Annotated in this window: 219 protein-coding genes (2 of these 219 cut by a window edge); 121 read left to right on the top strand and 98 right to left on the bottom strand. The window is 66.3% G+C overall.

Annotated features, from left to right (window positions below; all coding sequences use genetic code 11):
- A protein-coding gene (locus B9Y82_RS09015) for a TonB-dependent receptor (protein WP_100472549.1) crosses the window boundary here: on the bottom strand, positions 1-1,725 show its 5' portion. It extends 453 nt beyond the left edge of the window; only the first 1,725 of its 2,178 coding nucleotides appear in the window; the start codon lies at positions 1,723-1,725; its stop codon lies off the left edge, out of view.
- Between the two features lie 195 nt (positions 1,726-1,920).
- Positions 1,921-2,757: a siderophore-interacting protein gene (locus B9Y82_RS09010; RefSeq protein WP_100472546.1), complete on the bottom strand. Its 837-nt coding sequence runs from the start codon at positions 2,755-2,757 to the stop codon at positions 1,921-1,923.
- A gap of 169 nt (positions 2,758-2,926) precedes the next feature.
- Here B9Y82_RS09010 and B9Y82_RS09005 point away from each other — a divergent pair, with 169 nt between their 5' ends.
- Positions 2,927-3,535 (top strand): TetR/AcrR family transcriptional regulator, encoded by a 609-nt coding sequence (locus tag B9Y82_RS09005; protein WP_100475201.1) that lies wholly within the window; start codon positions 2,927-2,929, stop codon positions 3,533-3,535.
- A gap of 59 nt (positions 3,536-3,594) precedes the next feature.
- Here the strand turns inward: B9Y82_RS09005 and B9Y82_RS09000 are convergent, their stop codons facing one another.
- From B9Y82_RS09000 to B9Y82_RS08990, 3 genes are all read right to left on the bottom strand, one after another.
- Positions 3,595-4,521 carry an ABC transporter six-transmembrane domain-containing protein gene (locus tag B9Y82_RS09000; protein WP_100472544.1) on the bottom strand — a complete coding sequence of 309 codons (927 nt, stop codon included), beginning with the start codon at positions 4,519-4,521 and terminating at the stop codon, positions 3,595-3,597.
- A 200-nt stretch (positions 4,522-4,721) separates the two neighbouring features.
- Positions 4,722-5,798 carry an ATP-binding protein gene (locus B9Y82_RS08995; protein ID WP_100475200.1) on the bottom strand — a complete coding sequence of 359 codons (1,077 nt, stop codon included), beginning with the start codon at positions 5,796-5,798 and terminating at the stop codon, positions 4,722-4,724.
- A 3-nt stretch (positions 5,799-5,801) separates the two neighbouring features.
- Entirely contained in the window at positions 5,802-6,518 is a 717-nt protein-coding gene (locus B9Y82_RS08990) for a response regulator (protein WP_100472541.1), read from the bottom strand.
- A 276-nt stretch (positions 6,519-6,794) separates the two neighbouring features.
- On the opposite strand from B9Y82_RS08990, the gene B9Y82_RS08985 reads away from it, so the two are divergent.
- On the top strand, positions 6,795-7,976 hold the full coding sequence (locus B9Y82_RS08985; protein ID WP_100472538.1) for an efflux RND transporter periplasmic adaptor subunit: 1,182 nt from the start codon (positions 6,795-6,797) through the stop codon (positions 7,974-7,976).
- Positions 7,977-7,978: 2 nt separating this feature from the next.
- On the top strand, positions 7,979-9,922 hold the full coding sequence (locus B9Y82_RS08980) for a MacB family efflux pump subunit (protein ID WP_100472535.1): 1,944 nt from the start codon (positions 7,979-7,981) through the stop codon (positions 9,920-9,922).
- Between the two features lie 76 nt (positions 9,923-9,998).
- Here B9Y82_RS08980 and B9Y82_RS08975 read toward each other — a convergent pair whose 3' ends face one another.
- Together B9Y82_RS08975 and B9Y82_RS08970 are read right to left on the bottom strand one after the other, a co-directional pair.
- Complete coding sequence (locus tag B9Y82_RS08975) at positions 9,999-10,373, bottom strand: hypothetical protein (RefSeq protein WP_100472532.1); 375 nt, start codon at positions 10,371-10,373, stop codon at positions 9,999-10,001.
- A 491-nt stretch (positions 10,374-10,864) separates the two neighbouring features.
- The gene (locus tag B9Y82_RS08970) at positions 10,865-12,574 is read right to left on the bottom strand and encodes a sensor domain-containing diguanylate cyclase (RefSeq protein WP_100472529.1); all 1,710 of its coding nucleotides are present in this window, start codon (positions 12,572-12,574) and stop codon (positions 10,865-10,867) included.
- A 270-nt stretch (positions 12,575-12,844) separates the two neighbouring features.
- Between B9Y82_RS08970 and B9Y82_RS20605 the strand changes: the two genes are divergently transcribed.
- Positions 12,845-13,213, top strand: a complete 369-nt coding sequence (locus B9Y82_RS20605; RefSeq protein WP_157804610.1) for a hypothetical protein — start codon at positions 12,845-12,847, stop codon at positions 13,211-13,213.
- 49 nt (positions 13,214-13,262) lie between these two features.
- On the opposite strand, the gene B9Y82_RS08965 is transcribed toward B9Y82_RS20605, so the two are convergent.
- Together B9Y82_RS08965 and B9Y82_RS08955 are read right to left on the bottom strand one after the other, a co-directional pair.
- Entirely contained in the window at positions 13,263-15,923 is a 2,661-nt protein-coding gene (locus tag B9Y82_RS08965) for a hypothetical protein (protein ID WP_162292074.1), read from the bottom strand.
- 132 nt (positions 15,924-16,055) lie between these two features.
- Complete coding sequence (locus B9Y82_RS08955) at positions 16,056-16,700, bottom strand: TetR/AcrR family transcriptional regulator (protein ID WP_100472520.1); 645 nt, start codon at positions 16,698-16,700, stop codon at positions 16,056-16,058.
- A gap of 123 nt (positions 16,701-16,823) precedes the next feature.
- Between B9Y82_RS08955 and B9Y82_RS08950 the strand changes: the two genes are divergently transcribed.
- Together B9Y82_RS08950 and B9Y82_RS08945 are read left to right on the top strand one after the other, a co-directional pair.
- Entirely contained in the window at positions 16,824-19,112 is a 2,289-nt protein-coding gene (locus B9Y82_RS08950) for a TonB-dependent receptor (protein WP_202908121.1), read from the top strand.
- Between the two features lie 17 nt (positions 19,113-19,129).
- Positions 19,130-20,032 (top strand): tyrosine-protein phosphatase, encoded by a 903-nt coding sequence (locus B9Y82_RS08945; RefSeq protein WP_100472514.1) that lies wholly within the window; start codon positions 19,130-19,132, stop codon positions 20,030-20,032.
- A gap of 100 nt (positions 20,033-20,132) precedes the next feature.
- Here B9Y82_RS08945 and B9Y82_RS08940 read toward each other — a convergent pair whose 3' ends face one another.
- The 3 genes from B9Y82_RS08940 to B9Y82_RS08930 are packed head-to-tail and all read right to left on the bottom strand — an operon-like array spanning position 20,133 to position 22,899.
- Positions 20,133-20,390 (bottom strand): hypothetical protein, encoded by a 258-nt coding sequence (locus B9Y82_RS08940; protein WP_100472512.1) that lies wholly within the window; start codon positions 20,388-20,390, stop codon positions 20,133-20,135.
- Positions 20,387-21,739 (bottom strand): hypothetical protein, encoded by a 1,353-nt coding sequence (locus B9Y82_RS08935; RefSeq protein ID WP_100472509.1) that lies wholly within the window; start codon positions 21,737-21,739, stop codon positions 20,387-20,389. Before B9Y82_RS08935 ends, B9Y82_RS08940 begins: the two co-directional genes overlap by 4 nt.
- Before the next feature lie 20 nt (positions 21,740-21,759).
- Positions 21,760-22,899 (bottom strand): SPFH domain-containing protein, encoded by a 1,140-nt coding sequence (locus B9Y82_RS08930; RefSeq protein WP_100472506.1) that lies wholly within the window; start codon positions 22,897-22,899, stop codon positions 21,760-21,762.
- A 747-nt stretch (positions 22,900-23,646) separates the two neighbouring features.
- Between B9Y82_RS08930 and B9Y82_RS08925 the strand changes: the two genes are divergently transcribed.
- Entirely contained in the window at positions 23,647-25,140 is a 1,494-nt protein-coding gene (locus B9Y82_RS08925; RefSeq protein ID WP_100472503.1) for a helix-turn-helix domain-containing protein, read from the top strand.
- Between the two features lie 61 nt (positions 25,141-25,201).
- Here B9Y82_RS08925 and B9Y82_RS20860 read toward each other — a convergent pair whose 3' ends face one another.
- From B9Y82_RS20860 to B9Y82_RS08850, 15 genes are all read right to left on the bottom strand, one after another.
- Positions 25,202-25,615: a hypothetical protein gene (locus B9Y82_RS20860; protein ID WP_238381571.1), complete on the bottom strand. Its 414-nt coding sequence runs from the start codon at positions 25,613-25,615 to the stop codon at positions 25,202-25,204.
- 29 nt (positions 25,616-25,644) lie between these two features.
- Positions 25,645-26,724, bottom strand: coding sequence for a hypothetical protein (locus B9Y82_RS08915; protein ID WP_100472498.1), 1,080 nt, complete (start codon positions 26,722-26,724; stop codon positions 25,645-25,647).
- A gap of 20 nt (positions 26,725-26,744) precedes the next feature.
- The gene (locus tag B9Y82_RS08910; protein WP_100472496.1) at positions 26,745-27,092 is read right to left on the bottom strand and encodes a hypothetical protein; all 348 of its coding nucleotides are present in this window, start codon (positions 27,090-27,092) and stop codon (positions 26,745-26,747) included.
- A 47-nt stretch (positions 27,093-27,139) separates the two neighbouring features.
- Positions 27,140-27,727: a RebB family R body protein gene (locus B9Y82_RS08905; protein WP_100472493.1), complete on the bottom strand. Its 588-nt coding sequence runs from the start codon at positions 27,725-27,727 to the stop codon at positions 27,140-27,142.
- Positions 27,724-27,960 carry a RebB family R body protein gene (locus B9Y82_RS08900; protein WP_100472490.1) on the bottom strand — a complete coding sequence of 79 codons (237 nt, stop codon included), beginning with the start codon at positions 27,958-27,960 and terminating at the stop codon, positions 27,724-27,726. Before B9Y82_RS08900 ends, B9Y82_RS08905 begins: the two co-directional genes overlap by 4 nt.
- Positions 27,961-28,030: 70 nt before the next feature.
- A complete protein-coding gene (locus B9Y82_RS08895) occupies positions 28,031-28,303 on the bottom strand; it encodes a RebB family R body protein (RefSeq protein WP_005416651.1) in 273 nt (90 codons plus the stop codon).
- A 60-nt stretch (positions 28,304-28,363) separates the two neighbouring features.
- On the bottom strand, positions 28,364-28,630 hold the full coding sequence (locus B9Y82_RS08890; RefSeq protein WP_100472488.1) for a RebB family R body protein: 267 nt from the start codon (positions 28,628-28,630) through the stop codon (positions 28,364-28,366).
- Positions 28,631-28,656: 26 nt separating this feature from the next.
- Positions 28,657-28,926: a RebB family R body protein gene (locus B9Y82_RS08885; protein ID WP_005416649.1), complete on the bottom strand. Its 270-nt coding sequence runs from the start codon at positions 28,924-28,926 to the stop codon at positions 28,657-28,659.
- 43 nt (positions 28,927-28,969) lie between these two features.
- Entirely contained in the window at positions 28,970-29,260 is a 291-nt protein-coding gene (locus B9Y82_RS08880) for a RebB family R body protein (RefSeq protein ID WP_005416648.1), read from the bottom strand.
- A 300-nt stretch (positions 29,261-29,560) separates the two neighbouring features.
- Positions 29,561-30,853, bottom strand: coding sequence for a transporter (locus tag B9Y82_RS08875; RefSeq protein WP_100472486.1), 1,293 nt, complete (start codon positions 30,851-30,853; stop codon positions 29,561-29,563).
- A 49-nt stretch (positions 30,854-30,902) separates the two neighbouring features.
- The gene (locus B9Y82_RS08870) at positions 30,903-31,652 is read right to left on the bottom strand and encodes a hypothetical protein (protein ID WP_100472484.1); all 750 of its coding nucleotides are present in this window, start codon (positions 31,650-31,652) and stop codon (positions 30,903-30,905) included.
- Positions 31,653-31,665: 13 nt separating this feature from the next.
- Positions 31,666-32,370, bottom strand: coding sequence for a C39 family peptidase (locus B9Y82_RS08865; RefSeq protein WP_100472481.1), 705 nt, complete (start codon positions 32,368-32,370; stop codon positions 31,666-31,668).
- Between the two features lie 99 nt (positions 32,371-32,469).
- Positions 32,470-33,786: an adhesin gene (locus B9Y82_RS08860; RefSeq protein ID WP_100472479.1), complete on the bottom strand. Its 1,317-nt coding sequence runs from the start codon at positions 33,784-33,786 to the stop codon at positions 32,470-32,472.
- A 43-nt stretch (positions 33,787-33,829) separates the two neighbouring features.
- A complete protein-coding gene (locus B9Y82_RS08855; protein WP_100475199.1) occupies positions 33,830-34,399 on the bottom strand; it encodes a hypothetical protein in 570 nt (189 codons plus the stop codon).
- A gap of 41 nt (positions 34,400-34,440) precedes the next feature.
- Positions 34,441-34,971 (bottom strand): hypothetical protein, encoded by a 531-nt coding sequence (locus B9Y82_RS08850; protein WP_100472477.1) that lies wholly within the window; start codon positions 34,969-34,971, stop codon positions 34,441-34,443.
- 396 nt (positions 34,972-35,367) lie between these two features.
- Between B9Y82_RS08850 and B9Y82_RS08845 the strand changes: the two genes are divergently transcribed.
- Positions 35,368-36,723: a sigma-54 interaction domain-containing protein gene (locus B9Y82_RS08845; RefSeq protein WP_100472474.1), complete on the top strand. Its 1,356-nt coding sequence runs from the start codon at positions 35,368-35,370 to the stop codon at positions 36,721-36,723.
- A 19-nt stretch (positions 36,724-36,742) separates the two neighbouring features.
- Here the strand turns inward: B9Y82_RS08845 and B9Y82_RS08840 are convergent, their stop codons facing one another.
- The 3 genes from B9Y82_RS08840 to B9Y82_RS08830 form a co-directional block, all read right to left on the bottom strand.
- Positions 36,743-37,102 (bottom strand): hypothetical protein, encoded by a 360-nt coding sequence (locus B9Y82_RS08840; protein ID WP_238381570.1) that lies wholly within the window; start codon positions 37,100-37,102, stop codon positions 36,743-36,745.
- A gap of 245 nt (positions 37,103-37,347) precedes the next feature.
- Complete coding sequence (locus tag B9Y82_RS08835; RefSeq protein ID WP_100472470.1) at positions 37,348-38,229, bottom strand: TolB family protein; 882 nt, start codon at positions 38,227-38,229, stop codon at positions 37,348-37,350.
- The gene (locus B9Y82_RS08830) at positions 38,226-39,266 is read right to left on the bottom strand and encodes a twin-arginine translocation signal domain-containing protein (protein WP_100472468.1); all 1,041 of its coding nucleotides are present in this window, start codon (positions 39,264-39,266) and stop codon (positions 38,226-38,228) included. Before B9Y82_RS08830 ends, B9Y82_RS08835 begins: the two co-directional genes overlap by 4 nt.
- A 91-nt stretch (positions 39,267-39,357) precedes the next feature.
- Here B9Y82_RS08830 and B9Y82_RS08825 point away from each other — a divergent pair, with 91 nt between their 5' ends.
- Together B9Y82_RS08825 and B9Y82_RS08820 are read left to right on the top strand one after the other, a co-directional pair.
- Positions 39,358-40,284 carry a LysR substrate-binding domain-containing protein gene (locus B9Y82_RS08825; protein WP_100472466.1) on the top strand — a complete coding sequence of 309 codons (927 nt, stop codon included), beginning with the start codon at positions 39,358-39,360 and terminating at the stop codon, positions 40,282-40,284.
- Positions 40,281-40,742, top strand: a complete 462-nt coding sequence (locus tag B9Y82_RS08820; RefSeq protein ID WP_100472464.1) for a helix-turn-helix domain-containing protein — start codon at positions 40,281-40,283, stop codon at positions 40,740-40,742. The genes B9Y82_RS08825 and B9Y82_RS08820 overlap by 4 nt, the downstream gene beginning before the upstream one ends.
- A gap of 42 nt (positions 40,743-40,784) precedes the next feature.
- Here the strand turns inward: B9Y82_RS08820 and B9Y82_RS08815 are convergent, their stop codons facing one another.
- The gene (locus tag B9Y82_RS08815) at positions 40,785-43,262 is read right to left on the bottom strand and encodes an aminotransferase class V-fold PLP-dependent enzyme (protein ID WP_100472462.1); all 2,478 of its coding nucleotides are present in this window, start codon (positions 43,260-43,262) and stop codon (positions 40,785-40,787) included.
- A 236-nt stretch (positions 43,263-43,498) separates the two neighbouring features.
- Between B9Y82_RS08815 and B9Y82_RS08810 the strand changes: the two genes are divergently transcribed.
- Positions 43,499-43,924: a VOC family protein gene (locus B9Y82_RS08810; RefSeq protein WP_100472460.1), complete on the top strand. Its 426-nt coding sequence runs from the start codon at positions 43,499-43,501 to the stop codon at positions 43,922-43,924.
- The gene (locus B9Y82_RS08805) at positions 43,921-44,151 is read left to right on the top strand and encodes a hypothetical protein (protein WP_100472457.1); all 231 of its coding nucleotides are present in this window, start codon (positions 43,921-43,923) and stop codon (positions 44,149-44,151) included. Before B9Y82_RS08810 ends, B9Y82_RS08805 begins: the two co-directional genes overlap by 4 nt.
- Before the next feature lie 7 nt (positions 44,152-44,158).
- On the opposite strand, the gene B9Y82_RS08800 is transcribed toward B9Y82_RS08805, so the two are convergent.
- Positions 44,159-44,854: an HAD family hydrolase gene (locus B9Y82_RS08800; protein ID WP_100472454.1), complete on the bottom strand. Its 696-nt coding sequence runs from the start codon at positions 44,852-44,854 to the stop codon at positions 44,159-44,161.
- A 131-nt stretch (positions 44,855-44,985) separates the two neighbouring features.
- Between B9Y82_RS08800 and B9Y82_RS08795 the strand changes: the two genes are divergently transcribed.
- Complete coding sequence (locus tag B9Y82_RS08795) at positions 44,986-45,891, top strand: hypothetical protein (protein WP_238381569.1); 906 nt, start codon at positions 44,986-44,988, stop codon at positions 45,889-45,891.
- Positions 45,892-45,909: 18 nt separating this feature from the next.
- Here B9Y82_RS08795 and B9Y82_RS08790 read toward each other — a convergent pair whose 3' ends face one another.
- Positions 45,910-46,650, bottom strand: a complete 741-nt coding sequence (locus tag B9Y82_RS08790; RefSeq protein WP_100472451.1) for a DNA/RNA non-specific endonuclease — start codon at positions 46,648-46,650, stop codon at positions 45,910-45,912.
- 311 nt (positions 46,651-46,961) lie between these two features.
- On the bottom strand, positions 46,962-47,984 hold the full coding sequence (locus B9Y82_RS08785) for a hypothetical protein (RefSeq protein ID WP_238381568.1): 1,023 nt from the start codon (positions 47,982-47,984) through the stop codon (positions 46,962-46,964).
- Between the two features lie 150 nt (positions 47,985-48,134).
- Between B9Y82_RS08785 and B9Y82_RS08780 the strand changes: the two genes are divergently transcribed.
- Complete coding sequence (locus B9Y82_RS08780) at positions 48,135-49,709, top strand: S15 peptidase family protein (protein WP_100472446.1); 1,575 nt, start codon at positions 48,135-48,137, stop codon at positions 49,707-49,709.
- Positions 49,710-49,917: 208 nt separating this feature from the next.
- Here the strand turns inward: B9Y82_RS08780 and B9Y82_RS08775 are convergent, their stop codons facing one another.
- From B9Y82_RS08775 to B9Y82_RS08765, 3 genes are all read right to left on the bottom strand, one after another.
- Positions 49,918-51,765, bottom strand: coding sequence for a hypothetical protein (locus tag B9Y82_RS08775; RefSeq protein ID WP_100472443.1), 1,848 nt, complete (start codon positions 51,763-51,765; stop codon positions 49,918-49,920).
- A 49-nt stretch (positions 51,766-51,814) separates the two neighbouring features.
- Entirely contained in the window at positions 51,815-52,816 is a 1,002-nt protein-coding gene (locus tag B9Y82_RS20755) for an NUDIX domain-containing protein (RefSeq protein ID WP_157804608.1), read from the bottom strand.
- Between the two features lie 289 nt (positions 52,817-53,105).
- Positions 53,106-54,746, bottom strand: coding sequence for a fatty acid--CoA ligase (locus B9Y82_RS08765; RefSeq protein ID WP_100472439.1), 1,641 nt, complete (start codon positions 54,744-54,746; stop codon positions 53,106-53,108).
- A gap of 127 nt (positions 54,747-54,873) precedes the next feature.
- On the opposite strand from B9Y82_RS08765, the gene B9Y82_RS08760 reads away from it, so the two are divergent.
- A complete protein-coding gene (locus B9Y82_RS08760) occupies positions 54,874-55,548 on the top strand; it encodes a response regulator transcription factor (RefSeq protein ID WP_100472436.1) in 675 nt (224 codons plus the stop codon).
- A 4-nt stretch (positions 55,549-55,552) separates the two neighbouring features.
- Here the strand turns inward: B9Y82_RS08760 and B9Y82_RS08755 are convergent, their stop codons facing one another.
- From B9Y82_RS08755 to B9Y82_RS08740, 4 genes are read right to left on the bottom strand one after another with little or no spacing between them, the layout of a single operon-like run.
- The gene (locus B9Y82_RS08755) at positions 55,553-58,888 is read right to left on the bottom strand and encodes a hybrid sensor histidine kinase/response regulator (protein ID WP_100472433.1); all 3,336 of its coding nucleotides are present in this window, start codon (positions 58,886-58,888) and stop codon (positions 55,553-55,555) included.
- A 35-nt stretch (positions 58,889-58,923) separates the two neighbouring features.
- Positions 58,924-59,409: a MaoC family dehydratase gene (locus B9Y82_RS08750; RefSeq protein ID WP_100472431.1), complete on the bottom strand. Its 486-nt coding sequence runs from the start codon at positions 59,407-59,409 to the stop codon at positions 58,924-58,926.
- Positions 59,406-60,284 (bottom strand): alpha/beta fold hydrolase, encoded by an 879-nt coding sequence (locus tag B9Y82_RS08745; RefSeq protein ID WP_100472429.1) that lies wholly within the window; start codon positions 60,282-60,284, stop codon positions 59,406-59,408. Before B9Y82_RS08745 ends, B9Y82_RS08750 begins: the two co-directional genes overlap by 4 nt.
- A 32-nt stretch (positions 60,285-60,316) precedes the next feature.
- Positions 60,317-62,515 carry a TonB-dependent receptor gene (locus B9Y82_RS08740; RefSeq protein ID WP_238381567.1) on the bottom strand — a complete coding sequence of 733 codons (2,199 nt, stop codon included), beginning with the start codon at positions 62,513-62,515 and terminating at the stop codon, positions 60,317-60,319.
- Positions 62,516-62,712: 197 nt separating this feature from the next.
- Here B9Y82_RS08740 and B9Y82_RS08735 point away from each other — a divergent pair, with 197 nt between their 5' ends.
- The 4 genes from B9Y82_RS08735 (at position 62,713) to B9Y82_RS08720 (ending at position 66,210) form a co-directional block, all read left to right on the top strand.
- On the top strand, positions 62,713-63,717 hold the full coding sequence (locus B9Y82_RS08735) for an extracellular catalytic domain type 1 short-chain-length polyhydroxyalkanoate depolymerase (RefSeq protein ID WP_100472427.1): 1,005 nt from the start codon (positions 62,713-62,715) through the stop codon (positions 63,715-63,717).
- Between the two features lie 201 nt (positions 63,718-63,918).
- The gene (locus B9Y82_RS08730; protein WP_157804607.1) at positions 63,919-64,527 is read left to right on the top strand and encodes a hypothetical protein; all 609 of its coding nucleotides are present in this window, start codon (positions 63,919-63,921) and stop codon (positions 64,525-64,527) included.
- 172 nt (positions 64,528-64,699) lie between these two features.
- The gene (locus B9Y82_RS08725) at positions 64,700-65,515 is read left to right on the top strand and encodes a S1 family peptidase (RefSeq protein ID WP_100472425.1); all 816 of its coding nucleotides are present in this window, start codon (positions 64,700-64,702) and stop codon (positions 65,513-65,515) included.
- A gap of 125 nt (positions 65,516-65,640) precedes the next feature.
- Positions 65,641-66,210, top strand: coding sequence for a hypothetical protein (locus tag B9Y82_RS08720; protein WP_238381566.1), 570 nt, complete (start codon positions 65,641-65,643; stop codon positions 66,208-66,210).
- On the opposite strand, the gene B9Y82_RS08715 is transcribed toward B9Y82_RS08720, so the two are convergent.
- The 3 genes from B9Y82_RS08715 to msuE are packed head-to-tail and all read right to left on the bottom strand — an operon-like array spanning position 66,167 to position 68,857.
- Positions 66,167-67,201: a methionine synthase gene (locus B9Y82_RS08715; RefSeq protein WP_100472423.1), complete on the bottom strand. Its 1,035-nt coding sequence runs from the start codon at positions 67,199-67,201 to the stop codon at positions 66,167-66,169. The genes B9Y82_RS08720 and B9Y82_RS08715 overlap by 44 nt on opposite strands.
- Positions 67,202-67,241: 40 nt before the next feature.
- A complete protein-coding gene (locus B9Y82_RS08710; protein ID WP_100472422.1) occupies positions 67,242-68,219 on the bottom strand; it encodes a DUF1852 domain-containing protein in 978 nt (325 codons plus the stop codon).
- 56 nt (positions 68,220-68,275) lie between these two features.
- Positions 68,276-68,857 carry an FMN reductase gene (gene msuE, locus B9Y82_RS08705; protein ID WP_100472419.1) on the bottom strand — a complete coding sequence of 194 codons (582 nt, stop codon included), beginning with the start codon at positions 68,855-68,857 and terminating at the stop codon, positions 68,276-68,278.
- 175 nt (positions 68,858-69,032) lie between these two features.
- On the opposite strand from msuE, the gene B9Y82_RS08700 reads away from it, so the two are divergent.
- The gene (locus tag B9Y82_RS08700; protein ID WP_100472416.1) at positions 69,033-69,947 is read left to right on the top strand and encodes a LysR family transcriptional regulator; all 915 of its coding nucleotides are present in this window, start codon (positions 69,033-69,035) and stop codon (positions 69,945-69,947) included.
- The gene (locus tag B9Y82_RS08695; RefSeq protein ID WP_100472413.1) at positions 69,947-70,816 is read left to right on the top strand and encodes a methylenetetrahydrofolate reductase; all 870 of its coding nucleotides are present in this window, start codon (positions 69,947-69,949) and stop codon (positions 70,814-70,816) included. The genes B9Y82_RS08700 and B9Y82_RS08695 overlap by 1 nt, the downstream gene beginning before the upstream one ends.
- Here the strand turns inward: B9Y82_RS08695 and B9Y82_RS08690 are convergent.
- Positions 70,798-71,904 carry a serine hydrolase domain-containing protein gene (locus tag B9Y82_RS08690; protein WP_100472410.1) on the bottom strand — a complete coding sequence of 369 codons (1,107 nt, stop codon included), beginning with the start codon at positions 71,902-71,904 and terminating at the stop codon, positions 70,798-70,800. The genes B9Y82_RS08695 and B9Y82_RS08690 overlap by 19 nt on opposite strands.
- A 238-nt stretch (positions 71,905-72,142) precedes the next feature.
- Between B9Y82_RS08690 and B9Y82_RS08685 the strand changes: the two genes are divergently transcribed.
- From B9Y82_RS08685 to B9Y82_RS08635, 10 genes are all read left to right on the top strand, one after another.
- Positions 72,143-72,670: a DUF6622 family protein gene (locus tag B9Y82_RS08685; RefSeq protein WP_100472407.1), complete on the top strand. Its 528-nt coding sequence runs from the start codon at positions 72,143-72,145 to the stop codon at positions 72,668-72,670.
- Positions 72,671-72,883: 213 nt separating this feature from the next.
- Positions 72,884-73,288: a hypothetical protein gene (locus tag B9Y82_RS08680; protein WP_100472404.1), complete on the top strand. Its 405-nt coding sequence runs from the start codon at positions 72,884-72,886 to the stop codon at positions 73,286-73,288.
- 559 nt (positions 73,289-73,847) lie between these two features.
- Positions 73,848-74,534, top strand: coding sequence for an RNA polymerase sigma factor (locus B9Y82_RS08675; RefSeq protein WP_100472401.1), 687 nt, complete (start codon positions 73,848-73,850; stop codon positions 74,532-74,534).
- Complete coding sequence (locus B9Y82_RS08670; RefSeq protein WP_100472398.1) at positions 74,531-75,574, top strand: FecR family protein; 1,044 nt, start codon at positions 74,531-74,533, stop codon at positions 75,572-75,574. Before B9Y82_RS08675 ends, B9Y82_RS08670 begins: the two co-directional genes overlap by 4 nt.
- Positions 75,575-75,682: 108 nt before the next feature.
- Entirely contained in the window at positions 75,683-78,139 is a 2,457-nt protein-coding gene (locus B9Y82_RS08665) for a TonB-dependent siderophore receptor (RefSeq protein ID WP_238381565.1), read from the top strand.
- A gap of 46 nt (positions 78,140-78,185) precedes the next feature.
- Positions 78,186-80,069 carry a PepSY-associated TM helix domain-containing protein gene (locus B9Y82_RS08660; protein WP_100472392.1) on the top strand — a complete coding sequence of 628 codons (1,884 nt, stop codon included), beginning with the start codon at positions 78,186-78,188 and terminating at the stop codon, positions 80,067-80,069.
- A gap of 180 nt (positions 80,070-80,249) precedes the next feature.
- The gene (locus B9Y82_RS08655) at positions 80,250-82,445 is read left to right on the top strand and encodes a TonB-dependent siderophore receptor (RefSeq protein WP_100472390.1); all 2,196 of its coding nucleotides are present in this window, start codon (positions 80,250-80,252) and stop codon (positions 82,443-82,445) included.
- A gap of 338 nt (positions 82,446-82,783) precedes the next feature.
- A complete protein-coding gene (locus B9Y82_RS08645) occupies positions 82,784-83,083 on the top strand; it encodes a hypothetical protein (RefSeq protein WP_071227836.1) in 300 nt (99 codons plus the stop codon).
- Between the two features lie 11 nt (positions 83,084-83,094).
- Entirely contained in the window at positions 83,095-84,705 is a 1,611-nt protein-coding gene (locus tag B9Y82_RS08640) for a PepSY-associated TM helix domain-containing protein (protein ID WP_100472385.1), read from the top strand.
- A 244-nt stretch (positions 84,706-84,949) separates the two neighbouring features.
- Positions 84,950-85,183 carry a hypothetical protein gene (locus tag B9Y82_RS08635; protein WP_049422290.1) on the top strand — a complete coding sequence of 78 codons (234 nt, stop codon included), beginning with the start codon at positions 84,950-84,952 and terminating at the stop codon, positions 85,181-85,183.
- A gap of 6 nt (positions 85,184-85,189) precedes the next feature.
- Here the strand turns inward: B9Y82_RS08635 and B9Y82_RS08630 are convergent, their stop codons facing one another.
- The 3 genes from B9Y82_RS08630 to B9Y82_RS08620 all read right to left on the bottom strand — a co-directional run bounded on the left by B9Y82_RS08630 (position 85,190) and on the right by B9Y82_RS08620 (position 86,689).
- Positions 85,190-85,759: a cysteine hydrolase family protein gene (locus B9Y82_RS08630; protein WP_100472383.1), complete on the bottom strand. Its 570-nt coding sequence runs from the start codon at positions 85,757-85,759 to the stop codon at positions 85,190-85,192.
- A gap of 3 nt (positions 85,760-85,762) precedes the next feature.
- Positions 85,763-86,401 (bottom strand): DUF6766 family protein, encoded by a 639-nt coding sequence (locus B9Y82_RS08625; RefSeq protein ID WP_100472381.1) that lies wholly within the window; start codon positions 86,399-86,401, stop codon positions 85,763-85,765.
- 99 nt (positions 86,402-86,500) lie between these two features.
- On the bottom strand, positions 86,501-86,689 hold the full coding sequence (locus tag B9Y82_RS08620; RefSeq protein ID WP_005409707.1) for a hypothetical protein: 189 nt from the start codon (positions 86,687-86,689) through the stop codon (positions 86,501-86,503).
- A gap of 148 nt (positions 86,690-86,837) precedes the next feature.
- On the opposite strand from B9Y82_RS08620, the gene B9Y82_RS08615 reads away from it, so the two are divergent.
- From B9Y82_RS08615 to B9Y82_RS08590, 6 genes are all read left to right on the top strand, one after another.
- Positions 86,838-88,001: a zinc-dependent alcohol dehydrogenase gene (locus B9Y82_RS08615; protein ID WP_100472379.1), complete on the top strand. Its 1,164-nt coding sequence runs from the start codon at positions 86,838-86,840 to the stop codon at positions 87,999-88,001.
- A 10-nt stretch (positions 88,002-88,011) separates the two neighbouring features.
- Positions 88,012-88,518, top strand: a complete 507-nt coding sequence (locus B9Y82_RS08610; protein WP_100472378.1) for a hypothetical protein — start codon at positions 88,012-88,014, stop codon at positions 88,516-88,518.
- 102 nt (positions 88,519-88,620) lie between these two features.
- The gene (locus tag B9Y82_RS08605; RefSeq protein WP_100472377.1) at positions 88,621-89,562 is read left to right on the top strand and encodes an acyl-CoA dehydrogenase; all 942 of its coding nucleotides are present in this window, start codon (positions 88,621-88,623) and stop codon (positions 89,560-89,562) included.
- Positions 89,550-90,308 (top strand): PIG-L deacetylase family protein, encoded by a 759-nt coding sequence (locus B9Y82_RS08600; protein ID WP_100472374.1) that lies wholly within the window; start codon positions 89,550-89,552, stop codon positions 90,306-90,308. Before B9Y82_RS08605 ends, B9Y82_RS08600 begins: the two co-directional genes overlap by 13 nt.
- Positions 90,305-90,892: a class I SAM-dependent DNA methyltransferase gene (locus B9Y82_RS08595; protein WP_100472372.1), complete on the top strand. Its 588-nt coding sequence runs from the start codon at positions 90,305-90,307 to the stop codon at positions 90,890-90,892. The genes B9Y82_RS08600 and B9Y82_RS08595 overlap by 4 nt, the downstream gene beginning before the upstream one ends.
- A complete protein-coding gene (locus B9Y82_RS08590; RefSeq protein WP_100472370.1) occupies positions 90,889-91,581 on the top strand; it encodes a glycosyltransferase in 693 nt (230 codons plus the stop codon). The genes B9Y82_RS08595 and B9Y82_RS08590 overlap by 4 nt, the downstream gene beginning before the upstream one ends.
- A gap of 231 nt (positions 91,582-91,812) precedes the next feature.
- Here the strand turns inward: B9Y82_RS08590 and B9Y82_RS08585 are convergent, their stop codons facing one another.
- Positions 91,813-92,205 carry a response regulator gene (locus B9Y82_RS08585; protein WP_100472367.1) on the bottom strand — a complete coding sequence of 131 codons (393 nt, stop codon included), beginning with the start codon at positions 92,203-92,205 and terminating at the stop codon, positions 91,813-91,815.
- Positions 92,206-92,524: 319 nt separating this feature from the next.
- Between B9Y82_RS08585 and B9Y82_RS08580 the strand changes: the two genes are divergently transcribed.
- The 4 genes from B9Y82_RS08580 to B9Y82_RS08565 all read left to right on the top strand — a co-directional run bounded on the left by B9Y82_RS08580 (position 92,525) and on the right by B9Y82_RS08565 (position 94,802).
- Positions 92,525-92,743 (top strand): hypothetical protein, encoded by a 219-nt coding sequence (locus B9Y82_RS08580; RefSeq protein WP_238381658.1) that lies wholly within the window; start codon positions 92,525-92,527, stop codon positions 92,741-92,743.
- Between the two features lie 100 nt (positions 92,744-92,843).
- A complete protein-coding gene (locus tag B9Y82_RS08575) occupies positions 92,844-93,311 on the top strand; it encodes a BLUF domain-containing protein (RefSeq protein ID WP_100472363.1) in 468 nt (155 codons plus the stop codon).
- Complete coding sequence (locus tag B9Y82_RS08570; protein ID WP_100472362.1) at positions 93,308-94,075, top strand: DUF72 domain-containing protein; 768 nt, start codon at positions 93,308-93,310, stop codon at positions 94,073-94,075. Before B9Y82_RS08575 ends, B9Y82_RS08570 begins: the two co-directional genes overlap by 4 nt.
- Positions 94,068-94,802 (top strand): DNA-formamidopyrimidine glycosylase family protein, encoded by a 735-nt coding sequence (locus B9Y82_RS08565; RefSeq protein WP_100475197.1) that lies wholly within the window; start codon positions 94,068-94,070, stop codon positions 94,800-94,802. The genes B9Y82_RS08570 and B9Y82_RS08565 overlap by 8 nt, the downstream gene beginning before the upstream one ends.
- A 39-nt stretch (positions 94,803-94,841) precedes the next feature.
- On the opposite strand, the gene B9Y82_RS08560 is transcribed toward B9Y82_RS08565, so the two are convergent.
- Positions 94,842-95,339, bottom strand: coding sequence for a ferritin-like domain-containing protein (locus tag B9Y82_RS08560; protein ID WP_100472361.1), 498 nt, complete (start codon positions 95,337-95,339; stop codon positions 94,842-94,844).
- A 326-nt stretch (positions 95,340-95,665) separates the two neighbouring features.
- Positions 95,666-95,944 (bottom strand): hypothetical protein, encoded by a 279-nt coding sequence (locus B9Y82_RS08555; RefSeq protein ID WP_100472360.1) that lies wholly within the window; start codon positions 95,942-95,944, stop codon positions 95,666-95,668.
- 178 nt (positions 95,945-96,122) lie between these two features.
- Here B9Y82_RS08555 and B9Y82_RS08550 point away from each other — a divergent pair, with 178 nt between their 5' ends.
- Positions 96,123-98,771 carry an excinuclease ABC subunit UvrA gene (locus tag B9Y82_RS08550; RefSeq protein ID WP_100472359.1) on the top strand — a complete coding sequence of 883 codons (2,649 nt, stop codon included), beginning with the start codon at positions 96,123-96,125 and terminating at the stop codon, positions 98,769-98,771.
- 220 nt (positions 98,772-98,991) lie between these two features.
- Here B9Y82_RS08550 and B9Y82_RS08545 read toward each other — a convergent pair whose 3' ends face one another.
- A complete protein-coding gene (locus B9Y82_RS08545; RefSeq protein ID WP_100472358.1) occupies positions 98,992-99,879 on the bottom strand; it encodes a LysR family transcriptional regulator in 888 nt (295 codons plus the stop codon).
- Between the two features lie 225 nt (positions 99,880-100,104).
- Between B9Y82_RS08545 and B9Y82_RS08540 the strand changes: the two genes are divergently transcribed.
- Genes B9Y82_RS08540 through B9Y82_RS20855 form a run of 3 tightly spaced genes read left to right on the top strand, consistent with a single transcriptional unit; the run spans position 100,105 to position 102,805 of the window.
- Complete coding sequence (locus tag B9Y82_RS08540) at positions 100,105-101,067, top strand: alpha/beta hydrolase (RefSeq protein ID WP_238381564.1); 963 nt, start codon at positions 100,105-100,107, stop codon at positions 101,065-101,067.
- 2 nt (positions 101,068-101,069) lie between these two features.
- A complete protein-coding gene (locus B9Y82_RS08535; protein ID WP_428993184.1) occupies positions 101,070-102,278 on the top strand; it encodes an MFS transporter in 1,209 nt (402 codons plus the stop codon).
- On the top strand, positions 102,275-102,805 hold the full coding sequence (locus tag B9Y82_RS20855) for a cyclophilin-like fold protein (RefSeq protein ID WP_229300979.1): 531 nt from the start codon (positions 102,275-102,277) through the stop codon (positions 102,803-102,805). The genes B9Y82_RS08535 and B9Y82_RS20855 overlap by 4 nt, the downstream gene beginning before the upstream one ends.
- A gap of 99 nt (positions 102,806-102,904) precedes the next feature.
- Here the strand turns inward: B9Y82_RS20855 and B9Y82_RS08525 are convergent, their stop codons facing one another.
- On the bottom strand, positions 102,905-103,858 hold the full coding sequence (locus B9Y82_RS08525) for an alpha/beta fold hydrolase (protein WP_100472353.1): 954 nt from the start codon (positions 103,856-103,858) through the stop codon (positions 102,905-102,907).
- Positions 103,859-104,027: 169 nt separating this feature from the next.
- Here B9Y82_RS08525 and B9Y82_RS08520 point away from each other — a divergent pair, with 169 nt between their 5' ends.
- The 13 genes from B9Y82_RS08520 to B9Y82_RS08455 all read left to right on the top strand — a co-directional run bounded on the left by B9Y82_RS08520 (position 104,028) and on the right by B9Y82_RS08455 (position 119,200).
- Positions 104,028-104,597 carry a TetR/AcrR family transcriptional regulator gene (locus tag B9Y82_RS08520; protein WP_100472351.1) on the top strand — a complete coding sequence of 190 codons (570 nt, stop codon included), beginning with the start codon at positions 104,028-104,030 and terminating at the stop codon, positions 104,595-104,597.
- A gap of 61 nt (positions 104,598-104,658) precedes the next feature.
- Positions 104,659-105,135 (top strand): DUF1348 family protein, encoded by a 477-nt coding sequence (locus tag B9Y82_RS08515; RefSeq protein ID WP_100472348.1) that lies wholly within the window; start codon positions 104,659-104,661, stop codon positions 105,133-105,135.
- Positions 105,136-105,252: 117 nt separating this feature from the next.
- A complete protein-coding gene (locus B9Y82_RS08510; RefSeq protein WP_157804606.1) occupies positions 105,253-105,693 on the top strand; it encodes a hypothetical protein in 441 nt (146 codons plus the stop codon).
- 256 nt (positions 105,694-105,949) lie between these two features.
- Positions 105,950-106,768 (top strand): CHAD domain-containing protein, encoded by an 819-nt coding sequence (locus B9Y82_RS08505; RefSeq protein ID WP_157804605.1) that lies wholly within the window; start codon positions 105,950-105,952, stop codon positions 106,766-106,768.
- Between the two features lie 110 nt (positions 106,769-106,878).
- On the top strand, positions 106,879-107,370 hold the full coding sequence (locus tag B9Y82_RS08500) for an RNA polymerase sigma factor (protein ID WP_100472341.1): 492 nt from the start codon (positions 106,879-106,881) through the stop codon (positions 107,368-107,370).
- The gene (locus B9Y82_RS08495; RefSeq protein ID WP_238381563.1) at positions 107,367-108,416 is read left to right on the top strand and encodes a FecR family protein; all 1,050 of its coding nucleotides are present in this window, start codon (positions 107,367-107,369) and stop codon (positions 108,414-108,416) included. Before B9Y82_RS08500 ends, B9Y82_RS08495 begins: the two co-directional genes overlap by 4 nt.
- A 113-nt stretch (positions 108,417-108,529) precedes the next feature.
- Positions 108,530-111,598, top strand: a complete 3,069-nt coding sequence (locus B9Y82_RS08490) for a TonB-dependent receptor (protein WP_100472336.1) — start codon at positions 108,530-108,532, stop codon at positions 111,596-111,598.
- Positions 111,599-111,676: 78 nt separating this feature from the next.
- Positions 111,677-113,074, top strand: a complete 1,398-nt coding sequence (locus B9Y82_RS08485) for a hypothetical protein (RefSeq protein WP_238381562.1) — start codon at positions 111,677-111,679, stop codon at positions 113,072-113,074.
- 654 nt (positions 113,075-113,728) lie between these two features.
- On the top strand, positions 113,729-114,376 hold the full coding sequence (paoA, locus tag B9Y82_RS08475; protein WP_100472331.1) for an aldehyde dehydrogenase iron-sulfur subunit PaoA: 648 nt from the start codon (positions 113,729-113,731) through the stop codon (positions 114,374-114,376).
- Positions 114,373-115,323 (top strand): FAD binding domain-containing protein, encoded by a 951-nt coding sequence (locus tag B9Y82_RS08470; protein WP_100472328.1) that lies wholly within the window; start codon positions 114,373-114,375, stop codon positions 115,321-115,323. The genes paoA and B9Y82_RS08470 overlap by 4 nt, the downstream gene beginning before the upstream one ends.
- Entirely contained in the window at positions 115,323-117,527 is a 2,205-nt protein-coding gene (paoC, locus tag B9Y82_RS08465) for an aldehyde oxidoreductase molybdenum-binding subunit PaoC (RefSeq protein WP_100472326.1), read from the top strand. The genes B9Y82_RS08470 and paoC overlap by 1 nt, the downstream gene beginning before the upstream one ends.
- A gap of 9 nt (positions 117,528-117,536) precedes the next feature.
- Positions 117,537-118,598, top strand: a complete 1,062-nt coding sequence (locus B9Y82_RS08460; RefSeq protein WP_100472324.1) for an XdhC family protein — start codon at positions 117,537-117,539, stop codon at positions 118,596-118,598.
- Positions 118,574-119,200: a nucleotidyltransferase family protein gene (locus B9Y82_RS08455; protein WP_100472322.1), complete on the top strand. Its 627-nt coding sequence runs from the start codon at positions 118,574-118,576 to the stop codon at positions 119,198-119,200. The genes B9Y82_RS08460 and B9Y82_RS08455 overlap by 25 nt, the downstream gene beginning before the upstream one ends.
- Before the next feature lie 560 nt (positions 119,201-119,760).
- Here the strand turns inward: B9Y82_RS08455 and B9Y82_RS08445 are convergent.
- On the bottom strand, positions 119,761-120,117 hold the full coding sequence (locus B9Y82_RS08445; protein ID WP_100472320.1) for a hypothetical protein: 357 nt from the start codon (positions 120,115-120,117) through the stop codon (positions 119,761-119,763).
- 458 nt (positions 120,118-120,575) lie between these two features.
- Positions 120,576-121,331: a tetratricopeptide repeat protein gene (locus B9Y82_RS08440; protein WP_100472318.1), complete on the bottom strand. Its 756-nt coding sequence runs from the start codon at positions 121,329-121,331 to the stop codon at positions 120,576-120,578.
- A gap of 321 nt (positions 121,332-121,652) precedes the next feature.
- Between B9Y82_RS08440 and B9Y82_RS08435 the strand changes: the two genes are divergently transcribed.
- Positions 121,653-122,420: a DUF1353 domain-containing protein gene (locus tag B9Y82_RS08435; RefSeq protein WP_100472315.1), complete on the top strand. Its 768-nt coding sequence runs from the start codon at positions 121,653-121,655 to the stop codon at positions 122,418-122,420.
- Positions 122,421-123,288: 868 nt separating this feature from the next.
- Positions 123,289-123,606 (top strand): hypothetical protein, encoded by a 318-nt coding sequence (locus B9Y82_RS08430; protein ID WP_100472313.1) that lies wholly within the window; start codon positions 123,289-123,291, stop codon positions 123,604-123,606.
- Between the two features lie 84 nt (positions 123,607-123,690).
- On the opposite strand, the gene B9Y82_RS08425 is transcribed toward B9Y82_RS08430, so the two are convergent.
- Positions 123,691-123,975, bottom strand: a complete 285-nt coding sequence (locus B9Y82_RS08425) for a hypothetical protein (protein ID WP_343124747.1) — start codon at positions 123,973-123,975, stop codon at positions 123,691-123,693.
- A gap of 294 nt (positions 123,976-124,269) precedes the next feature.
- Here B9Y82_RS08425 and B9Y82_RS08420 point away from each other — a divergent pair, with 294 nt between their 5' ends.
- Positions 124,270-124,608, top strand: a complete 339-nt coding sequence (locus B9Y82_RS08420; RefSeq protein ID WP_100472310.1) for a DUF3653 domain-containing protein — start codon at positions 124,270-124,272, stop codon at positions 124,606-124,608.
- Between the two features lie 51 nt (positions 124,609-124,659).
- Here B9Y82_RS08420 and B9Y82_RS20600 read toward each other — a convergent pair whose 3' ends face one another.
- The 11 genes from B9Y82_RS20600 to B9Y82_RS08380 all read right to left on the bottom strand — a co-directional run bounded on the left by B9Y82_RS20600 (position 124,660) and on the right by B9Y82_RS08380 (position 131,190).
- Positions 124,660-125,088, bottom strand: coding sequence for a hypothetical protein (locus tag B9Y82_RS20600; protein WP_157804604.1), 429 nt, complete (start codon positions 125,086-125,088; stop codon positions 124,660-124,662).
- 54 nt (positions 125,089-125,142) lie between these two features.
- Positions 125,143-125,757: a TraX family protein gene (locus B9Y82_RS08415; RefSeq protein WP_100472308.1), complete on the bottom strand. Its 615-nt coding sequence runs from the start codon at positions 125,755-125,757 to the stop codon at positions 125,143-125,145.
- Positions 125,754-126,959 carry a zonular occludens toxin domain-containing protein gene (locus tag B9Y82_RS08410; RefSeq protein WP_100472306.1) on the bottom strand — a complete coding sequence of 402 codons (1,206 nt, stop codon included), beginning with the start codon at positions 126,957-126,959 and terminating at the stop codon, positions 125,754-125,756. The genes B9Y82_RS08415 and B9Y82_RS08410 overlap by 4 nt, the downstream gene beginning before the upstream one ends.
- Positions 126,956-127,279 carry a DUF2523 family protein gene (locus B9Y82_RS08405; protein WP_157804603.1) on the bottom strand — a complete coding sequence of 108 codons (324 nt, stop codon included), beginning with the start codon at positions 127,277-127,279 and terminating at the stop codon, positions 126,956-126,958. Before B9Y82_RS08405 ends, B9Y82_RS08410 begins: the two co-directional genes overlap by 4 nt.
- Complete coding sequence (locus B9Y82_RS20595; RefSeq protein WP_157804602.1) at positions 127,276-128,706, bottom strand: hypothetical protein; 1,431 nt, start codon at positions 128,704-128,706, stop codon at positions 127,276-127,278. The genes B9Y82_RS08405 and B9Y82_RS20595 overlap by 4 nt, the downstream gene beginning before the upstream one ends.
- Before the next feature lie 90 nt (positions 128,707-128,796).
- On the bottom strand, positions 128,797-128,925 hold the full coding sequence (locus tag B9Y82_RS20960) for a hypothetical protein (protein WP_257473253.1): 129 nt from the start codon (positions 128,923-128,925) through the stop codon (positions 128,797-128,799).
- A gap of 15 nt (positions 128,926-128,940) precedes the next feature.
- The gene (locus B9Y82_RS08400; RefSeq protein ID WP_157804601.1) at positions 128,941-129,180 is read right to left on the bottom strand and encodes a hypothetical protein; all 240 of its coding nucleotides are present in this window, start codon (positions 129,178-129,180) and stop codon (positions 128,941-128,943) included.
- Between the two features lie 237 nt (positions 129,181-129,417).
- On the bottom strand, positions 129,418-129,672 hold the full coding sequence (locus B9Y82_RS08390) for a G5P family DNA-binding protein (RefSeq protein WP_238381561.1): 255 nt from the start codon (positions 129,670-129,672) through the stop codon (positions 129,418-129,420).
- Positions 129,669-130,724 carry a replication initiation factor domain-containing protein gene (locus B9Y82_RS08385; RefSeq protein ID WP_100472298.1) on the bottom strand — a complete coding sequence of 352 codons (1,056 nt, stop codon included), beginning with the start codon at positions 130,722-130,724 and terminating at the stop codon, positions 129,669-129,671. Before B9Y82_RS08385 ends, B9Y82_RS08390 begins: the two co-directional genes overlap by 4 nt.
- Positions 130,714-130,857, bottom strand: a complete 144-nt coding sequence (locus B9Y82_RS20590) for a hypothetical protein (RefSeq protein WP_157804600.1) — start codon at positions 130,855-130,857, stop codon at positions 130,714-130,716. The genes B9Y82_RS08385 and B9Y82_RS20590 overlap by 11 nt, the downstream gene beginning before the upstream one ends.
- Before the next feature lie 150 nt (positions 130,858-131,007).
- Positions 131,008-131,190, bottom strand: a complete 183-nt coding sequence (locus B9Y82_RS08380) for a hypothetical protein (protein ID WP_157804599.1) — start codon at positions 131,188-131,190, stop codon at positions 131,008-131,010.
- 137 nt (positions 131,191-131,327) lie between these two features.
- Between B9Y82_RS08380 and B9Y82_RS08375 the strand changes: the two genes are divergently transcribed.
- Positions 131,328-131,810, top strand: coding sequence for a DUF3693 domain-containing protein (locus B9Y82_RS08375; protein ID WP_100472292.1), 483 nt, complete (start codon positions 131,328-131,330; stop codon positions 131,808-131,810).
- Here the strand turns inward: B9Y82_RS08375 and B9Y82_RS08370 are convergent.
- A complete protein-coding gene (locus B9Y82_RS08370; protein WP_100472289.1) occupies positions 131,792-132,253 on the bottom strand; it encodes a DUF6265 family protein in 462 nt (153 codons plus the stop codon). The two genes, B9Y82_RS08375 and B9Y82_RS08370, sit on opposite strands and share 19 nt — an antisense overlap.
- 90 nt (positions 132,254-132,343) lie before the next feature.
- Here B9Y82_RS08370 and B9Y82_RS08365 point away from each other — a divergent pair, with 90 nt between their 5' ends.
- Positions 132,344-133,192, top strand: a complete 849-nt coding sequence (locus B9Y82_RS08365; protein WP_100472287.1) for a helix-turn-helix domain-containing protein — start codon at positions 132,344-132,346, stop codon at positions 133,190-133,192.
- 19 nt (positions 133,193-133,211) lie between these two features.
- Here the strand turns inward: B9Y82_RS08365 and B9Y82_RS08360 are convergent, their stop codons facing one another.
- On the bottom strand, positions 133,212-133,691 hold the full coding sequence (locus tag B9Y82_RS08360; RefSeq protein WP_100472284.1) for a GNAT family N-acetyltransferase: 480 nt from the start codon (positions 133,689-133,691) through the stop codon (positions 133,212-133,214).
- A gap of 133 nt (positions 133,692-133,824) precedes the next feature.
- On the opposite strand from B9Y82_RS08360, the gene B9Y82_RS08355 reads away from it, so the two are divergent.
- Positions 133,825-136,020 (top strand): hypothetical protein, encoded by a 2,196-nt coding sequence (locus B9Y82_RS08355; protein ID WP_100472281.1) that lies wholly within the window; start codon positions 133,825-133,827, stop codon positions 136,018-136,020.
- A gap of 72 nt (positions 136,021-136,092) precedes the next feature.
- Positions 136,093-136,578: a TspO/MBR family protein gene (locus tag B9Y82_RS08350; RefSeq protein ID WP_100472279.1), complete on the top strand. Its 486-nt coding sequence runs from the start codon at positions 136,093-136,095 to the stop codon at positions 136,576-136,578.
- 16 nt (positions 136,579-136,594) lie between these two features.
- Here B9Y82_RS08350 and B9Y82_RS08345 read toward each other — a convergent pair whose 3' ends face one another.
- Complete coding sequence (locus B9Y82_RS08345; RefSeq protein ID WP_100472276.1) at positions 136,595-136,888, bottom strand: hypothetical protein; 294 nt, start codon at positions 136,886-136,888, stop codon at positions 136,595-136,597.
- A gap of 250 nt (positions 136,889-137,138) precedes the next feature.
- On the opposite strand from B9Y82_RS08345, the gene B9Y82_RS08340 reads away from it, so the two are divergent.
- Genes B9Y82_RS08340 through B9Y82_RS08330 form a run of 3 tightly spaced genes read left to right on the top strand, consistent with a single transcriptional unit; the run spans position 137,139 to position 142,232 of the window.
- Positions 137,139-139,376, top strand: coding sequence for an ATP-binding protein (locus tag B9Y82_RS08340; protein ID WP_100472274.1), 2,238 nt, complete (start codon positions 137,139-137,141; stop codon positions 139,374-139,376).
- Positions 139,373-139,840, top strand: coding sequence for a response regulator (locus B9Y82_RS08335; RefSeq protein WP_049422003.1), 468 nt, complete (start codon positions 139,373-139,375; stop codon positions 139,838-139,840). Before B9Y82_RS08340 ends, B9Y82_RS08335 begins: the two co-directional genes overlap by 4 nt.
- Entirely contained in the window at positions 139,833-142,232 is a 2,400-nt protein-coding gene (locus B9Y82_RS08330; protein ID WP_100472272.1) for a hybrid sensor histidine kinase/response regulator, read from the top strand. Before B9Y82_RS08335 ends, B9Y82_RS08330 begins: the two co-directional genes overlap by 8 nt.
- Positions 142,233-142,234: 2 nt before the next feature.
- Here B9Y82_RS08330 and B9Y82_RS08325 read toward each other — a convergent pair whose 3' ends face one another.
- From B9Y82_RS08325 to B9Y82_RS08315, 3 genes are read right to left on the bottom strand one after another with little or no spacing between them, the layout of a single operon-like run.
- Positions 142,235-142,936 (bottom strand): oxidoreductase, encoded by a 702-nt coding sequence (locus B9Y82_RS08325; protein ID WP_238381560.1) that lies wholly within the window; start codon positions 142,934-142,936, stop codon positions 142,235-142,237.
- Position 142,937: 1 nt separating this feature from the next.
- Positions 142,938-143,612 carry a ChrR family anti-sigma-E factor gene (locus B9Y82_RS08320; protein WP_049421999.1) on the bottom strand — a complete coding sequence of 225 codons (675 nt, stop codon included), beginning with the start codon at positions 143,610-143,612 and terminating at the stop codon, positions 142,938-142,940.
- A complete protein-coding gene (locus B9Y82_RS08315) occupies positions 143,609-144,232 on the bottom strand; it encodes a sigma-70 family RNA polymerase sigma factor (RefSeq protein WP_100472269.1) in 624 nt (207 codons plus the stop codon). Before B9Y82_RS08315 ends, B9Y82_RS08320 begins: the two co-directional genes overlap by 4 nt.
- 132 nt (positions 144,233-144,364) lie before the next feature.
- Between B9Y82_RS08315 and B9Y82_RS08310 the strand changes: the two genes are divergently transcribed.
- From B9Y82_RS08310 to B9Y82_RS08260, 11 genes are all read left to right on the top strand, one after another.
- Positions 144,365-145,132, top strand: a complete 768-nt coding sequence (locus tag B9Y82_RS08310; RefSeq protein ID WP_100472267.1) for a hypothetical protein — start codon at positions 144,365-144,367, stop codon at positions 145,130-145,132.
- A gap of 12 nt (positions 145,133-145,144) precedes the next feature.
- Positions 145,145-146,164, top strand: coding sequence for an acyl-CoA desaturase (locus tag B9Y82_RS08305; protein WP_428993173.1), 1,020 nt, complete (start codon positions 145,145-145,147; stop codon positions 146,162-146,164).
- Position 146,165: 1 nt separating this feature from the next.
- Positions 146,166-147,443, top strand: coding sequence for an NAD(P)/FAD-dependent oxidoreductase (locus B9Y82_RS08300; protein ID WP_100472262.1), 1,278 nt, complete (start codon positions 146,166-146,168; stop codon positions 147,441-147,443).
- On the top strand, positions 147,440-148,207 hold the full coding sequence (locus B9Y82_RS08295) for a DUF1365 domain-containing protein (protein ID WP_100472260.1): 768 nt from the start codon (positions 147,440-147,442) through the stop codon (positions 148,205-148,207). Before B9Y82_RS08300 ends, B9Y82_RS08295 begins: the two co-directional genes overlap by 4 nt.
- Complete coding sequence (locus tag B9Y82_RS08290) at positions 148,204-149,463, top strand: SAM-dependent methyltransferase (protein WP_100472258.1); 1,260 nt, start codon at positions 148,204-148,206, stop codon at positions 149,461-149,463. Before B9Y82_RS08295 ends, B9Y82_RS08290 begins: the two co-directional genes overlap by 4 nt.
- Position 149,464: 1 nt before the next feature.
- On the top strand, positions 149,465-150,010 hold the full coding sequence (locus tag B9Y82_RS08285; RefSeq protein WP_100472256.1) for a DUF2878 domain-containing protein: 546 nt from the start codon (positions 149,465-149,467) through the stop codon (positions 150,008-150,010).
- Positions 150,007-150,792 carry a DUF1295 domain-containing protein gene (locus B9Y82_RS08280; protein WP_100472254.1) on the top strand — a complete coding sequence of 262 codons (786 nt, stop codon included), beginning with the start codon at positions 150,007-150,009 and terminating at the stop codon, positions 150,790-150,792. Before B9Y82_RS08285 ends, B9Y82_RS08280 begins: the two co-directional genes overlap by 4 nt.
- Entirely contained in the window at positions 150,789-151,862 is a 1,074-nt protein-coding gene (locus B9Y82_RS08275; protein ID WP_100472251.1) for an SAM-dependent methyltransferase, read from the top strand. Before B9Y82_RS08280 ends, B9Y82_RS08275 begins: the two co-directional genes overlap by 4 nt.
- Positions 151,863-151,870: 8 nt before the next feature.
- The gene (locus B9Y82_RS08270) at positions 151,871-152,404 is read left to right on the top strand and encodes a lipocalin family protein (protein ID WP_100472249.1); all 534 of its coding nucleotides are present in this window, start codon (positions 151,871-151,873) and stop codon (positions 152,402-152,404) included.
- 241 nt (positions 152,405-152,645) lie between these two features.
- Positions 152,646-153,272: a response regulator transcription factor gene (locus tag B9Y82_RS08265; RefSeq protein ID WP_100475193.1), complete on the top strand. Its 627-nt coding sequence runs from the start codon at positions 152,646-152,648 to the stop codon at positions 153,270-153,272.
- The gene (locus B9Y82_RS08260; protein WP_100472247.1) at positions 153,269-155,596 is read left to right on the top strand and encodes an ATP-binding protein; all 2,328 of its coding nucleotides are present in this window, start codon (positions 153,269-153,271) and stop codon (positions 155,594-155,596) included. The genes B9Y82_RS08265 and B9Y82_RS08260 overlap by 4 nt, the downstream gene beginning before the upstream one ends.
- Here B9Y82_RS08260 and B9Y82_RS08255 read toward each other — a convergent pair whose 3' ends face one another.
- From B9Y82_RS08255 to B9Y82_RS08205, 11 genes are all read right to left on the bottom strand, one after another.
- Positions 155,597-156,352, bottom strand: a complete 756-nt coding sequence (locus tag B9Y82_RS08255) for a SapC family protein (protein WP_100472246.1) — start codon at positions 156,350-156,352, stop codon at positions 155,597-155,599.
- A 110-nt stretch (positions 156,353-156,462) separates the two neighbouring features.
- Positions 156,463-156,735, bottom strand: coding sequence for a hypothetical protein (locus B9Y82_RS08250; RefSeq protein ID WP_005409616.1), 273 nt, complete (start codon positions 156,733-156,735; stop codon positions 156,463-156,465).
- A gap of 253 nt (positions 156,736-156,988) precedes the next feature.
- Positions 156,989-159,025 carry an elongation factor G gene (fusA, locus tag B9Y82_RS08245; RefSeq protein ID WP_100472245.1) on the bottom strand — a complete coding sequence of 679 codons (2,037 nt, stop codon included), beginning with the start codon at positions 159,023-159,025 and terminating at the stop codon, positions 156,989-156,991.
- Positions 159,026-159,440: 415 nt separating this feature from the next.
- Entirely contained in the window at positions 159,441-160,190 is a 750-nt protein-coding gene (locus B9Y82_RS08240; protein WP_100472244.1) for a hypothetical protein, read from the bottom strand.
- 63 nt (positions 160,191-160,253) lie between these two features.
- Positions 160,254-160,757, bottom strand: a complete 504-nt coding sequence (locus B9Y82_RS08235) for an energy transducer TonB family protein (RefSeq protein WP_202908120.1) — start codon at positions 160,755-160,757, stop codon at positions 160,254-160,256.
- A gap of 256 nt (positions 160,758-161,013) precedes the next feature.
- Positions 161,014-161,454, bottom strand: a complete 441-nt coding sequence (locus B9Y82_RS08230) for a hypothetical protein (RefSeq protein ID WP_100472242.1) — start codon at positions 161,452-161,454, stop codon at positions 161,014-161,016.
- 221 nt (positions 161,455-161,675) lie between these two features.
- Positions 161,676-162,437: a heme ABC transporter ATP-binding protein gene (locus B9Y82_RS08225; protein ID WP_100472241.1), complete on the bottom strand. Its 762-nt coding sequence runs from the start codon at positions 162,435-162,437 to the stop codon at positions 161,676-161,678.
- Positions 162,434-163,477 carry a FecCD family ABC transporter permease gene (locus B9Y82_RS08220; RefSeq protein WP_100472240.1) on the bottom strand — a complete coding sequence of 348 codons (1,044 nt, stop codon included), beginning with the start codon at positions 163,475-163,477 and terminating at the stop codon, positions 162,434-162,436. Before B9Y82_RS08220 ends, B9Y82_RS08225 begins: the two co-directional genes overlap by 4 nt.
- The gene (locus tag B9Y82_RS08215; protein WP_100472239.1) at positions 163,474-164,520 is read right to left on the bottom strand and encodes a heme/hemin ABC transporter substrate-binding protein; all 1,047 of its coding nucleotides are present in this window, start codon (positions 164,518-164,520) and stop codon (positions 163,474-163,476) included. The genes B9Y82_RS08220 and B9Y82_RS08215 overlap by 4 nt, the downstream gene beginning before the upstream one ends.
- A 51-nt stretch (positions 164,521-164,571) precedes the next feature.
- Entirely contained in the window at positions 164,572-165,948 is a 1,377-nt protein-coding gene (locus B9Y82_RS08210; RefSeq protein ID WP_100472238.1) for a YncE family protein, read from the bottom strand.
- A gap of 122 nt (positions 165,949-166,070) precedes the next feature.
- Positions 166,071-167,099: an alpha/beta hydrolase gene (locus B9Y82_RS08205; RefSeq protein ID WP_100472237.1), complete on the bottom strand. Its 1,029-nt coding sequence runs from the start codon at positions 167,097-167,099 to the stop codon at positions 166,071-166,073.
- 281 nt (positions 167,100-167,380) lie between these two features.
- Between B9Y82_RS08205 and B9Y82_RS08200 the strand changes: the two genes are divergently transcribed.
- On the top strand, positions 167,381-167,755 hold the full coding sequence (locus tag B9Y82_RS08200; protein ID WP_100472236.1) for a hypothetical protein: 375 nt from the start codon (positions 167,381-167,383) through the stop codon (positions 167,753-167,755).
- A gap of 73 nt (positions 167,756-167,828) precedes the next feature.
- Here B9Y82_RS08200 and B9Y82_RS08195 read toward each other — a convergent pair whose 3' ends face one another.
- The 5 genes from B9Y82_RS08195 to B9Y82_RS08175 form a co-directional block, all read right to left on the bottom strand.
- On the bottom strand, positions 167,829-168,200 hold the full coding sequence (locus B9Y82_RS08195) for a DUF805 domain-containing protein (RefSeq protein WP_100472235.1): 372 nt from the start codon (positions 168,198-168,200) through the stop codon (positions 167,829-167,831).
- 88 nt (positions 168,201-168,288) lie between these two features.
- Positions 168,289-169,566 carry a replication-associated recombination protein A gene (locus tag B9Y82_RS08190; protein WP_014037159.1) on the bottom strand — a complete coding sequence of 426 codons (1,278 nt, stop codon included), beginning with the start codon at positions 169,564-169,566 and terminating at the stop codon, positions 168,289-168,291.
- 193 nt (positions 169,567-169,759) lie between these two features.
- A complete protein-coding gene (gene lolA, locus B9Y82_RS08185; protein WP_100472233.1) occupies positions 169,760-170,398 on the bottom strand; it encodes an outer membrane lipoprotein chaperone LolA in 639 nt (212 codons plus the stop codon).
- 111 nt (positions 170,399-170,509) lie between these two features.
- Positions 170,510-172,453 carry a DUF3857 domain-containing protein gene (locus B9Y82_RS08180; protein WP_100472232.1) on the bottom strand — a complete coding sequence of 648 codons (1,944 nt, stop codon included), beginning with the start codon at positions 172,451-172,453 and terminating at the stop codon, positions 170,510-170,512.
- Between the two features lie 39 nt (positions 172,454-172,492).
- Complete coding sequence (locus B9Y82_RS08175) at positions 172,493-174,856, bottom strand: DNA translocase FtsK (protein WP_100472231.1); 2,364 nt, start codon at positions 174,854-174,856, stop codon at positions 172,493-172,495.
- Positions 174,857-175,089: 233 nt separating this feature from the next.
- Here B9Y82_RS08175 and trxB point away from each other — a divergent pair, with 233 nt between their 5' ends.
- Positions 175,090-176,061, top strand: coding sequence for a thioredoxin-disulfide reductase (gene trxB, locus B9Y82_RS08170; protein ID WP_014037154.1), 972 nt, complete (start codon positions 175,090-175,092; stop codon positions 176,059-176,061).
- Positions 176,062-176,160: 99 nt separating this feature from the next.
- Here trxB and B9Y82_RS08165 read toward each other — a convergent pair whose 3' ends face one another.
- Positions 176,161-177,645, bottom strand: coding sequence for an N-acetylmuramoyl-L-alanine amidase family protein (locus B9Y82_RS08165; RefSeq protein WP_100472230.1), 1,485 nt, complete (start codon positions 177,643-177,645; stop codon positions 176,161-176,163).
- A gap of 191 nt (positions 177,646-177,836) precedes the next feature.
- Here B9Y82_RS08165 and B9Y82_RS08160 point away from each other — a divergent pair, with 191 nt between their 5' ends.
- Entirely contained in the window at positions 177,837-178,961 is a 1,125-nt protein-coding gene (locus B9Y82_RS08160; protein WP_100472229.1) for a GNAT family N-acetyltransferase, read from the top strand.
- 58 nt (positions 178,962-179,019) lie between these two features.
- Here the strand turns inward: B9Y82_RS08160 and B9Y82_RS08155 are convergent, their stop codons facing one another.
- Positions 179,020-180,288 carry a hypothetical protein gene (locus B9Y82_RS08155; protein ID WP_100472228.1) on the bottom strand — a complete coding sequence of 423 codons (1,269 nt, stop codon included), beginning with the start codon at positions 180,286-180,288 and terminating at the stop codon, positions 179,020-179,022.
- Positions 180,289-180,360: 72 nt separating this feature from the next.
- Here B9Y82_RS08155 and aat point away from each other — a divergent pair, with 72 nt between their 5' ends.
- The 3 genes from aat to B9Y82_RS08140 all read left to right on the top strand — a co-directional run bounded on the left by aat (position 180,361) and on the right by B9Y82_RS08140 (position 181,989).
- Positions 180,361-181,101 (top strand): leucyl/phenylalanyl-tRNA--protein transferase, encoded by a 741-nt coding sequence (gene aat, locus B9Y82_RS08150; protein WP_100475192.1) that lies wholly within the window; start codon positions 180,361-180,363, stop codon positions 181,099-181,101.
- 86 nt (positions 181,102-181,187) lie between these two features.
- Positions 181,188-181,406 (top strand): translation initiation factor IF-1, encoded by a 219-nt coding sequence (gene infA, locus B9Y82_RS08145; RefSeq protein WP_005409596.1) that lies wholly within the window; start codon positions 181,188-181,190, stop codon positions 181,404-181,406.
- A gap of 202 nt (positions 181,407-181,608) precedes the next feature.
- Positions 181,609-181,989 carry a hypothetical protein gene (locus B9Y82_RS08140; RefSeq protein WP_100472227.1) on the top strand — a complete coding sequence of 127 codons (381 nt, stop codon included), beginning with the start codon at positions 181,609-181,611 and terminating at the stop codon, positions 181,987-181,989.
- A gap of 71 nt (positions 181,990-182,060) precedes the next feature.
- On the opposite strand, the gene clpA is transcribed toward B9Y82_RS08140, so the two are convergent.
- Complete coding sequence (clpA, locus tag B9Y82_RS08135) at positions 182,061-184,346, bottom strand: ATP-dependent Clp protease ATP-binding subunit ClpA (RefSeq protein WP_100472226.1); 2,286 nt, start codon at positions 184,344-184,346, stop codon at positions 182,061-182,063.
- 138 nt (positions 184,347-184,484) lie between these two features.
- On the opposite strand from clpA, the gene B9Y82_RS08130 reads away from it, so the two are divergent.
- Positions 184,485-185,297 carry an APH(6) family putative aminoglycoside O-phosphotransferase gene (locus B9Y82_RS08130; RefSeq protein ID WP_100472225.1) on the top strand — a complete coding sequence of 271 codons (813 nt, stop codon included), beginning with the start codon at positions 184,485-184,487 and terminating at the stop codon, positions 185,295-185,297.
- Between the two features lie 76 nt (positions 185,298-185,373).
- Here the strand turns inward: B9Y82_RS08130 and clpS are convergent, their stop codons facing one another.
- On the bottom strand, positions 185,374-185,700 hold the full coding sequence (clpS, locus tag B9Y82_RS08125) for an ATP-dependent Clp protease adapter ClpS (protein WP_006444529.1): 327 nt from the start codon (positions 185,698-185,700) through the stop codon (positions 185,374-185,376).
- A 112-nt stretch (positions 185,701-185,812) separates the two neighbouring features.
- Here clpS and B9Y82_RS08120 point away from each other — a divergent pair, with 112 nt between their 5' ends.
- The 8 genes from B9Y82_RS08120 (at position 185,813) to B9Y82_RS08085 (ending at position 191,393) form a co-directional block, all read left to right on the top strand.
- Complete coding sequence (locus tag B9Y82_RS08120; RefSeq protein WP_100472224.1) at positions 185,813-186,286, top strand: YbjN domain-containing protein; 474 nt, start codon at positions 185,813-185,815, stop codon at positions 186,284-186,286.
- Position 186,287: 1 nt separating this feature from the next.
- Complete coding sequence (locus B9Y82_RS08115; protein WP_100472223.1) at positions 186,288-186,749, top strand: NUDIX hydrolase; 462 nt, start codon at positions 186,288-186,290, stop codon at positions 186,747-186,749.
- Complete coding sequence (gene mnmA, locus B9Y82_RS08110; RefSeq protein ID WP_100472222.1) at positions 186,746-187,888, top strand: tRNA 2-thiouridine(34) synthase MnmA; 1,143 nt, start codon at positions 186,746-186,748, stop codon at positions 187,886-187,888. Before B9Y82_RS08115 ends, mnmA begins: the two co-directional genes overlap by 4 nt.
- A complete protein-coding gene (gene hflD, locus B9Y82_RS08105; protein WP_010485865.1) occupies positions 187,885-188,499 on the top strand; it encodes a high frequency lysogenization protein HflD in 615 nt (204 codons plus the stop codon). Before mnmA ends, hflD begins: the two co-directional genes overlap by 4 nt.
- A gap of 175 nt (positions 188,500-188,674) precedes the next feature.
- Positions 188,675-189,865 (top strand): methyl-accepting chemotaxis protein, encoded by a 1,191-nt coding sequence (locus B9Y82_RS08100; protein ID WP_049421939.1) that lies wholly within the window; start codon positions 188,675-188,677, stop codon positions 189,863-189,865.
- Between the two features lie 98 nt (positions 189,866-189,963).
- Entirely contained in the window at positions 189,964-190,179 is a 216-nt protein-coding gene (locus tag B9Y82_RS08095; protein ID WP_100472221.1) for a hypothetical protein, read from the top strand.
- 134 nt (positions 190,180-190,313) lie between these two features.
- The gene (locus B9Y82_RS08090) at positions 190,314-190,778 is read left to right on the top strand and encodes a hypothetical protein (RefSeq protein WP_100472220.1); all 465 of its coding nucleotides are present in this window, start codon (positions 190,314-190,316) and stop codon (positions 190,776-190,778) included.
- 108 nt (positions 190,779-190,886) lie between these two features.
- On the top strand, positions 190,887-191,393 hold the full coding sequence (locus B9Y82_RS08085) for a hypothetical protein (RefSeq protein ID WP_100472219.1): 507 nt from the start codon (positions 190,887-190,889) through the stop codon (positions 191,391-191,393).
- A gap of 109 nt (positions 191,394-191,502) precedes the next feature.
- Here B9Y82_RS08085 and B9Y82_RS08080 read toward each other — a convergent pair whose 3' ends face one another.
- The gene (locus B9Y82_RS08080) at positions 191,503-194,262 is read right to left on the bottom strand and encodes a bifunctional diguanylate cyclase/phosphodiesterase (RefSeq protein WP_100472218.1); all 2,760 of its coding nucleotides are present in this window, start codon (positions 194,260-194,262) and stop codon (positions 191,503-191,505) included.
- Positions 194,263-194,392: 130 nt separating this feature from the next.
- Between B9Y82_RS08080 and B9Y82_RS08075 the strand changes: the two genes are divergently transcribed.
- On the top strand, positions 194,393-196,495 hold the full coding sequence (locus tag B9Y82_RS08075) for a PAS domain-containing sensor histidine kinase (RefSeq protein ID WP_100472217.1): 2,103 nt from the start codon (positions 194,393-194,395) through the stop codon (positions 196,493-196,495).
- 4 nt (positions 196,496-196,499) lie between these two features.
- A complete protein-coding gene (locus tag B9Y82_RS08070) occupies positions 196,500-198,272 on the top strand; it encodes an EAL domain-containing protein (RefSeq protein WP_100472216.1) in 1,773 nt (590 codons plus the stop codon).
- 94 nt (positions 198,273-198,366) lie between these two features.
- Here B9Y82_RS08070 and B9Y82_RS08065 read toward each other — a convergent pair whose 3' ends face one another.
- From B9Y82_RS08065 to flgA, 4 genes are all read right to left on the bottom strand, one after another.
- Positions 198,367-199,587 (bottom strand): ATP-binding protein, encoded by a 1,221-nt coding sequence (locus B9Y82_RS08065; protein ID WP_100472215.1) that lies wholly within the window; start codon positions 199,585-199,587, stop codon positions 198,367-198,369.
- 91 nt (positions 199,588-199,678) lie between these two features.
- Complete coding sequence (locus B9Y82_RS08060) at positions 199,679-200,017, bottom strand: FlgN family protein (RefSeq protein ID WP_014037132.1); 339 nt, start codon at positions 200,015-200,017, stop codon at positions 199,679-199,681.
- Entirely contained in the window at positions 200,014-200,319 is a 306-nt protein-coding gene (gene flgM / locus B9Y82_RS08055) for a flagellar biosynthesis anti-sigma factor FlgM (protein WP_005409579.1), read from the bottom strand. The genes B9Y82_RS08060 and flgM overlap by 4 nt, the downstream gene beginning before the upstream one ends.
- Positions 200,320-200,394: 75 nt before the next feature.
- Positions 200,395-201,051: a flagellar basal body P-ring formation chaperone FlgA gene (gene flgA / locus B9Y82_RS08050; RefSeq protein ID WP_100472214.1), complete on the bottom strand. Its 657-nt coding sequence runs from the start codon at positions 201,049-201,051 to the stop codon at positions 200,395-200,397.
- 143 nt (positions 201,052-201,194) lie between these two features.
- Between flgA and B9Y82_RS08045 the strand changes: the two genes are divergently transcribed.
- The 25 genes from B9Y82_RS08045 to fliE all read left to right on the top strand — a co-directional run.
- The gene (locus B9Y82_RS08045) at positions 201,195-202,139 is read left to right on the top strand and encodes a chemotaxis protein (RefSeq protein ID WP_014037130.1); all 945 of its coding nucleotides are present in this window, start codon (positions 201,195-201,197) and stop codon (positions 202,137-202,139) included.
- Between the two features lie 150 nt (positions 202,140-202,289).
- A complete protein-coding gene (flgB, locus tag B9Y82_RS08040) occupies positions 202,290-202,685 on the top strand; it encodes a flagellar basal body rod protein FlgB (protein WP_100472213.1) in 396 nt (131 codons plus the stop codon).
- Positions 202,686-202,688: 3 nt separating this feature from the next.
- Positions 202,689-203,096, top strand: coding sequence for a flagellar basal body rod protein FlgC (flgC, locus tag B9Y82_RS08035; RefSeq protein ID WP_087922495.1), 408 nt, complete (start codon positions 202,689-202,691; stop codon positions 203,094-203,096).
- A 23-nt stretch (positions 203,097-203,119) separates the two neighbouring features.
- Entirely contained in the window at positions 203,120-203,803 is a 684-nt protein-coding gene (locus tag B9Y82_RS08030; protein ID WP_087922494.1) for a flagellar hook capping FlgD N-terminal domain-containing protein, read from the top strand.
- 32 nt (positions 203,804-203,835) lie between these two features.
- Positions 203,836-205,059 carry a flagellar hook protein FlgE gene (gene flgE, locus B9Y82_RS08025; protein WP_087922493.1) on the top strand — a complete coding sequence of 408 codons (1,224 nt, stop codon included), beginning with the start codon at positions 203,836-203,838 and terminating at the stop codon, positions 205,057-205,059.
- Positions 205,060-205,091: 32 nt separating this feature from the next.
- Positions 205,092-205,841: a flagellar basal body rod protein FlgF gene (locus tag B9Y82_RS08020; RefSeq protein WP_100472212.1), complete on the top strand. Its 750-nt coding sequence runs from the start codon at positions 205,092-205,094 to the stop codon at positions 205,839-205,841.
- 103 nt (positions 205,842-205,944) lie between these two features.
- The gene (gene flgG / locus B9Y82_RS08015; protein WP_087922491.1) at positions 205,945-206,730 is read left to right on the top strand and encodes a flagellar basal-body rod protein FlgG; all 786 of its coding nucleotides are present in this window, start codon (positions 205,945-205,947) and stop codon (positions 206,728-206,730) included.
- A 22-nt stretch (positions 206,731-206,752) separates the two neighbouring features.
- Complete coding sequence (gene flgH, locus B9Y82_RS08010) at positions 206,753-207,445, top strand: flagellar basal body L-ring protein FlgH (protein ID WP_087922490.1); 693 nt, start codon at positions 206,753-206,755, stop codon at positions 207,443-207,445.
- Positions 207,446-207,447: 2 nt separating this feature from the next.
- Complete coding sequence (locus B9Y82_RS08005) at positions 207,448-208,584, top strand: flagellar basal body P-ring protein FlgI (protein WP_100472211.1); 1,137 nt, start codon at positions 207,448-207,450, stop codon at positions 208,582-208,584.
- Between the two features lies 1 nt (position 208,585).
- Positions 208,586-209,785: a flagellar assembly peptidoglycan hydrolase FlgJ gene (gene flgJ, locus B9Y82_RS08000; RefSeq protein WP_100472210.1), complete on the top strand. Its 1,200-nt coding sequence runs from the start codon at positions 208,586-208,588 to the stop codon at positions 209,783-209,785.
- Between the two features lie 8 nt (positions 209,786-209,793).
- Positions 209,794-211,674, top strand: a complete 1,881-nt coding sequence (flgK, locus tag B9Y82_RS07995; protein WP_100472209.1) for a flagellar hook-associated protein FlgK — start codon at positions 209,794-209,796, stop codon at positions 211,672-211,674.
- Positions 211,671-212,873: a flagellar hook-associated protein FlgL gene (flgL, locus tag B9Y82_RS07990; protein ID WP_087922486.1), complete on the top strand. Its 1,203-nt coding sequence runs from the start codon at positions 211,671-211,673 to the stop codon at positions 212,871-212,873. The genes flgK and flgL overlap by 4 nt, the downstream gene beginning before the upstream one ends.
- Positions 212,874-213,291: 418 nt before the next feature.
- Entirely contained in the window at positions 213,292-214,512 is a 1,221-nt protein-coding gene (locus tag B9Y82_RS07985) for a flagellin (protein WP_100472208.1), read from the top strand.
- Between the two features lie 72 nt (positions 214,513-214,584).
- Entirely contained in the window at positions 214,585-215,775 is a 1,191-nt protein-coding gene (locus B9Y82_RS07980) for a flagellin (RefSeq protein ID WP_100472207.1), read from the top strand.
- A gap of 86 nt (positions 215,776-215,861) precedes the next feature.
- Positions 215,862-217,040, top strand: a complete 1,179-nt coding sequence (locus B9Y82_RS07975) for a flagellin (protein WP_100472206.1) — start codon at positions 215,862-215,864, stop codon at positions 217,038-217,040.
- Between the two features lie 440 nt (positions 217,041-217,480).
- Entirely contained in the window at positions 217,481-218,899 is a 1,419-nt protein-coding gene (gene fliD, locus B9Y82_RS07970) for a flagellar filament capping protein FliD (RefSeq protein ID WP_100472205.1), read from the top strand.
- Positions 218,900-219,026: 127 nt separating this feature from the next.
- Positions 219,027-219,443 carry a flagellar export chaperone FliS gene (fliS, locus tag B9Y82_RS07965; RefSeq protein WP_005416447.1) on the top strand — a complete coding sequence of 139 codons (417 nt, stop codon included), beginning with the start codon at positions 219,027-219,029 and terminating at the stop codon, positions 219,441-219,443.
- Complete coding sequence (locus tag B9Y82_RS07960; protein ID WP_100472204.1) at positions 219,440-219,733, top strand: hypothetical protein; 294 nt, start codon at positions 219,440-219,442, stop codon at positions 219,731-219,733. Before fliS ends, B9Y82_RS07960 begins: the two co-directional genes overlap by 4 nt.
- Complete coding sequence (locus B9Y82_RS07955; RefSeq protein ID WP_100472203.1) at positions 219,730-220,308, top strand: PilZ domain-containing protein; 579 nt, start codon at positions 219,730-219,732, stop codon at positions 220,306-220,308. The genes B9Y82_RS07960 and B9Y82_RS07955 overlap by 4 nt, the downstream gene beginning before the upstream one ends.
- A 92-nt stretch (positions 220,309-220,400) precedes the next feature.
- Entirely contained in the window at positions 220,401-221,033 is a 633-nt protein-coding gene (locus B9Y82_RS07950) for a response regulator (RefSeq protein ID WP_005413261.1), read from the top strand.
- A 321-nt stretch (positions 221,034-221,354) separates the two neighbouring features.
- Positions 221,355-222,764: an RNA polymerase factor sigma-54 gene (gene rpoN, locus B9Y82_RS07945; RefSeq protein WP_100472202.1), complete on the top strand. Its 1,410-nt coding sequence runs from the start codon at positions 221,355-221,357 to the stop codon at positions 222,762-222,764.
- A gap of 14 nt (positions 222,765-222,778) precedes the next feature.
- On the top strand, positions 222,779-223,156 hold the full coding sequence (locus tag B9Y82_RS07940; RefSeq protein WP_010485922.1) for a response regulator: 378 nt from the start codon (positions 222,779-222,781) through the stop codon (positions 223,154-223,156).
- On the top strand, positions 223,153-224,658 hold the full coding sequence (locus B9Y82_RS07935; protein ID WP_100472201.1) for a sigma-54 dependent transcriptional regulator: 1,506 nt from the start codon (positions 223,153-223,155) through the stop codon (positions 224,656-224,658). The genes B9Y82_RS07940 and B9Y82_RS07935 overlap by 4 nt, the downstream gene beginning before the upstream one ends.
- A gap of 185 nt (positions 224,659-224,843) precedes the next feature.
- Positions 224,844-225,260, top strand: coding sequence for a hypothetical protein (locus tag B9Y82_RS07930; RefSeq protein WP_100472200.1), 417 nt, complete (start codon positions 224,844-224,846; stop codon positions 225,258-225,260).
- Between the two features lie 373 nt (positions 225,261-225,633).
- A protein-coding gene (gene fliE / locus B9Y82_RS07925; RefSeq protein ID WP_014037113.1) for a flagellar hook-basal body complex protein FliE crosses the window boundary here: on the top strand, positions 225,634-225,924 show its 5' portion. The gene runs 75 nt beyond the window's last position; only the first 291 of its 366 coding nucleotides appear in the window; its start codon is at positions 225,634-225,636; its stop codon lies off the right edge, out of view.

Raw genomic sequence — 225,924 nt, 5'->3', positions numbered from 1 at the left:
CGAGAACACGTTGGTCGCCGGGTCAGTGTAGGAGCTGGGCTTTTCGATCTCGTACACGCTCAATGCGCTGGCCAAGCGGCCGAAGTCGAACTTGGCACCGACCTCGCGCTGGCGGGTCTTGAACGGCGGGAACACGTCGCCCGCGTTGGCGGCGGTTGCCGGGGCGGTGCTGCCCTGGCTCAGGCCTTCGATGTAGTTGGCATACAGTGACAGGCGGTCGCTGGCCTTGAACAGCAGTGCACCGGCCGGTGTGTTGGCGCTGGCGTCGTAGCGCGCGGTGCGCTTGCCTGTGCCGCCATCGAAGGTATCGCTGAGCACGGTCTGGTGACGGATGCCCAGGGTCAGCTGCACGCGATCATCGATGAAGGACAGCGTGTCGGCGATGCCGAAGCTGGTGGTGCGCACTTCCGCGGTCTTCGGCAGCGACGCATCACTGAAGCTGCGATCGATGGCCGGCCCCCACTGTGGGTCGTACAGGTTGGTCACCCAATCGCGGGCAAGCAGATTGCGCTTGAAGCCGAACTTCTGGTCGTGCTGGTACCAGGCCGCACTGATCGCCAGCGCGTGATCGACCGTGCCGGTGCGGAAGCGTGCCGAGAGGCCGGCTTCGGCGGTGTCCTTGCTGTAGATGAAACGCTGGTGGGCGAAGTTGTTGCGGAAATCGCCGGCCGTATTGGTGATCAGCGTGGTGGCACTGGCGATGGAATCGAAATCAGTATGGCCGTGGCCGTAGCTGGCATGCGCCTGCAGGTGGTCATTGATGTCGAACGACCAGCGCAGTGCGGCGGCCTGGTCCTTGACGGTGCTGAAGGTCCAGTCCGGTGCAAACAGGGTGCTGGCCTTTGGCGGGCGGGGCACGGCCAGCCTGGGCGCCAGCGAGACGCCACGGTTGAGGCCATCCACATGGTCGCGGCTGCTGAACAGGTCCAGCGACACCTGCGAGCGCTCACCACGCCAGTCCAGGCCGAGCGAAGCCAGCTGCGCCTTGTGCTGCTGGTGGTCGGTGGCGGTGTCGCCGTCGCGGTGCACGGCATTGAGGCGTACGCCGAACTGCTTGTCCGCGCCGAAGCGGCGGCCGACATCCAGATGACCGCCCCATTGCGCATCGCTGCCGTAGCTGGCGGTGAAGCGGGTCAGCGGCGTGTCGCCGGCACGCTTCGGCACGAGGTTCACCGCACCGCCCACCGAGCCACCGGGTGGCATGCCGTTGAGCAGCGCAGACGGGCCCTTGAGCACCTCGATGCTCTCGGCCAGTTCCGGGGTGACGCGGTAGTAGGGAATCAGCCCGTAAAGGCCACCAAAGCCGATATCCGACGCGGCGACACCGAAACCGCGAATGTTGAAGTAGTCGGTGATGCCGCCACTGGAGCCACTGCTGTAGACGCTGGGATCGGTCAGCGCGATGACCCGCACCAGGTCCGGCGCCTGGATGTTGTCGATGAAGTCGGCGGTGTAGCGGGTGGTATTGAACGGCGTGTCCATGAAGTCGAGCTCGCCGAGCAGGCCGACGCGGCTGCCGCGGGCCACCTGGCCACCGGCGTAGGCATCGGCAGGCATGGTCTTGTCGGCGCGCACGTTCACCGTGGGCAACTGGCGGGCGCCATCGAGTGCGTCGCTGGCGTGCGCGGCGGTGGCGATCAGCAGGGTGGGCAGCAACGCTGCACGGGCGGCCAGGGACAGCGCCGAGCGGCGTGGGAGGGGCAGGGTTCGCAGGGGGAGGGACATGGCGGTTCTCGTGTGGTGGGTCGTGCGATCGGCCAGCACGGCGCCGTCGGTGACCTGCAGGGGCAGGACGACGCGGGCTGTGGATTGGCTGGCAGAGGGCACGGCGCTGCCGCTGTGGCAGTGCTTCACGCGAGGTGCGTGGGCGATCTGTGGCTGGGTGGAACGAAGCGCGGGGCGCGGATGCTGCGGGGTGGATCAGATATCGTCGGCGAGGTCGTCGAGGTCCTGCAGGCCACCGCCGCGCGCCAGCACGCGCTCGTAGTTGCGGCGGCGACGCTGGTCGGTCTCGGTGGTGGTCTGGCCGTGTTTCCAGTAACCGGCAACGGCGACGTCTGCGCGCGGCAGACCGCATGCTTCGAGGAAGTAGCGGCGCAGGGTGCGCATCTCCTCGCGTTCGCCTGCGGCCCAGACAGTGTTGTTCGTCTCCGTGCGCAAACGTCGTGCCTGCCGCAGCAACGGCGTAGCGCCCGTGGCCAGTCGCTGTATGCAGACGCCGTCGACGGCGGGCAGTTCGTCTACCGGGAAGGGGTCATTCGAAGCGATCCAGGCTTGCGCGCGAAGGCCGCTGGGCCACTGCTGGAGCAAGGCGAACAGGGCCGGGATGGCACTCTGGTCGGCGAACAGCAGGGCAACGCTACCCTGACGATGCGGCACCTGCAGATGCGGTCGCGGACCAGTGAGATCGAAGGCGTCGCCGGGCTGCAGCGCAAGCACCCAGGCCAGCATCGGCCCCGGTGCCTCGTGCAGCACCACGTCCAGCGTGAAACGGCGCGTCTGCGCGTCGACGCTGCGCACGGTGTAGATCCGTGACACATCGCTGAAGGCGGCGCCGAGCTGGATGCGCACGGCGGTGTTGGCGCGCTGCCAGGGTGCCAGCTCGGCCTGTGGCGGCAGCTGCACGACCAGCCGGAGCAGGCTGGCGCAGGGCTGGGTGACGTCAACCACGTGGACGCGCAGCGCCTGCAGGCCACGGTCGTGGTCTGCGCCGCGCAGCGGCCCGGCCGGGGTGGTGGAAAGGGTGGGCGCGGACATCGACAACGATCCAGAAGGCTGCGAATGCTAATTAGTTACATCATAGTAAACTAAATTGAGCGCCCCGCAACCCAGGCCTGCTGGAGGCGTATGCAGCGCGTTGACCATTGCGTTGCCGCAGACCACCATGGCAGGCCTTGCCAGCGCGCCGCGCAGGAACCGCAACAGCATGGCTGCACCGAAGAAGACCGCTGCCCGGGGGCGACCGCCCACCATCACCCGAGAGCGTATCGCCGACGCTGGCATCGCGATGACGCTGCCGGGGCTGAGCTTCGTGGGCGTCGCAGCAGCGCTGGGGGTCAGCCACATCGCGCTGTACAAGCATGTGGCGAATCTGGCGGCGCTACGCGAACTGGTGGCTGAGGTGATCTTCGAGCGTTGGCAGGCACCGCCGCTGGATGCCGACGCCGATGTTTCCATCGAAGTGGACCTGCGCGCATTCCAACGTTCACTGCGGGCGCTGGTGGATGCCAATCCGGGCCTGGCGCCGTTCCTGGTCAGCCACGGCGCGAAGACACCGGAGATGCTGGCGCGCATCCAGCGCCACCATGCCGAATTCAGTCGCGTGCACGGCCTGCCGCTGGAGCAGGCGGCGTGGCTGTTGTCCACCGTGGCCTATCACGCCGTGGCCTTGGCTGACACCGTGTATTCGCGGCACGCAGTGGTAGATACCACGCGACGCCCGTTGGATCGGAAGGCGCAGGAGGCCGAGTTCGACCGCAGCATGGAAGCGTTGATCATCGGTGCGTTGGCGATGTGCGGGCGCACGGCAACGTAGTCGCCAACCTTGGTTGGCGCCGCGATACATCGTTGCCCAGCAAGGTGGGCATCTACCGGTCACGCGGCATCCTTGCGCTCCGCATCTTCCATGCCAGGGCTGACGCGGCGACCGATGTCCTTCAACCGCGCCAGCTGATCCACCATCGACGGTGCATCATCCAGGCTGCCGACGAACGTCCACAGATAGGTCATCACCGCGTACACATGGCCCGGCGTCACACCGTCGGTAGTGGCGAGACGGCCGATGGTCAACGCGAACAGCACCGCTGCCGCCGCGCCCACCACAACGAAGGCCCCAGCTTCCCGGTCCGAGAGCAGGATGCGCAGCCGCGACAGCGTTGTGTAGTGGCGACGCAGCACCGACGGACTGACCCGGTCGACCAGGCGGATTTCATGTTCCAGCCGGTTGTTCAGGCGGCCATGCAGTTGCTCGTTGCGGCGTGCGAACGACGGCATCAGCAACACTGCGCCAAGCAGTGCGATCAGGCTCGCGGCGCCCACCAGTGGTTCGATCACCAGCAGCATCACCGCCGCACCGAACATCGATACCAGCGCGGTGGCGATGATCGGTACGTGCTTCTCGAAGAAGTCGACGAACTCACGGGCCAGCACCACGCGTGCGGCCGAGGTGGAGGTGGCCTGGCCCAGCCTGCGCTGCGCCTGCACCACGTTTACCGCCAGGTCGGCATAGATGCGGGTGAAGGTGCGGGTATCGACCGCACGGCGGGCGGCGCCGACCAGCCAGAACAGCAGCACCACGCCGGCGTAGGAAATGGCGTGGCCGATGTCGCCGCGGATGATCGCGTCCACCGCGAAGCCGGCAAACAGCGGATACGCCAGCAACAGCGCATTTTCCAGCGCCACCAGCGAAAAGGTGCCGGTGAGCTGCCACGGGTAGGTGCGCAGGATGGCCTTGAGGGTGGCGGCCGCGTTCTGCTGGCCGATGCTGCCGGCGGCGGCCGCCGGATCGTGCGGGTGTTTCATGGGGATGCCTGGGCAGGGTGGAGACAGGGCAGGGGGCTGGATACCTGCCGCCTCCCTGGTCACGCCCAGTATCTGCAGCCCTTTGGAGCGGGCATGGAGGGACGATGGAGATTGCGTGGAGAAACCGGCGCCGTTCAGCGATGCGAATGCCCACCAAGGTGGGCCGCTACCAGAGCAGCGCCTGCTGCAACGTTGCGCCCTCAGCGACGCGCATGCACTGGCCAGCGGATCTCGAACGAACTGCCACCCCGTTCGGTGGCCCGGCACTGTGCTGTTCCGTGATGGGCAACGGCAATCGCACGCACGACCGCCAGGCCAAGCCCGGAGCCACCGCTCTGCCGCGAACGCGAGACATCGGTGCGCTGGAACGCCTCGAAGATGCTGTCGCGCAGCTCGTCCGGCACGCCGGGGCCGCCGTCCTCCACCGCCACCGTGCAATGGCCCTGCGCCAGCGTGACGCGCACCCGCAACGGGCAGGGAATGGCATGGCGTCGTGCATTCTCCAACAGTGCCAGTACTGCCTGGCGGATGCGTGCAGGATCGCAATCCGCCAGCGATGGACGCGCGTCCAGCGTCACCGAGAAACCGCTCTCGGTCAGCGCCTCGGACATCGCTTCCACCACCGCGGCCAGCTGCACGCTGACATCGCTGCGCTGCAGGCGCAGATCCAGATGGCCGCTCTCTGCCAGGCTGACCACGCGCAGGTCCTCGATGATGCGGGTGAGGCCCTCCAGCTGGGTGAGCATGCTGTTGAACTGCTCCGGCCCCGGTTCGAACACGCCTTCGGCGATGCCCTGCAGGCGGCCGCGCAGGATGGTCATCGGCGTGCGCAGTTCATGTGCGATCGCCGCGTTCCAGAACACCCGGTTCTCGGACATGCGGCTGAGCCGCTCTGCCATGGAGTTGAAATCGCTGACCAGCGTGGCCGCTTCGACCATCGTGGTGTCACCACCGCGCGCACGCGCGTCCAGATCGCCGCTGGCGACCCGGCGCAGGCTCTCGGCCACCGAGTTCAACGGCGTGATGATGCGCCGGGTCAGGCGCGAGGCAACGAGCGTGGCGAAGATGACGACCACGGTGGCGGTCAAGCAGATCCACAGCCATTCCAGCCCGGACGGCATGATTGTTTCCGGCTCGTCATACCAGCGCGGGTAGAACACTTCCATCAGGTAATAGAACAGGTAGAAGCCGCTGATCGACAACACCGTCGAACACAGCGAGGCCACCGTGATGGACAGCGTGATCTGGCCGCCGATGCTCTTGCCTTTGGGGTTCATCATTCAGTCCAGGAAGCGGTAGCCAACGCCGCGGATGGTGGCGGGAATGCCGATCACGCCGACATCCTCCAGCTTGCGCCGCAGTTTGCTGACATGGCTGTCGACGGTGCGTTCCTGCGCGTCGCCCTCGGGCAGGCAGGCATGCAGGAGATCGGCCCGCGCATGCACCTGCCGTGGCGCACGCGCCATGTGCACCAGCAGCCGGAACTCGGTGAGGGTGAAGTTCAGTTCGTGCACCTGCTCGCCATGGCGCACGGTCACCTCGTGGCTGCGCAGGTCGATCTCGAAGGGTCCTTGGCGGATCAGCCCGTTGGGTTCTTCGGCCACGGTGCGGGCACTGCGGCGCAGCACGGCCTGGATGCGGGCGACGATCTCGGCCGGATTGAACGGCTTGGACACGTAGTCGTCAGCGCCAACGCGCAGGCCAGTGAGCTTGTCCACGTCCTGGTCGAGTGCGGTGAGCATGATCACCGGGGTGTTGCCGCGCCGCCGCAGTTCGCTCAATACCTGCCAGCCGTCCAGCTTGGGCATCTGTACATCCAGCAGCACCAGGTCCGGGCGCAGTTGGCGGTGGCGGGCAAGCGCTGCCTCGCCGTCGGCGGCGCGTGTAGTGCGCAGGCCGGAACGGGCCAGGTAGGCGCCGAGGATATCGGCGATTTCGCCCTCATCTTCGGCAATCAGCACCAAGGGTGCCGGTCGGTTATGGCGATCGTGCTTCATTGCATGCTGCGGTTTCGAGGCTGGGGCGGGCAAGGGCGGTGCCGTAGGCGGGCAGTCGGCGAGGCCGACGAGGCTAGCGGCCGTTGATGGAGAGTTGGTCGAGATTGTGTCGAGATTGCGTGGACGCGCCGCCGCGTTCAGGCCCGGGGCTGCTGCCTGAACGTCCGCCGCGCCTCCATGCAATCTCCACGCTGGCTACAAGGAACGTCCATCAGGGGCTTCCACACTGCGGTTTCGGCGGTCGCACTGGGCGACTGCATGCAGCCGGGCGTTTCGATGAGCAACCGCAGGACCTGGATGATTGCCGCCGCCGTGGCCACGTTGGCCGGGGGCGCTGGATGGTGGGCGTTTGCCGGCGGCGATGATGCCGCGCTGATCACCGCACCGGCACGGGTGGCGGATCTGGAGAAGACCGTACAGGCGGTTGGCCGGGTCCATCCGAAGGAACTGGTGGCGGTGGGTGCGCAGGTGTCCGGCCAGGTCAAGCGCCTGCATGTGGTGCTGGGCCAGCGCGTGCAGGCCGGGGACCTGATTGCCGAGGTCGATTCGCAGCCGCAGCGTATCGCGCTGCGCAGCGCCGAGGCGGCCACCAACACGCTGCGTGCCCAGCATGCGGCCAGCCAGGCCCGCTACGCGCAGGCCCGCCGTGCCTACGAGCGCCAGTCGCAGCTGGTGGCGTCGCGCCTGGTGTCACAGGAAGGCTTCGAAGGCGCACGCGTGGCACGCGATGCGGCACGTTCGGAGGTGGCCGCGCTGCAGGCGCAGATCGACCAGGCCGTGACCCAGGTCGAAACCGCACGGATCAACCTGGGCTATACCCGCATCGTGTCGCCCAGCGACGGCTACATCGTGGCCATCGTCACCAAGGCGGGGCAGACGTTGAACTCGATGCAGACCACGCCGACCATCGTGATGCTGGCGCAGATGGATACGATGACCGTGCGTGCCGAGATCGCCGAGGCCGATGTCGAGCTGGTGGCGCCGGGACAAGCGCTGTGGTTCTCGACACTGGGGCCGGGCGGCCGCCGCTATGAATCCCACCTGCAGCAGTTGGAGCCGGCGCCATCCTCGATTGCCGACGCTGCTTCCGGCAATGCGGGCGGCGCTGCGCAGACACCGAAAGCGGTGTACTACGCCGGCCTGTTCGACGTGGCCAATCCCGGCCTGAAGCTGAAGCCTTCGATGACGGTGAAGGTGACCGTGCAGCTGGCGCGGGTCACCAACGCGTTGCAGGTGCCATTGACGGCGCTGGCCGAGCCGGAGGGCAAGGACGGCAATCGCGCCACCGTGCGCGTGGTCGATGCCAAGGGTCGCCCCCAGCAACGTGCGGTCACCACCGGCCTGCGCACCGCCACCGCCGTGCAGATCCTGTCCGGCCTGCGCGAGGGTGAGAACGTGGTGGTCGGCCAGGCGCCCAGCGGCGGCGATGCCGAACCGACCAGCCTGCTGGGGATGTGAGCATGGCCGATGCACTGCTGGAACTACAGGGCGTATCACGCGCCTATCGCTCGGCCGCCGGCGAGGTGGTGGTGCTGAAGGACGTATCGCTGCGCATCGATGCCGGCGAGTTCATCGCCATCATCGGCCCCTCGGGCTCGGGCAAGTCAACGCTGATGAACATACTGGGTTGCCTGGACCGGCCGACCGAGGGCAGCTACCGCGTGAACGGCGAGGCCACCGAGCAGATGGCGCCGGATGCGCTGGCGCGGCTGCGCCGCGAGCATTTCGGTTTCATCTTCCAGCGCTACAACCTGATGGAGAACCTGAGTGCCACCGAGAACGTGGCACTGCCGGCGGTCTATGCCGGCGTAGAGACGGGGCTGCGCACGGCCCGCGCGCGCAGCCTGCTGGAGACACTGGGGTTGGGCGAACGCACCGCGAACCGGCCAAGCCAGCTGTCCGGTGGCCAGCAGCAGCGCGTGTCCATTGCCCGTTCGCTGATGAACGGCGGCGCGATCGTGCTGGCCGACGAACCGACCGGCGCGCTCGACCACGCCAGTGGCCAGCAGGTGATGGCCGAGCTGAAGCGCATGCACGCGCAGGGCCACACGGTGATCCTGGTGACGCACGATGCGGCGATTGCCGCCAACGCGGCACGGGTGATCGAGATTGCTGACGGCCGGGTGGTGGCCGACCGCGGGGGGCGTGGCGCGCGAGCTGCCGCTGCAGGAATCGCGCCCGAACGCGGACCTTCGCCGGCCACCGAGCGCCGCGCACGCACGGATGCGGTTCGCGAAGCGGCACGCATGGCCGTGCGCTCGATGCTGGCCCATCGCCTGCGCACGCTGCTGACCATGCTCGGCATCATCATCGGTGTCGCGGCGGTGGTGACCGTGGTTGCGCTGGGCAAGGGTGCACAGGCACAGGTCGAATCGCAGATCAACGAACTGGGCGCCAGCACGCTGGAGATCTTCCCGGGCGCCGACTTCGGTGACCCGCGCTCGGCGGAGATCGAGACGCTGGTGGTGGGCGACGCGGACCACCTTGCAGCGTTGAGTTACGTGGACAGCGTTAGCCCGAACCTGAGCGGATCGGTGGCCGCGCTGCAGGGCAACCGGCGCGCCAACACCCAGGTGCTGGGCGTGGGAGCCGACATGCCGCGCGTACGTGGGCTGCGGCTGAAGGCCGGCCGCTTCTTCACCGACGCCGAAGTGGAGGCGCACCGTGCAGTGGGCGTGGTCGACCAGAAGGCCGCCAAGGCGTTGTTCACCGGCAACCCGATCGGCAGCACGGTGCTGCTGGGCGGCATGCCGGTGGAGGTGATCGGTGTGGTGGGGGCCACTGCGTTCGCCGGTGGTGCAACCCCCACGGTCTACGTGCCGTACACTTCGGCGGCCTCGCGTCTGCTGGGCAGCCAGCGCCTGGAGAGCATTACCGTGCGCGTACGCGACCACGTACCCACCAATGCCGCCGAGGCCTCGCTCGGGGCCGAGCTGGAACGCCTGCATGGCCGACGCGATTTCTTCATCTACAACGCCGACCAGATCCGCAAGGCGGTGATGAAGTCCAGCCAGACCCTGGCCGCGCTGGTCTCCGCCATTGCCGCCGTGGCGCTGGTGGTGGGCGGGGTAGGGGTGATGAACATCATGCTGGTCTCGGTGAAGGAGCGCGTGCGCGAGATCGGCGTGCGGCTGGCAGTGGGCGCGCGGCAGGGCGACATCCTGCGCCAGTTCCTGATCGAGGCCGTGCTGATCTGCCTGTTCGGTGGCGTGCTGGGCGTGCTGTTGGCCTTCGCCGTGGGTGCGCTGTCCAGCCTGCTGTCGCTGGGTGTGCCGTTCCTGTTCACGCCAGGACCAGTGCTTGCTGCGCTGGCGTGTTCGTCTGCGATCGGGCTCGGCTTCGGCTACTTTCCGGCGCGCAGCGCGGCGCAGCTGGACCCGATCCAGACGCTGGCGGCGGAGTGACGGCCTGTCCACCCATGGGGTGGCGCCGGGCAATGCCCGGCGCGATCGGTCAGGCCGCGTAGACCTGCGTGTCCACTTACTCCGACAGCCCTCTGCAGGCCAGCAGCAGGCCCTCGCGCACGTCATTGCCCACCTGCTGCGCTTCGTCGCCATCCACGCGCACGCGCTCGCTGGCATGCAGCAGTTCCAGCAGCACCGTCAGGCCCGCGTTGGCCCGGTTGATGCGCGCCAGCGCGGTGCACTGGCCCGGCGCGCGCCCCTTGCGCTGCAGCGGCTGGCCGTCGGTCGCGTCCACTTCGCGGATGCGTTGCAGGCACGCCAGCAAAGTAATGCCGTTGGCCGCGGGGTTGGCGGCAAGGGTGGTTTCCAGCGGCCGGGCAATGTCGTCGGGCAGCTGGCGGGCGGCATCGCCCAGCGTGGCGAACAGGTACGGGTAGCGGTTGGCGCTCATGGCGGCTTCCTCATGTAGATGACGAAGGTGCCACCCGGCTTAACAGCAAGGTGGCGGACAGTGCGTGGTTGCAATACCGGTGACGACTCCTGCGAAACGCCGGCGGGCACGGGGCCCCCACGCACCGCCCGCCATAGGTGCGCGGACAGAATGCCTGCCGACGCCGCTCCACAAGGAATGAGCGACGCCGGCAGACAAGCGTAAACAACAGGAGTCTTCAAACGGGATTGCAAGCCCGTGCCATCCGTTACCGGTGGCCCGACATGATTTGCATGCAGCGCCATGGCTGCCAATGAGAATAATTGGAAAGTTCGAACTTATTGGAAATCCAGCGCCGGGGCGCGACAACAGAATCAGACGTGCCAATCGCGACATTTCCAGTGGCGCCGAGCCGATGCCCGGCTGCTGTCCGGCCAGTCCACGATGAACCCTGCGCAGCGCGCAGCACGCCGAGCATTGCATTGCATGGGCTCGGTTCTGCAGCTGCGGTCTCAGGATGCGGGGCGGGGATGCTGGCGCACGCGCGCGCGCTCGCGATACAGGCGGCTGTCGGCACGCTGCAGGGTGTCGGCCACCGATTCGCCCGGGGTGTGGTGGGTCGAACCGAGCGAGAACGGCGTGGGTGACTGCGCCGCCTGCTGCACGTACCACTGTTCCAGCGCGGCCAGCCGACCCGGTTCCGGCGCAGTCAGCACCACCATGAATTCGTCGCCGCCCATGCGCACCACGTGCTCGGCCGCAGCCAGTGGCGCGCGCAGGAAAGCGGCAAACTCGACCAGCACCGTGTCACCCCGCGCATGGCCCTGGGTGTCGTTGATCTGCTTGAAATGATCCAGATCGAACATCAGGCAGGCCCAGGGCTGGTCGATCAGTTCGTCCAGGCGTGGCAGGAAGCGGCGGTTGTAGCTCTGGGTGAGCGGGTCCTTGAAGGACATCTCGCGCAGCTGCTGCTCCTGCATCCGCAGTGCCGTAACGTCCTGTGCATGGCCCAGCACGTAGGGCGGATGGGCCTCGCTGTCGAGCACGTTGTGGTAGGCCCAGAAATGCCGGGTGCCATCGGCGGCGATCAGTTCGATGACGCCGGCATCGGTGTGGTTGACTGCGATGCGATCGAGATAGGCCTTGAATGCGGCCTGTTTCTCCGGCGGCATCAGGTCGCACAGGCTGCGCCCGATCATGTAGCTCTCATCGAAGCCCAGCGACTGCACGGCCGCCGGGTTCACCGACGTCAGCACGCCATCGAGCGTGTGCGTGCAGATCAGGCCGAGGCTGTAGTGAAACAGCCGTCGGTAGCGGGTTTCGCTGGCCTCCAATGCATCCAGCGCGGCACGTTCCTCGGTGATGTCCTGGATGGCGCCGACCAGCCGCGGCCGGCCATCGACCTGCTGCCGGCTTCCAACCACCCGGGTCCAGATCGCGCGGCCGTCGGCGGTGGTCATCGGCAGCTGCACTTCCCAGGATGTTCCTTCGTCGATGCAGCGCTGTACCGCAGCCTGGATGATGTTGCGGCTGTCCTCGCGATAGAACGACAGCGCGGTGTCGAGCGTCGGTTCGAAGTTGCTGCGCACGCCGTGGATCAGCTTGGTCTCACGGGTCCAGCGCACTTCGTTGCTGGCCAGGTCCATCTCCCAACCACCCACCCGCGCCGCGCGGTTGGTGCGTTCCAGGAAGTCCTCGCTGCGCTTCAGCTCACGATGCAGGGCCTTGGCCTGGCCGACCTGGGCCATCAGCGTGCTGCGCTGTTCCAGCACCTGCGTGGTGACCCGTGCCAGGTGCACCATCAATTCGCGCTGCGAGGGAGACAGCACGCCCGGCATCGGGTCGAGCAGGCACAGTGTTCCGATACGTGCGCCATGCGCCGAGCCCAGCGAGATGCCGGCGTAGTGGCGGATGCGCGGGCCGCCGGTGACCAGCGGATTGGTGGCGAAGCGCGGGTCCTGGCGCGCGTCCGCAACCTCGAACAGCGTGTCCTGCTGGATGGCATGCGTGCAGAAGGAGATCTCGCGTGCGGTTTCGCTGACGCCTTCCAGCCCGATGTTGGCCTTGAACCACTGGCGTTCCTCGGCGACCACCGAGATCAGCCCCATGGTCATGCCGGTGGCGGCGCGGGCGGCGGCGACGATCGCGTCGAACACCGGCTCCGGGGGCGTATCGAGAAGGTGAAGCCTTTCGATTTCGAGCAGCCGTTCGGTTTCGTCCATGGTGTCTACGAGGCGAGGGCAATGCCGGGGAAAGCGGGCAGCCGGGCGGTGCAGGAACCCACGGCGCCAGTCTGTCCCGCAGGTGGTGAAGGCTGCGCAGTGCCCATGTCAACATCCGTGGACGCGCAGGGACGCGCTGGGCCTGAAGTGTGATCTGGTACCTGTCCTATGGTTTGCACGGTGCACTGTTCCTAGGGTGCATGCCATGTGCACTCACGCGTCTGCGCCGGCATGACTGGCCTTGATCCCTCTCGAGCCAGCAAGCTGGCGTTGACCGTGCTGGGCGTGCTGGCGTGGGCGGATGCGCTGTATTTCGCCCTTGATGCATCGCCTTCCCGCGGCCACGCTGAACGCCAGGCCATGGCGCTTCCGGCAGCGGGAGACGCCCCCGATCTGGCAGCGCTTGCAGGCGTCAAGCGCGCCCCTTGGCGCGGAGGTGAATCGGGGCCTGCGAAGCCGGACGCCCTGCGCCCGTCGCAACGGGGTCTCTCCTGGAGGCAGTCGCGCCGGGAACAGGTGCGAAGCCGCCTGCCGGGCACGCCGCAGGACACCACACGCCGGTCGACGTGGCCCTGGTGCGTGCTGCCCGTGTCTGGCCTGCTGGCTGGGCTGGGCGCGATGCTGCTGTGGGCGGCCTGAGCCACCGTGAACGCAGGATGCGGGCGTGGCGCCCGCATCCTGCGGCGTATCAGCGGAAGCGGTAACCCAGCTGCAGCTCGGCGCGGGCATCGTTCTGCCCCCACAGGCGCTGCTGCAGCACCTGGCCGCCCATCGACAGGCGATCACGGCGATAGTCCACGCCCAGCGCCAGCTGATGGTCCAGCCCATCGGCGCGAACACCCGGCAGCAGGAACGCGTTCGACGACGCGCCGAGCAGCGACGCTTCGCGGGCGTCGCCGCGTACGGCAATCGAACGGGTGACCGAGGCGTCAGCGCGCAGGCTCAGGTTCGAGGCCAGCGCGTAGTGGAACTGGCTGCCCACTTCCATGCGCAGGCCGCGGGTCTGGCCAGCGGCCACCTGCAGGCCGAAGCCGCCGGCGCCGTTTTCGCTGAAGGCCGCCTCGCGCAGCTGGAACGCACTGGCCTTCAGGCGCGGCTGCCAATGCAGGTTGCCCACGCGGGCGTCATGGCTGATCGTGCTGGCCAACAGCATGCGCTGCATCCGCCGCTGGCTGCCGGCCACTTCGCGGGTCTGGCCCCATGCCAGGCTGCGCTGGCCCTGCAGGTCGTGCCGTTCGAAACCGAACTGGTGGCGCAGGTGGACGCTGCCCCAGTGGCTGGCCAGGCCCACGCCGGCGAAGCGCGAATGACCGCGGTCCTGGCCGCTGCCGAGTTCAGCCTTCAACGCACCACTGATCAGTTGCAGCGAGTGGCTGCCCTTGAGGGCAACGGCAACCTGCGCAGCGGAGCCTGTGCCCTGGATGCCAAAGGCATTGGTCGTGCCACCCCCAAAGGCGACCACGCTCGAGCGCTGTGCGGGCAATGCCGCCAGTTGCGCCCACAGCGCATCGCCGTTGCTGGCACCGCGCATGCTGCGCGCGGCCAGATCGGCACCCGACAGCTGGTGCAGTGCATTCTGGAACGTCGCCTGGTCGGCAACCTCCAGGCTGTGGAACAGTGCTTCGTTGCGATAGCTCTCTTCCAGCGCGGCGGCGATTGCCGCCTGGTCCTGGCCTGCCAGGCTGCGGTAGTCCTTGCGCTGCATCGTCACATCGATGCTGCCGTCGGCCTGCTGCTGGGCGTCGGCCTTCCAGACGACAGTGGCACTGCGCACGTTCGCGGCGCCACCGTCGGCCCCGATGATCACATCGTGCAGGGTGATGCTGGAGGCATCGGTACCGCGGGTGAAACCGGTATCCACAGCCACATCTTCCAGCGTACCGCCGCCATGCAGGTTCAACTGGCCGGCCGAGCCGTCTTCATTGGTACCCACCGTGTAGTTGGAGATGGAGCGCGGTGCCTGCCAGCCGAGGTCGGCACCGCCCATGGCGCCTGCGGCGGCGGTGGTCGCGTCGGCATACATGCCGCTGCCCGCGCCGTAGACGTTGACCTTGCCATTGTTGACCAGCCGCCCGCTGCCCGAGCCGGCCTGGAAGGCGTACGAATCGGCCGCGTGGATGTTGATGGTGCCGTTGCGGCGATTGTTCAGGGTGGCGCTGCCATCGGACTTCATCGCCACCAGGCCTCGGCCCGCAGCGTCGGTCGCCGTGCCCAGGTTGATGATGCCATCGTTGATGAGCGTGGCGCCGCGGGCACCGGACATGGCCACTGCGCCGTCGCCGGTGACAGTCAGCGTGCCCTGGTTGAGCAGGGTGGCCTGCGCACCCTCAGCGTGCAGCAGATTGCTGCGCACTGCGCTGCTCTGCACGGTTGCACCGCTGCGGTTGACGGCGTTGCTGGCGAAGGTGTCGGCCACCATGCGCAGCACGCCGGCGTCGCCCTGCATGCTGATATGCCCACGGTTGTCGAGCACGGTGATGGCATCACGATCGTTGCCATACTGGCTGGTGACGGCGTCGAACAGCACGCCCTGCGCGAAGCTGCCGGCGGCGGTGAGGGTGCCGCTGTTCTCGATCTGGGCACGCCCGCGCAGCTGGAAGGCGGTACCGGTGATGGCCAGCGTACCGCCGCGGTTGTTGTCGAAATTCGAATCGCCATTGAGCGCCCATTGGCCGCCCTCCAGGGTCATGCGAGCGTGATTGTCGACCTCGGCCTCATGGCCGAGCGAGACGGATGCGGCGGTAAAACTGGCGTTGCTGTGGTTTTCCAGGCTGCCTTCGCCTTCCAGGCTGAGCGCGCCCTGCACATGCAGCGCGCCGAAGTTTTCCAGGTCGCCATCGCCGTCCAGGCGCAGCGTTGCGGCCTGTCCGATGTTCAGGCTGCCGTTGTTGCGCAGCTCGCCGTCGCGGGTGACGTGCAGCGAACCATTGACCAGCCTGAGCTCACCCTCATTGCGGGCGTCACCGGTGACGCGGGTGACCACCGGCTGGTTCCACTCGGTGCGTGCTCCTGCACTGGCGAGGATGCCGCCCGCGCCAAAGCTGCCGCCTTCGGCGCCCGGCGTCGAGCCGCCGCCGCCACCGCCGCCGCTACCGCTACCACCACCAACACTGCTGCCACCGCCGCCACCGCCACCGCCACCGCCACCACCGGCAGCAGCGCCGAGGCCCAGCGCGGCAAGACCGCCCCACAGCCAGGCGCGGCTTTTCCGGGGGGATTCACTGCACTGCTCGGTCGTGGCGTCGCACTCGGTCGAGGGGGCGCCCGCGGCAGCCGCAGGAAGCGGTGACAGCAGGGCCAGGGAGATCATCAGGGCCAGGGGGCGTTGCGAAGGGGCAGGTGATTTCATGACATTCAGCGGGACACGCGCGTTATGGAGTTGAGCGCGTATCGTCTGAGTCGAGGGCGTAGCGGTTCCATAGGACAGGTACGGTTAGGCTGGATCCACCGGCTGGCCCGCGGCCGGTAGAGGCTTACACACTCAATCGGCCATGACCCGCCCAATGGCATCGGCCAGCAGGGCCCGCACCCGTTCCGGCGGCAGGTCCGGGTCGCGCACGGCGCGCATGGCCAGGCCCTCCACCAGCAGCCGCAGCAGCAGGGTGCGCCTGGCAATGCCTTCCTCGTCAACGTGCCGGCCCGCACTCGCATCGCGCTGGCGCAGCCAGGCATGGATGGCGCCGCTGGTCTGCTTGTCATGGGTGCGCAGCACCTCGGCCAGCACCGGGTCGCGATGCGCCTCGGCGTTGATTTCCGCATACAGCGCCACGCTGGCAATGGCATTTCCATGGATCGGCAGTACCTCGCCGCGCGCCCATTGCTGGTAGCACGCGAGCAGGCCATCGACCAGATCCGAAGCAGCCGGCATCTCGCTGATCGACGCCTGGTCGTGGCGCAGCTGGCGCTCGATCAGGGCCAGGATCAGCGCACGCTTGTTGGCGAAATAGCGGTACATCAATCCCTGGCTGATCTCGGCCTCGGCGGCGATATCGCCGATGGAACCGGCATGGAAACCGCGGGTGATGAAGCACTTCTGGGCAGCATCGAGGATGCGTCGGCGCTGGGCTTCGGCGTGGGCGGCGGCAGGGGCGTCGGCGGATAGGGCTGAAGCGGTTTTTGGCGTCATTGCGAGAGGTAGGGGCGTCCAGTGGCGGGATAGTACGTCACAAAAGGTGTGAATGAACGGTCATTCATTTGTAATTCGCGCCTCCCAGACTGCGCCGGCCTCCTCCTTCCGCGAATGAGTCCGATGCGCCACGTTCCGCTGCACCGCCCGTTGCTCACCCTCGCCATCGCCGCCGCTCTACCGGCGCTGGCCCATGCCGAAGACGCGCCCAGCGCCGACGCTGCCACAACCGCCGATACCGCGCGCAGTGTTGTTGCCCTTGACCAGGTGGTGGTGACCGCGCAGAAGCGCGCCACCAACCTGCAGGAAACCCCGATCTCGGTATCGGTGGTCGATGCCGAAGCGCTGAAGGACCGCAGCGCGATCTCGCTGGGCAGCCTGTCCGATGGCTCCATCCCATCGTTGCGGGTCACGCCGTTCGCTACCCGCAGCTCGGCGTTGAACATCGGCATCCGTGGCATCGGCGCCTCCGGCGACGCCAACCAGCCGGCCCGCGATGCCGGCGTCGGCATCTACGTCGATGGGGTGTTCATGGGCCGCGCACAGGGCCTGGGCAGCATGCTCTACGACGTGGAACGCATCGAAGTGCTGAAGGGCCCGCAGGGCACGCTGTTCGGCCGCAACACCGAAGGCGGCGCGGTGAGCATCGTGACCAAGGCGCCCACCGGTGAATTCGGCGGCAGCGTCAGCGCCGGCGTGTCCAATTTCAGCGGCTACAACAGTGCGCTGCACCTGGACCTGCCCAAGGTGGGGGACGTCAGCTTCAAGATCGATGCCGTGCAGGCCAAGCGCGGCGGCACCACCGACAATCCGATGCGCGGCGAGCGGGACTTCAACAGCTACGACAAGCGAGGCGCTCGCCTGAGTGCGCTGTGGCAGCCGAGCGATGACTTCTCTTTGTTGTACGCGTTCGATCGCTCCTATGACGCCACCACGCCGTACCACACCCAGGTGCTGGTGCCGGGCGCCTACCTCAGCCCCCTTCAGAAGGCCGGTGCCAGCCTGGATCGCCGCGACAGCGCCATCCTCGGCGGTCCGCAGGAAGACAACATCGGCCGCACCAGTGGCCATCTGTTGAACCTGTCGTGGGTGTTGAATGACAACCTGGAGCTGAAGTCGATCAGCTCTTACCGTGAACTCACCCAGGGCCAGTTCGACATGGGCCTGGTCGATGCGATTTCGGCCTATGGTGGCGCCGGCACGCCGTTCGGGCGTTACAGCCTGGCGCAGGTCTACCAGCACCAGTACAGCCAGGAATTCCAGCTGATCGGCAATGCCTCGCAGGTGCAGTTCCTCGGCGGTGCGTTCTACTACCACGAGACCGCCGGTGACAATGCGCAGACCCCGAACATGCTGGTCTGGGGGCCGGGCGGCAACAGCTATGCGCTGAACCCGGCAACCAATCCGCTGGACCTTTCCCGGGTGCGCATCGACCGCGCCAGCAAGGCGTGGACCGACAGCCTGGGTGTGTTCGGCCAGGCCACGTGGACGCCGGAAGCGCTGCAGCGCCTGCACCTGACCGCTGGCGGCCGCTACACCCGCGATGACAAGAAGGGCAGCCTGTACATCGTCAACGGGGCGGCGACGAACCTGGCCTTCAAGGACCGCTGGAGCCGCTTCGACCCGATGGTCAACATCGCCTACGACCTTGGCGAGCACGCGATGGTGTATGCCAAGTACAGCACCGGCTTCAAGGCCGGCGGTGCCAACTCGCGTTCGACCAACTACAGCGCCTTCGGTCCGGAAGAGGTGACAGCGTACGAGCTGGGCTTCAAGTCGCAGTTCTGGGACAACCGTGCGCGCCTGAACCTGGCCGTGTTCGACTCGACCATCACGCACAAGCAGATGGACTTCTCGCTGCCGTTCGACCCGAACAGCGGCGAAACCCGCACCACCATGGTCACCACCAACGCCCTGAGCGATGGCAAGTCGCGGGGTGCGGAGCTGGAATTCAACGTGATGCCGGTGGACAACCTCACCCTCGGCCTCAACTACGCCTACACGAAGATCGATGCGCAGACAGCCACCGACCCGTTCGGCGCTGGCGTGCAGGTGACGGTGCAGCCGCTGCTGGCCCCGAAGAATGCCGGCAGCCTGTCGCTGGACTACCTGGTGCCGTTCGCCAACTTCTCGGCACTGAAATTCCACGTGGACGGCAACTGGTCCGATGGCTACTACACCAGCGAATACGACCAGATGCTCACCGACAGTTCGTTCGTGGTGAACGCACGGGTGGCGCTGGTGGATGTGCCGGTCAACAGCACCGGCACCACGATGTCGTTCTCGCTGTGGGCACGCAACCTGCTGGATGAGCAGCACCTGTTCTACAAGCTCAACAGCGCGGCGCTGGGCCAGACCGGCATCTTCAACGACCCGCGCACCTTCGGCCTGGACGTGGCCGTCAACTTCTGATTCGTACGGAGAACCCCATGAAGCACCGCTCTACCGAACTCGCCCTGGCCCTGATGCTCAGCCTGCCGCTGGCCGTGACCGCGGTTGCTGCCGACGCACCGCAGGCCCTCGCCGCGAAGCCGACGACCACGGCCACGGCCAATGTACAGCCGGTCGCTGCCGACGCGCAGCGCGTGATCCCGCTGCAGGGCGCCTGGAACGTGCGTACCTTTGCCGGCCTGCAGGGCCGCCATGGTCCGATTCCGGCCGATGCGTTCGTGCGCACCGCCGACCTCGGCCGCCTCACCGATGCGGACCGGGATGCCCTGGCCGCTGCCGGCGTGAAGCTGGACATCGACCTGCGCACCGCCGATGAGGAAGCGCAGTCACCAGACCTGCTGGCCAAGGATGATCGCTTCGACTACCAGCGCATCTCGCTGATGGGTACCGAGAAGATGGACCTGCAGAAAATGATGACCAGCTTCCCGGATTCGCTGGGCGAAGCCTATGTGCAGTGGCTGGGCCACAGCCAGCCGCAGTTCAAGCAGGTGTTCCAGCGCATTGCCGCGCAGCAGGACGGTGCGGTGCTGTTCCATTGCACGGCCGGCAAGGACCGTACCGGCATCATCGCCGGCCTGCTGCTGGACCTGGCCGGCGTGCCGAAGGCCGAGATCGTGCATAACTACGCGATCTCCGCGCACTATCTGGAAGGGCAGCCGAAGGACAGCGCGATGAACGCGCAGATCATGGCGCTGATCAAGCAGAACCCCGGGATTGGCCGCAAGATGGCCGGCATGTCCGGTACCGCACCGGACAACATGGAGCAGTTCCTGGCGGCGCTGCACAGCCAGTACGGCGGTGCGGAAGGGTACCTGAAGTCGATCGGCGTGAGCGAGCAGGAGATCCAGCAGCTGAAGGTACGGCTGGGGCAGGCGGGCTGACAGGTAGTGCCGGCCGCTGGCCGGCTCCTCTTTGATGTCCAGAGACCGAGGGAATGCCGGCCAGCGGCCGGCGCTCCCCGCAGCCAGGCATGGTCTGGCTCTACTGGTCGGGCTTTACCCGCACCACCCGTTTCCGGTACTCGTACACGTTGTCACCGCGGATGCGCTTCTCCTCGGTGCCCGTCACACGGCCCACCTGCTGGTCCGAGCCGGTCACCGGCTGGGCGTCGATCTCGGTTTCGTGTTCGAAGGAATGCGATTTATCGGTATTGCGGTAATAGCGGTACAGCGCCCAGTACAGCGCGGTTGCGCCGGCCGGACCTGCCGCCAACAGCCAGAGGCCACTGTCATCACTCATGTCGATGCCACCAGGAAGGCAATTGCGAGGGCTTCAATGATGGTGCCGGTGGCCAGCGCCGCCAGCAGCATCTTCCATTGCTGCACGGGCACGCTGCCCATGGTTTCGCCGGTACGGCCGTTCACGGCAATGTAGTGCAGCATGCCGCCGTTCCTGCCGGGTTGGTGGTACGAATACAGCCACACCGGCAGGTACATCGACACCCAGCGCGTGCCATGCACCTCCAGCTGCTCCTGTTCCCAGCGTACGCCACGGTTGTAGCGCTTCACCGTTCCTTCCACCTGCGCGCGTGCGATCGACAGCAGCTGGTCTTCGAGCCGCGGCCGCAGCTTTTCCACGTCCAGGTTGCGCTTTTCAGAGGTGAAGCCGGCCAGGTACGAGGCGTTCCACTTCACTGCGTTCTTGGTATCGAAGGGCAGGATGGTGTTGATGATGTTGTTGGTGTTGGCGCGGCTATCCAGGTTGCCGCGTTCTGCCGAGGATTCCAGCGGCAGGTCATCGACGGTGAAGTCCACCTGGCGTTCGATCTGGTAGACATCGGCGTCGTACAGGGTGCGCTTGTTCTTCTCGCTGCCCACCGTGTACTGCCGGGTCTGGATCTCGCCTTTGCCGGCCACCGCCGCGCTGACATTGCTGTCGACGATCATGTAGGGCAGGAACACGCCCACCACGTTTTCCGGGGTGAACTGCTGCTTGAACGCCTTCAGCGCGAACATGCGGCGCTTGTCGACGAACTGGCGGATGCGCGCGACGGCGTCGTCCTTCCTGATGTGGAAAGGCAGCACCGCATCGGGCACCGCGCCATTGGCGATCTGCTCGTTGACGCCGAATACGTGACGGCACCAATGGCAGCGCGCCGTCATCGTACTTTCGGTATTGACCGTCACCTCTGCACCGCAACCGGTGCATTTGAACGTCATCAGCGCTGAGGTGTCGGCGTCGATGTCGCGTGCGCCGGAGGCGATGACGGTGCCGCGCAGCTGGTCGATGGCTTCGCCCAGGCCGAATTCTTCCTCGACCCGCGCGCCATGCCATTCGTGACGGCAGTACAGGCAGACCAGGATGTCGGTGCCGGCCTTGGGCCGGATGTCGGTGGCGCCGCACTTCGGGCAGCGGTTGAGGCCGTCCTTCAGCTCGCTGGCCGAGGTGTCGATGGCCATGGGATCGGGCGCTTCCACTTCATCGCGGATGGCCTGCGGCAGTGTCGAGGTGTCCAGCGGGAAGCTGCCAGGCGGGGGCGGGACGTCCTGCGGCGAACCGGGCCCATCCAACGACGCCGCCGGCAAGGGCGGCGGCGTCGCGGGCGCGGATCCGGGCAGCGGCGGTGGGCCGTTTCGGGGATCGGACATGTTGGGTGTGCGTCCTGCCGTTACAGGCCCAGTGCCTTGGCCTTCAGGGCGTCATAGTCGCCCTGGGTGATCAGGCCCAGATCGAGCATTTCCTTGGCCTTCTTCAGCTTGGCGACCGGATCGTCTGCGGCCGGGGTGACCGGCTGCTGCATGCCACCGACACCGAACATGCCCGAGGCCATTCCGACACCGACCAGGCCGGCCGCGCCGCCGTTCTCGCCGGCCGATTGGATGCCCTGGGCGACACTGGCCTGCAGGTTGGAATTGCCGCGCGAACCGGACAGCGCATCGGCGCGCTGCACGGTCTTCAGCAGTTCGCGGGTAGTGGCGTCGTACTCGATGGAGACGATTGCGGTCTTGACGATGGCCAGGCCGCGATCGGACTTCCACTGGTAACCCTGCTCAACTGCTGCCGACAGGCTCTGCGCGAAGCCCAGCGAATCCTGCTGCAGCTTGGTGATGCGGTTGCCCTTGCTGGGATCGTTCGTATACAGGCTGAAGGCGGGAGCCAGCGAACCGACCACTTCATTGAACAGCTGGCTGGCGGCGGCGTTGTCCAGGTCGGTGAAGTCGAACACCTGGCCCGGCTGCAGGTAGCTGGCCGGCACGAAGTTCTTCACGAACAGGATCGGGTCGACGATCTTCAGCGTGTAGGAACCACGCGTGACCGCGCCCACCTGGGTGTTGAGGAAGCCGTCGTCCCAGTAGATTTCCGACTGGGTACCGAAGCGGTTGTCCGGCAGTTCCTTCAGCGATACGAAATAGGCCGCCTGCTGCGAGCCCGGCTGGCCGCCGAACTTGAAGCGTTCCCAGCTCTGCTTGATGAAGGTGCTGACCAGGCCGTCACCGGCGAAGATCGACTGCGAGTTCAGGTCGTCCGAGCGCCACTCGTAGCCGCCCGGTTCGGCGACGAAGGCGGTGATCGCGCCGTCCTGGAACAGCAGCAGGCCGTAGCCCTCCGGCACGATGATCTTCGAGCCGTTGGTGATGATGTTGGACGAGCCGCTGGTGTTGGAGCCGCGGCCGGCATTGGTGCCACGCGGCACCGCCGCGAACAGGGCTGCCGTCGAGGGCAGGCCTGTGGGCACGGTGTAGAAGTCCTTCCATTGGTCGGCCAGCACACCACCGACCGCACCCTTCACCGCCTGTACCAGACCCATGTCCAACTCCCTGTGATTCGAGGGCAGGCACCATGCCTGCCGAGCTGGACTGACTATAGAGGAGCGGGATGGGCCGCCGCCACCGTCGCACGCGCCTCCCATTCATCATGGTGCGACGAGGGCAGGAGGACCAGGCCATGCTGCGCTTGATCAGGGCAAGGCCGATCAACAGTGCCCGGCACAGCGGGAGGGTGAAGAAGGACGTGATCCCGACTGCTGCCTTGGAATCGTCGGGCGGTTGAAGCGCGGCTGCAGGGTCGAACCGGTGGAGTCGCTGTCATTACGACGCAGGTGCGTGTGCGTGCGGTGCGGGCTCTCATGCTGATTATCCGCCTGGGCGGGATGAGGCGCTTCGCCTTTACCCACTTTCGGGAAAGCGGCGCAGCGGCAGGTGCGCGCCAAATATCCGGCGCGGATATTCACGTCATTATCATGCTTATTTTCTGGAAACTCGTTTCCCATAATCCAGGGACGCGATGGGCGCAACACAGGGAGAGGCGCGCAGCGGTCAGTGCCGCCCGGTGGTACACGACCCAGGCCTGGACGACGTCCGCTTTGCCGGCCTCCAGCAGCGAAGGCAGTTCCCGGTACATCGGGAGCGGACAGCGTGCACGGCAACAGCGGTGCGACCTGCGGGCACGGCGTGCGGCGTGGACGTCGCAGCATCCCGCGATGACGCCGGACGGCCTGCATCGCGAGATCGCCCGGTGCAGTTGCATCGGGTTGCCATTCCAAAGGGGAGTTTCGATGCACAGGCAAGTCAGTGAGATGCTGCAGCGCGCTTATCGGCCCTATCCGTCGTTGCCCGAGCTGCTGGGTGCGTTCGTCAAGGAGCTGTCCGAGCACAAGGTGATGCGTGGCGGACAGGTGCGGCTGCGCAGCGCGGTGGCAGGGGCGACGGCGGCGCTGTCGCCGGCCGCCGGGGACAGGGGAGCGGGTTCCTTGCAGCGGGTTCCCATCCGCTATGGGGGCGAGGTATTGGGTGAACTGCATCTGGAAGGTGAAGCGGGCCGCCTGGATGGCAGTGCCCTGGCGTTGGGGGAGCAGTTTGCCCAGCGATGCGCGCACCTGATCAAGCGCTACGAAGCCAAAGACTGGGCCGAACAGGCACTGAGCCGGCCGCTGCTGCTGGTCGGCGCCGGCGAGGCGCTGAAGCAGATGGACGAATTCGTCGAGCGCGCGGCGGCCAGCCCGCTGCCGGTACTGCTGCGCGGTGAGTTCGGGACCGAGAAGATGGAGCTGGCCGCCGCCCTGCACAGTGGCGGCCCATACCGGCAGGGCCCGTTCGTCGAGGTGAACTGTGTCCACCCGCAGGGCGAAGCCTGCGACTGGTTCGCGCATGCACAGGGCGGAACGCTCTATTTCCATGAAGTCGACGAATTGCCGGTGCCCCTGCAGGGCCAGCTGTCACACCGGATGCGTGGGCTGCCGGCTGCACATGCCGAGGCACAGGCGGCCGGTTCGATACGGGTGATCGCCTCGACCAGCGCGGACCTGGAGCAGCGGGTGCGGGAGAAGCAGTTCTCGCGCGCACTGCTGGCGGGCCTGGAGTTCCTCACCGTGGATATCCCGCCATTGCGCGAACGGGTGGAGGACATCGCCGCGCTGGCGGCACGTTCGCTGGAGCTGCATGGGTTCAATCCGCATGTGCTGGGTGAGGATGTGCTGGAAGCACTGTGCGCGCATGACTGGCCTGGCAACCTGCTGGAGATGGAGCGGGTGGTGGTGCGGCTGGCGGTGATGACCGGTGGCCGCTGCATCCGTCGCGAGGACCTGGTACGGCACGCGCCGGATCTGGCAGCAGCCAGCGCCACCAGCGATGCCGGGCGCGTGCAGCAACTGCCGCCCGGGGTGGAGCCGGCGGCCGCGCCTGGGCCCGGCCGGGAGGAGATGCTGCGGGCCGCGCATGAAGGCCTGCACGATGGCCTGAAACGCGCCCTGGCCTATCTGAAGGACCATGCTGCGGAGCCGCTCACACTGGGCGACCTCGCTCGACAGGCGCATGTCAGCCAATCACACCTGGGCTTCCTGTTCCGCAGCGAACTGGGCACGACCTTCAAGCTGCTCCTGCAGCAGTTGCGCATCGAGCACGCCAAGCAGCTGCTGCGCGATGGCCAGCGCCTGCGCATCACCGATGTGGCGCTGCAGGTCGGCTTCGGCGACCTGAGCCACTTCGAAAAGAGCTTCCGGCGCGCGGTCGGGGTCAGTCCGCGCAGCTACCGGCGAACGGCGGATCAGTAAACGGATACGCCCCGGTGCAGGCCTGGGCCTGCCCCGGGGCGCTGGGATGGAACATCAGGCGTTAGCGCGCGTTCGCTTCAGCAGCGCGCTGGACGGCCAGCTCGGCGGCTTCATCCGCACGGCGGGCGGCCACGTTGGCGGCCTCGACCGCGCGTTGCGAAGCCTCCATCGCGGCGCAGATGCCCTTTTCACTGGCGGCCATGGCGGCATCCGCGAGTTCCTGGGCGATTTCCATCGGGGTTTTTCCCGCCGGATAGGCGGGGGTGGGCATGCCGGGAAGCGGGGTCGGGAAGGTCATCGTCGGTGCTCCTGCTGGGGATGAGGGGGGAACACCGTCGTCACGTTCCCCCAGGATATGGCGCAATGCGGACTGGGCATCGGCCAGGATCTTCTGCGCCTGTTGCCGGGCCGCCATGCGTCCGGCGGCAACGGCCGCGCCGGCTGCCGTGGCGAGGGCCTCCGTCGCTGCCTGCACGCCATCGCGTTCCGGCGCCGGAGGCGGGTTCACACCGTACCCGCGCGGTAGCCCACCTGTGCTTCATCGCCCAGGTAGTGACGGGTGCGGCGGTAGTCCTGCAGGGTGATCACATTGTCCTCCACCTGTATCAGCGCCTGCCCTCTGGAGCCATCGATCGCGAACTGCACGCTGGCACCATCCTGCCCGAGCTGGCCACGGGAGACCGGGTGTTCGTTGAGGAATTCCTGCGCATCACGCAGCTGCCACTGCGCGGCTTCGCGCAGACTGTGGTCATCGCGCAGCAGGTCGGGGCTGTTGTCGAAGCACAATGCCATCTGCTGGGCGGCCAGTGAGATGCGTGCATAACCGATCTGCCGGTTCGCGGCCAGGCTTGCGCCAATCGCCTCGCGCACCTGCTCCGGCGACGGCAGCTGTGGCAGCTGCGGCCCGTCCAGGAAGTCGAACAGCATCGGCAGCAGCTGCTGCAACGCGCCGGTGGCACGACTCATTCGATGCTCGCTGCTTCCGCCCCCTGCGCTCACGTGCTGGTAGAAACGGAAATAGTCGGCAAACTCGATGGGCCGGCGCGCGTGCAGCAGCGCGAAGCGGGCGGCGTCGGCCAGATCATCGCGCCCTGCGGTGGTCATTCCCACTTCACCGGCCAGCTGGTGGAGCGCCACCGATTCACGAAAATCCAGTTGCTGCAGCAGCGGAGCATCGGCTGCGCCAACCGAGGCCAGGAAGGGCCGGAAGGCACCGAGTTCGTTGTTGGTCAGCAGCCGGTGCCTTGCCAGTACATCCTGTGCCTCGCTGTGCGACAGGCGTGTCTCTTCGCCCAGTTCGATGTTGCGCAGGGCATCGAGGTCGCTGGCAGTGAGGCTGAGCAGCTTGATCGGGCCGATCTGCAGGCCGATGCGCGGCAACCAGGTCATGCGCGAACCATGCAGGCCCTGTTGCACCCCATCAAGCATCGTGCCCTCGTCGGAGAAGGCGTAACGGTGTTCATGGGATTCAATGGCCCACCTCAACCAGTGCTCGCCACCGTCGATGAACTGAAGGACCCGCCGGCACGATTGGCTGAGCAGGTTGGCCTGGGGAATGGAACGACCGGCAATGAAAACGCTCATGCGTGGCTCTCCTGGCGGCCTCACTGGGCCGGAAAATCCTTGAGGACGGTCGCGGCGGCACTGCCGACCCGGCTGAAGTCGTTGGTGGCTCCCTGCATCATGGTCTGCGCCTGCGTGAGCACCCTCGCATACTTCTCGTCCCCCGTTGCCAGATACTGGGCCATGGCCACACCGGCTGCGGTGGTCGCGATGGTTGAGACGTTGCGCAGGGCATCGGCGGCATCCTGCACGGCGATCGCCGCGGACTGGGCCACCGACTGGTAGGCCTTGCCGGCGCCACTCGTCTTCACCACGGACGCGGACATGGTGGCCGTTTGCACATGGTTGATCACATCGATGACCTGGGCGTTGACGTAGCTCGGGTCCATACGGGCTCCTTGATGGGCGGGTGCGGCCGCAGGCGGCCTGCGCGGTGTCAGGCCCCGGCGTCAGCGTCGCCTGTGGCCGGGGAAGGGGAAGGGGAGTCTGGCGCGGGATCCTGGGCGGGACCCGCGGCCGGATCCGGACCGGACGTGGGGTCGGGCGCAGCACCGGGCGCGGGCGCTGCCGCATTGCCTGCAAGCGTTTGCAGTGCATGCAGGCTGCTGGTAGCGGCCGCAGCGTCGGCAGTGGCACCATGGGTCTGTGCCTGCAGGACGCTGATGGCGGTCTTTCCTTCTGCGGTGGCTGCGGCGATCACTGCCGCAGGCGAAGGGGGTGCCGGCACCGGGCCGGGCAGGGGAATCACCTGCGGCGGTGGCGGCGGAGGCGGTTCCGGTGCGGGCGGCGGCACCGGCCAGGGGGCATTGATCATCTTCGCGCAGGTGGCGGTCACCGCTGCGTTGCTGACCATGCCCGCACCCTGCTGGCGCGCGACGGCGTTGTGCATGGCCGTGCCCAGCGTTTCCAGCATCACCATGTCCAGCATGCTGAAGGACTGCGCCGGCCCCTGGGCCACCAGCAGGGTCGACGCAGCGGTGACGCTGTCGACGATCTGGCTGTTGACGGTGTTCTCACTGTTCATGACGGAACGGTTCCCTTCTGGATGATCAGGGCCAGGACCTGGGCCAGGCTTGCGCCGGCGGTCACCTGGCCGCGTTGCTGGTTGGCCACCGCGTTCTGCATGGCAAGGCCGAGGCTGTCGGCCATCGCCAGGTACGTGGCGGACATCGCGAACGAGGGGGCGAGGGCGATCGCCACCCCGGAACCGGTGCTGGTTGCGGCCAGCAGGTAGCCGGTGGCGGGCGATGCGGCCATCGATCAGGGGCCCGGCGTGACGCCGCCCTGAGCGGGGGCGCAGTGGTTGGCGTCACGCCGGGCCGACACGTCAGCGCAGGCCCAGGATTTCGCGGGTGGCCACGCCGTTGGAGGCGGTGTCGATCGCATACAGCGTGGACACGCCCTGGGTGGTCGACGCCTGCATGGTCACGTAGGACTGCTGCTGGTTGTTGGTGGCGTTGTGCGCGGCGTTGGACAACGCCTGGCTGGTGGCCACGAACAGGTTGCCCATTGCGATGGCCGGCGCATCACCAAGCACCTTGGTGTTGACCTGCGAGACCGAATCGGTGATCTGGCTGTTGACGGCGGTGGGAAATGCCATGGTGGAAGCTCCTAGGGTGGACAGCACTACAGGAACGGAGATTGCCGGCACTCAATGGATTCAGCCGAGAATCTTCCGGGTGGCGGCGCCGGTGGCGCCGGTATCGACGGCGTAGAGCAGCGCGACACCCATCGTGGTCGCGGCCTGTGCCGTGACATACATCTGCTGCTGGGCGAGCGTCGCGTTGTGGGCGGCATTGGCCAGCGCCTGCGCGGTGGCCTGGTACAGCGTGCCCATTGCCGTGGCAGGCGCCACGCCCAGCACCTGCAGGTTGGCCTGGCTGACCGCGTCGGTGATCTGGTCGTTGACGGCCGTGGGAAATGCCATGGCTCAGCTCCTTGCCTGCCGGCGCATCACGCGCCGAGGATCTGCTTGGTGGCCACGCCGGTGGTGGCCGTGTCGATCGAATACAACGTGGCCACCCCCATGGTGGTGGCCGCCTGCGCCGTCACATAGGACTGCTGCTGCGCATTGGTGGCGTTGTGGGCGGCGTTGGCCAGCGCCTGCGCGGTGGCCTGGTACAGGTTGCCCATGGCCACGGCGGGCGCGTCGCCCAGCACCTTGGTGTTGGCCTGGGTGACCGAATCGGTGATCTGGTCGTTTACAGCGGTCGGGAATGCCATGTCGATCTCCTTGGGGTTGGCGGGTCAACTACGGAACGACGGATCAGGAACCCAGGCCGCGAACGCGGGTGCTGAGGATTTCCTTGCTTGCCACGGCGGTGGTCGCGGTATCGATCGAGTACAGCGTGGCCACGCCCATGGTGGTGGCCGACTGCGCGGTCACGTAGGACTGCTGCTGCGCGTTGGTGGCGTTGTGGGCAGCGTTGGCCAGGGCCTGTGCAGTGGCCTGGTACAGGTTGCCCACCGCCACGGCGGGCGCGTCGCCCAGCACCTTGGTGTTGGCCTGGGTGACCGAATCGGTGATCTGGTCGTTTACCGCGGTTGGAAATGCCATGTCCTGCTCCTGCGAAAGGGTGGAAGTGCGAGGTATCCAGTCTCACGGTGCGTCGCCTGCAGCGGCCTGGGCTTCACCGTGGGGCCAGAGTAGGAAATGGCGTCGCCGCCGGATTGGCGGAATCGACGGAGAATGCGGGCGGATCACCGTGAAGGCGTGGCGTGAATACGGTGGAACTGATGATCAACGCCGTCATCGCCAGCGCTGGCGGGTTACCCGGGAGGACACACAGGGCCCGCACACGGCGGCCGCGATTCGGCGGCGACGGGCAGCGGCCACGTCGTCGCCGGATCGGGCGGGTCAGAGCATGTAGGGAATCTTGAATGCCAAGGTAAAGTCCGGTGCATCCGGGGTCAGCCCGATGCCCAGCAGGGTCACCAGCGTGGTGTGCTGGTTGAGTGCATAGGTCACCCCCAGATTCAGTGACGCAGCGTTGGCGTCGCTGCCGATCACCTTCATCCACTTGCCGCCCTGGAAACGGGTGGACGCGCGGGTGCTGATGCGGTCGCTGAAGGACAGGCTGAGGCTGGTGCGCTCGTTGAACGCAAAGGCCACGCCGGCACCGAAGTAGACCGAGCCGCCAAGCTTCACGTCACCCGGGTTGACCGTGTCGGGATTGCTGTCGATGTCACTGAAACCACGCGGGAACGAATGCACGTAGCCGAGGTTGGCGAACAGGATCGCCGGATCGGCGGTCTTGACCATCGACAGGCCGACGTTGGCCTGCCACACGCCATTGCCGGTGGGTTGCTCCCTGGGCACGGCGAAGCGGATGTAGTCATCGTCGTCGCGCTCGATCACCTTCCAGTCCAGGCCGTAAGGCGCGCGCCCGGTGGGGGCGGTCACGCCGGCGGTGAGCACGGTCTCCGGGCGCCAGCCGCGTTCGCCGGACAGCCGGTAGTTCGCGCTCAGGCCGATATCGCCCAGCCCGTTGCCATTGGTTTCTTCCTGCGCGATCGCGGCCGCCGCACCGCCGGCACCGCCCTTCTGGTAGACCGTGCGCCGCGCCAGGTAAGGCACGTCCAGGTTGAGCGTCAGGTTCGGGCTGACACCCCAACGGGCGGCCAGGTTGTAGGTGAGCGAATCGGATTCGACGTTCTCGATGGCGATGTTGCCGAGAAAGATCGCGTCCAGTGCCAGGAAGCCGTTGAGGGTGAGCTGCTTGCGGTCGTAACGGGCGTAGGTGAGGCTGTTTTCGATGGTGAACCGGCGCGAGAACAGCGCCGATTGCTGTTGCTTCACGTCGTCCACGCTGCGCCGTGCCTCCTGCTTTGCCTGCTGCGCTTCGGCGGCGCTGCTGGCGTAGCCTTCGTTGCCGGGAGGAACGGCTGCGGCCGCGGCCTGTGCCAGGGGCGCTGCGGGAGCGACCGCATCCGGGCCGGCCCGGCCCGCCAAGCGGGCCTGCATCGCCTGCACCTGCATGTCCAGCTCGCGCAGCCGCCGTACTTCCTGTGCGTAGTTGGCTTTCAGCTGTGCCAGCTGGTTGGCCAGCGCCTGTACATCGGCGCCTTCGTCCGCCGCCGGTGGCGCAGCGAAGGCGGTGCCCGCCAGCGCCGCCAGCGCCAACGGGGTGATCCTCATCAGGGTGTGCATGTTCGTGTCCTGCGTTGTGGAGCGCTTCCCCCAACGCCGTGCCGTGGTGCTACCGGCCCGGCCCCATGCCGCGGTTCATTGCAATCGCCTGGGCCACGTTCTGGCTCAACGGCAGGTTGCCGCCCGCGGTGTCACGCACCAGCTCCAGCCGCAGCTGGTTGCTGGCGATCTGGCCGTCACCGCTCAGGGCGATGCCCTGGCCGACGCTGCCGTTGCGGATCCATTGCTGGACCAGGCCCTGGCCATCCACCTGCAGCTGCAGGCGAGCCTGGTTGCCGTCGAGCACTGCAGAGGCTGACATGCCCGCCTGCTGCGCACTGAGCGAATGCGTGCCGTCACCCGGCAGGGCCGGCACCGCGCCATCGCGGACCACCAGCGTGGTCGCATTGCGTGCGACGTTGCCATCGCCGGCCACCTGCACGCTCTGCACCAGGCCGCTGGCATTGGCCAGGCCACTGCTGTCGATGTGGCGGCCCTGCGCCTGTGGCAGCGGCGCGTCCGCAGCGGTCACGTGCACGCTGGGCTGGAAGCTCAGTTTCGGGCCGTCGGCGCCGCGGAAGTCCATGCCCAGGGTCAGCGCACCCTGCAGCACACTTCCGTTGCCGGCCTGCCACTGCGAGGCCATCGTTACGCCGAACCAGGCCACGGCATTGCCGCCCATGGTGTAGCGGCCGCGCATCAGGTTCAGTTCGGGATCCGGGATTTCCTGCAGGCCGCGGCCGGGCGCAGCCTCGGCCGCCTGCAGGGGCAGGGCGGGGCTCACCAGCAGCAGGACCATCAGCAGAGGGTGGCGGAACATGGCGGAGCCTCCTTCAGAACAGGTCGGCGTGGCTGAAGCCGAAGTCGACCAGTTCGGCATCGGTGATCGGCCCCTGCCGCGCGTAGAGGGCGCGGGCACTGGGCCGTTCGCTGGGTTGCAGCAGGACCGTGTTGCGATCGAAATCGCTTCCGATCACCACGAATACCGCACGTGATGGCCAGGCTGCCAGGAACTCGGGCAATGCCAGGCTGCGGTTGCCAAGGATGGGATCAGCCACCTCGGCCACACCGTCGCGCACCTGCTTGAGCACCACGAAGTGGCGGAAGCCGCGCACGTCCATCAGGACAAGGCCGGGAACGCGCAGGGTGCGCAGGCGGGCCTCGTCGATGCGATACCCGCGCCCGCGCATGCCCAGCGATTCCACGTAGCGCTTGATGTCGAGCAGCGAAAATCCGCGCTCGGCCACCAGCGCCGGATCGGAGACCCCCATCATCCCTTCGATCACCGTCGCCTCGTCGGTATCCAGGTGGTAGGCATGGCGCAGGATGGTTGCCAGGGCCGCGGCGCCGCAGCTGTAATCAGTGTGCTGCCGCACCACGTTGCGGTAGCGCCGTTCCTGCATGCTTTCCACGTTCTGCTGCAGCAATGCGCCATTGGGCAGCACGCCGGAGAAACGGACCTCGCCCGCCCACGCCGATGCCGTGCCCAGCAGCAACAGGCAGGCCAGCAGGCAGGTCGAAAGGCGGTAGCGTCTCATCGTGCTCTCCAGCTGCAGGAGGGAGCCCCTGTCCCAAGGGGGAGGAGGAACAGGGGCTCCCGGGGACCCGGCCATTGGCGGACGGCCGGGGTGTTGCGCTTACTCGCCGCTGCCACCACCGCCGCCGGTGCTGGGCTGGGCGACTGCCAGGGCCAGGCTGTTGGCCTGCAGGTTGCCGGTGCCCGCAGCAACGTTCACACCGATGTTGCCGGAGGCGCCGGAGAAAGCACTGCCGGACAACGCCGAGGTGTTGGTCGCGTTGACGTTCACCCAGCGCGTGGTGCTGACCGTGCCGCTGAGGCTGGCATACAGGTCGGCCACGCCCAGTTCGACGAACTGGCTGGTGCCACTCTCACGCGTATCGAAGCCCAGGCCGCCCACTCCCGGCCGGTTGGGGTTCATCGTGGCGTTCTGGATCTCGTTGTCCAGATCGATGTGGCCGGTGCTGTTGCCATCCGGGTGTGGCAGATCGCCACTCCAGGTGTCCAGGTAGTAGTTGGCCATCTGGTAGGCGTTGCCGGTGCCGCGATAGGTGCCCGCGCCGTAGGCCAGGGTCAGGCCGCTGACGCCGCCCCGCATCCCGACCTGCACGGTATCCGTGTAGGACTGCACGAAGCCGGCATTGCTGACGGTGTTGCCGGTGGAGACCTGGTTGGAGCTGATGCTCGACTGCGCCACCGCGGTGGTCGCTACCGAGGCCGCGAGCGCGTTCTTCTGCTCGTTGTTGTTGCCCGAGGCGATGTTCACGCCGATGTTGCCCGAAGCACCACCGAAGGCGTTGCCGCCGAGACCTGCGGCGTTGGTGACGCCGGAGTTCAGGGTGGCGTTGCCGAAGCCGGCCTGGTTGACGAACACCTCGGCGTCGGCCATGCCGAAGCTGAAGGACGCATCGGCAGCGGACAGCGATGCGGCATTGTCCTGTGCGTTGTTGTCACCGGAGACCACGTTGAAGCCCAGGTTGCCCGATGCACCTGCACCCACGCTGTCACCGATGGAGGCGCTGTTGGTGACCAGGCTGTTGCTGGTAGCGTTGTTGCTGATCGACTGGCGGTTGTCGATCACCGCGATGGCCGCAGAGTCGAGATCGATGTCGCCGGTGATGTTGGGGTCGCCGGAGAAATCGACGTCGGTGCTGAGGCGCAGGTCCTTCTCCAGGTTCACGTCGACGCCGTGGTTGTTCTTTTCCTTGCGTTCGTCGGCCTGGATGTTGCTGTGCTTCTGCACATTGGCGTTGACGGTGCGGTTGCGCACGTCGTTGTCAGTGTGGTTGTGCGTGTCGTTGCGGGTTTCGCTGACGGTGTGGTTGTGGTTGATGTTCGCGTTGGCGTTCTGGTTGTCCCAGCCATTGGCCGCGGCGGCGGTCGAGGCAGTGGCAATCGCCATGGCGAGCATGGTCCGTTTGACGGTCGCTTTCATGGTGCCCTCTCTCTCATCAGGTGGTGCATCGGTTGGGTGGTTGTCACGGGCGGTCCTGCACGACCAGGCCCAGCACATTGGCCGTGTCGTTGCCGCTGCCCGCGATCTGATTGAGTTGCAGGACCCCGTCGAATCCCCGCAGCGCAGTGCTGGTGACACCAGCGCTGCGGGTGCCCGTCGCGGCGCCGTGACCGGTGCCGTCCCGCCCCCCTGCCAACGCGGAACCTTCGGCGGCCAGCGCCGCATCGTCGGTTTCGCGTATGCCCTGTCCGGCCAGCGTCGCGCTGACGACGTTGAGCGTCGTGTTGGCGATGCCACTGGCCTGGTTGATGGATGCGATGCCACTGGCACCTGCCAGCGCGCTGCCGTCGACGACGGCGGTGGCGTGCAGTGCTGCGCCGAGCACGCGGTTGCCGCCTTGCAGCTGCCGGTTGGCGATCGACACGTTGGCACGTTCGCCCGAGGCGATGCCGCGCAGGTTGGCCTGCAGGTTGAGGTCGCCGGCGGCCTGGTTCACCGCGATGGCGCCGTTTGCACCCGCCAGGGCGCGGCCGTCGATGCGGGCCACGTCGAGGTAGGCGAGCATGCCGCTGTAGTCGTCGGCCTGCGCCATCAACGGCGCGGCGAACAGGACCAGCAGCCAACGTGCCCGCTTCACTTGCCACCTGCCGGGGCCGGGCCCTGCAACGGGAACTGGGCGAGTGCGCCGCGCACGGTATCGCCGATGCCGCGGGTGCTGTTGCCGACCGCGCCGAGTGGGCCGCCCAGCGCGCTGCCGAGGTTGCTGCCAACCATGCCGTCACTGCTGCGCCCCAGCGTGCCACCGAGGGCCTGCTGGGTGACCCGTTCAACGGTGGTGCCACGCGGCGAGGCGACGGAGGCCGCCTGGCCGGCCCCCATGCCGGCATAGTCCTCATCGCTCAGTTCGTCCATGCCGGTCGACGGCCCCCCCGCGCCCAATGCGCTGGCAATCTCGCGCTGTGGTTTCGGGTCGGCGATCAGCGCCATGCCGGGGGGCGCCATGCGATAGGCCGGGCGTGCGGACACGTCCCGCAACAGGACGATTTCGCCCGGTTGCGGCTTCACGCCCTGACGGGCGCCGGATGCAGCGGCGTCCGCGCCAACCGCCAGCAGGGTCACTGCCAGCGCTGCGGCCAGGCCGCGAAACAGGATGGTGCCGTCCATGCCGATCTCCCGCGATGGGTGCGGCGGAACCACGCATCAACCGTGCCAACCCTGAAAGGCCTGTGCGCCCTGCCGGCAGCCGCTCGGCGGAGTGGGGCGCTGCTGCCGGGCTGTTACAGCGGCGAGGGAAAAATGTTGGGATTGCGCAGCGCCAAGCGCCACAGGGCAAGGCGGGCGCCCGACTGTCGCAGGGTTGTTACAGGCGGCGCCGCAGACTGTAACGACGCCGCTTCAGCCAGTGTTTTCTTGACGCGCCGCCCATTGCGCCGCTGTTTAGCAAAGCGCTAGGATCCGCCCAACAAAGGCCGCCGTGGTGGCCGTAGGGGTCCCGGCGGAGGGCGGCACGCCGGCGATTGGCTCACAGCCCGCCGACGGTGTCCGGATGCTGGGGGAAGCATGGCAGCGGTCCCGGAAGCTTCTGCGTCGCGTTGCGTCCTCTGGTTTGGCCAGCCGCTGGCGAACGAGCGCAGCGCGATGGCAGCCGCGGGTTGGTATGTACGCAGCATTCAACCTGATCCTGCGATGGCGATCGGCCTGCGTGGGCGCGATCGCCTGCTCGCCGTTCTGGATCTGCGCCATCTGGACGCAGCGGCCTTGCAGCTGCTCAGTTCCTGGATGGAGCAGCACCTGCATCTGCCCTGGCTGGCGGTACTGCCACCCGGCGCGGGGCCCACGCCTGCGGCCTGGTTGCCCCTGCTTCAGCGCTGCCTTGCGCGGTTCACCCTGCCGTTCGGGCTGCAGGACCTGGTCTGCGCCATGCGCCAGCAGTTCGATGCAGATGATCCTGGGGCCGGCGACGCCTGTGGCGGGCAAGGGCCACGTGCACTGATTGGCGAAAGCCCGGCGCTGCATGCGGTGCGCACGGTGCTGCACAAGTTCGCACCGGTGGACCTTCCGGTGCTGGTCACTGGCGAAACCGGCACCGGCAAAGAGCTGGCAGCGCATGCGCTGCACGCCCTTTCGGGACGCGCGGGCAAACCGTTCATCGCGGTCAACTGTGGTGCCATTCCAGCCAATCTGGTGCAGTCCGAACTGTTCGGCCACGAGCGCGGCTCGTTCACCGGCGCCGACAAGCGCCAGATCGGCGTGTTCGAATCGGCGCACGGTGGCACCGTGTTCCTCGACGAGGTGGGCGACCTGCCGCCCGAGGCGCAGACCAGCCTGCTGCGCGTGCTGCAGGAGGGCACCTTCGAGCGCGTTGGCAGCAGCCAGCCGTTGCGCGCGGATGTGCGGGTACTGGCGGCCACCCACGTCGAACTGGAACACGCGGTGGCGCAGGGGCGGTTCCGCAGTGATCTCTACTACCGGCTCAACGTACTGCGCCTGCTGATGCCGCCACTGCGCGAGCGCGGTGCCGATGTGCAGCTGCTGGCCGAACACTTCCTGCGCTGCTTCCGGCGGCGCCATAGCGTGCGTGCGCGCGGTTTCGCACCGGCGGCGCTGCAGGCGCTGCGGCGATTCGGCTGGCCCGGCAACGTGCGCGAGCTGCTCAATCGCGTGCAACGGGCAGCGATCATGGCCGAAGGCGAGCTGATCAGTGAACGCGATCTGGAACTGGGCGAGCCGGCGCAGGCGCTGCCGAGCCCGATGCTGCACGATGCCCGCGGCCAGGCCGAGCGCGATGTGCTGCTGCAGACGCTGCGCCAGACCGGCTACAACGTGTCCGAGTGCGCGCGGCAGATGCAGATCTCGCGGGTGACCGTGTACCGGTTGTGCCGCAAGCACCGGCTGGAACTGCCGGCGCAGCGCTGATCACCCGGCCGCGACATGCTCAGGCATGGGTATCTCCCGCGACGTCGATGCGTGGGCTGCGGAAGCCCATGGCGATCCAGGCCGTCATCAGCCGTGCATAGAACCGCAGCGACCGGGTCTTCAGGTTCGGCACATCGTCCGGAAGGGCAGACGCATCTGGAAGATCACTGACCATCGTCCGCATCTCCACGGCGGGTCTTGCCGATGCCGGCCACAGCAGGCCATACAGGCTCAGCCAATGGCCACCGCTGAACTCCAGGAAGAGTGGCGTATTGCAGCAGCCCGCCAGGACGCGGCGACTGCCGCCCCTGCTCGACAACCGCAATGCGTGCAGCAGGGATTGCCCTGCATCGAAGCGGACGCGATCCTTGCGCTGCATTACGAAATGCGTCTGGCCGTGTGGTCCAAGTACCTGCGGCGCTCCAGGCATCGACTGCAGCTGGGTGCCGGCCCTGCGGCAGCTGTCGCAGCAGCATTCGACGGTGGCGATGGGGCGACCGATGATGGTCAGGCGGACTTGGCCGCAGGCGCAGGCGAGGGGCTGATGGGAGGGCATCTGCATTTTCTCCTGGGGTATTCATCCTCTCGACGAACCCGGGCTCTGGAAATCGACACCGCCTGCCTTCAGGGCCGCGTCATCCGGTAGCGGACGCGGTACAGGTCCAGTCCCTCGCCGCCTACGCGGCGCGCTGAGTAGGTCAGCGTATCGCGGCGCGAACCATCCAGCATCGCGCCGTAGCTGTCGCTGCCGGGCTCGTTCATGGGCGAGGGCAATGCATGGCCCGCGTCATAGTGGCCTCCACGCTCGTAGGCGATGAACTGGCGGACCGGGGCACTTCCGAAGTCCAGGGCACGGGCAAACACCACCGTTCGGCCATCGCCCAGGAAGGTGGCATCGAACTCCTGCGCTGCGGTATTGAGGTCCCCCGCGAGCGGCCGCGCGGGCTGCGCCACGCCACCGAGCATCACCGCCACGTAGAGGTCATGGCCACCCGCACCGCCGGCACGATCGCTGGAATACAGCAGCGTGCCTGCGTCCGGCGAGAGCATCGGCGCGAACTCATCGGCCGCGCTGTTCACTGCGGGGCCGAGATTGACCGGCGTGCCGAATTGACCGTCGCCCCCCATGCTGACCCGATACAGATCGTCACCGCCGTAGCCACCGGCACGATCCGAACAGAAATACACCACCCGTCCATCCGCGGAAAACGCTGGATCGAAGTCACGGCCCGGTGTGTTGAACGAAACCGGCGCCGCCGGCCGCCAGCGCCGCCCATCGTGGCGCGAGATCCAGATGTCATACCCGCCCGGACCGCCTGGCCGGTTGCGGCTGAACCACAGCGCGGTCTTTCCGTCCGGGCTCAGGGTCAGTCGAATCTCGTCATGTTGCGTGGATGCAATGCCGGGGGCAAAGCGTTCGGCGGGGCCGACGATCTGCAGGCGTTCTGAGGGCGAAGCGAGAGACGATGCAGAGACCAGCAGCATCACCGCCAGCAGCGCCCTCATGCCTGTCGCTCGAAGTCGCTGACCCAGTTGGTCTCCCAGCTGCGTCCGCCATCGGCCGAGGCCGCCTGTTCCCAGCGCGCCGAACGCGGGGTAATGCGTGACCAGATCACCCGCGTCTGGATCGCTCGTCCGTCGTGCTGGTCGTCGCCGAAGAAGCGGCCGACACCGGCGTCGAAACCACCACGCAGAGGCGCGCCAATCCGGGTCGGCTCCCGGCCATCCAGCCACCAGCTCAGCCAGTGCCGCTCCGTTGCATTCCAGGCGCGGATGCCCATTCCGCGCAGCGGCGCTCCAGGCACGTCCATCAGGTTGTCGCCCACGTTGCCGAATCCTCCCAGTACCGGCCAGTTGTGCAGGGTGCCGTTGAACGCGTCCCAGGCATCGCTGCCAGCCAGCCGCGCGCGCAGGCGACGGTGGCGAACGCTCCAATGGCCCACCAGGAAATCAAAATCGCGCGGTGCATCGGTCAGCTTCGGAAGCGGCGAGGGGACCGCAGCGGTGCGACGGAACCAGTTGCGCCAGTTGACCTCCCAGTGCTCGCCCGCATCGGCAGAGAACGCCTGTTCCCACCATGGTTCCTCGCCATGGATGTCATGCCAGCGGAACCACACGTCGATCGGGCGTCCGTCGATCCGGTCGCGGCCGCGGAAGCTGCCGGCAGTGTTGTTGAAGCCCCCACGCACCGGCGGCTCGATACGGCCTGGGGTGCGACCGTCGATCCACCAGATCGACCACTGGGACGACACCGGATCGAACGCACGCACACCCAATCCCCTGTAGGGGCCCGAAGGCAGCGCCATCAGGTTGTCATCGATGGTGCCGAGCCCGCCCAGGGTCAGCCAGACCGCGCTGGAGCCAGTGAAGGACTCCCAGCGGGTGTCTCCCACCAGGCGCTCCTTGAGGCGCTGGTGCCGGACCTGCCAGTTGCCCTGCAACCATTTCCAGTCTTCGCTGTGGCTGGCCTGGGCCCATCCGGCGGGCACGGCGCCGGATGCTGCCGCGGCGGCCAGGGTGGCCAGGAACTGCCGTCGATCCATGTGCGTGATCCCATGCCGGAGGTGCCGCCATCGTTGCGGGAAAAGGGGGGATTGACCACGCAGATACCGAGGCTCAGGCTAAGCCACACTTATGGTCACCCAACGCCAGCTGCCATCGCTTGCCGCCATCCGCGCCTTCGAGGCGGCGGCGCGGCTGGGCAGTTTCGCCCGTGCCGCCGAGGAGCTGGACACCAGCGCGGCATCGGTGAGTTACCACGTGCGGCGGCTGGAGGCGCAGACCGGCACCTGCCTGTTCCTGCGCCACGCGCAGCATGTGGAGCTGACGGATGCCGGTGCCAGCGTCGCGCAGGAGGCCACCCGGGCCTTCGACGCGCTTCGTGCCAGTTTCATGCGCGCCGCGGACATGGATGCCTCGCGACTGCGTCTGTCTGTACTGCCAACACTGGGCACCAGTTGGCTGACGCCGCGCCTGGGCAGCTTTCGCGCCCGCCATCGGAACATCGTGCTGGAACTGGACCTGTCGGCGGAGCCGCAGGACCTGGCAGCGGGGCGTTTCGACGCGGCCATCCGCAACGGGCATGGCCACTGGCCCGGCCTGCAGGCCACGCCCTTGTTTCCCAGTGTATTCACACCGCTGTGCGCGCCGTCGCTGCTGCCCGCCGCACGTGACCTGGGCCGTTGCGGGCTGGATGTCGCGCTGCTCGGGCGGCCAGACTGGTGGGCATTGTGGTTCTGCGCGCATGGGCAGGTTCCACCGCCGGCACTGGACAGTTTCGTTGCGCCGTTTGCTGCGGAGCATCTGGACGTCGGTGCCGCGATTGCGGGGCAGGGGATCGCCATCGGCTCGCCGATCCTGTTCCAGGCAGAGCTGGACAGTGGGCGACTGGTACAGGCGCATCCAGGCGTGGCCGGTGACGGCCGCAGTTTCTGGTTCGTGGCCCCCACTGCGCGCAGCCGCAGCGCCAAGGTCGTCGCATTCGGTGACTGGCTTGGCGAGCAGGCAGCTGAGGCACGGCACGCAGCACGGCATCACCTGGCACACGCGGTGATGCCGTGAACCAGAGCCCCGAACTGCTGCGGCGCCTGCTGCGTGCCAAGGACCGGATGGACCACGCCAGCCACGAAGACTGGCCGGTGGCGCGGCTGGCCGCGGTGAGTGCCGTGTCACCCGCGCATTTCGCGCGCTCGTTCAAGCAGGCATTCGGCCTGCCACCGCACCGCTACCTGCTGAGCCGGCGCATCGAACGGGCCGTGGCGATGTTGCGTGACACCGACCTGCCGGTCACCGAGATCGCCGCGCAGACCGGCTGGAGCAGCCTGGGCACCTTCGGGCGCATCTTCCGTGACATCACCGGCGACAGCCCGGGCAATGTGCGCGAGCGTGAGCGCGCCGGCCAGATGACGCCGGCCAGCGTGCCGGAATGCCACGCACGTGCCGCGCAGCGACCGGACCTGAACATCGCGGTGCTGGAAAAGCGCCGCCGCGCCGCGGTTGCCGGCGAAGGTGCCGCGTAAGCAACCTCCCGTGATGCGGTCGAGGGCGCTCCTGGCGGAGAATCAGGCTGGCACTGTACCGGTGGTCCGCGTGTCCGCCATTGCCGCCGGCGTGTCCCCTGCCAGGTCCTCCAGCCCGGAAACATCCGTATCCAGCAGGCAGCTGGCGAACAGGTAGAAGCAGTAAGCATCGGCGAAATTGGATCCGAGGCCGAATGAAATCCTGACCGCACCGCAATCTCCCTTTTCAAGGATCTTCTCGTCGAACGTCTTGCAGTCGAGGATCTTCCCGGTCTTGTCCAGTTCACAGTGTTCGGCGCCTGCTGTGGCGTAGGTCGCCTGCTGCACGGCGCCGAGGTTGCAGAAACAGCCGTTGCGCAGGGTTATGCCGAAACGGTCCGCGGCGCGCTTGATGCGCGCGTGCGGCATGATCGAACCATAGCAGTCGAAGAAGTTCAGCATCAGTGTTGCGCCCCTGAGTGCGGGAGGGGGGCCATAGACCCGGCACAGCGGCCGGTCGCCCTTGATGCGGTGGCGAAGGGATGACAGTCGTGCGTCTGTCCACGCCGCGAGGGCGCTTGAGCGCTGGGCCAGCGCTTCCACGCCACCCATCGCGGCGATGAATTCGAAGCCTCTGGCGATCGCCGGGAATGCCGCATAATTGGGCGTGCCGACTTCGAAACGCTGGCCGGCGTCGCGGTAGAGCAGGCGGTCGGTGGGCGACCACGGCCCGGAGTAGTAGCACACGCCGCCGCCCGCGAAGGAGGTCGGCTTGAGCATGTCGAGCGCGGCCCGCCGAGCGAGCAGGCAGCCTGCGCCGGTGGGGTAGCCGAAGATCTTGTAGAAGGACGCTACGACAAAATCGGGACGATGGATCGTGCAGTCCAGCCGCGATTGCGGTACCCAGGCCGCCGCATCGCACAGCACCCATGCGCCGTGCTGCTGGGCTCGCGCGATCCACCCCAGATCATGGCGGACGCCGGTCGCATTGGATTGCGCCGGGAATGCCAGCAGATGCGTTGCACCGGGCTGCAGCCGTTGCAACGCACGCTCCATCAGTCCGTCGTGCAGCCGCAGGTCATCGTCCAGGGGAATGTACTTGACCGTTGCGCCCTTCGATGTGGCGTACTCCCGCAAGCCGTGCACCGATGTGTGGTTGTCCTTGGTCAGCAACAGCTGCGAACCCTGCTGGAAGGGGAATGACTCGGCCACCAGCCGGATCGCGCTGCTGGCATTGGCGGTAAAGATGATCTCGTACTCCTCCGGTGTGCATCCGAAGAAGGCGTAGATCTCATCGCAGGCCTTCTGGAAGGCAGCATGGGAGGCCTTCGATCCACTGTGCGGGTTGCCGAGAATCGTGCGCTTGAGCGCCTGGTAGTCCTGTTCGAGCAGGCTGTCAGGTGGCAGCGTTCCCCCCACATGATCCAGGTACGTCACCTGCTGCTCATCCAGCCGCGCGTACTCATGCTGGCGCATTGCCTCGACCAGGTGCTCGGGATACCCGGGATGGTCGGCGAGGAACTGCGCCTTTGCATCGTGGAAGGCTGGCATGGCCCGCGCGCAGGGTGGGGCCGGCGAGCCAGCAGGGCACGGCGGCGAGGGCAGTCGCGAGAGGTTGCGGAACTCGAGCAATGGACGGAAGTCCGCGGGCGGAACGACCGTTGGCAGTGCCGTGCCCGTTGCGTCCGCCACGCCGCGTATCAGCCAAGCCTCTACGCGATAGCGCTGATCGGGCACCTGCTCACGCAACGCGTCCATCATCGCATCGAGGTAGCGTTCCCGGCTGCCGGTATCGCACTGATTGAACTCCTCCAGCAGGATGCAGGCGTTGAAGAGGAACTCGCGGGCATCTGCTTCGCCAAGCGAGAACGCGAGCGGATGCAACGCGGCGGATGCACCTTCGCCGCGGTCCAGCCCCTCGATCGCGAAGGCGCGCGTGATGGGGGAGGGATCGGTCAGGCTCAGGGCCGCATCCATCAGTCGCGATGGCATGCCGAAGTGATTCTGCGACTGCTGGCGAGCCAGTTCAAACAACTGGTTGTAGTGGAACGCCGTCGCGTAGACCCGGCCCCCCGGGCGAAGCACGCGCCGGAACTCGCGGGCAACCCGGGCTTTGTCGGGAGGGAACATCAAGCCGAAACCACACACGATGATGTCGAAGCTGTTGTCCGCGAAGGGCAGCTCGGCCATGTCGACGTCGGGAATCAGTGGGACGTCGCGTTGGAGCTCGACGCTCAATACGTTCCGGGCCACGTCCACCGCGATCGCCGACAGGTCCGTGGCGACCAGGCGGAGGCCCAGCGGCTTGGCCAGGTCCTGGTACAGGTTGGCTGTTATCACCCCTGTTCCACAGGCGACTTCCAGGATGTCGGTGGCACCGGGTGCTGCGCGGATATCCGCAGCGATCTCCCGCGCCAGCAGTTTTCCGTAGGGACTGAATATTCGTGGGCTCAGCACGCGCTCATAGAATTCCATGAATGTGCTGAGTGACCAGTTGCGTTCGGATACCACCTTGCATCGGTGCGGCGAGACATCCTGCATGGCGCACTCCAGGGAGGTGCAGAGGTGCAGTGGGGCGGTTAATCGCGGCCGTTATCGCATGCCTGTCGAAATGCTTTGAGTGATTGATATCACATAATGTGCACTTAATAATTCCAGTAAATGCGCGGCGTCACGCATTCCCGCATTCATGGATGCGCTCGGCGGCCAACATCGCAGTTTTGGAGAAGCGCCACCGCCGGGTGATTGCTATCGTGGCCCCACCTGACGGAGGTCCCATGACAAACACTGTGAACACGGTTGGCCTGTACGTGCGCGACCAGGATGAAGCGCTTGCGTTCTACGTCGGCACGCTCGGCTTCGAAGTGCACACCGACGTGCGCAATGGCAGCTACCGTTGGCTGACGGTCCGCAGCCCCGGCCAGGACGGCTTTCAGCTGGGGCTGTTCGTGCCGGGCCCGCCCACTCATGACGCGACCACCGCGCAGGCACTGCAGCAGCTCGTGGCCAAGGGCGCGATGCCGCCGCTGGTGCTGGCCGTTGATGACTGCCAGGCACGCTATACGCAATGGCGGGCGCAGGGCGTCGAGTTCACCCAGGAGCCGGTCGAACGCTACGGCGCCGTCGATGCCGGCTTCCGTGACCCGTCCGGCAATGGCTGGAAGATGATCGAAGCCCGCTCCGAAGCGAGGCGCCAGCAATGAGCCGGGGTAGCTGGGCGCGGCCCGTGCATCGCTGGACCTCGATCGTGTTCACCCTGGCGGTGATCGCCAACTTCGCCGTCCGTGGCCTGGGGCAGGGCGAGCCTGCGGCGTGGATCACCTATTCGCCGTTGCCACCCCTGTTCCTGCAGCTGTTCACTGGGCTGTACCTGTTCGTGCTGCACTACGCCGGGAAACGCCGCCGCGCCGCGCCGGACGCTGCTGGCTGAAGCGGCGTCAGGCGACCGCGCTGGCCGCGTAGGCGGCAAGCAGTGCCGGCAGCTGGTCCATGCGCTGGAAGATGACCTTCGCACCGGCAGCGCGCAGGGCCTCCGGCGTGCTGTGGTGCGGGCCGCCCTCGCTGAAACCAAATACGGTCGCACCCGCCGCGACGCCGGCGGTCGCGCCGGTCACGGTGTCTTCGATCACCGCACAGCGGGCCGGGTCCACACCCAGCGCAGCAGCGGCGGCCAAGTACACGTCCGGGTGGGGTTTTGTGCGCGGCATGTCCTGGCCACTGAAAACGTGGTTGCCGAAGGCATCGAGGATGCCGACCTTGCCCAGCTGCAGCTTCACCTTGAACAGGTCGGCACCGGACGCGCAGGCAATGCGGCCACCGGTCGCCGCGGCGATCGCACGCACGGCCTCGGGTGCCCCCTGGATCGCCTCAAGGTCCTGTTCCAGCGCACGGTTCCGCTGCTGGCGGAATGCTTCCAGCCATTCGTCGGTGAACGGCTTGCCGGTGCGTTCTGCGATCAGCCCGGCCAGATGGGCCACGGATTGGCCGAGAAAGACCTCGCCCGCCTGCGCCGGGGTCAGCGGCCAGCCGCGTGCGGTCAGCATTTCCGAGAGCACACGGGCCACCAGCGGCTCGGAATCGACCAGCACGCCGTCGCAGTCGAACAGCACGGCATCGAAGGGGAAACGGGACATCTACTACTCCGGGAACAGCCAAAGGGGCAACGTGTCCGCCATTTTCCCATAGCGGGACGGGCAGGGCACGCTGGCCACAGGAACGCTAGACTGCCGGGCCACCCCGCCCAGCGCCTGCACGGGAATACGCCTTGAACCGATTGCGAACATTCTTCAGTGCGTACCCCATCCACTTCGCGATGGCCGCCAAGCTTTACGTGCTCTGCCTGTATCTGCCCGTTGCCCGCCGCCTGGTCGAGTTCGGGCACCGCCTGGGGCCGCCCGAGGCCTCAGGAGAAATCGGCTACGCGCTGGCGGAGCTCGGCTTCAGGCTGAGTCTCTTCGCCGGAGCGGCGGTACTGGTGTCGATGCTGCTGTTCGGGCGTCGGGGTGCGCTGCAGATCCGGCACCCGCTGATCGCTTCGATCGCCTTTTTTGGGTTGCTGATCATGCTGGATCGCGCGATGCGCATTCCACTGGCGCAGGCGCCGTTTGCCGTCCACAGCGCCGCCGCCATCAGTCTGGGCCTGCTTGCGCATGCACTGTTCCTCACGCTGCTGGCATTGGTGCCAGCGCTGCTGATGCAGCGACGCGCACGTGCCGAGGGCAGGCACCATCACCTCATCAGTGCCAGCATGGCCGGCGCCCTGACGCTGATGGCTGGCAGCTCCGTGGTCCCCATTTTGGTGTTGCAGCTGCCTGTGGGATTCTCGCCAGGTGAGTTCATCATGCCCGTTGCCGGCGGCGCCGCGCAGCTGCAGTTTGCGAGCCTGATCCTGCTGGTGGCCTGCGCGCTGGCCACGTTTGCCGGCCTATGGGCCAGCGCGCCGTCGCCGGAACCCGCATCGACGGCGCGCACGATGGTGGTGTCGCTGATCCTGCTTGCCACGACGCTGCTGATCATCCTGGCCAGCATGGCGTACCTGCTGCGAACGCTGTCCGCTGGGGCGCCGACGATAGGGCGCGGGCTTGTCGTTGCCACCGTCGTCGGCGCCGCATTGCAGTTCGTGTTTGCGAGAGTGCTGGCGTCACGATGGCTGCGCGTGCAGGCATCGTGACGTTCCTCTGCCCGCCGGTCAGCCCAGGTCACACCCAGCCGGCTGCGGCCAGGTGGTGGCCGGCAGCATGTTCTTCAGCGAGGCCGGTGCGTTGATCGCCACATAGCTGGCGCCCAGCAGTTCCTCCAGATCGGCAATGGTCACCAGGTAGTTGTCCAGGCTGCCCAGGTTGGCCTCGTTGGGAATGATCCAGCTGATCGCCTTGGCCGTTCCGGTGTTCGGATCACGGGTGATGATCGTCTTCCAGAAGAACTCCGGCGTCGGAATGCCATGGCTGGCCAGGAAGTAATCGTTGGCGGCATCGCCGTAGACCACGCCGCCGTAGACATCCACCGGCGCGATGTCGCGGTAGCACTCGGCCACGTTCTCGGCCTTCACCCAGATGCCCTGGTTGAAGCTGGACACCTGCGGCACGATGTTGGTCATGTAGTTGGCGCGGCGGATGTAGGTGGCGTTGTAGTCCATGTGGTTGGACGTGACCAGATGGCCACGGTCATAACCGGACTTGATGCTGGCATAGGACGCGGTGCTGGCCTGGCCGAGGCAACCGGCCGGCAGGTCCGGGTCCTTGTAGAAGCTGGACGGGCGCGCGGCGGAACCGGTATCGGCGGTGAGCGTGTACTCGTAGCGGGTGGCACTGTGGATGCTGCAGTCGTAGGTGAGCACGAAGCCGCCCTTGTTGAGGGTGACCACCTGGGCCTGGGCGGCGCCGGCGAAGGCACTGAGGACGAACGCGAAGAAGAAGCTTGCAAGGCGCATTTCGATTCTCCAGCAGAGGATTCGGGACGCAGCCGTCCGTCACGACCTGGCCGGGGCGAGGACATGCGGGGATGCTGCGGAGACGGGTGCTGCGGGTTGCGATGGGACCTGGCCGCGCTGTTGGGCCATCAGCCACGCGGTGGCGTAAGCGTCACAAGCTGGCGCCTTGTGGTCAATGACGAAAGGACGAAGCTGTGACCCTGCGCAAGCACTGGTGATATGTCAGATCACACGGCGCGTGGATGACACGCGCGCGTGCTAGGCACCTGGCAGACGTGCCAGCTGCGTGCCTGAACCTGCGGTGGCGGGCACTACAAGGAAGCTTCCTGCTCTTCGTCCGGCGCCAGGCAGGCGGCCTTGCTTTGCTCGCTGGAATCGGCGATGACCGCTTCGCCGAAACCACTGCGGCTCAACCACAGGCGATTCCACCGGTCCAGGGCGTCGCCGTCGCGCGCCCAGCAGGCGAAGCGGGTAATGGTCTCCAGGTTGTCGATGGTCGGGTAACGCTGCGCGATTTCGTCCAGGCCCTGGCGCATCAGCGGCCAATCGAGGGCCGCCGCGCGGAAGTGATCGGCCGAGTACGCGGTGGCCGACCAGTACAGTCGTGCATAGCGCATGGCCCGCTTTTTCTTCGGGGCACTGGCCATCGAGTGCCGCGCGAAGGCTTCCATCTTCTGTGCGTTGCCACCCCAGGCCGGCGTGAAGTGCTGCATGGCAATGAAGTGAAGTGGCTCGTAGTCGGGGAAGGCCTTGGCGGCACGGTCGACAAGCTTCAGTAATTCTTCGTCATCCGCGCTTTCGCGCTGCGCGATGAGGACGGTCATCTCGTGCCAGAACGGGTCGCCGCCGGCAACGCCCTCATGCGATTGCAGGTAGGCCTGCGAAACCGCGTTGTACTCATGGAACTGAGCCCAGTCTTCGGCGCTGACGGTGTTGGCGTAACCGTTGCCGCGGTAGCTCCAGGCCAGATTGAGCGGAATCCGTGCAGTCATCAGGTGGGCCGCCGGCGACTTCGGCCCGTGCTGAACCCAGCGCGCCGCCCAGGCCGACCAGTGGTTCCATGCCTCCACCTCCTGCCGTGCCGTGCCGATCGCACGCGACATGCAGAGGTAGAAACGGCCCAGCCGGGATTCGCCGGCGGCGTCGAGCTCTCCGTTGCGCAGACGAGCGGCCATGGCGTCGAGTGCGGCGAAGTCGTCGTTGGCCATCCATTGCGCGATGTCGGCGCAGTCGTTCGTCGGCTCGGGGGCATCCCCGGCCATGGCGGAAGGGGCGAACAGACTGGCCACGCTGAAGAGCGTGCCGACGAAGAGCGTCCTGCGCATCGGGGGCATCCTTGCATTGATGGGAGCCTGCGGAGGGCCCGCAGCGCCGGGAAGCATAGCAAGGTGCGATTTGCGCCATGCTGCGTCGCAAGGTGCCAGCTACCATTCGCACTGGTACGGTCCGACCCGTTGCACCACCACCGACGGGGAGAGACAACGATGCGCAAGGTTCTGCTGCTGTTGATCCTGCTGACCGGGCTGGCGCCCACCGCTTGGGCAGCCACGGTCAAGACCACCCATCGCACCATCCCAAGCTGGGATGGCACGCCCCTCGGGGCCTTCGTCATCGAACCGCAGGATGCCGGCAGTGGCCGCTACCCGCTGCTGGTGATGCCCAGCAGCTGGGCGGTGCCCAGCGTGGAATACGTGGGGGTGGCACAGTCGCTGGCGCAGCGCGGCTATGTGGTGATCAGCTACAGCTCGCGCGGCTTCTGGGAGTCGGGCGGCAGTATCGACATTGCCGGGCCCGCCACGGTCGAGGATGTCAGCGCGCTGATCGACTGGGCGCTGGACAATACCCGCGCCGACCCGGCAAGGATCGGTGTCTCGGGCATCTCCTACGGCGCCGGCACCAGCCTGCTGGCGGCGGCGCGCGACCCGCGCATCAAGGCCGTTGCCGCACTGAGCGGTTGGGCCGACCTGCAGGCGTCGCTGTACAGCCATGACACGCCCAGCGCCCAGGGCATCGCCCTGCTGGTGGCTGCGGGCCTGGCCACCGGCCGCCCCGGCGCGGAGCTGGCCACCATCAACCGCAATGTGCTGGCCGGCAATTACCAGGGGGCGGTGGACTCGCTGCTGCCGGTGGCGGCACAGCGCAGCCCAGCCAGCAGCCTGGACGAGATCAATGCCAACCAGCCGGCGGTGTTCCTCGCCAACGCCTTCAACGACAGCCTGTTCCCGCCGGGCCAGCTGGTCGATTTCTTCAACCGCCTGAAGGGGCCCAAGCAGCTGCAGCTGCGCCATGGCGACCACGCCCTCAACGAAGCCTTCGGCGCGCTCGGCATTCCCAACGAGGTCTATGCCGCCGTGGGCGACTGGTTCGACCACTACCTGAAGGGCGTGGCCAATGGCATCGACCGCCAGGCGGCGGTGCAGCTGAAGTCGCAGAAGGGCAGCTGGAGCCGCTATCCGGACTGGCAGGCCACCAATGCGGGCGCCGTCAGCTACGGGTTGACCGCACCGACCGGGCTGCTGCTGCCTACCGGCGGGCTGGCGCAGAACGGTGGCGGCACCGGCTGGGACTACCGCATCGGAAGCGGCCTGCTGACTGCCGCCAACTCCGGCGTGGTGATGGCGTCCGGCGCGCTGCAGATGTTCAACCTGCCGCCGGGCGCCTATGTGCCGTTCGTTGGCCGCGCCGCTGCAGGTGTCTGGCAGGGCCCGGTCTACTGGAGCGCACGCCGCCTGGATGGCGCACCGGAAGTGCGGATGACGGTGACGCCCAGCCGGGCCAACACCACGCTGTATGCGTACCTGTATGCCGAAGACGTGCTGGGCAACGGCCAGCTGATCAGCCACAAGCCGTACACGCTGCGCGGAGCCACGCCCGGCCAGCCAAAAACAATCGATCTTCGGTTGGAAGCCAGCAGCTGGAACCTTCCAGCCGGCAGCCGCCTGACCCTGGTGGTCGATACCGTGGACCTGCGCTATGCGGGCATCAGCCAGCTGGGCGGTGCGGTGACCTTCAGCTCACCGGCCAACGCGCCTTCGGTGCTGAAGGTGCCGCTGCATTGATGGGGCGCCGCGCCCGTTGCGGCGGGCGTCGCGCAGGGTGACAGCACGTTGCGGGACTGGGGAGCGATCCAGAACGGGAAGGGATCCATCACCCATGCACGGTCCCGTGCGCCCCAGGTCGACAGCAGGGATGGCCGCTGTGGCGCGAGCCGGCTGACGCGCCGGCCAGGCCGGTGCGTCCACCTGCTCCGGTGGTTCCAGATCGCATTCACATGCCCTGCGGCAGCAGGGCGCTGATCATCTCGTGCTGCCTGGACAGGTTCGCCCGTTGCACGAAACCCTGGATGATCGAGGCCGCCACCTTGCGCTGATTGTCCATGTCCAGCAACGGTGCGATGGCCTGCCCGGAACCCTCGGGGCTGTCACGGAACGGGCAACCGACCGGGCCTGCAGTGGTGAATGTCAGGATCGCCACGGCCACGCGCGCCGCCGGCGAGTGCGGCGCATGGAAGATCACCAGCGTTCGCTCATAGCTGATACCCGTCGAGCGTACGGTTGAGTGCAGGGAATCCTCGATGGTCATGTTCGCGCCGAGGTCCCGGGCAAGTGCAATGAAGCAGTTGGCCGCCGTCGCCTTGCGCAACGTTGCATGGTCGGTGCGGATGATCATCGCGCAGTCGACGCCGGAGATCGGCACCTGGGTGACATCCAGGTACGGGTTCTGTGCCAGTGTCCCGACCAATGCGAGATCGTCGCTGTAGCCGCAGGATGCGGTAGATGTACCCAGGCGTTGCAGCAGCGTTGCGGCCCGCTGCGCACCCCACTGCCGCCCGTGCAGCAGGCGCTGCGTGTGGTTGGCCGACAGGGCGCCGTGATCGAATCCCGAGGATGACGCCTGCATGCGCGCTTTGACCTCACGCATGCAGGCATCGACCTGCTGCATGCAGTCCGTGTCATCGGTGAACACCGGGGCCGCCGAGATGCCATCGATCACCCGGCCGAACGTCGCCAGGTCGCCCTGCTGGTCGCGGTACCAGTCGTAAATGCGCTTCACGTTGCGGCGGCGCTTGTCCAGCTTGTCCGCACCCGGCCAGCCGGGATAGGCAGCGATCTCGCACAGCATGGTCAGGCCTTCCCACAGGTGGTACTCCATGCTGGGCAGCGGCAGCCGCCAGCGCTCCTCCGCGCCGGCATCCTCGGCAATCACCAGATGGTTGCGGATGATGTCCGACCACACTGTCACGGCCTCCACGGTATCGCGGCGCGGCGTGGTCACATCGATCAGTTCCATCAGGATCGGCCGCGGCGTCACCGGGTCATCACCGGCAGGCGCCTTCGGATCCTTCACCCAGCGCGCGTGCCAGGTGTAGCCCATGCGGTACAGCACGAAGGGTTTGATGCCGTCGTTGAGGATGATGCCGGGTGGCGGCGGAGGGGTAGGCGGCGGTTGCACGGGCTGCGGCGTCGGCGGCTGCGGCAGCACCGACGGGTTCGTCACCGGCGCCGACGTGCCAATGCCCTTCAGCGGCTTGCTGGTGAACAGATGCAGGCCCGCACGGTCACGCTCGTACACCTTCCGGAACGTCTGCGGATTGTCACATGTCACCAGGCACTGCTGGCCGGGTGGCACGTGGATGTCCACCGTTGAAAGGTCCACGACCTGGCCAGCCAGGGGGCTCTGGGCGGGCGCGCACACGCTGATCTCCAGCGCGATGTTGAGGCCGGCACCGAGCATCACCTCGATCACGATGTCTTCGACACCGCCGTGCAGGGCATCCTGTGCCGGGATCGGGATCCAGGGGTTGATCACCACCTGCGTATCCCAGTCGGACCTGCCGAAATCGAACAGCGTCGGCGGCGGGTCGGCCGGGCGTTCCAGCAGCGCGTCCAGTGCGTTGCCGCCCTTGACGTAGAAGAACATCAATGGCTCACCGGGCTTCAGGCTGTAGTCCCGCCGCACCTTGCTGGACAGGCTGCGCAGCTGGTCCTTGATGTCCGACAGTGCCTTGACCACGACCGAGCGGACGTCGGGATACAGCTGGGCGTTGTTGATCTGCGCGGTGAGCTGCTTGCTGATGTGGCGCCGGGCCTCGCGCTCGGGCGTGCTCTCTTTCATGGTGGGCCTCGCGGGGGGGCAGGGGATCACACGGGTGCGCGCTGGACGCTCAGGCGGGTGACAGCAGAGCGGCGATCTCCCGGTACCAGCTGATCTCCTGGCTACCTGGCCGGGCGCTGGCCAGGGCCTCGTCAACCTCCAGTGTTCCTTCGCCTGGAACCTCCACCCTTACCCCCAGGACATCACGCAGATTGGCCACCGGCACCCGTCCGACGCTCGCCACCTCCCAGTCGGTCACCAGGCAGGACTGGGGGCGCGCAGGGCTGCTGGCACTGGCCTGGACATTGTTCTCGGCCTCCTGCGCCATCCGCAGAAGCTCCTCGGCCGTTGTGCGGAAGCGAACCAGGGAGAAGCTGCCTCCCCCATCCGGAAACAGTCGAGCACGCAGATCGCATGCGGCCCGTCCCTGCCCAAGCCAGATGCCAAGCTCCTCTTCGAACTCGCGGCGCGCAGCGCGCTCCTTGCGTTCGTTGTTCAAGCGGCCACCGCCGGGCAGGGCCCATTGGCCCGCCTGGTTCACCAGCGCCGGGGGCAGGCTATCCGACCACGCACCGACTTCCGCCACCAGGCGTTGTGCGAGCATCAACGCAGCGGCCCAGTTCGGGGTGCCCCGGGTGGACGGCGGCAATGCGATGGCCAGCTCCCGCAAGGTTGCACGCGCAGCACTGAACGGGGGAGGGGTTCTTGCGTCCTCGCGGAACAGGCTCTGCAGAGCGGCCAGCGTCTCCATGGCGACGTCATCGGTTTGCGGATGCGTGCGTTCGGCGCTTTCAAGCGCTCGGTCCAGTGCGTCCATCGTGCGGGGCAGCGTGCGTTCGCCGCGGTAGGCGACTGACCCCGCGGCGCGCCAGGCGCCGGAAAGCAGCTTCCTCAGCAGATCCCAATCCTGCTCTGTGCCACCGCCGGACGCGTTGCGGATGGCCAGCACAGCGGCCATCGCTTCGGCAGAAAGTACGACAACGGAATTGCTGCCCCACCAGCTGTTGAGCACACGTTTACGGACGACCAGATAGTGAGCACCATCCCAGACTGCGACGTAGACCTGGCTCATGGTGCAACCCCCTGTTCAACCTGCGTGGAGGGGGCTGGGCGCATTGCCGCTGTGCCAGCGGTAGTCCGGGAAAGGCATGCCATGTCTCGCTCCTGTGGGCTCGAAAGAGTGTGGGGCTTGGTGGCGTTGCCATCGGGTTGCAGGCAGTGCGGCACCGTGGATCCACTGTAGGAGCGGGGGGCGAGGGAAGATCGGCGCCAGCCACGATGTATGCGGTGGAACCCACGGAACAGGAGAGCAGGGCCGTTGATTCCCCCGCATTGGCGCGAAGCTCGTGGCCGCGCAGGCGTCAGCGGCTGCCGGCGCCCATCTCCGGGTCGTGCAGGCCCCGCAGCTTCTTCTTGTTGATCTTGCCGACGCTGGTGCGCTCGATCGCATCGACGAACCGCACGCGGTCCGGGATGGCGTAGCGCGAGATATCCCCCGAGCGGCTGCGCGCTGCGACCAGCGCGATGATCTCGTCTTCGGTCACGTCACTGCCAGGCTGCCTGACTACCAGCGGCAACGGCCGCTCGCCCCATTTCGCATCGGCGATGCCGATCACCGCGACTTCGTTGACTGCAGGATGCAGGGCGATGATGTCTTCCAGCGCCAGCGAGGAGATCCACTCGCCACCGGTCTTGATCACGTCCTTGATGCGGTCGGTCACCCGCAGATACCCATTCGCATCGATGTTGCCGATGTCCCCGGTGTGCAGGTAGCCACCTGCCCACAACGCCGCCGATGCATCCGGATCATGCAGGTAGCCCTGGGTGAGCCAGGGCGCGCGCACCACCACCTCGCCGGTAGCCACCCCGTCGTGGGCGACATCCCTTATCTCCGGGTCGACGATGCGCAGGTCCACCAGCGGCACCGGAATGCCCGCCTTGGTCCGCAGTGACAGCGCCTCGTCCGACCCGGCCAATGCATCGGCATCAATCTGTGCCAGGGTGAGCAGCGGGCAGGTTTCGGACATGCCGTAGCCACCGAAGATATCGATGCCACGTGCAAGTGCCCGCTGCGCCAGCGCTCGTGGCAGGGCCGCACCGCCGATGATCAATTTCCAGTTGCGCAGGTCGGTCTGTGCCGCGTCGGGGTGGTCGAGCAGCATGTGCAGGATGGTCGGCACGCAGTGCGAGAAAGTCACCTTTTCGCGGGCGATCAGCGCCAGCAGGTTTCCCGGCAGGTAGCGGCCCGGATAGACCTGCTTGATGCCGAGTAGCGTCGCCACGTAGGGGACGCCCCAGGCGTGCACATGGAACATGGGCGTGATGGGCATGTAGACGTCGCCGCGGTGCAGCCGCCCTTGGTTCGATGCGCTGCCCAGGGCGGCCATCGCCGCCAGGGAATGCAGCACCAGCTGCCGATGGCTGAAGTACACCCCTTTGGGCAGGCCGGTGGTGCCGGTCGTATAGAACACCGTGGCGCGGGTGTTCTCGTCGAAGTCCGGGAAGTGCTCGATGGGCGTGGCCGTGCGCAGCCCGGTTTCATATTCCGTCACGAAGCCCGATGGCAGTGGTCCTTCCGCGTCGTCCAGCAGTACCCGGGCGTGCAGGTCTGGCAGTTGTGCCGCCAGGCCCTCCAGCAGCGGCAGGAACTCGCGGTTGGCCAGGATCACCCGCGCGCCGCTGTGGTTCAGCGTGTAGGCAATCTGTTCCGGCGCCAGACGGATGTTCACCATCATCAACACCGCACCGATCATCGGCACGGCGAAGTAGGCTTCCAGGTAGCGGTTGCTGTCCCAGTCCATCACCGCCACGGTGTCGCCCTGCCGGACCCCAAGCGATGCCAGCAGCCCGGCCAGCTGGCCGATGCGTGCCTGCAGCGTGCGGTAGTCGAAGCGGACCTTGTCGCCGTAGACGATCTCCTGCCCTGGATGTGTCGCCAGCGGCGTGAGCAGCAACTGCTTGATCAGCAGCGGGCAGGTATCGGCGGCAGGGGGGAATGACATGGGGGTTCCTTGTGGGCGGCGTAACGATCGCCGGTCGTCACTGCCCACACTAGCCATCCTCGCGGACCACGCCAGCGTACCTAGGTCCCCTGTCCTTGCCGGTGCGATTTGCTAATCTCGCCTCGACATGCCAAGCCTGCTTATCGCCGATGACCATCCCCTGTTCCGTGCGGCGCTGCATCGCGCGGCCGAGGAGGCCGTCGCCGACCTTCAGATCTGCGAGGCCGATTCGCTGGACAGCGTGCTGGAAACGCTCGAGCGCCAGCCGGTCGACCTGATGCTGCTGGACCTGCACATGCCAGGCAATCACGGGCTTGCCGGATTGGCGACCCTGCGCGCATTGCAGCCGGGCCTGGCGATCATCATCGTCTCGGCAAATGAAGAGCCGCAGGTGATCCGACGTGCCATCGACCTGGGCGCCGCCGGCTATCTGCCGAAGAGTTCGGGGTTGAGCGAGCTGCAGTCCGCGCTGCATTCCGTGCTGGAGGGCGAGCGCTGGATTCCGGCACTGCTGCGCGAGCCCGTGGCGAGGGCTGCGCCTTTCAGCAGGGATGCGGATCTCGCCGCGCGCCTGGCCAGCCTGTCGGCGCATCAGTACAAGGTACTGAGCCTGGTGGCCGAAGGCCTGCTCAACAAGCAGATCGCGGACCGTCTGGGCGTGCAGCTGCGCACGGTCAAAGCGCATATGACGCGCATCATGGAACGGTTGGGGGTGCGCAATCGAGCGCAGGCCATCCGCGTACTGCACGAGATGGGGTTGGCCGATCCATCCCGGCAGCTCGAAGCCCCCCGGGACGCCTGAAACTTCAGGTCGCGGCCGCACCCTGCGTAGCCAACAGATGGTTGATCGCCCAACGCAGTGCCAGCGGCTTGAACGGCTTGTTCAGCAGCGAAAGCCCGGCTTCACGTACCGCTTCGCGGGTATCGCTGCCGATGTCGGCGCTGAGGATCACCGTGGGTCGCGCACCATGCACGGCGCTCAGCCGCTTCCATGCCGCCACGCCCGTATCACCTCCATCGAGGTGATAGTCGAACAGCCACAGTGCCGCCTCACCCGCTGCCGGCCCGATCGATGCTGCATCACCCACTGCGGTGACATCGCAGCCCCAGGACGCCAGCAGTTGCTGCATCGCCGCCCGCGCCTCCAGGTCGTTGTCGACGACCAGCACGTGGATGCCTTTCAGCGTGCTGCTACCTGCAACCGTCGGCAGAGCGCACGGTGCGGCTGGCTGAGCAGCCCGTGGTACCCGGATGGAGAATGCCGAGCCGCGCCCGGGCATGCTCCGCAGCTGCAGTGGCGCGTCCAGCAGGCTGGCGACGCGGTGCGCAATGGCCAGCCCCAGGCCCAGCCCCTGGCCATTGCTGCGGTCGCCGCGATGGAATTCCTCGAACACGATTGCCTGCTGCTCCGGCGCGATGCCAGGTCCGCTGTCATGCACGCCGATCGCCAGTGAGGTGCCTTGGCGGCGCACGCCCAGCAGTACGCCTCCACGACGGGTGTAGCGGATGGCGTTGGCCAGGAAGTTCTGCAGCACCCGGCGCAGCAGCAGCGGGTCGCTGTGCACCCAGGCGCGGGTCGGCACATAGCCGAACTGCAGGCCACGTGCCGCCGCCAGCACGGCGAATTCCTGCGCAAGCGGGTCCAGTACGGTGGACAGCGCGAACGGGCGCGGGTCGGCCACCCAGCCGCCAGCGTCCAGCCGCGACATGTCGAGCAGGCCCGACAGCAGGTCGTCGGTGGAATCCAGCGCGCCGCGGATCTGGCGCAGGAAGCTCGCCAGGAACTCGGACTCGATGTGCTGGGACATCGCATCTGCCAGCAGCTGGGCCGCATGCAGTGGCTGGATCAGGTCGTGGCCGACCGCAGTCAGGAACCGCGTCTTGGCCACGTTGGCGCGCTCGGCGTCGTGCACCGCCTGTTCCAGCCGGGCCGTGCGGTCCTGTACGCGGCGCTCCAGCGTTTCATTGCTGCGCCTGAGGGCAACTTCCGCGCGGCGGAACGCGGTGACATCGGTGAACGTGGCCACATAGCCGCCGCCTGGCATCGGGTTGCCGCGGATTTCCACGATGGTGTCGTCAGGGAAGATCCGCTCGGACAAGTGCGGCGTGCCGCGCCGCATGTGGGCGACGCGGCGCTGCAGCGCTTTTTCGGGCGAGTCGCCAACGGCAGCGCCGATACCCAGCTGGCCCAGGGCCCACGCAGTAAGATTGACCACCGGCTGCCCCACCTGCAGCAGCTCCGGCGGGAACTTGAACAAGGCCGCATAGCGGCTGTTCCAGGCCACCAGCTGCAATTGCGCATCCACCACGCTGATGCCCTGGCTCATGTTCTCCAGCGCGGCTTCGAGCAGGCGCTGGTTGAAGCGCAGCACCTGGGTGGCTTCACCGACCGCGCGGGTGACCGCCTCCAATGGCGCGGCGCCACCCTCGCGCGCGGCCTCCACCAGCAGCCGGGCCATGCCTGCGCCGACCACCGCCGTCAGCTCGCGTTCCACGGCGATGACCCGATCGTCATCCAGCATGTTTCCTGCATGCCCGTCGAGCAGCTGTCGGGCCCTTTCCTGGCCGAGGAAACGGCCGGCGGTCTTGCGCAACGATGCCGTGGCCACCGCATCGCGCTGGCGTGGCAGCGACGGGCGCACCGCGCGCGACACCAGCACCACGGCAACCAGGTTCGCCGCCAGGCTGGCGCCCATGCTGATCGCAATATGCCCCGGCTGCAGGCGTAGCGACAGCAGGGACAGCCAGTGCAAGCCATCGGGGCGGGTCGACGGCGTTGCAGCAGGCACGATCATGGGCAGCAACACCAGCCACAGCCAAACCAGCGAGCCCACCACGATGCCGGCAATGATCGCCGGCGAGGGGGTGCGTGGCCGGTACACCGCCAGCAGCACGGCCGGCGCCAGCTGCGAGAGGGCGGTGAAGGACATCAGGCCGAAATCGCTGAGCGCCTCGGTATCGCTCATTGCCCTGCTGTACAGCCACGCCATCAGGAACACGGCGAGGATGCCGGCGCGGCGCAGGGCCAGCACGCGCGGGCGCAGGTCGCCGGCGGCAGGGCTGCTATCGATGCCACCCAGCAGTCGCGAGCCCACGCCGTGGTTGCCGAGCATGATGGACAGTGTCAGCCCGGACAGGATCATCATGCCGGTGGCCGCGCTCAGGCTGCCCAGGTACGCCACCAGCGCCAGCAGGTGGTGTCCACCAGCCTGCGGCAGGGCCAGCACATACAGATCCGGCGAAACCGATGCCGGCAACTGGGCGGCACCGTACAGCGCCATCGGCACCGACGGCAGCCCGATCAGCAGCAGGTACACCGGGAACAGCCAGCGTGCCGTCTTCAGGTCGGAGGTCTGGCGAAGCTCGACCACGCCCACGTGGAACTGGTGGGGCAGGGTGAAGGCAGAGATCGCGCCCAGCGCCACCATCGTCAGGTAGTCCGGAATGACCGCGGGCGGTGGCAGGTGGGCCATCTTTTCCAGCAGGGGCGTGCCGGCGCGGTGCACCGCCAGTCCGGCATACAGGCCGATCGCCAGCAGTGCCACCAGCTTCAGTACCGATTCCAGGCCCAGTGCCACCACGATGCCGCGGTTGTGTTCGGTCGCCGAGGCCTTGCGTGCACCGAACAGCAGGGTGAACGCCGCCATCGTCAGCGCGAACCAGAACGACATGTCCAGTTGCCAGCCGGCAGGTGCGAAGCGATCGCCCAGCAGGGCGCCCAGGCCCTGGCTGACCGCTTTGAGCTGCAGCGCGATGTAGGGAATGATGCCGAACAGCGCGACCAGGGTGATGGTGATGCCCAGGCCCTGGTCTGCGTGCAGCCGCGCGACCACCAGGTCGGCGATGGTGGCGCTGTTGTGCTGCTTGGCCAACCGCGCCAGCCGCGCCAGGAACGGAAGGCCGAAGGCAAAGATCAGTGCCATGCCGACCAGCGTCGGCGGAATCGGGAAGCCCCATTGCACGCCCTGCGAGGCCGCCCCGTAGTACGTCCAGGCCGTGCAGTGCACGGCCAGCGACAGCGCATAGATGACCGGCCAGATCCGTGCCAGGCGATGCCCCCGGCGCTCACCCCACAGGGCCACGCCAAACAGCAGGACGGTCCACGCGATGCAGGCGAACAGGGCGATGGAGGGCGTCAACATCGCTCCAGTGTAGAGAGAAGCGGGGCAGGGCGGCGCTAGGCAGGCACCACGATCAGTGACAACTGCTCGGCGACCACTGCAACCTCGCCATCGGCAGCCAGCTCCACGGTCTTGCGCTGGGTCAGCAGCCACTGCCCCGGTTGGCGCGGCTGGAGGGACACCAGCTGCGAACGCACCCGTACGTGCGAGCCGCTGGGTACCGGCGCCAGGAAGCGCACCTTGTTCAGGCCGTAATTGAGCACATGCGCGATACCGGGGAAGCCGGCCAAGGCGGCCACATCCTCTTCCACCGTCAGTGACAGCAGCAGGAAGCCGTGGGCGATGGTGCGCCCACCCGGCAGCTGCGCCTGTGCGCGCACCGGGTCGACGTGGATCCAGTTGTGGTCACCGGTGGCGTCGGCGAAGGCATCGATCCGTGCTTGCGATACCTGCGTGATGCTGCCCAGCCGCTCGCCGGCCGCCCATTGCTGGAGAGGGCGCAGGGCGGCCGGCAATGCCTCGGTGGAGGCGGCTGTGCTCACCGCACGTCGTCCAGCAGGGCCAGGATGGCATCGCGTGCTTCCGGCTCGTTCAACATCGGCGCATGGCCCACGTCTGGCACTTCAACCAGGCGTGCGCGTGGCGATGTCGCGGCCATCTGCCGGGCGACATCGGCAGGCAGGATGTCGGACAGGGCGCCGCGCACCACCAGCACCGGCACGCGCGCGGTCAAGCCGCGAACCGCGCGCCACAGCACCGGGCGCAGCAGCCACAGCAGCCACGGGCGGGTGGTGCGGATCACCGCCGGGTCGTAGTCCAGTTCCAGCAGCCCGTCTTCGCGCTGGCGGAACGTACGCAGGGCCATGGCCCGCCAGTCCTCCACGGTGTAGCGCGGGAATGCCGCCTTGCCGATGGTGCCCATGTAGGCGGCGGCCTGTTGCAGATCCATTGGCGGCACGGGCTTGCCGGCGTACTTGCCGATCCGTGCCAGCGCCTCGCGCGGCACTTTGGGGCCGGCATCGTTCAATACCGCCGCAGCAATCCACTGCGGTGCGCGCGAGGCCAGGGTGATGGTCACCAGCACGCCCAGCGAGGTGCCGACGAACACGGCCTTGTCGATGTTCTGCGAGCGCAGCAGTGCGACCATGTCGTCCGAATAGGTGCGCGGGTTGTAACTGGATGGATCCTGAGCACGTTCCGACCCGGCACGGCCACGCAGGTCGACGGCGATCACGCGCCAGCCCATGCCGGTGAGCACGTCGGCCAACGCATCGAAGTCGGCGGCATTGCGGGTCAGGCCGGGAATGCACACCACGGTGCCGCGGGGCGCCTGCCCGGCGTCCGGTGCATGGTCACGCGCATGCAGGCGCAGGCCATCGTCGCTGTTCCAGTACAGATCTACGTAAGACTGCATCATGCAGGGGCTTCCTGGAAATCGTAACGGATGCGCTAGAAATCGTAACGGACGCTGAGGCTATATTGGCGTGGCGGGCCATAGAAGCCAATCAGCGTGCCGACTGCAGGAATGTTGTAGCCAGTGGTGCGGTATTCCTTGTCGGCCAGGTTGGTGCCCTGCAGGGAGAACGTCCACGCGTCATCCAGCCGCCAGATCACACCGGCATTGACCAGGCCGTAGCCATCCTGCTTGATCACCGGGCTCAGGTCGGTGGTCGGCCACACCTCGCTCTGGTAGCTGTAGCTCACCCGTGCCGACAGGTTGCCGCCGTTGGCCAGGTCGGTGCGGTACTCCACGTTCAACGCGCCCGAGAACTCCGGTGCATTGGTGAACTTCATCTGCCGGGCCACGTTCATGCCACGATCGATGTACTCGTCGTACCTGGTGTCCAGCCAGGCCAGGTTGCCGGAAATCAGCCAGTGCGGGCTGGGCAGGTACTGGTATTCGACCTCCACGCCCTTGACGGTACCCGCGCCGGCATTGGTGAAGTCGCCGAAGAAGGAATCATCGATGCCGTCGCCATTGGTATCCAGCCCAGTGAACACCGACAGCTGGATGTCCTTGTACTTGTTGTAGAAGGCCGACAGGTTCAGGAACAGGCGCTGGTCGAGGAAGGCCATCTTGCTGCCGACCTCGTAGCTGTCCACCGTCTCATCGTCGAACGGCTCGGCCGAGCGCGGCACCGCTACCGCGTTGGCACGGATGTTGTAGCCGCCGGATTTGAAGCCGCGCGTTGCCAGTCCGTAGACCATGATGTCCGGGGTGACCTGGTAGTCCAGCGAGACCTTGGGTGAGACGTTCTTGAAGTTGGTCTTCTTGTCGAAGTCCGCGGTTACCGCCACCGGCCGGCTGAAGCCCGGGTCGGCGTAGAGGCGGTTGAGGACGATCGCGCGCTTGTCCTCGTCGGTGTAGCGGGCGCCCACATCCAGCTTGAGCCTGCTGGTCAGGTCGAAGGTCCAATCCGCATACAGCGCGATGCTGTCGGTCAGTACCTTGCCCTGGTTGTCGGCGAACTGCGCGCTGAAGTAGTTGTTCTGGATCTGCCCACCGGCCTCGCCACTGAACTGGTACAGGCCCACCACGCCGCGCACGCGTCCACCGGCATCGTAGTTCAGCTGCACCTCGTTGCTGACCTGGTCATCGTGGTAGGTGCCCCCCACATCGGCCAGCTTGACCGGCGTGGTGTCGAAGTCGATGTTGGCTTCACTGTCCGATTCGCGCTTGGCCACCACGTACTTCACTGCGATGTCGTCGTTCGGTCGCCAGTTCACCGTGGCCGACGCGCCCTTGGTCTCCACGTTGTTGAGGTTGCGCATGCCCGAGCGGATGTCGTAGCGGCTGTCCATCGGCGGGTAGGCGCGCAGGAACGGATTGGGCGCGAGCATCTTCGAGCCGCGCATGCCCGACTGGTCATCGCTCCAGTCCAGCGCGAACTGCACATCGAAATCATCGCCCGCATACGCCCCAAGGTTGAGGCGCGCCGCGTTGACCTGCTTGTCGCTGACTGGCTGGCCATTGAAGGTGTTCTCGCCGAAACCATCGTGGTTCATGCTGGCCACCGCCACGCGTGCACGCAGGCCGCTGTCGGCGCCACCGATCGGGCCGCCGATCGCCGCCTTGGCATCGAGCTGGCTGTAGTTGCCCACGGTGATCTGGGCGAAGCCCTCGGTCTGGGTGGGCAGGCCGCGCGAGATGTACTTGATCGCACCGCCAATGGTGTTCTTGCCGTACAGCGTACCCTGCGGGCCGCGCAGCACCTCGATGCGCGATACATCGAACACATCCAGCAGCGCGCCCTGCGGGCGTGCGATGTAGACGTCATCCAGGTAGATGCCGACGCCCGGGTCCGCGCCCCAGGTGGGATCGGACTGGCCGACGCCACGGATGTAGGCGGTCACCGTGCTGCTGGCGCCGCGTGCGGCGTAGATGGTCAGGTTGGGCACCTGCCCATCCAGGTCGCTGATGTCCTGGACATTCATCCGGTCCAGCGCCTCGGAGGTGAAAGCGGTGACTGCCACCGGCACTTCCTGCAGGGTTTCCTCGCGCTTGCGCGCGGTGACCTTGATGCTGTCCAGATTGGTGGGTGAGGCGCTCCTGGCCACGGGCGCCGCCCCCTGCGCCGCATCCTGTGCCAGTACCGGGCCAGACGCCAGCAGCGCGCCGATCATCAGGCTCAGACAATTCCGTTTCATTCATTCCTCCCCAGGGCATGTCCATTGCAGATGGCCCGATGCCACCCCTGCAGCCAAGGCTAGCGGTGTCGTCGGCCAGCAGCGAGTGGACCTAGGTCCAGTCGGCAGCGGCCGCCGGATGCGGATACTGGGCTCGCCCCCAGCCGGACGCGTTCCCGGTACTCCTTCATCCACGACTCACCCCTGAGGATCTGGTCATGAAATCCGGAATCGATTCGATCAAAGCGATGGCGCTGGTGCTGTGCACCTGGCTGGCAACGGCGGGCAGCGCGCTTGCAGCCAGCCCGGCAGGGCATTGGGATATCGGCCTGTACGGCAACCTGTTCGGCGCCCGCGAATACCAGGTCTGGGTGCCGGCCGGCTACGACGCGGCCCAGCCACTGCCCCTGCTGCTGGTGCTGCACGGCTGCGTGACCGGCCCGAACCTGATGGGTGAGGCTTCAGGCTTCAACGAGGTCGCCGACAGCGAGGGCTTCATCGTGGTGTATCCGCGCCAGAACGTCACCTCCAATCCTGCGCGTTGCTGGAACTGGCAGCTGCCGATCAATCAGGCGCGCGACAGTGGCGAGCCATCACTTCTGGCCGGCATCGTGGACAAGGTGAAAGCCAGCTACAGCATCGATCCGCACCGGGTCTATGTAACCGGCATTTCTGCCGGCGGCGCGATGACCTCGATCATGCTGGCCTGCTACTCGGATGTGTTCGCTGCCGGCGCCATCCACTCCGGCGGCATGTACAAGGGCGCGACCACCATTTCCGGCAGTGCCTACGCGTTGTTGGCCGGCAGCATCTACTCACCGGACAGCAACGGTCGGCTGGCCTGGCAGTGCTCGGGTTCGCCTTCGCCGCGGCCGCTGCCGTTGCTGGTGTTCCATGGCAGCGCCGACCTCACCGTCAACCCGGTGAACGGTGAGCAGGCCGTGCGCCAGTTCCTGCAGACCAATGATCTGGCCGACGACGGCCTGGACAACGACTCGGTGAAGTACGTGCCGACCAGCACCCATCACGGCCAGGTGCCGGGCGGGCGCGCGTACACGGTCGATACCTATGCCTATGGCGGAAGGACGCTGGTGCAGCACTATGTGGTGCAGGGGATGGGGCATGCCTGGAGTGGCAGCCAGTCCGGCCTGCCGTTCACCGACCCGAAGGGGCCGGATGCCACGCTGATCACCTGGCTGTTCCTGAAGGACTACCAGCGCTGAGCCTGGACGCCTGTATCCGTTCAGTGGGCGGATGCAGGAGCAGGCCAGTTGCGCAGAACCACGGACGCCACCGCCCCACGAACCGCCTCGCGGGACGGTCGGAGGGCTCAAGAAATACTGAAGATGGTCGCTAATGCGCAGGGGTGGGCATGGGGCCCGCTCAATTGGGCACTTCTGTTCCAGATATAAGGATGTAGTTCTGTGAGAGTTATTGTTGTTCTGGCGTTGGCGTTGTCCATCAGTGGGTGCGGGATGCTTCCGAAGAAGGAAACGCCCGAGCAGACGGTGGCGGCATCCCGCTTCTATCCCGGGAAATCGATCGACCAGGTCAGGGCTGCTTCGATCAAGGTCTTGAACCTGCTAGCGCCCGGGAAGATGGAATTCGATGCTGGCGCGCCCGGTATCGCAGCGAAGCGCACCTATGGGTACGTCGAACGGCGCATGGGCTACCAGGGCACCATGACGACGTTCTACAACGTCAACATGACGGCGATCAGCTGGTACACCGTTGCGCTTTCTGAAGAAGCCGGTGGTACGCGGGCCCGATTTGCGCTGCAGACGCGTGCCGACGATCATGCTTCGTACTGGGCCAACCCTGCTATCCCAGCCATTTACACCAGCTTCCGCCACGATATTCCGCTGGACGGACGCCAGGGCACGGCCGATCTGAAGCTGTTCCATGATCGCGTCGAATATGTGCTGGGGCTGCGTCCGAATTGGGTGTCATGCGGCGAAGTGAATGAGCCAGGCAAGGTTCTCGAGCTCTGCGATAGCAACGGCATCAGCGACGCCGGTCCGATCCGATCCTGACCGTTCCCGGGCCGCTCCTGGGTTGATACGCAGGGCGGCTCGTGTAGTAACGTGAGTTTCATTTCCCGATTCTGCCTCTTCATCGACCCGTGCCAGGGTCTGGTCGTACGACATCCCCATGCTGGATGTGTTCGGCTAGGCTGGTCTGATGAAGACAAGGATGAAAGCAATCATGAACCGCTGGATTCTCCTGGCATTGGCCACGCTCCCCTTCGCCGCCGGCGCCGTGGTCATCCGCGATGATGTTGACGATGCCAGGTACCAGATCGACGCATCGGTGTTCCCGGCACTGGCGGACATGCCGGGCGAGGGGCACGGCGTCCTGATCGCGCCGCGCTGGGTGCTGACCGCAGCACATGCCGCACCGATGGAGGGCATGGGCGCCACCATCACCCTCGATGGGAAGGGCTACGGCGTCGAGCGTGTTTTCCTGCACCCCGGCTACCGGAGGATGCCCGAGGCCCTGGGCAAGGAAGCGATGGCAACGGGGAGTGCGTCGAAAATCCACGCGTTTCTGGCGGCGTCGGATGACATTGCGCTGATCAGACTTGCGACACCAGTGAGCGACGTGCAGCCGGTGGCGCTCTATCGTGGCAGCGCCGAGGTCACCCAGATCGCCGCCTTGATCGGCAAGGGCGCCACCGGCAACGGTGCGACGGGAGTGGTACCCGGCGGGCCGCATCGTACGACCCTGCGGCGTGCCTGCAATGCGATTACCGGCGGCAACGCGCGCTATCTCTGGTACCGGTTCGACCCGCCTCCGCAGGGCCTTCCCCTTGAAGGCGTACTTGGCAACGGCGACAGCGGCGGCCCGCTGCTGATCAATGAAAATGGGACCTGGCAGCTGGTTGGCCTCGGCTCCTGGATCACCGCCGTTCCCGAGCATGCCCTTGAGGCGGGCTTCTATGGCCAGGTTGTCTACAACGTCCGCGTGTCCCGCTACCTTGACTGGATCGAAAGCACTATCGGACGTGACGCGTCACATTAATGCCCGCGGCGCGACTGTACGGAGCGGGCGCAGCAGACGGAAGCACGCCTAAACGATTCATGGTCCCGGACAACCGCATGGCTCGGATCTCAGCCGTTGCGACGGGCGCTCGTATCCTTCCCGCCATGAGTTCCCCATTCGATCTTCCAGATTTCATGAAAGTCACCCGGCCCTCCGGCTGGGTGCAGAGCGGCGAGCGCTGGGACCTGTGGTGGAACGGGCGCTCGGTGGCCAACATCGTGCCGCATGCCGTGCTTGGCTTCCGGGTGTACCTGGACGCACGCAAGATGTCCCAGACCAAGGTGGTGGCCGCCACGAATGTGCGTCAGGCCAGGCGCTACGCAGAGCGCTGGTGTGCCGCGCGGCTCTGCCCGCAGCTGCGGCTGCGCGAGGCAGTGGCGCGCCTGGTGGACGTAGCGCCGGAAGCGAGCGCTGCGCCGTCGCCCGCACTTTCGGCGGAGCAACAGCAGCAGGCCCGCCGCCTGGCCGAGGCCGGGGCAGGGGAGGTGGCACGGATCAAGCAGGCGCTGGCACCGCGACCGCCCGCGACTCAGGCCAGGTCGGAGCTGCAGGGGCGAGGTGGAGCCTGGTCGATACCCGGCCAGGCGCCGTCAAGCCGCCATTCGAACGGCAATGCCTCCCCTGCCGGGGTTATGCCGAGAGCTCCTCGCGCACGATCCTGGCTCCTTCGCTGAGCGCACGCAGCTTGCCCCGTGCCACGTCACGGGCCAGCGGCGCCATGCCACAGTTGGTGCTCGGGTAGAGCTTGTCGGCATCCACGAACTGCAGCGCCTTGCGCAGGGTGTTGGCCACCTCATCAGCCGTCTCCACCGTGCTGGAGGCCACGTCGATGGCGCCCACCATCACCTTCTTGCCGCGCACCAGCTCGATCAGGTCGATCGGCACGTGGGAGTTGTGGCATTCCAGCGAGATGATGTCGAGGTTGGAGGTCTGCAGCTTCGGGAACGACTCTTCGTACTGGCGCCATTCCGAGCCCAGTGTCTGCTTCCAGTCGGTGTTGGCCTTGATGCCGTAGCCATAGCAGATGTGCACCGCGGTCTCGCACTTCAGCCCTTCGATTGCACGTTCCAGGGCGGCCACGCCCCAGTCGTTCACCTCATCGAAGAACACATTGAAGGCTGGCTCGTCGAACTGGATGATGTCGACACCAGCGGCCTCCAGCTCCTTCGCTTCCTCGTTGAGGATCTTCGCGAACTCCCAGGCCAGCTTTTCGCGGCTCTTGTAGTGCGCGTCGTACAGCGTGTCGATCATCGTCATCGGGCCGGGCAGTGCCCACTTGATCGGCTGCGTGGTCTGGCGGCGCAGGAACTTCGCATCCTCGACGAACACCGGCCTGTGGCGGCTCACGGCGCCGACCACGGTCGGTACGCTGGCATCGTAGCGGTTGCGGATGCGCACGGTTTCGCGCTTCTCGAAGTCGACGCCGCTGAGATGCTCGATGAAGGTAGTGACGAAATGCTGGCGGGTCTGCTCGCCGTCGCTGACGATATCGATACCGGCATGCTGCTGTTCCTGCAGGGACAGGCGCAGGGCGTCCTGCTTGCCCTCGACCAGGCCTTCGTCCTGCAGCTTCCAGGGCGACCAGAGCTTCTCGGGCTCTGCCAGCCAGGAGGGTTTGGGCAGGCTGCCTGCGGTGGAGGTGGGGAGCAACGTGTTCGTCGGCATTGTGTCGTGTGTCCTGGGGGCGGATGGAAAATCGATGGGGTCAGCGGGCGGCCCAGCGCTCAAGCACAGCGCGGTACGGCTTGATGAAGTGCTCTTCGGTGAACCGGCCCTGCTTGACCGCCAGCTGGCTGCGCTCTTCGCGGTCGTAGACGATGCGGGTAGAGGAGTAGTCCTGGTGCTTCAGGCTGGGCTGGTAGACCTTGCCGGCCACGGAATTGGCGTTGTAGATCTCCGGGCGGTAGATCTTCTGGAAGGCCTCCATGGTGCTGATGGTGCCGATCAGTTCCAGATTCGAGTAATCGCCCAGGAGGTCACCCTGGAAGTAGAACGCCAGCGGCGCGACGCTGCCCGGCGGCATGAAGTAGCGCACCTGCAGGCCCATCTTGTCGAAGTACTGGTCGGTGGGGGAAAACTCGCCCTGGCGGTACTCCACGCCCAGGATGGGGTGATGGTTCTCGGTGCGGTGGTAGGTCTTGCTGCTGGAAACGCTGATGCAGATCACCGGCCCCTTGCTGAAGTTGGCACGGTAGGCGTCCGAGCCCAGGAAGTGCTGGAACAGCTTGCCGTGCAGGTCGCCAAAGCCTTCGGGAATGCCGAAGGTGGCCTTGCCCTCGTTGCTGGCCGGCAGCACCACGCTGAAGTCGTAGTCGCGCACGTAGGACGAGAAGTTGTTGCCGACGATGCCTTCGGTGCGCACGCCGGTCTGCGTGTCGACGATGGTCGGCCGCAGCACTTCGATCAACGGGAACGGATCGCTGCCGTCGGCACCGTCGATGTGCATTTCCACCGAGATGATGTCCAGCTCGACGGCATAGCGGTCCGCGTTCGGGTTGTCCCAGTGCGCCAGGTCGTTGAAGCGGTTGTTGATCATGCTGATCGTGTTGCGCAGGTTCTCCTGCCGCGACGCGCCACGGGCCAGGTTGGCGAAATTGGTGGTGATGCGCGTGCCCTCGGCCGGCTGGTAATCCTCGTTGAAGGGGATGCGCGTGATGCTGAAGGTGAAGGTGTCGGTCGTCATGGGCGGCGTTCCGGGTTGCGGGGTGACATCCGAATGCAGGTGCGGGCATTCGGTATTCAAAGGACTGCAGCGGCCTCGGCAGTGGCAGGCGCTGCGCGATGGGACAGGGCCAGCAGGGGCATCGCCCGCTGCACCGCCAGCCGTGCGCGCTGGATCAGGGCGTCGTTGTGCACGCGGCCATCGGCGAAATCACGGTCGGTGGCGTAGACCCCCAGCGGCAGGGTGCGGGCCTGGAAGAAGCTGAAAAGCGGACGCAGCTGGTGGTCGATCACCAGCGCGTGGCGCTCGCTGCCACCGGTAGCGGCCAGCAGGATCGGGGTATCGACCAGTGCATCCTGGTCGATGAAGTCGAAGAAGTGCTTGAACAGGCCGGTATACGAACCGCGGTAGACCGGCGTGGCCACCACCAGAACGTCGGCCTGTTCAACGGCCGCCAGTTGCCGCTCCACCGCCTCGGGCAACTGCGAGCGCCACAGTGCACCGGCCAGTTGAGGCGCCAGTTCACCCAGTTCGATCAGGTGCGGCTCGCAAAGTACGTCTTCGCCGATCAGGCCCAGCAGGTGCTCGGCCAGGGTCGCAGCACGGGAGGGGCGCTGCAGCCCGCCGGAAACGGCGACGATACGGAGTGGACGGGTCATCTGTTCGCTTTCAGCAGGGGAGGGGCTCCTTCGGGCGATCTGCGGGGGCGCAGTCCTGCAGGCCGGCGAGGTGACCGGGCGGGCAGGCAACCGAAGGCATGACCCGATGCTAGTCACGCCCTTCCATGACGTAAAATGGTATTACTTCACCAATCCATGAGCGGTATTCATCGTCATGCTGGAACGGATCCACCTCAGTATCGTGCAGCAGGTCGAGCAGCAGGGCTCGCTCACCGCGGCCGCCGGCGTGCTCAACCTGACCCAGTCGGCACTCAGCCACAGCATGAAGAAGCTGGAGCAGCAGCTCGGCACCGATGTCTGGCTGCGCGAAGGCCGCAGCCTGCGCCTGACCCAGGCCGGACAGTACCTGCTGGCGGTCGCCAACCGGGTGCTGCCGCAGCTGGACCTGGCCGAGGAACGGCTGGGCCAGTTCGCGCAGGGCGAGCGCGGTGCACTGCGCATCGGCATGGAGTGCCATCCCTGCTACCAGTGGTTGCTGAAGATCGTCTCGCCGTACCTGGCCGCGTGGCCGGACGTGGATGTGGACGTCAAGCAGAAGTTCCAGTTCGGCGGCATCGGCGCACTGTTCGGCTACGAGATCGACCTGCTGGTCACACCCGATCCACTGCTGAAGCCGGGCCTGAAGTTCATCCCCGTGTTCGACTACGAGCAGGTGCTGGTGGTGGCCAGCAACCACGCCCTGGCCAAGGTGGACCACGTAAAGCCGCGCCAGCTCGGCCAGGAAGTGCTGATCAGCTACCCGGTGCCGTTCGAGCGCCTGGACATCTACAACCAGTTCCTGCTGCCGGCCGGCATCACGCCGCGGCGGCACAAGACCATCGAAACCACCGACATCATGATGCAGATGGTGGCCAGCGGCCGTGGCGTTGCCGCCATGCCGCGCTGGCTGGTGGAGGAGTACGCCGCGCGCATGGACGTGGTGCCCGTGCGCCTCGGCGCCAAGGGCATCCCCAAGCAGATCTACCTGGGGGCGCGCGAGGCCGATACCGGCATCGACTACCTGCAGGCCTTCATCGAACTGGCCCGTAGCAGTTCGCCGCTTGCCGGCAATGCGCGTGGAGCGCGTTGATGCCGGCAGGTACTTCATCGCAGGCGGACGCCTTCATCAACGCCTTTTCACTGGAAGTCAGCGCAAAGGCCATGCCGGCACTGCGTGCCGAGGCGGCCCGCATACCGCGTGGCACAACGATCTCCATTCCCTGGCTGGCCAGCGAGGACGACGATGCACGCTTGGCGGCGGCGCGCACGGTGCGCGCGCTCGGCTTCGAGCCGATGCCGCATCTCTCTGCCCGGCGCATCCGGTCGCGTGCGGCGCTTGAGCGCTTTCTGGAACGCGCCGCCAGCGAAGCGGGGGTGGAGAAGTGCCTGCTGATCGCCGGTGATCTTTCCGCGCCCGCAGGGCCGTATGCCGACAGTACCTCGATCATCGAGTCCGGCCTTCTTGAACGTTGTGGCATCAAGGTTGTTGCCATCGGCGGGCATCCGGAAGGCCACCCGGTGATGACCGCCGAGGATCGGTGGCGCGTGCTGGAGCGTAAGTGCCAGGCCATCAAGGCGAGAGGCATGGCACCGCTGATAATCACCCAGTTCGCCTTCGATGCCGATATCGTGCTGGCCTGGCTCGATGAACTGCGTGCCCGTGGCATCACGGTTCCAGTGCTGGTCGGCGTACCGGGCCCGGCCAGCATTGCGCGGCTCGCCCGCTACGCTGCGATGTGCGGCGTGGGTGCCAGTGCATCGATGCTGGCGCGGTACGGCATCTCGATCGGCCGGCTGCTCGGCACGGCGGGGCCGGAGGTGTTCGTCGATCGGCTGGTGAAAGGGCTGACGGACGCCCATGGCCCGGTCAGCCCCCATTTCTTCCCGTTTGGCGGCATTTCGCCGTCGCTGGAGTGGGTAGCGCAGTACCGGCGGAGTGTTTACAGCAGCGGCGGCTGAAAATCAGGGCAGCTGCTCGTCCCAAGATCGAGGCGCTCTGCAATGCGCTGGGGATTGATGTCTCCGGCGCGATTGATCAGGACGACGACCGTTCTTCGCTGCGCGGGAACGTGCCGAAAATATCCGGTAAAGCCTGCGGTTCCGCCCCCGTGACCGACTACATTGCCGTCATCGGCAACCTGCCAGCCGGCCCCCCAGCCCGCCTTGCTTCCGTTGGAAAGAACCGTGTCGCACCACATGTGCCTCAGCGCGGCATCGGGTAGCAGCCGACCCTGGTCCAACGCCACAGCAAGGCGTGCCATGTCATCGATGCTCGCCAACAGGCTGCCGGCCGCCCACGCCGAACCCGGAGCAGTGGGCGGTGGGTCGTGCCACTGGCCATCCTGGAATAGATGCCCCTGGGCAATCCGGCGCCGATCCTCTGAGCGGCGCGGCCCCGCGTCGCGCATGCCCAGCGGCGACAGGATCTCTTCCTGGAGGACGTTCCAGTAATCCATGCGGGTTGCATGTTCGATGGCCAGGCCGAGCAGAATGTAGTTCGTATTGGAATAGGCATGCCGCGTACCGGGCGCAAACTCCAGCGGCATCTGCTCCACCCCTGCCAGCAGTTCACGAGGGCGCGGACTCGTCGGCATCAATCGCAGGAAGTTGGCTTCATTCAAATAATTGGGAATGCCGGAGGTATGGCTCAGCAGCCGCAGCAGCGAAATGGATGCCCAGGCTGAAGGCAGTCCCTCCACATACAGGCCGATGGGCGCCGTTACGTCGAGCAACTGCCGCTGCTGGAGCCGGAACACCAGCAGCGCCGTGAACACCTTGGTGATCGATCCCAGCTCGAACACGGTATGGCGATCAATCGGTGAGGGCCGGGTGTCAGTGCGTCGGCCCGCTGCGGATAGTGCGGCGATGCGCCCATGATCTACCACAACGGCCGCCAGGCCAGGCTGTTGCTCGGCCTGCAGCAGCCTGGCCAGCGAGCTGCAGCTGCCTGAAGTACTCCGGCTCGCCAGTGCAGACCGGGCAGGCAGGCCGCAGCCAGCAGCCAGAAGTGCTGCACACAGGTGGCGCCGGACAGGATCGTTGCGCATGGCGTATCAGCTCGCAGCGGCGTTGTGGCAATGGTATCGCGGGTCGAGCAGGCCGAGCGGATGAGGCGGGTGTCCCGGGTGGGTCTGCCCTGCGGCTTCTGGCAGCGTGGCGTGCCGACACATCACCCACGAAGGCTGACAGCTGTCACTGGCTGCGACCCGGGCGGACGCGAATAGTGGGCGCCAAGGCGAGGGCACCTCGCCACCACTCAGCTACCACTCGCCAAGGGGACCGCTCATGAACATGCTCCAGCAACTCACCTCGCAGACGCCGATCTGGGTCTGGCTGCTCCTGGCCTTCCTCGTCACCCGTGGCATCGCCGCCATGAAGCCGGGGGAAACCTCGCTGCAGAAGCTGGCGATCGTGCCTGCGCTGTTCACCGCATGGGGTGCGTGGTCGATCAGCCATCGTTTCGGCACGTCGCTGAGCGCCTGGGGTGAATGGCTCGCCGGCATCGGCACGGGTGCCGCGCTGGGCTGGCTGCTGCTGGATCGGCTGAAGCTGACGATGGACCGCAGCACCGGCAAGCTCTGGCGCAACGCGGACTTCAGCCTGCTGCCGCTGCTGCTGATCACCTTCCTGGTGAAGTACGGCTTCGAAGTCGCGTTTGCGGTGTCGCCGTCGCTGACCGCCAATGCTGGCTTCAGTGCAGCCTACCTGCTGCTGGCGGGTGGATTCACCGGCCTGTTCATTGGCAAGTACTGCCGGTACCTGGCCTCGCTGCGGGTTGATGCGGCAGGCAAGGGGCTCGAAACCGCACGCTGATGGATCTGGTAGCGCCGGCCGCTGGCCGGCTCCTCACGTCACAGGCAATCGAGTTCGGCGCTACCATCGGAGCGGCTGCGCCTCCGGTGAGAGCCCGGGATGGATGGAACCATCTGAACAGGAATCGATAATGGAAGCGATGTATCCGGTCGGCGTTGTAGGGGAAAGCGGATCATCTGGTTCGCCTGGGTATCAGGTGACCATGATCGAGTGATGTCCAGCAATGGAAGGCCTGTCTGCGATAACAGCAAAGAAGGGCTCGAGGGTCAGGTCGCCGCTCGCGGCCGAGTCCTGGACTGGGAAGGAGAATCCATCATTGACCTCGACTCGCTGGTCTCGTCTGTAGATTCAGGGAGGGAGGTTGACCCCGGGAAGGTCGTGGATGCATGGAATTTCATGATTGACCTCTTCAGGGTGATCGGGAATGCCCCCAAGCAGCTGTTTCACGCCGAGTTGATGGATGGCTATGACGCCTTCTTCTCGCAGTGCGAGGTCACTCAATCGCTTGGTCTGAGATCGATTTCCATTGCACGGCGCGATCTGGATCGGACGCTTGTCAGGCGCGCAGCGGCTTCTGGAAGAATGGTCCATGCAGGCGGCCCGATTGATGGGGGGTGATAGCGCTACCGGAGATCGCCTGCAGCAGTGAAGGGCGCCGCAGGATCCATCGATTGCTTCTGCCCGCCCAGCTGATCAGCAGCACGGGCTGCGCCGCTCGCACTCGCATCCAGCCCGTGCACGCACCGGGACGTGTGTATCGAAACCTTTGCCTCGGTGAGCCAGCAGGGCCTGCGATCAGCTGCAAAGTCCGGGCTCGCCATCACTGTCGCTCTTCAGGATGACATCCAGGATGGCCTGGTTGCTCCACGCTGGCGATGGCGCGTCTTCGGTCCGTGTACTCGGCGCAGTGGGCTGAATCCCAGCGACCGGACAGTACGCCTGCTAACGGGCGGCAACGAATATCAGCGTGCGCTGGACGAGTTGGTCTCCCCGCACGGCCTGAATTCGCTTTCGCATCACGGCAAGAGCGGGTCAGGGGAGTTCCAATCGCAAATGACTCTCACTACACTTGCGGCATCCCACCCCTTCCGCCGCCTATGGCGGTCAGAACTCCGGCTCCCAACGTGAATTCCCCGCCCCACCTGTGCAGACCGCAGGCATTTGCCCTGAGGGTGATGTGTCCACGCTAGGCCGGGGCACGGGCAGCAACGCGGAACGGGCCTCTCCCACGGAGGCAGGCATTCCGGAAGACGCCTCGCCAACGGGCGGGAACCTCCTTGCGAAAGCCTATGCCCGTTGGCGCGGGCCCATTCTGCGCAGCCTTGCGCGTGTCAGGGGTGCGGACGGTGAGGATGCCCTGCACGACGGTGCAGTCAAGTGGCTGGCGGCAAATCCTGCACTGGCGTCGTGCGACCAGCAAGGTGCCTATTTCCGGCGAACGGTGATGAACACCGTGGCCGATGAATATCGTGAGCACACCGCAGGCCGCCGTCTCCAGACGCTGCCGCTGGCAGATGCAGAGGATGCGGGCCAGGCCATCGCCAGCGATGAATCACAGTGCCCGTTGCAGCTCAGCGCCCAGCGGCAGCGCCTGGAGCGCCTGCGAGAAGCACTGGCCGAGCTGCCGGAGCGCCAACGCGAGGCTTTTGTGCTCTGCCGCTTCGATGGGCTGACCCAGGAAGACGTGGCTGCTCGCATGCAGATCTCCCGCCGCATGGTGGTCAAGCACCTGTCGCGAGCGGTTGCCTACTGCGAAGTGCGGGTACGCTATGCGTCTCTGGCACAGATGCAGGAACTGCATCGCCCGATCAAGGCGGGCGAGGCGTTGGCGCCTGCCATCGATGCTGATTTTCCCTGCCGATGACCGATCTCCCTTCTGCCGCAGGTTCCGACCCGTTTGCCCTGCATGAGGCGGCCGCCGCGTGGATGGTGCGGCGGCAGGATGCGGACTGGCAACCGGAAGAAGAGGCGGCCCTGCAGCACTGGCTGGCCGAGAGCGAAGCGCACCGACAGGCGTTCGCCGACGTGGCCAGAACCTGGCACGACCTGGGCCAGTTGCCGCGCCCCGTGCTGGCCTCGGACGCGCGTGCGGTGATCGCCCCAGCAGTACCTTCACCTGCCGCTCCACGCCGGGGCAGGGCGGCGCGGCGTGCACGGTCGTGGCGCCTGCCACGCGTTGCGGCGGCTGCGGCCGTGGCGATGCTGGCCTTGGGGTACGTCGGCTACGGTTGGTACACCGCGCCCAGCTACGTACAGGACGTGGTCACCGGTGCGGGCGAGATACGTGATCTTCAATTGCCGGACGGCTCACGGATTTCACTCAATGCACGCAGCACGCTGGCGGTGCATTTCTATCGATCCCGTCGTGAAGTGGTACTCAGCCAGGGCGAGGCGTACTTCGAGGTCGCCCCGGCGGCCGACCGGCCCTTCACCGTCGATGCCCAGCGTAGCCGGGTGACGGTGGTCGGCACGGCCTTCAATGTGCGCAATGGCCCGGGCGAAGTCGTGGTCAAGGTGCTGCATGGGCACGTGCGGGTACAGCCGGATCGCGCAGAAGGTGCCTCGCCGGTCAGCCTGCACGCCGAACAAGGCCTGGCCGTTACCACGCTTACAGCCGCCTACCGCTCCATTGCCGCCAGCGCAGACAGCATTGGCGGCTGGCGCAACGGGCGCCTGGTGTTCCGGCGCACCCCGCTGGACGAAGTGGCGCAGGAGGTCGGGCAGTATCTGGGCCATCCCGTCACGCTGGGCCAGCCAAGGCTGAAGTTCCTGCCGGTCTCCGGCTACGCAGCCACCGATGCCCCAGCCACCTTCCTGGAGGCGCTGCCGGATCTGTTGCCCGTGCAGGTGACCCGCACTGCCCAGGGCGGCTATCGCATCGACGAACGGCCTGTTGCCCGCTGACGCCGGAACGAAAATTTCTACCGGGGCGGGTTCCCACCCCGCCGCCGTTTTCCGTTTACCCCAGTGAGGCCAGTAGCGGCCAAGCATGATGGAGCGGTAATGGGGTACATGAAGATCAAGCGCGCACTTGTTGCTGGCGCGTTCTCTACGGGGGTACACGCCAAGCGACTGCCGTTGCTGGCACTGTGCATTTCCAGCGCGCTGGCAGCGCCGGCCATCGCACAGGCGCAGCCGGCTGCGCGCGTGCCGTTCAATATTCCGGCGCAACCGCTTGATGCCGCGCTGCGCCGCTTTTCCGAGCAGTCCCGGCAGCAGGTGCTGTTCAGCGAATCGGCGGTGGCGGGCCGTCGCGCCCCGGCCTTGACCGGCAGCTACACACCGCAGGAAGCACTGGCGCGCCTGCTGGAGGGCAGTGGCGTGCGTGTCAATGCCACCCGTCCGGGCGTGTTCACCCTGGCGCAGGAAGCAGCAACACCTACGCGCAGCAAGGAGGCCCAGACCACCCTTCAGACGGTGAACGTGACCGCCAACGCGCCAAGTGATGGCGCCTACACAGCACGTGAGCTGAGCCTGGGCAAGCTGGGGCAGAGCATCCGCCAGACCCCGCAGTCGGTCAGCGTGATCACCCGCCAGCAGCTGGACGACCGCAACCTCACCACACTGGACGAGGCGCTGGCGCAGACCACGGGTGTGACCAAGACCGCCCGCAACTTCGGCAACCACAAGTTCTCGATCCGCAGCTTCACCGTGGACGACAGCAACTATCTGGTCGATGGCGTGGCCGGCATCGTCTATGCCCCGGTGGGTTGGCTGCCGATCGACACCGCGGTGCTGGAGCGGGTTGAAGTGCTGCGCGGTGCCGGTGGCATGATGCTGGGTGCGGCCGACCCCAGCGGGGCGATCAACATGGTGCGCAAGCGCCCGCGCGACCAGGCCCATCTCGATCTGGCGGCAACTGTGGGTTCGTGGGACAACTACCGCGTCGAGGTTGATGGCGGCGGCCCGCTCAATGCCGCCGGCAGCGTGCGCGGCCGACTGGTCGCCGCCTACCAGGACCGCGATTACTTCCAGCGGGGAACCTCATCGAAGACACCGGTGGCCTATGGGGTGATCGACGCCGACCTGGGTGCGGACACCACGCTGACCTTCGGCCTGCGCCACCAGGCCAGTGACACCGACGGTTACTGGCTGTTCGGCCTGCCGCGCTACACCGATGGCGGTGCGCTGGACATCAAGCGTTCCACCTCGCTCATCCAGGACTGGAACCGGCAGGAGGGCTCCGTTGAAGAAGCCTTCGCAGAAGCGGAGCACCGCTTCAACGAACGCTGGAAGGCGCGCCTGTCGGTGAACCGCACCGAATCGGACCTGGACCAGCGTGTCGCGGTTCCGCTGGGCGGGGTGGACCGCGCCACCGGCATCGGTTCGCGCTTCTATGACATCTATTTCAACCGCTCGCGCGTGCGCAGCGATGGCATCGACCTGCACACCACCGGCAGTTTTGAAGCCTTCGGCCGCAGCCATCAGGTGCTGCTGGGCGCCATGTGGTCGCGCCAGCGTACCCGCCAGAGCTCGGCGGACCTGGCCATCGACGTGCCGATCAATGTCTACGCACCCGACCACAGCGCCATTGCGCAGCCGCTCCAGCCAGCCTGGGACTGGTCAGAAAACGCCCGCGCCCAGCAGAGCGGCGTGTACAGCAATCTGCGCCTGCAGCTGGCAGAGCCGCTGCACCTCACGCTGGGTGGCCGGCTGAGCTGGGTGAAGTACCAGTCCAGCGATGGCTTCACTGGCGCCAAGAGCCGTGACTACGAACAGAAACACGAATTCACCCCGTATGCCGGCCTTGTCTACGACCTGGGTCCACAATGGTCGGTCTACGCCAGCTACGCCGACACCTTCCAGCCGCAGAGCTCGTACGTCACCGCGTCCGGCTCGGTGCTGGATCCGGCCATCGGCGCCAACTACGAGCTGGGCGTGAAGGGGGAATTGAACGATGGGCGCTTGAACCTTTCCGCTGCGGTGTTTTCCATCCGCAAAACCGGCAACGCCGTGGTGGACGAATCCGACCCGGGCAGCTGCCGTGGCTCGCTGGCGTCGTCCGATTGCTACCGCAATGGCGGCAAGCTGCGCAGCAAGGGCTTTGAATTGGAAGCCAGCGGCGAACTGGCACCGGGCTGGCAGATGATGGCGGGCTATACCCACGTCACCAGCCGCGACGATGAGGGCGCGACCATCAGCGCCGAGACACCTCGCCACCTGTTGCGCCTGTCGACGTCCTACCAGCTGCCCGGCAAGTGGAACGCGTTCTCCGTGGGTGGTGGTGTATCGGCACAGAGCAGCTACTCCTATCCGGCCTACGACGACCCGGACTGGCGCATGGGTGCAGCAGGACGTGCCGTGTGGGACCTGCGTGCCGGCTACCGGATCAATCCGCGCTGGAGCGTGGGCCTCAACGTGGCCAACCTGTTCGACACGCGCTATTACGCGATGATCAGCCAGATCCGCCGCGGCAACTTCTTCGGCGAACCCCGCAATGTAATGCTGACGCTGCGCGGCTCGCTGTGATCTTCCGCAACCGGCGGGGCAACGGCCTGCCCGCCACGGGACAGGCATGAAGGCAGGCTTCCGGCAGAGCATGTCGTGGCTGCACACGTGGTGCGGCCTTACCTGCGGCTGGCTGCTGTGCGCGATCTTCCTGACCGGCACGCTCAGCGTGTTCCGCGAGCCGATCACGCGATGGATGGAGGCCGGCCCCGTGCCGGCCTCCTCGCCGGCGGTGGACACCGCAACGCAGGCGGTGCGTGCGCAGCACTGGCTGGCCGCAAACACCACCGATGCCCGGGCATGGCAGATCCGTTGGCCTGCGCAGCACGGCTGGCCGCTGGAGCTGTCATGGGAGGATGGCGACGGCAACGCGCACGAACGCTGGGTGGATGCCAGTACAGGCATGCCACAGCCTCCACCTCGTCTTCGGGAAACCGAAGGCGGGCGCCACTTCATGTCCTTCCATTACACCCTGCACGGTGGCATGGCCGGCTACTGGCTGGTCGGCTGGATCACCGCCTGCATGCTGCTGGCGCTGGTGTCCGGCGTGGTAGTGCATAAACGCATCTTCAAGGACTTCTTCACCTTCCGCCCGGGCAAGGGACAGCGCAGTTGGCTGGATGCGCACAACCTGAGTGCCGTGCTGACCCTGCCATTCCTGTTCATGATCGGCTACACGGGGCTGACCTTCTTCTACAGCAGCTATCTGCCGTGGCCGGTGCACGCCGCCTATGGCGATGCGGATGGCGCCTATGCGCGCTACGAAGCCGAGCTGGCGCCTGCACCGTTGGCTCCGCCTGGCATCCTGGTATCCACCGCGCAACTGCCGGACCTGCCGCAACTGCTGGCACGCGCGCACGCCATCAGCGGGCAGCCACCGGCACTGGTCGTGATCCAGGCGCCCGGCACCGTGCACAGCGTGGTGGAGGTGATCGGCCGCAAGCCCGAGGGGGGCGCGGACAGGCATCTGCTGACCGAAGCCAGCCGGGTGACGTTCGATGCTGCCAGCGGCACGCTGCTGCAACAGCATGGCGCACGTCCGCATGCCATTGGTGCCGTACAGGTGCACGAAACCATCGAAGCACTGCACAAGGCCGATTTCGGCGGCTGGCCGATGAAGTGGCTGTACTTCATCAGCGGTCTGCTCGGCACGGCGATGATCGCCATCGGCACGCTGCTGTTCTCCATCAAGCGGCGCAAGCGCAGCGAGCATGAGTTCGGCGCGGCCACGGCGGGCATCTATCGCTGCGTGGAAGCGTTCAACGTCGCATCGCTGGCCGGGGTGGCACTGGCAAGCATCGTCTACCTGCACGGCAATCGGCTGCTGCCACTGGAAATGAGCGATCGCAGCGCATGGGAAATACGCATTTTTCTTGCTGCCTGCGCGGCCTCGGTGGCGCACGCGCTATGGCGCCCACCGCGCCTGGCCTGGATCGAGCAGTTGTGGCTGGCCGCAGCACTGTGCCTGGCACTGCCGCTGGTGAACATGGTAACCACCGGGCAGGGCGTGCTGATGTATCTGCAGCGGGGTGCATGGCAGCAGGCCGGCGTGGAGCTGGTCGCACTGGCATTCGGGTTGATGCTGGCAAGAATGGCCCTGATGTTGCAGCGCCGGTGGCCACGGGCGCAGGAGGCGGCGCGCACGGCCAAGCCTCCGGCCGGGCGGGGAGCAGCCCATCGCTGGCAGGTGGCGAGCCGTGTGCTGGCCGCCTCGCTGGGCGGCTACGTGTTCACCGCGGTTACCGCTACGGCGCTGGCGTTGTTGTTGCCCGCGCTGGTGGGGGTAAGGACGTCCGTTTCGGTCCTGACCAGTTCACTGCTGGGGTTCGTGCTGTTCATTGCCATCGCTGTGGGCGTCTTCAGCGCCCGCAGTGTTGGGAGGGTATGGCTGAGTCTGGCGGCGGGGAGTGCCCTGATGGGGTTGCTGATGGCGATGCTGAGGGCAGGCTGAGGGCAGGCTGAGGGCAGGGGCACTCCCGAAAAAGCACGGAGGGTGCGGAGATGCTAGTGCGAATGATTTGCGTTTGATACAATTTAACGTGAAATTAACGCCGCCGCAGCTGCCGCCTAGGGCGCACTTCCTACCGTAGGCCCTCCAATGTCCAAAATGATCCTTGCTTCCCGCGCTCCCATGCGCACCCTGTTGTCCACGTCCGTTGCGCTGATGCTGGCCTTGCCACTGGTGGGGCATGCCGAGGAGGCTTCGGCAGAATCGCCCGATGGCAGCGCCACCACCCTGGATGCGGTGCGGGTCAACGCCTATCGCACCACCACCCACACCTCCGGCGCGACCAAGACCGACACGCCGGTTGCAGAGATGGCCAAGTCGGTCTCGGTCATTGCCCGCGAGGAGCTCGATGCCCGCGGTGTGCAGAACCTCAATGAGGCGATGCGCTACGTGGCGGGCGTCGTCCTGGAGAGCGGCGGCATCGACAACCGCGTCGACGACTTCCGCATCCGTGGCTTCGATGCCGGCAGCTGGAGCAACAACGTCACCATCGACGGCATGCGGGCGCCGCAGGGTGGCCAGTGGAACCGGACCATGGTGGACAGCTGGAACCTGGACCGTGTCGAAGTGCTGAAGGGACCGTCGGCCGTCATGTATGGTCAGGTGGCTCCGGGTGGCATGGTCAACCAGGTCAGCAAGACCCCGACGCCTGACCAGCAGCAGGTGCTGCAGTTGGGTCTGGATGGGAACGGCCAGTACAGCAGCGCATTCGACCTGGGCGCGGCATCGGACGACAAGCGCCATCTGGGCCGCCTGGTGGGCCTGTATCGCGACGGTGACACGCAGATCAAGCACACCCAGCAGGAGCACTGGTTCCTGGCGCCCAGCTATACCTTCCAGATGGCCGAGCGCACGCGCCTGACGGTGCTGGGCCTTTACCAGCGCGACGACGGTGGCTCGACCTACCAGTTCCTGCCGATGGACGGCACGCTCAAGGCCACCCCCTATGGGCGCATGAAGAACACGACCTTCATTGGCGAACCGAACTGGAACACCTACGACCGCACGATCTGGACGGCCGGCTGGCTGTTCGAGCATGCCTTCAACGAGAACTGGACCCTGAGCCAGGGGGCTCGCCGCACCAACGTGGAATCGACCTTCCGCACCGTGGTGACCAATGGTGGCCTGAACCCGGATGGCCGCACGCAGAAGCGACGTGCCACCTGGGGCGAGGGGGACTCCCAGGGCGACACCATCGACACCCGTGTGACCGGCAAGTTCCAGACCGGCTCGGCTGAACACACGCTGCTGGTGGGCGTGGACTGGCAGAAGGCCGATTGGGACGCGGCACGCGGTGCGATGCGTGATCCGGCGCCGATCGACATCTTCAATCCGGTCTACACCGGCTATGTTCCGGTCACCAACAGCATCAGCTACTCGGGAGGCGTCAACCGCCAGACGGGTGCCTACCTGCAGGATCAGATCGCGCTGGACAAGTGGCGCTTCACCGTGGGTGGCCGTTACGACTGGACCAAGGACGACACCTGGACGCAGTCGTACACCGTGGCTACGAATCGCTACGGCGCACGCGCGCCGAGCCGCATCAAGAACGAAGCCTTCAGCGGCAACGCTGGCATCCTGTTCGTGGCTGACAACGGCCTGACCCCGTATCTGAGCTATGCGGAGTCCTTCCAGCCGGCAGGCAGCACGGCGACCCAGTCTTTCGACCGGACGCCGTTCGACCCGATCACCGGCAAGCAGTGGGAAGTGGGCGTGAAGTATCAGCCGTCTGGATTCGATGGCCTGATCACGCTTTCGGCCTACGATCTGCGCCAGCAGAACATCCTGACCAACGACCCTGACCCCAGCCACAACACCTGCGGCACGACTGGGTCCAGCCAGTGCCAGGTCCAGGATGGCGAAGGCCGCGTACGTGGCGTAGAACTGGAAGGCCGCGTCACCCCGCTCGACGGCTTCAGCGTGATCGGTGCCGCATCGTGGATGGACTCGGAAGTCACCAAGAGCAACAACGGATATCAGGGCAAGCAGTTGGCGATGGTTCCGGACTGGACCGCTGCACTGTGGGGTGACTACACCTTCCAGGGCGGGGCACTCGCGGGCCTGAGCCTTGCCGCAGGCGTCCGCTACAACGGCGAAAGCTACGGTGACAGCGCCAACGTCTACCTGATTCCGTCCTACACGATGTGGGATGCGGCGATCCGCTACGACGTGGGCGCGATCGGGCGTGTGGGCACGCAATTCGCGCTCAACGTCAGCAACCTGACGGATAAGCGTTTCGTGACCACGTGCAGCGGTGTCTCCTCGTGCTTCTTCGGCACGGGACGCACGGTCACGGCCACCGCCCGGTTCACCTGGTAACCCTTTTGCCCCGTGACCGGCCAGCCAGGTCACGGGACTTTCGTATGAGACTTCCAGAATGTCAGTTGTGATGGCGTTGCTGGCCTCAGCCACGGGTGTGGTAGGGGCGTGGCTGTTCTACCTGGCGTCACCGAAACAGCAGTGGCGGCGCGCCGGACCTTGGCCTGTCCGTGGGAAATGGATTCCCGGCAGCATCTTGTCGCTGGTCTCGCTTGCCTTGTTCCTGTCTTTGATGGGAAGTGGTGCGGCCTTCTTCACCTGGTTGACGATTCTGATGCTGGTCTGGTCAGTGGCGCCGTTCCTGGGCGTCTGGCGTGGCCGTCGAGGCGGAGGCCCGCATGGCCAAGCCTGACAAGCTGCAGAGCCGCCACTGGTTCGGAAAGATGTGCGCAGGCGTACTCCTGGGCTTCGGGCTCTCCCTGGCCTTGTCCGGCCTGTTCGCGTGGTTCGGCCCCGGCGGCATCGATGGTGGGGGCGGCAAGGCCCAGTTCAACATGTGGCTGGTCGCGCTGCTGTGGGCGCCCCTCCTGTCATTCGTCTTCCTTTTCCGTAGCAGCGCAAGCGCCTGGCTGTGGCTGGGTGCTGCCAACCTGGTCGCCTTTGGCGCACTCTGGCTGGCGCGAAGCCAGCTGGGCTGATTGGACCCCGCATGAAGATCCGCAACGACATCATCAAGGTCTACAAGGACGTGCACATCTGGGTCGGCATCTTTGCCGGCCTGATGCTGTTCATTGCCTTCTATGCCGGCTCGATCACCATGTTCGAGAAGCCGCTGGAACGATGGGCAACGCCGTCGTCTGCGCTGTCTGCGCCGGTCCCGATGGAACGTGCACCTGACCTGCTGGCGGCGGTGCTCAAGAAGCATCCGGAAGCCGCGAAAAACTACAGCGTGATGGTGCAGACATCACCTGAAGCGCCTGCCCGCGTGATCTGGCGCGTACGTGGCGACAAGCCACGGCAGTTCACTGAGTTTGGCGCAAGCTTTGACGAGAAGGGCCACCTCCAGGTGGAGCAGCTGCGCAAGGCACCAGTGGCGCAGCTTGTCGACACCTTGCATCAGTTCGTCGGCCTGCCGTTCCCGGATGCGGTTTCGCGCCCCGTCATGGGCATCATTGCGCTGATGTATGCCGTGGCACTGATCTCCGGCGTCATCGTGCTGCTACCGACGCTGGTGAAAGACTTCTTCGCCGTGAGGGTAGGCAGGAACATCAAGCGCATGTGGCTGGATGTGCACAACGCGCTGGGCATTGTCAGCCTGCCGTTCCACCTGATCATGGCCGTGACCTGCGTGGTATTCGCGTTCCACGATCAGATCTACGACATCCAGGACAAGGTGGTCTATCCCAACGGCATCCAATGGGGCGAAGAGCACGATGCCAGGCCCGCTCCGGGCGCCCAGCCTCTGCCTGCTCCTGCACTGCTGGAAAAGGTAAAGGCACAGCTGCCGGGCTTTGAGGTCTACAGCCTGGGCTTCCAGCAGAAGGGGAGTGTGGTCGAGGGGCGTGTGACCGGCCTGGATATCCGTTACGGGACGCGTGCCCGCACGTACATGAGCACCCATCTCGATCCCTACACCGGCGTGGTGGACACGCATGATCTGCCCGGGCACATGGATGGCTGGGATACGGCGGTCAATGCCTTCTTCATGCTTCATTTCGGCAGCTTCGGCGGAAACCCGGTGCGCTGGATGTACCTGTTGCTTGGACTCGGCGGCGCAATCGTGTTCTACACCGGCAACCTGCTGTGGATCGAATCACGACGCAGGAAGCAGCGCGATGCCAACCTGCCGGCGCAGAAGCGATCCACTCGCGTGCTGGGATCCTTGACGATCGGCGTGTCCCTGGGCTGCGTAACCGGCATCTCGGCGACACTGGCCGCCACCAAGTGGCTCCCTGGGCTGGTGGCCAATGTTTCGGCATGGCACGAAGGCATCTACTATGCGGCCTTCCTGCTGGCAGTCGCCTGGGCATTCCTGCGTGGGGCCGCGCGCTCCGCTTACGAGCTGCTGTACGCTGGCGCCATGGTGACGGCACTGATTCCGGTCGGCAGCCTTGCAGCATTGGTCGGCGTGCCAGGCACCTGGAACCATTCAAGTGCCGGCGTGGCTGTGGACGCGACCGCAATGATCGCCGCTCTCGTTCTCTGGCAGCTGGCGAGGCGTTCCAGGAAGCGCGCAAACACGGGTCACATGGACAGCGTTTGGGCCATCGACGGAAAGGCAACCACAAGGGCAGTGCACACCCAGGCGGCCGGGGAGTAGATCCGCCCCTGAAACGATTGCCGAGGCGGGCAGGTAGGCATTGGATGGAAAAACAGCCGTTGCCCAAGGCACCTTGGACGCGGCAAGATTTCGACCCGGCCATGAACAGGCCTGAACGGCCCGCTCTTCAGTTCGGCGAGGCACGCGTCATGGGTACTTTGCACGTACCAGGTACGCCGCATTCACGGCCACCGACACCCGCACTCACCACACTGCCCCTTCCTTACACACGAAGGGGTGAGACATGGCCACCTGTGATGTCTGCGGCAACAACTACGACAAGAGCTTCACTCTGCAGCAGGGCGGACGCAGCGGAACCTTCGATTCGTTCGAGTGCGCGATCCATGCATTCGCGCCACGCTGCGCACATTGCGACTGCGCGGTTATCGGGCATGGCGTTGAAGGAAAGGGCCAGATCTTCTGCTGTGCACATTGCGCCGGTCATGCCGGTGTACAGGGTGTAGCGGACCGGGCCTGAGCCGCCTCATTTCCTTGCTGCAGATTGCTTGGAGATCAGCGATGAAAGTCGGGCGACCCGGGCTGCGCCCGAGTCCGCCAGCACTGCCAGTGCACGCCGTTTCTGGGAGGGCATCGCCGCCACGGCTTCCAATGCCACCACGACCTCGAACTCCCTGGCGTTGGCGTCCAGCGCCGTGGCGAGGACACACGAGTCGGCCGTCATGCCAGTGAGCCAAAGTCGGTGTACTCCCAACTTGGCCAGCAGGATCGGCAAGGGACTGGCGAGGAACGCCGAGTGCTTGGGCTTGAGCACGAAATAGTGGCCGGGCAGGGGGGAGAGGGCTGTGGCAATTCGGGCAGCCGGCCCCCCATCCTGCTGGCACTGCTCCACTTGCTGGCGGAAATCCCGCTTCCAATCTGAGAAGTTGTCATTGGCATAGATGACTGGCCACCCCTGGTCATCGAAGTGATCTCTCAGGCGCCGGATCTGCCGGGCCGCCTTCTCTGCCGCTGGCGCCAGGGCGTCCGCACCCGGGAAGTCGAAACGACTGAACATGTCGATGATCAGCAGGGCGGTAGAAGGGGGGCGTACCATGCCTCAATCTCCTGTCTGGGCATGCGGCGCCTCGACCGGCTTGGACTGTGGCGAATCCTTCTGGCGCAGGAAGATGGTCAGCACAACCAGAGACAGCACGGCCAGAAACTCACTTTGCCAGTTCTGCATGGATTCAAACCAGAACGTGCTGCTGGCCAGGTGCTCGAGAAAGCCCGGCACTGGCAGGCCCTGCAGCTGCTGCTCGGCCTGCTCGGCTCGCCAGCTGCCCAATGCATGCAGCGTAAAGCTGGTCAGGAACAACAGGCCGAAGGCGATCGCAAGCGAATGGCCGTACAGGGCCTTCCACACGCCGCCGCGCCTGACCGGCCACGGCGTGGGCCCTGGTTCGATCCGATTCTGTTCCTTCGCAGGATCCAGCGGCCGAGATTCGGCCGAGCCTCGCTGGCGCAGGCTCACCGTCAGCAGCACGTACATCCCCATCTGCAGGAATTCGCTCTCCCAGTTCTCGAATGTGGCGCTGACAAAGTGCCCGGTCGCCAGGTAATGCCAGAGATCGATCGGCGCGCGTCCGTGCTGCATCAGCTCCTGGTTGTGCACGTGATGTCCCGCAACTGCCTGTCCACCGATGAATACGATGGTGAGCACGAGCAGCACCAGCGAGAGACCGTTGCGTTTCCACATGCAACACCTCGTTCAGGCTGTTCCAATGGCCGTGATGAAGCTTGCGCCGCCAGCGGGCCATGAGCTGTGAACCCGGCGCATCCAGGATGTGAGGCGGACTCAACGCTTGCCTGTTGGATCCGGATCAGGGCGCTCGTAATCCTCGGGTACGGCCTTGGGGCCATCGCCGTCGTCAGGCATGTCGTGCTCCTTCCACTTGGCCCGGTCATTGCGCCGCTTGTCCGGCGTATGTGCCTTCGACTGATCGTCCACATCCGTGGTCGGGTTGAAAGGAAGCTTGTCGTTCACGGAGGGCTCCTGCGGCGGAAACCTGCACCTTGCACCGGGCTGGGTTAACGCCACGACGCCGCAGAATGAACGCCGCGCACACCGGGATGTCACCGCGGCGGGATGGCGGCCTTGCGATGCTGGAGATCCGAACTCCTGGAGACGCACGATGCAGGCATTGACCTACCACGGCCGCAAGGATGTACGTGTCGAGACCGTGCCGGACCCGGTACTGGCCGCAGACGACGACCTGATCCTGCGTGTCACCGCTACCGCCATCTGCGGCTCGGACCTGCATCTGTATCGCGGCAAGATTCCCGATCTGCACGACGGCGATGTGCTGGGCCACGAGTTCATGGGCATCGTGGAGGAGGTCGGCAGCGGGGTGACCCAGGTGAAGCCAGGTGATCGTGTTGTCATTCCCTTCGTGATCGCCTGTGGTGAGTGCTTCCACTGTCGGCTGGCCGAGTATGCCGCCTGCGAAACCACCAACCCGGGCAAGGGCGCCGCGCTGAATCAGAAGGGCCTTCTGCCGCCGGCCGCGCTGTTCGGATACAGCCATCTGTATGGCGGAGTTGCCGGTGGCCAAGCGGAGTTCGTGCGCGTGCCCAAGGCGAATGTGGGCCCGCTACGTATTCCGGAAGGCGTTGCCGACGAGCAGGTCCTGTTCCTGTCTGACATCCTCCCCACCGGCTACCAGGCCGCGCTGAACGCAGGGGTGAAGCCGGGCTCAACGGTGGCCATCTTCGGTGCGGGCCCGGTCGGGCTGATGAGCGCGGCCTGCTGCCGCCTGCTGGGGGCCGAGACGATCTTCATGATCGATCATCTTCGGTACCGCCTTGACTATGCGCGCCGGGCCTACGGGGTGACCCCCATTGATTTCAACGAGATTGACGATCCGGCCGATTTCATTCTTGCCCAAACCAGTGGGCGGGGCGTGGATGCGTGCATCGAGGCGGTAGGTTTCGAGGCCGAGGGCAGTGCGCTGGAGTCAGCGTTGACCGCTGTAAAGCTGGAAGGCAGCAGCGGCGTGGCGATCCGGCAATGTATTGCAGCCGCACGCCGCGGTGGCGTGGTCAGTATTCCAGGTGTCTACGCCGGCTTCATCCATGGATTCCTGTTGGGCGACGCGTTCGACAAGGGGCTGACATTCAAGATGGGGCAGACCCACGTCCAGGGGCTGATGCCGGAGCTGCTCGACGCGATCATGCAGGGGCGGCTGGACCCGGGCGACATCATCTCGCACAGGATGCGCCTGGCCGATGCAGCGCAGGGCTACGCGATGTTTGATGCCAAGCAGGACGACTGCCGCAAGATCGTATTGACTCCATGAGCAGGCCACCATGAGCGCGATTGTCATGGCCTGTGTCTACGCGCTGTGGCTGGCCGCCGGCTCGCTGGACTTCCATTTTCACCGGCGAACCGACCTGCCGCACACTTCCGCGATGCGCGAAAGCCTCCTGCATGGGGTACAGCTTCTGCTGATCGGCAGCGGGGTGCTTGCGTGGCTGGCGCTGGAAAACACGTTGTCCCTCGTCACGTTCCTGACACTGCTGGTCATCGCACACGCGGTCGCCGGCTACTTCGACACCGTCAGCGCGGACGGCCGCAGGCGCATTAGTCCAGCGGAACAGCATGTGCACAGCGTGCTCGATGCTGCACCATGGGTGCTGCTGGGCTGGATCGGCTGGCAGGCCCCGTCGCGGTGGTCGCTCAACGTGAAGGCTGCAGCACCGGAAATCTGGTGCCTGATACTGCTGCCGGCGCTGGGCCTGGTGGTGCTGCCATGGTTGTGGGAGCTGCTGCAGTGTTTCCGTGCACGAGAACAGCGGCGGCAGGTGGGCGCGTGAGGATCGTTGCGCGGGGCATTCATGTGCCCGCCACACCTCCAAGACAGTCGTATGACTGCCTGCCGCCTACGTTCATGGCGTATCTCCATTGCAGACCCGCCCATGCAGGATGTGACGCCGCCTTCTCCGTTGTTCAACCACGCACGCCAGGTGCTGGTCCAGCAGCCTGTACTGCCTTTGCCCGGAAGCGGCCAGACGCTGCAGCGTTGGCAGGCGCTGGCGGCCTGGGGGGCAGAGGATCTCTGCCTGGCCAAGGTGCTGGAGGCCCACTATGACGCCCAGGCGATCATTGCCGAGCTGAAAGCGCCTGCCGTTGCAGAGGACCAGTTGCTGGCCGTCTGGGCTGCGGAGGGCCCGGCCAACACCCTTCGCATCGATGCCGGCGGTAGTCTCCACGGTGACAAGCCCTGGTGTTCCGGCAGCGCGTGGGTGGATGCGGCGCTGGTCACGGTCCGCAACGCCCAGGGCGTATGGCTCTGCCATGTGGCGGCAGAGCATTGGCGCACACTTGCAGGCGAGCCATGGCCCGCCGTCGGCATGGCCGGGATTCCGTCCACCACCGTGCGCTTTGATGCCGCGCCGATGGTGATACTGGGCGCGCGCGATGACTATCTGCAGCGGCCGGGCTTCTGGCATGGAGGCGCGGGTATTGCGGCGGTCTGGTTTGGCGCAGCGGTCGCGTTGGCCGAGCGCATGCGACAGGCCTGCACCGAGGGGAATCGAGCACGACTACTGGGTGAAGTGGACCTCGCATTGGCGCCGGCCGCGGCGCTGCTTCGCGAGCTGGCGGCACGCATCGATGCCGAGCCCGAATCGGCGCATCGCGAGGACGTGGTGCGGGTACGTTGCGTGGTCGAGCGTGCGGCCACCCGCGTGTTGGATCTGGCGGGCCGGGCGTTGGGCCCGGCCCCCATGTGCCTGGAAGACGCCCATGCCCACCGCTGCGCTGACCTGACCGTGTTCCTTCGCCAGTGCCACGCTGATCGCGATTGGGAATGGCTGGGCGGGCAGCGGGCGGCACAGGAGGCGACATGGGCGCTGTAGCCAAAGCACCGCTGCAAGGCGAAGGAACCCACGAGCAGGCATGGCTGCGCTGCAATTGGCTCTGGCAGCAGCCGATCACACCGGCAAGCGCACTGTGCACCGGGCATGACCGCCTGGTGGTGGTCGCGCCGCACCCGGACGACGAGATCCTCGGCTGTGGCGGACTGCTCCATCACGCAGTGGGGCTGGGCATGGAGGTGAGCGTCGTTGCCGTGACGGACGGCGAAGCATGCTATCCGGGCGAGCCGTGGTGGACGCCAGGGCGCCTGCGGTCGGCACGACGGGCGGAGCTTGCCGCGGCACTTCGCGAACTCGGCATCGGGGCCGGCTCGGTGTTTCATCTGGGCATCTCCGACGGCGCGGTCAGCGCGCACGAACAGGGCCTGGAAGGCTGGCTGCAACAGCACCTGCAGCCGCGCGACCTGGTCCTCGCGCCTTGGCGGTTTGATGGCCACCCCGACCATGAAGCGGCAGGGCGTGCTGCCTGCAGCGCTGCGCGGGCAGTGGGTTGCCGCCGGCTGGAGTACCCGGTATGGGGATGGCACTGGCTGGATCCGGCCTGCGCACATATGGCGTGGGAGGTCCCCAGGCTGGTCGACATCTCAGCCGTAGCGGCCGCGAAACGAAACGCGATCGCCCAGTTCCGGACGCAGACGGGCGAAGTGCCGGAGCTGAACAGCCCTCCGGTGCTGCCCGCGCATGTACTGGCCCGGTTTTTCCGAACCTACGAGGTATTCCTTGCATGAGCGCACAGCCGTACTTTGATGAACTGCATGAGCAGGAGGACCCCTTCGGCTACCGCAGCCGCTGGTATGAAGAGCGCAAGCGTGCACTGCTGCTGGCAAGCCTGAGCCAGCGTCATTTCAACCGTGGCTGGGAGCTGGGTTGCTCCAATGGCGTGCTGACCGAGGCCCTGGCCACCCGCTGCGAGCGCTTGCTGGCGACCGACATCAGCCCGCGAGCGGCATTCCAGGCCCGCCGCAACCTGGCCCACCTGCCACACGTGCAGGTCCACTGCGCCAGCCATCCTGAGCAATGGCCGCCGGGCCGCTTCGATCTGATCGTCTGCGGCGAGATGGGCTACTACCTGGGAGCCGGCGCACTGCGTGAGCTGCGCGCCGGTATCGGGGAAGCACTTCGCGATGACGGGCTGCTGGTGGCCTGCCATTGGCTGCCTTCGTTCCCGGGACGCGCGAGCCGCACCGAAGTCGTGCATCGATACCTGGGTGAAGGCCTGCAGGAAGCCTTCCACTATCGCGACGCAGACTTCGTACTGCAGGGGTGGACGCGCGGCGCGATGTCGTTGGCCCGCCTGGAGGGCCTGCGGTGATAGGCGTGCTGGTTCCGGCCCACAACGAGGCAGCCAGCATCGAGCGGTGCCTGCAGTCGATCAGGAGGGCGGCCCTGAATCCTGGCCTGGGCGGTGAAGCGGTGGAGGTGATTGTTGCGCTGGACGACTGCTCGGACGCTACGGAATTCATCTGCGGCCAACAGCGGGTCGATACGCTGCGGTTGGATGCACGCTGCGTCGGCATCGCCCGGGCCGCGGCCGCCGCTGAACTGCTGGGGCGGGGTGCGAGGTGGCTGGCGAGCACGGACGCAGACAGCGAGGTGCCCGCGGAGTGGTTGGTTGCACAGCTTGAGGGGCGCTGGGACGCTTTCTGTGGGCTGGTGGACATTGCAACGACCTGTAGGGCCGAAGAGCGCCTGCGCAAGGCCTTTCAGGGACGGCAGAAATGGGGAGACGATCATGGACGTATCCATGGTGCGAACCTTGGGGTTTCCTCCCAGGCCTATCTGGCGGCAGGCGGCTTCGCGGCGCTGCATTGCGCAGAAGACGTCCAGTTGGTGGAGACGCTGCAGCGCCTCGGCGCTGATGTGCGATGGGCCGGTGCGCCCGTGGTCATGACCAGTGCGCGCCTGGCAGGCCGCGCGGCAGGAGGGTTTTCAGCCTACCTGGCGGAGATGGGAGTGGCGGGATCCGCCTCGGCGGCAGGCCGGCCAATCGTGCTGGCCTGACGATCGGCCGTTCTGGCGCGCCGTGGCAGGCAACAGCGGAAATGCGGTGACGTCCCCAGCTCACCGGGCAAAGTGTGCCCAGTTCACGTTTGGCGTTTGCGGTCTCTCAACCGCACCGCCCTTGGACTGGAATCGATCAGCGGGGTCACCCGGTTCCTGTTGCCAGGACCGGTCGCATCTTCCCACCCAAGCGCCCGGACACTGGATCAGCCGGGTGTCCAGGCAGCACAGTCAGTGCGTGGCCGAAGAGGTGCAGGTGTTACCCACCACATGTTGAACGGCTTGCTGCAACTGGTCGATGTGGAACGGCTTGGCCACAAAGGCCGCACGCCGGTGGCGCTGTGGCACCAGCTGGTCATACACCGCAGAGACAAACAGGAAGGGGATGCCGAGCTCGGCCAGCCGATCGGCAACGGGAAAGACCACACCGTCACGAAGCTCCACATCCAGAACGGCGCCATCAAACGTCTGTGTTTCCAGCAGACCCATCGCATCAAACACGCTGTAGGCATGGGTCACCTGGCCACCGCCGTCTTCCAGCGCCTGCTCCATCAGCGCGGCCAGGTCGAACTGGTCTTCCACCAGCAGCAGGTTGCATCGGTGCTGGTTCGTATCGCGTTGCATGCATGAACGCCTGTCTTGCCTGGGGAGCTGCAGTGTGTGCTGCGCAGCATCAACGCCGCGAGTGTGGAATGTCAGCCCGGTGCGAAGCCACGCAGGTGGCACTGCTGCCGTCGATGTGGCGTGGAAAGAGGCCCGGCGTTTCTTGACGGCGTTTTGGCAGGGGCCATGGATTACTGCCGCCAACTTCGGCAATGGAGCTTCTGACATGCATCGCCCTGATCCTGCTTCGCCACGTGTGCTCCGTGTTGAGAGCATGTCACTGGACTGCGGTGGTGCCGCCGTGGTTGCAGAGCTGGACCGCACACCTGAACGGGCGTGGATGAAGTCGTTGAAGCGAGCCCTTCAGGCTGACAACGTTCTGGATGGCGCGCAGGCCAAGTTTGATGGCCGCTTCGTGTACGTCGTGGGCATGGAAGAGAGCGGGCATCGCGTCCAGCATCGCGTGGTGCAGGCGCTGGTGTCGGCGGAACCGGGGCGTGACCCGACCAGGCTCAAGGGTTTCCCGGGTGCGGCGCTCTCCGGTTCGGTGACCGCCTGAGTGCGGCCAGGCCACAGCTCAACGCAGCCTCCACACGGATCTCACCGCGCGTACGATCCGCGTCGCTAAGGTAGCGCTGTCTGCAGCAACCGGTGGTGTCATGCCCCTTCGTGCGATTGCCTATGTGAGTGAAGCCTCCCGCAACCTGACCGCAGAGCGGCTGCAGCAGCTTGTGGCGGAGGCAGTGCTGTTCAATGAATCTGTCGATGTCACCGGCACGCTGTTGTTCGATGGCTCGCGCTTCCTGCAGTATCTGGAGGGCCCGGAGTCCGGGGTCAATGCGGCATACGCGCGCATTCTGGCGGCCAGCAGCCACAGCGGGATGGTCGAACTCAACCGGGGCAGGCTGGGACGGCGACAGTTTCCGCACTGGCGGATGAACTGCGTGAGGGTGGATGAGCTGGCCCTTGGAAAAATCGCCATTTCCGACTGGACGGGTTTCGTGCGCGGCGCGTCGATGCTCGCCCCTGGGACCAGCGCGCTCGATCGGCTGCAGTGGGTGGCGCAGTCGCCTTCGGAAGGCGGTGGCGGCAGGTTGCTGGAACCGGACGGCCCGACGGCGCGATGAACGCAGCGCCTTCCCCGAATGCGCCAGGCCTGATACGCATCGGCTGCGCCGGCTGGTCGTTGTCGCGGGCTGGGCAGGCAGCGTTCGGCGCAGGCGCCAGCGTCCTGCAGCGCTATGCCACCCGCTTGCCCATGGTGGAGATCAACTCTTCCTTCTACCGTCCCCATCAGGCCGGAACGTATGCGCGGTGGGCCGCGAGCGTGCCAGGCGGTTTCCGCTTCGCAGTGAAGCTGCCACGCACGATCAGTCATGAACGCCGGCTGCGCAACGCGATGCAGCCGCTGGAGCAGTTCCTCGGCGGCGTGATGGCGCTGGGTGACAAGCTGGGTCCGCTGTTGCTTCAGCTACCGCCCAGCCTGGAATACGACCCAGCGACAGTGGCGGAGTTCCTGCAGGGCCTGCGTGTACGCACCACGCGTGATGTCGCCTGTGAGCCACGCCATCCCAGTTGGTTCACCCCGGAAGTGGACGCCCTGCTGAGTGACCATGGTGTCGCCCGGGTTGCGGCGGACCCTGCACGGGTGCCAGCGGCGGCGATTCCCGGCGGATACCGCACGTGGAGCTACTGGCGCTGGCACGGGCAACCGCAGATCTATCGGAGCGCTTACAGTGAGCAGGTGCTTGAGGGCCTGGCACAGCAGCTGCAGCGCGAATCCGATGCGCAACGTCCCATCTGGTTCGTGCTGGACAATACCGCGCTGGGACACGCCTCCGGCAACGCCCTGCACCTGCAGGCCCTGTTGCGTGAGCCTGCGCATGCCTGAGGGCCCGTCCATCGTCCTGCTTCGGGAGGCTGCGGCTCACTTCAGGGGGCACGTGGTACGCGCCGTATCGGGGAACAGCCGGATCGACCTGTCATCGCTGCAGGGCCACAGGGTCAAGGCGGTCCGCAGCTGGGGCAAGCACTTCCTGCTGGAGTTCAGCCGCCAGACCCTGCGCATCCATCTGATGATGTTCGGCAGCTGGCGCATCGACGAACGGAAGCCAACCCCGGCGCGGGTATCCCTGGTGCTCGACAATGGGGAGCTGAACTTCTATGCCTGTTCCGTAAAGCTCATCGGCGAGCCACTGGACGACGTCTACGACTGGCGCGCGGACGTGATGAACGATGCCTGGGATCCGAAGCTGGCCCGGCGCAAGCTGAAGGCAATGCCGGATGTCCTGGTCTGCGACGCGCTTCTGGACCAGACCGTCTTCGCCGGCGTGGGCAACATCATCAAGAACGAAGTGCTGTTCCGCATAGGCGTGCATCCGGCCACCCGCCTGGGTAACCTGTCGCCACGCAAGCTCACCGCCTTGATCACGCAGGCACGCGCCTACAGCTTCGATTTCCTGGAGTGGAAGCGCCGCTTCGAGTTGAAAAAGCACTGGCAGGTACACACACGCAGGATCTGCCCGTCGTGCGGCGGCCCGGTCAGCAAGCTTTACATGGGGACCACCCGGCGGCGCACCTTCTTCTGCCCGAACGACCAGGTGCTGTACGAACCCTGAGGCCGCCTTCCTTGGCGGCCGGTTTGCCAGCAACGCGGCTCAGGCAGCCTGCGCCGCCTTGGCATTGCCGCCACCCTTGGCCAGCAGGGTCAGCTTTTCATCGGTCGCCTTCTCTTCCTCCAGCGTCTCCAGCAGCAAGGGGAGGGCATCCTTGTAGCCCAGCTGTTTGGCCAGCGCGGCGATGGTGCCGTAGGACGCAATCTCGTAGTGCTCGACCTTCTGTGCGCCACCGATCAGGGCGGCATCACGCACAGGGCCCTTGTCGATGCTGTCGATCACGTCCTTGCCTTCTTCCACCAGTCCCTCCATCGCGGCGCACTTGATGCGCTTCAGGCGGATCCCAAGCACCTCCACCACCTGGTCGATGCGCTCGATCTGGCCTTGGGTTTCTTCCAGGTGCGTTTCGAAGGCCGCCGCCAGATCCGGGTTGTCGGCCGCACGGGCCAGGCGTGGGAGGGCCTTGGTCAGCTGCTTCTCGGCGCTGTAGATGTCCGAGAGTTCGTGGATGAACAAGTCTTCCGCCGTCTTGATAGCCATAGTGAGCTCCGTGGTGGATGGAGCACTGAAAATAGGTCCAATCCGGTTGCGATCAGGCGCGTGGCGAGTGAAGACGGCATGTGAGCTCCTGCGGGACCCTACGCACAGTCTTCACGAATGGGGTGCCTGCCGCTTTTCGGCTGGCCCGTAATGGAACCGGCCTTTGCGCTGCCGCAACGGCAACGGGTCATATTCGTGATGCAGCGGCACAACGCCAGCCGCAGGCACGATGACGTTCGTCTACAGGCTGGGTGAGGGGTTGAAGGGCTGGGCAATGCCCGACGAGATCAACGGCGAAGCAACGCGGCGTCAAACTTTCACCACCATCAGCAGGGTGGGAGTGTTCGGGGTCGGCCGCGACGGCGCCAGGCCATCACCTGGCCAACCACCGCCGTCAACAGCAACATCGCGTTGGTCACCACGAAGACGGTGCTGCCCAGCATCGCGCTGTACACCGTAAACAGCGCGGACGCCGTCATCTGGCCCACGAACAGCCACTTAGATACCGCCTCGGGGTTCGGCGACTGCCACTGTTTCACCATCTGCCGGATCAACGTCGCCATCAGGACCGCCGTGGCGACCCAGCCAAGTACATCGGGGTGCATGATTGCCTCCCATCGTCCAGATTGCTCACGCTAGCCCTTGGCCGGGCAACGGCGTAGGAAGGGGACGTGAAGGCAGCATTCCGCCTCCGGCGCCCTCACACCATTCACCCCGCAGCGGCGAGAATGTCGCATCGGCGTGCCCATGCACGTCGCGCCCACCGACTGCAGGAATGCTGAGATGTCCAACACCCCCTTTGGTGAATCGTCATGCGCTGCCGCCGCCAGCGGTTGCGTCGAGGTGCGTGGTGCACGCGAGCACAACCTCAAGAATGTCGATGTCTCCATCCCGCGCAATGCACTGGTGGTGTTCTCCGGCGTATCAGGTTCCGGCAAGTCATCGTTGGCTTTCGGTACCGTCTTCGCTGAGGCGCAGCGGCGTTACTTCGAGTCCGTTGCGCCCTACGCACGCCGCCTGATCGATCAGGCGGGCGTGCCCGATGTGGACGCCATCGATGGCCTGCCGCCGGCAGTGGCCCTGCAGCAGCAGCGCGGCGCCAGCAATGCGCGCTCATCGGTGGGCAGCGTCACCACCCTGTCCAGCCTGGTGCGCATGATGTACTCGCGTGCGGGGGCGTACCCGGCCAACCAGCCCATGCTGTACGCCGAGGACTTCTCACCCAACACGCCCCAGGGCGCCTGCAGCACCTGCCATGGCCTGGGGCATGTCTACGAAGTGACCGAAGCGCTGATGGTTCCGGACCCCTCGCTGAGCATCCGCGAGCGCGCCATCGCCTCCTGGCCGCCGGCCTGGCATGGCCAGAACCTGCGCGACATCCTGGTCACGCTGGGCTACGACATCGACGTGCCGTGGAAGAAGCTGCCGAAGAAGGACCGCGACTGGATCCTGTTCACCGAGGAAGCGCCCAGCGTGCCCGTCTATGCCGGGTTCACGCCCGCCGAGACCCGTGCCGCACTCAAGCGCAAGCAGGAGCCCAGCTACATGGGCACCTATACCGGCGCACGCCGCTACGTGCTGCACACCTTTGCCAACACCCAGAGCGCGCTGATGCGCAAGCGCGTTTCGCGCTACATGGAAGGCCGGTTGTGCCCGGCCTGCCACGGAAAACGCCTGAAGCCGGAGGCGCTTTCGGTCACCTTTGCCGGCGTGGATATCGGCGAGTTCATGCGGCTGCCGCTGGATCAACTGGCGGCGCTGCTGGGGCCCATCGCGCAAGGCGACTTCAGTGCCCACAGCACCGGCGCGCGTACCAGCAGGAGCGCGACACCCCGCGATCGCGCCCGGCGGGCCGCAAGTGGCCAGGCGACCCACGAGGGTGCTCCCGATGTGCGGCTGACCTCCGCCCTGTCCGAAGAGAAGCGTCTGGCGGCCCAGCGATTGGCAGGTGGCGTCATGGCACGTGTACGCCAGCTGCGTGACCTGGGCCTGGGGTACCTCTCGCTGGATCGCGCCACGCCCACGCTGTCGGCCGGCGAACTTCAGCGCCTGCGGCTGGCCACGCAGCTCAGCTCCTTGCTGTTTGGCGTGCTGTACGTGCTCGACGAACCCTCGGCCGGCCTGCATCCGGCCGACAGCCAGGCGCTGTACGACGCGCTGGAGCGCCTGCGCGACGGCGGAAACTCGGTGTTCGTTGTTGAACACGATCTGGAGCTGATGCGCCGCGCGCAGTGGCTGGTGGATGTTGGGCCAGAGGCGGGCGAGCACGGTGGCCAGGTCCTCTACAGTGGCGAGCCCGACGGCCTGCGCCAGATCCAGGGGTCGCGTACGGCGCAGTATCTGTTCGGCCAGGTGCCCGCACCCGCCAGCCGGCAGCGCAACGCCAGCAGCTGGCTGAAACTGAAAGGCATCCACCGCCACAACCTGCGGGGCGTGGACGCACAGGTGCCATTGGGACTGCTGACCGCAGTGACCGGCATTTCCGGATCGGGCAAGTCCAGCCTGATGGCGCAGGCGCTGCCCGAGCTGTTGCTGCTGCACCTCGGGCATGAGCCCGCGGACGACAGTGCCGACAGCGCACCCTCTGACGGACCAACCGTGATTGAAACGACGCGGGGCACATTGGCGGGCGATGTAGACGCCATCCAGCGGGTGGTGCAGGTCGACCAGAAGCCCATCGGACGCACGCCACGCTCCAACCTGGCCACCTACACCGGCTTGTTCGATCACGTGCGCAAGCTGTTCGCCGCGACACCCGCCGCGCGCCGCCGCCGTTTCGATGCGGGGCGCTTCTCGTTCAACGTGGCCAAGGGCCGGTGCGAGACCTGCGAAGGCGAGGGTTTCGTCAGCGTCGAACTGCTGTTCATGCCCAGCGTCTACGCGCCGTGCCCCACCTGCCACGGTGCGCGATACAACGAAGCGACGCTGAAGGTGCAGTGGAACGGCCGCAACATCGCCGAGGTCCTGCAGATGACGGTGGACCAGGCGCATGCGTTCTTCAGCGAGGAAGAGGTCATTGCCCGGCCGCTGCAGTTGCTGCAGGAGATCGGCCTGGGCTATCTGAGGCTGGGCCAGCCGGCCACGGAACTTTCAGGCGGCGAAGCGCAGCGCATCAAGCTGGCGACCGAGCTGCAGCGCAGCCAGCGCGGGCGCACGCTGTACGTGCTGGACGAGCCCACCACCGGCCTGCATGCGTCGGACGCGGACAGGCTGCTGGTGCAGCTGCAGCGGCTGGTGGACGCGGGCAATACGGTGGTGATGATCGAGCATGACATGCGCGCGGTTGCGCAGGCGGACTGGGTAATTGATGTCGGGCCTGGCGCAGGCGGGGCAGGGGGCACCATCGTGGCGAAGGGCACGCCGCAACAGGTGGCTCGGGCCAAGGGCAGCAGGACGGCGCCGTTCCTGGCGCGGGAGCTGGCTTCCGCGTAGCGCCGAGCCATGCTCGGCTGTCGATTTCCGCCGCATCGAGCCTCCCAGGTAGCGGGTGCTGCGAACTCCAGTCCAGCCATGGCACCGGAAGGACAACATCGAGGCCGCGCTTCCAGATCTCGACTTGACCGAGAGTGTCCGCGGCTGGCCGAAGTCAGAGGTGCCGGCGCCAGACAACCCGGCCAAGAGTGCTGGAGCCCCCGATCGATCCTGGGCAGGCCTAGACGCGCAGCGCATCGACCACCAACCGGAATGCTGGCGATGACTGCCGTCGGCTGGGGTAATACAGGTGGTATCCGGGAAATGGCGGACACCAGCGTGCCAGCACCCGCACCAGTTCGCCCGTTTCGATGTGGGGCGCGAACTCATCTTCGGGCAGGAAGGCGACACCCAGGCCCTCCAGCGCCGCAGCAACGATATGGTGACTGGCATTGAAGATGACTTGCCCTTCGACGCGCACGTTCTGCTCTCGCCCGGCTCGCTCGAATTCCCAAACGTAAAGGCCGCCATGGGTCGGGAACCGGATGTTGATGCAGCGATGGCCGACCAGATCACGCGGCGCCTTCGGCGGAGGATGCTTTTCCCAGTACGCAGGTGAAGCCACTGCCGCCATGCGCAACTGCGGCCCGATGGGCACGGCGATCATGTCCCTGTCGATCTCTTCGCCCATCCGCACGCCAGCGTCGAAACGATCCGCCACGATGTCCCGCAGGCCATAGGAGACGTCGAACTCGATATGGATGTCAGGGTACTGGTGCATCAACGGCGTGAGCTTGGGCAACAGCGTCGTGCGCAGCACGTGGTCGCCGCTGGTGATGCGCACCGTTCCGGCAGGCTTATCCCGCAGTTCGGTGATGGCGTCGAGTTCGGCTTCGATCTCGTCGAAGCGATGCCCGATGGCCCGCATCAGGCGCTCGCCGGCAGGTGTCGGCGCCACGCTGCGCGTGGTTCGGGTGAGCAGGCGGATCTGCATCCGCGCCTCCAAGCCGCTGACCGCCTGGCTGACCGCCGATTGGGTGACTCCCAATTGGGCGGCTGCGCGCGTGAAGCTGCCCTCGCGCGCTACCGCGATGAATGCAAGCAGATCGTTGAGGTTGCTCCTGGCCATGGGGCCCAGTGTGCCATGCACATTAATTAGAAGCACTAATAGATGCATTCACTAGTTAGTACCTAGTCGCAGAAGCGTCCTGGGACCAGACTGCACCGGCAATGGTGGTCGCCCGACCCCCAGGAGAGCCATATGAAAGCCCTTGCTCTGTCCGCCGCGCTGCTATTGGCCCTGGTGCCTGTCGCTGGCAGCGCGCAGGACGCCCCGACATCAGGAGGATATGCCATGACACTGACGCAGACCTGGGACAAGGTGTTCCCGAAAAGCGACAAGGTCGTTCACCGCAAGGTGACGTTCAAGAACCGCTATGGCATCACCTTGGCGGCCGACCTGTATCGGCCGAAAAATGCCAGTGGCAAATTGGCGGCGATCGCCGTCGGCGGCCCGTTCGGCGCGGTGAAGGAACAGTCGTCCGGCCTGTATGCGCAAACGATGGCCGAGCGCGGTTTCGTCACTCTGGCGTTCGACCCGTCCTATACAGGCGAAAGCGGTGGCGAGCCGCGCAATGTCGCCTCGCCAGACATCAATACCGAGGATTTCAGCGCCGCCGTCGATTTCCTCGGCCTGCAACCCAACGTCGATCGCGAGCGCATCGGCATCATCGGCATCTGCGGCTGGGGCGGAATGGCCTTGAATGCCACCGCCGTTGACAAGCGGGTCAAGGCCGTCGTGGCCAGCACCATGTACGACATGACGCGCGTCATGTCCAAGGGCTACAACGACCGCGTGACGCCGCAGGAACGCACGCAGACGCTGGAGCAACTGAGTCGGCAGCGCTGGAAGGATGCGGAGGCCGGCAAGCCCGCCTACCAGCCACCCTACAACGAACTGAAGGGTGGCGAGGCGCAGTTCCTGGTCGAGTACCACGACTACTACCGCACGAAGCGCGGGTATCACGCACGCTCGGTCAATTCCGGCAACGCCTGGACGATCACGACGCCGCTGTCCTTCATGAACATGCCGATCCTGACCTACATCAAGGAAATCTCGCCGCGCCCGATCCTGTTCATCCACGGTGAGAACGCCCACTCCCGCTACTTCAGCGAAACCGCGTACGCCGCTGCGGCGCAGCCGAAGGAACTGGTGATCGTACCGGGCGCCAACCACGTCGACCTGTACGACCAGATGGACAAGATTCCGTTCGACAGGATGGCGGACTTCTTCAATCAGAACCTGGCGGCGAAATGAGCATGCCGGTGGATATGCCGGCGGTCGTCGGCCAAGGCGGGGGGGCGGCGCAACCTGCACATTGGGGCGGGATCTTCGCCATGACCCTGTGCGTGTTCGCGCTGATCGCGTCCGAGTTCATGCCCGTGAGCCTACTGACGCCGATGGCCGCCGACCTTCGCGTCAGCGAAGGTTGGGCGGGTTACGGCATTGCCATTTCCGGGGCGTTCGCCGTGCTCACGAGCCTGTCCATCTCCGCGCTGGCCGGCAGCATGAACCGCAAGACCGTGCTGCTGGCACTGACCGGCCTGATGGCCTTGTCGGGCACCGTGGTCGCGCTGGCGACGAACTATTTTGTCTATATGGCCGGGCGTGCGCTGATCGGCGTGGTGATCGGCGGCTTCTGGTCGATGTCGGCGGCCACCGCGTTGCGCCTGGTGCCGCCGGACCAGGTGCCGCGCGCATTGGCCATCTTCAATGGCGGCAACGCCCTGGCCACGGTCATTGCCGCGCCCTTGGGCAGCTACTTGGGTTCGGTCATCGGCTGGCGCGGGGCCTTTTTCTGCCTGGTGCCGGTGGCGGCGATGGCGCTCGTCTGGCAGTGGATCAGCGTGCCAGACATGGACGTGGAGACGGCAAGCAAGCCGGCGAACGTGTTCCGTCTGTTCAAGCGCCGATCGGTCGCATTGGGCATGGCTGCCTGTGGTGCGTTCTTCCTGGGGCAGTTCGCCTTGTTCACCTATGTGCGACCGTTCCTGGAAACAGTGGTGCGCGTGAACGTATCCACGCTGTCGCTCATCCTGCTCGGGATTGGTGTGGCCGGCGTCATCGGCACCGCAATCATCGGGACATTCCTCAAACAAGGTCTGTATCGAACCCTGATTGTCATTCCCGTCCTGATGGCGGCCATCGCCCTGGCCCTGATCCCCTTCGGCACCGGGCTCGGCACCTCGGCCGCCCTCCTGGCAATGTGGGGCCTGCTCGCTACGGCGGCGCCAGTGGGCTGGTGGAGCTGGATCGCGCAGGCCTTGCCGGGGGATGCCGAAGCCGGCGGTGGATTGATGGTAGCGGTGATCCAGTTGGCGATTGCCTTGGGCTCCACCATTGGCGGGATGCTGTTCGACGGCAGCGGCTATCAAGGCACCTTCGTGGTGAGTGCAGCCGTCCTCCTTTTGGGTGCCTTCCTGACCCTGCTGGCATCGCGCTCACAAGCGCCGCGGGGCGTTGCATGAGCGGCACGACCATGACCTCGAATTGCTCTCGCCCCACCCTTGGACCGTCGGAGAAGAAGGCTCTGCGCGCGCTTGGCGTAGTGCTCGGCCTGTCGGTCATGGGTGGGTGCAAGGCCAGCCAGCCAGAGGCGTCCGTAGCCGTCGCCCAGGATGCCGTTACGGCATCCACCAGGCAGGAGGAGTCCCGAATGTGGATGACCATCGGCGAACGCCGCTTCGCCATCACCTTGGCCGACAACGAAACCGCAAGGACTTTCGCCACGCGATGCCCATTAACGCTGGACATGGCCGAGCTCAACGGCAACGAAAAGCACGCTGAACTCTCGCAAGCGCTTCCGGCCGATGCCAGTCGCCCCGGGACGATCCACAGCGGCGACCTGATGCTCTATGGATCGAGTACGGTCGTCGTCTTCTACAGAACCTTCCGCTCGTCTTACGCCTACACCCCGCTGGCGCGCGTGGATGATCCTGTTGGCCTGGGTCAGGAGCTCGGTCAAGGCAGTGTACAGGTGACTTTTTCGCAATGACCGCTCCTGGCCGAGAGCGGAAGCACACCAGGGCAGGGCGCCGTAATGACACTCTGCGGCCCGGGACGGGCTCCGGCGCGGTGCCGGAGCCCCTGTTGCTCACTTTTCCTGCAGGAATATCAGCAGATCCTGGTTGACCTTGTCCTTGTGGGTGTCGGTCAGGCCATGCGGGGCACCCGGGTACACAATCAGCCTGGCGCCCTTGATCAGCTTCGCCGACTGGCGGCCAGAGATGTCGATCGGCACGATCTGATCGTCGTCACCGTGGATCACCAGCGTCGGCACGTCGAACTTCTTCAGGTCGGCGCGGAAGTCGGTGGCCGAGAATGCAGCGATCGAATCGTACGTGTTCTTGTGGCCACCCTGCATGCCCTGCGCCCACCAGGCATCGATCAGGCCCTGCGACACCTTCGCGCCCGGGCGGTTGAAGCCGTAGAACGGGCCGGACGGGATGTCCTTGTACAGCTGTGCGCGGTTGTCCATCTGCGCCTTGCGGATGCCATCGAACACTTCGATCGGCAGCCCGTTGGGGTTGTCGGCGGTCTTCAGCATGAGCGGCGGCACCGAGCTGATCAGCACCGCCTTCTTCACCCGGCCGGTGCCATGGCGACCGATGTAGCGCGCCACTTCGCCGCCGCCAGTGGAGAAGCCCACCAGGGTGACGTCGTGCAGGTCCAGCGTGTTGATCACCGTGGCCAGGTCATCGGCGTAGTGATCCATGTCGTTGCCATCCCAGGGCTGGCTGGAACGACCGTGGCCGCGACGGTCATGCGCGATGACGCGGTAGCCGTGGTTGGCCAGGAAGATCATCTGCGATTCCCAGCTGTCCGAGTTCAGCGGCCAGCCGTGGCTGAAGGTAACCACCGGGCCGTCCTTCGGGCCCCAGTCCTTGTAGTAGAGCTGCACGCCATCGGCGGTGGTGATGTAGCTGGCGGTGCGCGCGATGCTGGTGACTGCCGCCGGCTTGGCCGGTTCGGCGGCTTGCGCGGACAGGCCGGCCTGGACTGACAGGGCGAGGGTGGCAATGGCCAGGGTGCGGGCGAAGGTGTTCATGCGGAAACTCTCATGGGTGGGTGGTGAGGCGTACTTTGCGCCTGCAACCAGGCGCCTGGGTGATGAACCGTCCGGATTTCTTGATGGATCGTCTTGCATGGTTGTGCGCGTACGAACCGCCCGCCATGGCTTGTTGACATGGGTAGAACGAGCGTTCTACCTTGTGGCCATGAGCAAGGCTGGCACCGACACCCAACAGAAGATCCTGGCTACGGCCGAGGCGCTGATCTACCAGAACGGGATCCATGCCACCGGCATGGACCTGCTGGTGAAAACTTCCGGCGTCGCCCGGAAGAGCATCTACCGTCACTTCGAAAACAAGGACCAGGTAGCCGCAGCTGCGTTGAATGCGCGCGACGTTCGTTGGCTTCAGTGGTTCCAGCAGGAGTGCGACAAGGCCGAGACCCCGGAGGCGCGCATCCTCGGCATGTTCACCGTGCTCAAGGACTGGTTCCAGTCCGAGGGCTATCGCGGCTGTGCCTTCATCAACACTGCAGGCGAGGTCGGCGACCCCGACGATCCGATTCGCCACATCGCCAGACATCACAAGCAGAAGTTGCTGGATTACACGCTGGAACTGACCGCACAGCTGGATATCGAGCAACCGGCTGCCTTGGCGCGGCAGCTGCTGGTTCTCATGGAAGGCGCCATCACCGTCTCGCGCGTGATGGGCGATTACGGCGCCGCAGACACTGCAAGGGATGTTGCAGCGGTGTTGTTGGAGCAGGCCAGGCGCTGACGCCTGAGTCATCAAAACCCGTCGAAGCACCCCGTTCATCCACTTGATTGGAGGCCCCACCGTGTCCACTGAATCAGTCCGCCCGCCACTTCCCCCGTTCACCCGTGAATCGGCCATCGAGAAGGTTCGTCTTGCCGAAGACGGCTGGAACACCCGCGATGCCGACAAGGTTTCGCTGGCCTATTCGCTGGACACCGAGTGGCGCAACCGTGCCGAGTTCACCCATGGCCGCGAGGAAGCCCGGCAGTTCCTGGCTCGCAAGTGGAACAAGGAGCTTGAGTACCGCCTGATCAAGGAGCTATGGGCCTTCACCGACAACCGCATTGCCGTGCGCTACGCCTATGAGTGGCATGACGACTCCGGCAACTGGTTCCGCTCCTATGGGAACGAGAACTGGGAATTCGGCGCCGATGGCCTGATGCAGCGCCGCTTCTCGAGCATCAACGACATGCCGATCAAGGAAAGCGATCGCAGGTTCCACTGGCCACTGGGGCGTCGCCCCGATGATCACCCGGGGCTGTCTGACCTGGGGATGTGAGCGACCGCAGTGGCGCCACCGGAAGTGCGCCTCGGCCAGGATGAAGCGGTCGGCATCATTCAGGGGGTTCCTGGCAGGATCACCATGAAGAAGTGCCCGTCGTGAGAGGTATACAGCTTGACCCAACGAAACCTGCGTGCAGGACTGTTGCTTGTCTATATGATGCTTCTTGCCTTGCTGGCATCTACCCCTTGGATCTGGCAGAAGTGGTCGCCCGGTGGCTTTGCAGCACCCGGCCCATTCTTCTGCAAAGAGCTCTTAAGCTCGGGCGGCGATGACGATGTAATGATCATGGCGTTTGTCGTCTTCGCGCTGCCACTGGTGCTGCGAGTCATTCGCCTGCTGTGTCGCGTACGGGTTTACGAGGTCTGGCTTTTCTACATTTGCGTGGCCTTTGTAGGCTTCTCGCTGATGCTGGCCAGCCTCGATTGCGCGGATGTCTTCTATACGGCGTTCGTGCTTCCTGATCCCGCGTTGGCAGCGGCATTGCTGGCGATACCCGTTGCGGCTTTGGTGCTCGCTTATCTCCGGGCCAAATCGCGCCCAACTGCGCGCTGAACTGCACCATCGTCATTCGCAGCTGTTTCCGCTGGCACGCGATGCTACCCAGGCCTCGTGGGTGCCGTTGCCGCTCTGGCGCAGATGCGCCGGACGATGTCGATCACCGCATCGGTTGTTCGGCAGAGGTGGCTCCGTCCGTCGCCCATTGCGACGGTGGTGATACGGCGATGCAGCACACCCCCCCAAGGACTCGTCGTTGGTCTGTTCGCGACCGGCGGGTACACTCGACCCCACCCATGCGATGGATATCCCCATGCCAGCCGTTGCTGCAGGGCCGATCATCAGCAAGCGCGCGCAGCGTGAGTGCCGGGAGGCACTCCAGCAGCTTTCGCTGCTCGCCGATCCGCATGCCGCGATCCATTCCGTCCGCAAGCACATCAGGAAACTGCGTTCGCTGCTGGCGCTGGTGCGCAATCCAGCGTTCGATCTGCAGGACCTGGATGCCACGCTGCGCCGCCTGGGCGTCAGCCTGTCCGATGCACGCGATGCGCATGTCGTGGTGGAAGCGGCGCAGCGGCTGCAGCAGCTTCATCCGGCACCGGGCTGGGCAGCGGTGATCGATGTGCTCTCGGCCAGGCGTGCACGCATTCTCGAGCAGCTGCTGCGGCGGGATCCCGGGCTGCAGCGCAGGGCCATGACGCTTCGGCGCGTCGCCCGGCAGCTGCAGGACCAGCCCTGGCACGCACTGCGCCGTCGGGACGTCCGCGCCGGGCTGGAGCGGACCCGACGCCGGGTCCGCAAGGCCGCAACCCGCGCGACCCATGGCGGTACCCACGACGTCGAAGGCGTCCACCGCTGGCGCCGGCGCGCGCGGCGGCTGCGCATGCAGCTGGAACTGCTCAAGGAGATGAAACTGCGCCCTGGACGCTCCCGCGAAGGGCCGGAACACGGCAAGGCCGCCCGATCGCTGCATCAGCTCAGTGATCGACTGGGCGACATGCAGGATCTGCGGCTCCTGCGCAATCTGGTGCGCGCGATGCCCGCCTGCAGCGGCAAGGCGGTGGTGCTGCAGCTGATCGACGCAGCACGCCGCCCGCTGCCCGTCGACGCCGACGCAGGGACCGGCGCCTGACGGCGAGGCGGCCGTCATGAACGCGTCATACGGCACGCTTACCTTGCGGCGCACTTCAGGGGGTAAAGGCGACGCAGGTGGCCGAGCAGGCAAGACGGCGCCTGGCGCGCATGTTCGAGGACCACGCGCCGCTGCTGCGCGGCTTTTTCGTGCGGCGCGGCGCGCGTCAGGATGCCGAGGACCTGGTGCAGGAAACCTATCTGCGCCTGCTGCGTGCGCATGAAGGCAAGGGCGAGCCGATCGCCAACCCGGAAGCGTACCTGTTCACTGTCGCGCAGAATCTGGCCCGCGAGCAGGCCGCGCGCCGGCGCTGGTCGACGCTGTCCATCGAAGAGATCGAAGGCCCGGGCCAAAGCCTGGCCAGCGGGGAATGCGTGGAAGATGCCGCCGAACGCGAACAGCGCCGTCAACGCCTGCAGGCGGCACTGGGAACCCTTCCCGAGCACACCCGGGCGGTGCTGGTCATGCAGTACCGCGATGGATTGAGCTACAAGCAGATCGCCGAACGCATGGGTGTTTCACCGCACATGGTGAAGAAGCACGTGGTACGCGGGCTGTCGGTATGCCGCCGGGCGATGGCCGAACCGGCGGGGAGGTCGTGAGCGTGGCCATTGAACACCCGTCGGCGCTGACCCGGGCCGCCGCGCACTGGCATGCGCTGCAGCGCGAAGGTGACCTCAGCCCATCGCAGCAGCGCGCTTTCATGCAGTGGCTGCTGGTGTCCCCCGACCATCTGCGTGAGTACATGGCCATCAGCGAGGTGGCCGGGGCACTGGCCGAGACGCTGCGCGGCATGCCCGATGACCTGGACGCGCTGTTGAGCGCGCCTGCGCCAACCCGCAACGACGTCGACAATGTAGTGCGGTTGTCGCCACGGCCCGCCGTTGCAGCCCGGGAACGCGCGGCGCGGCCGGTACTCGGGCTGCCCCGCATCGCGGTGGCGGCGGTGCTGTTGCTGGCCGTCGGGGTGGGCACCACCGTTGCCTGGCCGCGCACCGGGCACTATGTGGCCGCACATGGCACGCCACGCCAGATCACCCTGTCCGACAGCACCGTCGTGCGCCTGGATGCGGAAAGCGAGATATCGGTGCGCATGACCCTGCTGGGGCGGCGCGTCGAGCTCGAACGTGGCCAGGCCAGCTTCGCCGTGGCTAAGGACCGGCGCCCCTTCGCGGTGCACGCCGCAGGCCTGCGGGTCACCGATATCGGCACCACGTTCGATGTCTCGCTGCTGCGCGAGCAGGCGCGCATCGGGGTGAGCGAGGGCCGCGTGCATGTGCGTGGCGATGGTGGTCGCGGCCGCATGCTCGCCGACCTTGGCGCCGGGCAGGCCGCGCAGGTCGATTACCGTGACCAGCGCGTGCGCATCCGCGACGAGGATGCCGCCAGCATGACCGCGTGGTGGTCAGGGCGGGTGATCTTCCGCGACGAAGCACTGCGCGACGTGGCCGACCGCTTCAACCGGCGCAACGCGCTGCGCCTGCATGTCAGCGACGACGCCGGCGCGCTGCGCCTGACCGGTAACCTGCGCGCCGATGACGTGGCATCGCTGCGTGCGTTTCTTGACCAGCAGCCGACGCTGTTCACGCAGGCCGATGCGGACGGGATCCACGTGCGGCTACGTGCCGGGTCGCCGCCGGCGCTGTAAGAAAAAATTCATCGAAAAAGCGGTGCCCGATCAGCGCGCTGCGCCCTCGTAGTTGGGGAAAGCAGGAACACATCCGTTCCGCGACCACCGCCATTCCCTCACTGGATCCCACGATGCGCCGCACACTGTTCCTTTCCATCGCCCTTGCACTGCAGGTCACCGCCACGGCCGGCGCCCACGCCGCAGAACCGGCCCGCATCGCCAGCGAGGCGATCGCCTCGCAGCCATTGGATGGGGCGCTCAACGCGCTGTCGCGCCAGACCGGCCTGCAGTTCGTCTACAACGCGCAGACTGCCGGCAATCCGCGTACCGCGGGCGTACCGGCCGGGCTGAGCGCGGACGCGGCGCTCAGCCGCCTGCTGGCCGGGACCGGCCTGCGCTACCGCTATCTCAACGCCACCACCGTCACCATCGAAGCGCAGGATGCGGCTGCACCGGCATCCACCTCGGCGCTGGCAACGCCAGGCCCCGTGGGCGGCGCGGTCGCGGCATCGGCGCAGGCAGGGGCGGCGGCGCCCAGCGCGCAGGCGGCCAACCTGGAAACCATCCAGGTCACCGGCAGCTACAGCCGCAGCCTGGAGCAGGCGGTGGACATCAAGCGCGCCACCGTGGGCTTCTCTGACTCGATCGTTGCCACCGACGTGGCCGACTTTCCCGAACAGAATCTCGCAGAAGCGCTGCAGCGCATGCCGGGCGTGACCATCGAACGCAACAAGGGCCTGGGCACCAAGGTCAATGTGCGTGGCCTGCCTTCGGAGTACACCCACGTTTCGATCAACGACCTGGCCACCGCTTCGGGCAGCGGCGGGCGCGACGTGGAATTCGACATGTTCGCCTCGGAGATCATCCAGCAGGTGACCGTGCAGAAGTCGCCCACGGCTGCGGACGAGGAGGGGGGCATTGCCGGCTCGGTGAAGATTTCCACCGCGCGCCCGTTCGACTACAACGAACGCAAGCTGGTGTTCTCCGCCGAGGGCGCGCACAACAGCATCTCGGAGGAAGTGGACCCGCGCTTTGCCTTCCTCGCCGCCGACACGTGGGGGGACTGGGGCGCACTGGTGTCGTACTCGCAGTCCAAGCGCACCAACCGGACCGACTCCACTTCGGGCATCAACTTCCGCCCATCGTCACGCTTCCTCACGGCCTCGGGTACCCGCGGCACCCAGGCGCAGTCGGTGCTGCGCCGCGACGCAGGCGTCAACATCACCAACCGCAATGATGCCGAGCAGACCAACCGGGTCGTGTTCCAGGACAAGGTCGGCGACCGCGTCTACCTCAACGAGCAGGACAAGTGGGGCGCGACTGGATCGCTGCAGTACAAGCCGAGCAACAATTTCAGCCTGACCTTCGACGCGATGGTCGGTGGCTATGACAGCACCGAGGACGAGTACGACGCGGCCGCCTATTCCGCCTCCAGCCGCAGCACCTTCGACACCATCCATTCGTACGACGCCAGCACCCTGTCCGAGTACGGCATGGTGGTGCTGCGTGATGTGTCCTACACCGCCACCCAGCACGAGATGCTGAGCAAGGAGCGGATCAACAAGACCGACTACAGCCAGTACAGCCTGGCCGTGGACTGGAAGGGTGACCGCTGGTACGTGGATGCGCTGGTAGGGTATTCGGGCGCGGAGAAGACTTCGGATTTCTCCAACCTCAAGCATGTGGCCTATGCGCCGTCGCGTACCCGCTGGACCGGCGCCAGTGGTGAAACCCTTCCCACCGGCGCCGCCGGCAGCTTCGACATGTACAACGATCCGCGCCGCTATCTGTTCGAGGCCTACGAGACCACGCTGGAGAAGGTGAAGGATGACAAGTACGCCGCCCAGGTCAATGTCACCCGCCTGCTGGACATGGCCTTCCTGCCCGCGCTGCACACGGTCCGGTTCGGCGCGCGCTACACCGACCGATCCAAGGAGCGCCAGTATGGCGAACTGAAGATCACCGGGCCGAGCGCTGGCAGCGCGGCCTGGGTCAACACCCGCACGATGGCCGACAGCCCGCTGCAGTACATCGACGACATCGTCCCCGGCGGCAGCTACTCCAACAAGGGGCTGGCCTGGCAGCAGATCTCCAACGACTACGCCCGCAGCGCATTCCGTTACGCGGGCTTCCAGACCCCGTTCGACCCGGGCCAGTTCTACCAGGTCGATGAGAAGGTGATGAGCTTCTACGCGATGGCCGACTTCGCCTTCGATATCGGCAGCGTGCCCTTCACCGTCAACGCCGGCGCACGCTACGTGGATACGAAGGTCGATTCGTTCGGCTACCACCCGATCCAGCTGCCCAATGGCAGCACCGGCTACACCGATACGCCGGTGTCCAAGGATGGCAGCTACGACGATCTGCTGCCCAGCTTCAACATGACCGCCGAGCTCGCGCATGGCCTGCTGCTGCGTGCGGCCGCGTCCAAGGTAATGATGCGCCCGGCGCTGACCGACATCGCCTACAAGCGCACCGCCAGCTGGAGTTCCTACCGTTTCACCGACGGCAATCCCGAACTGAAGCCGACCTACGCCAAGCAGTGGGAAATCGGCCTGGAGAAGTACCTGGACAACGGCGCGCTGTTCGCCGCCAGCTACTTCCGCAAGAACATCGACGGTGTGGTGATCAACTCGCTGACCGGCGTGGTCCAGGATGTGGCGGTGTACAACGCCAACGGCAGCCTCAATGGCATCTACGATTTCGACGTGTACCAGCCGGTCAATGCCAAGGGTGCCTACGAGGTCGACGGCATCGAACTGGTGGCGCAGCTGCCGCTGAACATGTTCACGCCGTGGCTGGACGGGTTCGGCATCAACGCCAACTACACGATGCTGGACAGCTCGCTGGCCGGCGAGTCCGACCTGGGCATCCGCACCCCGATGCCGGGGTTGTCGGAGAAGACCTGGAACTTCACCGCGTACTACGAGAATGAACGTTTCGACGCGCGCGTGTCCTACAACCACAAGGACGAGTACGTCGAATCGATCGGCTACAACCTGTACCCGATCTGGCGCGATGCCTATGGCCAGATGGACGTATCGATCGGTTACCGCATCACCGACAACATCAAGATCAGCCTGAAGGGCATCAACCTCACCAACGAGCGGACCAGCGGCTACACCATGGACCCGTCCTTCCCGACCATGGATGAGACCTCTGGCCGTCGCATCAGCCTGGGCCTGCGCGCGGACTTCTAGGCAAGCGTTCCCGCACGGGCGGCGTGCGGACCGGAGAGGGTCCGTGCGTCGTCCGTGCGCTTTCTCAGGAAAAGACTCATGAAGACCCCTCTGATGCTGGCGCTGCTCGCCGCAGCGGCCCCGGCATTTTCGGCCACGGCCACGACAGCGGCCGATGCCGGCCGCCAATGGCTGGCCGGCGACCACCACGTGCACAGCGAATGGAGCGTGGACTGGGACCGCAGCACCACGCCGCCCACACCGGTCCGCGGTGGTGACTCGCCCTACAGCCGCAGCCGCAACGCCGCCCAGGCCAGAGCGTTCGGCCTGCGCTGGATGGTCCACACCGACCACGGTGGCCCCGGCCACTCCGCGGTCACCCGCGACCAGGCGTATCCCGCGCTGCTGCAAGCACGCACCGACGTTCCCGAGGTGATCCAGTTCAATGGCATGGAATTCGACGTGCCCGCAGGCGAGCACGCCTCCCTGATCATCGCGCCGGGCCCGCAGGAACGGGAGCAGCTGGTCACCGCCGAGCGGGATTTCAGTCGCAGCGAACCGCTGCACGATAGCCGCGACAGCGAACAGCAGATGCAGGCCGCACTGGCCTACCTGGGGGGCCTGCGCCCGGCACCGCTGATGTTCATCAACCATCCCTCGCGCACCGCGACGGCGATGGGGCAGTGGGGCGAGGTGACCCCGGGCGAGCTGCGCGGCTGGCATGCGGCCGCACCCAATGTGCTGGTAGGCATGGAGGGTGCGCCCGGGCACCAGGCGATCCGCAGCGAACGCGGGCTGTACCGCAATGCGGCCGCCCCCACCGTAGGCGGCTATGACCAGATGACCGCGCAGGTGGGAGGTGTGTGGGACCAGATGCTGGCCGATGGCATCCGCTTCTGGATCACCGCCAACTCCGACTCGCATGTGAACCTGCGCGACGGTGGGCGCGACTACGACCCGGGTGAGTACAGCAAGACCTATGCCTGGGCGCGCCCGGATGCGGAAGACATCCTGGATGCGCTGCGCAAGGGGCGCATGTTCACCGTCACCGGTGACCTGATCGATGCCTTGGAATTGCGCGTGACCGCTGGCGACTCCAGCGGCGGAATGGGCGATACGCTGGTGCTGCGGCCAGCGCAGACGATGCAGGTGGAGGTGCGGGTACGGCAGCCGGCCGGCGCCAACGCGAACGGGCAGCACCCGGCGCTGAAGCGCATCGAGCTGATCATCGGCGGCAGGGACGGGGAGGGCAGGCTGCAGATGCAACGGCGCGGCTTCGACGCGGCAACCTGGGTGCGGGAGGGTGACTGGATCGTGGCGCGCGGGTCACTGCCGGCACTGCCGCGCGGCGGCTTCGTGCGGGTGCGGGGCAACAGCACCGGTGCGGTTGATGCACTGGCGGACGCGCCCGGCGAGGACCCGTGGCAGGATCTGTGGTTCTACTCCAACCCGGTCTTCGTCACGATTGCCGGCAGCGTCATCCCGCCGCAGCGGTGACCTCGTATCGCCTGTTGGCGTGATGCACGTTGTCTGCTACAAGCCCATCTGCAGACGCAGACCGGAGGAAGGACCGCCGTGTCAGAACCCTATTCAGCCATGCTCAGCCTTCGCATGTGCCGCCAGGACCTTGCCCGATGGCTGGCCGCGCCGGTGCCTGCGGTATCCCGATGGTCAGACTGGCGAGGCATCGCCGGGCAGTGGCGCATGCACAACGGCGGGTACCTGCTGCTGGCGAGCGTACTCACGGGGATGTTTGTCTTCCTGTACTTTCTCGCACGTGACTACTTCAAGAGCCTCGGCTGGATGCTCGGCCCGTTCGATCCCAATCTGGGGTACCCCTCTGACGCGGCACCGTATCCGAGCGCCGCATGGCGCAGTTCCGCAGACCAGCCCACGGCGCGCCGTGGGCCTATCCGGGCGGCTTTATCTGGGCATCAATACGCTGTCCACCAGGCGCACGTTTGCCAGAGGCGGCGTTGAAGATGACCGGCCAGCAGGCTCGGCCGACGATGCCGGCACACCCTGGACAGGCTTCACAGATCTGTACTACCCAGCCGGGCATAGTGCCCCTTGGGTAGTCTGAGCGCGTCCATCCAGCCACGGGGTTTCCCCGAACGCCAGGAGGTCACTGTGCCAAGTTGGGACGAAGGAATGAAGTTGACGCGTCGCCAGGTGATCGCCGGCGGCGCCACGACCGTGGCGATGTCCGCCGCACCGGGGGCGTCATCGCTCGCCGCCGAACTGGCGGCGTCCCCGCCGCCCAGGCCGCCGGTCATCAGCACGGTGGCGTTGACCGTCAACGGCGCGCGCCGGGAGCTTGAGCTCGACACGCGGACCACGCTGCTCGACGCCCTGCGCGAACATCTGAAGCTGACCGGGACCAAGAAGGGCTGCGACCACGGTCAGTGCGGCGCCTGTACCGTGCTGGTCAACGGTGAACGCATCAATGCCTGCCTCAGCCTGGCAGTGCAGCACCAGGGCGATGCCATCACCACCATCGAAGGCCTCGGAACCCCCGATGACCTGCATCCGATGCAGGCTGCCTTCATCAAGCATGACGGCTACCAGTGCGGGTACTGCACGCCGGGGCAGATCTGTTCGGCGGTGGCGGTACTGGACGAGATCAAGCGGGGTGTCCCCAGCCATGTGCAGGCCGATGTCAGCGCACGGCCCCGGGCCACCAACATGGAAATGCGCGAACGCATGAGCGGCAACCTCTGCCGCTGCGGGGCCTATTCCAACATTGCCGAGGCGATGGAAGAGGTCGCTGGCGCGACGCCTGAAGGGAGGCGCTCATGAGGGCCTTCAGTTACGAACGCGCGAAATCCCCGGCCGAGGCCGCCAGGGCCGTCGCCGGCACCGAGGGCGCGAAGTTCCTGGCGGGAGGAACCAACCTGCTCGACCTGATGAAGCTGGAGGTCGAGACGCCCGCGCACCTGGTCGACGTGCAGGACATCGGCTTGGACAGGATCGAACCCACAGACGACGGCGGCCTGCGCATCGGCACGCTGGTCACCAATACCGCGCTGGCCTCGCATGAGCGCGTGCGCCGCGACTACGCGGTGTTGACCCGCGCGATCGTGGCAGGTGCCTCCGGGCAGCTGCGCAACAAGGCCACCACCGGCGGCAACCTGCTGCAGCGCACCCGCTGCCCGTACTTCTACGACCCCCATCTGCCCTGCAACAAGCGCCTGCCCGGATCAGGCTGCGGCGCGCTCGAAGGGTTCTCCCGGCAGATGGGCGTGATCGGCACCTCGGACAGCTGCATCGCGACCTATCCGGGCGACATGGCGGTGGCGCTGCGCGTGCTGGACGCCACGGTCCAGACCGTCAAGGGTGACGGCAGCACGCGCAGCATCCCGATTGCCGATTTCCATCGTTCCCCGGGCGACAAGCCACAGCAGGACAATGTGCTGCAGCGCGGTGAGCTGATCACCCACGTCACGCTGCCGGAACCGCTGGGCGGCCGGCACGTGTACCACAAGGTACGTGACCGCGCGTCCTATGCGTTCGCACTGGTCTCGGTCGCCGCGGTCGTGCAGCGTGACGGCTCGGCGCGGTTCGCCTTCGGTGGGGTCGCGCCGAAGCCGTGGCGCATCGAGGCAGCCGAACCCCTGCTGCGCGACGGCGTCAAGGCCGCGACCCAACAGGTGTTCGCCGGCGCCCGTCCAACCCGGGAGAACGCGTTCAAGCTCGCGCTCGCCGAGCGCACCCTCGCCGCCGTGCTGGCCGAAGGAGAGCGCTGATGCCCCTCGAATTCAACGCCCCCGCCGGCGACAACCTGTTCGACAAGGCCAAGGTGGTCGGCAAGTCGACGCCACGCATTGATGGCCCACGCAAGACCACCGGCACCGCCCCCTATGCCTACGAGCGCCATGACGTGGCGCCGAACCAGGTCTACGGCTACATCGTCGGCGCGGGCATCGGCAAGGGGCGCATCATTTCGATGGATGCCTCCCGCGCACGTGCCGCCCCCGGCGTACTGGCGGTCATCACCGCACCGGAAACCAAGCCGGTCGGCAAATCGAACTGGAACAACGCGCCGCTGTTCGGCGGGTCCGAGGTCGCCCATTACCACCAGGCCATCGCCTGCGTGGTGGCCGAGACCTTCGAGCAAGCCCGCGCCGCTGCGGCGTTGATCCGCACCCGCTATGAGCGCGGCAAGGGGCGGTTCGATTTCCCGGCGCTGGCGCCGTCCGCGCCGCTGGCAAAGGGGCGCGACGGCAAGCCCGACCGGCAGGCGCTGGGCGATTTCGACACTGCCTACGCGAGCGCTGCGGTCAAGCTCGACGAGACCTACCACACCTCCGACGAAAGTCATTCGATGATGGAGCCGCACGCCACCATCGCCGCCTGGGAAGGCGACACGCTCACCCTGTGGACGGCGAACCAGATGATCGACTGGGCCAAGCAGGGCATGGCCGCGATCCTCGGTATCGATGCTGGCAAGGTGCGCGTGGACTCGCCCTATATCGGCGGCGGCTTCGGCGGCAAGCTGTTCATCCGCGCCGATGCAGTGCTGGCCGCGCTGGCGGCCAAGCAGGTCGGGCGACCGGTGAAGATCGCGCTGCAACGCCCGTTGATGCCCAACAACACCACGCACCGGCACGCGACCATCCAACGCGTCCGGATCGGTTGCGCGAAAGACGGCCGTATCTCCGCCATCGCCCATGAGAACTGGTCTGGCAACATCAACGGCGAGGACGGCGAGAACGGCACCCTGCAGACGCCCAAGCTCTATGCAGGCGCCAACCGCCTGGTGGCCAACTACATCGCCACGCTCGACATGCCCGAAGGCAATGCGATGCGCGCGCCGGGCGAAGCACCGGGCCACATGGCGCTGGAAGTGGCGATGGACGAAATGGCCGAGAAGCTGGGCCTCGACCCGATCGCGTTCCGCATCCTCAACGAACCCGAGGTCGTACCCGGCGATCCGAGCAAGAAGTTCTCCGACCGCAACCTGGTGCGCTGCCTGCGCGAGGGCGCGGAACGCTTCAACTGGAACAAGCGCAACGCCAAGCCGGCGCAGGTAAGGGAAGGGCACTGGCTGGTCGGCATGGGCGTGTCCGCAGGCTATCGCGGCGCACCCACGATGAAGTCGGCGGCGCGGGTCCGGCTTGACGGCCAGGGTGGGGTGATCGTGGAAACCGACATGACCGACATCGGCACCGGCTCCTACACGATCATCGCGCAGACGGCGGCCGAGACCATGGGCGTACCGCTGGACCGGGTCCAGGTCACCCTCGGCGACTCCCGCCATCCGGCCTCCGCCGGTTCCGGCGGCCAGTGGGGCGCGGCAAGCTCCACTGCAGGCGTGTACGCGGCGTGCGTCAGCCTGCGCCGCAAGGTGGGCGAGAAACTGGGCTTCGACGGCGACACTGCAAACTTCGCCAATGGCCGTATCCAGGCGGGTGGGCGGACCATCGACCTGGCCGAAGCAGGCACACTTTCGGCAGAGGACGGCATTGCCTTCGGCAAGTTCAAGCAGGGGTACGACGTCGGCACCTATGCAGCGCATTTCTGCGAGGTCGCCGTGCATGCCTACACGGGAGAGACGCGCATCCGTAGGATGCTTGCCGTATGCGATGGCGGCCGGATCCTCAATCCTCTGTCCGCACGCAGTCAGGTCATCGGCGGGATGGTGATGGGTGCGGGCGCGACCCTGATGGAGGAACTGGTGGTCGACAAGCGGCTTGGCTTGTTCATCAACCACGACCTTGCGGGCTACGAGGTTCCCGTGCACGCCGACATTCCGTACCAGGAAGTGGTCTTCCTCGACACGCTGGATCCGGTGATCTCGCCGATGAAGGCCAAGGGCGTGGGTGAGCTGGGCATCTGTGGGGTCGGCGCCGCGATCGCCAATGCGGTCTACAACGCCACCGGTGTGCGCGTGCGCAACTATCCCATCACCCTGGACAAGCTGTTGCCCGGCTTGCCCGACGTGGGCTGACCGTTGCGCATGGAACGACCCGTGGCCTCACCCACCCTGGAGGCCTCCGCGGCAGAGGGAGTGGAGCCCAGGGATCCTGCCGCGCACCTGTCCGCAGCGCCGGGCTTCCTCACCGAAGGAAGCCCGCGCGGCGTGCTCGAGACGGCCTTGACGCGCGTGCGCGCGGGGGAGCACGCCGTGCTCGCGCTGGTGCTGGAAACCGATGGCTCCACCTACGCCGGTGCCGGCGACATGGTGCTGTTCTGCAACGGCAGCCAGGTCGGCTGGCTCAGCGGCGGATGCCTGGAGCCCGAGCTCGCGCGACGCGCAGAGCCGGTGAGCGCGGCGGGGCAGGTCGACTGGATCGAGATCGACACCCGCAGTGACGACGACCTGTTGAGTGGGTCCGCGCTCGGCTGCCGCGGCCGGCTTCGGATTGCGCTCCTGCCATTGCGTGCCATGTCCGGCATCGACGACGTGATCGAGGCTTGGTTGCGCGAAGGTGTGTCACTCCAGCGCGACCTTCGCACGTCGGGGCAGATCGTTTTCCGCGCCGGCCATCGCGAGCAGGCATGGCAGCTGCACTCGATGGACGACACACAGCCCTTTGGAGAAGCAGTGTGGCGTTTGCCGTTGCCCCGGCTTCCGCGGGCCCTGGTGTTGGGGGGCGGTCCCGAAACGCCCTTCCTGGTTCCGTTGCTGCGGGGACTGGGATGGCGGGTCAGCGTGGCCGAACGACGAGCGCGCTGGTCCTCAGCGGGGCAGGGCGCCGATGCGCATCTCCAGGCCAGCCCGGCCGAGGCCCTCCATGCCGACCCGTGCGACGCGGTACTGGTGATGCATCACGATTTCGAACTGGACCGCGAGGCGCTGGTGGCCTTGGCCGATACCGAGGTTGCCTTCATTGGACTTCTGGGGCCGCGGCGAAGGCGTGAGGATCTGTTCAAGCTGCTGACACCGGATCAGCGCAACCGCCTGTCTTCCAGACTTCGATCACCGGTCGGCCTCAACATCGGAGGGCGGGGGCCGGAGGCGATTTCGATCAGCATCGCGGCGCAGCTGCATCAATGGCGAAGCACCGCCGGCACGTGACCGCCGCGCATGCAGTCGTCGTGCTTGCTGCGGGCGGGAGCACCCGGCTTGGCCAGCCCAAGCAGCTACTGACCCGGCAGGGCGAGACCCTGGTACATCGCGTGGTGCGGTTGGCGCTGGAGCTCGCGCCATCGCAGGTGTTGGTGGTGGTGGGCGCGAACGCACAGGCCGTGACATCCAGCATTGCCGGACTGGATGCCACCCCGGTAACCAACCACCACTGGGAAAGCGGCCTGGCCAGCAGCCTGCAGATTGCAGGCACACACCTGCTGCCCGCGGTGGCCGCCGTGATGGTCGTGGCATGCGACCAGCCCGCGATCGAGCACGCCCATCTGCAGGCGTTGCTTTTGGGTGCCCGCGCCTCGGCGTCAGGGTGCGCTGGCACCCGTCATGGAGACGCGCTTGGCGTTCCTGCAGTCGTGCCGCGCGCATGGTTCAATCAGGTGGGTGCAAGCGGTGACCGCGGCTTCGGGGCGCGCTTGAGGCAGCTTCCCATCGATGCCGTGCATGCCCTTCAAGCGCCGGAGCTGGGCCTGGATATCGACACGCCAGAAGATCTCGCGCGTGCGCGGCATTTGGGCTGGATCGATGCCGTGAGGTGAGTCGCGTGATCACTGGACCAATACCCGCCGCGCAGGTGACTAGCCCCGAACCCTCGCAGCCGCGGCTCTGTAGAGTCGAGCCAGGCTCGACTATGCATGCCACATCGCACCTCCTCATGCACCTCGCCCGCGAACATCTGCAGCACCCGATCCAACAGAACAGGTTCCGGCACACCAGCCAGCACCTGCTCAAAATAGCCCATCGGCTGCAGCTGCCATTGAAGCAACGCACGAAGCTGCACAACGGCGGGCGCCCGCTGCTCCGCGTCCAGTGAGACCTGCAACAGCAGATGTTTCGAGCGCCTCTCCAGCCACAGCACTGGTACGCTTCGGCAATGAACCTGGAAGTCGGCATCTCGATGCCGCTCGACGAACTGGAAGCCCTGTCGTGGCCGAGACTCCACGAACTGCATCGCCTGGCGGCGCAGTTGTGAGAATCGATCGTCGTTGATGCGTTGGAACCCGACAGGCGAGGGCACCGGTGGCGCCGGCCACTGCGCCTGTGCCGCAACCACCGCGACGAGACAGAGCGCGGTTGCCGCCCAGCGATGCCGCGTCACTCAGCCGTCCGGGCGTACCCGTGTACTGGCGTGCGCCACCAAGCCCAGCCCGGCCATGATCAGCCCCTCCATGACGCGCGGGCCGACGTATTGCTCCAACTCGCCGTTCTCGCGGGCGCGTTGTGCGGCCAACAGGATTTCCAGCACTACGCGAAGGCCGGCCAACGAGCAATCGGTGTCTGCCAGGGCGATGCGTCGGCCCGGCATTTGGTGGCGCTCTGGCCAGGGCTGGCCATCGGAGGCAGCGCCGGAGCCAATGCTGTGCAGCAGGGCGATGAGCGTGTTCGGATCCAGCGCGTGGCCGTTGGCGGGCGCGTCGTGGATCGGGTGCGGGGCAGGGGAGTGGGGCTGGGTCATGGCTGGGCTCCTTGCGTGCATGCAGAAGCCGCCACCGATAAAGGTGGCGGACGGTGCGAGGTTCGAAACCCGGTCTACGCTAAAACCGGCAGGCACAAGGCCTCCGCGCACCGCCCGCCATAGCCGGCCGACGGATTGCCAGCCGGCACCACCTGATGGGTGATGCCGGCTGGCAAGCGTTTACTTCAGCGTAGAACCGGGGTTTCGAATCCCGACCACCGATGCACGGTGGCAGGGCAAGGAATACGCGGACCTATGCGTGATGCCAATGCAGTAGGGCCGATGACGTCACCACTTTCAACAATTTCAGAATCGTTGCATATGGCGCAATGAGGCTGGAGCGTTGCGCTGCAAGGCTGTCGGCGATGTCGGTGGTGCACGCATGACGAGTGTCGGCATCCGCCCGGTGGAGCCGTGAGCGAGGCGGATGCGACAGGATTGCCAAAGGCCGCCAGGCGTCAGTAGCCCTTCAACGCGGCCTTGGTCCGCTCCAGCCAGGCGGCATTGTGGCTGCGCGCGTGGCGCGACCAGTGCTGGGCATCGTCGATGATGCTGGCGAACAGGCTACGGGCCTGCTCACGATCGGCGGGCTGCGGTTGCGCCATCAGCCACTCGGCGTAGAGGCAGCGGGCGGCAGCATCGTTTCCACATTCCACAGCGCGCTCGAATGCGCCGCGGGCGTCGGGTGACTGGGTGGCGGCCAATGCCTGCGCATAGAGCAGGGTCTGTTCTGGCTTGCGGCGCACGTCCGGATGGCGGGCGAACAGGCCGTCGAGAGCTTCAACCGCAAGCGCGGCGTGCCCGGATTCGAGGCGGGCACGGGCCAGGCCGGTAAGGATGTAGGGATCGTCGCCCAGCGGCGAGCTGGCCGCCTGCTCAAGCAGGGCCCTGGCCTCCTCCGCCTGGCCGGCATCGAGCAGCGTCATGCCCAGGCGAACACGGTTCTGCACGGTGGGCGTGCGCGCCAGCTCGGCGCGAGCGTTGCGCAGGTCCTGGCCCGGGTCCATGAGCTGCTTGGCGGAGCGGACGACCTGCCGGGCGCCGCGCGAATGACGGGCTTCCGGGAGGTAGATCGCCAGGAAGTAGACGACGCTGCCGAGCAGCGGGAACGAGAAGAGCAGGATCAGCCAGTAGAGGCTCTGTCCCGAGCGGATGGCGTGCACCGCGAAGTAGATGGCCGCCAGTACGTGGAGTCCGATTCCGATATAGGGCATTTGTACCGCCTCGTCCTTGTGAGGGGTGGAACTATAGTTGGGGAGGGGTGGGGCGCCAATGGGCGGGGTGATTGGGCGTGACGCGTCACGTTAATATGATTGAATCCGGCGGGGGCGACCAAGATCCTTGCCCTTGGAGCCAAGATCCTCATCATCGGCAGAGACCGCGCCGCCGGCTACGGACTCGCGCTACCATCTATCGGCAAACCACAGGGGGATATGGAATATCCACAGATCCTGATTCAGACTCAGTAGCGCCTGGGTTAAGGCCTGCCCGGGACAAGGCAATGAAGCCCATTTCCTGAGATCGAGGATGGAACCATGAAGAAGATCGCTCTAGCGCTTTTGATGGTTGCTTCAGGTGGTGTGAGTGCGGGGAATTTCACCAAGCCGATTACAGTGAATCTCCTGCCCGGCGGCATGATCGAACTGGCTAGCGATGTCATCTATACCGATGATGCAGGCCGAAAGTGGCACGCTCCAAAGGGCTCTATTGCAGATGGAGCGTCAATTCCGCGCATGTTCTGGAGTGTCATAGGCGGTCCGCTCGATGGCGACTATCGAAACGCGTCCATCATCCACGATGTCTACTGTGTTAGCCGCAGCATGCCGTGGAAGGAGGTGCATCGCGTCTTCTACGAGGCGATGCTTGCGAGCAAGGTCGACCCTTACAAGGCTAGAGTCATGTATGCCGCCGTGTACCATTTCGGACCACGCTGGAATGTATCAGTTCCGATAAAATCCAAAGATGTCGCCGCCGTTAGGCATGAGCTTGCGGATAAATCAGAGCAGCTTGGGCTTCCAGACCGAACCTCCGAGGTAAAGTTCACCCTGCCTGGGAACTCGGACATGCTGGGTAGCCTGAAGGGCGGCACTTCCAAGTCCATCCTTGTTTCATATTCTGCCCGGGATGTGATGGATCTTGATGGGGCCACACTGAAGAAGCTCCTCACGTCCTCCGACTCCGTTCAATTTTTTGCGACGGCAGCTCCAGCGTCTTCGGCCAGCGCTGAAGACCTAGAAAAGATTAAGGAGTACGTGAAAAACGATCGCAGCCTTGACGATATCGAATCATTGACCTTTGAATAGGCTCGATAAAAGGCCCTAGGAGTCCGAAACCGGCCCCCGGGCCGGCCAGGTCAATTCGGTGCGAGGTTCGGCTCACAGTGAGTTCGTTCGAGACGTTCGCCACGGCGTGGCCGCGTGGCCGAGGGAAGCACCCCGGCGCGAGGAAGAGCCAACGTTGTACCGCCTGGACAGTGACCGTGCTGCCGCTGATTCTGCGAGCGTAGCGAGTGGAAGCGGCGGCGGCGCGGGCGCGGTCATGGCGGCAAGCAGCGGGGGCGCCATCGTGCGCCTAGGTGAGCGCACGATGGGCACGTTCCCAGAGACACCGCCTTATCCGCCCGGCTTCTGATTAAGGTGATGCATCACGGACAGGGCTGGTCCGGTAGGTTCTCCCAGCCACCAGGTATGCGGCGGAACGTGATTCCGCCGATGCATCTTGTCTCGCTGCGCCGCTGCTGAGCTTCGCGTTCTGCCTGTTCTCGTCGCGCGCGCACTTCGGTCAGCATTGCTTTCCGATCCGCTATCGTTTCGGGCTGGGCGCCGCGATCAACGCTGGTTGACGTGCTTGGTGCAGGCGCGGCCTGAAAGCGTGCATCCCAAGCGCTTCCGGTCTTTAGGTGCAGCCAGATACCAGCACCGGCCATGCCCAGCAGTAGCACCGCCCACAAGGCCATCCACGGAAACTCCCAGCGAGAGCGTGGGATGGGTTGTAGGTACTCCGGTCGTTCGCGTTCCATGCGCCCCCCCATATGGCGTCCTCTGACCATTGTATCCGAGACGCTCGGGCGGAAAATGTGCAGGGCTTGACGTCGCGCGCCCGGTCATTTATATCGCAGAGGTGACGTGCGTCACGCTTGCAAGCCCATTACGTATCAAGGAGAGATTCGCAGTGAGTACTTATGCAATCGTTCGGCAAGCAATCCACGATAAGCACCAGATAACCGCTGTCTACGATGGGCACTATCGGGAGATGTGTCCTCATGCCATCGGCGAGAAGAATGGCAGGGAGCAAGCGCTGTTCTATCAGTTCGGGGGAGAGACCAGCAAAGGCCCAATCAAGGATCCGACCGCTGAGAATAACTGGCGATGCCTTGAACTAAGCAAGCTTAGCAATGTGACGGCGGTGCCTGGGGTGTGGTACAGCGCGGACAATCACTCCACTGCATCGACGTGTATTGATGATATCCACGCTGAGGTGGACTTCTAGCGCATCATCGCAGCCCCTCGTAGCAATGCGTGGGGCTGCGGCGTTGGTTTTGGGGTGTAGGGGCAGCGCCCCTACGGAATCGCCTCACAGGCGCTGGCGGGGCCTCGGCCCACGGCTCATGTAGACAACATTGGACGCCCCGGCGTCGGAACCGGGATCGCCCACGCCGAACCGCCGTTCTCGGCGAATTCTGAGGGCTTCGGCTAGGTAGATGACGCTAGATTTCGCCGTGGCGGAGGCTCTCCGGGCGGCTGCAGCCCGGGGGGCAGCCTCGGCCATCATCAGTCGCCATTCCCGGGCAATGTTGCAGGTCAGGGACCACCAAGCCATGTCGCATGGCTCCAGCTGATGACCTTCGGGCGTAAACATGTGCCCACCTTGGAATCCGAAACCGGCCCAAGGGCCGGTTAGATCTATGCGGTTGTGGGGATCCATCTTGATCATGCTGCGAGCTCGTCCTTGTCGGGGGAACGAACAGGCAGGCAAGAGCCGAGCCAGAGCCGCAGCCATTGCCAAGCAGAACCGACGAAAGCGGCCCAGCGACGTAGCCTGCGCCGGCTACGCTTCATTTCGCATAATGTATATTATGTTCAAGCTCCTGCGGGGGTGGCTGGCACGGCTCTTGCCTCGCCCCCTGTCCCTGTTGCGGCATGGAGCCTGATTGTGCGTGATCGGAACCTAACCGGCCTTTGGGCCGGTTTTTCGTTTAAGGCTGGTCGACTGGTCACCCCCGAAGGCCGCGAACTGGAACCGCAGGATCTGGCGTGGCTATCGCTCACTGCTGCCCAGGCACAGGAATGGCGCCGGATGATGGAGGCCGGCCGCGCGATCAGCAAGCCCCGGAAACCCTTGTCCTTCAACGCCGCCAGCGTGGTGAACCTCTCCGATGCCCTGGCACAGCGCCGGAAAAAGCGGTCATCGGTGACGATGGCCGGCCCCGACGCCGAGCCACCAGCGGCAGTCCTGCCGGTACCGGGGCCGAAACGCCGTCAGCGCGTGTGAGGCGCTTCCGTAGGGGCGCTGCCCCTACACCCCGGCAACGGCGACCAAGGGTTACTTGCAGGCCGACCACACCATGTCATCCATGCGACGACCGACCATGTAAGGCCGGTTGGAACCATACATGCGGAAAACGCGCTCTCGCTCGGCCTTGGCGGCTTCGCACGCGTCTGGATCCTTGTACTGAGAAATGCTGTGGAGGCGAGCACCACCGCCGCCATTCCGATAGACAGGCCGCGTAGGTGCAGGCCGAGGCGCGATGGAAGCCGCATTCCGACGCCGAAGGCTTTCCAAGTAGCGTTCATTGGCAGCCGCCGCTTCAGGTGATGGCGCCGGATCGGCCAGACGAATGTGGTCAGTCTCGCCCTTGGCGCAAGGCTGACTTTGATACTGCGTCCCGGCCTTGTTTACGCACCTGTAAACAAGGTTCTCGTATCGCTCCTGGGCAACAACACCGGCGCTCACCGCCCCCAGCAGCATCACTGCCGCAATCCTTGTGAACATAGCTTCCCCCTGATGCTGGGCGAAGCTTACCGCTCAGGTAGCGATAGCCACAAGAATCGCCAGATGGCCAACGTAGTAGCCATAGAAGGCCCACCGGCCACGAGGCACCGGCCACGCCACCCGAGACAGGCCCAGCGCCACAGGGATCGCCCCCAGCGCCCACAAGTTGCCGTTGAACCAGCAGATCGCGGCGAACGCCGGGGCCAGTAGCCAGTACCGCTGCCGATGGAAGGCCAGCCATGCCAGCAACACGAACCCTACCCCGGCCCATTGGTAGTCCACGAATGCAGGCAGCACCGCCGCGGCGAATGCCAGGACAACCCATCTCCGTTGACCGGCTGCGTAGATGGCAGCGGCACACAGGGCGAACGTGAGCAGGATGTTCAACGGCAGCCAGTAGCCGAACGCCAAGGCATGAACAGGCTGTGCGATCAGGCCCCACATGGCGAGCCTGCGCACCGACTTAACCGCATCGGTGCCGGGCTGAGCGAGGTTGTAAGCCATCACCAGCGCAAATAGGGGGAATGCTACCCTGCCCGCCTCGCTGAGACCTGGCACATAGCCGCCGTAGATGACCTTGGCGACGTGGTCGCACGTCATGAGAACGACGGCCAGCCACTTCAACACCTCGCGTGCGCTGCCGGTCATAGCTTGTTCGGTCCCGGCGCCGTGGTCATGTAGCTGGTCGTTGCGTGAGGCGGCGACTCAGGGAAGCTACCCATGCTGCGCTCGACATGCTGTAGAGCCACGCCTGCGGCCTCGCTGCGGATGCGCCGGGATTCCTCCTGAAAGTGCGCAGACTGCTGGTAGTCATTCATGCGCCGCGCCTCGGCCTGATTGGTGTCGAGGAACGGCTCGTACTGCCCATTGACCGCAACCATGCGGCACTGCTCCTGATCCATCATGTAAGTGGTGCCCTGCTCCGTCTTGCAGCTGCAACGCCCGATCTGATGCTCCCCATTGGCATCGAGCCCATCACCGGACGCCATGCAGTACACCCGGGGTGGCTGGTTGGTCGGAATCGAAAGGCTGTCGTACGCGGGTGCGGTCCACGGTTGGCCCTGAATTCGCGGCGTCACCCATGCCACGTAGTCGCTGCTGCGGGTAACCGCCGGGGGTGCGGCTTGCGGCGCGGCTGCGACCGTCGCTCCCGCTCCGTTCTCCGCCGCTTGCGGCGCCTCTGCCTTGGGTTGCCCCGTTTCAAGCTCCCCCGATAGCTGGGCATGCACGCGATTCACGGACCACCACGCCCCACCGATCACCGCGAGCAGCAGCGCTGCTGCTGCCGGGTAGTACCAGGGGATGGACCTCTCGCTGGTGTCCATCACGGTGGACTCATAAAGACCCATCGGACGCTTGGGCAGCTTGACTCGTTTCAAGATCAGCGGATGCCCCTTCTCGGGGTTCTTTTCGTAGCGGTCGAAGGTGCGCAGATGCGCGAACGGCAACCCGAATCGACGGCGCACGTGGACGTGGCGCTCAATGAGGTCCTGCGCGAAGTCGTCGCATTGCCGGTCGGGCGACTGGCTGACGAAGATGAAATCCAAGCCGCGATGACGATGCTTTGCCAGCTGCTCGACGTGATGCGGCACAGCCGAGCCGGGCCGACGCTTCGGGAGCATGCCGTGTTCGTATGCCTCATCGACCACGCACACCGCGCCGTCAGGGAGGAAGTTCGGCCAGTCGCAGAACTGCTCCGGCGTCATCGGCAGCATGCGCGCTTCGTCGTGCTTGAAGCCACGCACATTGCAGACGTAGACCAATCGACCCTCATTGCGGAAGTCGATGGCGTGATCGATCGCATGCAGCGTCTTGCCGTGTCCAGGCTGGCCCGTGTACCAGTAGATCATTCCTTGGTCACTCCCAGCTGTTGAGCAGCAGAGGTGGGCATCGGGATGATCTTGAACATGAAGCGTACCGAGAGTGCAGACAGCACCATCGTCATGAACTGATCAAAGCCTACCGCGCCCAAGAAGTTGTGCGCCCAATCAGGCAAGCCACCGACATAGTCGCCGATGAAAGATTTCAGCTGCGGCAGCACCTGATTCATGGATACCAGCGTGATCCCGGCCACCGACAGGCCCTTGGTGACGATCCTGCCAATGCCACCGAAAAGAACCGTCCAAACGAGATTCACGCCGCGCGTGATCCACTCCCAAACCATGCTCATGATCCATCTCCGAAGACAATGCGGAACGAGATGAAAGCGCCCAGCAGCAGCATCACGGCGCGCATGGCCGCAACCAGCGGACACCACCATGTGACGCTGTCGAGAGACACCGCGCCGAATCGGCCAAAGTCCACGGTGCCGAACTGCGGGCAGGAGCCACCACCAAAGCCGCTCTTGTCGATCAAGCTCTCATCGAACTTCCACGACCACTTGCCGGGGCCGTCAACGTCTTCGGCACCCTCATGCGGATCACCATTGCTACCCTCGCCGGAGCCGGGCTTGCCGCTGCACAGCTGTGCACGCTGAGCGCGCAGTTGGTTGGCCTGAACCGAATCGCCCTCCACGCTGAAAGGCGCATCACAGTTGCCAACGTCGCCCGTAACCTTGCCTCCGTTGCCCCTCTCAGCCTCGCAGCGCGTTGCCCAGGTCTGCATGGCAATCATCCCGAGGATGGGATCGCCGCTCGTAGTCGGCGGCGTTTTGCAGTTCCCGCCACCGGCAGCTTGATTTCCATTCCCCTCCCCTTGCTCACCGTTGCCATTGCTGCCACCGACGCCCGGGCCTGAGCCATCGCCTGGCGTTGGCTGATTGCCGTTCGGAGTGCCCCGGTTGTGGTAGTTCTGCGTATTGGTGGTGTTCCCATTGTTGTTGTTCGTGATGTTCGTCGTGCCGCCGCTCGGCTGCCAGTCCTCGCCGGGGCGATTGCTCGGCGCGTTGGGCGGCGTGTTCGGCGCGCTGATGCTTGCGGCCTCGGTGCGGGGGTTGTTGGTGGCCGTGTGGCCCTTCTGATTTGCGGAATCACTCGCGCAGGTACGGAATCCGCTTGCCGTGCTGATGCACGTCTTGTTCTCAGACTTGCACACCTGATAGCTGCCCGACTGGTGGCAGTACTCATCCTTCTTTTCAGGCTGAGGCGGCATCGAGCTATCGCAAACGTCGCCGGATGCCTTCCACGTTCCGCGACGAATGGGAATGCCGTTGGGATTGGCGGAATCGCTGATGTTGAAGTTCACAGCGGGGTCAAGGTTTGGTTGCATCTTGCAGCCCTTATTGCAGACGCCGCCGCTGTACAGCGTGCCGTTGATCATCCCGGCCTCGCCATCAAGACGCGTAGAACAGGACGCGGACGCGCAGTACTGCTCACGCTCGTAGGGGCCGATTTCCTTCCCGCTGTTCTGCCCGGCCTGTTCGTATACCCAATAGCGCTGCGTGTAGCAGATTGGATAGCTGGAATTTGAACTACGCGTGCATTCGGACTTGCTAACGATGTTGCCGCCTGCCGTGACCTTCGGCATGTCCTTCAGACAGCGCTGGTAGGCCAAGCCCTGATCAAGCTCGACGACCGCAGCACTCACGTCGGGAATTGCGGCTACCTGGGCGACCACGCAGAGCGCAAGAGCCAACAAGTACCGCCCGATGCAGATCATGTGTCGAACGCCAGCCATAGCGCCCCCAGTACGGCAACAATCACGAAATAGCCCATAAGACCCCCAAAAAAGTAGGGGCGACGTGCGCCCCTACTTGGCCTGTTTGATGTTCCCCCACAGCAGAAACAGCCCCTTCACCGCTGCGAGAACCGAGAGAATCCCCGCGATGACCGAAGCGGCCGTCGCAAGGACCTCCATCACCGCTACCAGCACGGGCATGACACCCGGCTCCGATTACTTAGCGCGCTTGATCATCGACCACAGCAGGAACAGGCCCAGCACACCGGCCAGAACGACCAGAATGCCGCTGACGCTGGACTTGCCGTTGGTGATTTCGGCAGTGATGGCCTCAGCCGGCCCGCCGCTGGCGAAGGCCGAGCCGGTGGCGGCCAGAGCGGTTGCGCCAGTGGCAACCTTGCCTGCGGTCGAACGGGCGAAGGAAACGACGTTGCTGGCGATCTTGTTCATCTTCATGGTTGTACTCTCTGAGGTTGGTTAGAACCGCTCACGGGACACACGGGCGAACTGTCTGAAAACGACGCCCAGTGCCCAGCAGGCCGCGATAGCGAATGCGACTTGCGTACCCTCAGCCAGCGTGAGCGGTGGCAGGACTGGCTGAGGGTTTTCGATCCAGACCGGCACAGCGCAGACGCCATCGGCCCCGATGTTCTGGACCGCACACGACTGGATGTAGACCGGGTCTGGCATGGATCAGGCCTTGGCTGCGGGCTTGGCCGACAGCGGAACGAGATCCACGTAGCGCTTCAGCACCAGATCGCCGTACTGGCTCAGTGCGAAGGACTGCGGGTCAATGTCGTACTCGCCCGGGGTGTACGGCGGGCGCGAGCCGAGGCCGACACGGAACGGCAGTTCGAAACCGTTGCCCAGGTCGAGGCCAACGGTCTGCGAGCGGTTGATGGTGTTGGTCTTGCTGTTGTGCCGTTCTTCGACGGCAGCGGACTTCACGCGGCAGATAGGCATAGTTCTTCTCTCACATATCGATGGAGTGGTTCACCCTTGGAAATGCCGCGAAAACGTCCGGGGTGACCGTCACGGACGACGCGAGCCAGCAGGAAGTCGGTGAACGAATCACCGAACGCTCCATGCAGAACACTGAGGGCTGGGCCTACTTGGCGCTCCATCCAGAGCACCATTGCCTCAGCAGAGACTTCGACGTGCTTGCGGATCGTGCGCAGCCGTGTGCACACGCCCTTGATGAGATCCTGCAGCGCGCTGTACGAACCGCGCAGGTACGCACCCGGGTTCAACAGCACATCGAGCGGGATTTCCATGTGCTTGCCGTACAGGCGCACCTCGGCGCGCACCCAGCGCGAGGACGGCAGCCCCTCGGCCTTGCCCTTCTCGTACACACACAGTTCCTTGTGGCCTTTGCCGCCGACGTACAGCGTGCAGCCGGTGTTGTGGCCTTCATCGGAAATGAAACGGTGACGCGGAGGGCAGCCGCCCTCGGTAAAGCCGCCCTGCGCGGCAACCTCGCGGAGCGCATGCACGTCCAGGCGTTCGCCTTCGTAGTCGTCGTGCGCGCAGTCAACGCGGGTGATCTTGGCATCGAGCATGTAGCACTGCTTGTAGACTCGCGCCCAGTCACGAATCCATTTGCATCCCATGCCAGTGAGGCTCAGGCACACGGTGCTTTTCTTGCCGCCGATACCGACGCGACCAACCACTTCGTTTTCCCGGTCAATCAGCACCGCCGACTGCTCGTAGAAGTTCCAGTTCTTCTCACGAATCGCACCGGCAACAACTTCGCCACGGAAGCCGAAGATGCGGAACAGCAAGAGATCCAGCTTCTTGCAGTTCACTTCTTCAAGGGCGGAGAGCGGGACCACAATGGTCAGGTAGTCGATGATTGCGTCCTGCTGACCCTTTTGGCCCGTGTTACTCCCCGGGCCAATTGCCGCCGCCGCCCGCTGCCCCTTTTCACCGGGCGAAAGCGGGGAAAAGCCCCCTGCCCCGCCCTCAATAGCCATACGGAAGCGCGCGCGATCAACGGCCATGGGAGACACCCTTTCCATGTGATACGAGCATCACCAACCAGACGAGCAGCATCACCAGCACGCCACCCACAACGACCGTAACAAGCGGATCGCGGAAGAATCGAGCAATCTCAGTAGCCATGTCAGCGACCATTGCGGCGCCTCCAGTAGGCACTGAGTGCGTGCGACGCAAGCTCGAGGCCGACACACACAAGGGCGACGACAACGCAACCCAAGACCAAGCCAAAGACGACCAGCAGGCCCATGTCGTACTGGGCAATTTCGGAAACCCATGAAGAGGCGCTCATGCGCGCCGTTCCTGCTGATCAGCGCGTGCCTGGGCGATTGCGCAGGCCGCGTAGACCTGCTGAAGAAGAACCCGGGTCTGCTCTTGCTCGTGCTGGGCGATCACCCATGAGCCGATGCGGACGATGCCGACGCTGACGCACGCGACGGCCAGAACGATGATGAGAAGCGCGTTGTCCATGCCCTGCCCCGCCCCCAAGCCCCTACCCCAAGGGAACCCGCCAGCGGCCTTGGGGTGCCGGTGGCGGGGTGTTTAGCCACGCCAAACACGGGGGCATGTATAGTCCGGCTATACACCCCTGTCAAGGCTTGCTAACCATGGATACCGCCAACGATCTGCTCGACAAAGTAAGGGCCGCTTGTAACCTGCCGTCCGACAACGCTTTGGCGCAGAAGATCGGGCTCACGCGAGCAATGGTCAGTTCCTGGCGACATGGCCGCCATCCGATCCCGGATGAGCGAATTGCGCAGATGTGCGCCTTGGCAAAGCTCGACGGACCCACGTGGATTGCGATGCTTCACGCCGAACGTGCGCAGACTGCAACAGAGCGTGCCTTGTGGCGGCTCATGCTGGACAGGCTGAGCGCGGCGGCTGCGGTCGTCGCGCTGGTAGCGCTGTCGATGCCGGGCCTCGCAAACGCAAAAACCGCCCAAATTCAGGCGGTTAGCGCTGCCGACAACGGCGGTATGTATATTATGTTCCAAGCAGGATCGCCGCCCAAGCGACCGGAGCCTTCCCAGCCCTCAGATCCCAAAGCCTCCCCCTGGGCCATCTTGCCCACTCAGTCCCCACAGCGCTGATAGTCAAACGGAATCCGCAGGATCTTCCCATCATCTCCCGGACCGGAGATGCTCGCCTTCAGCGCAGTGCCATCACGCCGGTACTCGATGCGCTTCGGGAAGTCATGCTGCGGGTTCTCGAACACCACCCAGTTCGCGCCATGTTCGGCAATGACGAACGTGGTTGGCGCCACGCCATTGGGCTGCACATGCAGGCCAGCCGCTTTGCCTGCAGGCACCAGGCGCATGTACTCGAATGACTCCATATCGCCGTGGCTCAGCGTGCGCGACATCCCAAGCAAAGCGCCGCCGGCCTCGGGCAGCCAGACCTCATCAAGCCTGCGCTCCTCGGTGCCGCCACACCAATGCCCGGCCAGCCAATCGAACTCGGCCGGTGCAGCCATGGCCGCGCCGCTTCCCAACGCCAGGCCTGCGCCCAGCACCGCCACCTTCGACTTCAACATGTACAGACCTCCTGGATGGATTGGCTGCAGGCTAGCGGCAGGGCCGCCAAGGGCGCTTGTAAAAATGCGCAGGATGGCGTCCGATGCCGCATGGACTACCGCGAGCACCCTGCCCCCGACGACCTGCGCCGTCATATCCAGTGCCTCTGGTGGCTGCGGGACGAAGCCCCCGGCCATGACGTGCAGGTCATCTATCCCGATGGCCGCTGCGAGTTGCTGGCGGAACTGGGCGTGCCGCTGCATCTTCATGGGGCAGATGGCCGGATCCGCTCCGATCTGCCGTTCTGCTTCGCTGCACAGCAATGCGGCCCGATTCGTCTGCAGGCTGTCGGCCCAGTTTCCTGCATTGGCGTGCGCCTGCAGCCGGCCGCGAGCGCCTTGATTGCCGGCGTCCGCCTGCCCGGGCTTCGCGACCAGGCGCCGGACCTGTACACGCTGGATGCCATCTTTGCCGAGACCTTCAGCGCCGCCGCGCGGGCAAGCGCCGCCAGCGGTACGCCCGAGCCCCTCTGGCAGGTGCTGCGGGATCGTTGTGCCGGCTTCGCCCTGGACGAGCGCATCGAACTAGCCGTTGCGGAACTGGATGCAGCGGAAGGCGCTCTGCGCATCGCCGAACTGGCACGGCGGCTTGGCATGTCCCTGCGTGGCTTGCAGTCGCGTTTTCTGGCGGCCGTGGGCATGACCCCGAAAGAATATGCCCGGGTTTGCAGGCTGCAGGCTCTGTTGCACACGCTGGATGGAGAACCCACCAGCATCGCCTTCGCTGCGGCGCGCCACGGTTACAGCGACCAGGCCCATGCCACGCATGATCTGGTGCGCTGGACCGGCGTCACGCCCGGTCGACTGGCCCACGCACTGCGCGGTGATCGTGGCAGTAACGATGCACTGCGGCTGGCAGCGGCCTTCGTGCGTGGAAGCAGTGTCGCCCGCTCACCGTGAGCCCCTGCCCTGCGTCGTCCTACAGGAACCGGTGCATCACATACACGTCAACCAGCCCCAGCGCCCGATGCCGGAACGCCGCCGGTAGCGTCCCGACCACGGCGAAGCCCAGCTTCCGGTACAACTCAACCGCTGGCGTATTGGTGCTGACCACGTAGTTGAACTGCATGGCCAGGAAACCCTCCGATCTGGCGCGATCCAGGCTGTGCGCCACCAGCGCCCGCCCGATGCCACGCCCTTGCGTCAGCGGATCGACCACGTAAGTGGCACTGGCCACGTGTGCACCCAGGTCCGGGAAGTTGGCGCCCATCTTGTACATTCCGGCCACGCGCCCTTCCAGAACGGCCACAAAGGCCGCCTGCACTCCGAACCAATGGCTCCGAAAGGTGCCGGCTTCGAAGGTGCCGGCGAACGGAAGCGAATCCTCCGTCGCAATGGCCGCCTTGAAAATCGCCCACATGGCGTCGAAGTCACCGGCGGTGGCAGCTCGGATCTCCATGCGATTCCCCGCGGTTCGGCGTAGTGGGCAAGGCGGACACTAGCAGAATCCAGCACATGCCCCGCACCCGCTTCACGCGCCACCGCCATCAGTTCCGCGATAGTTGAGCAAACTCCGGCCTCTAGAGCAGTACATGTCCCCCACTCCCGCGCGCACTCCACACCGGTTCCGCCGATGGCGCGTCGCTGGTTACCTCCTGCTGGGCGTGTACGTTCTCTACCTGCTCGCCGGCAACATCTTCCTCAATACGCCGCTGTTCGACCAGGTCACCAACCGCAAGCCGCACAAGTTCGTGATGACGACCGGCCCGGCCATCACGCTGCTGCCGGGCCATGTGATTGCCTGGAACGTGCACATGCGCGGCCACGTCAACCACACCGTCTACGTGCTGCATGCCGAGCGTGCCAGCGCCCGATTGGCCGTGCTACCCCTGTTCCGCCGCGAAGTGCGGGTTCCCCGATTGCAGGCCACTGGCGTGTCTGCCGAGATCAGCCGCGTCGAGGAGGCCATTCCGTCGCCCCCGCGCAGCGACCAGGGCTGGACCCTGCGTTTCGACGCCATCCACAGCGACAGCATTCGCAGTACCCGGCTCGGCAAGCTGCTGATCATCGGCAAGGGCCAGGGCACGGTGGGGTTCCTCAAGCAACTGCGTGGCGGGCCGTCCGAGCTGTTCGATTCCGAGGTCTCGTTCAGCAAAGCAGACACCAGCTATGACGGCGTGCAGCTGCTGGGCGGCATGGATCTGACCGCGCGCTTCAGCTATCCGCGCCACTATCGCGACCAGGCGCCTGGCCTGGCCAAGTTGAAGCTGCTGCATGCGCAACTTGAGGTGGATGCGCGCAGCCAGGGCCTGCGCATGGATACGTATGCGACATCGCCGAAGGTCTCCAGCGCGCCCGTGGCCGGACACCTGCAGCTGGCGCTCCACTTGATCGATGGCCAGCTGCAACCCGGTGACCACGCACTCTGGCAGGTACCGCTCTTCCTCGGCGATGGCGCGCCCGATCGCGGCGTGCTGGCCCTGCAGCTCAATGTGGCCAACGACCTGCGCCTGCAGGCCCGCCTCCCGCCACGCCCGGATTCGGCCGCCGGCATCGATGCCGATCTGCACATCACCGGGCGCCAGATCCCGTTCCAGCACCCTGCCCAGCTGCTGGAGCGCAGCTCCGGTACCGTGCGAGGCGAATGGGCCTTCACCTCGCTCAACTGGATCCCTGCCCTGTTCGTGCGCAAGCCATGGCTGCAGCTCGATGGCGGTGGCACGCTGAAGGCGTATCTGCGCCTGCGCAACGGCGAACTGATCGAAGGCAGCACCGTGGACATTCCTTCCGCCGCAGCAGTGGCCGAAGTGGCCGGCGTGCGCCTGGCCGGTACCGCCAGCGCGCATGGCGAGCTGAAGGCAGGCAGCCCCAACCAGGCACAGCTGGCCATCCGGCTGCCCCGCTTCACCGCGCGGCCCAGCGATGCCCAGGACGTGCGGCTGTTCGACGGGCGCGACCTGGCCGTGGACCTCACCGGCGATGGCCGCCTGCAGGAACTGCGCAAGGGCGTTCGTGCGCGGCTGCGCTTCAGCCAAGCGACCATTCCGGACCTGGCCGCTTACAACCGCTACCTTGGCTCCCAACAGGTGCGCCTGCTGCGTGGCACCGGCAGCCTCAGCGGCGACGCCACGCTCGACACCGATGGCCGCGTCGGCCACGGCACCGCGCGGCTGCTGGGCCGCAATGCCAGCGCGAACGTTGCGGGCCTGGACTTGGGCGGCGATGTCGACGTGAATGCGACGCTTCGCCGCGGCGACTTCAACCAGCGCCATTTCGATCTGTCCGGCACCACCGTGGAGCTGCGCAATGTGCAGGTGGCGGGCACCGATTCCAACAGCGCGTGGAAAGGCCGTGCCGTGTTCAAGCGGGGCCGCATCGACGCGCAGTCCCCGTTCCAGGTGGACGCTACCACCGATCTGACCCTGAGCGATGCACGCCCCTTGCTGGCCGTGTTCGCCAAGCGCACCGACTATCCGCGCTGGACGCTGTCACTGCTCGACTCTGGCCAGGTCGATGCACAGGCCACGCTGCGCTGGCGCCCGGGCCATCTGCTGATCGACGGCCTGCAGGCCGAGAATGATCGCCTGACGGTACGTGCGCGGCTGGATCTTCTGGAGCAGCGCAAGCGTGGCGATCTCTACCTGCGCTGGGGGCTGCTGGGCGCCGGCATCGAACTCAATGGCGACCAGCGCCAGTGGCATCTGGCCAAGGCGCGCGAATGGTTCGATCAGCAGCCATCGCTGCTGCCTGCCAGCCAGGGTGGCAGCGTTGGGGGCACTTCAGACTGATTGCACCCGGCCTGCATCCATGTGCCGCTTCTGTTCGTATGCACGGGTATAGGCATGACGGAGCGGTACGGAATGAAGCGGCGTTCACAGGCTTTGGGTCTTCTGGGATGGGGCGTGGTCACTTTTGCGGCGGCGGGAGTCGGCGCGTGGGCATCCACATCCGCCGCCAACTTCTACGCTGCCCTCGCCCTGCCCGCCTGGGCACCGCCTGCCAGCGTGTTTGGCCCGGTATGGACCCTGCTCTACACGATGATGGCCCTTGCGGCGTGGTTGGTCTGGCGCGAACGCGGCTGGCGCAACGCGCAACCGGCCCTGATGCTCTATCTGCTGCAGTTGGCCGTCAATGCGCTCTGGAGCTGGCTGTTCTTCGGCTGGAAGCTGGGCGCGCTGGCCTTCGTCGACATCCTGGTCCTGATTACGCTGGTGTGCGCAACGATCGTTGCCTTCGCACGCATCCACCGCGGCGCGGCGGTGATGCTGCTGCCTTACCTGGCCTGGATATCGTTCGCCTCGGCGCTGAACTTCGCGGTCTGGCGCGGCAATCCCGGGGTACTGTGACCCGGTGTCGGCACTTTCAGGCCTGGGCGACGTGATGTGGCTGCCAGGTACGCAGCAACGCGGGTTTGAACGCCTGCTGGCCACAGCCTGTGGGGCACCGCACCACCCGCGCGGCGGTGTGGCTGACCAGGCCCTGCCCTTCCTCTGCCTTGAATACCGTTTCGCAGCACAGGCAGCGCGCAACCAGCGAGTACAGGTGGAGCAGGCGCCCACTGGCCGGATCCTGCAGGGCATCCACATCCAGCAGCTCAAACTGGCAGCTGTCGGCAAGCATGCGGTACGGCGTTGAAGGCAAGGTCTGCAGGTTCACGGGAGGTGGTCACTCAGGAATGTGCGTTCACCCTAGGCAAGTCGGTGTCGAGCGCGCGTGCAGCGCGCATGTACCTTTCGCGAAGCACGCAGGTGCTCCCGGATGCTCTGGATGAAGAATTCAGCTTCGAATGAAGCGCTCTTCACGCACGCGTACTGGTATGCGAATGCAGGATTTTGCGTCACCATCCACGGATACCGGGTGCAGCTGGGCCATTCCAGCCATCCACGAATCATGAGTCCAGCCCTTGATGCCTTCTGCCGAGCCCACGCACGACACCGCCCAGTCCCGTTGTGCGCGCGAACCGATCCACACGCCCGGTGCCATCCAGCCATACGGCGTGCTTCTGGTAGTGGAGCCACAGTCACTGCGGGTGCGCGAGCGCGCGATCAGCCAGCCGGGTCTGCTGCGGCAGTTCGGCGAACCCTTGTCGCAGCATGTCAGCGAGGTGCTGGGCGGCGTACTGGCGCCCTTCCAGGCGCTGTTCCAGCAGGCCACGGTCGGCAGCAGCGCCCATGTCGGCGCCGTGCACCTGGATGGCCACGGCCGCCATCAATTGCTGCTGCACCGCTCTGCCACGGATCTGCTGGTCGAGTTGGAGGCACCGGTTCCCGGCCAGCCGGGTTCGCTTGAAGAACTGTATCCGTCGATCCGCGAACTGATGACTGGCATCGAATCGGCCAGCACCGTGGAAGATCTGTGCCAGCTGGCGGCCGCGCACATGCGCCGGCTGACCGGCTTCGATCGCACCCTGGTCTACCAGTTCGATGCCGGCTGGAACGGTATCGTGGTCGCCGAGGATGGCAACGGCCTGTTGCCGTCCTACCTGGACCTGCGCTTTCCCGAATCGGACATCCCGGCCCAGGCCCGCGAGCTGTACCGGCGCAACCGGGTACGCCTGATCGCGGACAACAACTACACCCCTGCCCCACTGATGCGCAGCGAGGAGTATCGCGATGCACCGGCCACCGACCTGAGCCTGGCCGTGCTGCGCAGCGTTTCGCCGGTGCACCTGCAGTACATGCGCAACATGGGCACCGGCGCGTCGATGTCGGTCTCGCTGGTGCATGAGGGCCAGCTGTGGGGCCTGGTGTCCTGCCACACGGTGCAGCCGCGCCGCCTGCCCTACCACGTGCGCACCGCCTGTGAGTTCATGGGCCAGATCCTGTCGCTGCAGATCGCGCTGAAGGAGCGTGCACGCGCCATCGAAGAGCGCGTGGCGCGCCGCTCGGTGCTGGTCAAGCTGCTTGCACGCATGGCCGGCGACGAGGATTTCATGGCTGCGCTGCGCCACGATGAAGCCAGCCTGCTGTCGCTGACCGGCGCGGCAGGCGCCGCCATCGTGCACAAGGGCGACTGCATGCGTGTGGGCCAGTGCCCGCCCGCAACCGACGTGTTGGCCCTGGCCGATTGGCTGGCCGCACAGCAGGCCGGGCAGGAAACGTACTGCAGTGACCATCTGGCAGCCGACTGGGCGCCCGGTGCGCGCCTGTCCAACGTGGCCAGCGGCGTACTGGCGGTGTCCATCTCGCAGCTGCACGACAGCTACCTGATGTGGTTCCGACCGGAGGTGGTGCGTACCGTGCGCTGGGGCGGCGATCCACGCAAGACCGACGCACCCGACGTGGCACTTTCGCCGCGCAGCTCCTTCGAGGCCTGGAAGGAAATCGTCCAGCAGCGCAGCCTTCCATGGAACGACGCCGACCGCGATGCCGCCCTCGAGATGCGCACCGCCATCGTCGACATCGTGCTGCGCAAGGCCGAGGAAATGGCCGAGCTCAACGAGCAGCTGGTCCGCAGCAACAAGGAACTCGAAGCGTTTTCCTATTCGGTCAGCCACGACCTGCGCGCGCCCTTCCGCCACATTGTCGGTTACTCGGAGCTGCTGGGCAGCTCGGCCGGCGAACGCCTCAACGACACCGAGCGCCGCTTCCTGGATACGATCGTGGAGTCGGCCAAATCTGCCGGAACGCTGGTGGATGACCTGCTCAGCTTCTCGCAGATGGGCCGTTCCACGCTCGGCCGGGTGCGACTGGACATGGCCGCACTGGCCGAAGATGTCCGCAGGAGCCTGGCCTTGGACTACAGCGGCCGCGACGTACAGTGGAGTCTGGCACCGCTGCCGGAGGTCGAGGCCGACCCGACGATGCTGCGCCTGGTCTGGCAGAACCTGCTGGCCAACGCGATCAAGTTCACCCGCGAGCGCGAGCAGGCAGTGATAGAGATCGGTCACGAGCGCAACGTCGACGAAGACCATTTCTTCGTACGCGACAACGGCTGCGGCTTCGACATGCGCTATGTCGACAAGCTGTTCGGCGTATTCCAGCGCCTGCATCACGTCGAGGAATTCGAAGGCACCGGCATCGGCCTGGCCAACGTGCGCCGCATCATCGGCCGCCATGGCGGCCGCACCTGGGCCGAGGGCGAGCCAGGCAAGGGCGCCACGATCCATTTCACCCTACCCCGTTCCACAGGAGATCACCCATGAGGGACCTGCGGCCGATCCTCTTGGTAGAGGACAGCCCCAAGGATGCAGAGCTGACGCTGGCGGCGCTGTCGCGTTGCCAGTTGCTCAACGATGTCATCCATGTACGTGACGGCGCCGAAGCGCTGGATTACCTGCGCTGCGAAGGCAAATTCGCCGGCACCAACCACGGCGGCCCGGTGGTGGTGCTGCTTGACCTGAAGCTGCCCAAGGTGAACGGCCTGGAAGTGCTGGAGCAGGTCCGTGGCGATTCGAACCTGAGCAGCACGCCGGTGGTGATGCTGACCTCCTCCCGCGAAGAGCAGGATCTGGTGCGCAGTTACGAACTGGGCGTCAACGCATTCGTGGTCAAGCCGGTGGACTTCAAGGAGTTCTTCGACGCCATCCAGGGCCTGGGCATGTTCTGGGGCATCACCAACCAGCCACCGCCGCATCGCCCCAACGGCTCGGGGCAGCACAATGCGTGATGGATCGCGCCGCAGCGAGCGCCTGCGCATCCTCATGCTTGAGGACAGTGCGCTTGATGCGGAGTTGATCAGCGCACAACTGCGGCGGGCTGGCCTCGACTTCGAGGCCGAGCGCCTGTGGACCCGCAATGCCTTCATCGAGGCGATCGAGAATCGCGCCTTCGATGTCATCCTGGCCGATCACGTGCTGCCCGGATTCGACGGCGACGCTGCCCTTGCGTTGGCGCGCGAGCGGATCCCGCAGACGCCCTTCATCTTCGTCTCCGGTACGCTCACCGAGGAGCTGGCGGTACAGGCGCTGACCCGCGGCGCACGCGATTACGTGGTCAAGCAGCGCCTGCAGCGCCTGCCGGATGCGATCCGCCGCGCCCGCCAGGAGGCGCACGAGCGCACCCAGCTGGCCCACGCGCAGGCCGCACTGAATGACAGCCAGGCCCAGCTGCAGCAGGTAACCGATGCTGTCCCGGCATTGATCGCCCAGCTCGACAAGGAGCATCGCTACCGCTTCGCCAACAAGGCCTTCCTGGACTGGCATGGGGTCAGCCTGACCGAGCTGCTGGGCCGCACGGCGCGTGATGTCAGCGGTATTTCCGCCTTCGAACATGCCCTGCCCAGCATCGAACGGGTGCTGCAGGGTGAGCGCACCCGCTTCCAGGTGGAACTGGCCCACCGCAGCGGCGAGTCACGCTTCGTGCAGATGGACTGCGTGCCGGAGCGAGGCGCCGACGGCGCCGTGGTCGGCTACATCTGCCTGGGCAGCGACGTCTCCGGGCTGAAGCAGGCCGAGCTCGCCCTGCGCGAAGACAACCAGCTGCTCGAACGGCAGGTCCAGGCGCGCACCGCCGAACTGCGGGCGAGCAAACGACGGTTGCAGGCCATCTTCGAATCCAGCTTCCAGCATCAGGTGCTGCTGGACCTGGATGGCCGCGTGGTCGACGCCAATGTCGCGTCGTTGGCTGCCGTACTGGCCGACAAGCCCGACGTTGTGGGCCAACGCTATGGGCAATCGTTGTGGTTCAGCACCAGCGGCGACGTTGGCACCCTGGTGGACCTGGCCGTTGCCGATGCCGCGAAGGGGCAAAGCTCGCTGCATGCACTGGAGCTGGAGCTGCCCACCGGACGCCGCAGCTACGATTTTTCGTTCCGTCCGCTATTGGATGCCGAAGGCGCAGTGACGGCGGTGGTGTCGGAGGCAGTGGAAACCACGGCCCGGCTGCAGGCCGAGCATGCACTGCGCCAGTCACAGAAGATCGAAGCGGTGGGCCAGCTCACCGGCGGCATCGCTCATGATTTCAACAACATCCTGACCGTGATTTCCGGCAACGTTGAACACGCCATGCTGCTCAGCGAGCGCGCCGGCGAGCCGGGCGCCATGGTCAGCCGTGCGCTGGACAACGCCCTCAAGGGTGTGGGCCGTGCCGCCAGCCTGACCCAGCGCCTGCTGGCATTTGCCCGGCGCCAGCCGCTGCACAGCCAGGCCGCCAATCTCAACGACCGGCTGCTGGACATGCATGACATGCTGCAGCGTGCTCTGGGCGAGCTGGTGCAGCTGGAAATCCGCGCCGCCGAGGACGTCTGGTGCGTCGAGATCGACGTCAGCCAGCTGGAAGCCTCGGTGCTCAACCTGGCCGCCAATGCCCGCGATGCCATGCCCCATGGCGGCCGGCTGGTGATCGAGGTCGACAACAGCCATCTCGACCACGACTACGCCGCCCTGTTCCCCGATGCAGCCCCTGGCGAATACGTGATGCTGCGGGTCCGCGACAACGGCCACGGCATGGACGCGGCCACCCTCGCGCGCGTGTTCGAGCCGTTCTTCACCACCAAGCAGGTTGGCCGCGGCACCGGCCTGGGCCTGTCGATGGTGCATGGCTTCGTCAAGCAGTCCGGCGGCCATGTGCTGATTGACTCGGTGGAAGGCGGCGGCACCAGCATCACCATGATGTTCCCGCGTTCGACGCTGGCCCTGCCCTGCGAGGCAAGCGCACCGCAGACCGGCCTGGCGGGTTACTCGCCACGCGAGGAAACCATCCTGGTGGCCGAGGACAATGATGATGTGCGTGCGCACACCGTCGATGCACTGCGCCTGCTGGGCTATCGCGTGCTGGAAGCACACGACGGCCCCTCCGCGCTGCGCCTGCTGGAACGCCCCGACACCAGGGTGGACCTGCTGTTTTCGGACGTGGTGATGCCCGGCATGTCGGGCTGGGAGCTGGTGCGCGAAGTGCGGGAACGCTGGCCGGAAGTCGCCGTGCTGTTCACTTCGGGCTATCCACGCGACCACGACGCAGTCGGCAGCCAAGGCCGGGCAGCCGCCCTGCTGCCCAAGCCGTTCACCCGCAGCGACCTGGCCCAGGCGGTACGTGCTGCGCTGGAGGGTGCCACGCACTGAGGTCAGGCAACCGGGTCGCGCTGGTCCGCTGCGATCCGGTTGATGTCCGCGCACTCCACCGTGGCCGGCGGGTGCTCCCTGCCGGCCAGCGCAATCATCGCCTGGCCCAGCGCCAGGTTGCTGGTCACCAGCGACGGCGCAATCGCGCCCGCCAGTTTCATCAAGGGCGCGCCACCCCAGTACAGCGGCTTCAACAGGCCATGACGGGTGCCGGTGCCTTCCACAGGGCGCACGCCACCCGGACGCAGCATGACCGTGCGGACCGGCAGTTCCTGCAGTGCCCGCTCGGTCTCGCCCTTCACCCGCAATGGCATCACCCGGCTTCGCGCATCCGCGCCGGCGCCGGATACATAGAGGAAACACCCCTGCGGATTCGCCGTGGCCCAGGCGCGGGCGACGGCCAGGGTGGTGTCCAGCGTCACCCGCCGGTACTCGGCCTCGGCGGTGCCCACCGGCGGAGCGCCGGCGCAGTAGAAGCATGCATCGAACCCGGCCAGGTCCTCCACCCGATCCTGGATACGCAGAAAGTCCGGCACGATCAGCTCGCTGCCGCTACCGGCGAGGCTGCCCGGGTGCCGGACCAGTGCGGTCAGACTGGCGACCCGGGGCGAGCGCTGGCAGGCCAGGGCCACACCCTGCCCCACCAGCCCCGCGGCACCGGTCAACAGAACACGTAGCGCGCCCGTTGCCATCGCCGCACTCATCCTAGAGCTTCACGAAACGCTGGATCTTCCGCGCCAGCCAACCGCTGAACACCAACGGTGCATCCAACGCTGATACACAGATGCAGGGAACGCCAGGTGCGGTGACTGGTTGGTGTTCCACATCCTCATCCAGGTCCGCCACGTCGCCCGGTGCGAACAGCCCCAGCGCGTCGTTGTAGGAACCGCGCAGGATCTGGGTCAGCTCGCTGCGGCCGTGGCTGTGCATGGGCAGGCACTTGCCCGGGGCGATCTTCAGCATGATCAGCGAGGGCATCTGCTCGGCACGGATGCAGTGCACCCCCGGCGCCATCCAGCGCCAGCGCAACCCACTGAGCGAGGCGCCGAAATAGGGGTGCAGCGAGGCAGGCAGATGATCCGGATCGGCCTCGGGCCGCTCCTTCGGCACGGGACGCGCGGCGCCGGCCACGGCAAGCGGCGTTTCCGCCGCCAGCTGCATCAGCATGGCCTCGCGCAGCTGCTCGCGGCGCCGATCGGGCGTGGCTGGCTGCGTCTGCTCCAGCAATGCGGAGCCGATCGCCTCGGCCTCGCGCAGGCGCTGGCGGCACTGCGGGCACTGCTCCAGGTGGGCGCCGGCCACGATGCTCAACGGCGCCGGCAGCGCGCCGGCGGCATAGCTCATCAAGGTGGATTCATGCAGGTGGTGATGCGGATTCACAGCGCACCTCCCACTTTCGACTGCAGCTGCAGGAACGCCCGCCTCAGGTGTGACTTGACCGTCCCGAGCGGCATGCCCAGCGCCTCGGCAATCTCGCTGTGGCTCTTGGCTTCGAAATAGGACATCCGCACCAGCCGCGCCTGCACCGCAGGCAGCTCGTTGATGCGCTGGCGAAGGCGCGCCTGGTCGGCGAACTGCTCGGCGCTGCTGCGCTCAACCACGTCCAGTGTTGCCGCATCTTCCACCGCTGCCTGTACCTGCATCCAGCTGCGTTCGCGCCGCACGCGGTCGATATGCAGGTTGCGCGCGATGCGGTAAAGCCAGGTACTCAGTGCCCCCTGCGCAGGATCGAAGTCAGCCGCACGCAGCCATAGCCGCAACAGGCTCTCCTGCGCCAGCTCCTCGGCCACCGCGTCAGGCACGCCCAGGCCACGCAGGTACACGCACAACCGCGGCATGAAATGGTCGTAGATCCGCATGAAGCAGTCGCGATCGCGCAGCCGCGCCACGCCGTCCATGTCACCGGCCCAGTTCGTCGGCTCGCTGCTCGGCTGCTGGGAACTGGACACGGTGCGTGCGGTATCGAAGTTGAGGAGAGTGCTGGCGGCGTCAGGGTACATCTGCGTTCGCGGCGGGCGGGTGAAGGTCTGTCCTCTGTACGCGCGGGGGCAGCAATTGGATGCAGGTTACCCAACGCATCCAACCAGCCGCTCCCGGCGTATGACCAGAGCCCGCCCTTACGGATGAACACCATGCGCACCGCCTGGCTGCTGCTGTGCCTGCCCCATGCCGCGCTGGCGGCCCCCTGGCTGCGAAGCGAGGGCGTGGCCACCTCCGCACAGGGCGACATCCTCTACCGTGAAGTGCACTGGCAGCGCGAGGCAACGGAGGGCGCCGAGCGCTGGGTGCTGTACCAGTGTCCGGATGGCAAGCCTTTCGCTCGCAAGCATCTGCCGGCAAGCGCCCGGCCGCAGGCACGGGGCTACTTGCTCGAGGACCGCCGCAGTGGCCAGAAGGCCGAGGTGGAGGCCGCCGGCGATTCGGTGTCGATCTCCTGGCAGGAAGATGCCGCCAGCCAGCTGCGTCAGCGCCGGCTTGAACTGCCGCCGGACGCGGTGATAGATGCAGGATTCGACGCGGCGGTGCGCCTGCACTGGCCGGCACTGCTGCGGGGCGAGCGCATCACGCTGCCATTCCTGGTGCCGGCGCGCCAGCGCTACTTCCCGGTGCAGGTGCGGCGCACCGGCCCTGTTCGCTGGCAGGACGTCGATGCCCAGGCCATCGAGGTGAGTGTGGACACCTGGTACGGCGGCATCGCGCCGCGCCTGGCCCTGGTCTACGCCACTGCCGACCGCCGCCTGCTGGAGTTCCGCGGCACCAGCAACCTGCGCGATGCGCGCGGCAGCTACCCACAGGTGATCGTTCGCTTCAACTCTCCGCCCGTCGGGCGATCAGCAAGCGACTGGCAGCAGGCGTGGGCGCAACCCCTGGCGGAGCGCTGCGTCGTGACGCCCAGGTGAAGTCGAAATTCAATGCGCCGTGGTGCATCCAATGCGCATCCTGCTGCGTACAGGAGGTCACGACACCCGCCGAGATCCGCCATGGCCTCTGTAGCGCCCCTCCCCCGTCGACGCTGGCGCCTGCTGCGCACGCTGCAGCGCTGGTTCGATACCGGCAACGCCGCAGACGCCAGCGGCGAACGGCCGGGCCGCATCGACTGGGTACGCGCCGTGCCGTTCGCACTGATGCACCTGGCCTGCATCGCGGTGCTCTGGGTGGGCATCTCGTGGACAGCGGTGATCGTCGCCGCAGCGCTCTATGCGGTGCGCATGTTCGCCATCACCGCGTTCTACCACCGCTACTTCTCGCACCGCACCTTCCAGGCATCGCGGCCCGTGCAGTTCGTGTTCGCGGTGATCGGCGCCTCCAGCGTGCAGCGCGGGCCGCTGTGGTGGGCCGCCCACCATCGCCACCATCACCGTCACGCCGACCAGCCGCTGGACCCGCACTCCCCCCGTGAAGGCGGCTTCTGGCGCAGCCACATGGGCTGGTTCCTGACCCACGAGGCCTTTGCCACCGATCTGTCGCGGGTACCGGACCTGGCACGCTTCCCGGAACTGCGCTGGCTGGACCGCTTCGATACGGCTGTGCCGGTACTGCTGGCCGCAGCGCTGTATGCACTGGGCGCCGGGCTGGAGCGCTGGGCGCCGGGCCTGCACACCTCCGGCCCGCAACTGCTGGTATGGGGCTTCTTCATCTCCACCATCGTGCTGTTCCACGCCACGGTCACCATCAATTCGCTGGCCCATCGCTTCGGCCGCCGCCGCTTCGAGACCCGCGATGACAGCCGCAACAACCTCTGGCTGGCGCTGCTCACCTTCGGCGAAGGCTGGCACAACAACCACCACTTCTTCCCGGGCACCGTCCGCCAGGGCTTCCGCTGGTGGGAAGTGGACCTGACCTGGTACGGGCTGCGCGCGATGGCGGCGCTGGGGCTGGTCAAAGGGCTCAAGCCCATTCCCGAGTGGGTGCTGGCGAAGGCGAGGTACTGACATGCGCATCGCGATCATCGGTTCGGGCATTGCAGGGCTGGCCAGCGCCTGGTGGCTGGACGGCGAACACGACGTCACGCTGTTCGAGGCCAACGACTATCTGGGCGGCCACACCCACACCCACGACGTGCAGGTGGATGGCATGCGCATGGCGGTGGACACCGGGTTCATCGTGTTCAATCCCCAGCACTATCCGCTGCTGACCGCGCTGTTCGACGAGCTGGGCGTAGCCTCGCAGCCGACCACGATGAGCTTCTCGATGCACAGCGAGCGCAGCGGCGTGGAGTACAACGCCACCTCGCTGGATGGCCTGTTCTGCCAGCGCCGCAACCTGGTATCGCCGCGGTTCTGGGGCATGCTGGCCGACCTGCGCCGGTTCTACCGCGATGCCCCCCTGTTGCTGGCAGAAGACGCGGGTCCAACGCTGGGGCAATACCTGCGCAGCCAGCGCTACGGCGATGCCTTCATCGACGAGCACCTGCTGCCGATGGCCTCCGCGTTGTGGTCGTCACCGACGGCCACGGTGATGGATTTCCCGGCCCGCTATCTGGCCCAGTTCATGGCCAACCACCAGATGCTGCAGATGACCGGGCGCGCACCGTGGCGGGTGGTGAGCGGTGGATCGGCGCGCTATGTCGATGCCCTGCGCGCCCGCTGGCGGGTGCATGAGCGGCTGGAGTGCCCGGTGCAGTCGGTCGAGCGCATGCCCTGGGGCGCACGCGTGCACAGCGCGGCCGGCGTGGAAGGCTTCGATGAGGTCATCCTGGCCTGCCACAGCGACCAGGCCCTGGCGCTGCTGCGTGACGCCGACCCCATCGAGCGCGAGGTGCTCGGCGCAATCCGCTACCAGGCCAATGAGGCGGTGCTGCACACCGATGCGTCATTGCTGCCGCGCAACCGCAAGGCGTGGGCGGCATGGAACGCCCACGTGCCCCGCGACCCTGCCGCGCCCTGCACGGTCAGCTACTGCATGAACCTGCTGCAGGGCCTGCCCGGCCGCATACCCCTGGTGGTAACGCTCAACCGCAGCGCGGCGATCGACCCGTCCCAGGTGCTGCGCACCCTGCACTATGCGCACCCGGTGCACGACCATGCCGCAGTGCGCGCGCAACAGCGCTGGGCCGAGCTGCAGGGCCGCCGCCACACCTGGTTCGCCGGCGCCTACTGGGGCTGGGGCTTCCATGAGGACGGCATCCGCAGCGCCCGCCGCGTGGTCGATGCACTGCGCACCTGCGAACCGCACCGCGTCATGGCCGCTCCCGGCGAGGTGGCTGCATGAGCGCCAGTGCGCTCTACTTCGGGCAGGTGATGCACCGCAGGCATCTTCCACACCCGCATGCGTTCCGCTATCCGATCGCACAGCTGCTGCTCGACCTGGATGAGCTCGACAGCGTGTTCGCCGGGCGCTGGCTGTGGTCGGTCAATCGCCGCAACCTGGCCGAGTTCCGTCGCAGCGATTACTTCGGCGATCCCGCCCGGCCTTTGGCCGATGCGGTGCGCGACCACGCTGCAACCACCCTCGGCTACCGGCCGACCGGCCCGGTCCGCCTGCTTACCCATCTTCGCTTCGCCGGGCATGTGTTCAACCCGGTCAGTATCTACTACTGCTACCGGGCCGATGGCAGCACGCTGGACTGCATCGTCGCCGAGATCACCAATACGCCCTGGAAGGAACGGCACACCTACGTGCTGCCAGTCGCGACGGCCACGCACGAAGGCACCTCGCTGCGCTGGCAGTTCGACAAATGCTTCCATGTCTCGCCCTTCATGCCGATGGATTGCCACTACGACTGGCGGTTCAGCCGCCCCGATGAGGGCCTGCGCGTGCACATGCAGGTCTGGCGCGACGGCGCGCGCCAGTTTGATGCCACCCAGGTCATGCAACGGCGCGCCCTGGATGGTCGCGGGCTGGCCCGCGTCCTCGCCTGCTATCCACTGATGACCACCCAGGTGGTGGCCGCCATCCACTGGCACGCGCTGCGGCTGTGGCTGAAACGCAATCCCGTGCACGACCACCCCACCCTTGCCGAGAAACCGCGATGAACTCGATGACTCCTTCGGTCGCGCTGCCGCGCCCCGGCGCATTGGATGCCTTCCTGCGCCGCCGCCTGCTGGCCCAGCTCGCCCCGATGCGCGACGGCCGCCTGTGCGTGCGCGACGCGCTGGGCGAAGTCTGGCTGGGCGATGCCCGCGGCGAACTGCATGTCACCGTCACCATCGAAGACCCGGCGTTCTATCGCAAGGTGGCGGCACAGGGCAGCGTCGGCGCGGGTGAAAGCTTCATCCACGGCGAGTGGCACTGCGATGACCTGGTCGCCCTGATACGGCTGCTGGTGCGCAATCGCGATCTGCTCGACAGCATGGAACACGGCCCGGCGCGCGTGGGAGGCTGGCTGCTGCGCGGTTGGAACCGCCTGCGACGCAACAGCCGTGAAGGCAGCCGTCGCAACATTGCCGCGCACTATGACCTCGGCAACGATTTCTTCGCCCTGTTCCTGTCGCCGGACCTGATGTATTCCTCGGCCTTGTTCGCCAGCGAAAGCGAACCGCTGGAGTCCGCTTCGCGGCGCAAGCTGGACCACATCTGCCAGCAGCTGCAGCTCAAGCCAGGCGACCGCGTGGTGGAAATCGGCACCGGCTGGGGTGGTTTTGCGCTGCACGCGGCACGACACCATGGCTGCCACGTTACTACCACCACCATCTCCGCCGAGCAGCATGCGCTGGCCACCGAGCGCGTCCGCGTCGCCGGCCTGCAGGACAAGGTCACACTGCTGATGCAGGACTACCGCGACCTGCAGGGCCAGTTCGACAAGCTGGTATCGATCGAGATGATCGAAGCCATCGGCGCCGAATACCTGGACACCTACATGGCAACGCTGCAGCGCCTGCTCAAACCCGATGGTGTCGCCCTGCTGCAGGCCATCACCATCGAAGATCACCGCTACGAGCAGGCGCGGCGCAGCGTCGACTACATCAAGCGCTATGTGTTTCCGGGCAGCTTCATTCCGTCGATCAACGCGATCATGGCGGCCAAGACGCGATCCTGTGACCTGCAGCTGGTCGCCCAGCAGGATTTCGGCCACTCCTACGCACTGACCCTGCGCGCCTGGCGCCAACGCTTCCTTGCCCAGCTGCCCGCTGTGCAGGCACAAGGTTTTGATACGCGTTTCTGCCGGATGTGGGAGTTCTACCTGGCCTATTGCGAGGGCGGCTTCCTGGAGCGTTCGATCGGCGTTTCGCATCTGCTGCTGGCGCGCCCGGGGCATCGTCCCGTTGGCGCATCGGGTCAAGGCGGCTGAGATGCGCCGGTTCTGGGCCAATCTGCTTGGCAACCAGCTGGTCTGGCTGTGCGCCGTTGCCGGCGCCGGGCGCGGCTGGCAATGGCCAGCGCTGCTGGCAGCGTCGCTCTACATCGGCAGCCAGCTGCTGACCTCGCCGCAACCTCGGCTGGATCTTCGGCTGATGCTGTTGGCGCTGGCCTGCGCGTGGCTGGTCGACGCCAGTGCCGCCGCCAGCAGCACCGTGCGCTACGCTGCCGCCCCACTCGATTGGGTACCGCCCCCCTGGATCATGGCGTTGTGGGCCGCGTTTGCGATGACGCTGACCACTTCGATGCGCTTCCTGCTGCGCCACCCTGCCCTGCCAGCCGCGTTCGGCCTGCTGCTGGCCCCGCTGGCCTATCTCTCCGCAGCGCGCGGTTTCGATGCGGTTCGATTCACTGCGCCGCTGTGGCAGGGCCTGCTGGTGCTCGGCGTGGGCTGGGCCATCGCGCTTTCACTGCTGTGCGCGGCCGCTCGTCGCGGTTCCCGCACCATCCCGCCGCCCTTGGCCGGAGCACCGTCATGATCACTCTGTTGTGGGTCCTGCTGTATGCCGTGCTGGTGATGAGCTGGGGCTGGGCCTGGCAGCGCCGCCACCGCAACATCGGCGTGGTCGATGTGCTCTGGGCCAAGGGCGTGGGCGCTTCGGCCCTGTTGCTGGCGCTGCTCGGCGAGGGTGCGGCCGCGCCACGGATCGCGCTGGGCGTGCTCGGTGGCCTGTGGGGCAGCCGTCTGGCGCTGCACCTGTGGCATCGGGTCCGCCACGAACAGGAGGACGGCCGCTACCGTTATCTGCGCGAGCACTGGCAGGGGCATCAGGGCAGGATCTTCGGCTTCTTCATGGCCCAGGCGCTGCTGGTCGTGCTGTTCGCCCTGCCCTTCGTCGCGGTGGCTGCCAATCCCCGCGCCGGCCTGACACCGTGGGCAGTAGCCGCCGCATTCGTCTGGCTGCTGAGCGTCGGTGGCGAGAGCCTGGCCGACCATCAGCTGGCCAGGTTCCGCGCGAATCCAGCGAACAAGGGCCACACCTGCCGCGACGGGCTCTGGCGCTACTCCCGCCACCCCAACTACTTCTTCGAGTGGCTGCATTGGTTCAGCTATGTCCTGCTCGCGGTCGGCTCGCCACTGTGGTGGCTGGCGTGGGCCGGCCCGCTGCTGATGTACGTGTTCCTGCGCTACCTGAGCGGCATCCCGTTCACCGAGAAGCAGGCACTGCGCAGCCGCGGCGACGATTACCGCGCCTACCAGCGCAGCACGCCGATGTTCTTCCCCTGGTTTCCCCGTTCTTCCAAGGAGTATTCCGCATGAGCGCGATCCCGTCACTGACCCCGGCCGACGACGCGGAAACCGGGCTGATCGCCTGGGCCGAACGCGGGCTGGTTCCCGATGCGGCACTGCGGGCCGGCATCCGTCGCCTGTGCGCGCAACGCCTGCGCGAGGAAATGCTGGGCGGCATCGAGGCACAGTCCGCGCGCTTCAACCGTCGCATCGCAGAACTGGCCGGCAGCCCACTCGCGCTGCATACCGACGCGGCCAACCGCCAGCACTACGAAGTTCCCGCGGCCTTCTTCCAGGCCTGCCTGGGCAAGCGGCTGAAGTACAGCAGCTGCTACTACCCCACCGGGCGCGAAACGTTGGACCAGGCCGAGGACGCCATGCTGGAACTGTACGGCCAGCGCGCCGGACTGGCCGATGGCCAGCACATTCTCGAACTGGGCTGTGGTTGGGGTTCGCTGACCCTGTGGATGGCCGAGCGCTACCCCGCCGCTGCGATCACGGCGGTGTCCAATTCGCACAGCCAGCGCCAGCACATCATGGCGCAATGCCAGGCCCGGGGCCTGCACAACGTCGAGGTGCTGACCCGCGACGTCAACCAGCTCGAGTTGCCCGGCGCACGCTTCGACCGCTGTGTCTCGGTGGAAATGTTCGAACATGTGCGCAACTACGAACGGCTGCTCGCGCGCATCAGCCAGTGGCTGAAGCCCGACGGCGCGCTGTTCGTGCACATCTTCGCCCATCGCACGCTGATGTATCCGTTTGAAACCGAGGGTGGCGACAACTGGATGGGGCGTCACTTCTTCACCGGCGGACTGATGCCTGCCGCCGACACCCTGTTGCATTTCCAACGCGACCTGCGGCTCGATCAACGCTGGCTGCTGGACGGCACCCACTACCAGCGAACCGCCGACCACTGGCTGGCCAACCAGGACGCAGCCCGCGAGAAGGTGATGCCGGTTCTGGTCGCAACCTACGGCCAGGCCGCGGCGAAGATCTGGTGGCAGCGCTGGCGCATGTTCTGGATGGCATGCGCCGAGTTGTTCGGCTACGACGACGGCCAGCAGTGGCTGGTCGCCCACTATCTCTTCCGCCCCCGTTGAGGTGTGACATGCGCATGCGCTCGCTGCTTCCCCTGCTGGCATTGAGCCTGTTTGGTTCCGGCTGCAGTTCCAGCGATACCCGTCCCCTGCCTCGCCCTCCATCAGTGGACGTGCCACGCTTCATGGGCGACTGGTATGTGATCGCCCACATACCGTCGTGGCCGGAGCGCGAGGCCTTCGACGCGGTGGAGAGCTACACATTGAAGCCGGACGGGCGCATCCAGACGACCTTCACCTATCGCAAGGGCAGTTTCGACGCCCCGCAGAAGTCGATGCACCCGGTGGGGCGGGTCGAGAAGCAGGGCAATGGCGCGATCTGGGGCATGCAGTTCATCTGGCCGATCCAGGCCGAGTATGTGATTGCCTGGCTGGACGACCACTATGGGCAGACCATTGTCGCGCGCAGCAGGCGCGACTATGTGTGGTACATGGCGCGCACGCCACAGGTGTCCGAGAGCGACTACCAGCAGGCCGTGCAACGCATCGCGGCCATGGGCTACGACACCGGCAAGCTGAGGCGCGTACCGCAGTCGGTGCGATAGATCGCGGCAGCCGCCCGCGCCCGCCCCGGCGTGACGCGTCACATTAATATCTCTTCAAAGGGTATCGGTAGCCGGCGACTTTCGACCTGACGATACGCCCGACCCATGGATCAGCCCCTATCGATGGAGGGCATCCATCGATCTTTAGGAATAGTCGTAAAATCGCAACGAATTCGATGTTCGACGCGACAGCAGCGCCAGAATGACGGCCACGCCCATGGGCGCTGACCACCTCCCGCGCATGAATGGATTTCCTGCACCGCGTCGGCTTCGCCTGGCGCTCCTGGATGACCACGAAGTCGTCCGTCGCGGCACCGCCCTCCACCTTTCAGGCGACCTCCGGTTCGACATCGTCGCCAGCCATGGCTGCAGCGCCGATCTGCTCAGCAGCCTGCAGGGCACGCACGTTGACGTGGCCATCATCGATCTCACGCTCGCCCGTGGCGACCTGGGCGGCATCGAGCTGGTTGCGCGGCTGTGCCGGGAGTTCCCGCGCACGCCGTTGCTGGCCTTCGCCACACCCTCGCCCACCACCAACCTCAACCGCCTGATCGATGCCGGGCTCAGCGGATTCGTCAGCAAGGCCGAGCCACTTCCTGCACTGTCCGATGCCATCGTGCGCGTTTCGCAGGGCCTGACCCGGGTTCCACCGGACGTCAGGCTGGCCGGCGATCGCGGTGAGCTCAGCCGCAACGAGCGCGAGGTGCTGGGCCTGCTGCTGGAAGGCTTGACCGTCTCCGAGATCGCCCTGCGCCGGCATCGCAGCATCAAGACCGTCAGCACACAGAAGGTCGCCGTGCTGCGCAAGCTGGGATTGCGCAGCGATGTGGAAATCTACGCACTGCGCGAGCGACTGGAGACTCCGTGAGGCACCACCCGCCGCTGCGCCGTCGCTTCCTGCCCACGGGGTTGCTGGTGCTCCTTCTCCTGCCCGCTGCGTCGGCCGAAGATATCCGGTCGCCACGCTGGCTACCGGGTAGCAGCGTGCGGGTCGCCACGGCGCCTTCCCTGCGGCCGCTGCCCGCAGCATTGGCCGATGCCTCATCACCGCCAACGCTGGCCCATGGCTACGCCAGCCTGGTGGCCCGGCATGCCCAACTCAGCTTCCTGGAACGGCCCTATCCGACCACCGCCGCGTCGATCCTCGCGGTGTGCCATCACGAGGCCGATCTGGTCATGGTCTTTGGCGGGGCGAGACACCAGTCGCTCCCCTGCCCCGACCTTGCCGCGTCCCGCCGCTTTCGCGGCGGCGCCACCCTGCTGGCCGGGCGCACGGGCGAATGGCTGCCACGGGAGATGCGCGAACTCGACGGACGGGTCGTCGCCGTGGTTGAAGGCGGGCCCTACGCCGGTTGGCTGCGCGCACATCATCCACAGATCCGGCTGCAGCAACTGCCCAACCGGTATGCGGCATTGAAGGCGGTCGAATCCGGCCTGGCGGACGCGGCGATTGGCCTGGAGCCCACACTGCGCCCCCTGGTTCGACGCCATTTCAATGGCAGCCTGCGCCTGCAGTCGTTCGACAGCAGCTTCTCCACGGACCTCTACCTGCTCGTCCGCCACGAAGACCGGCAGCTGCTGGAGCGCATCCAGCAGGCATTGCGGGAGATCACGCTGGAGGAGCATGCGGGCCTGCTTCGACTCTGGGCTGGACAGACCTTGCCTGCGGCCGCGGGGAATGCACTGGACTGGATGCAGGCGTCGCCCCCGCGCGGGTGGCTGCTGCTGGCCCCGCTGCTGATCGCCCTGCCGCTGCTGTGGCGCGCAACCGGCCACCTGCGGACACGCGGTGACCGAAGCGGCGCACATGCCATCGGGGTGATCAGTCACGAGATGCGCAACTCGGCGCAGGCCGTGCTGGCCTCGATCGAACTGCTTGGACAATCGACACTACCGAAGGGCGAGCGCGATCTGCTCGCCGCTGCCAGCACGGCCAGCCACGCCCTGCGCAGCCTGTTGAATCGTGCACTGGACTTTTCACGGCTCGCCAGCGGCGCGTTCAAGCCGCATCCGCAACCCTGCGATGCAGCACAGCTGTGCCGGCAGGCACTGGAGGCGATCCGGCCAGAGGCCCGGCGGAAAGGCCTGCAGCTGCATTTCGATGCCGGGAACGCATCCCCGTCCTTCATCCTGGTGGACGCCGATGCGCTACGCCAGATTGCCAGCAATCTACTGGCCAACGCGGTGAAGTTCAGCGATATCGGCGGCGTCGAGCTGCGCCTGCAGCTGATGCCGGCGGCGCGGCCGCGGGAACTGCTGCTGGAGGTGATCGACAGCGGCATCGGCATTGCACCGGCGCAGGTGGCCACCCTGTTCCAGCCTTTCCAGCAAGGCAGCAGCGGGCACCAGCGTGGCGGCAGTGGCCTGGGGCTTTCGATCGCGCGCGAGTTGGCCCGCGCCATGGGGGGCGACCTCACCGTGCACAGCGTGCTGGGCCGCGGCAGCCGCTTCATCCTGCGCCTGCCGGTGTCTCCTGCAAGTGCCAGCGCGGATGCCGAAGACCTGTGCGCTGGCGCCACGCCACTGGCCGGCCTGCACCTGCTGCTGGTGGAGGACCACGAGCTCAATCGCCACGTCATCGCCGAACAGCTGCGGCGCTGGGGTGCCGAGGTGTGCGCCGTGGAAGATGCGGCCAGTGCCCTGGCCGAACAGCGGCGCCAGCCCCGTCCCGCCGCATTGATCGACATTGGACTGCGTGGCATCGATGGTCACGCGCTGGCGCGCGAACTGCGTGGGCGCGCGGGGCAGTCCATCCGCCTGATCGCATTGTCTGCCCGCACCGGGCGGCGTCATCGCGCACGCTGCCGCCGCTCGGGCTTCGACGCGGTACTCGCCAAGCCGCTGCGCGCCGCCCAACTGCTGCCTGCGCTCGGCACTGCGCGGCCGGATGGCCTGGACACTTCCGTGCAAACGATTGAAATGGACGCGGCCTACATCGCCGACATCCGCGATGAGCTCGGCAACCTGGAGCGGGTTGTCGATCGTGCAGACGCATCGGCACTAAGCCATCACGCACACCGATTGCAGGGCACGCTGCAGATGCTGGGCCAATGCGGGCACGCGGCCATCGCGGCGGAGCTGGCCGATCTGGCGCATGACGCCGCGCCGGACTGGGCCGATGCACGACGCCTGCTGGACGTGCTGCTGGCCGGACAGGGCTCCCGCGCAGCGGGAACCCGGTCAGAGCCCTGATCAGGCGGCCAGGCGTTCGACCTGGCGGCGGGTCAGGTCGTTGAAGCGACCCAGCGACATCAGGTGCTGGTGGATCAATGCCAGCCAGCCGCTGCGGTGCCATTCGATCACGGTTGCTTCCGGCAGGGCAACGAACTTCTCGACGTCCACGACCAGGAAGCCGTTGAGGTTGAACTCGCGGCCATCGGGGGTACGCACAGTCGCATTGCGCTCGACCAGAAGGCCGTTGTCGATCAGCGCCTTGGAGAAGGCCTGGGTCTGTTCGTGCTCGCGGGTGTACTGGCCGCAGAACTCCAGCGCCTGCTGCACCATTTCGGTAGCCTTGCCGTCAACGAACAGCGGCTGGCCTTCTTCGCCGCCCTTGACCACGCGCGGGCTTTCCTCGTCGATGCCCAGCAGGAAGTCATTCTCCGCGCCGGTGTCGATGAAGATGAAGGGGTGGCGGCGCAGGTAGGCCGGGATGTAGGCCTCGTCTTCCCACAGGCCGTCCTTGATGAACAGGTTCTGGTCGGACACGCCCACGGCGGCCATCGGCACCGCGGTCGGGCCAGCGAACAGGATCGGGAAGTGGTGCAGGGCCAGCGAGAATTCGCCCAGTACCAGCGGGATGGCGTTGTTGCCAGCGGCGAATTCGAGCTTGCCCGGCAGGATGCGCAGATCGGCATGCACATCGGCCTGCAGCGGCACCGGACGGGTATAGAACAGGGGGGCGCCGCTCGGCGCCGCTTCGGTGGTGGTGTCGCTGGTGGTGGTCATCTTGGGAACCGTTCAATCATGCGCGCCTGCCATCCCGGGCACGCCAGCGGGAACAACCTGAATCCCGCATTATCAACAAGCTCGATGACAACGGCCACCCCACCGGCGAACTATTTCAGCTGCAGGGGGTAGCGCTGCCAGAGCACGTGGACCAGGAACCCGGCCAGCTCGGTGTCGCGCGCACTCACCGCGGCGCGGATCTTGTCCAGCAGCACCATGTCGCTGCAGGAGCGCACGTCGGCATGGTTGGCCTGCCCCGCCCTGCGTGCACGGTAGCGCGCGGCCCGCTGCGCATCGCTCATCGCGTACCCGAACTTGGGCGGACGACCGCGCTTGCGCGGCAGGGTCAGCTCCAGGGTTCCGGGGTCTTTGTCATCACGCATGGGCAGGGTGCGGGCGGCGGCGAGCAACGGGGGGTGCGCAATTTATCGTGAGGCATCACTTTAATCCAGCTTTTTCTGCAGGTTTGTTGCGATGCAGTGCAAAAAGCGGGCCCCCTGAGAACGGCATCCACGCGTTGCGTGGATCTGCTGCAGAGCCCGCAACCCGATCACCCGGTAGATCCACGCCATGCGTGGATACGGGAACCGGCCGACACGAAAAAAGGGAGCCCGCGAACGGGCTCCCTCACCTTCTTCATGCCGCTCGAACCGGCTCGTAGCCGTGCAGATGCGCCTCGCTGCTGGCCCGGCCCTGGCTGAGCGAGCGCAGCGAGGTGGTGTAACCCACCAGCTGCGCCAGCGGCGCAAAGCCGCTGACCTCCGCACGACCGTCCTGGTCGTCGATGCGGGCAATGCGGCCGTGGCGACGGTTGAGGTCGCCGACCACATCACCCACCGATGCCGACGGCGAATGTACCGTCACCGCCATCACCGGCTCCAGCAGCTGCGTGCCGCCCTCTGCCAGCGCGGCCTTGATCGCCTCGGCACCGGCGCGATGGAACGCCATCTCCGAGGAGTCCTTGGCATGGGTCTGGCCATCGACAAGACTGACCTCGATGCCCACCACCGGATGTCCCTGCGGGCCTTCCGACAGCGCGGCACGCACGCCCTTTTCCACCGCTGCAATGAAGCTGCGCGGCACCACGCCACCGACGATGCGGTCGTTGAACACCACCTGGCCATCCTCGCGCGGCGACACATCCAGCACCACATGCGCGAACTGGCCCTGGCCGCCGGTCTGCTTGACCAGCCGCCCGACCACGCCAGTCAACGCACGCATTGGCGTCTCCTGGTAGGCCACGCGCGGCGAACCCACGCCCACGTCGACCTTCCATTCACTGCGCAGGCGTTCGACCATCACCTCCAGGTGCAGCTCGCCCATGCCCCAGACCAGGGTTTCCGCCGTGTCGCGATCGGTTTCGACGCGGAACGACGGGTCTTCCTGGGCCAGGCTGGCCAGGCCCTGCGCCATCCGGATCAGGTCGGCCGCACGTGCAGGCTCCAACCGCCAGGCCAGCACCGGCGCCTGTGCCTGGATGTTCTCCAGGCGCAGCGGCTGCGCACGGCTGCTCAGCGTTTCACCGCTGACCGCGTCCTTCCAGCCCAGCACCGCCACGATGTCACCGGCCACGGCCTGTTCGATGTCGTGGGTCTGGTCGGCCTGCACCCGCACCAGGCGGCTGACACGCCGCCCCTGCGGATGCTGCGAACTGGCCACGGCGTCGCCCACCTTCAAGGTGCCCGAGTACAGCCGCACGAAGCTCAGCGCGCCGTGCTGCTGATGGGTGATCTTGAACAGCAGGCCGGCCAGCGGACCGCCTGGATCCGGCGGCAACACCACGTCGCCATCTTCGCTTTCGGCGGTCACCGCAGGGCGATCCAGCGGCGAAGGCAGGTAATCGACCACCGCATCCAGCAGCGTCTCGATGCCCTTGTCCTTGAACGCGGCACCGGCCAGCACCGGCACGCCCGCACCGGCCAGCGTCGCCCGGCGGATCGCCGCGCGCAGCAGTTCGGCATCGATCACGCGGCCTTCCAGCCAGGCATCGGCCAGCAGTTCGTCGTGGTCGGCCACGGCCTCGACCAGTGCGTCGCGGTGCGGCTGCCACAGGGTGCGCGCCGCGTCGTCCCACGGCGTGATCGTCGCCACGGCGGCGTCCTGCCACCGCAGCACGCGCTCATCGACCAGGTCGACCCATCCGTTGAAGCCGCTTTCGCTGCCCAGTGGCACACCGAGCGCCCACGGCCGCGCCTGCAGTTTGTCCTGCAGCTGCTCCAGCACACGCTGGAACGAGGCACCAACGCGGTCCATCTTGTTGACGAACGCGATCAGCGGCACGCGATGGCGCCGCGCCTGGCGCCACACGGTTTCCGACTGCGGCTGTACGCCATCCACGGCCGAAAACACAGCCACCGCACCGTCGAGCACGCGCAGCGAACGCTCGACCTCAATGGCGAAGTCGATGTGGCCCGGGGTGTCGATCAGGGTCAGCCGATGCGGCGGCAGGTCGCGCGGCGCCCACTGCGCCTGTACCGCGGCGGCGCCGATGGTGATGCCACGCTCGCGCTCGATCGCCGAAAAATCGGTGGTCGCGTTGCCATCGTGCACTTCGCCCACGCGATGGATCTCACCGCTTTTCCACAGCAGGCGTTCGGTCAGCGTGGTCTTGCCGGCGTCGATGTGGGCAATGATGCCAAGGTTGCGACGGCGGGAGAGGACTTGGGTGTTCATGAGAGAGGTTCCTGCAAAGCCAACTTCGGGGGCCGCACACCCCGGTTGGCGACAGGGTGCGCGGCTAGCGTTCGGTCTCGGCGATCTGGTGCATGGCACGTTCTCCTTGCGGTACATCGGCTTACGGGGAATGGAACTGCGGAAACGAAAAGAGCGCCCCGGAGGGCGCTCTGTAGAAGGTCCAGCGATGGCCGTCTCAACGGCCTCGTGGGGCTCCAGGCAGACACGCCCGTTCCGCGCTTGCGCGGGTCAGGGTGAAAAACTTCAGGAGCGGCATCCGGTTCATGGGGCGCATTCTAGACCTGCCAATCTGGCGCGCAAGTGAATATTGCGCACATAAATAGAACGATGAGGCCGACGGGCCACGGGGTCGGAGCCCTTTGCCACGGGCAAAGGGCTCCGACCCCAGCTCAGCTCACTTGCACTCATGCAGCTTGCGCGCCTCAGCCACGGTCGCAGCACGATCGTCCCCCATCGAGATCCATCCCTTCAACGACATCGCCGGATCCACCTGTGCCTGGCGCGGGCCGCCATGGACCACCACCTCGGTCCAGCTGCCAACCGGCGCCAGCTCCGACAGTCGCGCCGCCTGGTCGTCTTCGGTACTGAACATGTCGTCCGGCTCCGCAGGCTTGGCCTTGTTCACGGTCTCGGTCTTGCGTGCCCGGATCCGCAGCGCGCCATCGGCCATGCGCTGGGTGGTGACGTCATGGCGCTCCACCCCATAGGCCCAGCTGCTCTCACCCGCGCGACGGGTCTCGCTGCCGTCGTCCGCCACCAGCACCGAATCACCTGCCGCTTCGGCCACGGTCGCAAGCGAACCCATTCCCGACATCAGCGCCTGGTAAGCAATCATCTGCCGCTGTTCGGTGGCCAGCGCAACGTCACCTGCCTTGCCGGCAGGAATCTGCAGGTACACCGCCTCCCTGCACAACATCAGCACCTGCTGGTCATCCCAGCTGATGAGCACTTCATCATTGGCGAAATAGCGGGTCGTCACCGGAACCACCGGAGCACTCCCGCCGGTGGAATACCGGCTCTCGATCCGCGAGGCCTGCTCGGCGGCCTTGATCAGGGAGACCGAGGATGCGGACGCGGCGTGGGCCGCGCACGTCGTGGCAACACACGAAACAAGAAGTGCAAAGCGCGGGAGTTTGAATCGCATGGGGTCATTCCCTTGATGGCGGAAAGCCCAACATGATACCCGGCACGATCGAGGCTACCGGGACTACGGCACTTCGATGTCAAAGGGGAAAGTCTCTTCAACCGTGCCGCCAACGACTTTTCCAGCGAGCTGCGCAGGGACGTAGCACCATCCCCATGCATGCTCGATGGCAGCAGCATCCTGTGCAGGATCACCGCTTGACTGAACAACCTCAACGGACTGAAGCAGGCCCGACGCATCCACGTGCATCCGCAAGCGCGCGACACCGCCAGAGCGCTTCTCTGGCGGATACTCCAGTGGACGCAGCGCCTGGGAAAAGAACGAAATTCCCGCGCTCTCGCTTCGGCTGGAGATGGCAGAGCAGTCATCCCTACGCTCGAATCGCTTTTCACGGCCAGCAACAATGCGCTGCAGGGCTGCCAAAGCCTTATCTGCGCAGCGATCGCTTGCTCCCTCCAAGCGGCTGTTGCAGATGTATCGCGTTTTCGCAGGACTTCCAAACTCAGGAGCACAGCTGGGCAGCACCAGAAGGCTGATGAGCAGAGAAATGTAGTGTGCGCGATTCATACTTTCTTCGGAGCAGTGCATATCTCCCAGCACGATCCCACTGGGAGCACTCCAGTGCCATGCAACTTTTCTGAGATACACAGGAAAGGACAACCAATTCCAGCAAATTCTCATCGGGTCCTCCCTTGCGCAGGACTGGCCCATGGCCAGGACCTACGTTACGTCTCCGCCAGCACTGGTCTACATCTCAGGCGGCAGGCCAAGCACGGACCAGTAGGATCTACTGCTTGGATTTTGGCAGCCCTCCAGATAGGAGCTATGAATCCCCACCGTACTTTTCCGGGCACTGCAGATAGTCCCAGTTTCCTTGCGCCTGCTCCCTGACGCGGCGGCTCCTATCTTTTGCGAGTATCGGATACAACCTCGCGGCGAGCTCCTCTGAGATCCAAAGCATGTGGCAAGCCACTCGGAATCTCACCTTGGCAGTGGAGTGCGATGCCAGTTCAAACCAAACGCCCTCTGTAGTTGGATACGCATCATTCAGCTTGCAAAGCCAGCTGCCAGATGTCTCCCAGGTCCCCGAGGCGCCGTCCACAAGACCCTTGCGAATCGCATTCACTGCGCTCTCGATCGGAACGATGCCGTCCTTGAAATCGTGAATGGCGTTGACGATGGCAAGCACCATCTGGAGCTCATCATCCTTGTGGTGTCTGCTAATCGCGCATTTGATTTCATGCTCGCGACCAAAGGTGAACATATCGACTTCCCTGCTCCGGAATGCTCAATGGTCAGTCAGCCCTAAACATCAAAGCAATAATCAACTAGCAGCGCTCGTACCTGAAGGGAGGGCGCAGTCAGCGCAGCTCCTGCCACCCCAAGGCCCAACACACCAGCTTCCCCGGTGGCAGGGCGGAGAATCACCGGAAAGCAACTCAGGGTGTTGTCAAAGACGCGGCTATTTACGACATCACCCTGATATCAGGTCACCACCACCAGCGGCACCCCGCGCCGCGGATGCTCCAGCACCACCACATCCTGCTGGTAGACCCGCCGCAGGTTGTCTTCGGTCAGCACCTGCAGCGGCGTGCCATCAGCCGCCACCCTGCCCTGCTCCAGCAGCACGATGCGGTCGGCATAGCCAGCGGCTAGGTTCAGGTCGTGCAGCACCACGATCACGCATGCGCCGGCCTCGGCACAGGCGCGCACACTGCGCAGGGTGCGTTCCTGGTGGCGCAGGTCCAGCGCGGCGGTCGGCTCATCCAGCAGCAGCAGCGGCGTGTCCTGGGCCAGCACGCGCGCGAACGTGGTCCGGGCGGACTCGCCGCCGGACAGCTGCTGCACCTCACGCAGGCGCAACGCCTGCAGTTCGGCAGCATCGATCGCTGCTTCCACCTGCGCGTCATCCACTGCCGGGTCCGGCGGGTGTGGCAGCCGCCCCATCGCCACCACTTCCTCCACGCTGAAGGCAAAGCGCACGCCGTGCTCCTGCGGCATCACCGCGCGCTCGCGTGCCAGTGGCCCGGCCTTGTAGGTGGCCAGCGGCCTGCCCAACAGACTGACTTCGCCCACGTCGGCGCGCAGGTCACCGGCTGCCACAGCCAGCAACGTGGACTTGCCCGCGCCATTCGGGCCCACCAGCGCGGTGACCGTACCCGGTTCGAACGCCAGCGAGATGCCATGCAGGATCTCGCGCTGCTGGCGGCGCACCACCACCTCGTGCAGTTTCAACAGCACGCTCATGGCGCAGCCTTGCGGCGCTGCTGCAGCACCAGCCAGAGGAAGAACGGTGCGCCCAGCGCTGCCGAGAACAGGCCCAGCGGAATCTCTGCCGGCGGATCCAGCGTGCGAGCCGCGGTGTCGGCCACCACGATCAACAACGCACCGAGCAGCCCGGAAAGCGGCAGCAGCCAGCGATGGCCCGGGCCCACCAGCAGCCGCGCCACGTGCGGCACCACCAGGCCAACGAAACTGATCGAACCGGCAAAGGCCACGGCCGCGCCCACCAGCAGCGCACTGAACGCCACCAGGCGGCGACGCGTGCGGGGAACATCCAGCCCCAGATGCTGGGCCTGGCGTTCGCCCAGCGCCAGCATGTCCAGCGGCGTAGCCAATCGCTGCAGCGCGAATACGCCAATCGCAAACAACGGTACCACCGCTGCCACGTCGGCCCAGTTGGCGCGCGCCAGCGAGCCCATCTGCCAGAACACCAGCGATTGCAGCTCGCTCTCGCTGGCGATGTAGGTCAGGAAGCCGATCAGCGCCGAGCAGAACGCCGCCATCGCGATGCCGACCAGCAGCAGCGTAGCGTTGCCCGTACCCTTGCCGGGCCGGGCCAGCGCATAGGTCAGGCCGATCGCCAGTGCACCACCACCGAAGGCTGCAACCGGCACCAGCCAGCCGGCCGCACCGGCAGCGCCAAGCACGATGGCGGCGACCGCGCCCAGTGCGGCGCCCTGGCTGACACCGACGATGCCAGGATCGGCCAGCGGGTTGCCGAACAATCCCTGCAGGCTGGCACCGGCCATCGCCAGCGAGGCGCCGACCATCGCGCCCAGCAGGGCGCGCGGGATGCGCAGCTGCCAGACCACGGCCAGGTCACGACTGCTGACCGCCTGAGGATCGAGCAGGCCCAGCTTCACCGCCAGCGCCTGCATCACCTCCAGCGGCGGCAACCGCAACGGACCCACGGCGAACGAGGCCAGCACTGCCCCCAGCAGTGCCAGCAGCGCCACCAGCAACATCGTCCGCCCGCGACGGCGGCGCCGATCCGCCGGACTCATGCCTTCGGCAACGCCGCCAGGGCCTTGGCCAGCGCCAGCGCACCGGCACCGGAGCCGACGCTGGTGTACTTCAGCTGCACATCCGGCATCACCCAGACCCGATTGGCCTGCCCGGCCGGGGTCTGCTTCAGCGTCGGGTAGGACTTCCACAGGCCTTCAGCGCCACCGAACAGCTGCAGGTCATGCTCGGTCACCAGGATCACCTCCGGCGCTGCCGCGACCACACCTTCATTGCTCAGCTGCGAGTAGTTCTTCACTCCCGCCTCGGTACCGATGTTGACCCCGCCGGCCAGGGCGATCAGCTGCGCCGACGCACTGTCCGCACCGGCCACGGTCGGGGAGCCACCGGCGCCGGTGGCCGAAACGTGGATCACTCGTGGCGCATGGCCCAGGCCCTTGCCAATCGCGGCAGCCTCGTCGAGCTGACGCTGCACCTGCGTGGCAAGCGCCTGCCCTGCCTCGGCCAGCCCTAGTGCGGCGGCGACCTTGCGCACCTTGTCCGGCGCCGGCTGCAGGTCATCGATGACCACCGCCGGTTCGCCCACCTCACGCAGCTTCTTTGCAAGCTCCGTGTGTCGGCGCAGGCTGTTGCCGAGGAACAGCGAGCCCTGCAGGCTCAGCACGCCCTCCACGCCAGTGGTGCGATTGAACAGGAACTGGTGCGGCGCGGCCAGGCCGGCCCGGGTGGTGGTGTTGGTTGGCGCGGCGAACACCTGCTTGTCCAGCCCCAGCGCTTCGATCACCGCGATCACGTCGTCACCGCCGGCGATGATGCGGCTGGTATCGGCCACCTCGACGTCGGCCCCATCATCGGAATGCACCGTGGCCGGCAGCACGGCCTTCTGGTCGCGCACGGCCGGCATGTCGGTGCCAGCCACGCGCTGCCAGCCAGCCGGCAACGCAACGTCGCCAGCCGCGGCCGCGGCGGCAGGCTCAGCCGGCTTGCCGGTGTCCGAGGGCGCCGACGGACCGCCACAGGCGGCCAATGCCAGCGAAACAGCCAGCGGAAGTGCGCACAGGCGCAGACGGGACGCGATGTTCATGCTCGTTCTCCTTGCTGGCAGGGCGACGCGCACGCCGCCCTGCCGTGTGGCTTACTGCTTCGGGGTGATGCGGGTGATGCGGTCGCCCTTCGGGTCTTCGGCGCCACGCGACTTGTTCACCGCGAACACGTTGCCCTTGCCATCGGCACGGACATGGTTCGGCAGCGTACCGCCATCGAGGTTGGCGACCACCTTGCCGTCGCCGTTGACCACGGTGACGGTGCCGGCGCCGCGATTGCTCACATAGGCCAGGCCGGAAGCATCATCGAAGGCAACGTTGAGCGCACCGGCGCCGACCGGCACGTCATGCAGCACCTTGCCGGCGGCCACATCGACGATCAGCAGGTTGTCGGTGCCCTGCGAGGCCACGTACAGGCGGTTGCGCGCCGCATCGAAGGCCACGCCCGAGGCGCTGATCGAATTACCCAGGTCGATGACCTTCTCGACCTTGCCACTGGCCACGTCGATCACCGCCGCTTCCGGGGTGCCGATGCTGACGGTGAACAGCTTGCCGCCCTTCTCGTCCAGCACCAGGCTCATCGGCGTGAACTTGCCGTCATCCACGCCCGATTCCAGCGTCACCGCCGGCAGTTCCTTGAAGGTCTTGGCATCGAACACCGACAGGTGGTCCTCACCCGTGGCCGAGGCGAACACCTTGCCGTGGGTGCCATCGACCACCACGTCGCGCGCGTGCGGAACGGCGTCGACCGGGAACTGGTGGACCAGCGACAGGTCCTTCTGGCGATAGACCGCGATGGAGTTCTGGCGGGTATTGGTAACCCAGACGTTGCCGTTGGTGTCATCCACACCGACGCCGTAGACCGCGTACACCGCGCCATTGGTGCTGCCCGGCACCGGCGCCGGGGTGATCGCCTTGGTCACCTTCAGCGACTTCGGGTCCAGCTTCAGCAGCTGCGACTGGGTCACCGGCGGGCGACCCACCGCCGAGGTCACGAACACCGCATTGCTGGCGGCGCTGTAGGCGGACTGGTACAGGCCCGGCACCAGCTTGCTGGACTGGGTGGAGAACTGCGCCTGGCCGGACAGCGGCAGCTGCGGCGAGACGCGCAGCTTCAGCACGGTGGCTGCGGCCGGCTGGCTGGCGCGCACCACCACCGGGTGGGTGCCCGGCACGGCATCAGCCGGAATGCTCAGCTGGGTCTTGAAGTTGCCATCGGCATCGACCACCAGCGGCTGCGTGTTGAGCACGCTGTCGCCACGCAGCAGGCTCACCTTCTGGCCCGGCACGAAACCGCGTCCAACGACGTCCGCGGTGCTGCCGGGGACGACATTCTCACCGCGTGAGACCACCTGGCCCTTGAAGGTGGCGTTGGCCGGCTGATCGAACACCGGCTGCGCGGTGGCGGTCACCGCCAGCAACAGGCCGGCAGCGAGGGAAGTGAGACGGAAAGACGGACGGAACGACATGGAAGGCTCCTTGCACACGTAGGCCGCGCCACGTAGCGCGGGATTCATCGGTTGCCTGGGCCGCTGCACATCGGCAGCCTCGCCTGGGTGGTGGGGTCGCACGACGAGACGTGCGAAGGGATTCACTCGGCGGCGTTGTCACCGCCGTTGGGGCCGCCGTCGCCAGCGCTGCGATCGGTCACGCCGTAAAGCTCATGCAGTGCTGCATGGAACGAGGCCGGCAGCATCGGGCCGTGGCCGAGGCCGGGGAACTCGCGGTACTGCACGCTCAGGCCCGGCACCTTGCCCAGCCGTCCGGACAACTGCATTGCCGCGTCCGGGGTAGCGCCACCGATGCGGCGCAGGTGCGCGACCACGCGCGGGTTGTTCATGTCACGCTTGCCGCGATCACCGACACGCTCGGCGCCACCCAGCATCAGCCACAGCTTCGCCGGCTGGCCGTGCACGTTCTGCACGAACTGCTGCTCCGGATCGCCCAGCGCCGCGCCCTGGCTCCACCACAGCGACGGACTGGCCGCCAGGTAGGACTGGAAGGCGGCGGGACGGGTGTACAGCGCATTGAGCACGAACAGCCCGCCCAGCGAGTGGCCCCACAGCGCTTGCTGCTGCGTATCGATGCGTGCGCGACGCTCGACCTCGGGCTTGATGCGGCGTTCGATCACATCAAGGAACGCGGCAGCACCACCGCCGACCGCCTGGGTCGTACCGCTCTCATCGTCGGCACGGTCGATCCACGCGGTGTAGTCGCGGGTGCGCGCCTTGGAATCGATGCGCAGGTCGTTGTCATAGCCGATCAGCACCAGCACCGGCGGCGCCTTGCGCGCGGCCAGTTCGGCCAGCAGTGGCTGGTCCAGCACCATCGCCACGGCATTGCCGTCCAGCGCGTACAGCACCGGGGATGGCGCGCTGGCGGCCTTGGCAGGAATCGCCAGGTTCACTCGCCAACGCCGCTGCTGGTCCGGGCTGTTCACCACGAACTGTTCAAAGCGATAGCTGGCCGCCGGCTCGTCGAGCACGGTGTGGCCGATCTTCTGCAGCGGATTGCGCTGCTGCGCATGGGCGTACGGAGTGGCCAGGAGCAGACCCATCATCAAGGCGACCAGGCCGCGGGCCAACGGACCACGGCGCGAATGCAGGACGAAATGCTTCATCAGCGGCGGCAGATGCGGCCCAGGGCCGCCCGTTCACAAGGGACCGCAGTCTACCTTAAACGCGAATGATTATCACATCGATCACACGTCACGCTGTGTATCACGCGCGCGACGACCGGGTTGCACTGGACGCAGTGTTTCCCCTATTTTGCCGGCCACCGGGGCATTGGATCGCCCTGTTCACAGCGCAGCCATGGAAGGTGGGCAACCTGCCGCCGACCAGGCCGCGTTCATCCGCGCCACGAACGCATGGGATTGGATCCCATGATTGTGAGACTCTCTTGAAGCACACCACCCTGATGGCCCTCTCCCTCGGCTTGCTTGCGCCGCTGGCCGCGCACGCCGCGCAGGATCTGCCGGCGCTCTACCAGGCCTATGAAGAGGCAGGCAATTCGACACTGGGCATGGAAGAACTCAACCAGACGGTGACGTTCAGCGCCGTCGCGCTGGGCGTGTCCAGCAACCTTGCGGGCGAGCCGCTCATCGAGGCCGGCGACGACCAGGGCAATGTGCTGGCCCGGCTGACCACCGACGACGACCAGCAGGCCGCCAAGCTGGGCGCACTGGAAGAAGGTGCGGCCTTCACCGCCAGTTGCACGCTGCAGTTCAGTTCCGGCACGGACTACCTGTCCTTCGGCGATTGCAGCATCCAGTAATGACGAAGCCGGCGAAACGCCGGCTTCTTCACTTTATCCCTGTAGCATCGAGCCAAGCTCGACTCAGGCCATGTCAGGGGCCCGCGGGCACCGGACCATACACATTCTCCTGCGGCGTGCCCGGCAGCAGCGCGAACACGAAGATCACCAGGCCGCCGAACGGAATGAAGACCAGCAGGTACAGCCAGCCCGACTGGTTGCAGTCATGCAGGCGGCGCACGGTGACGGCGATGATCGGCAGCAGGGTAGCCAGCCAGAACACGACAAACAGGATGATCGACGCGATGCCGAGGCCGTCGGACTGCATCACCAACCCGGCGATCAGCGGCACCATCAGTACGGCTGAGACGATCAACAGGAACAGCTGGAACATCCAGTATTCGCGACGGTTGGCACGACCTTCGAACTGGGCGTAACGCTTCAACGGCAGAATCATTTCCTGCACGGCATCGATCCTTGAAAGAGAAGCCGCGCAGTCTGCCAAATGAACGCACTCAGGACAATGTAGAGCTGAGCCATGCTCGGCTGCCGGGTCAACGGCCTTTTGCAGCCCTGGCCGCTTCGCGCTCGGCACGCAGCCGGTCCAGCTTTTCCTTCAGCTTGATTTCCAGCCCGCGCGGCACCGGGTTGTAGTACACGCGCTCGCCCATCGCATCCGGGAAGCCGGTCTGGTCCAGCGCAATGCCACCTTCGGCATCATGGTCGTACTGGTACTCGGCGCCGTAGCCCAGCTCCTTCATCAGCTTGGTCGGCGCATTGCGCAGGTGCAACGGCACCTCTTCGGTGCCGCTTTCGCGCACATCGGCCTTGGCCTGGTTGAAGGCCGCATAGCCGGCGTTCGACTTGGCGGTGCTGGCCAGGTACAGCACCAGCTGAGCAAAGGCCAGCTCGCCTTCCGGACTGCCCAGCCGCTCGTAGATGTCCCAGGCCTCCAGCGCCATGCTCTGCGCGCGCGGATCGGCCAGGCCGATGTCCTCGATGGCCATGCGGGTCAGCCGACGCGCCAGGTAGGACGGGTCGCAACCGCCATCGAGCATGCGGGTCAGCCAGTACAGCGCGGCATCCGGGTTGGAACTGCGTACCGACTTGTGCAGCGCGGAGATCTGGTCGTAGAACTGCTCGCCGCCCTTGTCGAAGCGGCGGGTGCGGTCGGCCAGCACCTGGGTCAGCGTCTGCGGGGTGATGCGACCGCCCTCCCCGCCCGCCAGTTCGGCGGCGATTTCCAGCAGGGTCAGCGCACGGCGCACGTCGCCATCGGCAGCGGTGGCGATTTCCAGCAGCAGTTCGGGAGCGACCTCGATGCCCTCCTCGCCCAGGCCGCGTTCGCGGTCACCCAGCGCACGTTCCAGCGCCTCGACGATATCAGTGGGCGAAACGCCTTCCAGCACATGCACACGGCAGCGCGACAACAGCGCTGAGTTCAGTTCGAAGGACGGGTTCTCGGTGGTGGCGCCGACGAACAGGATGGTGCCGCGCTCGATGTGCGGCAGGAATGCATCCTGCTGCGCCTTGTTGAAACGATGCACCTCGTCCACGAACAGCACCGTGCGCCGGCCTTCGGCGAAGCGCTGTGCCGCCTCGGCCAGCACCTGGCGCACTTCCGGCAGGCCGGACAGCACCGCGGAAATGGCACGGAATTCGGCGTCGGAGTACTCGGCCAGCAACAGCGCCAGCGTGGTCTTGCCGCAGCCTGGCGGCCCCCACAGGATCATCGAATGCACGCGACCGGATTCGACCGCACGACGCAGCGCGCTGTCCGGCGCCAGCAGGCGCTTCTGCCCCACCATTTCGTCGAGGGTTCGCGGGCGCATGCGCTCGGCCAGCGGGCGCAGGTGTTCCCGATCAACACTCAGCAGATCGGGGCCGGGGAAGGAAGTGGAGCGATGTCTTGGCACGTGCTTATTGTACCGCGAGAGCGTGTCAACCAAGGTTGACACCCACCACGACGGTGCCGGTTGACACCTGCCAGAGCAGGCAGCGCCGGGCCATGCCCGGCGTCCTCGATCAATTACCGATGACGTCGGTGCCCTTCGGCGGGGTGAAGCTGAAGGTGCCGGCAGCGAAGCCCGGGTTGCGCTTCCAGCCACTGAAGCTGATCACGGTGCGCTGGCCGACCGCGTCGGTGATTTCCATCTTGGCCAGGCCCTGCGCGTTGAAGCCCAGCGCGGCGTACTGGAAGCTGGCCTCGGTCTCGCGCTTCGGCGACAGCGACAGCCACTGCAGGCCATCGCGCTGCGCGGCTTCTTCACTGACGTCGTACTGCTGCTCCAGCAGCGCCGGGTTGATCAGCGCGGTCAGCGGGCTGTTCTGCTCTTCCTTGCCCTGCTCGCGCACGGTGGCCTGCTCCAGGTCCGGCTCGTACATCCAGACCTTCTTGCCGTCGGCCACGATCAGCTGTTCGTGCGGACGCACGTATTCCCAGCGGAACAGGCGCGGCGCCGACAGGGCCACGCGGCCACTGGTCGATTCCTTCACCTTGCCGCGGCTGTCGAACACCTGCTGGCTGAACTGGCCATCCAGGCCCTTCAGGCCGCTGGTGAAGGCCTTCAGGTCATCGCGGGCGCCAGCCCAGGCACTGCCGGCGGCGGCGCAGGCCACGGCCAGGGTGGTGGTGGCAAGGAAACGGCGGAAGCGGAAGTTCATGCGGAAATCCTGTGGGCGCGGGCGCCAGGAAAAGTGGTTGCCAGTGTGCCCGGATAAAGATGAATGGGCGATCAGGGCGACATTATGCCGCCCTGAACGTCCATCGGCGATTCAGCCGCCGGAGCCCGGCAGCTTGCCGTACAGCACCTGGCCACGGAAGCCGCGCCGCACTTCGCGATACAGCGCGCGGAACGCCGGATAGTCCTGCGGCTGGCACAACGCCTCCGGGCCACGTACCGCGTTCTGCCGCAGGCGGTGATGCACGATCACGTCCTGGCCCTCGCGGCTCCAGTCCACCCGGTACTCACCGGCGGCGTTGCTGAAACGCTGGCTGGCCGGGATGGCGATGATCGGCGCATTGGTCGGGAACTGCAGGCGATAGGTTTCCTCGCGCAGGCTGGCATTGCAGTAGAACGGCGTCTCGTTGGCTGGCGCCGAGGCGGTGGCGTACAGCCCGCGCACCGACTCGCCACCCGGCGGATCCGGCACGGCCATGCCGCCGGCCACGCTGAAGTCGGCGTAGTCCTCGGCCTGGAAGGCCATGCGGTAGCCGAACGGCCGGGTCAGGTCGACCGGCACGCCCTGGATCTGCAGCTGCCCTCGCCCGTCGAAGCCGGACGCGGCCATGATCTGCTCTTCAGCGCGCGCACGGTTCTGCGCGTTGAGCTGGGAGAACTGGGCTCGCATGCCGATCTCGGCGTTCTCGCCCAGCTTCGGAATGGTCTCGCCGCGCAGGTTGCCGTTGGCGTCGAAGGTGAAACGCACGTCCATCGAGGTGGCGTTACGCTCCGGCGTGTTGGCCGGGGTGCGCGCCAGCGTGGCGTCGCGGGTGCGCATCACCGGCGCGCCGAGGTCGCCTTCCGGCAGCTGGCCGAAGCGCGCCCACGCCGTAGTCGAATCCAGGTACAGATCGAATTCGGGGATATAGGTAATGGCGTGGTTGAAGCGGCCCAGCACCGGAATTTTCGGCAGCGTCGGGCCACCACCGGCGCCAATCAGCACCGGCGAGCTGGCGATGCCCTTGGCCGCCAGCAGCGCCTCCAGGATCGTCACATGGTCCTTGCAGTCACCGTAGTGATTGTCGAGGATGCTCTGCGCACTGTTCGGCTCCAGGCCGCCATTGCCCAGGTACACCGCCACATAGCGGATGTTCTGAGCGACCCAGCGATACAGTGCATCGGCCTGCTCGCGACGGTCACTGATGCCGGTGGTGACCTGGTCGGCCAGCGCCTGCAGTTCCGGCGTGACCTGCGCCGCCGGGCCCGCCTTGAGCTGGTAGGCGCGGCCCATCTGCGACCAGTCACGATAGGTGCTGGCCATGATGTTCGGGCCGAACTCCCACCCTGCCGCCGACCAGTTCTGTGCCGGCATGGCCTCGCGACGCTGGTAGCGCCAGCGCCACTGTGCCTGGCCGTTCTTCACCGTCGGGCGATCGCTGCCCTGCACGCCGCGGCTGTCGACGAACATCGGCAGGTTGGCCGGCGCACTCAGGGTGACCTCGGCGTCCTCGTACTCGGTGAACACATTGAAGGTTTCCCACAGGCCGAAGTAGCCCGGGAAGTACGGCGTGGCCTGGGTGCGGCGTACCTGGTAGTACAGGCGCGTGCCGGGTGCCAGGTTCGGGAACACGATCACCCGCACCTTTCGGTCGGCATACATCGCCGCCGAGGCGCTGGAATAGCTTTCCTGGGTGTAGATGCGGTCAGCCGGCACGTCGCGGCGCTGGCCGTCGGCGGTGATGGTGTAGGCGCCGAGCACTTCCAGCGTCTCCATCTTCTCGCTGTAGCTCAGCCGCACCTGGCTGAACTGCTCGACGGACGCCTTGGTCTTGAGCAGGACTTCGTAGGTTTCGGTCTGCACATTGCCCGCATCCGGCCGCACCTGGTAGTCGGCGCGGTAGCGGACAATGCTGAAATTATTGCTGGCTTCGGTATCGCCGCTGGCGGAGGGCGGCGCCGTGGCGGGCGCGGAGGTGGCGGTTTCTGCCAGTGCCGGGCCGGCAGCCATCAAGGCTGCCAGCGCCAGTGCCAGCGCGCTTGGTACGGGGTGAAGCATGCGTCGGTTCCTTGGACGTCGTGGGGGATACGTCGGGTCCTACTTCGGCGGTGGCGGTGCCAGCACCGTGCGGTCGCCGTTGTGCTCGGGCGGGCTGACCACGCCGGCCGCTTCCATGGCCTCGATCAGTCGCGCTGCACGGTTGTAGCCGATCTTCAGCCGGCGCTGCACGCCGGAAATCGAAGCGCGACGGGTCTCGGTGACCACCCGCAGCGCTTCGTCATACAACGGGTCGGACTCGTCGCCGGACGAGCTGTTCTCGGGCAGGCCGGTGGCGCCGACGACTACGCCATCGCCCATCGTCTGCACTTCGTCCAGCACGCCGTCGACATAGTCGGCCGGGCCCATCGCCTTGAGATGTTCGACCACGCGGTGCACTTCCTCGTCGGAGACGAAGGCGCCGTGCACGCGCTCGGGCATGGCGGTACCCGGCGGCAGGTACAGCATGTCGCCGTGGCCCAGCAGGGTTTCCGCGCCGGACTGGTCGAGGATGGTGCGCGAGTCGATCTTGGAGCTGACCTGGAAGGCGATGCGGGTCGGGATGTTGGCCTTGATCAGGCCGGTGATCACGTCCACCGACGGGCGCTGCGTGGCCAGGATCAGGTGGATGCCGGCCGCACGCGCCTTCTGTGCCAGGCGCGCGATCAGCTCTTCCACCTTCTTGCCGACGATCATCATCATGTCGGCGAATTCGTCGATGAAGATGACGATGAACGGCAGCGTCTCCAGCGGCCGCGGCGCCTCGCCCAGTTCCGGGTTCGGCTTGAACAGCGGGTCCATCAGCGGCTGGCCGGCGTCCTGCGCTTCCTTCACCTTCTTGTTGAAGCCGGCCAGGTTGCGCACGCCCACCGCGCTCATCAGCTTGTAGCGGCGCTCCATCTCGGCCACGCACCAGCGCAGGCCGTTGGCGGCCTCCTTCATGTCGGTGACCACCGGCGCCAGCAGGTGCGGGATGCCCTGGTAGACGCTCAGTTCGAGCATCTTCGGGTCGATCATCAGCATCCGCAGGTCTTTCGGCGAGGCCTTGAACAGCAGGCTCAGCACCATCGCATTGACCGCCACCGACTTGCCCGAACCGGTGGTACCGGCCACCAGCAGGTGCGGCATGCGCGCCAGGTCGGCCACGGTCGAGCGCCCGGCGATGTCCTTGCCCAGCGCCAGGGTCAGCACGCTGGCCGACTTGTCGTACTCCTTCGAACGCAGCAGCTCGGACAGGTAGATCATCTCGCGGGTGACGTTCGGGATTTCCAGGCCGATCACCGACTTGCCCGGAATCACGTCGACCACGCGCACCGACTTCACCGACAGGCCGCGCGCGATGTCCTTGTCCAGCGAACTGATCTGGCTGACCTTGATGCCCGGCGCCGGCTCGATCTCGAAGCGGGTGATCACCGGGCCCGGGTTGGCAGCGACCACCTGGGCGTCGATGCGGAAGTCCTTCAGCTTGAACTCGATCTGCCGCGACAGCGCGTCCAGGGTTTCCTTGTCGTAGCCCACCGGCTGCGGCTTGGGGTCGTCCAGCAGGGCCAGCGGCGGCAGGTCCGAGCCGTCGCCGTTGACGCCACGGAACATCGGGATCTGCGTATCGCGCTTGGCCCGGTCACTCTTCTCGATCACCGGCTCCGGGCGTGGCTCGATCTTCACCGGCTCGCGCTTGGCGCGCACCTCGGCATCGGCCTTGCGCACTTCCTGGCGCTCCTCCCGCATCACCCGGGTCTGCTGCCACTCGGTGACTTCCTCCTTCTTGCGCGCCAGCAACGGCGCCAGCGACATCACGCCGCGGCCGATCTTCTCCATCACCGTGAACCAGGACAGCCCGGTGGCCAGGGTGATCGAGGCCAGCAGCAGCACCAGCACGAACAGGTTCGCACCCAGCGCCCCAAAGCCCACCGTGAGTGAATTGCCGACCAGCTTGCCGAGGATGCCGCCAGCGCTGGAGACGTCGCCACTGAACAGGCGAACATGCAGGAAGCCGGTGCCGGCGATCAGGAAACCGACCAGGCCGACCAGGCGCAGCGCCGGGTCAAGGTCGTTCTCGCCCTTGCTCTCGCGCTTGAGGCCGAACATGGCGATCCACGCCAGCGCGCCCAGCACCACCGGCAGCAGGAAGGCGATGTAGCCGAACAGCTGCAGCAGCACGTCGGCGATCCAGGCCCCTGCACGGCCGCCGAGGTTGTGCACCGGTGCGACCACGCTGCCGGTGTGCGACCAACCCGGATCCGTCGCTGAATAAGTGAAAAGACTGGCCGCCAGATACAGCAGGGCCGGCGCGATCGCGATCAGGCCCAGATCGCGCCAGAGGCGCTGGCGGCGTGGATTGTCGGTCGTCGCCGCCGCCGCGGCCGTGCGACGTGACGCCTTGCTGTCGTCGGACTTGGAGCGTTCGGGGACCTGCTTCGCCACCTTAGACCATACCTTTGGAATGCGCTGTTAGTGATTGATAATAAATGAGACGGCGTCAGTTTTCAGTTATGCGACGTCCGGCAGGGCAATCCGAGGGCCGGAACCACCGCTGGATGACGGCGTTCTGTTCATCGGCTTGAATCGCCCTGCCCCAGCCGCCACTCTATGACCAGCCACGGATGCTGCGCAAACATCGCCAGCGCCTTGTCCCATCTACCTTTTCGCGAGTCTACATGAGCACCAGCCTGCCCTCCCGCCACCAGCGCCTCGTCATCCTCGGTTCCGGCCCGGCCGGTTGGACCGCCGCCGTCTACGCCGCCCGCGCCAACCTGAAGCCGGTTGTCATCACCGGCCTGCAGCAGGGCGGCCAGCTGATGACCACCACCGAGGTGGACAACTGGCCGGGCGACGCCCATGGCCTGATGGGCCCGGACCTGATGGCGCGCATGCAGGCCCACGCCGAGCGTTTCGAGACCGAGGTCATCTTCGACCACATTCACACCGCCGACGTCTCCCAGCGCCCGTTCAAGCTGATCGGCGACAGCCACGAGTACACCTGCGATGCCCTGATCATCGCTACCGGCGCCACCGCCAAGTACCTGGGCATCCCGACCGAGGACGAGTTCAAGGGCCGCGGCGTGTCCGCCTGCGCCACCTGTGACGGCTTCTTCTACCGTGACCAGGACGTGGTTGTGGTCGGCGGCGGTAATACCGCCGTGGAAGAGGCGCTGTACCTGTCCAACATCGCCCGCAAGGTCTATCTGGTCCACCGCCGCGACACCCTGAAGGCGGAAAAGATCATGCAGGACAAGCTGTTCAAGAAGGTGGCCGAAGGCAAGATCGAGACCGTCTGGCACCATCAGGTGGAGGAAGTGCTGGGCAACGACGCCGGCGTGACCGGCGTGCGCGTGAAGTCCACCCTGGACGGCAGTACCCGCGACATCGACGCCCACGGCTTCTTCGTGGCCATCGGCCACCACCCGAACACCACCCTGTTCGACGGCCAGCTGGCGATGAACAACGGCTACCTGGAGATCCGCTCGGGCCTGGGCGGCAACGCCACCCAGACCTCGGTGGAAGGCGTGTTCGCCGCCGGCGACGTGGCCGACCAGCACTACCGCCAGGCGATCACCTCGGCCGGCTTCGGCTGCATGGCCGCACTGGACGCCGAGCGCTACCTGGACGCGCAGGGCAAGGCCAGCTGAGTCGAGCCATGCTCGACCCAGACCAAAGGCCGGCGCGAAAGCGCCGGCCTTTGTGCTTTCAGTAGTGCCAGGCCATGCCTGGCAGACCGAAGCCCGCCCTCACGCTCGCACGCACGCCTGCGAGAACTCGACGGGTGTCGTGGCAACCCCATCCGCATCGCGCAGCACAACACTCCAGCGCGCGACGCCTGGACTTGGGCCATTGCAGGCGAGATTGATGGTCAGTGGCTTGGCAGGGTCATCGAATGTCGTCGCCCAGGGCGTGCATGCGCCCGCCTCCGAACAGGATGCCAGCGAGAGCTCCACAGACAACGGATACTGAGGATTCCCGGCATAGCCCAGTTCAACGTCCCGGGCCGCCTGAATCGGGACATCGATATCCGGGATCGGATGCAGGGCCAGCGGCTCGCAGGTCTTTCCCGTTGCCCACAGGCGATAGCCCTTCTCCACACCTTTCATCGACGCCGAGCGGAAGACGGGGTCCTGCAATGCCGCCACATCATCAGGATTGGAGTGGTAGGCGGTTTCGACGATCACCGAGGGCATCTTCCCGATGCGGTTTTCGCCGTGCGCACCCGCGTTCGAACTCTCGCGAAGCGGGAAATCCTGATAACCAGGCTGCGCGCGTATGACCTCCCGCATCGAACACAGGATGCTGTCCGCCAAGGCCTTATCCTGTGGTTTCGCCTGATGGTAATAGACCTCGGTGCCACGCGTACTGGCTGAATCGCTGCCATTGGTGTGCAAGCTCAGCATCACGTCCACAGCCAAATGGTTGGCGTAGTTTGGACGGGCACGGATGTCCTCTTTCACCTCGCGATCACTGTCGGGACTATTTGGGAATTCATTCCAAATGTCAGCACGGTCAGGGAAGAGCGCTTTGAGGTGATAGCGTGCCGACATGTGCTCCCACGGATGTGCAGCCTCTGGATGAGGTTCAGCCGAGCGGCTTCGGGCGCGATACACGACCAGACCACTCCGCTGCTCCAACAGATCCTCAAGCGCGTCACCATACATCGGGCTCAGTACATCCTCTTGTAGCCCGAGCGGAGACGGCCGCTGAAACTCCCATTCTCTGCCCGGGTGCAAGGCAATGTATCCATGACTCGAGGAAACCAAGGCTTTGCTGTGCGCTGACCGAGGTGTTGCCAACGCTGGCTGCGGGTGATCATCGGGGAAGTGCTCTTCCATCGACTTCCCCTGGAAGAGGAACGTCACATCCAAGAATCCCATCCCAGACCGCTCTGAATAGCGTCTCAGATCCGCAGCCAGAGGCTCCAGGAAAAGCTCGCCATAGCTATCTTCTTTGCCCGGAAGGTACCCCGGGCCGAAGTTGACAACCATCCTGTGCTTTCGCGGTTCAATCACTATGCCGATAGTCACCTGACGCAGCTTCCCTCGCTCCTGCAAATGATGCGTCAAACGGGTTCCGGCTTCTCGCTCAAGCATTGCCACCAGTTCGGCATACAATCCCGGATCTTCGACTGGGGACAGGTCTTCGATTCCAGGGGCCGAAGCATACGTTGCAAACGCCGAGCCGCATGCAAGCGTAAGTGCCAGCACGACGAGATTAGCTCCCTTCATTGTTGATTCCTCCATGGGTGGGATGCGCGCCGCTCATGCAGCGCCCCGCCACCCTGCCGAGCCGTGCGCCGGTAATTCCGCACCAAGCGCACACGGATGGAGATTTCAAACTTCCCTCACCCCCAACCGGAACAAACCAACCCAGCCCCGCCAACACCGTTCGCGATCCACCTGGCCTATCCTTGCCAACCATGCCCTCCGCCCGCTTCCTCGACTCTCTGCAGTCCATTCCCGCCACCGACTGGGATGCGCTGCACGACGGCCAGAACCCGTTCGTCAGCCATGCCTTCCTGTCTGGCCTGGAACAACACGGCTGCCTGCGCGAGGACTGGGGCTGGCAGCCCCGGCACTTCACGCTGTGGGACGGCGACCACCTGGTTGGCGCCATACCGGGTTACCTGAAGACCAATTCGCACGGCGAGTTCGTGTTCGACCACGCCTGGGCCAACGCCTATGCCCGGCATGGCCGTGACTACTACCCGAAATGGCTGGGCGCGGTGCCGTACTCGCCGGTCACCGGCCCGCGGCTGCTGGCCCGTCACGCTTCAGAACGCGCCGCGTTGCTGTCGGCGTTGCGTGATGCGCTGCCCGCACTGCACGTGTCCTCGGCCCATATCAATTTCCACACAGCGGGCGACGAGGCGCTGTTCGGCGATGACTGGCTGCTGCGTGAGGACGTGCAGTTCCAGTGGCAGAATCCGGGTGAGTGGGCGACCTTCGATCAGTTCCTCGGCGCGATGGATCACAAGCACCGCAAGAACATCCGCCAGGAACGGGCCAAGGTCACCCGCCAGGGCATCACGTTCCGCGTAGTACATGGCGACGAGGCCAGACGCGCCGATCTGCAGGCGATGTACCGCTTCTACCTGCAGACCTTCCTCGAATACGGCAATGCCCCGGCGCTGACCGAGGCGTTCCTGCGTCATCTGGCCATTTCATTGGGACGCGGGCTGGTGCTGTTCCTGGCCGAGCAGGAGGGCCAGCCGATTGCCGGTGCACTGTGCCTGCGCGGCGGCGACACGCTGTACGGCCGTTACTGGGGCGGCGCCACCCTGCCTGGCCTGCACTTCGAGGCCTGCTACTACCAGGGTATCGAGTACTGCCTGCGCGAGGGGCTGAGCCGATTCGAGCCCGGCGCGCAGGGCGAGCACAAGCTGGCACGCGGCTTCCTGCCTGCACTGGTGCGCAGCCGGCACTGGGTGGCCGATGCGGAATTCGCCGGGGCGCTGGAGGACTGGTGCCGGCAGGAACGGCGCGATGTGCGGCGTTACCAGCAGGAGCTGCAGAGGCATGGGCCGTTCCGCGCAGGGCCGTAGTGGAAAAGCGTGCCAACCAAGGTTGGCACCTACCGGCGCGATGGGGCGCGTACTGCGCTCAGGTGCACTGCCAGAAGTGCCCACTCACCCGGCACGTTGCGCACCAGAACGTATAGAGCATGCCGCCGCTGCCCCACAGCAGCGTGCCCTCAGCCGTGGTCGGCAGCGTTGAATCCAGCTGCATCACGAACGGCATCTCCTCGCCGCAATCGATGCACGCCGGGTACCAGGCGCTCTGCACCCAGCTCGGCGCACCACCCACGCGCGACAGGTTCTGCCGATGGTTGGACTGGCCCCAGTCCTGTTGCTGCCAGCGCACGCTTTCCAGGGCCACAAGGCCCACCTCGGCCTGCATCAGGTCGCCACTGTCGGTGGGCGTATTCGGCACCGCGCGATACTGGCTGGGATGGCAATTGGGTAGGCCGTCGGCATCGTGGCGATAGAAGCGCACCGGCGGCTCTTCCCAGCCGCAGCAATCCAGGCAGAGCCCCAGCGTAACCTCACCCTCCGCGCCGGGCTGCAGTACGGCAGCATGGGTCTGCAGCAGGCGCTGCAGCGGCGCGTGACAACCACCGCACAGTGCGTCCAGCAGCCCACCCATGCGGCCCGTGTGATGCACCTCGCCTCCATTCCAGGTCGGATGCAGGCGCCAGATGCGCTTGCGCCAGCTTGGCTCATCGGCCAACTGCGCGCGGTGCTGCTCACGGCCGAAGCGGATGTGCAGTGGCCTCTCACCGTGCAGGCGGCGCGGCAGCGGACCGTTGGCCACGCCAGCCCAGTGCGCCCAGATCTCGGCATCCAGCTGGCCCCAGTCGACGAGGTAGCCCCGGGCTACGGTGTAGGTTTCGGGCTGAGCAGCAAGCAGCAGCGCCCTCGCGCGCGCCATCTCCCGATCATCCCCGGCCTCGGCCAGCATCTGTGCCCAGTGTGCGGCGGTCGCGGCGGGCAGGCCCTGCCAGACCTGCGAGGCCAACTGCACCTGATCTTCGTGGGCCACCGCCAGCAACGCCTCCCAATCTTCCTGCAGCACCTGCGGCGCCTGGTAGCTGGCGAACGCCATCACGCTGGCCAGCAGTTCACCGCGCTCGCCCTCGCGATAGCGGCGCCATGCATCGGCCGCGACTGCGGGCACCGCCTCATCCGGCAGCAGGTCCAGCGCCATGTCGAGGAAGGCCGAGCCCGGTGAGCGTCGCACCAAGGCCTGCAGCATCAACTCACCCAGCTGATGCGGATGCTCGCTGGCCAGCGACAGCAGCATGCCTTGGCTGTCGTTGCGCGTGCGCGGGGTGTCATGCACGTCGAGGATGGCTGGGATCGGGTCGCTCATTCGCAGGCTCCTTGCCGGTGAAGCGTGATGGTGCCAGACATCAACCATCACCACGGCGAATACAATGGCGGCATGACCCGCCAGCTGCCCTGGCGCCTGGCCGATGCGCCGGACGCCCCCTTCCCGCCGGCCGAGACCGCCCTGCGCCAGCCCGACGGCCTGCTCGCGGTGGGCGGCGACCTGCATCCGGCGCGCCTGCTCAACGCCTACGCCGGCGGTATCTTTCCGTGGTTCAGCGAGGGCGAGCCGATCCTGTGGTGGTCGCCCGACCCGCGCATGGTGTTCCGGACCGATGGCGTGCATCTGTCCAGCCGCTTCCGCCGCCAGTTGCGCGGCAGCACCTGGGAGGTCACCGCCGACACCGCCTTCAGCCGGGTGATGCGCGCCTGTGCGGCAGCGCCTCGGCCCGGCCAGGACGGCACCTGGATCAGCCCGGCGATGGTTGAGGCCTACAGCCAGTTGCACGATCTCGGCTTTGCCCACTCCTTCGAGGTCTGGGACCGGCAGACGCTGGTCGGCGGCATCTATGGGGTGGCGATCGGGTCGATGTTCTTCGGCGAGAGCATGTTCAGTGGCGCCAGCGGCGGCTCCAAGATCGCCCTGGCGGCGCTGGCATCCACGCTTCAGGGCTGGGGCTGGGCGCTGATCGATGCCCAGGTGGAGAATCCGCACCTGCTGCGGATGGGCGCCGAACACCTGCCGCGCGCGGCGTTTCTGGAGCACGTGCGCCACGCGGTGCGCCATGACGGCCGTGAAGGCCCTTGGACGCAGGCGGTCGGACGCTTGTCGGCACAGCGTTTGGCCGGGGGTTAACACAAACTTTGCAAGCTGGGCCCGTCACGCGTAAAATACCGCGCCTTAGGCCCAGCGTGGCCGTTTTCTGAACCGCACAGGACTACATGTCGAAAGACGATTCCATCGAGTTCGAGGGCACCGTCAGCGAGACGCTGCCGAACACCACTTTCCGCGTTCGCCTGGAAAATGGGCACGAAATCATCGCCCACATCTCCGGCCGCATGCGCAAGAACTACATCCGCATCCTCACCGGTGACCGGGTCAAGGTTGAAATGACCCCGTACGACCTGACCAAGGGTCGTATCACCTACCGCATGAAGTAAGCGGTCGGCGCGCCGCGCCACTTCGACAAGGCCAGCCCTGGTTGCTGGCCTTTTGTCATGCCTGCAATCCGGCCCTGCCGGAGGTCATCGTGACCGAACTCACCGTGACGTCGGTCAGCCCTGCTTGCGGCAGATTCGACCCTGCACGCGTGGCGGCATCGTGGGAGCCGATCCAGTCCGGATCGCCATCCCCTGCCCCGCCATGAACATGCTCCCGCTGACCACCCTGCTCATCGCCGTTGTCGCGTCCGCCAGCGCATCGCCCGCGCGCGCCGCCGATACCCCTTCCACCGCCAGTGACTGCGTCCAGCTGGGCAGCGACCAGCAACTGGTGCGCGCCGGCGCCTCGCGCAACATCCTGCTGCGCAATGGCCAGGACCACTACGTCGTGCATTTCCAGGACGACTGTTCCGCTGCGGGCTACTCGCGGAAGTTGAGCTTTTCCACGGAAGGGCAGCAGGGCCTGCTGTGCACCGCCGGGCGCAGCCAGCTGCAGACCGACTCCAGCCGCTGCACCGTGGCGCAGATCGAGCCGATCGACGAGGCCACCTTCAAGAAGAAGACCCGCCAGCGCAGCCGCTGACCGCGCACATGACAAGGGCGGCCGGAGCCGCCCTTGTTGCCCGAGCTCACCGGGCCAGGCCCGGCGTCAGCTCACTCCACCGTGACCGGCAGCAGGCGTTCCGGTTCGGCCTGGGTCTCGACCACCAGCTCGTCGTCGCGGACATCGATGCTGACCTTGCCGCCGTTGACCAGCTTGCCGAACAGCAGCTCGTCGGCCAGCGGACGCTTGATCTTGTCCTGGATCACGCGGGCCATCGGGCGCGCACCCATCAGCGGGTCGAAGCCGTGGTGGGCCAGCCAGTCGCGCGCGGTCGGGGTGGCCGACAGGCTGACGTGCTTGTCCTGCAGCAGCATCTCCAGCTCGATCAGGAACTTGTCGACCACGCGCAGGATGTGCTCGAAGCCCAGCGCCTGGAACTGCACCACCGCATCGAGGCGGTTGCGGAATTCCGGGGTGAAGCTGCGGCGGATCGTCTCCATCGCGTCGGTGGCATGGTCCTGCTTGGTGAAGCCGATCGAGCGCCGCGAGGCCTGGGCCGCGCCGGCATTGGTGGTCATCACCAGCACCACGTTCTTGAAGTTGGCTTCGCGACCATTGGTATCGGTCAGCACGCCGCGGTCCATCACCTGCAACAGGATGTTGAAGATGTCCGGGTGCGCCTTTTCGATTTCGTCCAGCAGCAGCACGCAGTGCGGCGTCTTGACGATCTTCTCGGTCAGCAGGCCGCCCTGGTCGAAGCCAACGTAGCCCGGAGGGGCGCCGATCAGGCGACTGATCGAATGCGGCTCCATGTATTCGGACATGTCGAAGCGGACCAGCTCGATGCCCAGCTGCAGCGCCAGCTGCTTGGTCACCTCGGTCTTGCCGACACCGGTCGGACCGGCGAACAGGAAGTTGCCGATCGGCTTTTCCGGGTTGCCAAGGCCGGAGCGTGCCAGCTTGATCGCCGAGGACAGTGTCTCGATGGCCGGGTCCTGGCCGAAGATCACCATCTTCAGGTTGCGCTCCAGGTGCTGCAGCACATCCTTGTCGGTGGCGCTGACCTGCTTGGTGGGAATGCGCGCCATCTTGGCGACGATCGCCTCCACTTCCTCGACGTCGATCAGCTCCTTGCGCTGCCCTTCCGGCAGCAGGCGCTGACGGGCGCCGGCCTCGTCGATCACGTCGATGGCCTTGTCCGGCAGCAGGCGGTCGCCGATGTGCTTCACCGACAGGTCCACCGCCGCCTGCAGCGCCTCGTCGGAATAAGTCACGCCGTGGTGCAGTTCGTACTTGGACTTCAGCCCCTGCAGGATCTCGTAGGTCTCGCCGACGGTCGGCTCGACGATGTCGATCTTCTGGAAGCGGCGGGCCAGCGCCCGATCCTTCTCGAAGATGCCACGGTATTCCTGGAAGGTGGTCGAGCCGATGCAGCGCAGCTCACCGGAGGCCAGCGCCGGCTTGATCAGGTTGGACGCATCCATGGTGCCGCCCGAGGCCGAACCGGCACCGATGATGGTGTGGATCTCGTCGATGAACAGCACCGCATTGGGCACTTTCTTCAACGCGGTCAGCACGCTCTTCAGGCGCTTCTCGAAGTCGCCACGGTACTTGGTGCCAGCCACCAGGGCGCCCAGGTCGAGCGAATAGATCACCGCGTCGGCCAGCACCTCGGGCACCGAGCCCTCGACGATGCGGCGGGCCAGGCCCTCGGCAATCGCGGTCTTGCCCACGCCGGCCTCGCCCACGTACAGCGGGTTGTTCTTGCGGCGGCGGCACAGGACCTGGATGGTGCGCTCGATCTCGTCGGCACGCCCGACCAGCGGGTCGATGCGACCGGCCCGGGCCTGTTCGTTGAGGTTGCTGGCGAACTCGGCCAGGGCATCGCCCTTCGGCTCACCCTCCCCGCCTTCGATGCGGCCTTCGCCCTCGGAGGAGGAGGACGGCTGCTCGCCCTCCTCGCCCAGCTTGGCGATGCCATGGGACAGGTAATTGACCACGTCCAGCCGGGTGACGTCCTGCTGGTTGAGGTAATAGACGGCGTGTGAGTCCTTCTCGCCGAAGATGGCGACCAGCACATTGGCGCCGGTGACCTCCTTCTTGCCCGAGGACTGCACGTGGTACACGGCCCGCTGCAGCACGCGCTGGAAGCCCAGGGTGGGCTGGGTATCGCGGCCGTCATCTTCGGCCAGGCGGGACACGGAGGCCTCGATGGCCTGCTCCAGCTCCTGGCGCAGGCGGTCGGCGTCGGCGCCGCAAGCCTTCAGTACGGCCTGGGCGGACGGGTTGTCGAGCAGTGCCAACAGCAGGTGTTCGACCGTCATGAATTCATGCCGGGCCTCACGGGCGCGCTTGTAGCACTGGCCGATGGTGTGTTCGAGGTCTTTGCTGAACATGGATTACTCCGGCGGCAGATGGGGACAATATGCGGCCTGACTACGCGATTTCCATCACCCTAGCGGATTGCTGCGTTCAGATGGCGTTAGCAGTGCGAATTGCTTGATCTTCATTCACTCCAGGACAGCCCGCCCAGCATGAGCGAACCCTACCTGAGCCGCTGGCGATTGCGGCGTGATGGCGAGGCCATCGAAACACCGCGCGCCCGGCTCTGGCCGGTGCTGACCGCCGCCGGCGAACCGGCGATGCTGAAGGTCGGCGACGAACCCGAGGAACAGAACGCCCATCGGCTGCTGCGCTGGTGGGCTGGCGACGGCGCCGCCCGCCTGCTGGCCCACGAGGGACCAGCGATCCTGATCGAACGTGCCGGCGGCGACTCGCTGCGGAAACGTTCGATAGAGGGCGACGATGACGCCTGCACCACGATCCTGTGCCAGGTCCTGCTGCGGTTGCACCGGCCACGGAGTGCGCCGCCAGACGACCTGGTCTGCCTGCGTACATGGTTCGCCGACCTGCTGCAGCCAAGGGCGGCGCTGCCGCCACTGCTGGAACAGTGCAGATCACTGGCGGAGGGACTGCTGCAGGAGGAGTGCGAGATCCGGCCGCTGCACGGCGACCTGCACCACGACAATGTGCTCGATTTCGGCGCGCGCGGCTGGCTGGCGATCGACCCGAAGCGGCTGCTGGGCGACCGCGCGTTCGACTACACGACGATGTTCAGCAATCCGGACCTGTGCGGCCCCGGCATCCATGTGGCCACCCGGCCCGAGCGGTTTGCCGCCCGGCTGGAACAGGTAAGCGCACTGGCCGGCCTGGAGCGCACGCGCCTGCTGCGCTGGATCGCGGCCAGCATGGCGCTGTCGGCAGTGTGGTTCAGGGATGACGGCGACCCCGCCGACGTGGACGAGGCGGTGGCACGGATGGCGCTGGAGGCTCTGGCGGAGGGCTGATCCGTGCTTGGCAGGTGCCCACCTTGGGGGCACACCCATCCGGGAACAATGTGCCCGGACGAGAATCGGCAGCCGGTCAGGCCTTTTCCATCGTGCACAGCAGCGGGTGCTGGTTCATCCGCGAGTACTCGTTGACCTGGGCAACCTTGGTCTCGGCCACTTCACGGGTGAACACCCCGCAGACGCCGCGGCCGCGGGTGTGGACGTGCAACATCACCTGCGTGGCCTTGTCCAGGTCCATGCTGAAGAACTGCTGCAGCACGTCCACCACGAAATCCATCGGGGTGTAGTCGTCGTTGAGCAGCATCACCTGGTAGAACGGCGGCGGCGCCACTTCCGGGCGCGCGGGTTCCACGGCTACGCCGTGCTCGTGATGGGAATCGGGGGAAGACTCATGGGGCATCTGCCCATTATAGAGGCTCGGGCAAGCCTGCGTCGGCCCGACGCAGATTGGACGGCACGCGCGCCCACCGTCACAATTGCACCCTCTCTCAACACTGTTTCACAGGATCTTCATGAAAAGGACCCTTCTTCCCGCCCTGCTGATCGCTCTGGCCGCCGCCGGCTCCGCCGCCGCCGAGACCCAGGCCGACAAGTCCGTGGCCCGCCACCTGGACAAGCTGGGCTACACCTACGAAGTCGACGAGGATGGCGACTACCGCATGGTCTTCGACGTCGAGGGTGACCGCACCCAGATGGTCTACGTGCGCTCGGCGGTGGAAGACTTCGGCACCCACAACATCCGCGAGATCTGGGCGCCGGCCTACAGCGCCAAGACCAAGCAGTTCCCGGTCGCCGTGGCCAACCGCCTGCTGGAGGATTCGCAGGATGCCAAGATGGGCGGCTGGGTGAAGCAGGACACCACGGCCATGTTCGTGGTGAAGATCGACGCCGATGCCACCCCGGACCAGCTCAGCGACGCCATCGATGCGGCCATCCGCACCGCCGACGCGATGGAGCTGGAACTGACCAAGAAGGACGAGTTCTGAGTTGAACGCCACGCCGGACCCGCGCTGGGCACCGCACGCCACTGTCGCCACGGTGGTGATCGACGGCGGCCGCGTGTTGCTGGTCGAAGAGACCATCGACGGGCGCCGGGTGCTGAACCAGCCAGCCGGCCACCTCGAGCTGGGCGAAAGCCTGGCTGAGGCGGCCCTGCGCGAGACCCGGGAGGAAACCGGCTGGACGGTGCAGCTGACCCATTTCATCGGCTGCTACCAGTGGACCGCCGGCGACGGCACCGCCTTCCTGCGTTTCTGCTATGCGGCGCGCCCGGTCTCGCATGACCCGGCGCAGCCGCTGGACACCGGCATCGACCGCGCACTGTGGCTGACCCCGGCCGAGCTGCAGGCCGCCGGCGAGCGCCAGCGCAGCCCGCTGGTATGGCAGGTGGTGGCCGATTACCTGGGTGGCCAGCGCCATCCGCTTTCGCTGGTCCGGGAGGTCGCATGAGCACTCCGCGTGTAATGGTGGGCGTCTCCGGTGGCGTCGACTCTTCGGTCGCCGCCTGGCGCCTGGTGCAGCAGGGCGAGGCCGTGGCTGGCCTGTTCATGCAGAACTGGGCCGATGATGGCAGCGGCGACTGCCGCGCCGAAGACGACCGCCGCGATGCGGTGGCTGTCTGCGGGCTGCTCGGCATCCCGTTCCACTTCCGCGATTTTTCCAGCGAGTACTGGCAGGGTGTGTTCGAACACTTCCTGGCCGAGTACGCCGCCGGCCGCACGCCGAACCCGGACGTGCTGTGCAACCGCGAAGTGAAGTTCAAGCACTTCCTGGATGCCGCGCGCGAACTGGGCGCCGAGCGCATCGCCACCGGCCACTACGCGCGGGTGACCCAGCGCGGCGGCCAGTGGCTGCTGCTGCGCGGTGCCGACCGCTCCAAGGACCAGAGCTACTTCCTGCACCAGCTGGGCCAGGCGCAGCTGGCTGCCACCCTGTTCCCGATCGGCGACCTGGAAAAGAGCGACCTGCGCCGCATCGCGCGCGACGTCGGTCTACCGACCCATGCCAAGAAGGACTCCACCGGCATCTGCTTCATCGGCGAGCGCGACTTCCGCGAGTTCCTCGGCCGCTACCTGCCGGCCAAGCCCGGCCAGATCCTCGACCCGGCCGATGGCAGCGTCATCGCCGAGCATCCGGGGGTGTTCTATTTCACCCTGGGGCAGCGCGAAGGCCTGAACATCGGCGGCGTGCGCGGCCGCCCCGCTGCGCCGTGGTACGTGGTCGGCAAGGATGTGGCCAGCAACGTGCTGTACGTGGACCAGGACCGCGACAGCAAGTGGATGCTGTCCGACCGCCTGCGTTCGGAGACCGCGCACTGGGTTGCCGGTTCGCCCCCGGCTCGCCGTTTTGAGTGCACGGCACAGACCCGCTACCGCCAGCCCGATGAGCCGTGTGCAGTCGAGGTGCTGGATGATGGCAGCGTGCTGGTCACCTTCGCGTGCCCGCAGCGCGCCGTTACGCCCGGTCAATCACTGGTGCTGTATGACGGTGACGTGTGCCTGGGTGGCGCAGTGATCGCCGCCACCGATGCCCCGCTGGAACAGCGCCTGCGCACCACCCCTTCTCCTTTTGAGGTAATCGCTGCATGAGTTTCACTGTCGACGACCGCGTCCTGGCCCTGGCCGGCATTGCCCAGGCCCTGCAGCAGGTACGCCGTATCGCCGATACCGGCCATTCCGACGCCGCCGCCGTGCGCACTGCCGTGGACAGCGTATTCCGCGTTGACGCGTCCTCGCCGCAGGAGGTGTTCGGTGACCGCCATGCACTGAAGGCCGGCCTGCGCCTGCTGCACAACTACTTCCGCAGCCAGGGCCAGGACCCGATCCTGCCCAAGCTGGCCCTGTCGGTACTGCAGCTGGAGCGGCGCTTCGTGCAGGACGGCGCCACCGTGAACAAGGTCGCCTCGGGCATCGAGCGCGCCCAGCGCCAGGCCACCGAACTGGGCGACAGCGGTCACCCGGACGTGCTGGCCAACCTGGGCGGCCTGTACGCCGACACCATCAGCCACCTGAAGCCGCGGGTGATGGTCCAGGGCAACCCGCACTACCTGGGCCAGGCCGGCGTGGTCGCCGAGATCCGCGCCCTGCTGCTGGCTGCGGTGCGTTCGGCGGTGCTGTGGCGCCAGCTGGGGGGCAGCTACTGGGACTTCCTGTTCAGCCGCAAGGCGATGATCGAGGCTGTGGACCGGCAGCTGGCGTGAGCCCCATGGGGTCAGAGCCCCTTTCCCGTGGAAAAGGGATCCGACCCCGCCTGACCCCGAATCGCCCGGCAGCGCCGGAAAACCGGCGCATTCAGAATGCACTTCGAGGCACATCGACGTTAAAGAGAAAGGGGGTACGGCCGATACATCCTCCGTGCACCTCCCGAGAACGTCCATGTACTCACGCATTTTCATCCGTCTGGCCGCCCCCCTGGCTCTGACCCTGCTGCTCCCCTTCGCCATCGGTTTCGAATGGCCGGCCGCCCTGCGCTGGGCGATCCTGACCACGATGACGCTGAGCTGGCTCGGCTTTGCGTGGTGGACCACCCGCGCCCAGGCGCATCGTTCCCCGGAACATGCCCGTGTCCTGCGCGAGCAGGACCAGCTGCTGACCGAACTGCGCAACTTCGTCGGCAACGAGATCGACGGTTCGCGTGGCGAAGTGGAACGCGCCCGTGACCTGATCCGCCAGGCGGTTTCCAGCCTCGGCGGCAGCTTCGATGCGATGAACCGCAAGTCGCGCCAGCAGAGCCAGGCCCTGTCGCGCATCGTCGACCGCGCCGGTGATGAAGGCAATGCCGGCCTCGACGTTGCCCGTTTCGCCCAGCACGCCAGCCACCGCATGGAACAGCTGGTGGAAGCGCTGGAACAGGTGAGCGGCCAGAGCAGCACCACCGTGCAGCACATCGACCAGATGGCGCAACACCTGGACGGCATTTTCGCGCTGCTGGAAGACGTCAAGTCGATCGCCGACCAGACCAACCTGCTGGCACTGAACGCTGCCATCGAAGCTGCGCGTGCCGGTGAAGCCGGTCGTGGCTTCGCGGTGGTCGCCGACGAAGTGCGCAACCTGTCCGAACGCTCGACCACGTTCAACGAGCAGATCCGCAAGCTGGCGCACAGTTCCAAGGACGCCATCGCCAAGGTCCGCGAGACGGTTTCGCACATGGCCTCGCGTGACATGGACCGTTCCCGTGAAGCGCGCCAGGAAGCGGCCGCGATGCTCGACAACGTGGCCCAGATCAATGCCTCGCTGGGCGACGGCATGCGCGAAGTCTCCGAGTGCGCCCGTTCGATCGATGGCAGCGTGGCCGAGGCCGTGCGCGCCCTGCAGTTCGAAGACATCGCCACCCAGGCGCTGGGCGGCGTGCACACCCACCTGGATCGCCTGACCGCGATCAACCGCGAGGCGGTGGCCCTGCAGGAACTGCTGCACCGCAATGGCGGCGTGTTCGACGAAGAGATCGCCACCGCCCTGCAGCGCACCGGCAACCGCCTGCGCGAACTGCGCAGCGAATGGGAACGCCCGCCGCACAAGCCGGTTGCCCAGCAGAGCATGGGTGCTGGCACGGTCGAGCTGTTCTGATCCTGATGTCCGCTGCCGCTGCCGGCAGCGTGCGAGGCCCCGGTTCTGCCGGGGCCTTTGCGTGTGACCCGCCTTTGGATGCATCCTGCAAGCGCACCATGACCCTGATCCGCACCTTGCCCTCCTTTGCCGACACCGAGCGCCCGCGCAACGCGAGCGTGCGTGAGCAGCTGCAGCAGCTGGAAGAGGTGGCACGCGAGGAGATCCGCGAGCTGCAGCAACTGGCGGATGCGCGGCCTGGCCCGTCACGGGCGGATGAGGCGCTGCTGGGACTGGCGTGGGACCTGGGGCTGGATGGGGAAGCGTTGAAATAGATCCACGCCATGCGTGGATGGCCGCCGCGATATCTGCACCTCTGCTTTGCCTGTCGCCTTTTAGGATTTGTTGCATAGCCTGAGGAAGGGGACGAGGACACACTGCCCACTCCCCCTGTCTCCCTGGCCTCCGCATGACGTTCAATCTGGAAGAAGCCCGCGAGGCTTTTGAGCAATTCCTTGTGCTGATGGACGGCCAGATAGAATGGCTGGTCGCGCAGGCTCAAACGCATGGCATTGAACTGGATGGCAGCCCCGAAAGCCTCGACAGGCTGGAACGCCTCCATGACTTGATGGCAGCCACGCTGTCTGAGGACGAGCGGGACTCTCTGAGGGTCGTGTTCGCCCGATATCTAGGGGAGACCGTCAGGCTGGTATACGGTGGGAAGTGGGCCCTGCCACTTGATGACCCTAAGGACATCCACTTCAACAGGCCCGTCATCATGGGGCACTCACGCTCCCCCCTGTGTGAATTCAGTCCCATCCATGCGATTCGCGCCTACTCGCTTCGCCGCCGCCCGGGGCTGATCAGAAGCATCGTAGCCAGTAGCGTTGATTCGCAGATCCTGGACCTAAGCGATCTCGCCGAAGAAGGTTGACCCAAGTCGATCCCGAGAAACGCATGACCTGCTGCACGGACTCGCCCCCCGCGGGGCCGGCCACGGCCGCCCACGGCATGATTGCCCGGTCCCGTCCATGGGAGACCGATGGCCATCGTCCTGATCGCACTCCTGCTGTTGGAGACCGTCCTTTTGATGGCTTGGGTGGCCGGCTATTTCAGCCGGGGCATCACCCTGTTCAACGAACGCATCGCGGCGTCACCGGCCATGCAGGCCCGCCTCTCGCTGGGCAGCCTGGAACGTGACCTGCCGCAGGACAATTGGCTGCGACTGGCCTTCCATGCGCTGCCCGATGGCAGCATGGCGTTCCGCGAGAGCTTCGCGCCGAGCTTCGGCCTGCGCTACTTCCCGGTGACGCGCGGTCGCATCGTACTCAACGCGCGACGGCACGAGGTGCGGGTGATGGGCCTGTGCAGCTGGTTCGTGGCGATCCTGTCGCTGCTGCTGTTTCCGCTGGCGGCGGTGCGCCCGATGGTGGCGCCGATGCTGCTGGTACTGCCGCTGTTCCTGGCCAGCTATCTGGTCCAGAAGCGGCGCTATGCGGCCATCGTCGAGGCCCTGCGCATGCAGTTGAAGGCGGAGTTTCCCAGGTAGATCCACGCCCTGCGTGGATGATCGCGCGTGCGGGCATCCGTGCCGACCAACGGTCGGCACCCACCGGAGTCGGCACCCACCAGAGCTGGACTACACCAGCGTCGGGCTGTCAGCGCACCAGCACCGCTTCGCTGCTGGCGTCGGTGCGCACCGGTGCCGGGTGCTGCTGGCGCAGCCACTGTGCCAGGTCGCGCGGGCTGAGCGGCCGCGAGTACAGGTAGCCCTGGATTTCGTCGCAGCCCTGGCGGCGCAGCATGTCTTCTTCCTGGTGCGTTTCCACACCTTCGGCCACCACCTTCATGCCCAGCGCGTGGCCCAGGTGCACGATCGCCTGGGTGACTTCGGCCGTGCCCGAATCATGCAGCATGCCCTGCACGAAACTGCGGTCGATCTTCAGGCGCCCCACCGGGAAGCGGTTGAGGTAATTGAGGTTGGAGAAGCCAGTACCGAAGTCATCCACCGCGAGCGGTACGCCGTGCCGTTCCAGCACGTCGAAGCAATGGCGCAGGATGTCGGTGTCGCGGATCAGCGCCGACTCGGTCAGCTCCAACTCCAGCCGCTGCGGCGGCCAGCCGTGGGCATGGCAGATCTCGATCACCCGTTCGGCGAACCCGCGGTCGCGCAGCTGCACCGCCGATACATTGACCGCGATTCGGTCGAAATGTAGTCCAGCACGGTCCCAGGCGGTCGCCTGGCGGCAGGCTTCATTCAGCACCCAGTCGCCGATGCGCACGATTTCGCCGCATTTTTCGGCAATCGGGATGAACTCGGCCGGGCTGCAGTAGCCGATGCCGGGCCGATGCCAGCGCAGCAGCGCTTCAATCGCGGGCGGCTCGCCCTGGTGGGCGTGCAGCAACGGCTGGTAGGCCAGGCTGAATTCTTCGCGCTCGATCGCCCCGTGCAGGGCGTGCTCCAGCTCCAGCCTGCGCTGGATGCGGGCCAGCGCGTCCTGGCTGTAGTACTGGTAGGTGTTGCGCCCCGCTTCTTTGGCCGCGTACATCGCGGCGTCGGCGGCGCGCAGCAGTGAATCGAAGTCGGTCTGGGCATCACCCAGCATCGCGATGCCGACACTGGCGCCGACCTTCAAGGTGGTCTCGCCACGGCGCAGCGGCTCGGCCAGCGAGGCGATCAGCTTGCGGGCGACATGCCCCGCGTCTTCCGGCTCGGCCAGGTCACGCAGCACCACGATGAACTCGTCACCGCTGAAGCGGCCGAACAGGTCGTTGTTGCGCAGGTTCTGGTGCAGCCGCGTGGCGGCGGCCTTCAGCAGCGCATCGCCGGTGGCATGGCCGAAGCTGTCGTTGATGGTCTTGAAGCCGTCCAGGTCGATGAACAGCATCGCCAGCGAGGTGCCGCGGTCGCGCGCCTCCTCGATCGCCTCTGCGGTCTGCTCGCCGAGCAGCACGCGGTTGGGCAGGCCGGTCAGCAGGTCGTAGTGGGCCAGCAGCTCGATGCGCTCGTTGGCCTCGCGCTCGCGGGTGATGTCACGGAACAGCACCACGAAGCGCGGCGGCAGGCCATCGCGACGGTCCAGCTCGATCAGTACCTGCACCCACACGCGCAGGCCGGACTGGCGGTAGAAGCACAGGTCCAGCTGCTCGGGCAGTCCACCTGCGGCGATCCGGCCCAGCGCCGCCTCGAAGGCGAGGCGCGAATCCTCGGTGTACAGCGCCAGCGCTTGATCCAGCGTGATCGGTTCCTTGCGCAGGCCGTGGATGCGATAGCACTCCTCGGTCCACTGCATGTGCCGGGTCTGCACTTCGATCTCGCAGCCGCCGATGCGGCCCAGCGCGGAAACCCGGTTGAGCAGCTCGGTGCGCCAGCGGATCAACGCGTCGGTCTGATGCTGCTCGGTGATGTTCTGCACCTGGCCGAGCAGGCGCTTGGGCTGCCCGTCCATGTCCAGCAGCGGCTGCATCCACAGGCGCAGATGCTGCGAAGGTTCATGGCCGCGGGTCAGCTCCAGCTCGAGATTGGCGGCACGGCCGTCACGCCACAGGCGCCGCCATGCCGCGCGCAGCGCACCCCGGGAACGCGGGTGCAGCTGCTTCAGCCAGCGCCGCTGGCCGGGCACGGCGCCCTGCCCCAGCGCCAGCAGCGAGCGCAGTTCCGGCGACCACCAGAAGTGTCCGCTGTTGGGATCGAACGACCAGCTGCCCATGCTGGCGATGCGCTGGGCCTCGCTCAGGTGCAGCTGTTGTTCCTGCAGCAGCGATTCAAGCTGCTTCTGCTGCTCGATATCGGTATGTGTACCCACCATGCGCAATGGCTGGCCGTCGGCGGTGCGCGCGACCACGCGGCCGCGATCCAACACCCAGCGCCACTGCCCGTCGGCTTGGCGGAAGCGGAACTGAGCGCTGTACTGCTCGCTTCGCCCTCGCAGGTGCTCCTCCAGCGCGGCGCGCACCTGGGCGATGTCCTCGCCGTGCACGCGCGACAGCATTTCGGTGGCGGTCTCGTCGCCCAGCGCCGGCGTGCGCGCCACGCGGTCACTGGGGATGTCCCAGTCCCACAGGCTGTGCCCGGCGCTGTCCAGTGCCAGCTCCCAACGCCCGCCACCGTCGACCGGTACCGGCTCGGGAACGCTCAGGGTGAACGCCAGCAGATTGCCGGCGCCGTCGTGCACGGCGCGCAGATGGCCGTCGTAGTGCCCGCGCGGGCCACCTGGCAGCGTGCAGGCCACGATGCCGCCATCAGCGGCCAACAGGCGCAGATCTTCCAGCATCGGGGCATACGCAGCTACGGTAGCCGGCAGGCCATGCTCGCGCGCAGCGGGATTGGCCGCCAGCGGGCGGCCCGTGCGGTCGACGATGACCAGCGCCGACGCAAGCGGGTGCTGCAGCAGGCTGGCGATGATCCCTTGGTCCACGCGATCTTGCTCCGGATGACACGCCCGTCAGCGGGGCACGCAGTGGTTAACGGCGCCTGCGGCGGATAATTGAGTGGTCACGGCGCGCTGCGGGGTAAGATGACCGGCGCCCCTTTCACCCACCCCGTCCATGCCCGCAGAACCGACCGGCAACGCTCCAGTTCCCGACCCACGGATGGCGCAGGCGCTGAGCCGTGACCGACGGCGGGTAGTGCTGAGCTACCTGGTGATGGCACTTGCATGGATGATCGCCACCGACAGCGTGGTGCAGGCGCTGGTGCCCGATCCGCAGCAGGCGGCCCTGTGGCAGGGCCTGAAGGGTTCGTTCTTCGCCCTGGCCAGCGCGGGCCTGCTGTATCTGCTGCTGCGTCCGCTGGCCGAACACGTGCTGCACACCCATGCACGCCAGCAGGCCTCGGAGCTGCGCCTGCGGCAGATGTTCGAGGGCAACCCCGGCCCGATCCTCGTCTATGACCTGGACACGCTGGCGATCCTGGATGCCAACCCGGCCGCCTGCAGCACCTTCGGCTGGGACCGCGACGAGCTGCTGGAACAGACCATCGATGCCTTGTGGCCCCCGGGCCAGGACCAGGCGCTGCAGACCAAGCTGGAAGCAATACGCGAGGCGCCCGAGGAGCTGTGCATCCTGCGGGCGCAACTGCAGCTGCGCGACGGTTCGCTGCGGCAGATGGAACTGCGCTCCAACGCCATCAGCTACGACGGCCACAACGCCCGCCTGCTGATCGCCATCGATCGCACCGCCGAGGACCTGGCCCAGCTGCGCCGCGACCAGGCGCTGGCCCGGGTGGAGGAGGCCCATGAACTGGCCCGCATCGGCGCCTGGGAGCTGGACCCGTCCACCGGGCTGGGCCGCTATTCCAGCCAGGTCTATCGCCTGCTCGGCCGCCGCCCGCCCGAGGCCCGCCGCTGGCACCGCTTCGACGAGCTGCTGGTGCCGGCCGACCCGGCCACCGCCAGCCAGACCGAACAGCTGCTGGCCGAGCTGTGCTCCGGTGAGCCGGTGCAGGTGGACGTGCTGCTGCCGCTGCTGGCGATGGACGGCCGTGCGCTGATGGTGCATCTGCGCGCCGCCAGTGGGATCGATGAAGCGGGCCGCAGCCGCGTGCTGGGCACGCTGCAGGACGTGACCGAGCGGGAGCAGTCGCGGCGCCTTCTGCGCGAGCGCGAGGAACAGTTCCGCGAGCTGGTGCGGGTGCTGCCCGACGGCGTGGTGATCCTCTCCGACGAGCATGTGCTGTACGCCAACGCCTGGGCCGCTGGCCTGTTCGGCTACGGCAGCCACACCCTGCTTGGCGAGCCACTGTCGGCACTGGTCGCTGCCGCAGACCTGCCGCGGGTGCGCAGCCAGCTGCGCGCCGGCCAGCCGCACCTGGGTCCGGGCCACAGCAGCGTAGTGGCCATGCAGCGTGCCGACGGCCGCAGCTTCCATGCCGGCCTGGCGGTGGGCGAAGTCCGTTACGGCGGCCGCGACTGCAAGCTGCTGATCGTGCGCGACCTGAGCGATTCCGAACGCACCCGCAGCGCGCTGGAAACCAGCAACCGCGAGCTGCAGGCGATGGCTGGGCGGCTGTTCTCGCTGCAGGAGGATGAGCGTCGTGCGATCTCGCGCGACCTGCACGATGACATCGGCCAGGCCATCACCGCGATCAAGCTGTCGGCCTATGCAGCGCAGGACGAGGATGACCCGCTGCGCCGTGCCGAAGACCTGGCGCAGATCGTCAGCCTGGCCGACACCACCGTGGCCAAGTTGCGCGACATCTCCACCCTGCTGCGCCCGCCGCAGCTGGATGCACTGGGCCTGGAGGCGGCGCTGAGCTGGCAGGCGCGGGTGCTGTTCCGCTCCTCGCCGGTGGAGCTACTGGCCGAGATCGAGCCGCTGCCGCACCGCCCCGACAACAGCATTGAACAGGCCTGCTTCCGCATCGCCCAGGAAAGCCTCACCAATGCCCTGCGCCACGCGCGCGCCAGCCAGGTACTGCTGCAGCTGCGCGATGTCGGCCAACGCGGCCTGCACCTGCAGATCCGCGATGATGGCGAGGGCTTCGATCCGGATGGCCCGCGCGGCCTCGGCCTGATCGTGATGCGCGAGCGCGCACAGAGCGTCGGTGGCCACGTGCGGATTGAATCCGCGCATGGCGAAGGCACCCTGATCGACGTCCACCTCCCCTACCAGGCGGCCAGCATGGCCGCCGTCGATTCACCGGAATACTGAGCCTATGTGGAATCCGAACCTGCCCCCGGTCAGCATCGACGATGCCCCCGACCGCCTTGGCGCCGGCAACCCCGAGCTGCAGGCCATGGTTGCCGAGGCAGCCTCCGGCGGCATCGCGCTGATGCTGATGCACGTGGACATCGACCACTTCGCATCGGTCAACGAGAACATGAGCGCCGAAGTGGGCGACCAGGCGCTGGTGCTGGTCGCGCAACGCCTGCAGTCTTACCTGCGCGGTCGCGGCAAGCTGTGGCGGCATGGCAGCGACGAGTTCCTGATCGCGGTGCCACGCACCGCAGACCTGCCGCTGCCGGAGGATTTCGCCGAAGAGATCCGCCAGCAGATGGAGCTGCCACTGTCGGTGCTGCCGTACACGCTGTTCATGACCGGCAAGCTGGGCGTGAGCCTGTGCCCGGAGCATGCCAGCAGTGCCTCACGCCTGCTCGACCATGCGGAAGATGCGCTGTACCAGGCCGCCCGCGAAGGCGGCAATGCGGTGCGCATCCATGCGGTGGACACTCCGCCGAGCGCGCACAGCGAAAGCATCATCGCCCGCCAGATCGTCGATGCCATCCCCAATGGCGAGCTGAAGCTGCGCTACCAGCCGCTGGTGAGTGCGCGCGATGGCCATGTGGTGGGCATGGAGGCGCTGCTGCGCTGGCAGTCGCCCACCCTGGGCATGCTGGTGCCGGAACGCTTCATGCGCACCGCCGAGCGGCTGGGCATCATCGTGCAGATCGGCACCTGGGTGCTGGAAGGCGCGCTGAAGCAGGCGCGGCTTTGGCGCGACCAGGGCTTCGATGACTTCACCATCGCGGTGAACGTATCTACCCTGCAACTGCTGCGGCCGAACTTCTTCGCCGAGGTGATGTCGCTGATGCAGGCTGCGGGCGTGCCGGCGCACATGCTGACGCTGGAGATCAACGAGAGTGCGCTGACCAACAACGTCAATTTCGTCCATGAGACGCTGGCCAACCTTCGCAACGAAGGCATCAGCCTGAGCCTGGACAACTTCGGCACCGGCGACTCCAGCCTCAGCGCACTGGTGCGCTACCCGGTGGACAAGCTGAAGATCGACCGCAGCTTCATCAAGAGTGCGCCGGCCGGCAACCGCGAGGCCGCCATCGCGCGCGCGATCATTGCCATGGGCCACCAGCTGGGCATGACCGTGATCGCCAACGGCGTGGAGTCGCAGGCCCAGCTGGGCTTCCTGCGCCGCAACGACTGCGATGTATTCCAGGGCTACCTGTTCGGTGAACCGATGTCGGCCGATGCCGCCGGCATGACGTTGCGCCGCCGCTACCTGCGCCCGGAGGCCTTCGCCGAAACGCGCCCGGACCGGACGCTGCTGCTGCTGGACGATGAGGAAAACGTTCTGCGCTCGCTGGTGCGCCTGTTCCGCCGCGACGGCTACCGCATCCTGGCGGCCGGCAACGTGCGTGATGCCTTTGATCTGCTGGCGATCAACGACGTGCAAGTGATTCTGTCCGACCAGCGCATGAGCGACATGAGCGGCACCGAATTCCTGGGCCGGGTGAAGATGCTCTACCCGGACACGATCCGCCTGGTGCTGTCGGGCTACACCGATCTGAACACGGTGACCGATGCGATCAACCGCGGCGCGATCTACCGCTTCCTGACCAAGCCGTGGAACGACGACGAGCTGCGCAAGCACATCCACCAGGCGTTCCGCACCTACGAGGAACAGCGCCGCAGCAATGCCGGCCCGGCGCCGGTGGACGCCGGGGATGGTGGCGAGGATCGGCCGCCGCGGTGAGGGTCCCGTCCGGTAGAGCCGGCCGCCGGCCGGCTGCTCTGCGGTACCTGGTGGGATGAGGTTGCCGGCCAGCGGCCGGCACTACCAGGTGCGGTCAGCGCGGCTGCTTCACCGGCAGCACCACGCGGAAGCGCGAGCCCACGCCCGGGGTGCTGTCCAGGTCGATGCGGCCGTGGTGCTTGTTGATGATGCTGTAGGAGATCGACAGGCCCAGGCCGGTGCCACTGCCCACCGGCTTGGTGGTGAAGAACGGATCGAAGATGCGCTGGCGCAGTTCCGGCGAGATGCCGCCGCCGGTGTCTTCGAATTCGACCCATACGTGATCGCCGTCGACGCCGGTGCGCACGGTGATCGTGCCGCGTTCGGCGATGGCATGGCCGGCATTGAGCAGCAGGTTCATGTAGACCTGGTTCAACTCCGACGGCAGGCACTCCACCAGCGGCAACTGGCCGAACTCGCGCACCAGGGTGACCTTGTACTTGAGTTCGTTCCAGATGATGTTGATGGTCGATTCCAGGCCCGCGTGCAGGTCGACCAGCTTCCACGACTCGTCGCGGCCCGAGTACGAGAAGTCCTTCAGGTCGCGCACGATACGCGTCACCCGTTCGATGCCTTCGCGCGACTCGGCCATCAGCTGCGGCAGATCGCGGCTGATGAAATCGATGTCCAGGCGGTCGCGGATGTCGTCGATCTCCGGAATCAGCGCCTTCGGGTCCGGCGCGCGCAGGGCGCGCTCGTAGGCTTCGATGACGGTGAACAGGCTTCGCAGGTATTCCTGCAGGCTGCCCAGGTTGGAGTGCACGTAACCGATCGGGTTGTTGATCTCATGCGCGACGCCGGCGGCCAGCTGGCCGATCGAGGCCATCTTCTCGGACTGCAGCAGCTTTTCCTGGGTGCCATTGAGGCGCAGGTAGGCCTGGCGCAGCTCGGCGTGGCGCTGCTGCAGTTCGCGTTCGTAGTCTTCCTGCCCTTCAATGTGGCGGAACAGGGCGAGGAAATGGCCTTGGCCGATCGGGCCATGGTGGTACAGGTGGGCGATGACCACGCCCTCGCCCAGCGGCAGGCTGCCATTCCAGTGGCCATGCTGGCGGGCCTGCTCCAGTGCGTCGGGCGGCAGCAGTTCGCGCAGGCGCTGCGGCGGCGGCAGTCCGCCCTCCTCGCCACCGGCCAGCAGGTTCTGCGCGGCCGGATTGGCCAGGGCCACCTGCCCGTCCTCGGTGAACAGCAGCAGCCCTTCGCGCAGGCGCTCAAGCAGGGCCTGCAGCACCGGCTGTGGCGGAAGGGGGGCGGTAACCAGGGCGTTGGCAGCGGACACGGCGACTCGGGGCGTTCGAACAGGCGCCCAATATACGCGGTCGTGCAGCGGGCTTCAGCCCGCTTGATGGGGTTGTGCGACCGCCGTCGCGTCAGGCGACGGCGAGCGGCCGTCCGATGCTGACCGTATGCGACTGGCCCTTGGCGTCGTAGGCCGAGGCGTCTTCGGTGCGGCCGAGCTGGCGCAGTGCCCAGTTCACCTCGCGGCGGCGGCGCGACAGCAGCACGCCGTTGGCACGGTTGCGCTCGGCCAGTTCCTGCAGTTGTTCGCCCTCGCCCACCGGTGGCGCGCCTTCCAGCGCACGCAGCGCTTCCAGCTTGGCGCCGGTAGCCCGGATCAGGGCGTGCACGTCGTGCTCGACCAGGGCCTGGCGCTCAACGTCCAGGGCCTGGGCGAGACGCTGCAGCGGCTCGCTCATTGCCGCAGTCATCCGTGCAGCTGCTGGTCCAGATCGAGCATGCGCGATGCGATCGCGTCCGGATTGATCTTGTAGGTGCCGTTCTGCAGCGACTCGCGCACAGCTGCCACGCGCTGGGCGTCGATCGCCGGGGCGGTGGTCAGCTCACGCTCGATGGCCTGCAGATTGGTGGCCTCGCCGGTCAGGCGCAGGCTGTCGGCCGCCTCGACCGGGCGCGCCGCCGCATCGGTGCTGACGCCGGGCTTGTTGGCCGGGGTCGTCACACTGCGCAGTGCCTGGGGGACCTGCAGGTTGCCGTCGATTTTCTGGCTCATGGGGTGTCCTGGAGTTGCCGTTCACAAGGGATAACGGCCGCAGGGCCGTGATCTTTAGGGATATTCTGCGGTAATTCAACGCGCCACGATTACGTCACCTGCGGCATCGACCGTGCCCTGCACGATCCGTCGCGAGGAAAGGTTCTCGACCGAGACCCGTTCGTTCTCACCTGCATCACCCATCGCACGACCGGCGATGCGGACCTCGACCGAGCCGCGACGCGACACCAGGGCCACATTGTCTCCTCGCTTGATGAGACGCTGGACCACCAGGTCGTTGTTCGACAGCAGGGCTCCGGCCTGCAACGGACGGCGGGCGATGCGACCGATCGCTGCATTGGGATCGGCCAGCACCGCGCCGGCAATCCGGGCGGCGTCACGCTGGGCAGTGGTGATATCGGCGGCAGTGAGGGTTTCTCCAGTACCGATTCCACGGTTGAGCACCAGCACGGTCTGGTTGCGTCGTACCTTCACCGGCACGAACAGGCGCCAGCCGCCCGCATCGGGACAGCTGACCTCCACCGTGGTGTTGGCGGTGGGTTGCACCTGCAACGCGCCGCCACATTTCGCCAGGCGCAGCGCATCGGCCACCTGCGCTTCGCCTTCACTGCCCGCCGGCAGCGTCGACAGCGCCGCGGTGCGGATGCTGGCCACCGGCTGCCAGTCCGCAGCGCTCGCCCATGGCGCAGCCACGGCGAGCGCGATGGCGAATAGAGATGTGACCCGGCGCATGGCGCCTCCTTCAATCGGCAAGACCTGGCCCTGGTGCGTGCAAGGGGTGTGCCAGACCGAGGGGCCGCCTTTTGTGGAGTCGAGCCATGCTCGACACCACAAAAGCGCTCAAGTTCCGCCCCCCCCACGCCGATACAGCAGCCATGTCCCATGACCTGCTCAACCGGATCGACCAGCGGACCCGACTGGCCGGCCACAACCGCCTGGCGCTGCTGCTGTTCCGTCTCGGCGGACGTCAGCTTTTTGGCGTCAATGTCTTCAAGGTTCAGGAAGTCCTGCGGCGGCCCGAGCTGTTCCAGGTGCCCGGCCTGCCCAGCCAGTTCTCCGGCGTTGCCGACGTGCGCGGCCGCTCGGTACCGGTGCTGGACCTGGGCTTGGCGATCGGCCACCCCGAGCGCGAGCCCGATGCGGACACCTCGCCGGGCTACCTGGTGGTCACCGAATTCAACCGTTCGATCCAGGGCTTCCTGGTCAGCGGCGTGGAGCGCATCGTCAACATCGCGGTGGAAGACATCCACCCGCCGCCGGAGTTGGGCGCCGAGTCGAGCTACCTGACCGCGGTGACCCGCTTCCAGGGTGAGCTGATCCAGGTGATCGACGTTGAAAGCGTGCTGGCCGATATCGCCCAGGTGCGCGGTGAAGCGGTACTCGACCCGGCGATGGCCATGCCCGCCGACGGCCCGCAGCTGCAGGTGCTGGTGGTGGACGACTCGCGCGTGGCCCGCCAGCAGATCCGCAGCGTGCTGGACCAGCTGGGCGTGGGTGCCACCCTGCTTTCCGACGGCAAGCAGGCGCTGGACCACCTGCTGCAGGTCCACGCCTCGGGCGAGAACCCGGCCGAGCGCTACGCCATGGTCATCTCCGACATCGAGATGCCGGCCATGGATGGCTACACGCTGACGACGGAAATCCGGCGCCACCCGGGCCTGGCCGGCCTGTACGTGCTGCTGCACACCTCGCTGTCGGGCGTCTTCAACAACGCCATGGTCGAGCGCGTGGGCGCCAATGCCTTCGTCGCCAAGTACTCGCCGCACGAACTGGCCGATTTCGTGCTGGACCGCCTGCGCAAGGTGGCGCTGGCGGCGTAAGGCCGGCCGCGGGGTCGGAACCCGGAACGGGCTCCGATCCCGCATCGCAACGTGTCGACCACGGGGTCAGAGCCCCTGCGGGGGATCTGACCCCACGCCTTTGGCACACCCCTTGCAGCTTCCCGGGCAACGTTCCCGTGGGAGTGCACCGTGCGCAACCTGATTACCGACTACCTGGGCGTCCACGCCCAGGCCATGCCGTTGCGCGAACAGCGGATGAAGCTGATCGCCAGCAACCTCGGCAATGCCGACACGCCCGGCTACAAGGCCCAGGACCTGGACTTCGATGCCGCCCTGCGCCACGCCCAGGGGCAGGATGCCAACGGCCTGATGGCCACCACCCATGAGCAGCACTACAAGATCAGTAGTGGCCTGAACCCGTTCCAGATCACGCGCGAAGGCGTGCAGCCCAGCCTGGACGGCAACACCGTCGACCCCGATGCCGAGCGTGCCGCCTATGGTCGCGCCGCACTGGAATACCGCGCCTCGCTCAGCTTCGTCGAGAGCAAGGTGCGTTCCATGCTGACCGCGATCACGGGGCAATAAGCCATGAGCAACCTGCCGATCTTCGATATCGCCGGCTCCGCGCTGCAGGCGCAGTCGGTGCGCATGAGCACCATCGCCTCCAACCTCTCCAACGCCGACACCGTCGCCGGTTCCGCCGACGCCGTGTACAAGCCGCTGGAACCGATTTTCCAGGCCGTCACCAGCAGGAACGATCCGAACATCACCTCTGTGAAGGTGAAGGAGATCAGCCAGAGCGAGGCCGCGCCGATCAAGCGCTACGAGCCGGGCCATCCGCTGGCCGACGCCGATGGCTACATCTACCAGCCCGACGTCGATCCGGTGGCGCAGATGGTCAACCTGATCTCGACCTCGCGCAATTACCAGGCCGGCGTGGAGATGTTGACCACCGCCAAGGAACTGGCCCTGGCCACCCTGACCATGGGCCGCTGAGGCCCGCAGCACCGGACACCGCCATGACCACCGCCGTCAACAACCAGACCAGCCAGGACGTCTATTCCGCGCTGGGCCTGAATGCCCCCAACAGCAATGCCACGAAAAAGAAGAACACGCTTGACCAGGCCGACTTCCTGCGCCTGATGACCGAGCAGCTGCAGCACCAGGATCCGCTGAAGCCGATGGACAACACGCAGATGGTCGCGCAGATGGCGCAGATGTCCACTGTGCAAGGCATCACCGATCTGAACAAGACGGTGAAGGGCTTCCAGGAATCGATGGCCAGCGACCAGGTGCTGCGTGGTGCGGCGCTGGTCGGCCACCAGGTGCTAGTGCCTTCGGAGAAACTGGTGCTGGAGAAGGAAGGCAGCGTTGAAGGCACGGTGGCCGCGCCGTCGGCCGGCATCATCACCGTGGACATCACCGACGCCAACGGCGCCAAGGTCACCTCGCTGAGCGTGGAAGCCAAGGCCGCCGGCGAGACCGCCTTCCAGTGGGATGGCAAGGATGCCAACGGCAAGCGCATGGAACCGGGCAAGTATTCCATCGTCGCCAACCACGTCGACACCGCTGGCAAGAGCACCAAGCTGTCCACCTACGTGCAGGCGCCGGTGGAAAGCGTGACCGTCGGTTCCGACGGCCTGTACCTGAACCTCAAGGGCCTGGGCACGGCCCCGATCGACTACGTGCTCCGCGTCAGCTGAGCCGCACATTCCGCATCAACCAGGAGCATCCCATGGGCTTCAATGTCTCGCTGTCCGGCATCAATGCCGCCAACACCGACCTGAGCGTCACCGCCAACAACGTCGCCAATGTAAACACCACCGGCTTCAAGCAGTCGCGCGCGGAGTTCGCCGATCTGTTCGCTTCGACCAGCTACGGCCTGTCGAAGAACCAGACCGGCTCGGGCGTGCGTGTTTCCAACGTCGCCCAGCAGTTCATCCAGGGCCACAACGAGCAGACCGGGCGCAGCCTGGACATGGCCATTTCCGGTGAAGGCTTCTTCACCATGAACATGAATGGTTCGCGCGTGTACTCGCGTGCCGGCAACTTCCAGACCGACTCGGCCGGCTATGTTGTGAACCCGCAGGGCGCGCGCCTGCAGGTGTTCGCGCCGAACGCCGATGGCACCAACTTCGATGCCGGCCGGCTGGTCGACCTGCAGCTGCTGACCACCGACAGCCCGCCGAAGCAGACCAGCGAAGTGAAGGTTGGCTTCACCCTGCCGGCCAACGCCAAGCAACCGACGGTGGCGACCTTCGACCCGACCGATTCGAACAGCTACAACCACTCCAGCGGTGGCATTACCGTGTACGACTCGCTGGGCGTGAGCCACATCCAGGTCTCGTACTTCGTGAAAGGCGCCAACCCCAACGAATGGACCGTGCGCAATTACGTCGATGGCCAGCCGGCAGGCGCACCCACCCCGGTCACCTTCGACAACAGCGGCAAGCTGGTCGCACCGGCCGACGGCAAGGTCAGCCTCGGCACCTTCACCCCGACCACCGGTGCCGGCCAGTTGAACATGACGCTGGATATCAGTGGCTCGACCCAGTACGGCGAGAAGTTCGCGCTGCGCAACACCCAGCAGGACGGCTACGCCGCGGGCAAGCTCAACGAAGTGACCGTGTCCGAATCCGGCGTGGTCTACGCCCGCTATTCCAACGGCGACGACAAGCCGCTGGGCCAGGTCGCACTGACCACCTTCAACAACACGCAGGGCCTGGAATCGAAGGGCAACAACCTGTGGGTGGAGACCTTCGAATCGGGCACGCCGCGCACCGGCATGCCGGACACCTCCAACCTCGGCAAGATCCAGGCCGGCTCGCTGGAAGCGTCCACCGTCGATCTCACCGAGCAGCTGGTCAACATGATCACCGCGCAGCGCAACTTCCAGGCCAACGCGCAGATGATCACCACCCAGGACCAGATCACCCAGACCGTCATCAACATCCGTTGATGAGCGGCTGACCCTGTCACGGAACTCCCCGCATGGATAAAGCCCTTTACGTGGCGATGACCGGTGCCCGCGCCTCCCTGCAGGCGCAGGGAACGCTCAGCCACAACCTCGCCAACTCGGACACCCCTGGCTTCAAGGAAGCGCTGGCCAACACCGAAGCCTTCCCGATCAAGGGCCCGGGCTTTGCCTCGCGGGTGGATGCGCTGCACGTCGACGCCGGCTTCAACCGCCGGCCCGGCGCGCAGCACATCACCGGCAAGCCGCTGGACCTTGCCCTGCAGAGCGGCACCTGGCTGGCGGTGCAGGCCAGCGACGGCAGCGAAGCGTACACGCGCGGCGCGGCGCTGTCGGTGACACCCAACGGCCAGCTGGTGACCTCCGGCGGCCGCCCGGTACTGGATGACAACAACAACCCGATCGCCATTCCCCCCTACCAGGCGATGGAGATCGGCGGCGACGGCACGATCTCGATCATCCCGCAGGGCGAAGGCCCGCAGACGATGGCGCAGATCGGCCGGATCAAGGTGGTGCAGGCACCGGACGAGCGCCTCGAGCGTGGCCTGGATGGCCTGTTCCGCAACACCGATCCGCGCCAGCCGTTCGCCCCGGCGCAGGGCACCGCCGTGCACAGCGGCCAGCTGGAAGGCAGCAACGTCGATGCCGCCGGTGCACTGGTGCAGATGATCCAGCTGCAGCGCCAGTACGAAATGCAGGTGCAGGTGATCAAGCACGGCGACGACAACGCGCGCAGTGCCAACAGCCTGCTGCGCCTGGGCAGCTGACGGAATTCCGGCGCCGCCCGGGCGCGGCGCTGGCACACCGCTTGCACACCCGCTACCAAGGGCCGCATCGCGCGGCCGGCTTCACCCAGACAGGACACCGAAGATGAACCAGGCATTGTGGATCGCGAAAACCGGACTGGATGCGCAGCAGATGCGCATGTCGGTGGTTTCCAACAACCTCGCCAACACCAACACCACCGGCTTCAAGCAGGACCGTGCCAGCTTCGAGGACCTGCTGTACCAGCAGGTGCGCCAGCCCGGCGGCTCTTCGTCGGCGCAGACCCAGCTGCCGACCGGCCTGCAGCTGGGTACCGGTGTGCGCGTGGTCGCCACCGCCAAGAATTTCGAACAGGGTGGCCAGCAGCAGACCGGCCGCGCGCTGGACGTGATGGTCAACGGCCGCGGCTTCTTCGAAGTGCAGATGCCGGATGGCAGCTCGGCCTATACCCGTGATGGCTCGTTCAAGATCAACCAGGACAGCGAGCTGGTCACCAACAGCGGCTACCCGGTGCAGCCGGGCATCCAGATTCCCGAGGGCGCGCAGTCGGTCACCATCGGCAGCGACGGCACCATCAGCGTGAAGATGGCCGACGACGCCGCATCGGTGGAAGTGGGCGCGCTGACCCTGACCGACTTCGTGAACCCGGCCGGCCTGCAGGCACGCGGCGAGAACCTGTTCCTGGAAACCACCGCATCGGGCCCGGCGCAGAACGGCAACCCCGGACTGAACGGCCTCGGCACCGTGGTACAGGGTGCGCTGGAAGGCAGCAACGTCAATGTGGTCGAAGAGCTGGTGTCGATGATCGAAACCCAGCGCGCCTACGAGATGAATGCCAAGGCGATCTCCACCACCGACTCGATGCTCGGCTACCTCAACAACAAGATCTGACCGGCCCAACCGGGAACCCGCCATGTCGCCCTTCTTCAAACTCACCCGCACTGCCCTTGCCTGCGTCGTGCCCGCCCTGCTCGGTGGCTGCGTGATCGCGGGCGACGTGCGCCCCTATCCGGCGATGGCGCCGATCCAGCCGATCATGCCGCCGCAGGCCGCGCCGACCGCCGGCGCGATCTACGCCGCCGGCCCGACCCTGCAGCTGTACTCGGACCGCCGCGCGCGCGACGTCGGCGACCTGCTGACCATCACCCTGCTGGAAAACACCACCGCGCAGACCAGTGCCAACACCGCCACCAACAAGGAATCCAACCTGAGCCTGGGCACCCCGTCCATCCTCGGCGCTCCGGTCACCCTGGGCGGCAAGGACATCCTGAGTGCCACGGCCAAGGGCGCGCGTGACTTCACCGGCAAGGGCAACAGCGCGCAGAGCAACCGCCTGCAGGGCAACGTCACGGTCACGGTGATCCAGCGCCTGCCCAACGGCAACCTGGTGGTACAGGGGCAGAAGAACCTGCGCCTGAACCAGGGCGATGAACTGGTGCAGGTGCAGGGCATCGTGCGCCCCGGTGACATCAGCCAGGACAACACCATTCCTTCCAGTCGCGTGGCCGAAGCCCGCATCGTCTATGGCGGCCGCGGCCCGGTCGCGCAGTCCAACGCAATGGGCTGGCTGAGCCGCTTCTTCAACTCCGGCCTGACGCCGTTCTGAGCATGGCCATGAAACTCTTCCTCTCTTCTTCCTGGCAGCGCCGCGTGGCGTCGTTCGTCGCACTGATGCTGCTGGCAATGGCAGCCCCGGCCAGCGCCGAACGCATCAAGGACCTGGCCCAGGTCGGTGGCGTGCGCGGCAATGCACTGGTGGGCTACGGCCTGGTGGTCGGCCTGGACGGCAGCGGCGACCGCACCAGCCAGGCACCCTTCACCGTGCAGAGCCTGAAGAACCTGCTCGGCGAGCTGGGCGTGAACGTGCCAGCGAACGTCAACCCGCAGCTGAAGAACGTGGCAGCCGTGGCGATCCATGCCGAGCTGCCGCCGTTCGCCAAGCCGGGCCAGCCGATCGACATCACCGTGTCCTCGATCGGCAACGCGGTGTCACTGCGCGGTGGCTCGCTGCTGATGGCCCCGCTGCGCGGCGCCGACGGGCAGATCTATGCCATCGCGCAGGGCAACCTGATCGTGGGCGGCTTTGGCGCGCAGGGCAAGGATGGCTCGCGCGTCTCGGTGAACGTGCCCAGCGTCGGTCGCATCCCCAATGGCGCCACCGTTGAACGTGCCCTGCCCGATCCGCTCGCCAATGGCGGCGACATCACCCTGAACCTGCACAACAACGATTTCACTACAGTCTCGCGCATGGTCGCCGCGCTCAACAACGCGTTCGGCGAAGGCGCCGCGCGCGCGGTTGATGGCGTGACCGTGGCGGTCACAGCGCCGACCGACCCCGGCGCACGCATCGGCCTGCTGGCGCGCATCGAGAACCTGGAGCTGACCCCGGGCAGCGCCCCGGCCAAGGTAGTGGTCAATTCGCGCACCGGCACCGTGGTCATCGGCCAGCAGGTACGGGTCGGCCCGGCCGCCATCTCGCATGGTTCGCTGACGGTGACGATCCAGGAAAACACCAACGTCAGCCAGCCCAATGCCCTGTCCGGCGGCCGTACCGTGGCCAGCCCGCAGTCGACCATTACCGCCACCAACGATGGCAGCCGCATGTTCAAGTTCAGCGGCGGCACCACCCTGGACGAGATCGTGCACGCGGTGAACGCCGTGGGCGCGGCACCGGGCGACCTGATCGCGATCCTGGAAGCCCTGAAGCAGGCCGGTGCACTGAGCGCCGAGCTCGAGGTGATCTGACATGCGCATCAATCCCGCATTTGATCTGCACCCGGCGCAGCAGAACGACCCGGCCAGGATCGACAAGGTCGCGCGCCAGCTGGAAGGCCAGTTCGCACAGATGCTGGTCAAGAGCATGCGCGATGCCAGCTTCGGCGACTCGCTGTTTCCCGGCGAGAACAAGATGTTCCGCGACATGTATGACCAGAAGATCGCCGAGGCCATGACCCGCGGCAAGGGTCTGGGCCTGTCCGGCATGATCACCCGCCAGCTGTCCGGTCAGACCGCCGACGGCCCGGCGCTGGACACGCGCGTGGACCCGGCCAAGGCCAGCCGCGCCTATCAACTCAACGCGCCGGCAAAGCCCGCACCGTCGCTGCCGCTGGAAGATGGCAGCCAGGCCGTGCGCATGCTGCAGCAGATGGCAGCCGGCGCACAGCACGGCGCACAGGCCGCGCTGGCACCGATGGAGCAGGCACTGGACCTGATCGCCGGCCGCGAAAGCAGCAGCCTGCACCGCTCGCTGGGCACCGAGGATCCATATATCGGCAACCTGCAGGGCGAGGACTGGTCCGCCAACAGCGACCAGTGGTCGGCGACGGCCAGCAATCGCGGTACGGCCATGAGCCCGGCCGATGCGATGGCGACCCGCACCGCCGTCGCCCAGCTGGGCGCGCACACGCCGGAAGGTTTCGTCGCCAGCATCTGGCAGCACGCACAGAGCGCGGCCAGGGAACTGGGCGTGGACGCCCGTGCGCTCGTCGCCCAGGCGGCATTGGAAACCGGTTGGGGCAAGCGGCACATCAAGCATGCCGACGGCAGCACCTCGCACAACCTGTTCGGCATCAAGGCCAATGGCTGGAACGGCCAGCGCGCCACGTCCGGCACCCATGAGTATGTGGATGGCGTGCGCCGCAACGAGACCGCCAGCTTCCGCGCCTACAGCTCGCCGGCCGAAAGCTTCGCCGACTACGTGCGCCTGCTGAAGACCAGCCCGCGCTACCAGCAGGCCCTGCAGGCCGGCACCGACGTGCAGGGCTTCGCCCGTGGCCTGCAGCGCGCCGGCTATGCCACCGATCCGCGCTACGCCGCCAAGATCGCCGCGATCGCCGGTGGCCCGACCATCGAGCGCGCCGTCGCCGCCGTGGCCGACGCCGGCTCGCGCCTTGGCCAGACCTTCGCCAGCACCGCGACCGCGGCGCTGGGTATCACTCGTCGTTGAGGAACACCATGTCCAGCGTACTTTCCACCGGTACCGGTGCCCTGCTCGCCTTCCAGCGTGCGTTGGCGACCACCAGCCACAACGTGGCCAACCTCAATACGCCCGGCTACAGCCGGCAGAAGGTCAACTTCGCCACCGCCGATCCACAGAACTACGGCTATGGCACGGTCGGCAATGGCACCCGCATCACTGATATCCGCCGCACGGCCGACCAGCTGGCGATCTCGCGCCTGCTCGACAGCAGCGGTGAGCTGGCGCGCCTGAAGCAGCTATCGGGCATGGCCGACCGGGTCAATGCCCTGTTCTCCGATGCGGCAACCAACGTGGCCGGCGTCTGGTCGAACTTCTTCGATTCGGTCAGCGGACTGTCGTCCAACGCGGCCGGCACCGCCGACCGCCAGAACATGCTCGACGGCGGCAAGGCCCTGGCCAACCGCTTCGTGCAGCTCAACACGCACCTGAACAACCTCAACAGCGAGGTCAACAACGGCCTGCTGGCCGGTGCCACCGAGGTCAACCGCCTGGCGCAGGAAATCGCGCAGATCAACGGCGCCATCGGCACCAACATCGCCTCTGCCGCACCCGACCTGCTCGACCGCCGCGACCAGCTGATCACCCAGCTGATCGGCTACACCGGTGGCACGGCGGTGATCCAGGACGGCGGCATCATGAATGTCTACACCGCCGGCGGCAACGCGCTGGTGGTGGGTACCACGGCGACCAAGGTCACCACCGTGGCCGATCCGTACCAGCCCGAGCGCCTGCAGCTGGCACTGGAAACCCAGGGCAACACCATCCGCCTCGACCCGAAGGCGGTCGGCGGCCAGATCGGCGGCCTGCTGGAGTTCCGCGACACCGTGCTGACCCCTGCCCAGGCTGAACTGGGCAAGCTGGCGGTGGGCCTGGCCGAAAGCTTCAACCAGGCGCACCACCAGGGCGTGGACCTGTATGGCCAGATGGGCGGCGACTTCTTCAACATCGGCAACCCGCGTGTCACCGCCAACAACAGCAATGCCGGCACCGCCAGCCTCAGCGCAACCTATGGCGACCTGGGCAAGCTGGATGCGCAGAACGTGGTGCTGCAATTTGATGGCACCAACTGGAAGGCCAGCCGTGCCGACACCGGCGCCAGCATTCCGCTGACCGGTACCGGCACCGCCGCCGACCCGCTGGTGATCAACGGTGTGCAGCTGGTGGTGGGCGGCACGCCGGCGGCCAACGACCGCTTCCTGCTGCAGCCGACCGCCGGCGTGGCCGGCAGCCTGGAAATGGCGATCACCGATCCGTCGCGCATCGCTGCGGCCGCTGCGGTGAAGGGCGCGGCCGCCACCGCCAACACCGGGACCGGCAAGCTGAGCGGTGTTACCGTCACCGATTCGACCAACGCCAACCTGCGCAATCCCTCGGCGATCGTGTTCACCTCGGCCACCACCTACACCATCGACGGTGGCCCGCCGCAGACCTACACGCCCGGCCAGACCATCAGTGCCAACGGCTGGAGCTTCGTGCTGGACGGCGCGCCGAAGGTGGGCGATACCTTCAACATCACCCCGACCCCGGCCGGCTCATCGGACAACAGCAACGCCTCCAAGCTGGCCAAGGTGGAAAGCGCAAAGGCGTTCAATGCCGGGACGGTGACACTGAACGGTGCACTGGGTGGCCTGACCACCCAGGTTGGCGCCGCCGCGCGCTCGGCCGAGTACTCGCTCGACGCGCAGCTGGTGATCAATGACAAGGCGCAGGAAGCCCGCGATGAAGTGTCCGGCGTGAACCTGGACGAGGAAGCCGCCGACATGCTGCGGCTGCAGCAGGCCTACCAGGCCGCCTCGCAGCTGATCTCCACCGCCGACAGCATGTTCCAGACCATCCTGGGAGCCGTCCGCCGATGAGCAGCCGCATCTCCACCAGCATGATGTTCAACCAGTCCGTGTCGCTGATGATGGCCAAGCAGGCCAAGCTCAGCCACCTGGAGCAGCAGATCGCCACCGGCAGCAAGATCGTCAGCGCCAAGGACGACCCGGTGGCCGCCGGTACCGCGGTCGGCCTTGACCGCAGCCTGGCCGCACTGGATCGCATGAAGCTCAACGCCGGCAACGTGCAGAACCGCCTGGGGGTACAGGAAAACACCCTGGCGCAGGTCAACGACCTGATGGCACGCGTCAACGATCTGACCATCCAGGCCAGCAATCCAGCGCTGAGCGCGGCCGACAAGAAGACGCTGATCACCGAGGTCAACCAGATCCGCGACGGCCTGCTGTCGCTGGCCAACGCCGACGATGGCACCGGCCGCTACGTGTTCGGCGGCACCAACGACGGTGACCCGCCGTTTGCCAAGATCAACGGCAAGGTGGTCTACCGCGGCGACCAGACCCAGCGCCAGATCGAAGTCGGCCCCGATACCTATGTGCGCGATGCCCTGCCCGGCAGCGAGATCTTCATGCGCATTCCCACCGGCGATGGCTTCGTTGACGGCAGCGCCGCGGCCGGCAACACCGGCAACGGCGTGCTGACCAACGTCACCCGCGACGGCAGCGACAGCTGGAACGGCCAGGGCTTCAGCGTCCGCTTCACCACCGGCAACCAGTACGAAGTGGTGGATGGCGCGGGCAACGTGACCGGCACCGGCACCTACAAGGCCGGCGACGATCTGGAAGTGAACGGTGTCCGCCTGCGCATCACCGGCGCACCGGCGGCGGGCGACAGCTTCAGCGTGCAGGCCGCCAGCAGCCGCGACATCTTCGCCACCATGGACAACCTGGTGGCAGCGCTGGGTGCCGACACCGGCACCACCGCGCAGATGACCGCGCAGCAGAACCAGCTGCAGAGTGCACTGCGCGACGTGGCACGCGCCTCCGAGCGGATGATCGATTCACGCGCTGCCGGCGGTGCGCAGTTGAAGGCCCTGGACAATGCGGCCGACATGCGCGAGGCCAATGGCGTGACCCTGAAGACCACGCTGTCGCAGATGCGCGACCTGGATTACGCCGATGCGCTGAGCCAGTACCAGCTGCAGAGCACCGCGCTGCAGGCGGCACAGACGATCTTCTCGCAGATGCAGTCGATGTCGCTGTTCAACAAGCTCCGCTGACGCTTCCCAAGCGCCACCCTCTGAAGGCCGCGATGCCCTGCATCGCGGCCTTTTTCGTTCCTGCGTGCCCATTCCCTCGCGCTCGCCGGGCGTGTCACGGCGCTACCGGAAAGGTGCCCCGGTGCATTTTCCGTGATTTCCCATCAAGCCCGGCCCTGCCCCGCCGATACCTTCATCAGCGCTGGTTGGGCATGCCCAACCGCCCCTTCCGGGGTCGCCTTCACGCCCGACCAAGGCTGGAAAACCCCGGAAAAACAGCCTCCGGCAGCGAATTTTTGCTCCAGCGGAATTCACGTCTAAAGGTTGTTGACAAAGCGCCGTTATTCATTTGGCAACGGCGAAGCACACAGCCACACAAAAAAACAGGCGGCGCTTCGTTTCATTCACCAACGGGTTCCATATAAGAGGAGACGACCCCATGGCACAGGTAATCAACACCAATACGATGTCGCTCAACGCTCAGCGCAACCTGAGCACCAGCGGCAGCTCGCTCGCTACCACCATCCAGCGCCTCTCGTCCGGCCTGCGCATCAACAGCGCGAAGGACGACGCGGCCGGCCTGGCCATCAGCGAGCGCTTCACCACCCAGATCCGCGGTCTGGACGTGGCCATCCGCAACGCCAACGACGGCATCTCGCTGGCCCAGGTCGCAGAAGGTTCGCTGAACGAAGTGGGCAACAACCTGCAGCGCATCCGCGAACTGGGTGTGCAGGCCTCCAACGCCACCAACTCGGCCAGCGACCGCAAGGCCCTGCAGGCGGAAGTGACCCAGCTGGTTTCGGAAATCGACCGCGTCGCCAAGCAGGCCGACTTCAACGGCACCAAGCTGCTGGACGGCAGCTTCACCAGCCAGCTGTTCCAGGTGGGCGCCAACGCCGGCCAGGCCATCGCCATCAACAGCGTGGTCAACGCAAAAGCCGATTCGCTGGGCGCGGCCACCTTCGCCAACGGCTACACCGGCACCAGCCTGGCAGCGGCCGACAAGGCCACCGCCGACACCACGTATTCCGGCCTGCAGGTCTCGGTGACCCCGCCGGGCGGCACCGCCACCACGGTCACCATCAGCGACTTCACCGTGAAGGCCGGCGAGTCGATCACCTCGGCCACCGCGGCGGCGATCAACAACAAGCTGGGTGAAACCGGCGTGGTTGCCTCGGTCAATGCCGGCGTCATCAGCCTGGCCTCGGTCAAGGATGGCCAGACCTTCGCCCTGGGTGTCAGCGCGGCGACCCCGCCGGCCGGTGTCACCGCCGCGACCATCGCCGGCCTGGGCCTGACCGAGACCAGCACCAACGGCGGCACCCTGACCGGTGCAGCGGCCAGCTTCGTCAAGGACCTGAACGTCACCACCGCCGAAGGCGCACAGAAGGCGATGTCGATCGTCGACAAGGCCCTGGAATCGGTCAACAGCGTCCGCGCCGACCTCGGCGCGATCCAGAACCGCTTCACCTCGGTGGTGGCCAACCTGCAGACCTCCTCGGAGAACCTGTCCGCATCGCGCAGCCGCATCCGCGATACCGACTTCGCCAAGGAAACCGCCGAACTGACCCGCACCCAGATCCTGCAGCAGGCCGGCACGGCCATGCTGGCCCAGGCCAACCAGGTACCGCAGAACGTGCTCAGCCTGTTGCAGCGCTGACATGAGCCGCCCCCGGGGCACGTCGGGGGCGTCTAACCCAACTCACGTGCAACCGCTCAAGGACCTCTCCTCATGGCACAAGTCATCAACACCAATACGATGTCGTTGAATGCTCAGCGCAACCTGAGCACCAGCGGCAGCTCGCTGGCTACCACCATCCAGCGCCTGTCCTCCGGTTCGCGCATCAACAGCGCCAAGGACGACGCCGCCGGCCTGGCGATCTCCGAGCGCTTCGGCACGCAGATCCGCGGTACCGACGTCGCCATCCGCAATGCCAACGACGGTATCTCGCTGGCCCAGGTCGCCGAAGGCTCGCTGACCGAAATCGGCAACAACCTGCAGCGCGTCCGCGAGCTGTCGGTGCAGGCCTCCAACGCCACCAACTCGGCCAGCGACCGCAAGGCGCTGCAGGCCGAAGTGACCCAGCTGGTCTCGGAAATCGACCGCGTCGCCAAGCAGTCGGACTTCAACGGCACCAAGCTGCTGGACGGTTCGTTCTCCAGCCAGCTGTTCCAGGTCGGCGCCAACGCCGGCCAGGCCATCGCCATCGACAAGACCATCGATGCCAAGGCCAATGCCCTGGGTGGCGCCAAGTTCGACACCAACTCGCTGGCCCTGGCCGACCCGGGCACCAACGCTGATTTCAGCACCAGCGGCCTGTCCATCAACGGCGTGGCCATTGCCGATGTTTCGGTCAAGCAGGGCGCCGATGCTGCTGCCACCGGCAAGGCCTCGCGTGAAGCGCTGGTGACCGCGATCAACGCCAAGATCGGCGAGACCGGCGTCTACGCTGAAGTGAACGGCACCACCGGCGTGACCCTGACCTCGGTCAAGGACAGCGTCAACGCCGATGGCTCGTTCAAGGCCATCACCGCGACTCCGGGCACCTGGACCGGCGCCACCGCGCCGACCTTCACCGCCACCACCGCTGCTGCAGCGCCGGCTGCGAAGTACGCCAGCAACCTGGACGTCAGCACCGTGAAGGGCGCCCAGCAGGCGATGGAAATCGTCGACAAGGCCCTGGGTGCGATCAACAGCACCCGCGCCGACCTCGGTGCGGTCCAGAACCGCTTCACCTCGGTCGTGGCCAACCTGCAGACCTCGTCGGAAAACCTGTCGGCTTCGCGCAGCCGCATCAAGGACACCGACTTCGCCAAGGAAACCGCCGAACTGACCCGCACCCAGATCCTGCAGCAGGCCGGTACGGCCATGCTGGCCCAGGCCAACCAGGTGCCGCAGGGCGTGCTCAGCCTGCTGCGCTGATCCGCTCACTGATCGACCCCCGGGCGCCGCGTGACGCGGCGCCCGGATCCTGAAACACGTTCCACCTTCGCCAAAGGAAAAGCACCATGGCACAAGTCATCAACACCAACACCATGTCGCTGAATGCTCAGCGCAACCTGAGCACCAGCGGCAGCTCGCTGGCTACCACCATCCAGCGCCTGTCCTCCGGTTCGCGCATCAACAGCGCCAAGGACGACGCCGCCGGCCTGGCGATCTCCGAGCGCTTCGGCACGCAGATCCGCGGTACCGACGTCGCCATCCGCAATGCCAACGACGGTATCTCGCTGGCCCAGGTCGCCGAAGGCTCGCTGACCGAAATCGGCAACAACCTGCAGCGCGTCCGCGAGCTGTCGGTGCAGGCCTCCAACGCCACCAACTCGGCCAGCGACCGCAAGGCGCTGCAGGCCGAAGTGACCCAGCTGGTCTCGGAAATCGACCGCGTTGCCAAGCAGTCGGACTTCAACGGCACCAAGCTGCTGGACGGCACCTTCTCCAGCCAGCTGTTCCAGGTGGGCGCCAACGCCGGCCAGGCCATCGCCATCGACAAGACCATCGATGCCAAGGCCGGCTCGCTGGGCACCTCGACCTTCGCCACCGGCGCCACTGCCGCCCTGACTGCCAGCACCGATGGTGCCCGCTTCTCCGGTACTGTGATGGGCGTGGACATCGGCACGGTTGAAGTGAAGGCCGGCGCCACCACGGCGGATGCCTCCAAGGCCGTCGCCACCGCCATCAACGCCAAGATCGGCGAGGCCGGCATCTACGCCGAAGCCAATGCCGACGGCACCCTGAAGCTGAGCTCGGTGAAGGAAGGCAAGGCTGTCGCCACCGCCGATATCGCCCTGATGCGCAGCGACTACGACGCGACCGCCAAGACCTGGGGCACCGCGGCGGCTGCGGGCGCCTACACCGCCGGCACCGACACCTCGGCCAACGTGCAGAAGCTGGACGTGAGCACCGTGCTCGGCGCCCAGCAGGCGCTGGAAGTGGTCGACAAGGCCCTGGGTGCGATCAACAGCACCCGCGCCGACCTCGGTGCGATCCAGAACCGCTTCACCTCGGTCGTGGCCAACCTGCAGACCTCGTCGGAAAACCTGTCGGCTTCGCGCAGCCGCATCAAGGACACCGACTTCGCCAAGGAAACCGCCGAACTGACCCGCACCCAGATCCTGCAGCAGGCCGGTACGGCCATGCTGGCCCAGGCCAACCAGGTGCCGCAGGGCGTGCTCAGCCTGCTGCGCTGATCCACGGCAAGAAGCGCCGCTACCGTCGGGTCAATCCGGCGGTAGCGGCAACCCGGAAGCCACGATGCACGAAGGCGCGGGCCATGCCCGGCCCGGGATCACTCCCGAACCGGCTTGGCATCGCCCGCTCCTGCGGACCTCTCTTTCAGCGCTGTACCTTTGACTGTACGTACCGGGCGGCTTCGTCTCCCCCCGATTGTCAGTAGCCTGATCCCTCCCCTGCATTGGGGGAGGGCTTTTTGCAGACTCCCGGCAGCCCGCGGTGAACCCACCCGCACCCTGCCCCAACCCTCCTGCAACCTGCGTGCCAGAACCTGCGCCAGACCTCTGGCACGGCACATGCATCAACGAAGTCCTCAAGACCCAGCGGCGCAGGCCGCTATTTTCGTTGACGACGGGCCACCGCATGGCGGCCAGGCCCGGATACCAGGAGAAACGACGTGGCAGACTTTGGATACGGTGGCATTGGCTCGGGCCTGGATATTTCCAGCATCGTCAACCAGCTGGTCGCAGCTGACCGCAAGCCCGCCGACAATGCGCTGAACCTGCAGCAGTCCAAGGCCAAGATGCAGCTGTCGTCGATCGGCACCGTCACTGCGGCGTTCGACAAGCTGAAGACCGCGCTGACCGCGCTCAAGGCCACCACGGCCTTCGACACCCGCACCGTCACCGCCACCGGCAAGTCCGGCCCCAACAATGCCGACGATGTGCTGACCGCGTCGGTAGCGCTGTACGACCTCGGCACGACCAAGGCAGCGGCTTCCAACGGCACGCACCAGGTGGAAGTGAAATCCCTCGCCACCGCGCACAAGCTGATTGCCGACACCTCGTTCCCGAAGACCGACACCTTCGGCGCCGGAACCTTGACGCTGACCGTTGGCGTTGGCGACAAGGCCAAGACCATGAACGTGGCAGTGGAGGACGGCGACACGCTGACCACCATCCGCAACAAGATCGATGCCGCGGGCCGCAAGGAAGGCGTGCAGGCGACGCTGATCAGCTCCGGCGACAACCAGTACCTGTCGATCGCCCAGGAAAAGACCGGTGCCGCCAATGCAATCAAGCTGGAGTATGCGGGCAGTGACCCCAAGCTGGGCGCGCTGGTCGGCAGCCTGAAAGAGAACACGCCTGCAGCGGACGCCGAACTGACCATCGACGGCGTGAAGGTGGTCAGTGCCAGCAATACGGTGACCGATGCCGTGCCGGGCCTGACCCTGAACCTCAAGGTTCCCGGCAAGAGCACGGTGGTGATCAGTACCGACACGGCCGCCGCAACCAAGGTCATGCAGGAGTTCGTGACCGCCTACAACGCGGCGATCGCGGCGATCAATACCGAAACCAAGTACGACGCCAAGACCAAGGAAGCGGCCACCTTGACCGGCGATGCGCAGATGCGTGGCGCCTCCAGCCAGCTGCGCTCGGTGATGTCGGGCGTGTTGAAGGAACTATCCGCCGACGGCCTAGACCCGAAGGTGCTGGGCCTGCAGACGCGCGGCTATCCCAACGCCGACGGCACCCTGGTGCTGGACACCACCAAGTTTGCCGCGGCACTGGCCAGCCAGCCTGAAAAGATCCGCTCGGCAATTACCGGCGACACCGGCGGTGCGGGCACGCTCTACACCATGGTCGACGGCTACGTCAGCACCACGGTCGGCAAGGAGGGCGCGTTCGTCGCCCGTACCAAGGGCCTGAACACCACGCTGGACAACATCGACAAGCGCCGCAAGGACCTTGACACGCGCATGAAGAGCGTGGAAGAGCGCTACAAGAAACAGTTCCTGGCGCTGGACAGCCTGATGGGCAAGCTGCAGCAGAGCAATACCGCGCTGCAGCAGCAGCTGGCACAGTTGAACCGCTGACGATGCGTGCGCGGCACTCAAGTTTGCCGCGCAACGCACCGATAACGGACGCAACAGCAATCATCGCCGCGCCGTCGGCACCGATCCCCACGATCACCGGCGGCACCCCGCGCAAGGAGAATCACGAATGTACGGTTCCAGCCGTCAATATGCCGAGCAGTACCGCCAGGTAGGAGTGACCAGTGCGGTCGCCGATGCCGATCCGCACAAGCTGGTGGCGATGCTGCTGGCCGGTGCGCTGGAGCGCGTGCGGCGCGCCCTGGCCAGCCTCGAGCGTGGCGACCAGGCCGGCAAGGGCAAGGCCATCGGCGAAGTCTGCGCGATCGTCGGCCACCTCAACGGCTCGCTGGACCATGAGGCCGGCGGCGAGATCGCCGGCAACCTGTCAGCACTCTATGACTACGTGCTGCAGCGCCTGACCGAGGCCAACCTGCACAACGACCGTGCCGCGCTGGATGAATCACTGCAGCTGCTGGGCGAGATCGACAGCGCCTGGAATGCGATCCCGCACGAACAGCGCCGCCCGGCCGCGGTGGCACCATGAGCCTGCACGAACTGCATGCACAGCTGGATGCCTTCGAGAAGGCCTTGGGCGAAGACTCCCTCGACCAGGCCGACAGCCTGCTCGACGGCCACGACAGCACCCTGCACGCCCTGCTCAGCCAGCCGCTGACCGCCGCCGACCACGCTCCGCTGACCGGCCTGTTCGAGCGCCAGCAGAATCTGCTCGGCCTGCTGCGCCAGCGCCGTGATGCCGTGGCCGCACTGATGAACGACGGCCAGCGCTCCCTTCGCGCGGCGCATGCCTACCTGCAGGCAGAATCGCTGGCATGACCTCGCTGCCGACCACCTCGCTGCACCACCCGGCCGAAAGCGAGCTGTTCGACGAGACGCTCAGCTGCGAACTGGCCCTGCCCGCCGAATTCCAGGCGGGCAGCGCGGCCGGCCGCACCAGCAGTGCCGAAGGCCTGCTGCGCAGCCTGGCGCTGGTCGAGGACAGCCGCGTCGACGAACACGACGAACGCAACGAATCCAGCCTGCAGCTGCAGCGCCTGGAAGCCAAGCTGGACCTGGCGATGGTGCTCCTCGGCCGGCTGGTTCGCCAGCAGGGCCAGGAGCTGACCCTGCGCCCGGTGCGCTGGTCGCGCCGTGGCATCCGCTTGCAGCTGGGCCCGCGCAGTAGCGCCACCCCCGGCCAGGCCGGCGTGGTGCGCCTGCAGCCCAGCGACTGGCTGCCCGACCATATCGACCTGCCGGTGGAAGTCATCGCCGAGGCAGCCGACGGCAGTGGCGGCCACTTCCTGTGGCTGCGCTTCCAGCGCCTGGGCGATGGCCTGGAGATGGCGATGGAGCGGCACCTCTTCCGCCTGCACCGCCGCCAGGTGGCCGAGGCGCGCCGCGCACGTTGAAACCCGCCACCCCGGCACTGCACGGCCGACCCTTGGCGCGCCCGTTCAGCTAAGTTAAGGTGGACTCCCCTACACGGATCCGTTGCGTGCCTGTGCGAGTTCTCATCGTCGACGATCACACCCTCGTCCGCGCCGGCCTGGCGCGGCTGCTGCAGGGGTTTGCCGACGTGCAGCTGGTCGCCGAGGCCAGCAACGCCGAACAGGCACTGCAGCTGGCCCTGCAGCACGCTCCGGACGTGGTGTTGATGGATCTTTCGCTGCCCGGCCGCACTGGCCTGGAAGCACTCAGCGACATCCGGCTGCGCGCGCCCGGTACCCGGGTGGTGATGATGACCATGCACGACGATGCCGCGCACGTACGCGACGCGCTGGATCGTGGCGCGGTTGGATTCGTGGTCAAGGATGCGGCACCGCAGGAGCTGGAACTGGCGCTGCGCGCTGCGCATGCCGGCCAGGTGTTCCTGAGCCCGCAGATCTCGGCCAAGATGCTTGCACCCATGCTGGGCCGCGAGAAGCCCACCGGCATCGCCGCGCTGTCGCCACGCCAGCGCGAGATCCTGCGCCGCATCGGCAAGGGTGAAAGCAACAAGGAAATCGCCGCCGATCTCGGCATCAGCGTCAAGACGGTGGAGACCCACCGTGCACGCATGATGGAGTCGCTGGGCTGCCGGCGCGCCAATGACCTGTTGCTGCTGGCCGCGCGCCACCAGCACGAGCTCGAGTAAGCGCCGGTATCGGGGTCAGATCCCTTTCCACGGGAAAGGGATCTGACCCCGCGACACCCTGCACCGGCGACGAATTCCCGTCGCCCTGACAGGCCCTGACAGGAATCCGTACACGGCGCGCCCAGGACAGGGTCGATCCGGCACCACGAATCAACAACTTGGCGGTGATCTTCGTCAACATCCCGCGCCGATGTAGGGGAAACCCTTACATCCTGTCGGGATATCCACGAAAGCCCTCAGGAACCCCCCGATTCCGCCCCCGCCGGATCAAAAGCAAGATGCGTTCCACAAGGCGCCGGGGAGCGGTGCCGGGGAACCACGATGAAGGCAGCACTCTCGACCCAGCTGGGCCAACAACTTCACCTCACCCCGCAGCTGCTGCAGTCGATCCGGCTGCTGCAGCTCGATGGCCTGCACCTGGAGCAGGAAATCCAGCGCCTGCTGGACTCCAACCCGCTGCTGGAGATCGAAGACGCCGAAGCGCCCGCGGCCGAGGCCACCGAAGCGAGTGCCACCACCCTCGACACTGCCGCCTTCGACGAGCTGCCCGAGTCGTCGATGTGGGACGTGGCCGGTGCCAGCTGGCAGGACGGCGACGACGACCGCATGGCACGCATCGCCGCCGGCGAATCGACCGACCCGCAGCTTCGCGTGCTGCAGCGCCTGTCGCTGGACATGGACGACCGCCAGCTGGCCGTGGCCGCGTTCTGGCTGGACCACTGCGATGAAGCCGGCTACCTGCAGGCGCCGCTGGCCCAGCTGCAGCTGCTGGCCAGCGCCCAGTTCGACATCGCCGCTGACGGCGTGGAAGCCATCCGCCAGCAGCTGCTGCATGGCGAGCCCGCCGGCATGGCCGCGCAGGACCTGCGCGAAGGCCTGCAGGCACAGCTGCGCAGCCTGCACGGCGTGGTGCCGGCCCGCCATCTTGCCGGCCGCATCCTGGAGGGCGCGCTCGACGCGCTGGCCGCCCACGACTACCCCGCCCTCGCCCGCCAGCACGACGCCGAGATCGACGACGTGCGCGAAGCGGTGCGCCTGATCCTCTCGCTGCAGCCGCGCCCCGGCGACAGCCTGCTGCCGGAACGCAACGCCGTGGTGGTGCCGGACGTGGTCGCCTGGCATGCCGATGGGCAGTGGAAGGTCGCCCTGAACCCGGCTACCAGCCGCCGCGTGTCGATCAACAGCCAGTACGAACAGGCTTTGGCCGAAACCAGCGAAGCCGCGCCGGCGCTGCGCGAGATGCTGCAGGAGGCGCGCTGGTTCAGCCGCGGCCTGTCGATGCGCTACGACACCCTGCTGCGCACCGCGCGGGTGATCGTCGAGCGCCAGGCCGCCTTCCTTGTCCGTGGCGAAGAGGCCATGGCCCCGCTGACCCTGAAGGAAGTGGCCGAGGAAATCGGCATGCACGAGTCCACCGTCTCGCGCATCACCACCGGCAAGTTCCTGCAGACCCCGCGCGGCACCTTCGAACTGAAGCACTTCTTCGCCGTGCGCCTGGAAGGCGCCAGCGTCTCCGGCCAGGCGGTGAAGGCCATGGTCCGCCGCCTGATCGACGCCGAACCGGCCGGCCGGCCGCTGGCCGACGAGGCCATTGCCGGCCTGCTGTCACGCCAGGGGGTGAACATTGCCCGCCGAACCGTCGCAAAATACCGAGAACAACTGGATATCGCCCCGGCCCGCGAACGGCGCCGGCTCAGCGCCAGGCAACCCCAGCTGGCCCGGGTGGGCTGAAAAGGATGTTGGACATGAACAAGCTCACGGTCCTGCTGGTCGATGACCACGAGGGCTTCATCAACGCGGCGATGCGCCATTTCCGCAAGATCGACTGGCTGCAGATCGTCGGCAGTGCCGGCAACGGCCTGGAAGCGATCGAACGCTCGGAAACACTGCGCCCGCAGGTGGTGCTGATGGACCTTGCGATGCCGGAAATGGGCGGCCTGCAGGCCACCCGCCTGATCAAGTCGCAGGACGATGCACCGTACATCGTGATCGCCAGCCACTTCGACGACGCCGAGCACCGCGAACACGCATTGCGTGCCGGCGCCGACAATTTTGTCAGCAAGCTGTCCTACATCCAGGAAGTCATGCCGATCCTGGAAGGCCTCAGGGAGGATCGATCGTGAGCGAATCGCGCATCCTGGTGCTGGACAACGACGCCGTGCGCGCAGAGCGCACCGTTGCCCTGCTGGAATTCATGGACTTCAACCCGCGCTGGGTTTCCGACGCGGCCGACTTCGACCTGGGCCGCCAGCGCCAGAACGACTGGATGGCCGTGATCGTCGGCAGCCTGGACGACAGCGCCGCCAGCACCGCGCTGTACCACTGGCTGGGCGGCAGCAGCCTGCCGCCGCCGGTGCTGCTGGCCGATGGTGATGCCACTGCGTTTGCCCAGCAGCACGGCCTGCACGAAGCCAACATCTGGCCGCTGGAAACGCCGCTGCGCCATGCGCAGATGGAAGCCCTGCTGCGCCGCGCCAGCCTCAAGCGCCTGGATGCCGAGCACCAGGCCGGCGCCGCGCAGGATCAAGGCCCGACCGGCAACGGCCCGGCGGTGACTGCGTTGCGCACCATGATCGAACAGGTGGCCGCGTTCGATACCACCGTACTGGTGCTGGGCGAATCCGGTACCGGCAAGGAAGTGGTGTCGCGCGCGATCCACCAGCGCTCGCCGCGCCGCGATGGCCCGTTCGTGGCGATCAACTGCGGCGCCATTCCGGCCGACCTGCTGGAAAGCGAATTGTTCGGACACGAAAAGGGCGCCTTCACCGGTGCGCTGACCGCCCGCAAGGGCCGTTTCGAAATGGCCGAGGGCGGCACCCTGCTGCTCGACGAAATCGGCGACATGAGCCTGCCGATGCAGGTGAAGCTGCTGCGCGTTCTGCAGGAACGCAGCTTCGAGCGCGTTGGTGGCAACCAGACCATCCGCTGCAACGTGCGCGTCGTGGCCGCGACCCATCGCGACCTGGAAACCCGCATCGCCGAAGGCAAGTTCCGCGAGGACCTGTTCTATCGCCTCAATGTGTTCCCGATCGACGTGCCCGCCCTGCGCGAGCGCCGCGAGGACCTGCCGGCGCTGGTGGAAACCATCGCCGCGCAGCTGGCCCGCACCGGCCGTGGCGAAGTGCGCTTCACCCCGGAAGCCCTGCAGGCCCTGGCCGGTTACGAATGGCCGGGCAACGTGCGCGAGCTGACCAACCTGGTCGAGCGCCTGGCGGTGCTGCATCCGGGTGGCTCGGTGCGCGTGCAGGACCTGCCGGCCCGCTACCGCGGCGATGCGGCACTGGCAGCGGTGGCCGCACCGGCACCGGCAGCGCCGGTTGCCAGCGAAGAACGCCTGGACCTGCGCAGCTTCTCGTTCCACACCCCGGGCAGCGGCAGCCAGCCGGCACTGGAGCACGGCATCGCGGTCAATCGCGCTGCCGCCCCGGCGGCACTGCCCGATGACGGCCTGGACCTGCGCAACCACATGGCCAACATCGAACTGGGCCTGATCAACGAAGCTCTGGAGCGCACCCAGGGCGTGGTCGCCCACGCCGCGCAACTGCTCGGCCTGCGCCGCACCACCCTGGTGGAAAAGCTGCGCAAGTACGGCATCGAACGCGAGCAGGCCGAACTGGCCGGCTGAACCGCGTTGCCAGCATGAAGGGGGCACGAACGCCTGGGCTTGCCCGGGCGTTGGTGTTTCCAGTGCCTGGGGTCAGATCCCTTTCCGCAGGAAAGGGATCTGACCCCACTGCATTTGCACGTTTTCCCAGAGACAACGCGGCCGCACTGCGGAGCATGGCATGGACACCCCAAGGAGGTTCCACCATGCATCGCCTTACCCTGCTCGCCGCTCTGCTCTGCCCCGGCATTGCCACCGCCGCCACCTGCACCCTGCCCACCACGCTGGACCAGCGCCAGTTCACCAACCTCAGCGATCCGCTGTACGCACCCGACAACCCGAATGCCGGGCGCATGGTGCAGGTCAGCTTTGCCGGCAACCAGTACGTGCTGGACATCCTCGGCACCGAGCTGCGCATCGGCGGCAGCTACCGCTACCAGCGCCTGGCCCCGCATATCGCCGAAATCCGGATGACCGAAGCCCACCCGGCCGGCCGCGCCCATTACAGCCTGCTGTTGACCTGCCAGACCGACCACCAGGGCCGCTTCATCTACACCCAGCACGACGGCCCCATCGCGCCGCGCCAGCGCCAGAATTCCGGCCGCTGGACCCTGCAGCCGTAGGCCGGAAAACCGACGCCGGATAAATGGCGCCGCCAATGCGGTAAGCGCCCGTGCCGACCAACGGTCGGCACCCACCATCAGCAACAGGTTCCAACAGATCGCGGCCAACTGTCGAAGACGGGGTGGGTCCGGTTGCGGGATGGCGCGACCGAGCCTCCAGGGACGGATTTACGGCGTCCCCCGCAACCGGCCCCACTCCGCCACCCCACGGACAGCCCGCCTTTGACGTTGCCGTTGCCTCTGCGGGTGCAGGGCGCAGCCCTGCCAGCACGCTCCCAACCTCCTCACTTCACTGAATCGAAAACCGGTTTCGGCACGGCACTTGCACTGGTTCCAGCAGACAACCCCATCCCTGTTTCTGGAACCGTTGCAGATGTCCCACTCCGTCACCTCGATCCTTTCGCAGATCCGCTCCTATCAGACCCAGATGGGACAGCCGGCGCTCAACCCGCTGGGCGAAACGCCGCGCAGCAATGCCCTGCCGGGCACGGTGCTGGATGCGCCGCAGGTGCAGCCGGCCAGCTTCACCGAAACCCTGCGTGGTGCGATTGCCGGCGTCAACGATGCGCAACAGAAGTCCGGCGCCCTCGCCAAGGCCTTCGAAATGGGCGACCCCAGCGCCGACCTGGCCAAGGTGATGGTCGCCTCGCAGCAGTCCCAGATC

This window comes from Stenotrophomonas maltophilia (genome assembly GCF_002799155.1).
Classification (GTDB): domain Bacteria; phylum Pseudomonadota; class Gammaproteobacteria; order Xanthomonadales; family Xanthomonadaceae; genus Stenotrophomonas; species Stenotrophomonas maltophilia_R.
This window is presented reverse-complemented; position numbering and strand designations above follow the sequence as displayed.

Bases quoted from the DNA above. Each gene is read 5' to 3' on its own strand.
- B9Y82_RS09010 (WP_100472546.1), bottom strand. From the start codon at position 2,757: ATGTCCGCGCCCACCCTTTCCACCACCCCGGCCGGGCCGCTGCGCGGC.
- B9Y82_RS09005 (WP_100475201.1), top strand. From the start codon at position 2,927: ATGGCTGCACCGAAGAAGACCGCTGCCCGGGGGCGACCGCCCACCATC.
- B9Y82_RS09000 (WP_100472544.1), bottom strand. From the start codon at position 4,521: ATGAAACACCCGCACGATCCGGCGGCCGCCGCCGGCAGCATCGGCCAG.
- B9Y82_RS08995 (WP_100475200.1), bottom strand. From the start codon at position 5,798: ATGAACCCCAAAGGCAAGAGCATCGGCGGCCAGATCACGCTGTCCATC.
- B9Y82_RS08990 (WP_100472541.1), bottom strand. From the start codon at position 6,518: ATGAAGCACGATCGCCATAACCGACCGGCACCCTTGGTGCTGATTGCC.
- B9Y82_RS08985 (WP_100472538.1), top strand. From the start codon at position 6,795: ATGAGCAACCGCAGGACCTGGATGATTGCCGCCGCCGTGGCCACGTTG.
- B9Y82_RS08980 (WP_100472535.1), top strand. From the start codon at position 7,979: ATGGCCGATGCACTGCTGGAACTACAGGGCGTATCACGCGCCTATCGC.
- B9Y82_RS08975 (WP_100472532.1), bottom strand. From the start codon at position 10,373: ATGAGCGCCAACCGCTACCCGTACCTGTTCGCCACGCTGGGCGATGCC.
- B9Y82_RS08970 (WP_100472529.1), bottom strand. From the start codon at position 12,574: ATGGACGAAACCGAACGGCTGCTCGAAATCGAAAGGCTTCACCTTCTC.
- B9Y82_RS08965 (WP_162292074.1), bottom strand. From the start codon at position 15,923: ATGAAATCACCTGCCCCTTCGCAACGCCCCCTGGCCCTGATGATCTCC.
- B9Y82_RS08955 (WP_100472520.1), bottom strand. From the start codon at position 16,700: ATGACGCCAAAAACCGCTTCAGCCCTATCCGCCGACGCCCCTGCCGCC.
- B9Y82_RS08950 (WP_202908121.1), top strand. From the start codon at position 16,824: ATGCGCCACGTTCCGCTGCACCGCCCGTTGCTCACCCTCGCCATCGCC.
- B9Y82_RS08945 (WP_100472514.1), top strand. From the start codon at position 19,130: ATGAAGCACCGCTCTACCGAACTCGCCCTGGCCCTGATGCTCAGCCTG.
- B9Y82_RS08940 (WP_100472512.1), bottom strand. From the start codon at position 20,390: ATGAGTGATGACAGTGGCCTCTGGCTGTTGGCGGCAGGTCCGGCCGGC.
- B9Y82_RS08935 (WP_100472509.1), bottom strand. From the start codon at position 21,739: ATGTCCGATCCCCGAAACGGCCCACCGCCGCTGCCCGGATCCGCGCCC.
- B9Y82_RS08930 (WP_100472506.1), bottom strand. From the start codon at position 22,899: ATGGGTCTGGTACAGGCGGTGAAGGGTGCGGTCGGTGGTGTGCTGGCC.
- B9Y82_RS08925 (WP_100472503.1), top strand. From the start codon at position 23,647: ATGCACAGGCAAGTCAGTGAGATGCTGCAGCGCGCTTATCGGCCCTAT.
- B9Y82_RS08915 (WP_100472498.1), bottom strand. From the start codon at position 26,724: ATGAGCGTTTTCATTGCCGGTCGTTCCATTCCCCAGGCCAACCTGCTC.
- B9Y82_RS08910 (WP_100472496.1), bottom strand. From the start codon at position 27,092: ATGGACCCGAGCTACGTCAACGCCCAGGTCATCGATGTGATCAACCAT.
- B9Y82_RS08905 (WP_100472493.1), bottom strand. From the start codon at position 27,727: ATGAACAGTGAGAACACCGTCAACAGCCAGATCGTCGACAGCGTCACC.
- B9Y82_RS08900 (WP_100472490.1), bottom strand. From the start codon at position 27,960: ATGGCCGCATCGCCCGCCACCGGCTACCTGCTGGCCGCAACCAGCACC.
- B9Y82_RS08895 (WP_005416651.1), bottom strand. From the start codon at position 28,303: ATGGCATTTCCCACCGCCGTCAACAGCCAGATCACCGATTCGGTCTCG.
- B9Y82_RS08890 (WP_100472488.1), bottom strand. From the start codon at position 28,630: ATGGCATTTCCCACGGCCGTCAACGACCAGATCACCGACGCGGTCAGC.
- B9Y82_RS08885 (WP_005416649.1), bottom strand. From the start codon at position 28,926: ATGGCATTCCCGACCGCTGTAAACGACCAGATCACCGATTCGGTCACC.
- B9Y82_RS08880 (WP_005416648.1), bottom strand. From the start codon at position 29,260: ATGGCATTTCCAACCGCGGTAAACGACCAGATCACCGATTCGGTCACC.
- B9Y82_RS08875 (WP_100472486.1), bottom strand. From the start codon at position 30,853: ATGCACACCCTGATGAGGATCACCCCGTTGGCGCTGGCGGCGCTGGCG.
- B9Y82_RS08870 (WP_100472484.1), bottom strand. From the start codon at position 31,652: ATGTTCCGCCACCCTCTGCTGATGGTCCTGCTGCTGGTGAGCCCCGCC.
- B9Y82_RS08865 (WP_100472481.1), bottom strand. From the start codon at position 32,370: ATGAGACGCTACCGCCTTTCGACCTGCCTGCTGGCCTGCCTGTTGCTG.
- B9Y82_RS08860 (WP_100472479.1), bottom strand. From the start codon at position 33,786: ATGAAAGCGACCGTCAAACGGACCATGCTCGCCATGGCGATTGCCACT.
- B9Y82_RS08855 (WP_100475199.1), bottom strand. From the start codon at position 34,399: ATGGCGCAGGCCGACGACTACAGCGGCATGCTCGCCTACCTCGACGTG.
- B9Y82_RS08850 (WP_100472477.1), bottom strand. From the start codon at position 34,971: ATGGACGGCACCATCCTGTTTCGCGGCCTGGCCGCAGCGCTGGCAGTG.
- B9Y82_RS08845 (WP_100472474.1), top strand. From the start codon at position 35,368: ATGGCAGCGGTCCCGGAAGCTTCTGCGTCGCGTTGCGTCCTCTGGTTT.
- B9Y82_RS08840 (WP_238381570.1), bottom strand. From the start codon at position 37,102: ATGCAGCGCAAGGATCGCGTCCGCTTCGATGCAGGGCAATCCCTGCTG.
- B9Y82_RS08835 (WP_100472470.1), bottom strand. From the start codon at position 38,229: ATGAGGGCGCTGCTGGCGGTGATGCTGCTGGTCTCTGCATCGTCTCTC.
- B9Y82_RS08830 (WP_100472468.1), bottom strand. From the start codon at position 39,266: ATGGATCGACGGCAGTTCCTGGCCACCCTGGCCGCCGCGGCAGCATCC.
- B9Y82_RS08825 (WP_100472466.1), top strand. From the start codon at position 39,358: ATGGTCACCCAACGCCAGCTGCCATCGCTTGCCGCCATCCGCGCCTTC.
- B9Y82_RS08815 (WP_100472462.1), bottom strand. From the start codon at position 43,262: ATGCAGGATGTCTCGCCGCACCGATGCAAGGTGGTATCCGAACGCAAC.
- B9Y82_RS08810 (WP_100472460.1), top strand. From the start codon at position 43,499: ATGACAAACACTGTGAACACGGTTGGCCTGTACGTGCGCGACCAGGAT.
- B9Y82_RS08805 (WP_100472457.1), top strand. From the start codon at position 43,921: ATGAGCCGGGGTAGCTGGGCGCGGCCCGTGCATCGCTGGACCTCGATC.
- B9Y82_RS08800 (WP_100472454.1), bottom strand. From the start codon at position 44,854: ATGTCCCGTTTCCCCTTCGATGCCGTGCTGTTCGACTGCGACGGCGTG.
- B9Y82_RS08790 (WP_100472451.1), bottom strand. From the start codon at position 46,650: ATGCGCCTTGCAAGCTTCTTCTTCGCGTTCGTCCTCAGTGCCTTCGCC.
- B9Y82_RS08785 (WP_238381568.1), bottom strand. From the start codon at position 47,984: ATGCCCCCGATGCGCAGGACGCTCTTCGTCGGCACGCTCTTCAGCGTG.
- B9Y82_RS08780 (WP_100472446.1), top strand. From the start codon at position 48,135: ATGCGCAAGGTTCTGCTGCTGTTGATCCTGCTGACCGGGCTGGCGCCC.
- B9Y82_RS08775 (WP_100472443.1), bottom strand. From the start codon at position 51,765: ATGAAAGAGAGCACGCCCGAGCGCGAGGCCCGGCGCCACATCAGCAAG.
- B9Y82_RS20755 (WP_157804608.1), bottom strand. From the start codon at position 52,816: ATGAGCCAGGTCTACGTCGCAGTCTGGGATGGTGCTCACTATCTGGTC.
- B9Y82_RS08765 (WP_100472439.1), bottom strand. From the start codon at position 54,746: ATGTCATTCCCCCCTGCCGCCGATACCTGCCCGCTGCTGATCAAGCAG.
- B9Y82_RS08760 (WP_100472436.1), top strand. From the start codon at position 54,874: ATGCCAAGCCTGCTTATCGCCGATGACCATCCCCTGTTCCGTGCGGCG.
- B9Y82_RS08755 (WP_100472433.1), bottom strand. From the start codon at position 58,888: ATGTTGACGCCCTCCATCGCCCTGTTCGCCTGCATCGCGTGGACCGTC.
- B9Y82_RS08745 (WP_100472429.1), bottom strand. From the start codon at position 60,284: ATGATGCAGTCTTACGTAGATCTGTACTGGAACAGCGACGATGGCCTG.
- B9Y82_RS08740 (WP_238381567.1), bottom strand. From the start codon at position 62,515: ATGAAACGGAATTGTCTGAGCCTGATGATCGGCGCGCTGCTGGCGTCT.
- B9Y82_RS08735 (WP_100472427.1), top strand. From the start codon at position 62,713: ATGAAATCCGGAATCGATTCGATCAAAGCGATGGCGCTGGTGCTGTGC.
- B9Y82_RS08725 (WP_100472425.1), top strand. From the start codon at position 64,700: ATGAACCGCTGGATTCTCCTGGCATTGGCCACGCTCCCCTTCGCCGCC.
- B9Y82_RS08720 (WP_238381566.1), top strand. From the start codon at position 65,641: ATGAGTTCCCCATTCGATCTTCCAGATTTCATGAAAGTCACCCGGCCC.
- B9Y82_RS08715 (WP_100472423.1), bottom strand. From the start codon at position 67,201: ATGCCGACGAACACGTTGCTCCCCACCTCCACCGCAGGCAGCCTGCCC.
- B9Y82_RS08710 (WP_100472422.1), bottom strand. From the start codon at position 68,219: ATGACGACCGACACCTTCACCTTCAGCATCACGCGCATCCCCTTCAAC.
- msuE (WP_100472419.1), bottom strand. From the start codon at position 68,857: ATGACCCGTCCACTCCGTATCGTCGCCGTTTCCGGCGGGCTGCAGCGC.
- B9Y82_RS08700 (WP_100472416.1), top strand. From the start codon at position 69,033: ATGCTGGAACGGATCCACCTCAGTATCGTGCAGCAGGTCGAGCAGCAG.
- B9Y82_RS08695 (WP_100472413.1), top strand. From the start codon at position 69,947: ATGCCGGCAGGTACTTCATCGCAGGCGGACGCCTTCATCAACGCCTTT.
- B9Y82_RS08690 (WP_100472410.1), bottom strand. From the start codon at position 71,904: ATGCGCAACGATCCTGTCCGGCGCCACCTGTGTGCAGCACTTCTGGCT.
- B9Y82_RS08685 (WP_100472407.1), top strand. From the start codon at position 72,143: ATGAACATGCTCCAGCAACTCACCTCGCAGACGCCGATCTGGGTCTGG.
- B9Y82_RS08680 (WP_100472404.1), top strand. From the start codon at position 72,884: ATGTCCAGCAATGGAAGGCCTGTCTGCGATAACAGCAAAGAAGGGCTC.
- B9Y82_RS08670 (WP_100472398.1), top strand. From the start codon at position 74,531: ATGACCGATCTCCCTTCTGCCGCAGGTTCCGACCCGTTTGCCCTGCAT.
- B9Y82_RS08665 (WP_238381565.1), top strand. From the start codon at position 75,683: ATGAAGATCAAGCGCGCACTTGTTGCTGGCGCGTTCTCTACGGGGGTA.
- B9Y82_RS08660 (WP_100472392.1), top strand. From the start codon at position 78,186: ATGAAGGCAGGCTTCCGGCAGAGCATGTCGTGGCTGCACACGTGGTGC.
- B9Y82_RS08655 (WP_100472390.1), top strand. From the start codon at position 80,250: ATGCGCACCCTGTTGTCCACGTCCGTTGCGCTGATGCTGGCCTTGCCA.
- B9Y82_RS08645 (WP_071227836.1), top strand. From the start codon at position 82,784: ATGGCCAAGCCTGACAAGCTGCAGAGCCGCCACTGGTTCGGAAAGATG.
- B9Y82_RS08640 (WP_100472385.1), top strand. From the start codon at position 83,095: ATGAAGATCCGCAACGACATCATCAAGGTCTACAAGGACGTGCACATC.
- B9Y82_RS08635 (WP_049422290.1), top strand. From the start codon at position 84,950: ATGGCCACCTGTGATGTCTGCGGCAACAACTACGACAAGAGCTTCACT.
- B9Y82_RS08630 (WP_100472383.1), bottom strand. From the start codon at position 85,759: ATGGTACGCCCCCCTTCTACCGCCCTGCTGATCATCGACATGTTCAGT.
- B9Y82_RS08625 (WP_100472381.1), bottom strand. From the start codon at position 86,401: ATGTGGAAACGCAACGGTCTCTCGCTGGTGCTGCTCGTGCTCACCATC.
- B9Y82_RS08615 (WP_100472379.1), top strand. From the start codon at position 86,838: ATGCAGGCATTGACCTACCACGGCCGCAAGGATGTACGTGTCGAGACC.
- B9Y82_RS08610 (WP_100472378.1), top strand. From the start codon at position 88,012: ATGAGCGCGATTGTCATGGCCTGTGTCTACGCGCTGTGGCTGGCCGCC.
- B9Y82_RS08605 (WP_100472377.1), top strand. From the start codon at position 88,621: ATGCAGGATGTGACGCCGCCTTCTCCGTTGTTCAACCACGCACGCCAG.
- B9Y82_RS08600 (WP_100472374.1), top strand. From the start codon at position 89,550: ATGGGCGCTGTAGCCAAAGCACCGCTGCAAGGCGAAGGAACCCACGAG.
- B9Y82_RS08595 (WP_100472372.1), top strand. From the start codon at position 90,305: ATGAGCGCACAGCCGTACTTTGATGAACTGCATGAGCAGGAGGACCCC.
- B9Y82_RS08585 (WP_100472367.1), bottom strand. From the start codon at position 92,205: ATGCAACGCGATACGAACCAGCACCGATGCAACCTGCTGCTGGTGGAA.
- B9Y82_RS08580 (WP_238381658.1), top strand. From the start codon at position 92,525: ATGAAGTCGTTGAAGCGAGCCCTTCAGGCTGACAACGTTCTGGATGGC.
- B9Y82_RS08575 (WP_100472363.1), top strand. From the start codon at position 92,844: ATGCCCCTTCGTGCGATTGCCTATGTGAGTGAAGCCTCCCGCAACCTG.
- B9Y82_RS08570 (WP_100472362.1), top strand. From the start codon at position 93,308: ATGAACGCAGCGCCTTCCCCGAATGCGCCAGGCCTGATACGCATCGGC.
- B9Y82_RS08565 (WP_100475197.1), top strand. From the start codon at position 94,068: ATGCCTGAGGGCCCGTCCATCGTCCTGCTTCGGGAGGCTGCGGCTCAC.
- B9Y82_RS08560 (WP_100472361.1), bottom strand. From the start codon at position 95,339: ATGGCTATCAAGACGGCGGAAGACTTGTTCATCCACGAACTCTCGGAC.
- B9Y82_RS08555 (WP_100472360.1), bottom strand. From the start codon at position 95,944: ATGCACCCCGATGTACTTGGCTGGGTCGCCACGGCGGTCCTGATGGCG.
- B9Y82_RS08550 (WP_100472359.1), top strand. From the start codon at position 96,123: ATGTCCAACACCCCCTTTGGTGAATCGTCATGCGCTGCCGCCGCCAGC.
- B9Y82_RS08545 (WP_100472358.1), bottom strand. From the start codon at position 99,879: ATGGCCAGGAGCAACCTCAACGATCTGCTTGCATTCATCGCGGTAGCG.
- B9Y82_RS08540 (WP_238381564.1), top strand. From the start codon at position 100,105: ATGACACTGACGCAGACCTGGGACAAGGTGTTCCCGAAAAGCGACAAG.
- B9Y82_RS08535 (WP_428993184.1), top strand. From the start codon at position 101,070: ATGCCGGTGGATATGCCGGCGGTCGTCGGCCAAGGCGGGGGGGCGGCG.
- B9Y82_RS20855 (WP_229300979.1), top strand. From the start codon at position 102,275: ATGAGCGGCACGACCATGACCTCGAATTGCTCTCGCCCCACCCTTGGA.
- B9Y82_RS08525 (WP_100472353.1), bottom strand. From the start codon at position 103,858: ATGAACACCTTCGCCCGCACCCTGGCCATTGCCACCCTCGCCCTGTCA.
- B9Y82_RS08520 (WP_100472351.1), top strand. From the start codon at position 104,028: ATGAGCAAGGCTGGCACCGACACCCAACAGAAGATCCTGGCTACGGCC.
- B9Y82_RS08505 (WP_157804605.1), top strand. From the start codon at position 105,950: ATGCCAGCCGTTGCTGCAGGGCCGATCATCAGCAAGCGCGCGCAGCGT.
- B9Y82_RS08500 (WP_100472341.1), top strand. From the start codon at position 106,879: ATGTTCGAGGACCACGCGCCGCTGCTGCGCGGCTTTTTCGTGCGGCGC.
- B9Y82_RS08490 (WP_100472336.1), top strand. From the start codon at position 108,530: ATGCGCCGCACACTGTTCCTTTCCATCGCCCTTGCACTGCAGGTCACC.
- B9Y82_RS08485 (WP_238381562.1), top strand. From the start codon at position 111,677: ATGAAGACCCCTCTGATGCTGGCGCTGCTCGCCGCAGCGGCCCCGGCA.
- paoA (WP_100472331.1), top strand. From the start codon at position 113,729: ATGAAGTTGACGCGTCGCCAGGTGATCGCCGGCGGCGCCACGACCGTG.
- B9Y82_RS08470 (WP_100472328.1), top strand. From the start codon at position 114,373: ATGAGGGCCTTCAGTTACGAACGCGCGAAATCCCCGGCCGAGGCCGCC.
- paoC (WP_100472326.1), top strand. From the start codon at position 115,323: ATGCCCCTCGAATTCAACGCCCCCGCCGGCGACAACCTGTTCGACAAG.
- B9Y82_RS08460 (WP_100472324.1), top strand. From the start codon at position 117,537: ATGGAACGACCCGTGGCCTCACCCACCCTGGAGGCCTCCGCGGCAGAG.
- B9Y82_RS08455 (WP_100472322.1), top strand. From the start codon at position 118,574: ATGGCGAAGCACCGCCGGCACGTGACCGCCGCGCATGCAGTCGTCGTG.
- B9Y82_RS08445 (WP_100472320.1), bottom strand. From the start codon at position 120,117: ATGACCCAGCCCCACTCCCCTGCCCCGCACCCGATCCACGACGCGCCC.
- B9Y82_RS08440 (WP_100472318.1), bottom strand. From the start codon at position 121,331: ATGCCCTATATCGGAATCGGACTCCACGTACTGGCGGCCATCTACTTC.
- B9Y82_RS08435 (WP_100472315.1), top strand. From the start codon at position 121,653: ATGAAGAAGATCGCTCTAGCGCTTTTGATGGTTGCTTCAGGTGGTGTG.
- B9Y82_RS08425 (WP_343124747.1), bottom strand. From the start codon at position 123,975: ATGTTTACGCCCGAAGGTCATCAGCTGGAGCCATGCGACATGGCTTGG.
- B9Y82_RS08415 (WP_100472308.1), bottom strand. From the start codon at position 125,757: ATGACCGGCAGCGCACGCGAGGTGTTGAAGTGGCTGGCCGTCGTTCTC.
- B9Y82_RS08410 (WP_100472306.1), bottom strand. From the start codon at position 126,959: ATGATCTACTGGTACACGGGCCAGCCTGGACACGGCAAGACGCTGCAT.
- B9Y82_RS08405 (WP_157804603.1), bottom strand. From the start codon at position 127,279: ATGAGCATGGTTTGGGAGTGGATCACGCGCGGCGTGAATCTCGTTTGG.
- B9Y82_RS20595 (WP_157804602.1), bottom strand. From the start codon at position 128,706: ATGATCTGCATCGGGCGGTACTTGTTGGCTCTTGCGCTCTGCGTGGTC.
- B9Y82_RS20960 (WP_257473253.1), bottom strand. From the start codon at position 128,925: ATGCCCGTGCTGGTAGCGGTGATGGAGGTCCTTGCGACGGCCGCTTCG.
- B9Y82_RS08400 (WP_157804601.1), bottom strand. From the start codon at position 129,180: ATGAAGATGAACAAGATCGCCAGCAACGTCGTTTCCTTCGCCCGTTCG.
- B9Y82_RS08385 (WP_100472298.1), bottom strand. From the start codon at position 130,724: ATGGCCGTTGATCGCGCGCGCTTCCGTATGGCTATTGAGGGCGGGGCA.
- B9Y82_RS20590 (WP_157804600.1), bottom strand. From the start codon at position 130,857: ATGGTCGCTGACATGGCTACTGAGATTGCTCGATTCTTCCGCGATCCG.
- B9Y82_RS08380 (WP_157804599.1), bottom strand. From the start codon at position 131,190: ATGGACAACGCGCTTCTCATCATCGTTCTGGCCGTCGCGTGCGTCAGC.
- B9Y82_RS08375 (WP_100472292.1), top strand. From the start codon at position 131,328: ATGGATACCGCCAACGATCTGCTCGACAAAGTAAGGGCCGCTTGTAAC.
- B9Y82_RS08370 (WP_100472289.1), bottom strand. From the start codon at position 132,253: ATGTTGAAGTCGAAGGTGGCGGTGCTGGGCGCAGGCCTGGCGTTGGGA.
- B9Y82_RS08365 (WP_100472287.1), top strand. From the start codon at position 132,344: ATGGACTACCGCGAGCACCCTGCCCCCGACGACCTGCGCCGTCATATC.
- B9Y82_RS08360 (WP_100472284.1), bottom strand. From the start codon at position 133,691: ATGGAGATCCGAGCTGCCACCGCCGGTGACTTCGACGCCATGTGGGCG.
- B9Y82_RS08355 (WP_100472281.1), top strand. From the start codon at position 133,825: ATGTCCCCCACTCCCGCGCGCACTCCACACCGGTTCCGCCGATGGCGC.
- B9Y82_RS08350 (WP_100472279.1), top strand. From the start codon at position 136,093: ATGAAGCGGCGTTCACAGGCTTTGGGTCTTCTGGGATGGGGCGTGGTC.
- B9Y82_RS08340 (WP_100472274.1), top strand. From the start codon at position 137,139: ATGCCTTCTGCCGAGCCCACGCACGACACCGCCCAGTCCCGTTGTGCG.
- B9Y82_RS08335 (WP_049422003.1), top strand. From the start codon at position 139,373: ATGAGGGACCTGCGGCCGATCCTCTTGGTAGAGGACAGCCCCAAGGAT.
- B9Y82_RS08330 (WP_100472272.1), top strand. From the start codon at position 139,833: ATGCGTGATGGATCGCGCCGCAGCGAGCGCCTGCGCATCCTCATGCTT.
- B9Y82_RS08325 (WP_238381560.1), bottom strand. From the start codon at position 142,936: ATGAGTGCGGCGATGGCAACGGGCGCGCTACGTGTTCTGTTGACCGGT.
- B9Y82_RS08315 (WP_100472269.1), bottom strand. From the start codon at position 144,232: ATGTACCCTGACGCCGCCAGCACTCTCCTCAACTTCGATACCGCACGC.
- B9Y82_RS08310 (WP_100472267.1), top strand. From the start codon at position 144,365: ATGCGCACCGCCTGGCTGCTGCTGTGCCTGCCCCATGCCGCGCTGGCG.
- B9Y82_RS08305 (WP_428993173.1), top strand. From the start codon at position 145,145: ATGCGCCGTGGTGCATCCAATGCGCATCCTGCTGCGTACAGGAGGTCA.
- B9Y82_RS08300 (WP_100472262.1), top strand. From the start codon at position 146,166: ATGCGCATCGCGATCATCGGTTCGGGCATTGCAGGGCTGGCCAGCGCC.
- B9Y82_RS08295 (WP_100472260.1), top strand. From the start codon at position 147,440: ATGAGCGCCAGTGCGCTCTACTTCGGGCAGGTGATGCACCGCAGGCAT.
- B9Y82_RS08290 (WP_100472258.1), top strand. From the start codon at position 148,204: ATGAACTCGATGACTCCTTCGGTCGCGCTGCCGCGCCCCGGCGCATTG.
- B9Y82_RS08285 (WP_100472256.1), top strand. From the start codon at position 149,465: ATGCGCCGGTTCTGGGCCAATCTGCTTGGCAACCAGCTGGTCTGGCTG.
- B9Y82_RS08280 (WP_100472254.1), top strand. From the start codon at position 150,007: ATGATCACTCTGTTGTGGGTCCTGCTGTATGCCGTGCTGGTGATGAGC.
- B9Y82_RS08275 (WP_100472251.1), top strand. From the start codon at position 150,789: ATGAGCGCGATCCCGTCACTGACCCCGGCCGACGACGCGGAAACCGGG.
- B9Y82_RS08270 (WP_100472249.1), top strand. From the start codon at position 151,871: ATGCGCATGCGCTCGCTGCTTCCCCTGCTGGCATTGAGCCTGTTTGGT.
- B9Y82_RS08265 (WP_100475193.1), top strand. From the start codon at position 152,646: ATGAATGGATTTCCTGCACCGCGTCGGCTTCGCCTGGCGCTCCTGGAT.
- B9Y82_RS08255 (WP_100472246.1), bottom strand. From the start codon at position 156,352: ATGACCACCACCAGCGACACCACCACCGAAGCGGCGCCGAGCGGCGCC.
- B9Y82_RS08250 (WP_005409616.1), bottom strand. From the start codon at position 156,735: ATGCGTGATGACAAAGACCCCGGAACCCTGGAGCTGACCCTGCCGCGC.
- fusA (WP_100472245.1), bottom strand. From the start codon at position 159,025: ATGAACACCCAAGTCCTCTCCCGCCGTCGCAACCTTGGCATCATTGCC.
- B9Y82_RS08240 (WP_100472244.1), bottom strand. From the start codon at position 160,190: ATGCGATTCAAACTCCCGCGCTTTGCACTTCTTGTTTCGTGTGTTGCC.
- B9Y82_RS08235 (WP_202908120.1), bottom strand. From the start codon at position 160,757: ATGAATCGCGCACACTACATTTCTCTGCTCATCAGCCTTCTGGTGCTG.
- B9Y82_RS08230 (WP_100472242.1), bottom strand. From the start codon at position 161,454: ATGTTCACCTTTGGTCGCGAGCATGAAATCAAATGCGCGATTAGCAGA.
- B9Y82_RS08225 (WP_100472241.1), bottom strand. From the start codon at position 162,437: ATGAGCGTGCTGTTGAAACTGCACGAGGTGGTGGTGCGCCGCCAGCAG.
- B9Y82_RS08220 (WP_100472240.1), bottom strand. From the start codon at position 163,477: ATGAGTCCGGCGGATCGGCGCCGCCGTCGCGGGCGGACGATGTTGCTG.
- B9Y82_RS08215 (WP_100472239.1), bottom strand. From the start codon at position 164,520: ATGAACATCGCGTCCCGTCTGCGCCTGTGCGCACTTCCGCTGGCTGTT.
- B9Y82_RS08210 (WP_100472238.1), bottom strand. From the start codon at position 165,948: ATGTCGTTCCGTCCGTCTTTCCGTCTCACTTCCCTCGCTGCCGGCCTG.
- B9Y82_RS08205 (WP_100472237.1), bottom strand. From the start codon at position 167,099: ATGAAGCATTTCGTCCTGCATTCGCGCCGTGGTCCGTTGGCCCGCGGC.
- B9Y82_RS08190 (WP_014037159.1), bottom strand. From the start codon at position 169,566: ATGCGCCCGCGAACCCTCGACGAAATGGTGGGGCAGAAGCGCCTGCTG.
- lolA (WP_100472233.1), bottom strand. From the start codon at position 170,398: ATGAACTTCCGCTTCCGCCGTTTCCTTGCCACCACCACCCTGGCCGTG.
- B9Y82_RS08180 (WP_100472232.1), bottom strand. From the start codon at position 172,453: ATGCTTCACCCCGTACCAAGCGCGCTGGCACTGGCGCTGGCAGCCTTG.
- trxB (WP_014037154.1), top strand. From the start codon at position 175,090: ATGAGCACCAGCCTGCCCTCCCGCCACCAGCGCCTCGTCATCCTCGGT.
- B9Y82_RS08165 (WP_100472230.1), bottom strand. From the start codon at position 177,645: ATGAAGGGAGCTAATCTCGTCGTGCTGGCACTTACGCTTGCATGCGGC.
- B9Y82_RS08160 (WP_100472229.1), top strand. From the start codon at position 177,837: ATGCCCTCCGCCCGCTTCCTCGACTCTCTGCAGTCCATTCCCGCCACC.
- B9Y82_RS08155 (WP_100472228.1), bottom strand. From the start codon at position 180,288: ATGAGCGACCCGATCCCAGCCATCCTCGACGTGCATGACACCCCGCGC.
- aat (WP_100475192.1), top strand. From the start codon at position 180,361: ATGACCCGCCAGCTGCCCTGGCGCCTGGCCGATGCGCCGGACGCCCCC.
- infA (WP_005409596.1), top strand. From the start codon at position 181,188: ATGTCGAAAGACGATTCCATCGAGTTCGAGGGCACCGTCAGCGAGACG.
- B9Y82_RS08140 (WP_100472227.1), top strand. From the start codon at position 181,609: ATGAACATGCTCCCGCTGACCACCCTGCTCATCGCCGTTGTCGCGTCC.
- clpA (WP_100472226.1), bottom strand. From the start codon at position 184,346: ATGTTCAGCAAAGACCTCGAACACACCATCGGCCAGTGCTACAAGCGC.
- B9Y82_RS08130 (WP_100472225.1), top strand. From the start codon at position 184,485: ATGAGCGAACCCTACCTGAGCCGCTGGCGATTGCGGCGTGATGGCGAG.
- clpS (WP_006444529.1), bottom strand. From the start codon at position 185,700: ATGCCCCATGAGTCTTCCCCCGATTCCCATCACGAGCACGGCGTAGCC.
- B9Y82_RS08120 (WP_100472224.1), top strand. From the start codon at position 185,813: ATGAAAAGGACCCTTCTTCCCGCCCTGCTGATCGCTCTGGCCGCCGCC.
- mnmA (WP_100472222.1), top strand. From the start codon at position 186,746: ATGAGCACTCCGCGTGTAATGGTGGGCGTCTCCGGTGGCGTCGACTCT.
- hflD (WP_010485865.1), top strand. From the start codon at position 187,885: ATGAGTTTCACTGTCGACGACCGCGTCCTGGCCCTGGCCGGCATTGCC.
- B9Y82_RS08100 (WP_049421939.1), top strand. From the start codon at position 188,675: ATGTACTCACGCATTTTCATCCGTCTGGCCGCCCCCCTGGCTCTGACC.
- B9Y82_RS08095 (WP_100472221.1), top strand. From the start codon at position 189,964: ATGACCCTGATCCGCACCTTGCCCTCCTTTGCCGACACCGAGCGCCCG.
- B9Y82_RS08090 (WP_100472220.1), top strand. From the start codon at position 190,314: ATGACGTTCAATCTGGAAGAAGCCCGCGAGGCTTTTGAGCAATTCCTT.
- B9Y82_RS08085 (WP_100472219.1), top strand. From the start codon at position 190,887: ATGGCCATCGTCCTGATCGCACTCCTGCTGTTGGAGACCGTCCTTTTG.
- B9Y82_RS08075 (WP_100472217.1), top strand. From the start codon at position 194,393: ATGCCCGCAGAACCGACCGGCAACGCTCCAGTTCCCGACCCACGGATG.
- B9Y82_RS08070 (WP_100472216.1), top strand. From the start codon at position 196,500: ATGTGGAATCCGAACCTGCCCCCGGTCAGCATCGACGATGCCCCCGAC.
- B9Y82_RS08060 (WP_014037132.1), bottom strand. From the start codon at position 200,017: ATGACTGCGGCAATGAGCGAGCCGCTGCAGCGTCTCGCCCAGGCCCTG.
- flgM (WP_005409579.1), bottom strand. From the start codon at position 200,319: ATGAGCCAGAAAATCGACGGCAACCTGCAGGTCCCCCAGGCACTGCGC.
- flgA (WP_100472214.1), bottom strand. From the start codon at position 201,051: ATGCGCCGGGTCACATCTCTATTCGCCATCGCGCTCGCCGTGGCTGCG.
- B9Y82_RS08045 (WP_014037130.1), top strand. From the start codon at position 201,195: ATGTCCCATGACCTGCTCAACCGGATCGACCAGCGGACCCGACTGGCC.
- flgC (WP_087922495.1), top strand. From the start codon at position 202,689: ATGAGCAACCTGCCGATCTTCGATATCGCCGGCTCCGCGCTGCAGGCG.
- B9Y82_RS08030 (WP_087922494.1), top strand. From the start codon at position 203,120: ATGACCACCGCCGTCAACAACCAGACCAGCCAGGACGTCTATTCCGCG.
- flgE (WP_087922493.1), top strand. From the start codon at position 203,836: ATGGGCTTCAATGTCTCGCTGTCCGGCATCAATGCCGCCAACACCGAC.
- B9Y82_RS08020 (WP_100472212.1), top strand. From the start codon at position 205,092: ATGGATAAAGCCCTTTACGTGGCGATGACCGGTGCCCGCGCCTCCCTG.
- flgG (WP_087922491.1), top strand. From the start codon at position 205,945: ATGAACCAGGCATTGTGGATCGCGAAAACCGGACTGGATGCGCAGCAG.
- flgH (WP_087922490.1), top strand. From the start codon at position 206,753: ATGTCGCCCTTCTTCAAACTCACCCGCACTGCCCTTGCCTGCGTCGTG.
- B9Y82_RS08005 (WP_100472211.1), top strand. From the start codon at position 207,448: ATGGCCATGAAACTCTTCCTCTCTTCTTCCTGGCAGCGCCGCGTGGCG.
- flgJ (WP_100472210.1), top strand. From the start codon at position 208,586: ATGCGCATCAATCCCGCATTTGATCTGCACCCGGCGCAGCAGAACGAC.
- flgK (WP_100472209.1), top strand. From the start codon at position 209,794: ATGTCCAGCGTACTTTCCACCGGTACCGGTGCCCTGCTCGCCTTCCAG.
- flgL (WP_087922486.1), top strand. From the start codon at position 211,671: ATGAGCAGCCGCATCTCCACCAGCATGATGTTCAACCAGTCCGTGTCG.
- B9Y82_RS07985 (WP_100472208.1), top strand. From the start codon at position 213,292: ATGGCACAGGTAATCAACACCAATACGATGTCGCTCAACGCTCAGCGC.
- B9Y82_RS07980 (WP_100472207.1), top strand. From the start codon at position 214,585: ATGGCACAAGTCATCAACACCAATACGATGTCGTTGAATGCTCAGCGC.
- B9Y82_RS07975 (WP_100472206.1), top strand. From the start codon at position 215,862: ATGGCACAAGTCATCAACACCAACACCATGTCGCTGAATGCTCAGCGC.
- fliS (WP_005416447.1), top strand. From the start codon at position 219,027: ATGTACGGTTCCAGCCGTCAATATGCCGAGCAGTACCGCCAGGTAGGA.
- B9Y82_RS07960 (WP_100472204.1), top strand. From the start codon at position 219,440: ATGAGCCTGCACGAACTGCATGCACAGCTGGATGCCTTCGAGAAGGCC.
- B9Y82_RS07955 (WP_100472203.1), top strand. From the start codon at position 219,730: ATGACCTCGCTGCCGACCACCTCGCTGCACCACCCGGCCGAAAGCGAG.
- rpoN (WP_100472202.1), top strand. From the start codon at position 221,355: ATGAAGGCAGCACTCTCGACCCAGCTGGGCCAACAACTTCACCTCACC.
- B9Y82_RS07940 (WP_010485922.1), top strand. From the start codon at position 222,779: ATGAACAAGCTCACGGTCCTGCTGGTCGATGACCACGAGGGCTTCATC.
- B9Y82_RS07930 (WP_100472200.1), top strand. From the start codon at position 224,844: ATGCATCGCCTTACCCTGCTCGCCGCTCTGCTCTGCCCCGGCATTGCC.